The 222,743-nt window shown below is 67.6% G+C and carries 203 protein-coding genes, 1 tRNA gene and 1 pseudogene (2 of these 205 running past the window's edge); 94 read left to right on the plus strand and 111 right to left on the minus strand.

Annotation, left to right across the window (positions count from 1 at the left end):
- The 5 genes from AC1VNX_RS21195 to AC1VNX_RS21215 all read left to right on the plus strand — a co-directional run.
- Positions 1–243: the final stretch of a GNAT family N-acetyltransferase gene (locus AC1VNX_RS21195; RefSeq protein ID WP_483159118.1), read on the plus strand. The gene continues 255 nt to the left of window position 1, outside the view; only the last 243 of its 498 coding nucleotides appear in the window; its start codon lies beyond the left edge, outside the window; its stop codon occupies positions 241–243.
- 37 nt (positions 244–280) lie between these two features.
- Complete coding sequence (mutL, locus tag AC1VNX_RS21200; RefSeq protein ID WP_483159120.1) at positions 281–2,188, plus strand: DNA mismatch repair endonuclease MutL; 1,908 nt, start codon at positions 281–283, stop codon at positions 2,186–2,188.
- Positions 2,189–2,402: 214 nt separating this feature from the next.
- Complete coding sequence (locus AC1VNX_RS21205) at positions 2,403–3,377, plus strand: alpha/beta hydrolase (protein ID WP_483159122.1); 975 nt, start codon at positions 2,403–2,405, stop codon at positions 3,375–3,377.
- Positions 3,378–3,442: 65 nt separating this feature from the next.
- Complete coding sequence (gene miaA, locus AC1VNX_RS21210) at positions 3,443–4,471, plus strand: tRNA (adenosine(37)-N6)-dimethylallyltransferase MiaA (protein WP_483159124.1); 1,029 nt, start codon at positions 3,443–3,445, stop codon at positions 4,469–4,471.
- Entirely contained in the window at positions 4,468–5,121 is a 654-nt protein-coding gene (locus tag AC1VNX_RS21215; RefSeq protein WP_483159126.1) for an ABC transporter ATP-binding protein, read from the plus strand. Before miaA ends, AC1VNX_RS21215 begins: the two co-directional genes overlap by 4 nt.
- 9 nt (positions 5,122–5,130) lie before the next feature.
- On the opposite strand, the gene AC1VNX_RS21220 is transcribed toward AC1VNX_RS21215, so the two are convergent.
- Positions 5,131–6,096, minus strand: coding sequence for a threo-3-hydroxy-L-aspartate ammonia-lyase (locus AC1VNX_RS21220; protein WP_483159128.1), 966 nt, complete (start codon positions 6,094–6,096; stop codon positions 5,131–5,133).
- A 128-nt stretch (positions 6,097–6,224) separates the two neighbouring features.
- Between AC1VNX_RS21220 and AC1VNX_RS21225 the strand changes: the two genes are divergently transcribed.
- From AC1VNX_RS21225 to AC1VNX_RS21245, 5 genes are all read left to right on the plus strand, one after another.
- Positions 6,225–6,923, plus strand: a complete 699-nt coding sequence (locus AC1VNX_RS21225; RefSeq protein ID WP_483159130.1) for a GntR family transcriptional regulator — start codon at positions 6,225–6,227, stop codon at positions 6,921–6,923.
- Positions 6,920–7,795 carry a phytanoyl-CoA dioxygenase family protein gene (locus tag AC1VNX_RS21230; RefSeq protein ID WP_483159132.1) on the plus strand — a complete coding sequence of 292 codons (876 nt, stop codon included), beginning with the start codon at positions 6,920–6,922 and terminating at the stop codon, positions 7,793–7,795. The genes AC1VNX_RS21225 and AC1VNX_RS21230 overlap by 4 nt, the downstream gene beginning before the upstream one ends.
- 5 nt (positions 7,796–7,800) lie before the next feature.
- Positions 7,801–9,162 (plus strand): NAD(P)H-dependent oxidoreductase, encoded by a 1,362-nt coding sequence (locus AC1VNX_RS21235; RefSeq protein ID WP_483159134.1) that lies wholly within the window; start codon positions 7,801–7,803, stop codon positions 9,160–9,162.
- 167 nt (positions 9,163–9,329) lie between these two features.
- The gene (locus AC1VNX_RS21240; RefSeq protein ID WP_483159136.1) at positions 9,330–9,701 is read left to right on the plus strand and encodes a YciI family protein; all 372 of its coding nucleotides are present in this window, start codon (positions 9,330–9,332) and stop codon (positions 9,699–9,701) included.
- A 61-nt stretch (positions 9,702–9,762) separates the two neighbouring features.
- A complete protein-coding gene (locus AC1VNX_RS21245) occupies positions 9,763–11,001 on the plus strand; it encodes an RNA polymerase sigma factor (RefSeq protein ID WP_483159138.1) in 1,239 nt (412 codons plus the stop codon).
- A 9-nt stretch (positions 11,002–11,010) separates the two neighbouring features.
- Here AC1VNX_RS21245 and AC1VNX_RS21250 read toward each other — a convergent pair whose 3' ends face one another.
- Positions 11,011–11,667, minus strand: a complete 657-nt coding sequence (locus AC1VNX_RS21250) for an NUDIX hydrolase (RefSeq protein ID WP_483161998.1) — start codon at positions 11,665–11,667, stop codon at positions 11,011–11,013.
- 179 nt (positions 11,668–11,846) lie between these two features.
- On the opposite strand from AC1VNX_RS21250, the gene AC1VNX_RS21255 reads away from it, so the two are divergent.
- From AC1VNX_RS21255 to AC1VNX_RS21265, 3 genes are read left to right on the plus strand one after another with little or no spacing between them, the layout of a single operon-like run.
- A complete protein-coding gene (locus AC1VNX_RS21255; protein WP_483159140.1) occupies positions 11,847–12,488 on the plus strand; it encodes a DUF4291 domain-containing protein in 642 nt (213 codons plus the stop codon).
- Positions 12,485–13,069, plus strand: coding sequence for an NADAR family protein (locus AC1VNX_RS21260; protein WP_483159142.1), 585 nt, complete (start codon positions 12,485–12,487; stop codon positions 13,067–13,069). The genes AC1VNX_RS21255 and AC1VNX_RS21260 overlap by 4 nt, the downstream gene beginning before the upstream one ends.
- A complete protein-coding gene (locus tag AC1VNX_RS21265; RefSeq protein ID WP_483159144.1) occupies positions 13,066–13,965 on the plus strand; it encodes an ADP-ribosylglycohydrolase family protein in 900 nt (299 codons plus the stop codon). Before AC1VNX_RS21260 ends, AC1VNX_RS21265 begins: the two co-directional genes overlap by 4 nt.
- A 13-nt stretch (positions 13,966–13,978) precedes the next feature.
- Here AC1VNX_RS21265 and AC1VNX_RS21270 read toward each other — a convergent pair whose 3' ends face one another.
- Positions 13,979–15,415, minus strand: coding sequence for a serine hydrolase domain-containing protein (locus AC1VNX_RS21270; RefSeq protein ID WP_483159146.1), 1,437 nt, complete (start codon positions 15,413–15,415; stop codon positions 13,979–13,981).
- A 91-nt stretch (positions 15,416–15,506) separates the two neighbouring features.
- On the opposite strand from AC1VNX_RS21270, the gene AC1VNX_RS21275 reads away from it, so the two are divergent.
- Entirely contained in the window at positions 15,507–18,110 is a 2,604-nt protein-coding gene (locus tag AC1VNX_RS21275) for an FtsX-like permease family protein (RefSeq protein WP_483159148.1), read from the plus strand.
- 22 nt (positions 18,111–18,132) lie between these two features.
- Here AC1VNX_RS21275 and AC1VNX_RS21280 read toward each other — a convergent pair whose 3' ends face one another.
- Complete coding sequence (locus AC1VNX_RS21280) at positions 18,133–20,637, minus strand: penicillin acylase family protein (protein ID WP_483159150.1); 2,505 nt, start codon at positions 20,635–20,637, stop codon at positions 18,133–18,135.
- A gap of 108 nt (positions 20,638–20,745) precedes the next feature.
- Between AC1VNX_RS21280 and AC1VNX_RS21285 the strand changes: the two genes are divergently transcribed.
- Both AC1VNX_RS21285 and AC1VNX_RS21290 read left to right on the plus strand, forming a co-directional pair.
- On the plus strand, positions 20,746–21,822 hold the full coding sequence (locus AC1VNX_RS21285; RefSeq protein WP_483159152.1) for a lipocalin-like domain-containing protein: 1,077 nt from the start codon (positions 20,746–20,748) through the stop codon (positions 21,820–21,822).
- 98 nt (positions 21,823–21,920) lie between these two features.
- Positions 21,921–22,385 (plus strand): hypothetical protein, encoded by a 465-nt coding sequence (locus AC1VNX_RS21290; RefSeq protein WP_301509136.1) that lies wholly within the window; start codon positions 21,921–21,923, stop codon positions 22,383–22,385.
- A 74-nt stretch (positions 22,386–22,459) separates the two neighbouring features.
- Here the strand turns inward: AC1VNX_RS21290 and AC1VNX_RS21295 are convergent, their stop codons facing one another.
- The 6 genes from AC1VNX_RS21295 to AC1VNX_RS21320 form a co-directional block, all read right to left on the minus strand.
- Complete coding sequence (locus AC1VNX_RS21295; protein ID WP_483159154.1) at positions 22,460–23,446, minus strand: branched-chain amino acid ABC transporter permease; 987 nt, start codon at positions 23,444–23,446, stop codon at positions 22,460–22,462.
- Positions 23,447–23,456: 10 nt separating this feature from the next.
- Positions 23,457–24,332, minus strand: coding sequence for a branched-chain amino acid ABC transporter permease (locus AC1VNX_RS21300; protein WP_483159156.1), 876 nt, complete (start codon positions 24,330–24,332; stop codon positions 23,457–23,459).
- 135 nt (positions 24,333–24,467) lie between these two features.
- Positions 24,468–25,664 (minus strand): ABC transporter substrate-binding protein, encoded by a 1,197-nt coding sequence (locus AC1VNX_RS21305; protein WP_483159158.1) that lies wholly within the window; start codon positions 25,662–25,664, stop codon positions 24,468–24,470.
- Between the two features lie 60 nt (positions 25,665–25,724).
- Entirely contained in the window at positions 25,725–26,921 is a 1,197-nt protein-coding gene (locus AC1VNX_RS21310) for an ABC transporter substrate-binding protein (RefSeq protein WP_483159160.1), read from the minus strand.
- Positions 26,922–26,997: 76 nt separating this feature from the next.
- On the minus strand, positions 26,998–27,705 hold the full coding sequence (locus AC1VNX_RS21315; protein ID WP_483159162.1) for an ABC transporter ATP-binding protein: 708 nt from the start codon (positions 27,703–27,705) through the stop codon (positions 26,998–27,000).
- Between the two features lies 1 nt (position 27,706).
- Positions 27,707–28,477, minus strand: coding sequence for an ABC transporter ATP-binding protein (locus AC1VNX_RS21320; protein WP_483159164.1), 771 nt, complete (start codon positions 28,475–28,477; stop codon positions 27,707–27,709).
- 266 nt (positions 28,478–28,743) lie between these two features.
- On the opposite strand from AC1VNX_RS21320, the gene AC1VNX_RS21325 reads away from it, so the two are divergent.
- Positions 28,744–29,967, plus strand: coding sequence for an AGE family epimerase/isomerase (locus tag AC1VNX_RS21325; protein ID WP_483159166.1), 1,224 nt, complete (start codon positions 28,744–28,746; stop codon positions 29,965–29,967).
- A gap of 76 nt (positions 29,968–30,043) precedes the next feature.
- On the opposite strand, the gene AC1VNX_RS21330 is transcribed toward AC1VNX_RS21325, so the two are convergent.
- From AC1VNX_RS21330 to AC1VNX_RS21345, 4 genes are read right to left on the minus strand one after another with little or no spacing between them, the layout of a single operon-like run.
- The gene (locus AC1VNX_RS21330; protein ID WP_483159168.1) at positions 30,044–31,606 is read right to left on the minus strand and encodes a DHA2 family efflux MFS transporter permease subunit; all 1,563 of its coding nucleotides are present in this window, start codon (positions 31,604–31,606) and stop codon (positions 30,044–30,046) included.
- Between the two features lie 53 nt (positions 31,607–31,659).
- A complete protein-coding gene (locus AC1VNX_RS21335; protein WP_483159170.1) occupies positions 31,660–32,985 on the minus strand; it encodes an EmrA/EmrK family multidrug efflux transporter periplasmic adaptor subunit in 1,326 nt (441 codons plus the stop codon).
- 43 nt (positions 32,986–33,028) lie between these two features.
- Positions 33,029–34,504, minus strand: coding sequence for an efflux transporter outer membrane subunit (locus AC1VNX_RS21340; protein WP_483159172.1), 1,476 nt, complete (start codon positions 34,502–34,504; stop codon positions 33,029–33,031).
- Entirely contained in the window at positions 34,497–35,036 is a 540-nt protein-coding gene (locus AC1VNX_RS21345; protein WP_483159174.1) for a MarR family winged helix-turn-helix transcriptional regulator, read from the minus strand. Before AC1VNX_RS21345 ends, AC1VNX_RS21340 begins: the two co-directional genes overlap by 8 nt.
- Before the next feature lie 76 nt (positions 35,037–35,112).
- Between AC1VNX_RS21345 and AC1VNX_RS21350 the strand changes: the two genes are divergently transcribed.
- Positions 35,113–36,897: an ABC transporter transmembrane domain-containing protein gene (locus AC1VNX_RS21350; RefSeq protein WP_483159176.1), complete on the plus strand. Its 1,785-nt coding sequence runs from the start codon at positions 35,113–35,115 to the stop codon at positions 36,895–36,897.
- Positions 36,898–36,922: 25 nt separating this feature from the next.
- On the opposite strand, the gene AC1VNX_RS21355 is transcribed toward AC1VNX_RS21350, so the two are convergent.
- The 26 genes from AC1VNX_RS21355 to AC1VNX_RS21480 form a co-directional block, all read right to left on the minus strand.
- Entirely contained in the window at positions 36,923–37,384 is a 462-nt protein-coding gene (locus tag AC1VNX_RS21355; protein WP_483159178.1) for a DUF1178 family protein, read from the minus strand.
- Between the two features lie 8 nt (positions 37,385–37,392).
- Positions 37,393–38,007, minus strand: coding sequence for an NUDIX domain-containing protein (locus AC1VNX_RS21360; RefSeq protein ID WP_483159180.1), 615 nt, complete (start codon positions 38,005–38,007; stop codon positions 37,393–37,395).
- 40 nt (positions 38,008–38,047) lie between these two features.
- Positions 38,048–38,353: a DUF2818 family protein gene (locus AC1VNX_RS21365; protein ID WP_483159181.1), complete on the minus strand. Its 306-nt coding sequence runs from the start codon at positions 38,351–38,353 to the stop codon at positions 38,048–38,050.
- 15 nt (positions 38,354–38,368) lie between these two features.
- A complete protein-coding gene (gene nuoN, locus AC1VNX_RS21370; protein ID WP_483159183.1) occupies positions 38,369–39,856 on the minus strand; it encodes an NADH-quinone oxidoreductase subunit NuoN in 1,488 nt (495 codons plus the stop codon).
- Positions 39,857–39,880: 24 nt separating this feature from the next.
- Positions 39,881–41,359, minus strand: coding sequence for an NADH-quinone oxidoreductase subunit M (locus AC1VNX_RS21375; RefSeq protein WP_483159185.1), 1,479 nt, complete (start codon positions 41,357–41,359; stop codon positions 39,881–39,883).
- A gap of 24 nt (positions 41,360–41,383) precedes the next feature.
- Complete coding sequence (gene nuoL, locus AC1VNX_RS21380; RefSeq protein ID WP_483159187.1) at positions 41,384–43,420, minus strand: NADH-quinone oxidoreductase subunit L; 2,037 nt, start codon at positions 43,418–43,420, stop codon at positions 41,384–41,386.
- 144 nt (positions 43,421–43,564) lie between these two features.
- Positions 43,565–43,873: an NADH-quinone oxidoreductase subunit NuoK gene (gene nuoK / locus AC1VNX_RS21385; RefSeq protein ID WP_019653383.1), complete on the minus strand. Its 309-nt coding sequence runs from the start codon at positions 43,871–43,873 to the stop codon at positions 43,565–43,567.
- A complete protein-coding gene (locus AC1VNX_RS21390) occupies positions 43,870–44,523 on the minus strand; it encodes an NADH-quinone oxidoreductase subunit J (protein WP_483159190.1) in 654 nt (217 codons plus the stop codon). Before AC1VNX_RS21390 ends, nuoK begins: the two co-directional genes overlap by 4 nt.
- A gap of 38 nt (positions 44,524–44,561) precedes the next feature.
- Positions 44,562–45,083 (minus strand): NADH-quinone oxidoreductase subunit NuoI, encoded by a 522-nt coding sequence (gene nuoI / locus AC1VNX_RS21395; RefSeq protein ID WP_042579825.1) that lies wholly within the window; start codon positions 45,081–45,083, stop codon positions 44,562–44,564.
- Between the two features lie 15 nt (positions 45,084–45,098).
- Positions 45,099–46,178: an NADH-quinone oxidoreductase subunit NuoH gene (gene nuoH / locus AC1VNX_RS21400; protein WP_483159192.1), complete on the minus strand. Its 1,080-nt coding sequence runs from the start codon at positions 46,176–46,178 to the stop codon at positions 45,099–45,101.
- Positions 46,175–48,346, minus strand: a complete 2,172-nt coding sequence (gene nuoG, locus AC1VNX_RS21405; protein ID WP_483159194.1) for an NADH-quinone oxidoreductase subunit NuoG — start codon at positions 48,344–48,346, stop codon at positions 46,175–46,177. Before nuoG ends, nuoH begins: the two co-directional genes overlap by 4 nt.
- 20 nt (positions 48,347–48,366) lie before the next feature.
- Positions 48,367–49,707, minus strand: a complete 1,341-nt coding sequence (gene nuoF / locus AC1VNX_RS21410; RefSeq protein WP_483159196.1) for an NADH-quinone oxidoreductase subunit NuoF — start codon at positions 49,705–49,707, stop codon at positions 48,367–48,369.
- Entirely contained in the window at positions 49,707–50,261 is a 555-nt protein-coding gene (locus AC1VNX_RS21415; RefSeq protein ID WP_483159198.1) for an NADH-quinone oxidoreductase subunit NuoE family protein, read from the minus strand. The genes nuoF and AC1VNX_RS21415 overlap by 1 nt, the downstream gene beginning before the upstream one ends.
- 10 nt (positions 50,262–50,271) lie before the next feature.
- Entirely contained in the window at positions 50,272–51,525 is a 1,254-nt protein-coding gene (locus tag AC1VNX_RS21420; protein ID WP_483159200.1) for an NADH-quinone oxidoreductase subunit D, read from the minus strand.
- A gap of 5 nt (positions 51,526–51,530) precedes the next feature.
- Positions 51,531–52,142 carry an NADH-quinone oxidoreductase subunit C gene (locus AC1VNX_RS21425; RefSeq protein ID WP_483159202.1) on the minus strand — a complete coding sequence of 204 codons (612 nt, stop codon included), beginning with the start codon at positions 52,140–52,142 and terminating at the stop codon, positions 51,531–51,533.
- Between the two features lie 13 nt (positions 52,143–52,155).
- The gene (locus AC1VNX_RS21430) at positions 52,156–52,635 is read right to left on the minus strand and encodes a NuoB/complex I 20 kDa subunit family protein (protein ID WP_007837763.1); all 480 of its coding nucleotides are present in this window, start codon (positions 52,633–52,635) and stop codon (positions 52,156–52,158) included.
- A gap of 15 nt (positions 52,636–52,650) precedes the next feature.
- Positions 52,651–53,010: an NADH-quinone oxidoreductase subunit A gene (locus AC1VNX_RS21435; protein WP_301509161.1), complete on the minus strand. Its 360-nt coding sequence runs from the start codon at positions 53,008–53,010 to the stop codon at positions 52,651–52,653.
- 67 nt (positions 53,011–53,077) lie between these two features.
- Positions 53,078–53,162 (minus strand) — tRNA-Leu (locus AC1VNX_RS21440).
- 119 nt (positions 53,163–53,281) lie between these two features.
- Positions 53,282–53,683 carry a preprotein translocase subunit SecG gene (gene secG / locus AC1VNX_RS21445; RefSeq protein ID WP_301509162.1) on the minus strand — a complete coding sequence of 134 codons (402 nt, stop codon included), beginning with the start codon at positions 53,681–53,683 and terminating at the stop codon, positions 53,282–53,284.
- A gap of 37 nt (positions 53,684–53,720) precedes the next feature.
- Positions 53,721–54,485, minus strand: coding sequence for a triose-phosphate isomerase (gene tpiA, locus AC1VNX_RS21450; protein ID WP_483159205.1), 765 nt, complete (start codon positions 54,483–54,485; stop codon positions 53,721–53,723).
- A 13-nt stretch (positions 54,486–54,498) separates the two neighbouring features.
- Positions 54,499–55,497: an NAD(P)H-quinone oxidoreductase gene (locus AC1VNX_RS21455; protein WP_483159207.1), complete on the minus strand. Its 999-nt coding sequence runs from the start codon at positions 55,495–55,497 to the stop codon at positions 54,499–54,501.
- 102 nt (positions 55,498–55,599) lie between these two features.
- Positions 55,600–57,915 carry a polyribonucleotide nucleotidyltransferase gene (gene pnp, locus AC1VNX_RS21460; protein ID WP_483159209.1) on the minus strand — a complete coding sequence of 772 codons (2,316 nt, stop codon included), beginning with the start codon at positions 57,913–57,915 and terminating at the stop codon, positions 55,600–55,602.
- A gap of 206 nt (positions 57,916–58,121) precedes the next feature.
- On the minus strand, positions 58,122–58,388 hold the full coding sequence (gene rpsO / locus AC1VNX_RS21465) for a 30S ribosomal protein S15 (RefSeq protein WP_007837783.1): 267 nt from the start codon (positions 58,386–58,388) through the stop codon (positions 58,122–58,124).
- An 88-nt stretch (positions 58,389–58,476) separates the two neighbouring features.
- Complete coding sequence (locus AC1VNX_RS21470) at positions 58,477–59,415, minus strand: DMT family transporter (protein WP_483159211.1); 939 nt, start codon at positions 59,413–59,415, stop codon at positions 58,477–58,479.
- 106 nt (positions 59,416–59,521) lie between these two features.
- Positions 59,522–60,682 (minus strand): pyridoxal phosphate-dependent aminotransferase, encoded by a 1,161-nt coding sequence (locus AC1VNX_RS21475; protein WP_483159213.1) that lies wholly within the window; start codon positions 60,680–60,682, stop codon positions 59,522–59,524.
- Positions 60,683–60,712: 30 nt separating this feature from the next.
- Positions 60,713–62,014, minus strand: coding sequence for a branched-chain amino acid ABC transporter substrate-binding protein (locus AC1VNX_RS21480; protein ID WP_483159215.1), 1,302 nt, complete (start codon positions 62,012–62,014; stop codon positions 60,713–60,715).
- Positions 62,015–62,138: 124 nt separating this feature from the next.
- On the opposite strand from AC1VNX_RS21480, the gene AC1VNX_RS21485 reads away from it, so the two are divergent.
- The gene (locus tag AC1VNX_RS21485) at positions 62,139–62,510 is read left to right on the plus strand and encodes an Hsp20/alpha crystallin family protein (RefSeq protein ID WP_126018280.1); all 372 of its coding nucleotides are present in this window, start codon (positions 62,139–62,141) and stop codon (positions 62,508–62,510) included.
- 188 nt (positions 62,511–62,698) lie between these two features.
- On the plus strand, positions 62,699–63,457 hold the full coding sequence (locus AC1VNX_RS21490; protein WP_483159218.1) for an alpha/beta fold hydrolase: 759 nt from the start codon (positions 62,699–62,701) through the stop codon (positions 63,455–63,457).
- Here AC1VNX_RS21490 and tsaD read toward each other — a convergent pair.
- The gene (tsaD, locus tag AC1VNX_RS21495) at positions 63,393–64,454 is read right to left on the minus strand and encodes a tRNA (adenosine(37)-N6)-threonylcarbamoyltransferase complex transferase subunit TsaD (RefSeq protein WP_483159220.1); all 1,062 of its coding nucleotides are present in this window, start codon (positions 64,452–64,454) and stop codon (positions 63,393–63,395) included. The two genes, AC1VNX_RS21490 and tsaD, sit on opposite strands and share 65 nt — an antisense overlap.
- A 120-nt stretch (positions 64,455–64,574) precedes the next feature.
- Here tsaD and AC1VNX_RS21500 point away from each other — a divergent pair, with 120 nt between their 5' ends.
- The 4 genes from AC1VNX_RS21500 (at position 64,575) to AC1VNX_RS21515 (ending at position 69,189) form a co-directional block, all read left to right on the plus strand.
- On the plus strand, positions 64,575–65,840 hold the full coding sequence (locus AC1VNX_RS21500) for a nitrate- and nitrite sensing domain-containing protein (RefSeq protein WP_483159222.1): 1,266 nt from the start codon (positions 64,575–64,577) through the stop codon (positions 65,838–65,840).
- 358 nt (positions 65,841–66,198) lie between these two features.
- Positions 66,199–67,443, plus strand: coding sequence for a CmpA/NrtA family ABC transporter substrate-binding protein (locus AC1VNX_RS21505; RefSeq protein ID WP_483159224.1), 1,245 nt, complete (start codon positions 66,199–66,201; stop codon positions 67,441–67,443).
- 10 nt (positions 67,444–67,453) lie between these two features.
- Positions 67,454–68,383, plus strand: a complete 930-nt coding sequence (ntrB, locus tag AC1VNX_RS21510) for a nitrate ABC transporter permease (RefSeq protein WP_483159226.1) — start codon at positions 67,454–67,456, stop codon at positions 68,381–68,383.
- Positions 68,380–69,189, plus strand: a complete 810-nt coding sequence (locus tag AC1VNX_RS21515) for an ABC transporter ATP-binding protein (RefSeq protein ID WP_483159228.1) — start codon at positions 68,380–68,382, stop codon at positions 69,187–69,189. Before ntrB ends, AC1VNX_RS21515 begins: the two co-directional genes overlap by 4 nt.
- A gap of 28 nt (positions 69,190–69,217) precedes the next feature.
- Here AC1VNX_RS21515 and AC1VNX_RS21520 read toward each other — a convergent pair whose 3' ends face one another.
- Positions 69,218–70,495, minus strand: a complete 1,278-nt coding sequence (locus AC1VNX_RS21520) for an ANTAR domain-containing response regulator (RefSeq protein ID WP_483159230.1) — start codon at positions 70,493–70,495, stop codon at positions 69,218–69,220.
- A 266-nt stretch (positions 70,496–70,761) separates the two neighbouring features.
- Here AC1VNX_RS21520 and AC1VNX_RS21525 point away from each other — a divergent pair, with 266 nt between their 5' ends.
- Complete coding sequence (locus tag AC1VNX_RS21525) at positions 70,762–72,021, plus strand: MFS transporter (protein WP_483159232.1); 1,260 nt, start codon at positions 70,762–70,764, stop codon at positions 72,019–72,021.
- Positions 72,022–72,041: 20 nt separating this feature from the next.
- On the opposite strand, the gene AC1VNX_RS21530 is transcribed toward AC1VNX_RS21525, so the two are convergent.
- Positions 72,042–73,763 (minus strand): bifunctional protein-serine/threonine kinase/phosphatase, encoded by a 1,722-nt coding sequence (locus AC1VNX_RS21530; RefSeq protein ID WP_483159234.1) that lies wholly within the window; start codon positions 73,761–73,763, stop codon positions 72,042–72,044.
- A gap of 64 nt (positions 73,764–73,827) precedes the next feature.
- Between AC1VNX_RS21530 and nirB the strand changes: the two genes are divergently transcribed.
- The 15 genes from nirB to AC1VNX_RS21605 all read left to right on the plus strand — a co-directional run bounded on the left by nirB (position 73,828) and on the right by AC1VNX_RS21605 (position 90,520).
- The gene (gene nirB, locus AC1VNX_RS21535) at positions 73,828–76,290 is read left to right on the plus strand and encodes a nitrite reductase large subunit NirB (protein WP_483159236.1); all 2,463 of its coding nucleotides are present in this window, start codon (positions 73,828–73,830) and stop codon (positions 76,288–76,290) included.
- A 29-nt stretch (positions 76,291–76,319) separates the two neighbouring features.
- A complete protein-coding gene (gene nirD, locus AC1VNX_RS21540; RefSeq protein ID WP_126018258.1) occupies positions 76,320–76,718 on the plus strand; it encodes a nitrite reductase small subunit NirD in 399 nt (132 codons plus the stop codon).
- A gap of 4 nt (positions 76,719–76,722) precedes the next feature.
- A complete protein-coding gene (locus tag AC1VNX_RS21545; protein ID WP_483159239.1) occupies positions 76,723–79,518 on the plus strand; it encodes a nitrate reductase in 2,796 nt (931 codons plus the stop codon).
- Positions 79,519–79,714: 196 nt separating this feature from the next.
- On the plus strand, positions 79,715–80,626 hold the full coding sequence (ybiB, locus tag AC1VNX_RS21550) for a DNA-binding protein YbiB (RefSeq protein ID WP_483159241.1): 912 nt from the start codon (positions 79,715–79,717) through the stop codon (positions 80,624–80,626).
- Positions 80,623–81,432, plus strand: coding sequence for a uroporphyrinogen-III C-methyltransferase (gene cobA, locus AC1VNX_RS21555; protein WP_483159243.1), 810 nt, complete (start codon positions 80,623–80,625; stop codon positions 81,430–81,432). Before ybiB ends, cobA begins: the two co-directional genes overlap by 4 nt.
- A gap of 86 nt (positions 81,433–81,518) precedes the next feature.
- Entirely contained in the window at positions 81,519–82,646 is a 1,128-nt protein-coding gene (locus AC1VNX_RS21560) for an ABC transporter ATP-binding protein (protein WP_483159245.1), read from the plus strand.
- Positions 82,647–82,722: 76 nt separating this feature from the next.
- A complete protein-coding gene (locus AC1VNX_RS21565; RefSeq protein ID WP_483159247.1) occupies positions 82,723–83,988 on the plus strand; it encodes an ABC transporter substrate-binding protein in 1,266 nt (421 codons plus the stop codon).
- 16 nt (positions 83,989–84,004) lie between these two features.
- Complete coding sequence (locus AC1VNX_RS21570; RefSeq protein ID WP_483159249.1) at positions 84,005–84,922, plus strand: ABC transporter permease; 918 nt, start codon at positions 84,005–84,007, stop codon at positions 84,920–84,922.
- Position 84,923: 1 nt separating this feature from the next.
- The gene (locus AC1VNX_RS21575; protein ID WP_483159251.1) at positions 84,924–85,814 is read left to right on the plus strand and encodes an ABC transporter permease; all 891 of its coding nucleotides are present in this window, start codon (positions 84,924–84,926) and stop codon (positions 85,812–85,814) included.
- A gap of 64 nt (positions 85,815–85,878) precedes the next feature.
- Positions 85,879–87,009, plus strand: a complete 1,131-nt coding sequence (locus tag AC1VNX_RS21580) for a sterol desaturase family protein (RefSeq protein WP_483159253.1) — start codon at positions 85,879–85,881, stop codon at positions 87,007–87,009.
- Positions 87,009–87,797: a YaeF family permuted papain-like enzyme gene (locus AC1VNX_RS21585; RefSeq protein WP_483159255.1), complete on the plus strand. Its 789-nt coding sequence runs from the start codon at positions 87,009–87,011 to the stop codon at positions 87,795–87,797. Before AC1VNX_RS21580 ends, AC1VNX_RS21585 begins: the two co-directional genes overlap by 1 nt.
- Positions 87,794–89,023 carry a BaiN/RdsA family NAD(P)/FAD-dependent oxidoreductase gene (locus AC1VNX_RS21590; RefSeq protein ID WP_483159256.1) on the plus strand — a complete coding sequence of 410 codons (1,230 nt, stop codon included), beginning with the start codon at positions 87,794–87,796 and terminating at the stop codon, positions 89,021–89,023. The genes AC1VNX_RS21585 and AC1VNX_RS21590 overlap by 4 nt, the downstream gene beginning before the upstream one ends.
- Positions 89,024–89,271: 248 nt before the next feature.
- Positions 89,272–89,484 (plus strand): 30S ribosomal protein S21, encoded by a 213-nt coding sequence (gene rpsU, locus AC1VNX_RS21595; RefSeq protein WP_007833691.1) that lies wholly within the window; start codon positions 89,272–89,274, stop codon positions 89,482–89,484.
- 110 nt (positions 89,485–89,594) lie between these two features.
- Positions 89,595–90,044 (plus strand): GatB/YqeY domain-containing protein, encoded by a 450-nt coding sequence (locus AC1VNX_RS21600; RefSeq protein ID WP_483159259.1) that lies wholly within the window; start codon positions 89,595–89,597, stop codon positions 90,042–90,044.
- 5 nt (positions 90,045–90,049) lie between these two features.
- Positions 90,050–90,520, plus strand: a complete 471-nt coding sequence (locus AC1VNX_RS21605; protein WP_483159261.1) for an NUDIX domain-containing protein — start codon at positions 90,050–90,052, stop codon at positions 90,518–90,520.
- 16 nt (positions 90,521–90,536) lie between these two features.
- On the opposite strand, the gene AC1VNX_RS21610 is transcribed toward AC1VNX_RS21605, so the two are convergent.
- Positions 90,537–91,292: a sulfite exporter TauE/SafE family protein gene (locus tag AC1VNX_RS21610; RefSeq protein WP_483159263.1), complete on the minus strand. Its 756-nt coding sequence runs from the start codon at positions 91,290–91,292 to the stop codon at positions 90,537–90,539.
- Positions 91,293–91,394: 102 nt separating this feature from the next.
- Here AC1VNX_RS21610 and AC1VNX_RS21615 point away from each other — a divergent pair, with 102 nt between their 5' ends.
- The gene (locus AC1VNX_RS21615; protein ID WP_483159265.1) at positions 91,395–92,306 is read left to right on the plus strand and encodes a LysR family transcriptional regulator; all 912 of its coding nucleotides are present in this window, start codon (positions 91,395–91,397) and stop codon (positions 92,304–92,306) included.
- Here the strand turns inward: AC1VNX_RS21615 and AC1VNX_RS21620 are convergent.
- The 9 genes from AC1VNX_RS21620 to AC1VNX_RS21660 form a co-directional block, all read right to left on the minus strand.
- Positions 92,290–93,291, minus strand: coding sequence for an SDR family oxidoreductase (locus AC1VNX_RS21620; protein WP_483159267.1), 1,002 nt, complete (start codon positions 93,289–93,291; stop codon positions 92,290–92,292). The genes AC1VNX_RS21615 and AC1VNX_RS21620 overlap by 17 nt on opposite strands.
- A complete protein-coding gene (locus tag AC1VNX_RS21625; RefSeq protein WP_483159269.1) occupies positions 93,288–94,190 on the minus strand; it encodes a bile acid:sodium symporter family protein in 903 nt (300 codons plus the stop codon). The genes AC1VNX_RS21620 and AC1VNX_RS21625 overlap by 4 nt, the downstream gene beginning before the upstream one ends.
- Positions 94,191–94,208: 18 nt before the next feature.
- Positions 94,209–95,546 (minus strand): flavin-containing monooxygenase, encoded by a 1,338-nt coding sequence (locus AC1VNX_RS21630; RefSeq protein WP_483159271.1) that lies wholly within the window; start codon positions 95,544–95,546, stop codon positions 94,209–94,211.
- A complete protein-coding gene (locus AC1VNX_RS21635) occupies positions 95,543–96,364 on the minus strand; it encodes an SDR family oxidoreductase (RefSeq protein ID WP_483159273.1) in 822 nt (273 codons plus the stop codon). Before AC1VNX_RS21635 ends, AC1VNX_RS21630 begins: the two co-directional genes overlap by 4 nt.
- Before the next feature lie 114 nt (positions 96,365–96,478).
- Positions 96,479–97,528, minus strand: coding sequence for an NAD(P)-dependent alcohol dehydrogenase (locus AC1VNX_RS21640; RefSeq protein WP_483159275.1), 1,050 nt, complete (start codon positions 97,526–97,528; stop codon positions 96,479–96,481).
- 37 nt (positions 97,529–97,565) lie between these two features.
- The gene (locus tag AC1VNX_RS21645) at positions 97,566–98,678 is read right to left on the minus strand and encodes an ABC transporter ATP-binding protein (protein ID WP_483159277.1); all 1,113 of its coding nucleotides are present in this window, start codon (positions 98,676–98,678) and stop codon (positions 97,566–97,568) included.
- Positions 98,679–98,725: 47 nt separating this feature from the next.
- Positions 98,726–99,577: a carbohydrate ABC transporter permease gene (locus tag AC1VNX_RS21650; RefSeq protein ID WP_483159279.1), complete on the minus strand. Its 852-nt coding sequence runs from the start codon at positions 99,575–99,577 to the stop codon at positions 98,726–98,728.
- Positions 99,574–100,467 (minus strand): carbohydrate ABC transporter permease, encoded by an 894-nt coding sequence (locus AC1VNX_RS21655; RefSeq protein WP_483159281.1) that lies wholly within the window; start codon positions 100,465–100,467, stop codon positions 99,574–99,576. The genes AC1VNX_RS21650 and AC1VNX_RS21655 overlap by 4 nt, the downstream gene beginning before the upstream one ends.
- Positions 100,468–100,471: 4 nt before the next feature.
- Positions 100,472–101,758, minus strand: a complete 1,287-nt coding sequence (locus tag AC1VNX_RS21660) for an ABC transporter substrate-binding protein (protein ID WP_483159283.1) — start codon at positions 101,756–101,758, stop codon at positions 100,472–100,474.
- Positions 101,759–101,998: 240 nt separating this feature from the next.
- On the opposite strand from AC1VNX_RS21660, the gene AC1VNX_RS21665 reads away from it, so the two are divergent.
- Entirely contained in the window at positions 101,999–103,231 is a 1,233-nt protein-coding gene (locus AC1VNX_RS21665; RefSeq protein WP_483159285.1) for an MFS transporter, read from the plus strand.
- Between the two features lie 2 nt (positions 103,232–103,233).
- On the opposite strand, the gene AC1VNX_RS21670 is transcribed toward AC1VNX_RS21665, so the two are convergent.
- Positions 103,234–104,181, minus strand: coding sequence for a helix-turn-helix domain-containing protein (locus AC1VNX_RS21670; RefSeq protein ID WP_301508382.1), 948 nt, complete (start codon positions 104,179–104,181; stop codon positions 103,234–103,236).
- 40 nt (positions 104,182–104,221) lie between these two features.
- Positions 104,222–105,592, minus strand: coding sequence for a metalloprotease PmbA (gene pmbA, locus AC1VNX_RS21675; protein ID WP_483159287.1), 1,371 nt, complete (start codon positions 105,590–105,592; stop codon positions 104,222–104,224).
- Positions 105,593–105,697: 105 nt separating this feature from the next.
- Between pmbA and yjgA the strand changes: the two genes are divergently transcribed.
- A complete protein-coding gene (yjgA, locus tag AC1VNX_RS21680; protein ID WP_301508385.1) occupies positions 105,698–106,354 on the plus strand; it encodes a ribosome biogenesis factor YjgA in 657 nt (218 codons plus the stop codon).
- Between the two features lie 20 nt (positions 106,355–106,374).
- The gene (mog, locus tag AC1VNX_RS21685; RefSeq protein ID WP_483161999.1) at positions 106,375–106,944 is read left to right on the plus strand and encodes a molybdopterin adenylyltransferase; all 570 of its coding nucleotides are present in this window, start codon (positions 106,375–106,377) and stop codon (positions 106,942–106,944) included.
- A 27-nt stretch (positions 106,945–106,971) separates the two neighbouring features.
- Here the strand turns inward: mog and AC1VNX_RS21690 are convergent, their stop codons facing one another.
- The 6 genes from AC1VNX_RS21690 to czcI all read right to left on the minus strand — a co-directional run bounded on the left by AC1VNX_RS21690 (position 106,972) and on the right by czcI (position 114,792).
- Positions 106,972–107,358, minus strand: a complete 387-nt coding sequence (locus tag AC1VNX_RS21690; protein ID WP_483159289.1) for a hypothetical protein — start codon at positions 107,356–107,358, stop codon at positions 106,972–106,974.
- A 61-nt stretch (positions 107,359–107,419) separates the two neighbouring features.
- Complete coding sequence (locus AC1VNX_RS21695) at positions 107,420–108,331, minus strand: cation diffusion facilitator family transporter (RefSeq protein ID WP_483159291.1); 912 nt, start codon at positions 108,329–108,331, stop codon at positions 107,420–107,422.
- Entirely contained in the window at positions 108,321–111,533 is a 3,213-nt protein-coding gene (locus AC1VNX_RS21700) for a CusA/CzcA family heavy metal efflux RND transporter (protein ID WP_483159293.1), read from the minus strand. The genes AC1VNX_RS21695 and AC1VNX_RS21700 overlap by 11 nt, the downstream gene beginning before the upstream one ends.
- A 10-nt stretch (positions 111,534–111,543) precedes the next feature.
- On the minus strand, positions 111,544–112,938 hold the full coding sequence (locus AC1VNX_RS21705) for an efflux RND transporter periplasmic adaptor subunit (protein ID WP_483159295.1): 1,395 nt from the start codon (positions 112,936–112,938) through the stop codon (positions 111,544–111,546).
- 27 nt (positions 112,939–112,965) lie between these two features.
- Complete coding sequence (locus tag AC1VNX_RS21710; RefSeq protein WP_483159297.1) at positions 112,966–114,318, minus strand: TolC family protein; 1,353 nt, start codon at positions 114,316–114,318, stop codon at positions 112,966–112,968.
- Between the two features lie 99 nt (positions 114,319–114,417).
- Complete coding sequence (gene czcI / locus AC1VNX_RS21715) at positions 114,418–114,792, minus strand: cation efflux protein, CzcI family (RefSeq protein WP_483159299.1); 375 nt, start codon at positions 114,790–114,792, stop codon at positions 114,418–114,420.
- Positions 114,793–114,970: 178 nt separating this feature from the next.
- Between czcI and AC1VNX_RS21720 the strand changes: the two genes are divergently transcribed.
- Positions 114,971–115,648 (plus strand): heavy metal response regulator transcription factor, encoded by a 678-nt coding sequence (locus AC1VNX_RS21720; protein ID WP_483159301.1) that lies wholly within the window; start codon positions 114,971–114,973, stop codon positions 115,646–115,648.
- A complete protein-coding gene (locus tag AC1VNX_RS21725; RefSeq protein ID WP_483159303.1) occupies positions 115,645–116,967 on the plus strand; it encodes a heavy metal sensor histidine kinase in 1,323 nt (440 codons plus the stop codon). Before AC1VNX_RS21720 ends, AC1VNX_RS21725 begins: the two co-directional genes overlap by 4 nt.
- A gap of 6 nt (positions 116,968–116,973) precedes the next feature.
- Here AC1VNX_RS21725 and AC1VNX_RS21730 read toward each other — a convergent pair whose 3' ends face one another.
- Both AC1VNX_RS21730 and AC1VNX_RS21735 read right to left on the minus strand, forming a co-directional pair.
- Positions 116,974–118,227, minus strand: coding sequence for a cation:proton antiporter (locus AC1VNX_RS21730; RefSeq protein ID WP_483159305.1), 1,254 nt, complete (start codon positions 118,225–118,227; stop codon positions 116,974–116,976).
- 38 nt (positions 118,228–118,265) lie between these two features.
- Complete coding sequence (locus tag AC1VNX_RS21735) at positions 118,266–118,583, minus strand: winged helix-turn-helix transcriptional regulator (RefSeq protein WP_483159307.1); 318 nt, start codon at positions 118,581–118,583, stop codon at positions 118,266–118,268.
- Positions 118,584–118,710: 127 nt separating this feature from the next.
- On the opposite strand from AC1VNX_RS21735, the gene AC1VNX_RS21740 reads away from it, so the two are divergent.
- Positions 118,711–119,283 carry a carboxymuconolactone decarboxylase family protein gene (locus tag AC1VNX_RS21740; protein ID WP_483159309.1) on the plus strand — a complete coding sequence of 191 codons (573 nt, stop codon included), beginning with the start codon at positions 118,711–118,713 and terminating at the stop codon, positions 119,281–119,283.
- A gap of 7 nt (positions 119,284–119,290) precedes the next feature.
- On the opposite strand, the gene AC1VNX_RS21745 is transcribed toward AC1VNX_RS21740, so the two are convergent.
- Positions 119,291–121,621, minus strand: coding sequence for a heavy metal translocating P-type ATPase (locus tag AC1VNX_RS21745; RefSeq protein ID WP_483159312.1), 2,331 nt, complete (start codon positions 121,619–121,621; stop codon positions 119,291–119,293).
- A 70-nt stretch (positions 121,622–121,691) separates the two neighbouring features.
- Between AC1VNX_RS21745 and cadR the strand changes: the two genes are divergently transcribed.
- Positions 121,692–122,162 (plus strand): Cd(II)/Pb(II)-responsive transcriptional regulator, encoded by a 471-nt coding sequence (gene cadR, locus AC1VNX_RS21750; protein ID WP_483159314.1) that lies wholly within the window; start codon positions 121,692–121,694, stop codon positions 122,160–122,162.
- 15 nt (positions 122,163–122,177) lie between these two features.
- Here the strand turns inward: cadR and cysE are convergent, their stop codons facing one another.
- Together cysE and AC1VNX_RS21760 are read right to left on the minus strand one after the other, a co-directional pair.
- Positions 122,178–122,984, minus strand: a complete 807-nt coding sequence (gene cysE / locus AC1VNX_RS21755; RefSeq protein WP_483162000.1) for a serine O-acetyltransferase — start codon at positions 122,982–122,984, stop codon at positions 122,178–122,180.
- Between the two features lie 57 nt (positions 122,985–123,041).
- Positions 123,042–123,800 (minus strand): RNA methyltransferase, encoded by a 759-nt coding sequence (locus tag AC1VNX_RS21760; RefSeq protein ID WP_483159316.1) that lies wholly within the window; start codon positions 123,798–123,800, stop codon positions 123,042–123,044.
- A gap of 110 nt (positions 123,801–123,910) precedes the next feature.
- On the opposite strand from AC1VNX_RS21760, the gene AC1VNX_RS21765 reads away from it, so the two are divergent.
- From AC1VNX_RS21765 to AC1VNX_RS21780, 4 genes are read left to right on the plus strand one after another with little or no spacing between them, the layout of a single operon-like run.
- The gene (locus AC1VNX_RS21765) at positions 123,911–124,975 is read left to right on the plus strand and encodes an inositol monophosphatase family protein (protein ID WP_301508407.1); all 1,065 of its coding nucleotides are present in this window, start codon (positions 123,911–123,913) and stop codon (positions 124,973–124,975) included.
- A 2-nt stretch (positions 124,976–124,977) separates the two neighbouring features.
- Positions 124,978–127,224, plus strand: coding sequence for an FUSC family protein (locus tag AC1VNX_RS21770; protein WP_483162001.1), 2,247 nt, complete (start codon positions 124,978–124,980; stop codon positions 127,222–127,224).
- Positions 127,224–128,309: a mechanosensitive ion channel family protein gene (locus tag AC1VNX_RS21775; RefSeq protein ID WP_483159319.1), complete on the plus strand. Its 1,086-nt coding sequence runs from the start codon at positions 127,224–127,226 to the stop codon at positions 128,307–128,309. The genes AC1VNX_RS21770 and AC1VNX_RS21775 overlap by 1 nt, the downstream gene beginning before the upstream one ends.
- Before the next feature lie 7 nt (positions 128,310–128,316).
- Positions 128,317–128,724: a YbaN family protein gene (locus tag AC1VNX_RS21780; protein ID WP_483159321.1), complete on the plus strand. Its 408-nt coding sequence runs from the start codon at positions 128,317–128,319 to the stop codon at positions 128,722–128,724.
- On the opposite strand, the gene AC1VNX_RS21785 is transcribed toward AC1VNX_RS21780, so the two are convergent.
- Positions 128,721–129,185 carry an Lrp/AsnC family transcriptional regulator gene (locus tag AC1VNX_RS21785; protein ID WP_483159323.1) on the minus strand — a complete coding sequence of 155 codons (465 nt, stop codon included), beginning with the start codon at positions 129,183–129,185 and terminating at the stop codon, positions 128,721–128,723. The genes AC1VNX_RS21780 and AC1VNX_RS21785 overlap by 4 nt on opposite strands.
- 107 nt (positions 129,186–129,292) lie before the next feature.
- On the opposite strand from AC1VNX_RS21785, the gene AC1VNX_RS21790 reads away from it, so the two are divergent.
- On the plus strand, positions 129,293–129,913 hold the full coding sequence (locus AC1VNX_RS21790) for a LysE/ArgO family amino acid transporter (RefSeq protein WP_483159325.1): 621 nt from the start codon (positions 129,293–129,295) through the stop codon (positions 129,911–129,913).
- On the opposite strand, the gene AC1VNX_RS21795 is transcribed toward AC1VNX_RS21790, so the two are convergent.
- Positions 129,886–131,118 (minus strand): DUF418 domain-containing protein, encoded by a 1,233-nt coding sequence (locus tag AC1VNX_RS21795; RefSeq protein WP_483159327.1) that lies wholly within the window; start codon positions 131,116–131,118, stop codon positions 129,886–129,888. The two genes, AC1VNX_RS21790 and AC1VNX_RS21795, sit on opposite strands and share 28 nt — an antisense overlap.
- On the minus strand, positions 131,115–132,056 hold the full coding sequence (locus tag AC1VNX_RS21800) for a LysR substrate-binding domain-containing protein (protein WP_483159329.1): 942 nt from the start codon (positions 132,054–132,056) through the stop codon (positions 131,115–131,117). The genes AC1VNX_RS21795 and AC1VNX_RS21800 overlap by 4 nt, the downstream gene beginning before the upstream one ends.
- 132 nt (positions 132,057–132,188) lie before the next feature.
- Here AC1VNX_RS21800 and AC1VNX_RS21805 point away from each other — a divergent pair, with 132 nt between their 5' ends.
- The 3 genes from AC1VNX_RS21805 (at position 132,189) to AC1VNX_RS21815 (ending at position 135,754) form a co-directional block, all read left to right on the plus strand.
- Positions 132,189–133,205, plus strand: coding sequence for a Bug family tripartite tricarboxylate transporter substrate binding protein (locus tag AC1VNX_RS21805; RefSeq protein ID WP_483159331.1), 1,017 nt, complete (start codon positions 132,189–132,191; stop codon positions 133,203–133,205).
- A gap of 169 nt (positions 133,206–133,374) precedes the next feature.
- Positions 133,375–134,370, plus strand: a complete 996-nt coding sequence (locus AC1VNX_RS21810; RefSeq protein ID WP_483159333.1) for a Bug family tripartite tricarboxylate transporter substrate binding protein — start codon at positions 133,375–133,377, stop codon at positions 134,368–134,370.
- Positions 134,371–134,422: 52 nt separating this feature from the next.
- Positions 134,423–135,754, plus strand: a complete 1,332-nt coding sequence (locus tag AC1VNX_RS21815; protein WP_483159335.1) for a sulfatase family protein — start codon at positions 134,423–134,425, stop codon at positions 135,752–135,754.
- Positions 135,755–135,825: 71 nt separating this feature from the next.
- On the opposite strand, the gene AC1VNX_RS21820 is transcribed toward AC1VNX_RS21815, so the two are convergent.
- The 5 genes from AC1VNX_RS21820 to AC1VNX_RS21840 all read right to left on the minus strand — a co-directional run bounded on the left by AC1VNX_RS21820 (position 135,826) and on the right by AC1VNX_RS21840 (position 142,085).
- A complete protein-coding gene (locus tag AC1VNX_RS21820; protein ID WP_483159337.1) occupies positions 135,826–136,431 on the minus strand; it encodes a 2'-5' RNA ligase family protein in 606 nt (201 codons plus the stop codon).
- 408 nt (positions 136,432–136,839) lie between these two features.
- Positions 136,840–137,385, minus strand: coding sequence for a hypothetical protein (locus AC1VNX_RS21825; RefSeq protein WP_483159339.1), 546 nt, complete (start codon positions 137,383–137,385; stop codon positions 136,840–136,842).
- A 51-nt stretch (positions 137,386–137,436) separates the two neighbouring features.
- On the minus strand, positions 137,437–140,547 hold the full coding sequence (locus AC1VNX_RS21830; protein ID WP_483159341.1) for a DEAD/DEAH box helicase: 3,111 nt from the start codon (positions 140,545–140,547) through the stop codon (positions 137,437–137,439).
- A gap of 46 nt (positions 140,548–140,593) precedes the next feature.
- Positions 140,594–141,454: a Hachiman antiphage defense system protein HamA gene (locus AC1VNX_RS21835; protein WP_483159343.1), complete on the minus strand. Its 861-nt coding sequence runs from the start codon at positions 141,452–141,454 to the stop codon at positions 140,594–140,596.
- A gap of 322 nt (positions 141,455–141,776) precedes the next feature.
- On the minus strand, positions 141,777–142,085 hold the full coding sequence (locus tag AC1VNX_RS21840) for a hypothetical protein (protein ID WP_483159345.1): 309 nt from the start codon (positions 142,083–142,085) through the stop codon (positions 141,777–141,779).
- 403 nt (positions 142,086–142,488) lie between these two features.
- Here AC1VNX_RS21840 and AC1VNX_RS21845 point away from each other — a divergent pair, with 403 nt between their 5' ends.
- Positions 142,489–143,310, plus strand: coding sequence for an alpha/beta fold hydrolase (locus AC1VNX_RS21845; RefSeq protein WP_483159347.1), 822 nt, complete (start codon positions 142,489–142,491; stop codon positions 143,308–143,310).
- 18 nt (positions 143,311–143,328) lie between these two features.
- Here AC1VNX_RS21845 and AC1VNX_RS21850 read toward each other — a convergent pair whose 3' ends face one another.
- Positions 143,329–144,867, minus strand: coding sequence for a lactonase family protein (locus AC1VNX_RS21850; RefSeq protein ID WP_483159349.1), 1,539 nt, complete (start codon positions 144,865–144,867; stop codon positions 143,329–143,331).
- Between the two features lie 183 nt (positions 144,868–145,050).
- Here AC1VNX_RS21850 and AC1VNX_RS21855 point away from each other — a divergent pair, with 183 nt between their 5' ends.
- The gene (locus tag AC1VNX_RS21855) at positions 145,051–145,359 is read left to right on the plus strand and encodes a hypothetical protein (protein ID WP_483159351.1); all 309 of its coding nucleotides are present in this window, start codon (positions 145,051–145,053) and stop codon (positions 145,357–145,359) included.
- 145 nt (positions 145,360–145,504) lie between these two features.
- Positions 145,505–146,446: a LysR substrate-binding domain-containing protein gene (locus tag AC1VNX_RS21860; RefSeq protein ID WP_483159353.1), complete on the plus strand. Its 942-nt coding sequence runs from the start codon at positions 145,505–145,507 to the stop codon at positions 146,444–146,446.
- 78 nt (positions 146,447–146,524) lie between these two features.
- On the opposite strand, the gene AC1VNX_RS21865 is transcribed toward AC1VNX_RS21860, so the two are convergent.
- From AC1VNX_RS21865 to AC1VNX_RS21875, 3 genes are all read right to left on the minus strand, one after another.
- Entirely contained in the window at positions 146,525–147,475 is a 951-nt protein-coding gene (locus AC1VNX_RS21865) for a hypothetical protein (RefSeq protein WP_483159355.1), read from the minus strand.
- Positions 147,476–147,495: 20 nt separating this feature from the next.
- Positions 147,496–148,833, minus strand: a complete 1,338-nt coding sequence (locus AC1VNX_RS21870) for a glycosyltransferase family 2 protein (RefSeq protein WP_483159357.1) — start codon at positions 148,831–148,833, stop codon at positions 147,496–147,498.
- Between the two features lie 113 nt (positions 148,834–148,946).
- Positions 148,947–149,861 (minus strand): protein NO VEIN domain-containing protein, encoded by a 915-nt coding sequence (locus AC1VNX_RS21875; protein WP_483159359.1) that lies wholly within the window; start codon positions 149,859–149,861, stop codon positions 148,947–148,949.
- 96 nt (positions 149,862–149,957) lie between these two features.
- Here AC1VNX_RS21875 and AC1VNX_RS21880 point away from each other — a divergent pair, with 96 nt between their 5' ends.
- From AC1VNX_RS21880 to AC1VNX_RS21890, 3 genes are all read left to right on the plus strand, one after another.
- Complete coding sequence (locus AC1VNX_RS21880; protein ID WP_483159361.1) at positions 149,958–150,518, plus strand: hypothetical protein; 561 nt, start codon at positions 149,958–149,960, stop codon at positions 150,516–150,518.
- On the plus strand, positions 150,515–151,759 hold the full coding sequence (locus AC1VNX_RS21885) for a PrsW family intramembrane metalloprotease (RefSeq protein ID WP_483159363.1): 1,245 nt from the start codon (positions 150,515–150,517) through the stop codon (positions 151,757–151,759). The genes AC1VNX_RS21880 and AC1VNX_RS21885 overlap by 4 nt, the downstream gene beginning before the upstream one ends.
- A 95-nt stretch (positions 151,760–151,854) precedes the next feature.
- The gene (locus tag AC1VNX_RS21890) at positions 151,855–153,750 is read left to right on the plus strand and encodes a sensor histidine kinase (RefSeq protein WP_483159365.1); all 1,896 of its coding nucleotides are present in this window, start codon (positions 151,855–151,857) and stop codon (positions 153,748–153,750) included.
- Here the strand turns inward: AC1VNX_RS21890 and AC1VNX_RS21895 are convergent.
- On the minus strand, positions 153,723–154,532 hold the full coding sequence (locus tag AC1VNX_RS21895) for a DUF1266 domain-containing protein (RefSeq protein ID WP_483159367.1): 810 nt from the start codon (positions 154,530–154,532) through the stop codon (positions 153,723–153,725). The genes AC1VNX_RS21890 and AC1VNX_RS21895 overlap by 28 nt on opposite strands.
- A gap of 408 nt (positions 154,533–154,940) precedes the next feature.
- On the opposite strand from AC1VNX_RS21895, the gene AC1VNX_RS21900 reads away from it, so the two are divergent.
- On the plus strand, positions 154,941–155,522 hold the full coding sequence (locus AC1VNX_RS21900; protein ID WP_483159369.1) for a PadR family transcriptional regulator: 582 nt from the start codon (positions 154,941–154,943) through the stop codon (positions 155,520–155,522).
- A 56-nt stretch (positions 155,523–155,578) separates the two neighbouring features.
- Entirely contained in the window at positions 155,579–156,415 is an 837-nt protein-coding gene (locus AC1VNX_RS21905) for a siderophore-interacting protein (protein ID WP_483159371.1), read from the plus strand.
- Positions 156,416–156,445: 30 nt separating this feature from the next.
- Here the strand turns inward: AC1VNX_RS21905 and AC1VNX_RS21910 are convergent, their stop codons facing one another.
- From AC1VNX_RS21910 to AC1VNX_RS21920, 3 genes are all read right to left on the minus strand, one after another.
- A complete protein-coding gene (locus AC1VNX_RS21910) occupies positions 156,446–157,978 on the minus strand; it encodes a DHA2 family efflux MFS transporter permease subunit (RefSeq protein WP_483159373.1) in 1,533 nt (510 codons plus the stop codon).
- Positions 157,975–158,448 carry a MarR family winged helix-turn-helix transcriptional regulator gene (locus AC1VNX_RS21915; protein ID WP_483159375.1) on the minus strand — a complete coding sequence of 158 codons (474 nt, stop codon included), beginning with the start codon at positions 158,446–158,448 and terminating at the stop codon, positions 157,975–157,977. Before AC1VNX_RS21915 ends, AC1VNX_RS21910 begins: the two co-directional genes overlap by 4 nt.
- Positions 158,449–158,520: 72 nt before the next feature.
- Positions 158,521–159,498 carry a magnesium and cobalt transport protein CorA gene (locus AC1VNX_RS21920; RefSeq protein WP_483159377.1) on the minus strand — a complete coding sequence of 326 codons (978 nt, stop codon included), beginning with the start codon at positions 159,496–159,498 and terminating at the stop codon, positions 158,521–158,523.
- Positions 159,499–159,737: 239 nt separating this feature from the next.
- On the opposite strand from AC1VNX_RS21920, the gene AC1VNX_RS21925 reads away from it, so the two are divergent.
- Positions 159,738–161,255, plus strand: coding sequence for a sensor domain-containing diguanylate cyclase (locus AC1VNX_RS21925; protein WP_483159379.1), 1,518 nt, complete (start codon positions 159,738–159,740; stop codon positions 161,253–161,255).
- A 37-nt stretch (positions 161,256–161,292) separates the two neighbouring features.
- Here AC1VNX_RS21925 and AC1VNX_RS21930 read toward each other — a convergent pair whose 3' ends face one another.
- The 4 genes from AC1VNX_RS21930 to AC1VNX_RS21945 all read right to left on the minus strand — a co-directional run bounded on the left by AC1VNX_RS21930 (position 161,293) and on the right by AC1VNX_RS21945 (position 165,316).
- Entirely contained in the window at positions 161,293–161,847 is a 555-nt protein-coding gene (locus tag AC1VNX_RS21930; protein WP_483159381.1) for a DUF2878 domain-containing protein, read from the minus strand.
- A 63-nt stretch (positions 161,848–161,910) separates the two neighbouring features.
- Positions 161,911–163,140, minus strand: a complete 1,230-nt coding sequence (locus AC1VNX_RS21935; RefSeq protein ID WP_483159383.1) for a class I SAM-dependent methyltransferase — start codon at positions 163,138–163,140, stop codon at positions 161,911–161,913.
- Positions 163,137–163,925 (minus strand): DUF1365 domain-containing protein, encoded by a 789-nt coding sequence (locus AC1VNX_RS21940; RefSeq protein WP_483159385.1) that lies wholly within the window; start codon positions 163,923–163,925, stop codon positions 163,137–163,139. Before AC1VNX_RS21940 ends, AC1VNX_RS21935 begins: the two co-directional genes overlap by 4 nt.
- A complete protein-coding gene (locus AC1VNX_RS21945) occupies positions 163,922–165,316 on the minus strand; it encodes an NAD(P)/FAD-dependent oxidoreductase (RefSeq protein WP_483159386.1) in 1,395 nt (464 codons plus the stop codon). Before AC1VNX_RS21945 ends, AC1VNX_RS21940 begins: the two co-directional genes overlap by 4 nt.
- 175 nt (positions 165,317–165,491) lie before the next feature.
- On the opposite strand from AC1VNX_RS21945, the gene AC1VNX_RS21950 reads away from it, so the two are divergent.
- Together AC1VNX_RS21950 and AC1VNX_RS21955 are read left to right on the plus strand one after the other, a co-directional pair.
- On the plus strand, positions 165,492–166,076 hold the full coding sequence (locus tag AC1VNX_RS21950) for a sigma-70 family RNA polymerase sigma factor (protein WP_483159388.1): 585 nt from the start codon (positions 165,492–165,494) through the stop codon (positions 166,074–166,076).
- Positions 166,077–166,081: 5 nt separating this feature from the next.
- Entirely contained in the window at positions 166,082–166,738 is a 657-nt protein-coding gene (locus tag AC1VNX_RS21955; protein WP_483159390.1) for a ChrR family anti-sigma-E factor, read from the plus strand.
- On the opposite strand, the gene AC1VNX_RS21960 is transcribed toward AC1VNX_RS21955, so the two are convergent.
- From AC1VNX_RS21960 to AC1VNX_RS21970, 3 genes are read right to left on the minus strand one after another with little or no spacing between them, the layout of a single operon-like run.
- On the minus strand, positions 166,701–167,132 hold the full coding sequence (locus tag AC1VNX_RS21960) for a DUF2177 family protein (RefSeq protein WP_483159392.1): 432 nt from the start codon (positions 167,130–167,132) through the stop codon (positions 166,701–166,703). The two genes, AC1VNX_RS21955 and AC1VNX_RS21960, sit on opposite strands and share 38 nt — an antisense overlap.
- Positions 167,129–167,755: a DUF6134 family protein gene (locus AC1VNX_RS21965; protein WP_483159394.1), complete on the minus strand. Its 627-nt coding sequence runs from the start codon at positions 167,753–167,755 to the stop codon at positions 167,129–167,131. The genes AC1VNX_RS21960 and AC1VNX_RS21965 overlap by 4 nt, the downstream gene beginning before the upstream one ends.
- The gene (locus AC1VNX_RS21970) at positions 167,755–168,804 is read right to left on the minus strand and encodes an SAM-dependent methyltransferase (RefSeq protein WP_483159396.1); all 1,050 of its coding nucleotides are present in this window, start codon (positions 168,802–168,804) and stop codon (positions 167,755–167,757) included. Before AC1VNX_RS21970 ends, AC1VNX_RS21965 begins: the two co-directional genes overlap by 1 nt.
- Positions 168,805–168,984: 180 nt before the next feature.
- Here AC1VNX_RS21970 and AC1VNX_RS21975 point away from each other — a divergent pair, with 180 nt between their 5' ends.
- The 4 genes and pseudogenes from AC1VNX_RS21975 (at position 168,985) to AC1VNX_RS21990 (ending at position 173,623) form a co-directional block, all read left to right on the plus strand.
- Positions 168,985–169,224, plus strand: coding sequence for an XRE family transcriptional regulator (locus AC1VNX_RS21975; RefSeq protein ID WP_483159398.1), 240 nt, complete (start codon positions 168,985–168,987; stop codon positions 169,222–169,224).
- An 87-nt stretch (positions 169,225–169,311) separates the two neighbouring features.
- Positions 169,312–171,941 (plus strand): annotated as a pseudogene (gene mutS, locus AC1VNX_RS21980) (DNA mismatch repair protein MutS).
- A 34-nt stretch (positions 171,942–171,975) separates the two neighbouring features.
- Positions 171,976–172,815, plus strand: coding sequence for a proteasome-type protease (locus AC1VNX_RS21985; RefSeq protein ID WP_483159400.1), 840 nt, complete (start codon positions 171,976–171,978; stop codon positions 172,813–172,815).
- A 7-nt stretch (positions 172,816–172,822) separates the two neighbouring features.
- Positions 172,823–173,623 (plus strand): alpha/beta hydrolase, encoded by an 801-nt coding sequence (locus AC1VNX_RS21990; RefSeq protein WP_483159402.1) that lies wholly within the window; start codon positions 172,823–172,825, stop codon positions 173,621–173,623.
- A 15-nt stretch (positions 173,624–173,638) separates the two neighbouring features.
- Here AC1VNX_RS21990 and AC1VNX_RS21995 read toward each other — a convergent pair whose 3' ends face one another.
- Entirely contained in the window at positions 173,639–175,111 is a 1,473-nt protein-coding gene (locus AC1VNX_RS21995) for an amidase (protein ID WP_483159404.1), read from the minus strand.
- A 124-nt stretch (positions 175,112–175,235) separates the two neighbouring features.
- Between AC1VNX_RS21995 and AC1VNX_RS22000 the strand changes: the two genes are divergently transcribed.
- The 6 genes from AC1VNX_RS22000 to AC1VNX_RS22025 all read left to right on the plus strand — a co-directional run bounded on the left by AC1VNX_RS22000 (position 175,236) and on the right by AC1VNX_RS22025 (position 181,058).
- Positions 175,236–176,489, plus strand: a complete 1,254-nt coding sequence (locus AC1VNX_RS22000; RefSeq protein ID WP_483159406.1) for an RNA polymerase sigma factor — start codon at positions 175,236–175,238, stop codon at positions 176,487–176,489.
- Between the two features lie 47 nt (positions 176,490–176,536).
- Positions 176,537–176,917 carry a YciI family protein gene (locus AC1VNX_RS22005; protein ID WP_483159408.1) on the plus strand — a complete coding sequence of 127 codons (381 nt, stop codon included), beginning with the start codon at positions 176,537–176,539 and terminating at the stop codon, positions 176,915–176,917.
- Between the two features lie 94 nt (positions 176,918–177,011).
- Positions 177,012–177,815 carry an SDR family NAD(P)-dependent oxidoreductase gene (locus AC1VNX_RS22010; RefSeq protein WP_483159411.1) on the plus strand — a complete coding sequence of 268 codons (804 nt, stop codon included), beginning with the start codon at positions 177,012–177,014 and terminating at the stop codon, positions 177,813–177,815.
- Between the two features lie 62 nt (positions 177,816–177,877).
- Complete coding sequence (locus AC1VNX_RS22015; RefSeq protein ID WP_483159413.1) at positions 177,878–178,474, plus strand: GNAT family N-acetyltransferase; 597 nt, start codon at positions 177,878–177,880, stop codon at positions 178,472–178,474.
- Positions 178,475–178,536: 62 nt separating this feature from the next.
- Entirely contained in the window at positions 178,537–179,241 is a 705-nt protein-coding gene (locus tag AC1VNX_RS22020) for a response regulator (RefSeq protein WP_483159415.1), read from the plus strand.
- A complete protein-coding gene (locus tag AC1VNX_RS22025) occupies positions 179,151–181,058 on the plus strand; it encodes a sensor histidine kinase (RefSeq protein ID WP_483159417.1) in 1,908 nt (635 codons plus the stop codon). Before AC1VNX_RS22020 ends, AC1VNX_RS22025 begins: the two co-directional genes overlap by 91 nt.
- Here AC1VNX_RS22025 and AC1VNX_RS22030 read toward each other — a convergent pair whose 3' ends face one another.
- Both AC1VNX_RS22030 and AC1VNX_RS22035 read right to left on the minus strand, forming a co-directional pair.
- A complete protein-coding gene (locus AC1VNX_RS22030; RefSeq protein WP_483159420.1) occupies positions 181,059–183,407 on the minus strand; it encodes a cytochrome P450 in 2,349 nt (782 codons plus the stop codon).
- Positions 183,408–183,418: 11 nt separating this feature from the next.
- Complete coding sequence (locus AC1VNX_RS22035) at positions 183,419–184,393, minus strand: Bug family tripartite tricarboxylate transporter substrate binding protein (RefSeq protein ID WP_483159422.1); 975 nt, start codon at positions 184,391–184,393, stop codon at positions 183,419–183,421.
- 114 nt (positions 184,394–184,507) lie between these two features.
- Between AC1VNX_RS22035 and AC1VNX_RS22040 the strand changes: the two genes are divergently transcribed.
- Complete coding sequence (locus AC1VNX_RS22040) at positions 184,508–185,323, plus strand: IclR family transcriptional regulator (protein WP_483159425.1); 816 nt, start codon at positions 184,508–184,510, stop codon at positions 185,321–185,323.
- A gap of 15 nt (positions 185,324–185,338) precedes the next feature.
- Here the strand turns inward: AC1VNX_RS22040 and AC1VNX_RS22045 are convergent, their stop codons facing one another.
- A complete protein-coding gene (locus AC1VNX_RS22045) occupies positions 185,339–186,166 on the minus strand; it encodes an undecaprenyl-diphosphate phosphatase (protein WP_483159427.1) in 828 nt (275 codons plus the stop codon).
- Positions 186,167–186,315: 149 nt separating this feature from the next.
- On the opposite strand from AC1VNX_RS22045, the gene AC1VNX_RS22050 reads away from it, so the two are divergent.
- Positions 186,316–187,197, plus strand: coding sequence for a hypothetical protein (locus AC1VNX_RS22050; RefSeq protein ID WP_483159429.1), 882 nt, complete (start codon positions 186,316–186,318; stop codon positions 187,195–187,197).
- Here AC1VNX_RS22050 and AC1VNX_RS22055 read toward each other — a convergent pair.
- The 3 genes from AC1VNX_RS22055 to AC1VNX_RS22065 form a co-directional block, all read right to left on the minus strand.
- Positions 187,189–187,845, minus strand: coding sequence for an aspartate/glutamate racemase family protein (locus tag AC1VNX_RS22055; protein ID WP_483159431.1), 657 nt, complete (start codon positions 187,843–187,845; stop codon positions 187,189–187,191). The genes AC1VNX_RS22050 and AC1VNX_RS22055 overlap by 9 nt on opposite strands.
- 27 nt (positions 187,846–187,872) lie before the next feature.
- Positions 187,873–188,775 (minus strand): transporter substrate-binding domain-containing protein, encoded by a 903-nt coding sequence (locus AC1VNX_RS22060; RefSeq protein WP_483159433.1) that lies wholly within the window; start codon positions 188,773–188,775, stop codon positions 187,873–187,875.
- A gap of 63 nt (positions 188,776–188,838) precedes the next feature.
- On the minus strand, positions 188,839–190,176 hold the full coding sequence (locus tag AC1VNX_RS22065) for an aspartate aminotransferase family protein (RefSeq protein ID WP_483159435.1): 1,338 nt from the start codon (positions 190,174–190,176) through the stop codon (positions 188,839–188,841).
- A 121-nt stretch (positions 190,177–190,297) separates the two neighbouring features.
- Here AC1VNX_RS22065 and AC1VNX_RS22070 point away from each other — a divergent pair, with 121 nt between their 5' ends.
- Positions 190,298–191,176 carry a MurR/RpiR family transcriptional regulator gene (locus AC1VNX_RS22070; protein WP_483159437.1) on the plus strand — a complete coding sequence of 293 codons (879 nt, stop codon included), beginning with the start codon at positions 190,298–190,300 and terminating at the stop codon, positions 191,174–191,176.
- Positions 191,177–191,195: 19 nt separating this feature from the next.
- On the opposite strand, the gene AC1VNX_RS22075 is transcribed toward AC1VNX_RS22070, so the two are convergent.
- The 5 genes from AC1VNX_RS22075 to AC1VNX_RS22095 form a co-directional block, all read right to left on the minus strand.
- The gene (locus AC1VNX_RS22075; RefSeq protein ID WP_483159439.1) at positions 191,196–191,891 is read right to left on the minus strand and encodes a GntR family transcriptional regulator; all 696 of its coding nucleotides are present in this window, start codon (positions 191,889–191,891) and stop codon (positions 191,196–191,198) included.
- Positions 191,892–192,144: 253 nt separating this feature from the next.
- Positions 192,145–192,606, minus strand: a complete 462-nt coding sequence (locus tag AC1VNX_RS22080) for a (2Fe-2S)-binding protein (protein WP_483159442.1) — start codon at positions 192,604–192,606, stop codon at positions 192,145–192,147.
- A gap of 37 nt (positions 192,607–192,643) precedes the next feature.
- Positions 192,644–194,914 carry a xanthine dehydrogenase family protein molybdopterin-binding subunit gene (locus tag AC1VNX_RS22085; RefSeq protein ID WP_483159444.1) on the minus strand — a complete coding sequence of 757 codons (2,271 nt, stop codon included), beginning with the start codon at positions 194,912–194,914 and terminating at the stop codon, positions 192,644–192,646.
- A gap of 34 nt (positions 194,915–194,948) precedes the next feature.
- A complete protein-coding gene (locus AC1VNX_RS22090) occupies positions 194,949–195,533 on the minus strand; it encodes a TetR/AcrR family transcriptional regulator (RefSeq protein WP_483159446.1) in 585 nt (194 codons plus the stop codon).
- A gap of 92 nt (positions 195,534–195,625) precedes the next feature.
- Positions 195,626–196,435, minus strand: coding sequence for an alpha/beta hydrolase (locus AC1VNX_RS22095; protein WP_483159448.1), 810 nt, complete (start codon positions 196,433–196,435; stop codon positions 195,626–195,628).
- Positions 196,436–196,527: 92 nt separating this feature from the next.
- Between AC1VNX_RS22095 and AC1VNX_RS22100 the strand changes: the two genes are divergently transcribed.
- Both AC1VNX_RS22100 and AC1VNX_RS22105 read left to right on the plus strand, forming a co-directional pair.
- Entirely contained in the window at positions 196,528–197,529 is a 1,002-nt protein-coding gene (locus tag AC1VNX_RS22100; protein WP_483159450.1) for a phosphotransferase enzyme family protein, read from the plus strand.
- Between the two features lie 88 nt (positions 197,530–197,617).
- Positions 197,618–197,983, plus strand: coding sequence for an SPW repeat protein (locus AC1VNX_RS22105; protein ID WP_483159452.1), 366 nt, complete (start codon positions 197,618–197,620; stop codon positions 197,981–197,983).
- Between the two features lie 69 nt (positions 197,984–198,052).
- On the opposite strand, the gene AC1VNX_RS22110 is transcribed toward AC1VNX_RS22105, so the two are convergent.
- From AC1VNX_RS22110 to AC1VNX_RS22125, 4 genes are all read right to left on the minus strand, one after another.
- Positions 198,053–199,549, minus strand: a complete 1,497-nt coding sequence (locus tag AC1VNX_RS22110) for an efflux transporter outer membrane subunit (protein WP_483159454.1) — start codon at positions 199,547–199,549, stop codon at positions 198,053–198,055.
- 18 nt (positions 199,550–199,567) lie between these two features.
- A complete protein-coding gene (locus tag AC1VNX_RS22115; RefSeq protein ID WP_483159456.1) occupies positions 199,568–202,942 on the minus strand; it encodes an efflux RND transporter permease subunit in 3,375 nt (1,124 codons plus the stop codon).
- A gap of 673 nt (positions 202,943–203,615) precedes the next feature.
- Positions 203,616–206,735: an efflux RND transporter permease subunit gene (locus AC1VNX_RS22120; protein WP_483159458.1), complete on the minus strand. Its 3,120-nt coding sequence runs from the start codon at positions 206,733–206,735 to the stop codon at positions 203,616–203,618.
- 40 nt (positions 206,736–206,775) lie between these two features.
- The gene (locus tag AC1VNX_RS22125; RefSeq protein WP_483159460.1) at positions 206,776–208,440 is read right to left on the minus strand and encodes an efflux RND transporter periplasmic adaptor subunit; all 1,665 of its coding nucleotides are present in this window, start codon (positions 208,438–208,440) and stop codon (positions 206,776–206,778) included.
- Between the two features lie 310 nt (positions 208,441–208,750).
- Here AC1VNX_RS22125 and AC1VNX_RS22130 point away from each other — a divergent pair, with 310 nt between their 5' ends.
- From AC1VNX_RS22130 to AC1VNX_RS22150, 5 genes are read left to right on the plus strand one after another with little or no spacing between them, the layout of a single operon-like run.
- On the plus strand, positions 208,751–209,272 hold the full coding sequence (locus AC1VNX_RS22130; RefSeq protein ID WP_483159462.1) for a DUF6622 family protein: 522 nt from the start codon (positions 208,751–208,753) through the stop codon (positions 209,270–209,272).
- A 39-nt stretch (positions 209,273–209,311) separates the two neighbouring features.
- Positions 209,312–210,262: a sterol desaturase family protein gene (locus tag AC1VNX_RS22135; protein WP_483159464.1), complete on the plus strand. Its 951-nt coding sequence runs from the start codon at positions 209,312–209,314 to the stop codon at positions 210,260–210,262.
- Complete coding sequence (locus AC1VNX_RS22140) at positions 210,259–210,558, plus strand: 2TM domain-containing protein (RefSeq protein WP_483159466.1); 300 nt, start codon at positions 210,259–210,261, stop codon at positions 210,556–210,558. Before AC1VNX_RS22135 ends, AC1VNX_RS22140 begins: the two co-directional genes overlap by 4 nt.
- Positions 210,555–211,625: a sensor histidine kinase gene (locus AC1VNX_RS22145; RefSeq protein ID WP_483159468.1), complete on the plus strand. Its 1,071-nt coding sequence runs from the start codon at positions 210,555–210,557 to the stop codon at positions 211,623–211,625. The genes AC1VNX_RS22140 and AC1VNX_RS22145 overlap by 4 nt, the downstream gene beginning before the upstream one ends.
- Before the next feature lie 34 nt (positions 211,626–211,659).
- Positions 211,660–212,508 (plus strand): LytR/AlgR family response regulator transcription factor, encoded by an 849-nt coding sequence (locus AC1VNX_RS22150; RefSeq protein ID WP_483159470.1) that lies wholly within the window; start codon positions 211,660–211,662, stop codon positions 212,506–212,508.
- Positions 212,509–212,590: 82 nt separating this feature from the next.
- Here AC1VNX_RS22150 and AC1VNX_RS22155 read toward each other — a convergent pair whose 3' ends face one another.
- Entirely contained in the window at positions 212,591–212,932 is a 342-nt protein-coding gene (locus tag AC1VNX_RS22155) for a hypothetical protein (protein WP_483159472.1), read from the minus strand.
- 150 nt (positions 212,933–213,082) lie between these two features.
- Here AC1VNX_RS22155 and AC1VNX_RS22160 point away from each other — a divergent pair, with 150 nt between their 5' ends.
- Positions 213,083–214,900 (plus strand): glutamine--tRNA ligase/YqeY domain fusion protein, encoded by a 1,818-nt coding sequence (locus tag AC1VNX_RS22160; protein ID WP_483159474.1) that lies wholly within the window; start codon positions 213,083–213,085, stop codon positions 214,898–214,900.
- Positions 214,901–214,916: 16 nt separating this feature from the next.
- Here AC1VNX_RS22160 and AC1VNX_RS22165 read toward each other — a convergent pair whose 3' ends face one another.
- Positions 214,917–215,222, minus strand: coding sequence for a hypothetical protein (locus tag AC1VNX_RS22165; protein WP_483159476.1), 306 nt, complete (start codon positions 215,220–215,222; stop codon positions 214,917–214,919).
- Between the two features lie 92 nt (positions 215,223–215,314).
- Between AC1VNX_RS22165 and AC1VNX_RS22170 the strand changes: the two genes are divergently transcribed.
- The 6 genes from AC1VNX_RS22170 (at position 215,315) to AC1VNX_RS22195 (ending at position 218,937) form a co-directional block, all read left to right on the plus strand.
- Positions 215,315–215,914, plus strand: coding sequence for a pseudouridine synthase (locus tag AC1VNX_RS22170; protein ID WP_483159478.1), 600 nt, complete (start codon positions 215,315–215,317; stop codon positions 215,912–215,914).
- A gap of 37 nt (positions 215,915–215,951) precedes the next feature.
- A complete protein-coding gene (locus AC1VNX_RS22175) occupies positions 215,952–216,857 on the plus strand; it encodes a peptidoglycan DD-metalloendopeptidase family protein (RefSeq protein ID WP_483159480.1) in 906 nt (301 codons plus the stop codon).
- Between the two features lie 142 nt (positions 216,858–216,999).
- On the plus strand, positions 217,000–217,884 hold the full coding sequence (locus AC1VNX_RS22180; protein WP_483159482.1) for a restriction endonuclease: 885 nt from the start codon (positions 217,000–217,002) through the stop codon (positions 217,882–217,884).
- An 18-nt stretch (positions 217,885–217,902) separates the two neighbouring features.
- Complete coding sequence (locus AC1VNX_RS22185; RefSeq protein WP_301511557.1) at positions 217,903–218,226, plus strand: hypothetical protein; 324 nt, start codon at positions 217,903–217,905, stop codon at positions 218,224–218,226.
- Positions 218,227–218,293: 67 nt separating this feature from the next.
- A complete protein-coding gene (locus AC1VNX_RS22190; protein WP_301511558.1) occupies positions 218,294–218,584 on the plus strand; it encodes a nucleotidyltransferase family protein in 291 nt (96 codons plus the stop codon).
- The gene (locus AC1VNX_RS22195; protein ID WP_483159485.1) at positions 218,581–218,937 is read left to right on the plus strand and encodes a HepT-like ribonuclease domain-containing protein; all 357 of its coding nucleotides are present in this window, start codon (positions 218,581–218,583) and stop codon (positions 218,935–218,937) included. The genes AC1VNX_RS22190 and AC1VNX_RS22195 overlap by 4 nt, the downstream gene beginning before the upstream one ends.
- A 37-nt stretch (positions 218,938–218,974) precedes the next feature.
- Here AC1VNX_RS22195 and AC1VNX_RS22200 read toward each other — a convergent pair whose 3' ends face one another.
- The 4 genes from AC1VNX_RS22200 to AC1VNX_RS22215 form a co-directional block, all read right to left on the minus strand.
- Entirely contained in the window at positions 218,975–219,910 is a 936-nt protein-coding gene (locus AC1VNX_RS22200) for a M14 family metallopeptidase (protein WP_483159487.1), read from the minus strand.
- A 109-nt stretch (positions 219,911–220,019) separates the two neighbouring features.
- Complete coding sequence (locus tag AC1VNX_RS22205; protein WP_483159490.1) at positions 220,020–220,997, minus strand: MBL fold metallo-hydrolase; 978 nt, start codon at positions 220,995–220,997, stop codon at positions 220,020–220,022.
- A gap of 74 nt (positions 220,998–221,071) precedes the next feature.
- Complete coding sequence (locus tag AC1VNX_RS22210) at positions 221,072–222,274, minus strand: ammonium transporter (protein ID WP_295980902.1); 1,203 nt, start codon at positions 222,272–222,274, stop codon at positions 221,072–221,074.
- A gap of 152 nt (positions 222,275–222,426) precedes the next feature.
- Positions 222,427–222,743 carry the 3' end of a LytTR family DNA-binding domain-containing protein gene (locus AC1VNX_RS22215; protein ID WP_483159492.1) on the minus strand. It continues 646 nt past the right edge of the window, so 317 of the gene's 963 nt are visible here — the last part of the coding sequence; its start codon lies off the right edge, out of view — the gene reads right to left on this strand; it ends in the stop codon at positions 222,427–222,429.

Consider the following 222,743-nt stretch of genomic DNA (forward strand, 5'->3'; position numbering starts at 1 on the left):
TCCGATGCGGCGCGCGGCATGGGCGTCGCATCGGCCTTGTGCGAACACTCGCAGCAGGAAGCCGTGCGCATGGGCTTTCGCGCGATGCAGTTCAACTTCGTGGTGTCGACCAACGAAGGCGCGGTGCACCTGTGGCGCAAGATGGGCTTCGCGATCGTCGGCACGCTGCCCGGCGCGTTCAGGCATCCGCAGCATGGCTTCGTGGATGCGTATGTCATGTTCAAGCAGCTGCAGCAGCCCTGAACAGGCGCCCCGGATTCACCGCTTTTAGAATGCCCCGGTGAGCGCCCTCCCCACTTCCATCTCCCCCGCACAACGCCGCCCGATCCGCGAACTGCCCGACGAGCTGATCAGCCAGATCGCAGCCGGTGAAGTCGTCGAGCGGCCGGCCTCGGTGGTGCGCGAGCTGCTGGACAACGCGCTGGACGCGGGCGCCAGCCAGATCACGGTGCGGCTGGCCTCGGGCGGCGTGCGGCTGATCTCCGTGGAAGACGACGGCCTGGGCATTCCGCGCGAGGAACTCACGGTGGCGCTGCGCCGCCATGCGACCAGCAAGATCGCCAGCCTCGACGATCTCGAGACGGTCGGCACGATGGGTTTTCGCGGCGAGGCGCTGGCGGCCATCAACGCGATTGCCGAGCTCAGCATTCTTTCGCGCTTCGCAGGCTCCGACTCGGCCTTCGCGCTCGACGGGCGCACCGGCGAGCTGCGGCCGGTGGCCCGCTCCACCGGCACCACGGTCGAGGTACGGGAGCTGTTCTTCGCCACGCCCGCGCGACGCAAGTTCTTGAAGACCGACGCCACCGAGCTGGCCCATTGCATCGAGGCGGTGCGCCGCCATGCGCTGGCGCGTCCCGAGGTGGGTTTCTCGATCTGGCACGACGGCAAGCTGGTGGAGCAGTGGCGTGCCGCCGCCACGCGCGAGCAGCGGCTGGCCGATGCGCTGAGCGACGAGTTCGTGTCGCAGAGCGTGACGGTCGAGCGCGAAGGCGGCGCGGTGCGCGTGGTCGGCCGCGCCGGCATTCCGGATGCGGCGCGCTCGCGTGGCGACCATCAGTTCTTCTACGTCAACGGCCGCTTCGTGCGCGACAAGGTGCTGTCGCACGCGGTGCGCAGCGCGTACGAAGACGTGCTGCACGGCCAGCGCCAGCCGGTGTATGCGCTGTACCTGGAGATCGATCCGTCGCGCGTCGACGTGAACGTGCATCCGACCAAGATCGAAGTGCGCTTTCGCGACGGGCGCGAGGTGCACCAGGCAGTGCGCCATGCCGTCGAAGACGCGCTGGCGGCCCCGCGTGCCGGCGACGCGACAGCGCCGGCAGGCGCGCCGCAGCCGTTCTTCAAGCAGGCAGCTCTGCCGTCGAATGCCAGCTGGGCACAGCCGGCCATGGATTTCACGCCCCGCGAGCGCGGTACCGGCGATTTCGAGGCCATGTGGCCCCGGCGCAGCGAACAGCAGCAACAGGCTGCGCTGCATGCGGCGGAGCCTTCCGCGCCGGCGCCATGGCCAGCGGCAAGCGCGGCGCCGGCCAGCTTCCAGGCGCCAAGCGGACTGCCCCTGGCGCCGAGCCCCAGCGCGCAGTCCATCGCCAACAACGACGAAGCCTGGCCGCTCGGCCGTGCGCTGGCCCAGCTGCAGGGCGTCTACATCCTGGCCGAGAACAGCCAGGGCCTGGTGATCGTCGACATGCACGCCGCGCACGAGCGCATCGTCTACGAACGGCTCAAGACGCAGCTCGACGGAGCGTCCATCAGCAGCCAGCCGCTGCTGATTCCGGCCACCTTCGCGGCCACGCCGCAGGAAGTGGCCACGGCCGAGGCCTGCGCCGAGGTGCTGCCGACGCTGGGGCTGGAGATCACGCCCTTCTCGGCGCGCACGCTCGCGGTGCGTGCCGTGCCGGGAACGCTGGCCGATGGCGACCCGGTGGAACTGGCGCGCAGCGTGCTGGCCGAACTGGGCCAGCACGACGCCAGCACGGTGGTGCAACGCGCCCAGAACGAGCTGCTGTCCACCATGGCCTGCCACGGGGCTGTGCGGGCCAACCGCAAGCTCACCATCGACGAAATGAACGCCCTGCTGCGCCAGATGGAGGCCACGGAGCGCTCGGACCAGTGCAACCATGGCCGGCCGACCTGGCGCCAGCTTTCGGTGCGCGAGCTGGATTCGCTCTTCATGCGTGGCCGATAAACAGTGAAATACGGCCGATCCGCGGTTTTCGGACGTTTTTAAGTCTTTTTTCTAGGGTTTTCCGCAGTCGGCGAAATCCCAGGCACATCCGTTGCATGTGCTCGGTAAAGTGCCGCCGAGCACTGTTTCAGGGAGTTACCTTGCTGCTGTGTCGGCGCATCAAGGTGAAAGCAGGTGAACTTTCGAGCCGACTCCGCTGTCCCTCAAACCCATGATGAAACGCTGGACCCTCCTCGCGTCTGTCCTCTCGCTGTGTGCCCTGCTCGCCGCCGGTTGCTCGACGCTCGACGAACAGCAACGCGAATGGATCTTCCAGCCCAGCGACCGCAGCTGGGGCAACACCGCTTCCATGACCCAGGGCATGGAAGACGTGTGGATCGATTTCCAGTCCTCCATCACCGGCGAACCCGCCCGCCTGCACGGCCTGTGGCTGGGCGGCGCGCCCGAGACCACCGCCACGCCCGTGCTGCTGTACCTTCACGGCGCCCGCTACAACGTGGCCGGCTCGGCGCCGCGCATCCAGCGCATGCATGAGCTGGGCTTCTCGGTGCTGGCCATCGACTACCGCGGCTTCGGGAAGAGTTCCAAGGGCCTGCCTTCGGAAGAATCGGCCCGCGAGGACGCCCGCGCGGCCTGGACCTGGCTGGCCGCGCGCCACCCCAAACAGCACCGTTACATCTTCGGCCACTCGCTCGGCGGCGCCATCGGCATCGACCTCGCGGCGCACGTGAAGGACGAGAGCGGCACCATCGTCGAGAGCACCTTCACCTCCATCGCCGACGTGGTCAGCGGCTTCAAGTGGGGCTGGCTGCCCTTCGGCCCCTTCATCACGCAGCGCTTCGAGGCGATCAACGCGGTCAAGGACATCGGCTCCCCGCTGCTGGTGGTGCACGGCACGGCCGACAGCCTCATCAACCCCACTCTGGGCCGCAAGCTGTACGACGCGGCCACCGTGCCCAAGCTGTTCGTGCTGGTCGAAGGCGGCTCGCACCACAACACCAACTCCATCGGCGAGGCGCAGTACCGCGCGGCGCTGACACAGTTGTTCCGCATGAAGCCGGAGAACATGGTCGCCAGCAACGCCGCCGTGCGGCCGGCACCGCGCCTATCGCCGCCTGCCGCTTCGGGCACGCTCACGCCGCAGGACGTGAGCGGCAAGGTGGAGCCGCCGGCACCCGCAGCCATCTGAGGGCAGCCCGCCTCCAAGGTCCGGCACACAGCCGGGCCCGCGCCATTTGCTACGCTCGGCGCACCATGTCTCCCAGTTCCGACGCGGCCGCGAAGGCCGCCACCCGCGCATCGCCCGATGCCGCGCCCTCCCCGACTCCACCGCGCTACATCGCGCTCGCAGGCCCCACCGCCTCGGGCAAGACGGCCGCCGCACTCGCGCTCGCGCGCTTGCTGCCGGTGGAGATCGTCTCGGTCGACTCGGCGCTGGTCTACCGCGGCATGGATATCGGCACCGCCAAGCCCACGCCCGCCGAGCAGGCGGCGGTGCCCCACCACCTGATCGACATCCTCGATCCGCGCGACAGCTACAGCGCAGCCGCCTTCGTAGCCGACGCGACGCGGCTCATCGGCGAGATTCGCGCGCGCGGCGCGCTGCCGCTGCTGGTGGGCGGCACCATGCTGTATTTCAAGGCGCTGTTCGACGGCATCGACGCGATGCCCGCGGCCGACGCCGCGGTGCGCGCGCGCATCGACGCCGATGCAGCCGCACTCGGCTGGCCGGCGATGCACGCGCGGCTCGCGCAGGTCGATCCGGTCACGGCCGCCCGGCTCGCGCCGCAGGACAGCCAGCGCATTCAGCGCGCGCTCGAAGTGTGGGAGAGCAGCGGCCAACCGCTGTCGAGCTTTCATGCGAGCGACAACAAGACCGCCGGCGCGGTCGAGGGCGGCGTGCTGTTCTCGCTCGAACCCGCCGATCGCGCCTGGCTGCACGGCCGCATCGCCGAGCGCTTCGACACCATGCTGACGGCAGGCTTCCTCGACGAGGTGCGAGCCCTTCGCGCGCGCGGCGACCTTTCGACCGACCTGCCCTCGATGCGCTGCGTCGGCTACCGGCAGGCCTGGGAAACGCTCGATGCGGCCGGCAGCGCGGCGCCCGACGCCAGGGCCATGGCCGACCTGCGCGAGCGCGGCATCGCGGCCACGCGCCAGCTCGCCAAGCGGCAGATCACCTGGCTGCGCAGCATGCCGCAGCGCACGGTGATCGCCTGCGACGCCCCCGATGCGGTGCAGACCGCCGTTCAACGCATGGCAAAGGCCGCCGCCCCCAGATGACGCTTCGCATTTCAAACCTCGGCAAGCACTACGGCGATGCGTCGGTCTTCGAGAACGTGGCGCTCAGCGTCGAGCCCGGCGAGTTCGTCGCCATCGTGGGCGAATCGGGCGTGGGGAAGTCCACGCTGCTCAACTGCATGGCCGGCCTCGACAGCTGGGACCAGGGCACGGTGACGCACGACGGCACCGACATCGGCGCACTCGACGGCGAAGCCTGCGCGCTCTGGCGGCGGCGCCATGTGGGCTTCGTGTTCCAGGCCTTTCACGTGCTGCCGCACCTCGACGTGGCGCAGAACGTGTCGCTGCCGCTGATGCTGCTGGGCCAGCAGAAGGACAACGACGGCCGCGTCGCCCACATGCTCGAAGCAGTGGGCCTGCCCGGCATGGGCGCGCGGCTGCCGCAGACGCTGTCGGGCGGCCAGCTGCAGCGGGTAGCCATCGCACGCGCGCTGGTGCACCGCCCCGCCCTGCTGCTGGCCGACGAGCCCACGGGCAACCTCGACCCGTCCACCGCCGCGAAGGTGATGGAACTGCTCATCGGCCAGACCCGCGAGCACGGTGCATCGCTGGTGCTGGTGACGCACTCCGAAAGCGCGGCGGCCCGGGCCGACCGCCTGCTGCACCTGACGGCCAGCGGAATCCGCGACTGAGTTTGCTGATTACTGCTGCGGCGCGATCAGCGCCCCGAAGCGCGACAGGTCGACGTTGCCGCCGCTGATCACGATGCCCACGCGCTGGCCCGCAATGGCCTTGCCCGCCGCGATCGCGCCCGCGAAGGCGAGGCAGCCGGTGGGCTCCACCACCATCTTCATGCGCTCGGCGAAGAAGCGCATTGCGTCGACGAGCTGCCCGTCGGTGACGGTGAAGATGTCGTCCACGTCGCGGCGGATGATGCCGAAGGTGTATTCGCCCAGATGCTGCGTCTGCGCGCCGTCGGCGATGGTCTTCGGGGTTTCGATGTGCACGATCTTCCCGGCGCGCAACGATTGCTGGCCGTCATTGCCCGCCTCGGGCTCCACGCCGTAGACCTTGCAATCAGGCGACAGCGCGCGCGCCGACAGCGCCGAGCCCGACAGCAGGCCGCCGCCGCCCAGGCACACGAACAGGTGGTCGAGCGGGCCGGTTTCCTCGATCAGCTCCTTCACCGCCGTGCCCTGGCCGGTGAGCACGTCGGGGTGGTCGTAGGGCGGGATCATCGTCATGCCGCGCTCCTGCGCAAGCTTCTTCGTCAGCGCCTCGCGGTCCTCGGTGAAGCGGTCGTACATCACCACCTCGGCGCCGTAGCCCTTGGTGGCGGCGACCTTGGCCGCCGGCGCGTCCTTCGGCATCACGATCACGGCGGGCATCTGCAGCAGTCGCGCCGACAGCGCGATGGCCTGCGCGTGGTTGCCCGACGAGAAGGCGATCACGCCGCCCTTGCGCTGCGTGGCATCGAACTTCGACAACGCATTGAAGGCGCCGCGGAACTTGAACGCGCCCATGCGCTGGAAGTTCTCGCACTTGAAGAAGAACTCGGCGCCCCAGCGCTCGTTGGCGGTGGAAGAGCGCAGCACCGGCGTGCGGTGGGCATGGCCTTCGAGCCGCGCGGCCGCGGCGATGACGTCGTCGTAGGTAGGTAGTTGCATGGGGTCGAGCTTAGCGGTGGCTTGCAATTTTTTGCAGCCCCGATGGGTAAAAACCCGGTATGCACGGCGGCGCGGAACTCCGTACTCTGTATACAGAGTTCAAAGAAAACCGGCGCAAGGAGACAACCATGCCCGCGCAGCTCGTCAGCATCGAGGTCGCTCCCGACCTCGTCGATCAGGTCTACCGAGCCCTGCTGGGCGCCATCAGCAGCGGCGCGCTCGCGCCTGGCGAGCGCATCACGCAGGAGGACATCGCGCAGCGCCTGTCGGTGTCGCGCCAGCCGGTGCTGCAGGCGCTGCGTCTGCTCAAGAAAGACGGCTTCGTGCTCGACGCGCCAGGCCGCGGCGTGCTGGTGGCGCCGCTGGAAGCCGAGGCGATGCGCAAGGTCTATCAGGTGCGTGGCGCGCTCGACGCCCTGGCCGCCCGGCTGGCGGCGCGGCAGCGCTTTCGCATCGACCCGAAGCTCATCGAGCGCGGCCGGCGTGCCGCGCGCGGGCGCAACGTGGAAGCCATGATCGATGCCGACGTCGCCTTCCACCAGGCCATCTACGAGGCATCGGGCAATCCTCTGATCGCGCAGAGCGCCGATCCGCACTGGCGCCATCTGCGCCGCGCGATGGGCGCGGTGCTGCAGGCCGAGCCGCAGCGCGAGACGCTGTGGGACGAGCACGAGGCCATCGCCGACGCCATCGCGGCAGGCAACGCGGACCGCGCTGCACGCCTGAGCGAGGAACACGTCTCGCGGGCCAGCGAGACACTGAGCGAGCGGCTGCTGGCGCATGCCGCATCCACCCACACCCCCACGCAAAAAGGAGACAAGGCATGAAGCTCACCCCCGAGCAGCGCGCGCAGTTCGAGCGCGATGGCTACCTGTTCTTCCCCGGCCATTTCTCGGCCGAGGAAACCAGGGTACTGACCGACGCGGTGCCCGATCTCTACGCGAAGCGCGAGGCCTTCAACGTGCGCGAGAAAGGCTCCGACGCCGTGCGCACGAACTTCGCCGCGCACCTCGTGAGCGAGCCTTTCGCGCGGCTCGCGCGCCATCCGCGCATGGTCGAGCCGGTGACCGACCTCTTCGGCGAAGGCGTCTACATGCACCAGTTCAAGATCAACGGGAAGATGGCCTTCGAAGGCGACGTGTGGCAGTGGCACCAGGACTACGGCACCTGGCTCAACGACGACCTGATGCCCACCGAGCGCGCGATGAACGTCGCGATCTTTCTGGACGACGTGAACGAGCACAACGGCCCGCTGATGTTCATTCCGGGCAGCCATCGCAAGGGCGTGGTCGACGCGAAGCATGACCTGACCACCACCAGCTATCCGCTTTGGACCGTCGACAACGACCTGATCCGCCAGCTGGTGGATCGCGCCGGCGGCAAGCACGGCGGCATCGTCTCGCCCAAGGGGCCGGCGGGCTCGATGATCCTGTTCCACAGCTGCCTGGTGCATGCCTCGGGCAGCAACCTCTCGCCCTTCAACCGCGTGGCGGTGTACCTGAGCCTGTGCGCGGTCAGCAACCACATCCGGCGCCACAAGCGTCCCGAGTACATCGCCCACCGCGACTTCACGCCCATCGAGCTGCTGCCCGACGACTGTCTGCTCAAGCCCTACCCGGTGGACGTGCCATGGAAGAACGGCCTGCCCGAGAGCGCGCTGCGCACCTCGCTCGATGTTCTCGACACCGTGGAGGCCTGAACGACATGAGCCTCCACGCCCGCCTGCAGCGGCGCGCCGCCGAAGGCCGCCCCATCCGCATCGGCCTGATCGGCGCCGGCAAGTTCGGTTCGATGTACCTCGCGCAGATCCCGCGCACGCCCGGCGTGCAGCTGGTGGCCATCGCCGACCTCTCGCCGGATGCGGCCCGCACCAACCTCGAGCGCGTGGGCTGGCAGCCCGGCCGCGCCGCAGCCGCATCGGTGCAGGAGGCGCTGGAGCAAGGCACCACCTGGATCACCGACGACTGGCAGGCCGTGACGCGCGAGCCATCCATCGACATCGTGGTCGAGTGCACCGGCAACCCCATCGCGGCGGTGGACCACTGCCTGGACGCCTTCGCGCACGGCAAGCACGTGGTGAACGTGACGGTCGAGGCCGACGCCTTCTGCGGCCCGCTGCTCGCGCGCAAGGCGCAACAGGCCGGCGTGGTCTATTCGCTGGCCTTCGGCGACCAGCCCGCGCTGATCTGCGACCTGGTGGACTGGGCGCGCACCTGCGGCTTTCCGGTGGTGGCGGCCGGACGCGGCCACAAGTGGCTGCCGCACTTCACCGAGTCGACGCCCGAGACGGTGTGGGGCAACTACGGCCTCACGCCCGAGCAGGCGAAGCGCGGCGGGCTCAACCCGAAAATGTTCAACAGCTTCCTCGACGGCTCCAAGCCTTCCATCGAAAGCTCGGCGGTGGCCAACGCCACCGGCCTTGCCGTGCCGTCGGACGGCCTGCTCTACCCGCCTGCGAGCGTGGAAGACATTCCCTTCGTCACCCGGCCGAAGAGCGAAGGCGGCGTACTGGAGCGCAAGGGCATGGTCGAGGTGATCTCCTCGCTGGAAGCCGACGGGCGGAAGATCCCGTACGACATCCGCATGGGCGTGTGGGTCACGGTCGAAGCCGAGACGGAGTACATCAAAAACTGCTTCGAGGAATACAACGCCCACACCGACCCGAGCGGGCGCTACTTCACGCTCTACAAGCGCTGGCACCTGATCGGGCTCGAAGTAGGCATGTCGGTGGCCAGCGTGGCGCTGCGCGGCGAGCCCACCGGCGTGGCCACCTGCTGGAACGCCGACGTGGTCGCCACCGCAAAACGCGACCTGGCCGCCGGCGAGATGCTCGACGGCGAAGGCGGCTACACCGTCTGGGGCAAACTGCTGCCGGCCGCGCGCTCGCTGCGCCTGGGCGGCCTGCCGCTGGGGCTGGCGCACAACATCAGGCTGGTGCGCCCGGTAAAGAAGGGCCAGAGCCTGAGCTGGGCCGACGTGGCTATCGACACCACCACCGCCGCCTACAGGCTGCGCAACGAGATGGAAACCCTGTTCGCACCCACGGCACAGGCAGAGGCCGCCTGACCGCTGCCTGAGAACTTTTCGCCTCGGTGCAGCCACCGTTGCACCGGGAGGCTTCCATGTAAAAAATGTTCTGCTCGGCACGAAGCCCGTGTCGAAATGCTCGCCGGCTGGCCGTCATTGTGGTGAGCGCTCCTGCTCAGCAAGCTTTTCCTTGACGGAGAGACACCATGCAGTACATGTTGATGTTCTACCAGCCCGCGGCCGAATTCGAGCAACGCGAAGACGCATCCGCGCAGGCCTACAGGGCCAGCTGGGTCGCGTATGCCGACGCGGTGCGCCAGTCGGGCATCTCGCTCGGCGGCCACGGCCTCTTCCCGCCCATGACCGGCACCACGCTGCGCGTGCGCGGCGACAAGCGCCAGGTGCAGGACGGCCCCTTCGCCGATACCAAGGAGCAGCTCGGCGGCTATTTCGTGATCGACGTGCCCGACCTCGACGCCGCACTCGAATGGGCGGCGCGCGCGCCCTGCGCGACCACCGGCGGGGTGGAAGTGCGGCCCGTCTTCGTTGCCACCGCACTGGCAGCTGCAGCGGCATGAGCGCTGCGCCGGGCCGCCCCAAGCAAGCTCGCACCGCAGTGCGAAGCACGAAGGTGCTCCAGTGAGCGACCCGGCGGTTCACGGGGCCGCCGAACGGGCGGCGCGCGAGTCGTACGGCCGGCTGCTGGCCATCCTCTCCGCGCGCACGCACGACATCGCCGCGTCGGAAGATGCGCTGGCCGACGCCTTCGCCCGCGCGCTCGAACGCTGGCCCGCCGACGGCATCCCGGCCCAGCCCGACGCCTGGCTGCTGAGCGTGGCGCGCCATCGCAAGCTCGATGCCTGGCGCCACAGCCGCGTGCAGGACCAGGCCACCCAGACCCTGCTGCTGCTCGCCGGCGAAGTCGATGAAGCCGCCGACGGCAGCAGCGGCAACGCCATTCCCGACGAGCGGCTGCGCCTGCTCTTCGTGTGCGCGCACCCGGCCCTCGATGCGGCCGCGCGCGCCCCGCTCATGCTCCAGACCGTGCTGGGCCTCGACGCGGCGCGCATGGCCGGCGCCTTCCTCACCGCACCCTCCACGCTCGGCCAGCGGCTGGTGCGCGCCAAGGCCCGCATCCGCGCCGCCGGCATTCCCTTCGAATACCCGCAGGCGCGAGACCTGCCGCAGCGGCTGCAGGACGTGCTCGACGGCATCTACGCCGCCTACGGCACCGGCTGGGACGACGTGGACGGCGCCGACGCCCTGCCCCGCGGCCTCACCACCGAGGCCATCGACCTCTGCCGCATCCTCTGCGGCCTGATGCCCGCCGAGCCCGAGCCGCTGGGCCTGCTGGCGCTCATGCTCTTCTGCGAAGCCCGCATGGCCGCGCGGCGCAGCGACACCGGCGCCTACGTGCCGCTCGACCAGCAGGACCCGCTGCGCTGGGACCCCGACCTGCTCGCCGAGGCCGAGCTCTGCCTGCGCCGCGCGTCCGAAATGAAGTTGCTCGGCGCCTACCAGCTCGAAGCCGCGATCCAGTCGGCCCACTGCGAACGCCGCGTCGGCGCGCCGGTGCCACCCGAGGCGCTGGTGTCGCTGTACGAGGGGCTGCTGGCGCTGCGGACCAGCATCGGCGCGCAGGTCAGCCTCGCCTGCGCACTCGCGAACGCGCGCGGTCCGGAGATCGGCCTGCGGGCGCTGGAAGCCATTCCTGCACAGGATGTGGCGAACTACCAGCCGTACTGGGCGGCGCGCGCACATCTGCTGGCGGCCGGCGGTGCGCGCTCCGCGGCTCGGCAGGCGTTCGACCGTGCCATCGGGCTGAGCTCCAACGCGGCGGTGCGTGCTTATCTGCACGCGATGTCGGACCGGCTTTGAGCCGACCTACTACTTCGTCGCGTTGAAGGTGCGCGGAAACAGCGCCGCCTGCGAACGGTCGCGCAGCCGGTAACTCATGGCCGGCCGCCCCAGGCTGCCGGTGACCATGCCGGCCTCCTCCATGAATCCGCCATCGAGCATGCGCTTGCGAAAAGCGCTCTTGTCGACCGCCCTGCCCAGCACAACCTCGTAGGTGTGCTGCAGCGCCGGCAGCGTGAATGGTTCCTCCAGCAGAAAGGCCGGCAGCGAGGTGTATTCAACCTTGCTGCGCAGCCGGGCAACGGCCGCATCGAGCAGCTCGCCATGGTCGAAGGCCAGCCGCTTGCGCGAGGCGGCATCGACCTCGAACCACGCCACTTCGGCCGCGTTTGCACCGCTGCGCAGCTGCATCGCCTGCGCGGGAATCAGCGCGTAGAAGCAATGCGTGGCCGACCAGCCCCGTGGATCACGCTGTACCCCGCCCCAACTGCCCAACTGCTCCAGGTAAGGCGTGATCACGCCGGTCTTCTCGCGCAGCTTGCGCAGCGCGCAGTCGAGCAGCGTGGCGTCCTCGTCGATGTTCACGAAGCCGCCGGGCAAGGCCCACTTGCCGGGAAAGGGCTCATCGGTGTCGGCGGGCCGCTTCACCAGCAGGACGTGAAGGGCGTCATCGAGCACGGTGAACATCACCACGTCGACGGTGACCAGTGGGCGCGGGAAGGTCAGTGGCGGGAATGCGGAAGATGGCGTGTTCACGTAAGAGCTTGACTGCGGGATTATTAGTTGTACTATACAACCCTCGATTAGTTGCACAGAGCAACTCTCATCGAATTACAAGACAAGAACAACAAGGAAAGAAGAACGAAATGAACAACAGCGCTGTCACACCACTACCCACCGAATCGCACATCGCCCAACGCGCCCGCTGGCCCCGAAGCGGCCAGCACATCCTCGCCCACCACGACGCGAACTCGGTCGTCGTCTACCAGGCCTACCGTCCAGCCATCGGCGAATACGCCATCAGGCACGGCCGGCTCGACGGTCCGGACTTCAGCCTTTCGCGGATGAGCTGGATCAAGCCGAACTTCCTCTGGATGATGTATCGCAGCGGCTGGGGCACGAAGGAAGGCCAGGAAGTCGTTCTGGGCCTGCGGCTGCGCCGCGCGTTCTTCGAGCACGTGGTGCGCGAAGCGGTGGCTTCGACCTTCGATGCAGCCGGCTATCCGAGCCGCGAGGCTTGGCAGGAAGCCGTGGAACGCTCAGAGGTGCGCCTGCAATGGGACCCGGACCATTCGCCGCAAGGCCACAAGCTCGAACGCCGCGCAATCCAGTTGGGCCTGCGCGGCCGCACGCTGGCCGCTTTCGCGCACGAGGAGCTGCTGGAGGTCATCGACATGCGCTCCTTCGTGGCCGCCCAGCGCCCGCTGGCGCAGGACGACAGCCTCGAGCTGCAACTGCCGGTGGAGCATGTGCTCGACATCGGCTTCGAAAAGGAAAACTCCAAATGACGACGACAACGAACTCAACCACCGTCATACCCCGCAGCACCCGCGAACTGCCCGCGTACTTCGCGCAGGGCCATCGCCCGGAGTTCCTTCTCTTCTGGGGCCATCAGTCACCGAAGACCGGCGTGAACAAGAGCTGCTTCAGCCAGTGGTTCGAGGCCGCGTTCAAGGTCGATGGCGTCTCGTACCGCACGGCCGAGCATTTCATGATGGCCGGCAAGGCGCGCCTGTTCGGCGACCAAGAAATCTGCGACCGCATCCTCGCCGCGCGCACGCCCGGCGAAGCCAAGAAGCTGGGCCGCGAGATCCGCGGCTTCAACGAGGCCGCGTGGGTCGCCGCGCGCCTGGACATCGTGACGCAGGGCAACATCGCCAAGTTCTCGCAGAACGCGGAGCTCGGCGCCTTCCTGCTCGGCACGGGCCACCAGGTGCTGGTGGAGGCCAGCCCGGTCGATCCGATCTGGGGCATCGGGCTCGCGGCCAACAATCCCCTGGCACAGGACCCGCGCGAATGGAAGGGGCTCAATCTGCTGGGCTACGCGCTGATGGCCGCGCGCGAGGCGCTCAGGCAGCAACAGTCATGAATGCGATCGAGCGCTACCAAGGCTGCCTGCTCGGCCTGGCCTGCGGCGACGCCGTGGGCACCACGGTCGAGTTCCGCTCGCGCGGAAGCTTCGCCCCAGTCACCGGCATGCACGGCGGCGGCCCCTTCGGGCTGATCGCAGGCGAGTGGACCGACGACACGTCGATGGCCCTTTGCCTCGCCGCGAGCCTGATCCACTGCAAGGGCTTCGACGCGGTCGACCAGATGAACCGCTACTGCAACTGGCGCAGCGTGGGCTACATGAGCAGCACCGGCAACTGCTTCGACATCGGCCTGACGGTGTCGGGGGCCCTCACCCGCTACCTGGCTTCGGGCGATCCGTTCGCCGGAGATCCCGATCCGCGCACAGCCGGCAATGGAGCGCTGATGCGGCTCGCGCCGGTGCCGATGTTCTACGCGGCGAGCGCCGAGGCCACCTGGAAGCAGGCCGGCGAAGGCACGCGCACGACGCATGGCGCGCTGGAGGCCATCGAATGCTCTCAGCTCTTCGCATTGCAGCTTCGCGCGGCGCTGCGGGGCGAAAGCAAGGCGGCCATTCTGACGTCCACGCCGCAGGCGCCACTGAGCGAGAAGGTCGCGGCGCTGGCACGAGGCAGCCATGCATCGAAGCCCGTCGCCCAGATCAAGGGATCGGGCTACTGCGTCGAATCGCTCGAAGCGGCGCTCTGGTGCTTCGCGAACACTGGCTCCTTCGAGGAAGCAGTGCTCGCCGCCACCAACCTGGGCGACGACGCCGACACCACGGCCGCCATCTGCGGCCAGCTGGCGGGCGCCTTCTACGGCGTCGCAGGCATCCCGCCAGACTGGCTCGACAAACTCGTGATGCGCGCGGAAATGGAAGAGATGGCCGGGCAATTGCTCGCACTGGCCGGCTGACGAAGGCCGGTGGCTACTCCGGCTGCGCGGCCGTGTCTCCCACCCGTCGCGCATCGAGCTGGCTGCCGCCCTGCGCCAGCGACACCCCCACGACCACGTTCGCCGCATCGCGCCTGAACATGACCTGCGCGCCGATGGCCGTCACAGCAAAGCGGTCGTTGCCCGTAGGCGTGAGCGCGTTGTAGCCGCGCTCCGTCTCCCGAACCAGCAGCCGGCCGCTGCGCACCGTGAAGTTCAATGACTGGGTCTTCGTCACGCGGTACTCGCCCCTGTATTCGTCGAGCCGCTTCGCATCGATCGGCACTTCGGTGGTCGGCACCGGATATCGGCTCTTGCCGATGGCCAGCATCACCGACTGCATCGGCGCGCGCGCGTTGCTGCTGAGCACGATCATCGCCTCGCCAGTGTCGGGCGCGAGCAGCCACAGCGTGCGGTAGCCCTCGGTGACGCCCGCGTGGTAGTAGGTGCGCCGGCCGCCTTCGGGCCCGCGCACCATCACCGCATAGCCGATCTCGGCGCCCTCGTAGCGCGCCAGCGGCGTGAGCATGCGCGCGGCGGCCGGGCCCAGCGGGCCGGCGGCGCCCGCGAGGACGGCGCGGCTGAAGGTCATCATGTCGGCGGCGGTGGAGCGCAGCGCGCTGGCCGGCGCGTAGGCCTGCATGTCGAAGAGCGGCTGTCGGCGGTCGCCCGCGAAGGCCGGGGCCATGCGCGAGGCCTTGTCGCCCAGCGTGATGACTGTGTCGTTCATGCCCAGCGGCTCGGTGATGCGCGCGCGCACCAGTTCGCCCCACGAGGTGTCGTAGTGCTCGGCGAGCAGTTGGCCGAGCAGCGCCATGCCGAAGTTGCTGTACGCGCCTTCGCAGGGCGGCGCGGCGGCCGTGAGCTTGATGCGCGCGAGCGCGGCCCAGAACATGGCCTTGTCGTAGGCGTGGAACTGCTCGACGAGGGGTGCGCCGCCGGTCACGCCGTCGGCCATCACGGGCACGCAGCCGGTGTGCGTGACGAGCTGGCGCAGCGTGACCGAGGCCACCGGTGGCGAGAGGCCATCGACCTTGCCGGCGAGCAGCCTGCCGACCGTGTCGTCCAGCTTCAGGTCGCCGCGCTGCACCGCCTGCGCGAGCAGCAGGCCGGTGAACACCTTGGTGACGGAGCCGATCTCGAACATCGGCTGCTCGGCGCTGCCGGATGCGATGGCGCGCGGCTGCGACGGCGGCTCGGGGTTGTAGGCGGCGCCGTAGGCCGCCTGCCCGTTGCGCAGCGTGCCCACCACCATCGTGCCCCGCTCGGTGCCGATGGCTGCTTTCGCAAGAAGGGCCGGATCGCTTGCCAGCGTCAGGGGCTGTTGTTGTTGCTGCTGCGGCGGCTGCAGTTGCGCCAGGGCGTTGCCGGCCAGCAACGGGACGAAAAGCCAGGCCGCGAGCCAGGAGCGGTACAGCAAGGCATGGGGCATGAGCCGCATCGTCGGATTCCTCAGGCGGTCGAAGAGCCGCAATCCTGCCACGTCCGGAGTCCCCCTCGCGCGCCGCGACGACAATCGGCCAATGCGCGCATTGCTCGGCACCTTCTCCTGGCAGGAACTCCGCCACCACCCCTGGCGCAACGCGGCGGCCGTGCTGGCCGTGATGCTCGGCGTTGCGCTGGCCTTCTCGGTACAGCTGATCAACGCCTCGGCGCTCGACGAGTTCTCGAGCGCGGTGCGCTCGGTCAACGGCGAGCCCGACCTGGAAGTGCGCGCCGTGCAGGGCGGCTTCGACGAGGCCGTGTTCGCGCAGCTCGCCCGCCACCCACAGGTGGCGCTGGCGAGCCCGGTGGTCGAGGTCCAGGGGCTGGCGCTGGCCGGCGAGCAGCAGGTGCCGATCCGCGTGATCGGCATCGACGCGCTGGCGCTGCCGACCATCGCGCCCGCGCTGATGCCGCAGGCCGCGGCGGGCGCCGACCGCTTCGCGCTCTTCTCTCCGGGCCAGGTGTTCCTCAACCTCGCGGCGCGCGACGCGCTGGGGCTGCCCGCGCAGGCGCCCGGCGACGGCAAGGCCGAGACAGTGCAGCTGCGCAGCGGCGACGCCTGGCACAGCCTCGCCGTGGCGGGCCATGTGGCCGCCGGCGGCAAGGCGCTCGCGGTGATGGACATCGCGGCGGCGCAGGAACTCTTCGGCCGCATCGGTCAGCTGAGCCGCATCGACCTGCGCCTCGCGCCCGGCACGGACAGGGCCGCCTTCATGGCTTCGCTGCAGCGCTCTCCGAATTGGCCTGCTGGCGTGCAGTTCGCCGAGCCCGGCGACGCGGCGCAGCGCGTGAGCAACCTGTCGCGCGCCTACCGCGTGAATCTCACGGTGCTGGCGCTGGTGGCGCTCTTCACGGGGGCCTTCCTGGTGTTCTCGGTGCTGGCTCTGAGCGTGGCCAAGCGCGCGCAGCAGTTCGCGCTGCTCGGCGTGCTCGGGCTCACGCCGCGCGAACGGCTGCGGCTGGTGCTGGCCGAGTCGCTGGTGCTGGGCCTGATCGGCAGCTTGGCCGGCCTCGCGCTGGGCACGGCGCTGGCGGCCTTCGCGCTGCGCGTGCTGGGCGGCGACCTGGGCGGCGGGTACTTCGAAGGCGTGGCGCCCACGCTGCACTGGAGCGCAAGCGCTGCCCTGCTCTACGGCGGGCTCGGCGTGCTGGCCGCATTGGTCGGCGGCTGGTGGCCCGCGCGCGCGGCGCAGGCGCTGCCCGAGGCGCAGACGCTCAAGGGCCTGGGCGCCGCACCCACGCGCAGCAACGGCCACTGGCTGGCGCTGGGTCTGGTCGCGCTGGGCGCGGTGCTGGCCAACCTGCCTGCCATCGGCGGCATTCCGGTTGCGGCGTACCTCTCGGTGGCCTGCCTGCTGGTGGGCGGCATCACTGCCCTGCCCTGGCTGATCGCGCTGCTCTACGACCGCGTGGCGCCGCTGTTCTCGCGGCGCGTGCTGCCGATGCTGGCGGTGGAGCGTGCGCGGCGCATGCGCGGCACGGCGGCGGTGGCGGTCAGCGGCGTGGTCGCGAGCCTGAGCCTTGCGGTCGCGCTCACGGTGATGGTCGCGAGCTTCCGCGACTCGGTCACGCACTGGCTGGACGTCGTGCTGCCGGCCGACCTGTACGTGCGCGCCACCTCGGGCGGACGCGGCGGCAACAGCGGCGGCGGCAGCAGCACCGACACCGCCACCTTCGCGCCGGCCTTCGTGCAGTCGCTGGCGCAGCTGCCCGGCGTGGCGCGCACCGGCACGCTGCGCACGCAGCCGCTGCAGCTCGATGCAGCGCGGCCGGCGGTGACGCTGATCGCGCGCAGCCTCGAAGGCGGGGCCGCGCAATCGCTGCCGCTGGTGGGCAGCGCGCTGCCGGTGCCCGAGGGACAGGTCGGCATCTACGTGAGCGAGCCGATGGTGGAGCTCTACGGCGCGAAGCCGGGCACGGTATTCGCGCCGCTGTCGGCCGCCATGGGCAAGGCGCAAGCCCCGTCGTTCTTCGTGGCCGGCGTGTGGCGCGACTACGCACGGCAGTTCGGCGCCATCACCATGGACGCGCGCGACTTCGAGCGCATCACCGGCGAGCGCAACGTGAGCGACGTGGCGCTGTGGCTCGCGCCCGGCGCGTCGGAAGGCGCGGTGCAGGCGGCGGTGCGTGAACTGGCCGCGCGCCAGGGCGGCCGGGGCGATTCGTCCGCCGGCTCCGTCGAGATAGCCTCGGTGGGGCAGATCCGCGCGACCTCGCTGCGCATCTTCGACCGCAGCTTCGCCGTCACCTACTGGCTGCAGGCCGTGGCCATCGCCATCGGCCTCTTCGGCATCGCCGCCAGCTTCAGCGCGCAGGTGCTGGCGCGGCGCAAGGAATTCGGCCTGCTCGCGCACCTGGGCTTCACGCGCCGGCAGGTGCTCGCGGTGGTGGCCGGCGAAGGCGCGGCATGGACGGCCATCGGCGCCGTGGCCGGGCTCGGCCTGGGGTTGGCCGTGTCGGTGGTGCTCGTGAAGGTGGTGAACCCGCAGAGCTTCCACTGGAGCATGGATCTCCTCGTGCCATGGGCGCGGCTGCTGGCGCTGTGCGCGGCGGTGGTCGCCGCCGGCACCATCACGGCCTGGATGGCGGGCCGCGCCGCCGCCGGCAAGGACGTGGTGCTGGCGGTGAAGGAAGACTGGTAGGCCGCGGGCCGGCCCCACGACTTCAGCGCGCCGGCGTCAGCTGGATTCTTTCCAGCGTCTCCTTCTCCACGGCCGCCCGGCTGTAGACCAGCGGCACGTACTTGCCTTCGAGCCACAGCGGCGCGAGGTCGCGGTAGTTCGGGCTCTCGGGGTTGCCCGACTGGCCCGGCGCGTTGATGACGCGCGACGCGTCCCAGTTGCCCACGTCCAGCACCATGCGGAACGATGCGCCGGAGGTCAGCCTGTAGTCGCTCGCGCGGTAGGTGGCGGCCATCGGCGTGAAGGAGGAGCCCGACATCGGCCAGTCGCCCACGTCGAGCTTCTTGCGCGTGGCGGCATCGACCACACCGCCGAGCGGATGGCGGAACTCGGCGCGGTGCAGCGCGCCCCACTTCCATGTCGCCGGCTCGGGGCCGAGCTTGGCGCTCAGCTCCTGCATCGCGGCGGGCAGGGTCTTGAGCAGCAGCGCGTCGCGCTGTTCGTTGGTGACCCAGCCGAAGGGGTTCTCCAGCAGCAGCACCATGCGCGTGTTGTCGCCCGGTGCGGCCAGCGCAGCGCCCGCATCGCCCGCGCCGGCCTTGAGCACGGCGGCGCGCAGCGGTTTGCTGCTCCACACCTCGTACAGCGCGGCGGCGGCGCTGTCGCGGTCCATGGTGCCGTCCCAGCCCTGCAGCATGCGCAGCGCGGTCGCCGTCTGCGCGTCGTCGCTGCGCAGGCCCGACAGCAGCTTCAGCACCCGCTGCGCGGGCGTGGCGACGATGTCGTTCTGCATGCGCTGCGAATCCTCGACCGAGAAGCGCGAGCCAGCCGCTACCTTGCTGGCGAACAGCTCCTTGAGCCGGCGGGCGCGCGCCGCGTCGCTCCACTCGTAGCCCACGCCCTTCTTCGCCGCGGGATGGTCGGGCGGGATGTTGTTCTCGTTGGCGGTCACCACGTAGCCGCGCGCCGGGTTGAACTCCGAGGGCAGCTCGTCGCCGTTGCGGAAGCCCGACCACTCATAGCGGCCGTCGCCGGGCACGGGCATCAGGCCGTCCCAGTTGGGGCGTATGGGCGTGAGGCCGCCGGGAATCCAGCCGACGTTGCCGCTGCTGTCGGCGTAGACCTGGTTCTCGCCCGGCGCGCCCCAGCGGTTCATGGCGGCGCGGAACTGGTCCCAGTTGCGCGCGCGCATGTAGTCCATGGAGCCGAAGTACGGCGCCATGCCGGGCTCCAGCCACGCCGCGCGCAACGCGAACGCACGCTGCCTGCCGGGCTCGGACAGCAGCACCGGGCCATGGCGCGTGAAGGTGTTGACCACCTCGCGCGGCGTGTTCTCGCCCTTCACCGCGATGCGCTCGGTGACGCGCACCATCGGCTCCCAGCGGCCCTGGTAGCGGTACTCGTTGGGGTTGCGCGGGTTGAGCTGGTACACGTACAGGTCTTCCTGGTCCATGTAGAAGCGCGTGAGGCCGAAGGCGATGGTGCCGTTGTGCCCGATCGAGATGCCCGGCAGGAAAGGTTCGCCCGCGCCGATCACGTCCATGCCCGGCGCGCTCAGGTGCGCCATGTAGCGCAGGCTGGGCGCACCGTGCGCGCGGTGCGGATCGTTGGCGAGGATGGGCCGGCCTGTGGATGTGAGCTTCGGCGAGATCACCCAGTTGTTGCTGCCGTAGCCGGCCGTGGGATCGCCTTGCACCGCCTGCTGATCCTGCGGACCCGGCAGGCTCGCTACAGGCGCCGCGAGCCGCGTGTTGGTCTTGCTGAACTGCGGCGCTTCGGTTGCCCGCATGTAGGCCGCGCGCAGTTCGGCCGCCGGAATGGTGCAAGGGTCCAGGCCCTGCGGTACGCGCGGATTGACCGGTGGATCGAGCTCGCGCCGCAGCCAGTCGGCCTTGATGCCGGCACCGCCCGCGCAGAAGGCGCGTGCGCGGTCGATCTCGGAAGTGAAATTGAGCGTGAGGCCGTGGTGCCGTATGCGCACCACGTCCTCGGGCGACCATGTGGCGGGCTGGTAGCCCAGCAGCGCGAACTCCGGCGGCAGCAGCGAAGGCTGCGCACGCACCTGCGCCACGTAGGCATTCACGCCGGCGGTGAAGGCCTCGGCCACGCGCTTGGCGTCGGAGCCGTAGGCCAGCCACTCGCGGTACATGTCGCCGCGATAGAGCACTGCGCGCGCGGCGCGGTCGTTCTCTACCCACGCGGGGCCGAAGTCCTTCGCCATTTCGCCGAGGCCGCGCTTGCGCCAGAGGTCCATCTGCCAGAGACGGTCGCGCGCGGCGATGAAGCCCTGCGCGACGAAGGCGTCGTAGAGCGTGCCTGCGTACAGGTGCGGCACGCCCCATCGGTCCACGAGCACCTCGGCCGGCTTCTCGAGGCCAGGCACCGTGAAGGATGAGGAAGGCCGCGTGGTGCCCGGCTGCCCGTCGGGCGGCCCCGAGGCACAGCCCGCGAGCATGAGAGCGGTGAGTGACGCGAGCGCAACTGCGCGAAAGGAATTCCTTTGACCTAACGAGCGCCGCGATGCCGGGCGCAGGTTTCTTCTTTTCATGAGCCTCGTCTCCTGCCTTGTGTTGTTGGTAGAGGGGTGGCAGCGAACAGTATCCCGATTTGCCTGCTTCGTGGGCGTTACAAGGCGCGACTTGTAGACTGGCGAACCATGCAGCGAGCCCCCTCTCCTTTTCCTCTTTCGCGCCGAAGCCTGCTGCTCGCCGCGCTCGCATCGGGGCCGCTGGCCGCATGGGCGCTGCCCGAGCGCCGCCTCGAGTTCCCGCGCGACTTCGGCAGCCACCCCGACCTGCACACCGAGTGGTGGTACGTCACCGGCCACGCGAAGACTTCCGCCGGACGCGAATTCGGCTTCCAGGTCACCTTCTTCCGCTCGCGCGTGGAGGCCGCGCTGGGCATGCGCTCAGCCTTCGCCGCGAAGCACCTGGTGTTCGCGCATGCGGCCGTCACCGACCTCGAAGGCCGCGTGCTGCTGCACGACCAGCGCATCGCGCGCGCGGGCTTCGGCGTGGCGGAAGCCTCCACCAGCGACACCGACGTGCGCATCCGCGACTGGTCGCTGGCTCGGGAGAACGGCATCTATGCGGCGCGCATTCCGGCGGGCGAATTCACGCTCGACCTGCGCTTCACGCCCACGCAGCCTGTGCTGCTGCAAGGCAAGGCAGGGCTTTCGCGCAAAGGGCCCGAGGAGTCGCAGGCGAGCTACTACTACAGCGAGCCGCAGCTCAAGGCACAGGGCAAGCTCACGCTCAAGGGCCAGGCCTTCGACATCACGGGCACCGCATGGCTGGACCACGAATGGAGCGAAGCGCTGATGCATCCCGAGGCCGTGGGCTGGGACTGGATCGGCATGAACCTCGACGACGGCAGCGCCCTCACCGCCTTCCACCTGCGGCGCAGCGACGGCAGCGCGCTATGGGCCGGTGGCTCGTACCGGCAGCGCGATGGCACGGCACGCATCTTCAAAAACGACGAAGTGCGTTTCGAAAGCCTCAAGACCTGGGACAGCCCCCGCACGCAGGCGAAGTACCCGACGCGATGGCACGTACACACGCCCGCCGGCAGCTTCGAGGTGCGCGCCCTGCTCGACGACCAGGAGCTGGACAGCCGCGGCTCCACCGGCGGCGTGTACTGGGAGGGCGTGAGCGACCTGCTCGATGCACAGGGTCGGCGATTGGGACGCGGCTACCTCGAGATGACCGGCTACGCGGCTCCGTTGAAGCTGTAACTGTTGTAGCCACGGACAGAGGCTGACAACCGAACGCCTCCTACGCGCGTTGGGAAAATTTCCCATAAATAATCATCCCGATGCAGAGGAGCCCCACCATGAAAACCCGAATCGCAATGCTGGCCGCGGCCGGCGCGCTCTCCATTCTCGCGAGCCCGCTTGCCGCCAACGCGCAGGTCTCGGTCAACATCAACGTGCCCGGCCTGGTGATGACGGCCCCGCCCCCGCCGCGCTACGAGCCCCTGCCCCCGCCGCGCGGCGGCTTCGTCTGGGTGCCGGGCCGCTGGGTCTGGGACGGCCGTGCCTACGGATGGCGCCCGGGTGGCTGGCAACCCGAGCGCGCGGGCTATGTCTATGCCCCGGGCCGCTGGATCGAGGACCGCGGCGGCTGGCGCTGGACCGAAGGCGACTGGCGCCGCGAGGCCCGCCGTGAAGCGCGCCGCGAACGCGAGTGGGAAGAAGACCGCCGCCATGACCGCTACGAGCGCGATCACCGGCACGGCCACGATCGCGACCGCGGCGACTTCTGCCCGCCCGGCCAGGCCAAGAAGGGCAACTGCTGAGGCGCAGGCCCGCAGAGCCCGGAACGAAAAAGGGAGCCGAAGAGGCTCCCTTTTTGTTTGTCGGCGTCGTCTTGCTACTTCGCCCGCCGCCGGTCGATGAACGCGATGATCTCGCCCATGATTCCCTTGCGGAAAGCCAGCACGCAGATCACGAAGATCAGGCCCGTGACCATGGTCACCGACTCGCCCAGCGTGTTGAACCAGTCCACCGTGGTGATGCGCGCGAGCAGGTTGCCGAGTTCGCCGATCTTGTTCTCCAGCAGCACCACCACCGCCGAACCCACCAGCGGGCCCGAGAGCGTGCCGAGGCCGCCCACCAGCGTCATCAGGATGACCTGGCCCGAGGCGGTCCAGTGCACGTCCGACAGCGTGGCGAAACCCAGCACCAGCGTCTTGAGCGAACCGGCCAGGCCCGACAGCGCCGCCGAGATCACGAAGGCCAGCAGCTTGAAACGGCTCACGTCGTAACCCAGCGAGAGCGCGCGCGGCTCGTTCTCCTTGATGCCCTTGAGGACCTGCCCGAAGGGCGAATGGATGGTGCGCACGATCAGCAGGAAGGCCGCGACCACGATGACCAGCGCCACGTAGTACATGGTGAGGTCGTTCGACAGGTCGATCACGCCGAAGAGCTTGCCGCGCGGCACGCCCTGCAGGCCGTCCTCGCCGCCGGTGAACTTGGCCTGCAGCGCGACGAAGAACATCATCTGCGCGAGCGCCAGCGTGATCATCGCGAAGTAGATGCCCTGCCGGCGAATCGCCAGCACGCCGAAGAGCCAGCCGAGGGCGGCGCCGGTGAGCGTGCCCGCGATCAGCCCCAGCTCGGGCGTGAGGCCCCAGACCTTGATCGCATGGCCCGCCACGTAGGCCGAGCCGCCGAGGAATGCCGCATGCCCGAAGGACAGGAGCCCGGTGAAGCCCAGCAGCAGGTTGAACGCGGCCGCGAAGAGCGCGAAGCACATCAGCTTCATCACGAACACCGGGTAGGCGCCGAAGAACGGTGCCAGGACCAGTGCGAGCAGCAGCAGCGCGTAGACGACGGTGGATATCTTTTTCATGTTCATGCCGTCCGCCTTATTTTTCTTTGCCGAACAGGCCGGCCGGACGGATGAGCAGCACGATGACCATGATCACGAACACGACGGTGGAGGATGCCTCCGGATAGAAAACCTTGGTGAGCCCCTCGATCACGCCGAGCCCGAGGCCGGTGAGGATGGCGCCCATGATCGAGCCCATGCCGCCGATCACGACCACGGCGAACACCACGATGATGAGGTTCTGCCCCATCAGCGGCGACACCTGGATGACGGGCGCGGCGAGCACGCCGGCAAAGGCCGCCAGCCCGGCGCCGAAGGCGTAGGTCAGCGTGATCATCAGCGGCACGTTGACGCCGAAGGCCTCCACCAGGCGCGGGTTCTCGGTGCCGGCGCGCAGGTAGGCGCCGATGCGGGTCTTCTCGATCACGTACCAGGTGGCGAAGCACACCACCAGCGACGCCACCACCACCCATGCGCGGTAGTTGGGCAGCACCATGAAGCCCAGGTCGGTGGCGCTCGACAGCGCATCGGGCGCGTCGTAGGGCAGGCCCGAGACGCCGTAGATGGAGCGGAACACGCCCTCGATCAGCAGCGTGAGGCCCAGCGTGAGCAGCAGGCCGTAGAGGTGATCGAGCTTGTAGATCCAGCGCAGGAGCAGCCGCTCGATGAGCACGCCGAAGATGCCGATGACGACGGGTGCGGCGATCAGCATCACCCAGTAGTTGATGCCGAAATACTCCATGGCCATCCACGTCAGGACGGCGCCGAGCATGAACAGCGCGCCGTGCGCGAAGTTGATGACGTTGAGCAGGCCGAAGATCACCGCCAGCCCGAGGCTCAGGATGGCGTAGAAGGAGCCGTTGACCAGCCCCAGGAGGAGCTGGCTCAAAAGCGCGGGAAGGGAAATGTTCATAGAAAGTTCAGGACGCCACTGGCCGTTTCTTCTTTTTCGCAGGGGCCGCCGCGCACGGCCGCCCGAAGCGGCCGGCCCGCCCCCCTTGCAAAGGGGGGTTGGCGAAGCGACACGCAGTGCGCGCAGACTGGGGGGTTACTTCCATAGCGCGCACTTGCTCTCAGCTTTGGTCGTGAAGACCTCTTCGCCCTTGAGCTTCTGGACCACCTTGTAGTAGTCCCACGGCTGCTTCGACTCGGCCGGCGACTTCACCTGCACCAGGTACATGTCGTGCACGAAGCGGCCGTCGGCACGGATGCTGCCCTTTGCGTAGAAGTCGTCGATGGGGGTGGACTTGAGGGTTTCCATCACCTTGTCGGCATCGACCGTCTTGGCGGCCTGCACGGCCTTCAGGTAGGTCATGGTGGCCGAGTAGTCGGCCGCCTGGATGTCGGTGGGCATGCGCTTGGTCTTCTCGAAGAAGCGCTTGCCGAAGGCGCGCGTCTTGTCGTCGAGGTTCCAGTCCCAGCTGGTGGTCAGCAGCAGGCCTTCGGTGTTCTTCAGGCCCAGGCTGTGCACGTCGGTCACGAACACCAGCAGGCCGACCATCTTCATGGTCTTGGAGATGCCGAACTCGCGTGCCGCCTTGATCGCGTTCTGCGTGTCGCCGCCCGCGTTCGCGAGCGCCAGCACTTGCGCCTTGGAGTTCTGCGCCTGCAGCAGGAACGAGGAGAAATCGGAAGTGTTGAGCGGATGCTTCACGCTGCCGAGCACCGTGCCGCCCTTCTCCTTCACGACCTTGGTCGCGTCGGCCTCCAGGGCCTGGCCGAAGGCGTAGTCGGCCGTCAGAAAGTACCAGCTCTTGTCGCCTCGCGCGATGACGGCGCTGCCCGTGCCCTTGGCCAGCGCCACGGTGTCGTAGGCGTAGTGCACGGTGTAGGGGCTGCACTGCTCGTTGGTGAGCGCCGAGCTGCCCGCGCCGTTCACGATGAACACGCGCTTCTTCTCCTGCGCCACCTTGGCCATGGCCAGGCCGGTACCCGAGCTGGTGCCGCCGAACAGCATCGTCAGGCCCTGCGTGTCGATCCACTCGCGCGCCTTGGAGGCGGCGATGTCGGCCTTGTTCTGGTGGTCGGCCTGCAGCAGCTCGATGGGCATGCCGTTGACCTTGCCGCCGAAGTCGTCGATGGCCATCTGGATCGCCAGCGCGCCGTTCTTGCCCTCCACGTCCGCGTAGAGGCTCGACATGTCGGTGATGAAGCCTATCTTGACCTTGTCCTGGGCATGCGCGGCGCCGACGGCCATGAGGCAGGTAGCAGCGAGACAGGCGGAGGCGATGAGCGTGCGTTTCATGGAGTGGTCCTCGTGATGACTTCAGTGGAAGAAGCTCGGGCAGGCGGCTGAGTCAGGCGCTCACTTCCAGGCCGCGCACTTGGTCTCGGCCTTGGTCGTGAAGACCTGGTCGCCCGGCAGCGTCTTCAGCACCTTCAGGTAGTCCCAGGGCTTCTTCGATTCGGCCGGCGACTTCACTTCGACCAGGTACATGTCGTGGATGAAGCTGCCGTCGGCGCGGATCTGGCCCTTGCCGTAGAAGTCGTCGATCTTCATGCTCTTGAGCTGCGCCATCACCTTGTCCGAGTCGGTGGTCTTGGCGGCGGCCACTGCCTTCAGGTAGGTCATGGTGGCCGAGTAGTCGGCGGCCTGCACGTCGGTGGGCATGCGCTTGGTCTTCTCGAAGAAGCGGTTGGCGAACTTGCGCGACTCGTCGTTCAGGTCCCAGTACCAGCTGGTGGTGTGCAGCAGGCCTTCGGTGTTCTTCAGGCCCAGGCTGTGGATGTCGCTCAGGAAGACCAGCAGGCCGGCGGTCTTCATCGTCTTGTTGATGCCGAATTCCTTGGCGGCCTTGATCGAGTTGATGGTGTCGCCGCCCGCGTTGGCCAGGCCCAGGATCTGCGCCTTGGAGTTCTGCGCCTGCAGCAGGAACGAGGAGAAATCGGATGCGTTCAGCGGATGGCGCACGGCGCCCACCACGGTGCCGCCCTTCTCCTTCACCACCTTGGTGGTGTCGGCTTCGAGCGCGTGGCCGAAGGCGTAGTCGGCCGTCAGGAAGAACCAGCTCTTGCCGCCGCGGTCGACCACCGCCGCGCCGGTGCCCTTGGCCAGGGCCACGGTGTCGTAGGCGTAGTGCACGGTGTAGGGGCTGCACTGCTCGTTGGTGAGCACCGAGCTGCCCGCGCCGTTGTTCAAGTACACGCGCTTCTTCTCTTCCGCCACCTTGGCGGTGGCCAGCGCCGTGCCGGAGTTGGTGCCGCCGAAGATCATGGTGACGCCGGCCGTGTCGACCCATTCGCGGGCCTTGGAGGCGGCGATGTCGGCCTTGTTCTGGTGGTCGGCCACCAGCAGCTCGATGGGCTGGCCCAGCGCCTTGCCGCCGAAGTCGTCGATGGCCATCTGGATGGCGGTGGCGCCGCCCTTGCCTTCGAGGTCGGCGTACAGGCTCGACAGGTCGGTGACGAAGCCGATCTTCACCTTTTCCTGCGCCTGCACGGCGCCCGTGCTCATTGCGAGGATGCCGACGGCGGTGGCGATGAGGCCGAGTTTCTTGTTCATGGCTTGTTGTCTCCTGGAGAAATCTTTGTGGGATGGAAAAAGAGTCTTGTGGACGGGTTCGGCTGTGTTCTTTGTCTCAGACGCCCAGCAGCTCGGTGAGCACGGGCATCTTGGCTTCGAGCTCGGCGGCGCCGAACTTCTCGACGATGCGGCCGTGCTCCATCACGTAGAAGCGGTCGGCCAGCGGCGCGGCGAAGCGGAAGTTCTGCTCCACCATCACGATGGTGTAGCCCTTGGCACGCAGCGTGGTGATCATGCGGGCCAGCGCCTGCACGATGACCGGCGCGAGGCCTTCGGAAATCTCGTCGAGCAGCAGCAGCTTGGCGCCGGTGCGCAGGATGCGGGCCACGGCCAGCATCTGCTGCTCGCCGCCCGACAGGCGCGTGCCCTGGCTGTGGCGGCGCTCGGCGAGGTTGGGGAACATGGCGTAGATCTCTTCGACCGACATGCCCTGCCCCGCGCCCTTGAGCTCGGGCGGCAGCATCAGGTTTTCCTCGCACGAGAGGCTGGCGAAGATGCCGCGCTCTTCCGGGCAATAGCCGATGCCGAGGTGCGCGATGCGGTGCGTGGGCATGCCGATGGTCTGCCTGCCGTTGACCTCGATGCTGCCCTTTCGCGCGCCGGTCAGGCCCATGATGGCGCGCAGCGTGGTGGTGCGGCCCGCGCCGTTGCGGCCCAGCAGCGTGACGACCTCGCCCGGCTGCACGACCATGTCGACGCCGTGCAGCACGTGCGATTCGCCGTACCAGGCTTGCAGGCCCTTGATTTCGAGTGCGGCCGTCATGTCAGTGAGCTCCCTGCAATTGGCCGTCGGTGGTGCCCATGTAGGCCTCCATGACCTGCGGGTTCTTCGAGACCACGGCGTACGGGCCTTCGGCCAGCACGGCGCCGCGCTGCAGCACGGTGATGGTGTCGGCGATGGTCGAGACCACGCTCATGTTGTGCTCGACCATCAGGATGGTGCGGCCGGCCGACACGCGCTTGATGAGTTCGGCCACGCGGTGCACGTCTTCGTGGCCCATGCCCTGCGTGGGCTCGTCCAGCAGCATGAGTTCGGGCTCCATGGCCAGCGTGGTCGCGATCTCCAGCGCGCGCTTGCGGCCGTAGGGCAGGTTCACGGTCTGTTCGTCGGCGAGTTCCTCGAGGCCGACTTCAGCCAGCAGTTCGCGGGCCCTGGCATCCAGCGGCTTGAGCGACTTCTCGCTCTTCCAGAAGTGGTAGGAGGTGCCCAGCCTGCGCTGCAGGCCCAGGCGGACGTTCTCCAGCAGCGTGAGGTGCGGGAACACGGCCGAGATCTGGAACGAGCGGATGATGCCGCGGCGCGCGATCTGCGCGGGGCGCTCGCGCGTGATGTCCTGTCCGTTGAACAGGATCGTGCCGGTGGTCGGCTCGAGGAACTTGGTCAGCAGGTTGAAGCAGGTCGTCTTGCCCGCGCCGTTCGGGCCGATGAGCGCGTGGATGGAGCCGCGCACCACGGACAGGTTGACCTTGCTGACCGCGGTGAACCCCTTGAATTCCTTGGTGAGCTGGCGTGTTTCGAGGATGACGTCGCTCATCTCGCGAGGTCGCCCGGGTTCGTGAAAAGAATGTGGGTCATGCGGTCCGTCTCAATGCGCCACCATCGAGCGCGGACCGATTGTTCGTGGGTGCTTCCAGCTTGGATACTGGGGCAAATGCCTATGCTGCAGTGCAACCATTCCAGAGGGCCGCCGGCCCCTGCTGCACGACTGTCGTCTCGACGACAAAGGCGGCACGCGAGCCGGCGATGACGCTGCGCATCGATCACTCGCGGCGCCGGCATCGATTGGGCATGATCACGCCCATGGCACCAACGACATCGCCGCACATGCCCGACTTCCGCTCACCCGACTTCCTGGCCGACCACATCCGGCACACGCTGGCCTTCTACGAGGGCCGCAGCATCGACCCCAGCGGCGGCTTCTTCCATTTCTTCAAGGACGACGGCACGGTGTACGACCGCCGCACCCGTCACCTGGTGAGCAGCACGCGCTTCGTGTTCAACCACGCGATGGCGTACCGGCGTTTCGGCAAGCCCGCCGACCTTGCTGCCGCACGGCATGGGCTGGCCTTCATCGAGCGCGCCCACAGGCAGCAGGATGGCGGCTATGCATGGCAGCTCGATTGGCACGAGCAGCGCGCGACAGTGCAGGACGCCACCAACCGCTGCTACGGCCTGGACTTCGTGCTGCTCGCGCAGGCGCATGCGCTCATGGCCGGCATCGAGGAGGCGTACCCCGGGCTGGATCGCACCTGGGGGCTGATGGAAGCGCATTTCTGGGAGCCACCGCACCAGCTCTATGCCGACGAGGCCACGGCGGACTGGCGCGTCGGCGCCTATCGCGGGCAGAACGCCAACATGCACGCTTGCGAGGCGCTGATGGCCGCCTTCGAGGCCACGCAGGAGGCGCGCTACCTCGATCGCGCGCTGGCGGTGGCCGAGTCGGTGACCGGCCGGCTGGCCGCGCTGGCCGACGGGCTGGTGTGGGAGCACTATCGCGAGGACTGGTCGGTGGACTGGGACTTCAACCGCGGCAACAAGACCGACATCTTCAAGCCCTGGGGCTTCCAGACCGGCCACCTGACTGAATGGGCCAAGCTGCTGCTGCAGCTCGAAGGCCACCTCGCCACCGAAGACCGCAAGGCCGGCTGGATCGTGCCGCGCGCGCGCCACTTCTTCGACACCGCCATGTTCCGCGGCTGGGACGCCGACAACGGCGGGCTGGTCTACGGCTTCGGCCCCGATGGCACGGTGTGCGACGGCGACAAGTACTTCTGGGTGCAGGCCGAGAGCTTCGCCGCCGCCGCCCTGCTCGCGGTGCGCACGGGCGAACCCGGCTACTGGGACTGGTACGACAGCATCTGGGCCTACAGCTGGGCGCATTTCATCGACCACAGGCACGGCGCCTGGTATCGCATCCTCACGCCGGCGAACGGGAAGATCAGCGACGAGAAGAGCCCTGCAGGCAAGACCGACTATCACACGATGGGCGCCTGCTACGACGTGCTCAGGGCACTGGGCAAGTAGAAGCGACAGGCGCAGCAGAAATGGAAACCCCCAGGCTCCTTGCGGAGGCTGGGGGTTGCGAGGGAGTCGGACTCGGTCAGTGCGCGCCTGCGGCAGCGTCGCCACCGGCGCCGCCCTTCTGCGGCCTTGCCAGCCACACCAGCGGAATCAGCAGCAGGAACAGGATCGCCGACGCATAGAAGATGTCGTTCGTGGCCAGCATGTAGGCCTGCTGGTCGACGATGCGGTTGATCTGCCCCAGCACCTGGTCGGTGCTGAAGCCGCTGGCGTTGAGCCCGGACATCGCGCTCGTGGCTGCGTTGTTGCCCTGGTTGATCGTCTCGGCCAGTTGCGTATGGTGCAGCGTGGCACGGTTGTCCCACAGCGTGGTGGTGATCGACGTGCCCATCGCACCCGCAGTGATCCGCAGGAAGTTCGACAGCCCCGATGCGGCCGGGATGCGGTCTGGCGTGAGGCCCGACAGCGTGATGGTCACGAGCGGGATGAAGAAGAACGCCATCGCGATGCCCTGGATCACCGTCGGGATGATGATGGTGACGAAGTCGGCCTGCGTGTTGAAGTTCGACCGCATCCACAGCACCAGCGCGAACACCAGGAACGAGAAGGTCGCGTAGCGGCGCGGGTCGATCTTGGCCACCGTGAGGCCCACCACCGGCGAGAAGAAGATGGCCAGCAGCCCCACGGGCGCCATGATCATCCCCGCCTGCGTGGCGGTGTAGCCCATCCACTGCTGCAGCCACAGCGGCAGCAGCACCACGTTGCCGAAGAACAGGCCGTAGGCCACTGCCGTCGCCACGGCGCCCGACCAGAAGTTGCGGCGCTTGAAGAGCGACAGGTCGACCACCGGGTGCTTGTCGGTCAGCTCCCAGACGAGGAAGAACGCGAAGCCGACCACGGACACCACCGCCAGCGTGACGATCTGCGCCGAGTGGAACCAGTCGAGTTCCTTGCCCTTGTCGAGCATGAGCTGCAGCGAGCCCACCCACAGCACCAGCAACGCGAGGCCGATGGCGTCGATGGGCACCTTGTGCGTGGCGCTCTCGCGCTTGTGGTACAGCGCCCAGGTGATGGCGGCCGCGACGATGCCCACCGGGATGTTGATGTAGAAGATCCACGGCCACGAGATGTTGTCGGTGATCCAGCCGCCGAGCAGCGGCCCCATCACCGGCGCGACCAGCGTGGTCATCGACCACATGGCCATCGCCAGGCCCGCCTTGGCGCGCGGATAGCTCGACAGCAGCAGCGCCTGCGACAGCGGGATCATCGGCCCCGCGACGAAGCCCTGCAGCGCGCGGAAGGCGATCAGCGTCGTCATGTTCGGCGCGAGGCCGCACAGCAGCGAGCTGATCATGAAGAGGATCACGCTGGCCATGAACAGGCGCACCTGTCCGAAGCGCTGCGTCATGAAGCCCGTGAGCGGCACCGCGATGGCATTGGCCACCGCGAAGCTGGTGATGACCCAGGTGCCTTGCGTGGTGCTCACGCCCAGGTCGCCCGAGATGGCGGGCAGCGACACGTTCGCGATCGACGAGTCGAGCACGTTCATGAAGGTTGCCGCAGAAAGCGCAACCGTGCCCCAGACGCGGGCTGCGCCCTCGAGCGGCGGATGCGTAACGTATGCAGGAGCAGCGGTAGCCATGGGGCGGGCTGTTTACCTGGACTGAAGAAAGGTCCGGACGAGCGCTCGCGCGATCAGCCCGGCTGGCCCTGCGCTGCTACGGAGGTGTTGCCGGCAGGCGCGGCAGGCGCCTTGGCGGGTGCCGCAGCCGTCGCGCCGCCCTTGCCGCCGATGTTGGCGGCGACGATGCGCTCCACTTCGGCGTCGGCGCCGCGGTCGAGCTGGCTGTACACGGCCGTCTGCGCCAGCGCGGTGGCGCGCGGCGCGTCGGCGAGCATCTTGCCGCTCTTCTGCGAGATGTCGACCTCGGCGTCCATCGACAGGCCGATGCGCAGCGGGTTGGCCTTGAGCTGCTCGGGGTCGAGCGCGATGCGCACGGGCACGCGCTGCACCACCTTGATCCAGTTGCCGGTGGCGTTCTGCGCGGGCAGCAGCGCGAAGGCGCTGCCGGTGCCCACGCCCAGGCCGGCAACCTTGCCGGTGTACTCGACCTTCTTGCCGTACACGTCGGCGGTGAGCTTCACGGGCTGGTCGATGCGGATGTTGCGCAGCTGCACTTCCTTGAAGTTGGCGTCGACCCACAGCTGGTTGAGCGGCACGATCGACATCATCGGCGTGCCGGCAGCAACGCGCTGGCCGAGCTGCACGGTGCGCTTGGCGACGTAGCCGTCGACCGGCGCCGGCATGGCCACGCGCTGCGTTGCGAGGTAAGCCTCGCGCACCTTGGCGGCAGCAGCCAGCACGCTCGGGTGCTGGGCCACGCTGGTGCCTTCGGTCAGCGACTGGTTGCTGACCAGCGCTTCCTTCGCGGCGACGACGCCGGCCTGCGCGGCGGCGAGCTGGCTCTTGGCCGTGTCGAGCTGCGTCTCGGCGTGGTTGAGTTCTTCCTTCGACACGGCGCCGTTGCCCGACAGCGCGCGGCGGCGCTGCAGGTCGTCCTGGGCCTTGGCGATGTCGCTCTGCGCCTTGACGATGTCGGCCTGGCGCAGCGTGACCTGCGCGGCCAGCGAGCCGTTGTTGGCATACAGCGTGCGCACCTGGCGCACCGCCTGCGCAAGCGCGGCCTCGGCCTGCTCGAGCGCAACCTTGGCGTCGGCCGGGTCGAGCTGCACCAGCGGCTGGCCGGCCTTCACGAAGTCGGTGTCGTCGGCGTTGATGGCCATCACGGTGCCGCCGATCTGCGGCGTGATCTGGATGACGTTGCCCGAGACGTAGGCGTTGTCGGTGTCCTCGTAGTGGCTGGCGACCAGCCATTCGTAGAGGCCCCAGCCGCCGCCGGCGACGATGACCACCGCGGCGAGCGCGGTGAGTGCGCGGCGGCGCTTGCCGTTGCCGGCGGGCGCCTCGGGGGCTGCGGAAGCTGCTGCTGCAGCGGGCGTCGGAGTGTTGTTGTCGCTCATGATGAAGTTCTTTCCGAAGACGAAGAGGTCAAGCCGGGCCGGATCAGTTCAGCGGGGCCGAGGGAGCCGATGCCGTGGCGGTGGCCGGGGACTGCCAGCCGCCGCCGAGCGCGCGCGCCAGGCCCACCTGGGTGTCGAGCGCGCGGGCCGCGAGGTCGACCGCGAGGCGGCGCTGAGCCAGCACTGCCGTTTCGGCCGTCAGCACGTTGAGGTAGTTGCCGAGGCCCGCGCGGTAGCGCTGCACGGCGATGTCGTAGGCGCCTTCGGCCGCGGTCTGCGCGGCGCGCTGCTCGGCCTGCTGGCGCGTGATCGACTGGGCGCTCGTGACCTGATCTGCCGCGTCGCGCACCGCGTCGATCACGGTGGCGTTGTAGCTCTCGACGGCGGCGTCGAGGTCGGCCGACTTGCCGCGCAGGTTGGCGCGCAGCTTGCCGCCCTCGAAGATCGGCAGGCTGATGGCAGGGCCCACGCCCCACTGCTCGCTGCCCGACTTCAGCAGCTTGCCGAAGCCCAGGCTCTGGAAGCCGACGAAGGCCGTGAGGTTCACGTTGGGATAGAAGAGTGTCTTGGCGTTGGCCACGTCGCTGGTGGCCGCTTCGACGCGCCAGCGCGCGGCGGCGATGTCGGCGCGGCGGCCGAGCAGGTCGGCCGGAATGTTCGCCTGCAGCGCCATCGGCTTCACGCCGTCGAGCACCGGCGGCTTGAGCGAGGCGGTGACGTTCGGCTGGCCCACGAGCGCGTCGAGCGCGTGCTGCTGCAGCGCGATCTGCTCGTTGAGCGCTTCGATCTGCTGGCGTGCCTCGGGCAGGCCGCCTTCGCTCTGGCGCAGTTCGAGGCGGGTGTCGAGGCCGGCGGAAACGCGGTCGCGCACCAGCTTCAGGGTTTCGTCGCGCTGCGCCAGCGTCCGCTTGGCAACGGTGAGCTGGTCGTTCAGGCGGGCCCACTGGAAGTAACTGCGGGCCACGTTGCTCGCGAGCAGCACGCGGGCTGCGTCGGCGTCAGCGGCGGCGGCATTGGCGGCGCCGATGGCGGTGTCGAGCGCTGTGCGGTTCTTGCCGAAGAAGTCGAGCTCCCAGCTCGCGCCCAGCTGCAGCAGGCCGATGTTCTGGGTGGAGCCGCCCAGCGGCGCCGGGTATATGTAGTTGCTGTTGAACTTCTGGCGGTTCAGGTCGAGATCGGCCTTCACCTGCGGCTTGAGCGCGGCGCCGGCGATGTCGGCCGAAGCCTGCGCGCGCGCGAGGCGGGCCTGCGCGACCTGCAGGTTGGGGTTGCCGGCCACGGCCTGGTCGATGAGCGAATTGAGTTGCGAATCACCGAAGGCGAGCCACCACTGGCCATCGAGGCGGGACACCGGCACGGCGGCGCTGTCGGGCGCGATGCCCAGCGAGGTGGCGTCGCGCAGCTTGGCCTGCGAGCCGATGCCGGACATGTCGGCGCAGCCGGCAAGCGCGACCACCAGCAGCGCGGCGGCGACGACGGGAGTGCGACGCATGGCGCGCACGGCGAGGGAGTCAGTCATTTTTATCTCCACGGGCCGCGAGGGCCTGGGCGTTGTCGAGGATGCGGCGCAGATAGCCTTTGAGCTGCTCCCATTCCTCGGTGGTGAAACCTGCGAGGTGCTCGTTCTGCACCCTGCTGAGCACGTGCGGCACTTCCTTGGCGGATGCGCGGCCTTCGTCGGTGAGCTCGATATTGACCACGCGGCGGTCTTCGAGCGAGCGCACCCGGCGGCACAGGCCCTTGGCCTCGAGGCGGTCGAGCAGGCGCGTCATGGCGCCGGTGTCGAGCTCGCAGGCACGGGCCAGTTCGGCCACCGTGGTGGCCGCGCCGACGTGCAGCTTGTAGAGGGGCACCCACTGCGGATAGGTGGGGCTGCCCGGTTCGCACATGCGGGTTTCGACCGACTGGCCGACCGCAGTGACGATGCGGCGCATGAGGTAGCCGATGCTTTCCTCGGCGCGATAGGTTTCCGGGCTGTAGAAGGCGACGGGCGCACGACGCTCCTCGCCGGCGGAAACCGGCGGGCTTTGAGGGGTGTTGGCATCGCTCATGGGCGAAATATTAGTTGCCTCGGCAATTATTGTCAAGGCTACCTTTGTAGAGGCAAGGGATCGGTAGAATCCGCGCATGGCTTCCACCCCATCGTCTTCCACGGCCAAGGGCTCGCCCCGATCGCTCTCGGGCCTGAGCCCTTTTCTTCGCCCGTACCGCGTGCAGATCGTGCTGGCCGGGCTCTTCCTGGTGATGGCGGCGGTCACCACGCTGGCTTTTCCTATCGCCCTGCGCAGCCTGATTGACAACGGCCTGATCAGCTCCGACAAGGGCGCCCAGACCATGGCGCTGCGCGAGCATTTCGGCGCCCTCTTCGCCGTGGCCGTGGCGCTGGGCGTGTTCTCGGCGGCGCGCTTCTATACGGTGAGCTGGCTGGGCGAGCGCGTGACGGCCGACATCCGCAACGCCGTCTACGCCCACGTGCTCAAGCAGAGCCCCGCCTTCTTCGAGACCACGCAGACCGGCGAGGTGCTGTCGCGCCTGACGGCCGACACCACGCTGGTGCAGACGGTCGTCGGCTCCTCGCTGAGCATGGGCCTGCGCAATGCGGTGATGGGCGTGGGCGCCCTGGCGGTGCTGATCTGGACCAACCCCTACGTGATGGTGCAGGTGCTGGGCATCCTCGTGCTGGTAGTGCTGCCCAGCATGCTGTTCGGCCGCCGCGTGCGCAAGCTGTCGCGCGCCAGCCAGGACCGCGTGGCCGATTCGAGCGCCATCGCCGCCGAGGTGCTGAACGCCATTCCGGTGGTTCAGAGCTACACGGCCGAGGGCCGCGAGGCCGCGCGATTCAGCGGCTCGACCGAGAACGCCTTCCGCACCGCCGTGCGCCGTACCCGCGCCCGCTCGGTGCTCGTGGCCTTCATCATCATCGCGACCTCGGCTGCCCTGCTCTGGGGCCTCTACCAAGGCACGCAGGCGGTGCTGCGCGGCGATATCACCGCCGGCCACCTGGGCCAGACCGTCGTCTACGTGGCCATCCTCGCCAGCGCGACCGCCGTGCTCGGCGAGGTGTACGGCGACCTGCTGCGCGCAGCCGGCGCGACGGAGCGGCTGATGGAGCTTCTGCATGCGCCCGCGGCCATCGTGTCCCCCTCCAACCCGGTGGCCGCACCGGTACCCGTCGCGGGCAGCGCGATCAAGCTCGATGCGGTCACCTTCCACTACCCTTCCCGCCCCGGCACGCCGGCATTGCGCGACTTCAACCTCGATGTGGCACCCGGCGAAACCGTGGCGTTGGTGGGATCCAGCGGCGCCGGCAAGAGCACCGTGTTCCAGCTGCTGCTGCGCTACTACGACCCGCAAACGGGCCGGGTGCTGCTCGACGGCGCGCCGCTGGCCTCGCTGGCCCTGCCCGAGCTGCGCACCCGCATCGGCCTCGTGCCGCAGGACGCGGTGATCTTCTCGGCCAGCGCGCTCGAGAACATCCGCTACGGCAACCCCGAGGCGACGGCCGAGGAAGTGCAGGCCGCAGCCCGCGCCGCCTTCGCCCACGACTTCCTGCAGGCGCTGCCCGAGGGCTACGACACCTTCCTCGGCGAGCGCGGCGTGCGGCTTTCAGGCGGACAGCGCCAGCGCATCGCGATCGCGCGCGCGATCCTCAAGAACCCGCCGCTGCTGCTGCTCGACGAAGCCACCAGCGCGCTCGACGCGGAAAGCGAGCGCATGGTGCAGGCAGCGCTCGAGTCGGCGATGGAGAACCGGACCACGCTGGTGATCGCGCACCGACTGGCAACGGTGCAGAAAGCCGACCGCATCGTGGTGCTGGACCATGGCGGGATCGTCGAACAGGGAACCCACGCGGCGCTGGTTGCGCAGGGCGGCGTGTATGCGCGGCTGGCCGCGCTCCAGTTCACGGCCTGAACAGGCCGCGCTCCCCAGTCAGCTATTACTGCAGGGTTTCTTTCAGCGCTGCCGGGATAGGCAGCGCCATCACCGGAATGCCCTCGTCGAGCAGTGCCTCGGCCTGCTCGGGCGTGGCCTGCCCGCGGATGCCGCGCTCGGGCGTCTCGCCGTAGTGCATCTTCCGGGCTTCGTCGGCAAAGCGCTCGCCGACGTCCTCGGTCTTCGCCAGCACCTCGCGCACGGCGCGCATCCAGCGGGCTTCGGGCGAGGGATCGGCGGGAACGTTGGAAGCAGCAGCAGCGGGAGCAGGCGCGGCAGCCTCCTTCGGCTCCTTGGCATTGCCCAGGTTGAGGCGCGGCGCGCTCAGCAGCTTGACGATGGCGGTGTCGCCGCAGACCGGGCATTCGACCAGGCCTGATGCCAGCTGGGTCTCGAAATCCTCGCTCGAGGCGAACCAGCCTTCGAAGCCGTGGCCATGGGTGCAGCGGAGATCGAGAACCTTCATGGCGCGGATTATCCCGCGCTGCCTTGAGCAGGCGCGGCCTGCCAGTCCAGAGCCCATGCGCCCGAAAGGACGTTCTGCAGCCAGAGCGTGCAGGTCAGCGTCTTGGCGTCGGTGACCTTGCCTTCGCGGCACCAGCCGACCAGTTCATCAGGCGTCGCGGTGAACACGTCGAGGAACTCGCCGTGGTCGAGCTGCCGCTCGCCGAGCGAGAGCCCGCGCGCGAAATAGATGTGAATGATCTCGGTCGAGTACGCCACCGCGAGGTGCATCGCCCCCGCATAGGCCCATTCGCGTGCGGTGTAGCCGGTTTCCTCGATCAGCTCGCGCCGGCCGCAGTCGAACGGGTCTTCGCCCGCGTCGAGCTTGCCCGCGGGGAACTCGATCATCACGTGGCCGACCGGATAGCGGAACTGCCGCTCCAGCACCACGCGACCGTCGTCGAGAAGCGGAATCACCACCACCGCGCCCGGATGCAGCACGTATTCGCGCGTGGCGCTGTGGCCGTCGGGCAGGCGGATGGTGTCGCGCCGGGCCTTCAGGAACTTGCCCTCGAACAGCTCCTCGCGGCTCAGGAGCTCTTCCTTCAGGTGCGAATCGGCGGTGTCGGTGGGCTTGGTGGTCATGTCGTCGTTGCCAGTCTCGATGCCTGTATCAATACCTGTGTCAATGCCTGTGCTTCGTCAGGTAGCGCCAGGTGAATCCCGGAAAGGCCAGCACGATGAACAGCGCGCCGGTCACCGCATAGAACTCCCAGCCCTGCGCGGCGATCTGCCCTGCCCTGCGCTCGAACAGCAGCCCGACGCCGCCGGCCAGAAAGTACAAGACCACCAGTTCGGCGAGGCGCACCGCGAGCGACTTGGGAGCAGTCGCCAGAGGCACCGCGCCGAACAGGCGGTCGTTGAAGAACGGCAGATTGGCGGCCACGAGGGCCACCAGCAGAACGACCCAGACCGACGCGGTTTGCGACACCCGAGGTCGGCCGCGTCAGTGGGCCAGCGTGGCCACGATAGCGTCGTAGCAGAGCGTCATCAGGCCGCCAGGCACGATGCCCAGGATCAGGATCAGCGCACCGTTGATCGTGAGCACGGTGCGCACGTCGCGCGGTGCCGACACGGTGGTGGCCGTGACGGGTGCGTCGAAGTACATGACCTTGACCACGCGCAGGTAGTAGAACGCGCCGATCAGCGACATCATCACCGCGAACACGGCCAGGCCGATGTAGATGGCGTGGCCCGAGGCGATCAGCGCCTGCAGCACGGCCAGCTTCGCGTAGAAGCCGACGAGCGGCGGCAGGCCGGCCAGCGAGAACATCGCGATCGACATCACGCCGGCGTACAGCGGGCTGCGCTGGTTCAGGCCGGCGAGGTCGGTGATCTCCTCGCTCTCGAAGCCTTCGCGCGCCAGCAGCAGGATGATGCCGAAGCTCGCCAGCGTGGTCAGCACGTAGGTCACGATGTAGAACATCGAGGCGCTGTAGGCGTACTGGGCGTTGTAGGTGCCCTGCTGGTCCGAGCCCGCGACCAGGCCGAGGAGCATGAAGCCCATCTGCGAGATCGTCGAATAGGCCAGCATGCGCTTCAGGTTGCTCTGCGCGATGGCGGCCAGGTTGCCGACCAGCAGCGAGGCGATGGCCAGCACGGCGAGCATCTGCTGCCAGTCGATGGCCAGCGGCTGCAGCGCGTCGACCAGCAGGCGGATGATGATCGCGAAGGCGGCCAGCTCTGGCGCCGCGCCGATCAGCAGCGTGATCGCCGTCGGAGCGCCCTGGTAGACATCGGGCACCCACATGTGGAACGGAGCTGCGCCCACCTTGAAGGCCAGGCCGGCAACGATGAACACCAGGCCGAACACCAGCACCTGGTGGTTCACCTTGCCGCTGGCGATGGTCTTGAACACGTCGTTCACGTCCAGCGAGCCGGTAGCGCCGTACATCATCGACAGGCCGTACAGCAGGAAGCCGCTGGCCATGGCGCCGAGCACGAAGTACTTCATGGCGGCTTCGCTGGCCACCGCGTTGTCGCGGCGCAGGGCCACCAGCGCGTAGCTCGACAGCGTGAGCAGTTCGAGGCCCAGGTAGATCAGCAGGAAGTTGCTGCCCGAGATCATCACGAACATGCCCAGCAGCGCGAACATGCTGATGGTGAACATCTCGCCGCCGCGCAGCATCTCGCGGTCGGCCGCATAGGGACGGCCGTAGACCAGCGTGACCATCAGGGCGACGGTGGCGAAGCACTTGAGCCAGTTGCCCATCGAGTCGCTGACGACCATGCCGCCGAAACCGTAGATGGTCTTGGCGTCGGCGGCCTGCAGGCCCGACAGCACGGCGACCACGGCCAGCGTGGCGAGCGTCAGCACATAGGTGCGGGTACGGCGCGGGCTCGTGTCCGACAGGTCGACCAGCGCAATGATGCAGGCCATGACCAGCAACACGATTTCGGGGTAGATCGTGACCCAGCTGAGTTTGTCAATCATCTCGTTCTCTTCTTCAGCGTGGCATCAGGAAGGCAGCTTCGAAACTGCCACGTGGCGCAGGAGCTCGGTCACCGAGGCATCCATCGCGTCGGTGAACGGCTTCGGGAACAGGCCCATCCACAGCACGGCGATGGCCAGCAGCGCCAGCATCAGGAATTCGCGCGAATTGATGTCGCTGAGTTCCTTCACGTGGTCGTTGCCGACCGGGCCCAGATACACGCGCTTGTACATCCAGAGGGTATAGGCGGCGCCGAAGATCAGCGCGGTCGCGGCACCAAGGCCGATCCAGAAGTTGGCCTTCACGGCGCCCAGGATCACCATCCACTCGCCCACGAAACCGGCGGTGCCCGGCAGGCCGCAGTTGGCCATGGCGAACAGCAGCGCGAACGCGGCGAACTTGGGCATGGTGTTCACCACGCCGCCGTAGTCGGCGATCTGGCGCGAGTGCACGCGGTCGTACAGCACGCCGATGCCCAGGAACATGGCGCCCGACACGAAGCCGTGCGCAATCATCTGCACGATGCCGCCGGACACGCCCAGCTCGTTGAAGATGAAGAAGCCGAGCGTCACGAAACCCATGTGGGCCACCGACGAGTAAGCCACCAGCTTCTTCATGTCCTGCTGCACCAGTGCCACCAGGCCGACGTAGATCACGGCGATCAGCGACAGCGCGATCATGAGCCAGGCCCATTCGTGCGAGGCATCGGGAGCGATGGGCATCGAGAAGCGCAGGAAACCGTAGGCACCCAGCTTCAGCATGATCGCGGCCAGCACGGCGGAACCGCCCGTGGGAGCCTCGACGTGCACGTCGGGCAGCCAGGTGTGCACCGGCCACATCGGCACCTTCACCGCGAAGGCCGCGAAGAAGGCGAAGAACAGGAAGGTCTGCGCAGTCGAACCCAGCGGCAGCTTGTGCCACGACAGGATGTCGAAGCTGCCGCCCGACTTGTTGTACAGGTAGATCAGCGCCACCAGCATCAGCAGCGAGCCGAGCAAGGTGTAGAGGAAGAACTTGAATGCCGCGTAGATCTTGTTCGGGCCGCCCCAGATGCCGATGATCAGGTACATCGGGATCAGCGTGGCTTCGAAGAACACGTAGAACAGCACGCCGTCGAGCGCGGCGAACACGCCGATCATGAAGCCCGACAAGATCAGGAACGCGCCCATGTACTGGTTCACGCGCTCGGTGATCACTTCCCAGGCCGAGATCACGACGATGACCGTGATGAACGACGTCAGCAGCACCAGCCAGAGCGACAGGCCGTCGATCCCGAGGTGGTAGTTGACGTTGAAGCGCGAGATCCAGCCCGTCTTCTCGACGAACTGCATCGCGGCGGTGCCGTTCTGGAAACGCGTGAACAGCGGCACCGTGACCAGGAAGCTCACGATGGAACCGACGAGCGCGACCCAGCGCACGCCCTTGGCGTGCTCGTCACGGCCAAACGCCAGCAGCACGGCGCCGAATGCGATCGGCACCCAGATGGCAAGGCTCAACAAACCCATTTTTCTTTTTCTCCAGCGCTAGGCTCAGCGTTTGAACCAGACGAAGTACGTCATCAGGATGAAGATGCCGAGCAGCATCGCGAAGGCGTAGTGGTAGATGTAGCCCGACTGCATCCAGCGCACCACACCAGAGATACGGCCCACCACCTTCCACGAGCCGTTGACCACGGCGCCGTCGATCAGCGCCTGGTCGCCGCCCTTCCACAGGCCGGTGCCCAGGGCACGCGTGGCGCGGGCGATCACGTTCTCGTTGAACCAGTCCATGTAGTACTTGTTCTCGAGCAGGCGGTAGATCGGGCCGCAGGCGCGCTTGATCGCCGCCGGCAGCGCCGGGTTGATCATGTACATGTACCAGGACAGGACCACGCCGGCCAGCGCCAGCCAGAACGGTGCGGCCTGCAGGCCGTGGATGGCCATGGCCACCGGGCCGTGGAAGGCTTCTTCCAGTTCCTTCATGGCGTGGTGCTTCGCACCGTCCACGACGATCGCGCCCTTGAAGAACTCGCCGAACAGCATCGGGTCGATCGTCATGAAGCCGATCACCACCGACGGAATGGCCAGCAGCACCAGCGGCAGCCACACCACCCAGGGCGACTCATGCGGCTTGTGGTCGTCATGGCCGTGACCGTGATCGTCATGGCCGCGGCCATGGTCGTCGTGGTGCGCATCGGGGTTCTGGTCGTAGCGCTCCTTGCCGTGGAAGACCAGGAAGTACATGCGGAACGAGTAGAAGGCCGTGATGAACACGCCGGCCAGCACCGCGTAGTAGGCGAAGTTCGCGCCCCACAGGTGGCTTTCGTGCACCGCCTCGATGATGCTGTCCTTCGAGTAGAAGCCCGAGAAGAACGGCGTGCCGATCAGGGCGAGCGAACCCAGCAGCGAGGTGATCCAGGTGATCGGCATGTACTTGCGCACGCCGCCCATCCAGCGGATGTCCTGGTTGTGGTGCATGCCGATGATCACCGAGCCCGCGCCGAGGAACAGCAGCGCCTTGAAGAACGCGTGCGTCATCAGGTGGAACACCGCGACCGAGTAGGCCGAGGCACCGAGCGCCACCGTCATGTAGCCGAGCTGCGAGAGCGTCGAGTACGCGACCACGCGCTTGATGTCGTTCTGGATGATGCCCAGGAAGCCCATGAACAGCGCAGTGATGGCGCCGATCACGAGGATGAAGCTCAGGGCCGTGTCGCTCAGCTCGAACAACGGCGACATGCGCGCCACCATGAAGATGCCGGCCGTCACCATGGTCGCCGCGTGGATCAGCGCCGAGATGGGGGTCGGGCCTTCCATCGAGTCGGGCAGCCACACGTGCAGCGGGAACTGGGCGCTCTTGCCCATCGCGCCGATGAACAGGCAGATGCAGATCACCGTGATGAGCATCCACTCGGTGCCCGGGAAGGTGATGCCCGCCAGCGTGCCCGCCTTGGCGAAGGCTTCGGTGTAGTTCAGGGTGCCGGCGTAGGCCGCGATCAGGCCGATGCCGAGGATGAAGCCGAAGTCGCCCACGCGGTTGACCAGGAACGCCTTCATGTTCGCGAAGATCGCGGTCGGCTTGTTGAACCAGAAACCGATCAGCAGGTACGACACCAGGCCCACCGCCTCCCAGCCGAAGAACAGCTGGAGCATGTTGTTGCTCATGACGAGCATCAGCATCGAGAAGGTGAACAGCGAGATGTACGCGAAGAAGCGGTTGTAGCCGTCGTCTTCTTCCATGTAGCCGATGGTGTAGATGTGGACCATCAGCGACACGAAGGTCACGACGCACATCATCATCGCGGTGAGGCCGTCGACCATGAAGCCGACTTCCATCTTCAGGCCGCCGACCACCATCCATTCGTAGATGGTCTGGTTGAAGCGGGCGCCGTCGGCGATCACGCTCTTGAGCGTCATCGCCGAGATGATGAAGGCGACCAGCACGCCGAGGATGGTCAGCGAGTGCGTGACCTTGCGGCCGATGTGATTGCCGCCGAACTTCGTGCCGAACACGCCGGCAAGGGCTGCGCCGACCAGGGGTGCCAGCGGAACGGCCAGCAGTGTGGATGCGGAAAGGGTTGAACTCATACGTTTGTTCTTTTCAATGGCTCCAGGGTCGCACATCACACGCGCACAACCCAGCAGCTGCCGCAGAACCGGCTTTGCCGGGCTGCTGGCAGCGCCCCCGAAGGGGGTTGGCGAAGCGACACGAAGTGCGCGAAGACTGGGGGATCATCCTTTTAACGAGTTGAGTTCGTCGACGTTGATGTTCGACTTGTTGCGGAACAGCAGCACCAGCAGTGCCAGCCCGATGGCCGACTCGGCCGCGGCCACCGTCAGGATGAAGAACACGAAGATCTGCCCGTGCATGTCGCCCAGGAAATGCGAGAAGGCCACGAAGTTCATGTTGACCGCCAGCAGCATCAGCTCGATGGCCATCAGCAACACGATCAGGTTCTTGCGGTTCAGGAAGATGCCGATCACGGACAGCGCGAAGAGCATCGCGCCGAGCGAAAGAAAGTGTCCGAGCGTGAGCGTCATGCCTTGTTTTCCTTTGCAGCGTCCGCAGCTTCAACCACAGGCTCCGCGGCACGTGTTGCCGGCATCTGAACGATGCGCACACGGTCGCGAGCCTTCACGCGAACCTGGTCGGCCGGGTTGACGTACTTGCTGTCCTTGCGGGTGCGCAGCGTCAGTGCGATGGCGGCCACGATGGCCACGAGCAGGATGACCGCGGCGATTTCCAGCGGGTAGAGATATTCGGAGTAGAGCAGCTTGCCCAGCTCGAGCGTGTTGGAAGTGTTGGCTGCCGCCGCGCCGGCCACGGCGCGCGGCGCCTCGCCCAGGCGGAAGCCGCCCATGAGCACTGCCGCCATTTCGAGCGCGATCAGCGCACCTACGGCCGCCGCCAGCGGGAAGTGCTTCCAGAAGCCCTCCCGCAAGCTGTCGACGTTGATGTCCAGCATCATCACCACGAACAGGAACAGCACCATCACGGCGCCCACATACACGAGCACGAGCGAGATCGCGAGGAACTCGGCGCGCAGCAGCAGCCAGATGGCCGATGCCTGGAAGAAGGCCAGAACCAGGTACAGCGCTGCGTACACGGGGTTGCGGGCGGTGATGACGCGGAACGCTGCAAACAGCAGCACCACGGCAAACAGATAGAACAGACCGGTCTTGACGTCCATTGGAATTCGAATTGGTACGGGGTTCGGGCTGGTCGGAATCAGCGGTACTTGGCGTCAGCCGCCTTGTTCGCTGCGATTTCTTTTTCGTAGCGGTCGCCCACGGCCAGCAACATGTCCTTGGTGAAGTACAGGTCGCCGCGCTTTTCGCCGTGGTATTCGAAGATGTGCGTCTCGACGATCGAGTCGACCGGGCAGCTCTCTTCGCAGAAGCCACAGAAGATGCACTTGGTCAGGTCGATGTCGTAGCGCGTGGTGCGGCGCGAGCCGTCGTCGCGCACGTCCGATTCGATGGTGATGGCCAGCGCCGGGCAGACGGCCTCGCAGAGCTTGCAGGCGATGCAGCGCTCTTCGCCGTTCTCATAGCGGCGCAGCGCGTGCAGGCCGCGGAAGCGCGGCGACAGCGGCGTCTTCTCTTCGGGGAACTGCACCGTGATCTTGCGGGCAAAGGCGTACTTGCCGGTGATGGCCAGGCCCTTGAACAGCTCGAACAGCATGAAGCTGCCCAGGAAGTCCTTGAGCGAGAAAGGCGCGGACGGGGTTGCAGTGTGCGCAGCAGACATTGTTGGCGCTCCCTGTTATTTCCAGATGTTGAACGGCGTCTGCATCCAGCCACCGACCACGACCAGCCACACGAGGGTGACGGGAATGAAGATCTTCCAGCCCAGACGCATGATCTGGTCATAGCGGAAGCGCGGGAACGTCGAGCGCACCCACAGGAACATGGTGACCACGCAGAAGGTCTTGAGGCCCAGCCAGATCCAGCCCGGGATGAAGCTCAGGAACTCGAACGGGGGCAGCCACCCGCCGAGGAACAGCACCACGGTCAGGATCGAGACGAGCCACATGTTGGCGTACTCGGCCAGGAAGAACATCGCGAAGCTCATGCCCGAGTACTCGATCATGTGGCCGGCCACGATTTCGGATTCGCCTTCCACCACGTCGAACGGGTGGCGGTTGGTTTCGGCGAGGCCCGAGATGAAGTAGACGACGAAGATCGGCAGCAGCGGCAGCCAGTTCCACGACAGGAAGCCGACGCCCATGTTGGCGAACATGCCCCTGCCCTGCACGTTGACGATCTCGGTCATGTTCAGGCTGCCGGTGACCATCAGCACCACGACGAAGCAGAAGCCCATCGCGATTTCGTAGCTCACCATCTGTGCCGAGGCGCGCAGTGCGCCCAGGAAGGCGTACTTCGAGTTCGATGCCCAGCCGGCGATGATCACGCCGTACACCTCGAGCGAGGTGATGGCCATTACGAACAGCAGGCCGGCGTTGATGTTGGCCAGCGCCACGTCGGGGCCGAAGGGAATCACGGCCCATGCGGCGAGCGCCGGCATGATGGTCATGATCGGGCCGAGCAGGAACAGGCCCTTGTTGGCGACCGTCGGAAGAATGATTTCCTTGGTCATCAGCTTGAGCGCGTCGGCGATCGGCTGGAGCAGGCCCAGCGGTCCGATGCGGTTCGGGCCGATGCGGATCTGCGTGAAGCCGATGGCCTTGCGTTCCCACAGCGTGAGGTACGCCACGGCCAGCATCAGCGGAATGACGACGACGATGATCTTGATCAGCGTCCAGACCACCGGCCAGACCACACCGGTCCACCAGCCCGCGGCCACCAGGCCCTGGCCGAAGCCATGAATGGTGTCGACGATCATGCCAGAGCCTCCTCGGCACGAGCCGTCACGTTAGCGCCGGCCGATGCGTTGCGCGCGTCGGCGGTCAGTTGCAGCGACGGCGCGCGGCGCACGATCGAATCCAGCTGGTAGATGCTCGCGACCACGGGAGCGGCAGCCGCACCGTTGGCAGCGACCGCGCTGGCGGACGTGGCGTTGCTCAGCGCATTCGCGGGCACGGCACCCTTGTCGCCCACGGTGGCCAGCACTTCGGCGGTCGATTCGAACGCGAAGCCGGGCAGGCCCAGCAGGTTGGCCAGCACGCGCAGCACCTTCCAGGCCGGGCGCGTTTCGCCCAGCGGCTTCACGACGGCGTGGAAGCCCTGCAGGCGGCCTTCGGCATTGACGAAAGTGCCAGGCGTTTCGGTGAACGGGGCGATCGGAAGCAGCACGTCGCTGAACTCGAGGTTGGCCTTGAAGGGGCTCAGCGTGACGACCATTTGCGCGTTGCCGATGACATCGGCTGCGGCGGCGCCGGCTGCCGAGTCGAACACCGGCTCGGTGTTCAGCAGCATCACGGCCTTCAGGCCGGAGCCTGCGGCGAGCATGCGGCCGGCATCGAGGCCGCCGTTCTTCGGGAACGCGCCGACGATCTGCGCACCCACGGTGTTGGCGGCCTCGGTCAGGTAGCCGACGGTGGCGCCGGTCTGCGCGCCGATCCAGTTCGCCAATGCCAGCAGGCTGCTGGCCTGGACGTGGTGCGCGGCGGCGTTGCCGAGCAGGATGGCCTTGCGCTCGCCGCTCAGCAGCGAGGCGGCGATGGCCTTCGCGGTGGCGTCGGGTGCGTTCTTCGGTGCCAGCGGCGCAGTTGCGCCATTGGTTTCGCCGATGGCGGCGGCCACTGCGGCCAGCGCCTCGACCCATTGGCCGGCTTCGACGATGGACGACTGCGCCACGTCGATGGCCCAGGCGTCGCGGTCGGCCATGAGGCTGGCCGAGGTGATCACAGACAGCGCAGCGCCCTTGCGCACGGCCTGGCGGATGCGCTGCGCGAAGAGCGGATGCTCCTTGCGCAGGTTCGAACCGACGACGAGCGCGCGCTGCACCAGCGTGAGCGATGCGATCGAGGTGCCGAGCCAGCGCACGCCTTCGAACGCGCCGAATTCGGCGTTGCGCAGGCGGTAGTCGATGTTGTCGCTGCCGAGCTCACGCGTGAGCATGGCGGCGAGCTGCAGCTCTTCGAGCGTGCTGTGCGGGCTGACCAGCGTGCCGATGCTCTGCGCACCGTGGTCGGCCTTGATCTGCTTCAGGCCATTGGCGACATACTCGAGCGCCGTCTGCCAGTCGACCTGCTGCCATTGGCCGCCCTGCTTCAGCATGGGCTGCGTGAGGCGTTCCGGGCCGTTGAGCGCTTCGTACGAGAAGCGGTCGCGGTCGGCGATCCAGCATTCGTTGACGTCTTCGTTCTCGAGCGGCACCACGCGCATCACGCGGTTGTTCTTGACCTGAACGATCAGGTTGGCGCCGGTGGAGTCGTGCGGGCTCACCGACTTGCGGCGCGACAGTTCCCAGGTACGGGCGCTGTAGCGGAAGGGCTTGCTCGTGAGCGCGCCGACCGGGCAGATGTCGATCATGTTGCCCGAGAGTTCGGAGTCGACCGTGTCGCCAACGAAGGTTTCGATTTCGGAATGCTCGCCGCGGTGCGACATGCCGAGCTCCATCACGCCGGCCACTTCCTGGCCGAAGCGGACGCAGCGCGTGCAGTGGATGCAGCGGCTCATTTCTTCCATGCTGATCAGCGGGCCGACGTCCTTGTGGAACACGACGCGCTTTTCCTCTTCATAGCGCGAAGAGGAACCGCCGTAGCCGACGGCCAGGTCCTGCAGCTGGCATTCACCGCCCTGGTCGCAGATCGGGCAATCCAGCGGGTGGTTGATCAGGAGGAACTCCATGACCGACTGCTGCGCCTTGATGGCCTTCTCGCTCTTGGTGCGGACGATCATGCCCTGCGTGACAGGCGTGGCGCAGGCCGGCATGGGCTTGGGCGCCTTTTCCACGTCCACGAGGCACATGCGGCAGTTGGCCGCGATGCTGAGTTTCTTGTGATAGCAGAAGTGCGGGATGTACGTGCCCGCCTTGTCGGCAGCATGCATCACCATGCTGCCCTCGGTCACTTCGACCTTCTTGCCGTCGAGTTCGATTTCGATCATGAGTGTGTTTCTTCTCGCGCTCAGGCCTTGACGGGCGCCGTCGGGACTTGGCCCGGGATCAGGGCTTCGAACTCGTGACGGAAGTGCTTGATCATGGCGCGCACCGGCATGGCCGCCGCGTCGCCGAGGGCGCAGATGGTGCGGCCCATGATGTCGCCGGCGACGGAGTCGAGCAGCTGCATGTCGCTGGGCTTGCCCTGCCCGTTGTGGATGCGGTCCACGAGGCGGTAGAGCCAGCCGGTGCCTTCGCGGCACGGCGTGCACTGGCCGCAGGACTCGTGCATGTAAAAGTATGAAAGGCGCTTGAGCGATTCGACCATCGAGCGGCTGTCGTCCATGACGATCACCGCGCCCGAACCGAGCATGGAGCCCGCCTTGGAGATGGAGTCGTAGTCCATGGTGCAGGCCATCATGATGTCGGCCGGCAGCACCGGAGCCGACGAACCTCCGGGAATCACCGCCTTGAGCGTGCGGCCCTTGCGCACGCCGCCGGCCAGCTCGAGCAGCTTGGAGAACGGCGTGCCCATGGGCACTTCGTAGTTGCCGGGCAGCTCGACGTCGCCGCTCACCGAGTAGATCTTGGTGCCGCCGTTGTTCGGCTTGCCGCACTCGAGGTAGGCCTGGCCGCCGTTGCGGATGATCCAGGGCACCGCCGCGAAGGTCTCGGTGTTGTTGATGGTGGTGGGCTTGCCGTACAGGCCGAAGCTCGCCGGGAACGGCGGCTTGAAGCGCGGCTGGCCCTTCTTGCCTTCGAGCGATTCGAGCAGCGCGGTTTCTTCGCCGCAGATGTAGGCGCCGAAGCCATGGGCAGCGTGCAACTGGAAGTTGTACGTGCTGCCCATGATCTTGTCGCCGAGGTAGCCGGCGGCGCGCGCTTCTTCGAGGGCTTCCTCGAAACGGTCGTAGGTCTGGAAGATCTCGCCGTGGATGTAGTTGTAGCCGACGCTGATGCCCATCGCGTAAGCAGCGATGGCCATGCCTTCGATCACGATGTGCGGATTGAACTGCAGGATGTCGCGGTCCTTGCACGTACCCGGCTCGCCTTCGTCCGAATTGCAGACGAGGTACTTCTGGCCCGGGAACTGGCGGGGCATGAAGCTCCACTTCAGGCCCGTCGGGAAACCGGCGCCGCCGCGGCCGCGCAGGCCCGAGGCCTTCACTTCGGCGATCACCTGGTCGGGCGTCAGGCCCTCGGTCAGGATCTTGCGCAGCGCCTGGTAGCCACCGCGCGCTTCGTAGTCGGCCAGGCGCCAGTTGGTGCCGTCGAGGCCGGCGTAGATCTGCGGCTCGATGTGGCGGTCATGGAAACAGGTCTGGACGCCCGTCGCCTGGAACTGCTGGAGAACTTGTTCGGGTGACATCAGGAAGCCTCCCCCTTGGTGGCCGGCGCGGCGTTGCGCAGGCCGTCGACCAGCTGGTCGAGCTTCTCGTTGCTCATGAAGCTGCACATCGTGCGGTCGTTGACCAGCATCACGGGCGAATCGGCGCAGGCGCCCAGGCATTCGCTCTGCTGCAGCGTGAACAGGCCGTCGGCCGTGGTCTCGCCCATCTTGATGCCGAGCTTCTTCTCGAGATGCACGAGGGCGGTGACGCCGTCGCGCAGCTGGCAAGGCAGATTAGTGCACACGTTGAGCTTGAACTTGCCCACCGGATGCTGGTTGTACATGTTGTAGAAGGTCGTCACTTCATGCACGGCGATGGGCGCCATGCCGAGGTACTCGGCGATCTCGCGCTCGCGTTGCAGGCTGACGTAGCCCTCGTCCTGCTGGACGATGGACAGGCAGGCCATCACGGCCGACTGCTTGCCCGCCTCGGGGTACTTCGCCACCTCGCGCGCAAAGCGCTCGAGGATCGCGGGCTTCAAAGGGGAAGAAGGCGCCGAAGGCGCCGTGTCATGGTGGGTCGAGGAAGTCATTCGCTCTTTCTCACCTGTCGATCTCGCCGAACACGATGTCCATCGTGCCGATCACCGCGACAGCGTCGGCGATCATGTGACCGCGCGACATTTCGTCGAGGGCGGCGAGGTGCGGGAAACCAGGGGCGCGGATCTTCAGGCGGTACGGCTTGTTGGCGCCGTCGCTCACGAGATAGATGCCGAACTCACCCTTCGGATGCTCGACGGCGGCATACGCCTCGCCTTCGGGCACGTGGAAGCCTTCGGTGAAGAGCTTGAAATGGTGGATCAGCTCCTCCATGTTTGCCTTCATCGATTCGCGCGCGGGCGCTGCGACCTTGTGGTTGTCGGTGATGACAGGACCGGGGTTGGCACGCAGCCAGGCCGAGCACTGCTGGATGATCCGGTTGGCCTGGCGCATCTCTTCGACGCGGACCAGGTAGCGGTCGTAGCAGTCGCCGGTCTTGCCCACGGGCACGTCGAACTGCATGCGGTCGTAGACGTCGTAGGGCTGCTTCTTGCGCAGATCCCATTCGATACCCGAGCCGCGCAGCATGGGGCCGGTGAAGCCGAGGTTGAGCGCGCGCTCCGGCGTGACCACGCCGATGCCCACGGTGCGCTGCTTCCAGATGCGGTTGTCGGTGAGCAGCGTCTCGTACTCGTCGACCATCTTCGGGAAGCGCTTGCAGAAGGCGTCGATGAAGTCGAGCAGCGACCCCTGGCGATCTTCGTTCAGGCGCTCGATGGCCTTCGCGTTCTTGATCTTGCTGGCCTTGTAGCGCGGCATCGCGTCGGGCAGGTCGCGATACACGCCGCCCGGACGGAAGTACGCCGCATGCATGCGCGCACCGGAAACGGCCTCGTACATGTCGAACAGGTCTTCACGCTCGCGGAAGCAGTAGATGAGCATGTTCATCGCACCGCAATCGAGGCCGTGCGCGCCGAGCCACAGCAGGTGGTTCAGCAGGCGGGTGATCTCGGCGAACATCACGCGGATGTACTGCGCGCGCTCGGGCACTTCGAGGCCCAGCATCCGCTCAATGGCCAGGCAATAGGCGTGCTCGTTGCTCATCATCGACACGTAGTCGAGACGGTCCATGTACGGCAGCGACTGGATGAAGGTGCGCGACTCGGCGAGCTTCTCGGTGGCGCGGTGCAGCAGGCCGATGTGGGGGTCGGCGCGCTGGATGACTTCGCCGTCCAGCTCGAGCACCAGGCGCAGCACGCCGTGCGCTGCCGGGTGCTGGGGACCGAAGTTGAGTGTGTAGTTCTTGATTTCGGCCATATCAGTCAGTGCAAACCGCCGCCGTAGTTGTCTTCGCGGATCACGCGCGGGGTGATTTCGCGCGGCTCGATGGAAACCGGCTGGTAGACCACGCGCTTCTGCTCTTCGTCGTAGCGCATCTCGACGTGACCCGACACCGGGAAGTCCTTGCGGAACGGGTGGCCGATGAAGCCGTAGTCGGTCAGGAGGCGGCGCAGGTCGTCGTGCCCCTCGAACACGATGCCGTAGAGGTCGAAGGCTTCGCGCTCGAACCAGGTGGCGGAGTTCCACACGGACTGCAGCGAGTCGACCACGGGAAAGTCGTCGTTCGACGCGAACACCGTCAGGCGCACGCGCTGGTTGAGGCTCACCGACAGCAGATGGGAGACGACGCCATAGCGATCGCCCTGCCACTCGCCGTGGCGATAGTCGGAGTAGTCCATGCCGCAGAGATCGATCAGTTGCTCGAAGCGGCAGCCAGGCGCATCGCGCAGCAGCAATGCGGCTTCCAGGTAGTCGGCGGCGCCGACCACCACATTCACCTCGTTCAGGGCGACGGTCACGCTCTTGGCCTTGGCGCCGAGCGTCTCGGCGACGGTGGCGCGCAGCACCTCCGGCGAAATTGCAAAGTCAGTCATCGTCGGCAATCCCTCAGGCGCGGGCAATGGTGTTGGTGCGGCGAATCTTCTGCTGCAACTGGATCACGCCGTAGAGCAAGGCCTCGGCGGTGGGCGGGCAACCCGGAACGTAGACGTCGACCGGCACGATGCGGTCGCAGCCGCGCACGACCGAATAGCTGTAGTGGTAGTAGCCACCGCCATTCGCGCACGAACCCATGGAGAGAACCCAGCGCGGCTCGGGCATCTGGTCGTAGACCTTGCGCAAGGCCGGAGCCATCTTGTTGCACAGCGTGCCGGCCACGATCATCAGATCGGACTGACGCGGGCTGGGGCGGAACAGCATGCCGAAGCGGTCGATGTCATAGCGGGCGGCGCCCGCGTGCATCATTTCCACCGCACAGCATGCGAGGCCGAAAGTCATCGGCCAGAGAGAACCAGTCTTCGCCCAGTTGACGACCGAATCGTAGGTCGTGGTGACGAAGCCTTCCTTGAGAACGCCTTCAATGGCCATCGTGTTTCTTCCTTGTCATTCCCAGTCGAGCGCGCCCTTTTTCCACTCGTAGGCGAAGCCCACGACGAGGATGGCGAGAAAGATCATCATGGCCCAGAAGCCAACAGCGCCGATTTCCTTGAGCGCAATGGCCCACGGAAAGAGGAATGCAATTTCGAGGTCGAACAGGATGAAGAGAATCGCGACGAGGTAGTAGCGCACGTCGAACTTCATGCGCGCATCCTCGAAGGCTTCAAAGCCACACTCGTAGGGGGAGTTCTTGGCGGCGTCGGGCCGATTGGGGCCGAGAATGTATCCGATGACCTGAGGGGCGACGCCTACGCCGACTCCGACCAGAATGAACAAAAGGACGGGGAGGTAGGAGTCGAGATTCATCGAGAGTTTTTCACCGCTTGCCACCGGCAGGAAGAACCCCTGGATGAGGTTTTCTGCCGATGAGATTTGGTGCGGTCGGCGAGACTCGAACTCGCACAGCTTTCGCCACTACCCCCTCAAGATAGCGTGTCTACCAATTTCACCACGACCGCGGTTTTTGCTGTTCGGATGGCATGAGGTACCTGCAAGAGGAATTTGGCTTTCCGAACAGATTTAGAGTTTACCCTGAAATGAAGCCATTTCTCACGGGCAACTCATGAAAACGAGTTGATTACTTGCTCGGAATCTGCCCCGCACCCGAAACAGGGGCTGCAGGAGCCGAAGCAGGAGCACTCGGAGCTGCCGCACCGGGAATCTCGCTGGCCGCACCGGAGGCCGGAGCAGCAGGCGCACCCACCGCAGCACGCTCCAGAAGACTGCCGCCGCCCGCAGGACGCGCATGGCTGAAATAGGCCAGCAGCAGCGTGCACGCGAAGAACACCGCGGCAAGCACTGCAGTGGTGCGCGACAGGAAGTTGGCACTGCCGCTCGCACCGAACAGGCTGCCGGCACTGCCGCTGCCGAAGGCGGCGCCCATGTCGGCGCCCTTGCCGTGCTGGATCAGGATGAGGCCGATCATCGCGAGGGCTGCCAGCATCTGCACGCCGACCAGAAGGTTGAGGACCACGTTCATTCGTTCTTACTCCTAATTTGATGCAGCCGTTGCGCGTTCAGCGCGCAGCGGCGGAAATGATCTGCAGAAAGTCGGGCGCCTTGAGCGACGCGCCGCCGATGAGGCCACCATCGATGTCGGCCTGCGCCAGCAGCTCCGCAGCGTTCGCTGCGTTCATGCTGCCGCCATAGAGAATGCGGATGCCGGCGGCATGCTCGCTCGCCGCATGATGCAGCTGCGCGCGCAGCACCGCGTGCACCGCCTGCGCCTGCTCCGGCGTGGCAGTCTTGCCCGTGCCGATGGCCCAGACAGGCTCGTACGCCACGACGATTTCGCTGATGCAATGGCCATTCACATGAATGACGGCCGCCAGCTGACGCTTGACCACCTCTTCGGTCTGCCCTGCTTCGCGCTGCGCCAGGGTCTCGCCCACGCAGACGATCGGCGTGATGCCGTTGGCCAGCGCGGCCGCGGTCTTGGCGGCAACCACTTCGTCGCTCTCGCCGTGGTACTGGCGACGCTCCGAGTGGCCGACGATCGCATAGCGCACGCCGAAGTCCTTCAGCATCGCAGCCGATTGCTCGCCCGTGAACGCACCTTGCGGGTGCGCCGAGACGTCCTGCGCACCGAGCGCCAGAGCCGGCGAGCCCGCCAGCAGCGACTGCAGCTGCGCGAAATACGGCGCGGGCGCGCACAGCGCCACGTCGCAGGCAGCCGGGCTCGCGGCCAGCCCCTGCTGGAGGGCCTTCACCAGCGCTTCGTTGGCAGCCAGGCTGCCGTTCATCTTCCAGTTGCCGGCGATCAGTTTCTTCTTCGTTGTCATCGCGTTCTTCTCGTCACCATGTCAGCACGATCTTGCCGATGTGCTGGTTCGATTCCATCAGCGCATGAGCCTGGGCCGCGCCACTGGGCTCGCCCGCTGCAGCAAAGGTGCTGTGGATCACGGGCTTGATCGCGCCGCTTTCCAGCAGCGGCCACACCTTCTCGCGCAGAGCCTTGGCAATGGCACCCTTGAACGCCACGGGCCGCGGACGCAGCGTCGAGCCGGTGATCGTGAGCCGCCTGCGCAGCACGAGGCCCGCATTGATCTCGCTCTTCACCCCGCCCTGCACCGCGATGATCACCAGCCGGCCGTCCTCGGCCAGGCATTCGATCTCGCGCGCCACGTAGTCGCCGGCGACCATGTCGAGCACCACGTCCACACCCTTGCCGCCGGTGAGCTTCTTCGCCTCTTCGACGAAGTCGCTGGTACGGTAGTTGATGGCATGGTCGGCGCCGAGCTTCCTGCAGGCTTCGCACTTGTCGTCGCTGCCGGCCGTGACGATCACGGTCGCGCCGAGCGCCTTGGCGACCTGGATCGCCGTGACGCCGATGCCACTGGAGCCGCCCTGGATGAGCAGCGTCTCGCCCTTCTGCAGGCGGCCGCGATCGAACACGTTGCTCCAGACGGTGAAGAAGGTCTCGGGCAGCGAAGCCGCCTCCGTGTCGCTCCAGCCCTTGGGCACCGGCAGGCATTGCGCCACGGGCGCCACGCACAGTTCGGCATAGCCGCCGCCAGCAATGAGCGCGCAGACGCGATCGCCGACCTTGAAGCCGGCATCGGCCAGCGCCGCCGCATCGCCCGACACGATCTCGCCGGCCACCTCGAGGCCTGGCAGATCGGACGCGCCCGGCGGCACCGGGTAGTGCCCCTTGCGTTGCAGCACGTCAGGGCGATTGACGCCACTCGCCGCAACGCGGATCAGCAGTTCGCCAGCGCCCGCGACGGGGTCGGGGCGTTCCGCGACGCGCAGCACCTCGGGGGCACCATACGAAGTGATTTCAATGGCTTTCATGATCTTTCGGCCTCCAACGCCCGCAGATGGGGCGAAGCTTGACGTTCAAAAGATGAAGGGATGGCAATGGCGGCCGCACAAGCAGCCGCCGCTGCGCCCTTCTTACTCCTGAGGCTCGCGCGGAGCTTGTTGCTGCGGCTGCTCGCCGGCCGGAGCCTCGCTGCGCGGCTGCTGCTCGTTGCTGAAGCGCGGAGCGCGCTCGCCACGGTCGCCGCCGCGATCACCACCACGGTCGCCGCGATCGCCGCGATCACCGCGTTCACGACGCTCGCCGCGGTCACCACGGTCTTCGCGCGGGGGACGCTCGCTGAATTCCATGCCGGCCGGACGCTCGGTCAGGGCCTTCATGGACAGCTTGACGCGGCCCTTGTCGTCGGTCTCGAGGACCTTGACCTTCACGATCTGGCCTTCGCTCAGATAGTCGGTCACCTTCTCGACGCGCTCGTGCGCGATCTGGCTGATGTGCAGCAGGCCGTCCTTGCCGGGCAGCAGGTTGATGAGCGCGCCGAAGTCCAGGATCTTGGTGACCGGGCCTTCGTAGACCTTGCCGATTTCGACTTCGGCCGTGATCTGCTCGATGCGCTTCTTGGCCATTTCGGCCTTTTCCGGATCGGTCGAGGCGATGGTGATGGTGCCGTCTTCGTCGATGTTGATCGTCGTGCCGGTTTCTTCCTGCAGGCCGCGGATGACCGCACCGCCCTTGCCGATCACGTCGCGGATCTTCTCGGGATTGATCTTCAGCGTGGTCAGGCGCGGAGCGAACTGAGACACGTCGGCCTTGGCCTCGCCCATCGCTTCCTGCATCTTGCCGAGGATGTGCATGCGCGCTTCCTTGGCCTGAGCCAGCGCGACCTGCATGATTTCCTTGGTGATGCCCTGGATCTTGATATCCATCTGCAAGGCGGTGATGCCGTTGGTCGTGCCGGCCACCTTGAAGTCCATATCGCCGAGGTGATCTTCGTCGCCCAGGATGTCGGTCAACACCGCGAAGCGGTTGTCTTCCTTGATCAGGCCCATGGCGATGCCGGCCACGTGCGCCTTCATGGGCACGCCGGCGTCCATCATCGAGAGGCAGCCGCCGCAGACCGAAGCCATCGACGAGGAGCCGTTCGACTCGGTGATTTCCGACACCACGCGAACCGTGTACGGGAACTCTTCCTTGTTCGGCAGCACGGCGACGAGCGCGCGCTTGGCCAGGCGGCCGTGGCCCACTTCGCGACGCTTGGTGGAGCCCATGCGACCCACTTCACCGGTGGCGAAGGGAGGCATGTTGTAGTGGAACAGGAAGCGGTCTTCGTATTCGCCGGCCAGCGCGTCGATGCGCTGCGCGTCGCGCTCGGTGCCGAGCGTGGTGATGACCAGCGCCTGCGTCTCGCCGCGCGTGAACAGGGCCGAGCCGTGGGTGCGGGGCAGCACCGAGTTGCGGATTTCGATGGGACGCACGGTGCGCGTGTCGCGACCGTCGATGCGCGGCTCGCCCGACAGGATCTGGCTGCGCACGATCTTCGATTCGATGGCGAACAGCAGGTCGGAGACCTTGCCGGAGTCGAATTCGGCGCCTTCAGCCTTCAGGGCCTCGAGCACGCTGGCGTTGGCTTCGCGCAGGGCCTGGGTGCGGGCCTGCTTGCTGCGGATCTGGTAGACGGCGCGCAGCTTTTCTTCGGCCAGGCCCTTGACCTTGGCGACGAAGGCTTCGTCTTCGGCGGGCGCCTTCCAGTCCCACACCGGCTTGCCGGCTTCGCGCACGAGTTCATGGATCGCGTCGATGGCGATGTTGGCCTGCTCGTGGCCGAACACCACGCCACCCAGCATGATTTCTTCACTGAGCTGCAGGGCTTCGGACTCGACCATCAGCACGGCGGATTGCGTGCCGGCGACGACGAGGTCCATCTGCGAATCCTTGCGGGCGGTCTGCCCCGGGTTCAGCACGTACTGGCCGTTGATGTAGCCCACGCGGGCGGCACCGATCGGGCCATTGAACGGCACGCCGGAGATCGACAGCGCGGCGCTCACGCCGATCATGGCGGCGATGTCGGCGTCGACTTCGGGGTTCAGCGAGATCGTGTGGATGACCACATGCACTTCGTTCAGGAAGCCTTCGGGGAACAGCGGGCGGATCGGGCGGTCGATCAGGCGGCTGGTCAGCGTTTCATGCTCGCTGGGCTTGGCTTCACGCTTGAAGAAGCTGCCGGGGATCTTGCCGGCGGCGTAGGTCTTCTCGATGTAGTCGACGGTCAGTGGGAAGAAGTCCTGGCCGGGCTTGGCCGACTTGGAAGCGACCACGGTCGCGAGGATGACGGTGCCTTCGATGTCGACGAGCACTGCGCCGCTGGCCTGGCGGGCGATTTCGCCCGTTTCCATGACCACGGTCTTGCCGCCCCATTGGAACGACTTGGTGACTTTATTGAAGAGGCTCATGTTTTGCTCCTGTTTTGATAGCGAACTACATGGAGTCCGCAGGTGACGGAGGCTTCTCAGAACACGATGCCATTCCAGCGAAGCTCGGCGGGAACTTCATTGGAATGACACAGCTTCGCTCTGTTTGGGCACTCCGAAAGTGGATCGCGAAGTAAAAAACGCCTGAGCTAGCGGACTAACCCAGGCGTTTCTTCATGCGATTTGGATTACTTGCGCAGACCCAGCTTGGCGATCAGCGCGGTGTAACGGTCGGCGTCCTTGGACTTGAGGTAGTCGAGGAGCTTGCGACGGCGGCTCACCATGCGCAGCAGGCCGCGACGACCATGGTGGTCCTTGGCGTGCGTCTTGAAGTGGGGGGTGAGCTCGTTGATGCGGGCGGTCAGCAGTGCGACTTGCACTTCGGGGCTGCCGGTGTCGTTGGCGGCGCGGGCGTTGTCCTTGACAACTTCGGCCTTGATGGAGGCTGCGATCATGTTGATTTCCTTGTTCCTGGGTGTTTGACTTGCGGCAAGGACTGGAACTGCCCTCGCCGTGCGCCTTGCGGCATGCAAAGCCTTGGAATTATAGCCCGACCGCCCCGCCCGGCCCTTTTATCCCCTTGGAAGCCCGGGTGGGCCTCCCGTCGAGCGATGCCAGCCCCACTGCTCCCAGCACGCAGACCGCCCCGCCGATCTGCGCCAGGCTGATGCTTTCGCCCAGCCACAGCGCCGCCAGCGCCAGCGCAGAAACCGGCAGCAAAGCAGTGAACAGCGCCGCCTCCGCCCCGTCCAGCCGGGAAGATCCGGCAAACCACAGCACGAAGCCGAGCACCGTAGGCACCAGCGCGTAGTAGGCGACGCCGGCCAGCGCCTCGGCAGGCAGGGGATGCTCCCAGGCCCGCTCGAAAAGAGCCGGCACCAGCGAAAGCAGCAGCCCGAAGGCCGTCATCAGCGTCGACAGCGCCAGCGGCCGCACCGGCACCTGTAGCCGCTTGTTGAGCAGGATGAACATCGCCTCGCAGGCCAGCGCGCCCAGCACCAGCAGGTTGCCCGCCAGCGCCGCAGGGGAGCTCGATCCGCCAACCATGCCGCCCCCGGGCCAGCTGATCGCCAGCACCCCCGTCGTCGCCAGCACGATGCTGCCCACCAGATACCGCCCCGGCCGCTCGCGCAGCGCGATCACCGCCACCAGCGCAGCCACCGCCGGCAAGGTGCCCGCCACCACGCCCGCACTGGCAGCCGGCGCCCAGCGCACGCCGAGGATCAGCAGCACGGTGTAGCCCACGCTCCCCAGCCCCGCCTGGCACACGAGCAGCGCCAGGTCGCGCCGACCGGGCCACGGCCATGGCGTGCGGGTCAGCCGCAGCAGCACGAGAAAGACCGGCAGCGCCAGCGCGAAGCGCAGCGCCGTCGCGGTGAAAGGCGGCAGCCCCGCCGCGATGACCTTGCTGGCCACCACCGTGCTCCCGACCGTGACCATTGCCAGCGCGCACAGCGCCATGCCCTTGAACCGTTGCGACATCCCGGACCTTCCGCCTTCGAAAAGAAAGGTCCGAGCTTCGCGGCCCGGCAGCGCCCCGTATTGAACGAAATTGCAGCCGGCCAACCGGCTGGTGTTGCTGCTGGCGTTACTTCTGCCGCGCCAGCCAGTCGCGCAGCCGCTCCACGCCCTTCACAAGCCGCTGCGGGTCCTTCGAGGCGAAGCACCAGCGCAGCCAGCCTTGCGCCTCGGGCGCGAAGGCATTGCCCGGCGCAAGCCCCAGGCCGGCCTCGGCCACCAGCCGCTTGGCCACTTCGAGCGAATCGCCGAAGCCTTCGAGGCGGAAGAAGGCGTACATCCCGCCCTTGGCCGGAGCCACCTGGACGCCCGGCAGCGCGGCCAGCAGCGGCACCAGCGTGTCGCGGCATTGCTTCAGGTGCGCCACCACGCGCGGCGTGATCTCGCCTGCATGCTCGATGGCGGCAATGGCTGCGCGCTGCGTGAACACGCTGGCGCACGAGGTGTTGAACTCGATCAGCTTGCCGATGCCCTCCACCATCGATGGCGGCAGCACCAGCCAGCCGAGGCGCCAGCCGGTCATCAGGAAGCTCTTGGAGAAGCTGTGCGTGACCACGAGCCGGTCGTCCGGCTTCGAGATGTCGAGGAAGCTCGGCGCGCAGGCGTTGGGCGTGGGCTCGAAGTAGAGCCGCTCGTACACCTCGTCGGCCAGGATCCACGTGCCGGTCTGGCGGCAGTGGTCGAGCACGGCCTGCTGCTCCTCGCGGCTCATGGTCCAGCCCGTCGGGTTGTTCGGCGCGTTGACGATCAGCAGCCTGGTCTTCGACGTGACCGCCGCGCGCAGCGCCGGCAGGTCGAGCGTCCACAGCCCGTTCACCGGCACCAGCGGCAGCGTGCGCACGTGCGCGCCCATGATCGCGGGCTGCGCCGTGAGGTTGGGCCACACCGGCGTGACGGCGACCACCTCGTCGCCCGCGTCGACCAGCGCCTGCACCGCCAGCATCAGCGCGCTCACGCCGCCCGAGGTGACGGCGATGCGCGAGGCATCCACCGTCGGATGCAGCCCGCTGGCGTAGCGCGCGATGGCTTCGCGCAGCTCGGGCAGGCCGAGGTTGTGGGCATAGAAGGTCTCGCCGCGCTGCAGCGATTCGATGGCCGCCTGGCGGACCACCTCGGGGGTGACTTCGTCGCTCTCGCCGAACCAGAAGGCCAGCACGTCGTCGCGGCCCATGCCGGCGTTGGCGACTTCGCGGATCTTCGATGCTTCGAGGTTGTGGATGGCTTCACGCATGTCGGCAGTTCCTGTTCTTCGTCATCGGGTTCAAGGTCTCTTCATCTTGCACGAGGTCGGCAACTCGGCGCGTTCGGCGGCAATGGTCTTGACCACGCGGAAGCCGTAGCCCGAGCCTTCGACGTCGAACTGCACACCCGGCCTGCCCTGCCTGTCCATCACGCCCACCACGAGCTGCTGCTGGAACTGGTGGTCCGCCGCGCGCATGCGCCCGCGCTGGCCGTACATGCTCACGTCGGCCTGTTCGAGGGCACGCGCCACGGGCAAGGCATCGGCGCTGCCCGCGCGTTCGATGGCCTGCACGAGCGCCTCGACCATGAGCTGCAGCCGCATGTGCACGTAGTCGTCGGCCGGCTTCGGAAAGCGCGCGCGGAAGGCCCGGTAGAAGGCTTCCGACTGCGCCGTCTGCACGTTGGGCAGCCAGTCGGCCACCGCCACCACGCGCCCGATGCCCGCGTCACCGATGGCCGCCGGCGCGCCCAGCGCATTGCCGTAGAAGGTGTAGAAGCTGCCGCCGAAGCCCGCCTCGCGCGCGGCCTTCACCAGCAGCGTGAGGTCGTTGCCCCAATTGCCCGTGACCACGGCCTGCGCGCCGCTGGCGATGATCTTCGTGGCGTAGGGCGCGAAGTCCTTCACCTTGCCCATGGGGTGCAGTTCGTCGCCGACGATCTCCACGTCGGGCCGCTGCGCGCCCAGCTGCCGGCGCGCCTCGCGCAGCACGGCCTGGCCGAAGCTGTAGTCCTGCCCGATCAGGTAGACGCGCTTGAGCGCCGCGTCGTCCTTCATCACGTCCATCAGCGCAGCCATGCGCATGTCGGCATGCGCGTCGAATCTGAAGTGCCAGAAGCTGCAGCGCTCGTTGGTGAGCGCCGGGTCGACCGCGGCGTAGTTGAGGAAGATCGCGCGCCGCGAAGGATCGCGCTCGTTGTGCTTGTCGATGGCATCGATCAGCGCCGCTGCGGTGGCCGACGAGTTGCCCTGCAGCACGATGCGCGCGCCGTCGTCCAGCGCGGCGCGCAGCGCGGAAAGCGCTTCCTCGTTCTGCCCCTTGCTGTCGTAGCGGTCGAGCTGCAGGGGCCGCGCGCCTGCGGGAACGCCCGGCAGCTTGACACCTCCGCGCGCGTTCACGCGCTCCACCGCCCACAGAAGGTTGCGGAACACGGCCTCTCCAGTGTTGGCGAAGGGCCCGCTCATGCTTTCGATGAGGGCCAGGCGGATGGGTGCGGGAGGTGCGGAAACCGGAGCCTGTGCGAGCGCCGCGAAGGGCTTCGCGCATAGCGCCAGCGCCGCGAATTTCAAGGCCTCGCGACGCAAATTAAAGGGGGGATTCATTGTCTTGAAACGCGTGCCGCTGCGCCTAGATGAGGTCTCAAGCGGCACTCACGATGGAACGGCCGCGCAGTGTAAGGGACACACATTTCTTGTCCCCATTGTGTTCATTCAGGAGTTCTTCACCATGTTTTTCGCCCCTACCCTTCGCACCGCCCGCTTCGCACCCCGCGCCTACGACCGCGCATTCGAGCGCTTCGCAGCGGAAGCCTTCGCAGGCACCCGCCGCTCGCCCCTCGTGGAGCAGGACGACAAGAGCTGGACCCTCTCGCTCGACGTGCCGGGCTTTGCGCGTGAAGACCTCGCCATCAGCATCGAAGGCGCCGTGCTGCGCATCGAGAGCAAGGCCGAAGCCAAGCGCCAGTTCAAGGCCGCCTACGAACTGCCGCAGGACATCGACGTGGCCGCCAGCGAAGCGAAGCTGGAGAACGGCGTGCTCACCCTGAAGCTCGGCAAGCTGGTGCCGGTGAGCCAGGCCACGCAGCTGCAAATTAACTAGTCGGGCTATGCCCACAAGAGGAAAATGTCAGTAAGGCTCAGTTTTTGACATTAAACGAGCACCTTATTCACAATAGCGCTGGATTAACGTCACATGATGTGACGTTTTTTTAGAACTTTCTTCTTCGTGGGCGTCTTGTAAACGCACTGATTTCCGGACGGTGCGGTTCGGGTGCCCCTCAAGGCACCATGAATACACATCTGCAGCCCGCAAATCCCGACGAACAATCCGACACGCTCCTGATTTTTCTGCCAGGCGCGTACCTGAAGCCCGACGAGTTCGAGCGCGAAGGTTTCATCGCCGCGGTGCGCGAACGCCATCTGGCGGCCGACGCGCTGCTGGTCGATGCGGACGTCTCCTACTACTACGAGCAGACGCTCAGCGACCGCCTGCACACCGAGGTCATCGAGCCGCAGCGCGCCAAGGGCTACAAGTCGATCTGGCTCGTGGGCATTTCCATCGGCGGCTTCGGCGCGCTGATCCACGAACTGGCGCGGCCCGGCTCGGTGGACGGCATCGTGGCGCTCGCGCCCTACCTGGGGCGCCGCGTGCTCGGCGCGGAAATCAAGAAGGCCGGCGGCCTGCGTGCATGGCAGGCACCCACGGGGCCGCAGCCCGACGAGGAGCCCGATCGCAAGCTATGGCCCTTCTTCCAGCAGTACCTGTCGGCCAAGCCGTCGAAGAACCTGCCGCGGCTCTACCTGGGCTTCGGGCTGGAAGACCGCTTCGCCAGCAACCACAAGCTGCTGGCCGACGCCCTGCCGCCGGAGCAGGTCTTCACGATCGAGGGCGGCCACGACTGGCCGCAATGGCGCCAGCTCTGGCGCAATGTGCTGGACGTGTTGCCGCTGCCGGCCATCGGCCGGCCGTCAAAGCAAACGATTACGCAGTCTCAGGTAGCGCCGTCCCAGGCACCGAAAGCGACGCCATGGGCCATCGCGGCCTGACGTCGAAGGCATAGCGCTCGCTCGCCTGCGACAGGCCTGATTGCAGCCGCATCGCGGCAGCCATGGCGATCATGGCGCCGTTGTCGGTGCACAGGTGCAGCTCGGGGTAGTGCACGCGCACCTTGCGCTTGGCGCATGCGGCGTTCAGCTGCTCACGCAGGCTCCTGTTGGCCCCCACGCCGCCCGCCACCACCAGCCGCTTCAGGCCGGTCTGCTCGAGCGCCGCAAGCGACTTCTTCAGCAGCACCTCGACGATGGCCGCCTGCGTGGACGCAGCCAGGTCCGCCTTGCGCGCTTCGAGCTCGCCGCCCAGCTTCCTGGCCTGCGTGAGAACGGCCGTCTTCAGGCCGGCAAAGGAAAAGTCGAGATCGCCGCTGTGCAGCAGCGGCCGAGGCAGCTTGAAGGCCGCTGCATCGCCGCCTTCGGCCAGCTTCGCGAGCCACGGCCCGCCCGGGTACGGCAGGCCCATGAGCTTGGCGCTCTTGTCGAAGGCCTCGCCCGCCGCGTCGTCGATGGTCTCGCCGAGCAGCTCGTAGCGCCCCACGCCATCCACCCGCATCAGCTGCGTGTGGCCGCCCGACACCAGCAGCGCGACGAACGGAAATTCCGGCGGATCGGCGCTCAGGAACGGCGACAGCAGATGCCCTTCGAGGTGATGCACCCCCAGCACCGGCTTGCCCAGCGCCACGCCGAGCGCGCAGGCCACGCCCGCGCCCACCAGCAGTGCGCCCGCCAACCCCGGTCCGCGCGTGTAGGCAACCACGTCGATCTCGTCGAGGGAGCGGCCGGCTTCGGCCATGACCGTCTCGGTCAGCGGCAGTACGCGGCGGATGTGATCGCGGCTGGCCAGCTCGGGCACCACGCCTCCGTAGGCCTGGTGCATGGCGATCTGGCTGTGCAGCGCGTGCGAACGCAGCGCCGGCAGCGCGTCGCCGTGCGACTCGACCAGCGCCACGCCGGTTTCATCGCAGGATGATTCGATTCCCAACAAGAGCATGCCGCCGAGTGTAGGCGGCGCCCCCTGGCCGGCGTCCGAGAAGGGGCAAACGGCGGCGCTCCCTGCCCTCCGAGGCACGGATGTTGCAGTGACGGAATACAGAGCCCCGCGCCCCACGCCATGAAATCCGGACTGAGTTTTCTCATCGCCGCCCGCCGCTGCGAAATCGACGAGCTGGACCGGCTCGCCCGCACCAGCGAGCTGGTGGGCGTGATCGGCCGGCTGGTCCATGCGCTGCAGCGCGAGCGGGGCATGTCGAACATGTTCCTCACCTCGCGCGGCGGCCGTTTCGCAGAACAGCGCGGCCCGCAGATCGCCGAGTGCCTGGCGCTGGAGCAGGAGGTGCGCGCCGGTTTCGACCAGCTGGAGGCCGACAACTACCACCGCGGCGCCGACGCCGGCAACAACGCGCGCCTCTTCAGCCGCATTGCCTGGGTACTGCCGGGCCTGGACGCCCTGCCCGCCCTGCGCCGCCGCATCGACGCGCTGGAGCTGAAGCCGGCCCAGTCCACCGCCGCCTTCGCCAAGCTGGTCGCCGGCCTGCTCTCGGTGGTGTTCGAGGCCGCCGACGGCGCCACCGACCCCGAGATCTCGCGCCTGCTGGTCGCGATGTTCAACTTCATGCAGGGCAAGGAGTTCGCCGGCCAGGAGCGCGCCTTCGGCGCCGCCGCGCTCGCGCTGGGCCACAGCGACGAGGCGCAGCGCCTGCAATGGCTGCACCTGATCGAATCGCAGGAACGCTGCTTCCAGGTGTTCACCGACTTCTCGGGAGAGGCCGTGCTCGCGCTCTGGCGCGACAGCCAGCCCGACGCCGAAGTGGCCGAGCTCGAACGCATCCGCCGGCGCGGCGCGGCTTCCGGGCCGGCCGACGTGGCACTCAGCCAGGCCTGGTTCGACTGCTGCACCCGCCGCATCGACGCCATGAAGACCGTCGAGGACCGCCTCGCCTGCGACCTGCGCGCGCTGTGCGAGCACAAGACAGCGCAGGCCCGCAGCGAGCTGCGCGAATACCGCCAACTGCTGGACACGCTCACGCCGCAGGCCGGCGCCCTCTTCTTCGACGACGCCGACGCGCAGACGGCGGCCCCCGCCCAGTTCGGCCGCCACCTGGAGCGCTCGGTGCTCGACATGGTCCGGGAGCAGTCGCAGCGCCTGCAGGCCATGAGCGACGAGCTCGAAACCGTGCGCGCCTCGCTCAACGAGCGAAAGATCGTCGAGCGTGCCAAAGGCCTCCTGATGGCGCACCGCCGCCTCAGCGAGGAAGAGGCGCACAAGATGCTGCGCCAGACCGCGATGAACCAGAAGCGCAGGCTGGTGGACGTGGCCGAGTCGATGCTCGCAATGGCCGACTACCTGCCCATGCTCGACCGCGCACCACCGCGCTGAGGCAGGCACGGCGCCCAGCCGTTCAACTTGGTGCACTGCACAACAACCGTGCCATCCGCACCCGCCCGCCTGATCCGCCCTACAGGCCCGTTCCCCGCAGCATCAGGCCGCTTCCAGCTACTTTCCTGATAGCGATCAAGGCTTCCGAAGGCTGGCACACCGCTTGCAAGCGAAAGTTTCGCAGGCCCCAAAGGCCTTCAGGCAGGCGGCACCCAACGGCGGGTGCTTCCCACCGAACCCGGACAAAGGCGTCCCCATCCCGCAAGGGCTCGTTTTCGAGCAGCCCGTGCGTGGTGCGGACGCCTTTTCGTTTTTGTCTTTCTTGTCTGTTGTTTGTCTTCAACCGGAGCCCCGCCCCATGACCGACCTGCTCAAAACCCGCCTCAGCCGACGCCGCGTCCTGCAAGCCGCAGCCATCGGCGCCGTCGGCATCGACCCCGCCCTGCGCGCGGCCGTCTGGGCCCAGGGTTCCGACAAGCCCGAGAAGGAGGAAGTGAAGATCGGCTTCATCCCGCTGACCGACTGCGCCAGCGTGGTGATGGCCTCGGTGCTGGGCATCGACAAGAAGTACGGCGTGAAGATCGTGCCCAGCAAGGAAGCCAGCTGGGCCGGCGTGCGCGACAAGCTGGCCAATGGCGAACTCGACTTCGCCCACGTGCTCTACGGCCTGGTCTACGGCATGCACCTGGGCCTGAGCGGCCCGAAGAAGGACATGGCCGTGCTCATGACCCTCAACAACAACGGCCAGGCCATCACGCTGTCGAAGAAGCTGGCCGACAAGGGCGCGGTCGACGCCGCATCGCTCGCCAAGCTCATCGCCAGCGAGAAGCGCGAATACACCTTCGCGCAGACCTTCCCCACCGGCACGCACGCCATGTGGCTCTACTACTGGCTCGCATCGGCCGGCATCGACCCGTTCAAGGACGTGAAGAACATCACCGTGCCGCCGCCGCAGATGGTGGCCAACATGCGCGTGGGCAACATGGACGGCTACTGCGTGGGCGAACCCTGGGGCCAGCGCGCGATCATGGACGGCATCGGCATCACGGCCATCACCACGCAGGACATCTGGAAGGACCACCCCGAGAAGGTGCTCGGCACCACGGCCGAGTTCACTAAGAAATATCCGAACACCGCGCGCGCTGTGACCGCCGCCATCCTCGAGGCCGGCAAGTGGATCGACACCGGCCTGCAGAACAAGAACAAGATGGCCGAGACCATCGCCGACAAGAGCTACGTCAACACCAGCGTGGACGCCATCAACCAGCGCATCCTGGGCCGCTACACCAACGGCCTGGGCAAGAGCTGGGACGACCCCAACCACATGAAGTTCTACAACGGCGGCGCCGTGAACTTCCCCTACCTCTCGGACGGCATGTGGTTCCTCACGCAGCACAAGCGCTGGGGCCTGCTGAAGGAGCACCCCGACTACCTGAAGGTGGCCACCGAGATCAACCGCATCGACATCTACAAGCAGGCCGCCGCCGCCACGCAGACGCCGGTGCCCAAGGACGCGATGCGCAGCAGCAAGCTCTTCGACGGCTCCGTCTGGGACGGCAAGGACCCGAAGAAGTACGCCGACTCGTTCAAGCTCCATGCATAAGGAGAACACCATGGTCAGCGCAGTCTTCCATTCGCCGCTCGATGTGGCCGCCACGCAGGCGGCGCCTTCCGCCCCGGCCAAGCCGACCGCCTCCAAGGTGGCCACGCCCCAGCCGGCTCCCGCTCCCGCACCCGAGCCACGGGCGCGCGCGCCCATCGACCTGCGCGCCTTCTGGATGCGCGTGCTGCCACCGCTGGCAGGCTTCGGCCTGCTGCTGCTGATCTGGGAGGTGGTGGCCATGAAGAGCACCACCGGCTTCCCGACACCGGCCGCCACCTGGCAGCAGGCGGTGACGGTGTTCAGCGACCCGTTCTACAGCAAGGGCCCCAACGACCAGGGCGTGGGCTGGAACGTGCTCTCCTCGCTGCAGCGCGTGGCATTGGGGTTCGGCCTCGCGGCGCTGGTCGGCATTCCGGCCGGCTTCGCCATCGGGCGCTTCGAGTTCCTCTCGCGCATGTTCAACCCGCTCATCAGCCTGCTGCGCCCGGTCTCGCCGCTGGCCTGGCTGCCCATCGGCCTGCTGGTGTTCAAGGGCGCCAACCCGGCGGCCATCTGGACCATCTTCATCTGCTCGATCTGGCCGATGGTCATCAACACCGCCGTGGGCGTGCAGCGCGTGCCCACCGACTACATGAACGTGGCCAAGGTGCTGAACCTCAGCGAATGGAAGATCCTCACCAAGATCCTCTTTCCCGCCGTGCTGCCCTACATGCTGACCGGCGTGCGGCTGGCCGTGGGCACCGCGTGGCTGGTGATCGTGGCGGCCGAGATGCTCACCGGCGGCGTGGGCATCGGCTTCTGGGTGTGGGACGAGTGGAACAACCTCAACGTCGCCAACATCATCATCGCGATCTTCGTGATCGGCATCGTCGGCCTGGTGCTGGAGTTCGCGCTCATCAAGCTCGCAACCGCGTTCACGTTCGAAGAGGTGAAGTCATGATTGACGACGACAAGTACATCGAGATCCACGGCGTCGAGCAGGCCTTCAAGACAGCCAAGGGCCGCTTCGTCGCGCTGCGCGACGTGAACCTTAACGTGGCCAAGGGCGAGTTCATCACGCTCATCGGCCATTCGGGCTGCGGCAAGTCGACGCTGCTGAACCTGATCGCCGGGCTCACCACGCCCACCGAGGGCGCGCTGCTGTGCGCCAACAAGGAGATCAAGGGCCCCGGCCCCGAGCGAGCGGTGGTGTTCCAGAACCACTCGCTGCTGCCCTGGCTCACCTGCTTCGAGAACGTCTACCTCGCGGTGGAGCGCGTGTTCGCCGCCACCGAGAACAAGGCGCAGCTTCGCGCGCGCACCGATGCCGCGCTGGCGCTGGTGGGCCTCACGCCCGCCGCGCAGAAGCGCCCCGGCGAGATCTCCGGCGGCATGAAGCAGCGCGTGGGCATCGCACGCGCGCTGTCGATGGAGCCCAAGGTGCTGCTGATGGACGAGCCCTTCGGCGCGCTCGACGCCCTCACCCGCGCCAAGCTGCAGGACGAGCTGCTGGCCATCGTGCAGAAGACGCACAGCACCGTCGTCATGGTCACGCACGACGTCGACGAGGCCGTGCTGCTGAGCGACCGCATCGTGATGCTGACCAACGGCCCTGCCGCCACCATCGGCGACGTGCTCGCAGTGAACCTTCCGCGCCCGCGCAACCGCGTCGAACTGGCAGAAGACCCGGTCTACGTGCACGCGCGCAAGGCGGTGATCGACTTCCTCTACACGCGCCAGGCGCACGTGGAGAAGGTCGCGGCCTGACGCTGCGCCCGCGCCAGCACAACCGGCGTCAGGACATGATCACTTGCAGGCTGTGCTCGTACGACGCCGTGAGGCGTTCGAAGGTGTCGACCAGCGCCTCGCTGGAACGCACCAGCGTGGCGCGGCCGTCGGCGCTGTCGAGCGCCTGCACGCCACCGACCAGCCTCAGCCATTCGTCGCGCGCGCTCGCCAGCGCGGCGCGGATCTCGGCGGTGCTCAGCGGCGCGCGCTCCAGTTCGAGCAGCGCGGCCTCGAACTCGGCCATGGTCGGCACCAGCCGCGCCTCGGCCGCCTCCTCCTTCAGCGCAGCAGCCAGCAGCGCGTCCTTCGCGAGCCGCTGCGCGCGCATGCGCTGCCGCCCGCAGATGTTGACGATGCGCAGCGCGCGCCGTGCGCCCGAGGTTTCCAGTGCCTCGGTGAGCGCCTCGGCGGCGCCCAGCAGTACCTCGGCGCGCCGGTCGATGTCGGCCAGCCCCGCCGCCGTCGGCTTCGCCGTGAGCGCATCGGCCAGGCCGCTCCACGCGGCCTGCGCCTGCGCGAGCGCTTCGGCGCCGGCAGCATCGAGTCCGAGGGCCGCCAGATGATCCAGGTTCTGCTGCACCCGCCCGGAGGACTGCGTGCGCAGCAGCCGCGCGCGCTGCGCGTCGATACCGCCCAGCAGTTGCGCCGCCACGCGCACCAGCCGCTGCGAGAGCATGCGCAGTTGCCCTGCGCGGTTGATCGCGTCCGCCCACTGCGCCGCCTCGATGACCGAGCGCGACACCTCGCCCAGACGCAGGTTGGCGTGCATCGCAGCGCCGCGCAGCAGGCCGAAGGCTTCGTCCTCGCCGATGCCGCGCGCGGACATCAGCAGGCCCTTGGCGCGGTCGACCCACTTGCGCTCGTCCATGCGGGTGCGCAGGCTCTCCAGTTCGGTGCGCAAAGTGGCCTCGCGCTGCCAGCGCGACTGGGCGCGGGCGGTCAATGCGGCGAGCGATTCGGCATCGACGGCATCGGCCTGCATCCACGCGTGCACGCCGAGTGCGACCAGTTCTTCATGCTGAGCACCGCTCAACGGCGCGCTGACAAGGCTCAGCGCACACGGCGGCAGGCCGGCCCACGTGCGCAATTCGTCGAGCAGCGCGGGCGTGGGCAAAGGCAGGCAGATCAAGGCCTGCCGGGGGGCCAGCGCCTCGACCTGCCGCGCGAAGCTGCCGCAATCCACGCAGGCGAGCACGTCGAGACCGGCGCCAGACAATGCCCGCGCAAGCGCCTCGGGCAGCACGAGGCCGGCAGGTTCATCGGGCAGGACAACGAGAAGGGACATCTTGGGGAAGCGGTGTGGGAACGCACCGCGAGCATAGGCCACGCCCGCGCGAACTCGCGGGCACGCCTCTTGCATGAAACGGAGCGCGGTGTAACGAAGCACCGCTTTGGTGATGAGGCTGCAGGCTCCTGCAGCCGGCCCGGCAATTCACACGCCGTGCACACCCCCACGCTGACAGCGTCCGCTGCCAGCACTCCGCCCCCAACCCCGTCCGTCGACACGACCTCTCCAGGGTCGCGCCGCGGCTTTTCGCATCTTTGAACGCCATGTCCAGCTTCAGGAATTTCTTGCAATCAGGCCACAGCCCGACACTGTTCGCGGCCTTCCTGTACTTCTCGTTCTCCTGCTGCATCTGGGTGCTCAACGGCGCCATGGCGCCCTTCATCGGCGAAACCTTCAATCTCTCGCCCGCCCAGAAGGGCCTGATGCTGTCGGTGCCGATCATCGCGGGCGCGCTCATGCGCTTTCCGCTGGGCATCCTGTCGCAGTACATCGGGCGCAAGAAGGCCACGCTGGTCGAAATGGCGCTGATCGCGGTGGCGATGCTGTTCGGTTTCTTCTTCGTCAAGAGCTTCAACGACCTGCTCGCCATGGGCGTGCTGCTGGGCATCGCGGGCGCCAGCTTCGGCGTGGCGCTGTCGCTTGGCTCGGGCTGGTTCCCGCCGCAGCACAAGGGCCTGGCCATGGGCCTTGTGGGCGCGGGCAACGTGGGCACGGCGGTCTCGGTGCTGGTGGCGCCGCCCCTGGCGAACTGGCTGGGCTGGCAGGCGGTGTACGGCGTGGCCGCCGTCGCCATCCTCATTCCGATGGTCGTGATGGTGGTGTTCGCCAAGGAGCCGCCGGACGTGAACGCTCATTCGAGCTTCCGCGAGCACATCGCCTGCCTGTTCGAAAAAGACGGCTGGGTGTTCAGCCTGATCTACGGCGTGACTTTCGGCGGCTTCATCGGCCTCACGACCTTCCTGCCCTCCTACTACTACGACCAGTTCGGCGTGAGCAAGGTGCAGGCCGGCCAGTTGACCATGCTCGCGGCCTTCATGGGCGCGGCGGTGCGCGTCGCGGGCGGCTGGATCTCCGACCGCTGGGGCGGCGTGAACACGCTGACGGTGGTGCTGCTGGTGGTGGCCGTGAGCCTTGTGCTGGTGGGCTTCTCTTCAGGCTCGCTGGCCGTCACCACGCTGGTGCTGATCGTCTGCTTCGCCGCGCTGGGCGCGGGCAACGGCGCGCTGTTCCAGCTGGTGCCGCTGCGCTGGCCCGCGAGCACCGCGGTGGCCGGCTCGATGATCGGCGAGATCGGCGCGCTGGGCGGTGGCCTCGTGCCCAACGCCATGGGCCTGTCGAAGCAATACCTGGGCAGCTACATCTGGGGCTTCGTGTTCTTCGCGGTGCTCTCGCTCGTGATGCTGGGCGTGATGCGCGTGATGCAGATCCGCTGGACGCGCACCTGGGCCGAAAAGGGCGGCCGTGCGCGCGTCACGATGCCGCACGCAGCTGCCCCCCACATTCGAAAGACGGCACGCTCATGACACGTCCCGCCGTCTTCCGCTCAACGTGGCAAGAACAGCAGCCACACGATCAACAGCACGTTGAACAGCACCGACACGCCCAGCGCCAGCTGGTAGAGCGCGAGCGGGTCGCGGCGGATCAGCGGCGTGGCGGCGGGCGCGCTCACGGGGCGGGATGCACCGCGTTCGAGCGCGAGCAGCAGTTCCTCGGCAGTTTCGAAGCGCTCGCGCGGATCGCGGGCGACGGCCTTGCGCACCAGATGGTCGAGCCAGATGGGCACGTCGGGTCGCAGGCGCGAGAGCGCGACCGGATCGCGCCGGTAGCGCGCCACCTGGTAGGGCTCGATCTCGCCGTAGGGCAGATGGCCGGTGAGCCACTGGTAGAGCGTGACGCCGAGAGCGAACAGATCGCTGGCCGCGTCGGCGGTGCCGCCCTCCTCCCACTGCTCGGGGTTGATGTAGCTGGGCGTTCCCGCATGCAGCTCGCGCTGGGCCGCGCCCTCGCGGCCGGACAGCGCCACGCCCAGGTCGAGGATGCGCCAACGCCCGTCCTCGCCCAGGTGCAGGTTGCCGGGCTTGATGTCGCGGTGGATCACGCCCTGGCGGTGCAGCCGGCCGAGCGCACGGCTCAGTTCGATGGCCGCAGCCACCACCTCGGGCACGGCACCGCGCGGGTTCGCCTTGCGCAGCTGCTCCAGCGTGCGCCCGCCGTGCCAGTCGAACACGATGTAGAGCGCGCTCGCGTTCTCGGCGCGCTCGTGCACGCGGACGAAGCCGCTGTTGCCGCTGCCGCCCACGCGCAGCCCCAGCCAGGCCTCGTGCGCCAGCATCGCGCGCTCCTGCGGATCGCCGGCGCGCGAGGGGTGCAGCGTCTTCAGCGCGACCAGCTCGCGCGTGGCCGGATGGCGGGCCTGGTACAGCAGGTGCACGCCGGTGTCGGCCACCAGCGCGGTGATGGCGTAGCCGTCGAGCACCTCGCCCACCTTCAGCGCGGGCGGCGGCGCGAGCCGGCGGCCGTGGCCCAGTTCGTCGTCGAGTTGCCGCGCGTCGAGGCCCGTCACGCGGATGACCAGCGCGGTCGCGTTGTCGCGCGTGCCGGCGTCGAGCGCCGCATGCACCAGCGCCTCGCTGGCCGCTTCGGCGTCGCCCTGCAGGGCCAGCGCGGCCACCTGCTGCGGCTTGAGCACACCGTGCACGCCGTCGGAGCTCAGCACGAAGCAGTCGCCCACGCGCACGTCGCCCTGGGCGTAGTCGACGCGCACCTGGTCGTCAAGGCCGATGGCGCGCGTGAGCCGGCTGCGCATGTCGGGATGGTCGAAGGCGTGATCCTGCGTGAGCGGCACGGCCGGCCCGCCACCGGCGCGCACGCGCCAGGCGCGCGTGTCGCCCACGTGCGCCAGCGTGTAGCTCTGGCCGTGCAGCACCAGCGCGGTGAGCGTGGTGAGCGCCGTGCCGCCGTCCTGCTTGCTCTGGCGCCGGCGGTTGTGGTCGGCCAGCCAGCCGTTCTGCGCGCCGATCAGGCGGTCGAGCGCGGCGGTCGGCTCCCAGGTGGCGGGCGTGGCGAAGTAGTCGGCCAGCAGGCCCATCACCGTGGTCTGCGCCGCTTCGCGGCCGTGCCCGCCGCTGGACACCCCATCGGCAATGGCTGCGATGAGGCCGCGGGCATCGTCGCCCGGCGGCGCATGCACTGCACCGGCGAAGTCTTCGTTCAGCTCGCGCGGTCCGCGCTGGCTGCTGTAGCCGATGTCCACTTCAAAGCTCATGGCGCGATTCTGAACGCGCGCCGCGGGCGCTCCTTTGCTTGATTTCCCTGAAAGGCCCAGCCCCATGAAGAAAATGAAACTCGTGATGGTCGGCAACGGCATGGCCGGCGTGCGCACGCTCGAAGAGCTGCTAAAGATCGCGCCCGACCTGTACGACATCACCGTCTTCGGCGCGGAGCCGCATCCCAACTACAACCGCATCCTGCTGTCGCCGGTGCTCGCGGGCGAGCAGACGATCGACGAGATCGTGCTCAACAGCTGGGAGTGGTACTCCGAGAACAACATCACCCTGCACGCCGGCAAGAAGGTGGTGGAGGTCGACCGGGTCAAGCGCATCGTGCGCGCCGTGGATTCGGAAGGTGGCGTCACCGAGGCCGCCTATGACCGCCTGCTGATGTGCACCGGCTCCAACCCTTTCATGCTGCCCGTGCCCGGCAAGGACCTGAAGGGCGTGATCGCCTACCGCGACATCGCCGACACCGACTACATGATCGAGACCGCGCGCACGCACAAGAACGCGGTGGTCATCGGCGGCGGCCTGCTGGGCCTGGAGGCCGCCAACGGCCTGATGCTGCGCGGCATGAACGTGACGGTGGTGCACGTCATGCCCTGGCTCATGGAGCGCCAGCTCGACGACGTGGCGGGCAAGCTGCTGCAGAAGTCGCTGGAAGACCGGGGCCTGAAGTTCATGATGGGCGCGCAGACGCAGGAACTGGTGGGCGACGCGGATGACGGCAAGAGCGGCCGCGTGAAGGCCATCCGCTTCAAGGACGGCACCGAGGCGGCGGCCGACCTGGTGGTGATGGCCGTGGGCATCCGCCCCAACGTGGAGCTGGCCGAGAAGATGCGCCTGCACTGCAACCGCGGCATCGTCGTCACCGACACCATGCAGACCGTGACCGACGCGCGCATCTACTCGGTGGGCGAGTGCGCGGCGCACCGCGGCATCGCCTACGGCCTGGTCGCGCCGCTCTTCGAGCAGGCCAAGGTGGCGGCCAACCACCTGGCGCAGTTCGGCATCGGCCGCTACCTGGGTTCGCTCACCTCCACCAAGCTGAAGGTGACGGGCATCGACCTGTTCTCGGCCGGCGAGTTCATGGGCGGCGAAGGCACCGAAGAAATCGTCATGAGCGACCCCTTCGGCGGCGTCTACAAGAAGCTGGTCATCAAGGACGACAAGCTGGTGGGCGCCTGCCTCTACGGCGATACGGTGGACGGCAGCTGGTACTTCAAGCTGCTGCGCGACGGCCGCAGCGTGCACGACATCCGCGACAAGCTGATGTTCGGCGAATCGAACATCGGCGACACCGGCCACGAGGGCCACAACAAGGCCGCGAGCATGCCCGACGACGCCGAAGTGTGCGGCTGCAACGGCGTGACCAAGGGCACCATCTGCAAGGCCATCAAGGAGAAGGGCCTCTTCACGCTCGACGAGGTGAAGAAGCACACCAAGGCCAGCGCGAGCTGCGGCTCGTGCACCGGGCTGGTCGAGCAGATTTTGATGTTCACCGCCGGCGGCGACTACTCGGCCACGCCCAAGAAGAAGGCGGTGTGCGGCTGCACCGACGCGAGCCACCAGGACGTGCGCGACGCGATCCGCAAGGAGCACTACCTGACGCACGACGAGGTGTATCGCAACCTCGGCTGGCGCACGCCCAACGGCTGCGCCACCTGCCGCCCGGCCATCAACTACTACCTGATCAGCACCTGGCCCAAGGAGGCGAAGGACGATCCGCAGAGCCGCTTCATCAACGAGCGCAGCCACGCCAACATCCAGAAGGACGGCACCTACTCCGTCATACCGCGTATGTGGGGCGGCCACACCACGCCCGACGAGCTGCGCCGCATCGCCGACGCGGCCGACAAGTACAAGATTCCGACCGTCAAGGTCACGGGCGGCCAGCGCATCGACCTGCTGGGCGTGAAGAAGGAAGACCTGGAAGGCGTGTGGAAGGACATCGGCATGCCCAGCGGCTTCGCCTACGCCAAGTCGCTGCGCACGGTGAAGACCTGCGTGGGCAGCGAGTGGTGCCGATTCGGCACGCAAGACAGCACGCAGATGGGCAAGGACCTGGAGCGCGCGCTGTGGGCCATGTACTCGCCGCACAAGGTCAAGCTGGCGGTGTCGGGTTGTCCGCGCAACTGCGCCGAGGCCGGCATCAAGGACGTGGGCGTGATCGGTGTCGACTCGGGCTGGGAGCTCTACGTGGGCGGCAACGGCGGCATCAAGACCGAGGTGGCGCAGTTCCTGGTGAAGGTGAAGACCGCCGCCGAGGTGATGGAGTATTCGGGCGCCTTCCTGCAGCTGTACCGCGAGGAAGGCTGGTACCTGGAGCGCACGGTGCACTACATCGGCCGCGTGGGCCTGGACTACGTGAAGAAGAAGATCCTCGACGACGCCGAGGGCCGCAAGGCGCTGTGGGAACGCCTGCAGTTCGCGCTCGACGGCGAGCCCGATCCGTGGTTCGAGTCGGCGCAGGCCTCGGTCGACGTGCGGCAGTTCACGCCGCTGACCGCAGCCGCCTGAAACCGAACATAGAGAAAGAAGAGCCCACCATGAGCGACTGGAAAGTCATCTGCCGCATCGACGACATCCCCGTGCTCGGCGCGCGCCGCGTGACGCGGCCGGCCGGGCTGGACGTGGCCGTGTTCCGCAATTCCGAGGACCAGGTGTTCGCGCTGCTCGACCGCTGCCCGCACAAGGGCGGCCCGCTGAGCCAGGGCATCGTGTTCGGCACCAGCGTGGCCTGCCCGCTGCACAACTGGGCCATCGGGCTGGACGACGGCTGCGCCAAGGCGCCCGACGAGGGCTGCACGCCGAAGTTCGCCGTGAAGGTGGAAGACGGCGTCGTGCACCTGGACGCGGCCGAACTGGCGACGCATGCCATCGACCTGGAACGCCCGGTCGCAGGCCCGAAGCCTTTTGCGGTGCTGTCGGTTCTTCCGCTGGAATAAACCCATGACGCGGGAGACCCGGTCCACCTGCCCGTACTGCGGCGTCGGCTGCGGCGTGATCATCGAGTCGACCGGCGACGAGATCACCGGCGTGCGCGGCGACCCGGCGCACCCCGCCAACTTCGGGCGGCTGTGCACCAAGGGCTCGACGCTGCACCTCACGGCCAGCGCCACGGTCACGCGCCAGACGCGGCTGCTGCAGCCCATGCAGCGCCTCGCGCGCGGCGAGGCCCCCACGGCGGTGAGCTGGGACACCGCGCTGGACAACGCCGCCGGCAGGTTCGCGCAGGTGATCCGCGACCACGGGCCCGACGCGGTCGGCTTCTACGTGTCGGGCCAACTGCTGACCGAGGACTACTACGTCTTCAACAAGCTGGCCAAGGGCCTGATCGGCACCAACAACATCGACACCAACTCGCGCTTGTGCATGAGCAGCGCGGTGGCCGGCTACAAGCAGACGCTGGGCGCCGACGCGCCGCCGGCCTGCTACGACGACCTGAAGCACGCGCAGTGCCTCTTCATCGTGGGCAGCAACACGGCCTGGGCGCACCCCATTCTTTTCCGCCGCATCGAGGACGCGAAGGCGGCGAACCCGGCGCTGAAGATCGTGGTGGCCGACCCGCGCCGCACCGACACGGTCGAGATCGCCGACCTGTTCCTGCCCATCCAGCCCGGCACCGACGTGATGCTCTTCAACGGCATGCTGCACCTGATGCTGTGGGAGGGCTGGACCGACGCGAAGTACATCGCGGCGCACACCAGCGGCTTCGACGCATTGAAGGCCACGGTGCGCGAGTGCACGCCCGACAAGGTGGCGCAGGTCTGCGGCATCTCGAAGGACGACCTGCTCGAGGCCGCGCGGCTCTTCGCCACCTCGCCCGCCACGCTGAGCCTGTACTGCCAGGGCCTGAACCAGTCCTCCAGCGGCACGGCGAAGAACGCCGCGCTCATCAACCTGCACCTGGCCACCGGCCAGATCGGCCGCGCCGGCGCCGGCCCGTTCTCGCTGACCGGCCAGCCCAATGCGATGGGCGGGCGCGAAGTCGGCGGCCTCGCCAACCTGCTGAGCGCGCACCGCGACCTGGCGAACCCCGATCACCGCGCCGAAGTGGCCGCGCTGTGGGGCGTGCCCTCGGTGCCCGAGAAGCCGGGCAAGACGGCGGTGGAGATGTTCCAGGCGGCGGCCGACGGCGAGATCCGCGCGCTGTGGATCGCCTGCACCAACCCGGCGCAGTCGATGCCCGACCAGGCCACCGTGCGCCGCGCGCTGGAGCGAGCCGAGTTCGTGGTGGTGCAGGAAGCCTTCGCCACCACCGCCACTTGCGCTTTCGCCGACCTGCTGCTGCCAGCGACCACCTGGGGCGAGAAGGAAGGCACCGTGACCAACAGCGAGCGCCGCATCTCGCGCGTGCGCCCGGCCGTGGCCGCGCCGGGCGAGGCGCGCAACGACTGGTCGATCGCGGTGGCCTTCGCGCACAGGCTCGAGCGGCTGATCGGCCGCGCGTTCACGCTCTTCCCGTACGAGACGGCCGAATCGGTCTGGAACGAGCACCGCGAATCCACGCGCGGGCGCGACCTGGACATCACCGGCCTGAGCTACGCGATGCTGGAGAGCGCCGGCCCGCAGCAATGGCCGCTGAAGGAAGGCGAAAGCACCGGCCGCACGCGCCTGTATGAAGACGGCGTGTTCCCCACGCCCGACGGCCGCGCCCGCTTCGTCGACACCGCCTACAAGCCGGTGGCCGAGGCGCGCGAGGCCCGCTACCCCTTCTCGCTGAACACCGGCCGCCTGCGCGACCAGTGGCACGGCATGAGCCGCACCGGCACGGCCGGGCGCCTGTTCGGCCACGTGCCCGAGCCGGTGGTGCAGATGAACGCGCAGGACATGGCGCGCCGCCAGATCGGCGAAGGCGACCTGGTGCACCTGACGTCGAAGCGCGGCTCGATCATGCTGCCCGCGCGCGCCAGCGCCGAGGTGGGACTGAGCCAGGCCTTCGTCGCCATGCACTGGGGCGAGGAATACCTCAGCGGCTGCTCGTCGGGCGGCACGCGGCTGGCGGGCATCAACGCGCTCACCACGCCGGCCTTCTGCCCCACTTCGAAGCAGCCGGAGCTGAAGCACGCGGCGGTGAAGATCCTCAAGGCCGAGCTGCCCTGGTCGCTGCTGGCGATGGCATGGCTTCCCGACGGCGAGGCACTGGCGGCGCACCGCGCGCTGCAGCCGATGATGGCGCTCTTTCCTTTTGCAACCTGCGTGCCGTTTTCCGGCAACGTGCAGGGAAGCGAACGCAGCGGGCTGCTCTTTCGCGCCGCCGCGCACGATGCGCCCGACGACGCGCTGGTCGAAAAGATCGAGACCCTGCTCGGCCTGCAGACGCCCGACACCCTGCGCTATGCCGACCGCCGCCGGGGCCAGCGCCGCTCGGCGCGGCTGGTGCGCCGGGCCGACGGCAGCGCGGGCCTCGAAGCCTTCCTGCTGGGCGGCGACACCAGCGCCGAAGCGTGGATCGCCACCCTGCTGCGCGAGGAGCTGCCGGCCCAGAGCTACGGCCGCCTGCTGCTGTCGCCGGGCTCGAAGGCGCCGGTGGCGGTGCAGTCGCGCGGCAAGACGGTGTGCACCTGTTTCAACGTGGCGGACGCGGCCATCCAGGCCGAGCTGGCGCGCTGCGCAGGCACGCCGGACGAGCGGCTGGCCAGGCTGCAGGGGGCGCTGAAGTGCGGCACCAACTGCGGCTCGTGCATTCCGGAGCTCAAGCGCATGGTGCGAGCGACGCCGGCCGAGGCGGAGGCGCTGTCGTGATGCGCCATCTGCATTGCTCCCTCTCCCCTCGGGGAGAGGGTTGGGGTGAGGGTGAACGGCGATGACGTCCGCGCGATGTTGCAAGGCCGCCGCCCTCACCCTAACCCTCTCCCGCAAGCGGGAGAGGGGACAAGACACCCGATGCATAAGCCGACTCACATTCCGGCATAAGCGTTGCAGGACAATCCGCCTACCCATGGGAATCAGCCAATACATCAAGGAAATCGGCCGCGGCGCGCGAGGCGCCAGGCCGCTCACGCGCGAACAGGCCACCGACCTGTTCGGCCAGGTGCTGGACGGCACCGTGACCGACCTGGAGATCGGCGGCTTCTGCCTGGCCATGCGCATCAAGGGCGAGACGCCCGAGGAGATGGCCGGTTTCCTCGATGCCACCCATGCGCGGCTGGCCCTGATTCCCGCCGGCGAGCGCCCGCTGGTCGTGCTGCCCAGCTACAACGGCGCGCGCAAGCTGCCGGTGCTCACGCCGCTGCTGGCGCTGCTGCTGGCGCGCGAAGGCCTGCCGGTGCTGGTGCACGGCAGCGCCAGCGAAACATCGCGCGTGCTGGCCTCGAACGTGCTCGCGGCCCTGGGCCATGCGCCGATGACGGCCATCCGCCCCGTCGCCAACGGAGAAGCGGCCTTTGCCTCCACCGAGCTGCTGAACCCCGCGCTCAAGCGCCTGCTCGACGTGCGCCGCGTGGTCGGCCTGCGCAACCCCGGCCACAGCGTGGTGAAGCTGATGCAGCCCACCGCCGGCCCGAGCGTGGTGGTGGCCAGCTACACGCACCCCGAATACGCCCGCGTCATGGCCGAGACCTTCGAGCTCATGGGCACGACCGCCCTGCTTTCGCGCGGCCTCGAAGGCGAGGTGGTGTCGGACCCGCGCCGCACCGCGCAGATCGACGGCTTCGTGCGCGGCGCGCGCACCGAGCTGCAGTCGCAGCAGGCCGGCACCGCCTCGGAGGTGCCGGGGCTGCCGAAGGAAATCGACGTCGCCACCACCGCCGACTACACGCGCCGCGTGCTGGCCGGCGAGCTTCCCGTGCCGGAGGCCATCGCGACGCAGGTCAGGCACATCACGCAACTGGCATTGGCATCCCACGCATGAACAACGACAACCCCACCTCCCTCATCGCCGGCCGCTGCACGCTGGTGGGCGCAGGCCCCGGAGACCCGGAGCTGCTGACCATCAAGGCCGTGAAGGCGATCCAGGCGGCCACGGTGCTGCTGGTCGACGACCTCGTGAACGACCAGATCGTGCAGGCCTACGCCCGCCCCGGCGCGCGTATCGTGCACGTGGGCAAGCGCGGCGGCTGCAAGAGCACGCCGCAGGCCTTCATCGAGCGGCTGATGATCACCGCCGTGCGCGAGGGCGAGACGGTGGTACGCCTCAAGGGCGGCGACCCGTTCATCTTCGGCCGCGGCGGCGAGGAGGTGGAGCACCTGCGCGAGGCCGGCATCGAATGCACGGTGGTCAACGGCATCACCGCTGGCCTCGCAGCCGTGACGACGCTGGGCGTGCCGCTCACGCACCGCGACCATGCACAGGGCGTGGTGTTCGTCACCGGCCACGCCAAGACCGGCGCCGGCGCGGCCGAAGACCCGACCGACTGGCGCGCGCTGGCCGCGACCGCGTACAACGCACGGCTCACGCTGGTGATCTACATGGGCGTGTCGGGCGCGGCGCACATCGAGCGCGAGCTGCTGCAAGGCCTGCCGGCCGACACGCCGGTGGCGGTCATCCAGCATGCAAGCCTGCCGCAACAGAAGCACATCGCGACAACGCTGGGCAGGCTGCAGCACGGCATCGCCGAAGCGGGTATCGCTAGCCCGGCGGTGATCGTGGTGGGCGACGTGCTGCGCGGACTGGCGGCGGCGGCCCTGCCGGTGGGCGCGGACAAGTTCGGCACCTGAACCGCACCTGACGAGGGCGAGGCAGATGCAAGCGGCACGGGCGCCGCGCACCACAACGTGGCATGGATCGTGCTCAGCGATGGGCAATGAATGCCGTCGCCACGCCTGAATCCGCCGCCGTCGAGATCGTCGCCCTCACCAAGCGCTACGCCCCAGGTACGCCAGCCGCCGTCGACCGGATCGACCTGCGCATCGCCAGCGGCAGCTACTGCTGCCTGCTCGGCCCCTCGGGCTGCGGCAAGAGCACCACCCTGCGCATGATCGCGGGGCACGAGTCGGTCAGCAGCGGCGACATCCTGCTGGACAACCGCAACATCACGAACCTGCCCGCCGCAGCGCGCGGCACGGCGATGATGTTCCAGAGCTTCGCGCTCTTTCCCCACCTCTCGGCCACCGACAACGTCGCCTTCAGCCTCAAGATGAAGGGCGTCGGCAAGGCCGAGCGCCACCGGCGCGCCAACGAACTGCTGGAGCGCGTGGCGATGGGCCACCTGGCCGAACGCAAGCCCGGCGAACTCTCGGGCGGCCAGCAGCAGCGCGTGGCGCTGGCGCGCGCGCTCATCACCGAGCCGCGCGTGCTGCTACTCGACGAACCGCTCTCGGCCCTCGACCCTTTCCTGCGCATCCAGATGCGCGCCGAGCTGCGGCGCTGGCAGAAGGAGCTGGGCCTGACCTTCATCCACGTCACGCACTCGCAGGAGGAGGCGATGGCGCTGGCCGACACCATGGTGGTCATGAACCATGGCGTGATCGAGCAGGTCGGCTCGCCGCACACGGTCTACAACCATCCGGCGAGCGAGTTCGTGGCGCGCTTCATGGGCGGGCACAACGTGTTCGACACTCCCGCCGGGCCGATCGCGGTACGCAACGACCGCATGCGGATCGCAGCCGCCACGCAGGCGGCGACGGATGGCGCTCTGGCAGCCACCGTCACCGACGTCGAGTACCAGGGCACCTACGTCCTGCTCGGGCTGGCGCTCGGCGGCGCCGCCACCGGAGCGGCCGCGCCCCAGGGCATCTCGGTGCTGCTGAGCGAAGCCGCTTTCCTCGCGCGCCCCTATGCGCACGGCGAGGCGGTGCACCTTTCGTGGGCCGAAGCCGACGCGCGCGTGCTCGGTCCCGGCGTCAAGCCGCCGGGCGAGCGACCGCCGGTACCCGGCAGCGCCGAAGCGAGCCGGAAAGACGACACGGCCGTGCTCGCCGTTCCCTTCTGAGCGCCCACGCCGTCCAGCTTTTTTTCTCCGCGTTCGTTCCCTTCACTTTCCTTTTTCTTCAATGGAGACCCAGCCCATGACCGATTCCATCGACAACAAAGGCGTCAAGCGCCGCGCCCTGCTGCAAGGCACCGCCGGCATTCTTGCCACGGGCATCGCACCCTTCGTGCATGCGCAGGAGAAGATCGTGCTGCGCTACCTCGGCACCGCGGTGAACCAGGACAAGGCGATCGCCGAGAAATTCAAGGCCGACACCGGCATCGAGATCCAGTACGTGGCCGTGACCACCGACGACGTGACCAAGCGCGCCGTCACCGCGCCCAACAGCTTCGACCTGATCGACACCGAGTTCTTCTCGCTCAAGAAGATCGTGCCCACCGGCAACCTCAAGGGCATCGACACCAAGCGAGTGAAGAACGCCGACAAGATCACGTCGCTGTTCACCAAGGGCGAAGTGGCGGGCAAGAAGGTCGGCAGCCAGGGCACGGCGCCCATCAAGGTGATCTACCTCGAAGGCGAGAAGAGCAAGGCCTTCGCCAAGTCGGCCACGCAGTACATGTCGCTCATTCCGACCACCTACAACGCCGACACGCTGGGTATCCGCCCCGACCTCATCAAGCGCCCCATCGGCTCGTGGGCCGAGCTGCTGAACCCCGAGTTCAAGGGCAAGGCCGCGATCCTGAACATTCCCTCGATCGGCATCATGGACGCCGCGATGGTGGTGGAGGCCAAGGGCCTGCACAAGTACGCCGACAAGGGCAACATGACCAAGGCCGAGATCGACCTGACGATCAAGGCCCTGATCGAGGCCAAGAAGGCCGGCCAGTTCCGCGCGCTGTGGAAGGACTTCAACGAGTCGGTGAACCTGATGGCCTCGGGCGAGGTGGTGATCCAGTCGATGTGGTCGCCCGCGGTCACGGCCGTGCGCAGCAAGGGCATCGACTGCACCTTCCAGCCGCTCAAGGAAGGCTATCGCGCCTGGGCCTCGGGCTTCGGCCTGCCGGCCACGCTCTCGGGCAAGAAGCTCGACGGCGCCTACGAGTTCATCAACTGGTTCCTCGACGGCTGGGCAGGCGCCTACCTCAACCGCCAGGGCTACTACAGCGCCGTGCTCGACACCGCCAAGACCAAGATGGAAGCCTACGAGTGGGCCTACTGGATGGAAGGCAAGCCCGCCGCCCAGGACATCAAGAGCCCGCAGGGCGACGTGATCGCCAAGGCCGGCGCGGTGCGCGACGGCGGCAGCTACGAGCAGCGCATGGGCGGCATCGCGTGCTGGAACGCGGTGATGGACGAGAACGAGTACATGGTCCGCAAGTGGAACGAGTTCGTCGCGGCCTGACCTCCGGCCTGAGCCTGTGAGCGCTCCCTCGACCAGCGCGTCCGTCGCCACCACGCCTCTCCATTCCGTCAAGGCGTGGTGGCAGGCGGCGCCGTTCGCGCTGGTGTTCCTGCTGTTCTTCCTGATTCCGCTGGCGCTGGTCGCGATGGTCAGCCTGTGGAATTTCAACGAGTACGAGCTGATACCGGCCGTCACGCTGCGCAACTACCTGAGCCTGTTCGAGGGCTGCTCGCGGCTCACCGACAACGGCGACCTCTGCGTCACGCTCAACACCTACCTGAGCACTTTCAAGTTCTGCCTGCTGGTGTGGGGCATCACGCTGGTGATCGGCTTTTCGGTTGCGTACTTCCTGGCCTTCCACGTGCGCTCCTCGACCATGCAGACGGTGCTGTTCGTGCTGTGCACGGTACCCTTCTGGACTTCCAACGTGATCCGCATGATCTCGTGGGTGCCGCTGCTGGGGCGCAACGGGCTGGTCAACCAGGCGCTGATGGGCATGGGCCTCGTGAACCAGCCCGTCGAGTGGCTGCTGTTCTCCGACTTCTCGGTGGTGCTGGCCTTCGTGCACCTGTACACGATGTTCATGATCGTGCCGATCTTCAACAGCATGATGCGCATCGACCGCTCGCTGCTCGAAGCGGCCAGCGACGCCGGCGCCTCGGGCTGGCAGACGCTGTGGAACGTGGTGGTGCCGCTGTCGCGCACCGGCATCCTGATCGGCTCGATCTTCGTCATCACCATCGTCATGGGCGACTTCGTCACCATCGGCGTGATGGGCGGGCAGCAGATCGCCTCCATCGGCAAGATCATCCAGGTGCAGACCTCGTACCTGCAGTTCCCTCTGGCGGCGGCCAACGCCATGATCCTTCTGGCCGTGGTGCTCATGATCATCTGGGGCCTGACCCGGATGGTCGACATCCGCAAGGAGCTCTGAGATGCAGACACCCATCGGCGCCCAGCGCGCCCCAGGCTTCTGGCCGCTGGCCACCGTGTTCGGGCTCTTCGTGCTGTTCCTGTACGGCCCGATGATCACTATCTTCGTGCTGAGCTTCCAGGGGCCCGAGGGCGGGCTGACCTTTCCGCTGCGCGGGCTGTCGCTGCACTGGTTCCACAAGCTCGCCGAAGGGCTGGGCACGGTCGACATCGGCGCGGCCTTCAGGCGCTCACTGGCGCTGGGCGCGGTGGTGATGGCCTTCACCGTGGTGCTCTCGGTGCTCGCCGGGCTCGCGTTCCGCAAGAAGCTCGCGGGCAGCAACGCCCTCTTCTTCGTGACGGTCGCCAGCCTCATCATGCCGTCGATCATCATCTCGCTGGGCATCGGCCTGCAGTTCCGGCTGATCGACACCGGCATCAAGAGCGTGCTGACGGCCATGGACGCCACCACGCTGCTCGAAGGCTACGGCACCGCGCTGGGCCTCTTCAGCTCCGCGCTCGGCGCGCACCTGACGTGGACGCTGCCCTTCGGGCTGCTCATCATGTTCGCGGTGTTCAACCGCTTCAACCCAGCCTACGAGGAAGCCGCCCGCGACCTCGGCGCCACGCCTTGGCAGACCTTCCGCTTCGTGGTGCTGCCGCTGATCGGCCCGTCGATCGTGGGCATAGGCATGTTCGGCTTCACGCTGTCGTGGGACGAGATCGCCCGCACCTCCCAGGCCATCGGCGACGTGAACACACTGCCGCTCGAACTGCAGGGGCTGACCTCGACGGTGACCACGCCGTCGATCTATGCGCTGGGGACGGTGACGACGGTGGTGTCGCTGCTGGTGATGGCGGTGGCGCTGGGCGCGGGAGCGTTGCTGCGTCGGCGCTCCGTGCGCAGGGGGTGAGCATTTCCCCGCCGCCCCTCTAAAATCGCGCACCCACAAAAGCGCAAGAAGAGAGAGGCGGGGCATGCTGGACATCGACAAACTCAACGAATTCACCCACAACCATGGCGAGCTGCGCCGTGGTCGGGGCCTGGTCACCGGCACCATCGCGCTGAGCCTGGCCATCCTGTGCTTCCTGGGCGTGCTGGCATTCCACTTCCCGCAGTACCTCACGACGCCGGAGTTGCGAAAGAGCTACAACGTCGACGTGATGCGCATGATCCTGCTGGTGGCGCTGGTCGTCTCGGGCGGGCTCTCGCTGGTCAACATCATCTTCAACCGCTCGCGCTGGCTTTCTTCGGCCGCGTTCCTGCTGGTGGCGGCTTCGGCGCTGCTGGGCGGGCACAAGGTGCCGGTGCACGACTTCGCGGACAACACGCCCTACATCGGGCTCGACTGGTTCATCCTCGACCTGCTGGGCTCGTCGCTGATCTTCATCTTCATCGAGAAGCTGTTCGCGCTGCGCAAGGACCAGCCGGTGTTCCGCGAGGAGTGGCAGACCGACTTCCACCATTTCGTGGTGAACCACATGATCGTGGGCTTCGTGCTGCTGGCCACCAACCTGATGGTGCACAAGCTCTTCGGCTGGGCCGCCAACGACGGCATCCGGGGCTGGGTGAGCAACCTGCCCTTCTGGGCGGGGCTACTGCTGATCATCCTGGTGGCCGACCTGGTGCAGTACTGGACGCACCGCGCGTACCACGAGGTGCCGGTGCTGTGGCGCCTGCACGCGGTGCACCACAGCGTGAAGAGCATGGACTGGATGGCGGGCTCGCGCCAGCACATCCTGGAACTGCTGATCACCCGCACGCTGGTGCTGGCGCCGATCTACGTGCTGGGTTTCAGCAAGGACGTGATCGACGCCTACATCGTGGTGGTGGGCTTCCAGGCGGTGTTCAACCACTGCAACGTGAGCGTGCGGCTGGGCCCGCTGCGCTACCTGATCGTGACACCCAACTTCCACCACTGGCACCACAGCCAGGACCAGGAAGCGCTGGACAAGAACTACGCGGCGCACTACGCCTTCCTCGACTACATCTTCGGCACCGCCGTGAAGAGCACCAAGCTCTGGCCCGAGAAGTACGGCGTGCTTGGCGACTACGTGCCCAACGGCTTCTTCAAGCAGCTGAAGTTCCCGTTCGTCTGGAAGGGCTGATGCGCATCGCTTTCCGTACCGCCGCGGCCATCGTTGCGGCGGGCGCCGCCCTGCTGCTCTCGGCCTGCGCCACGCGGCTCGACATGCCGACCAAGGACAACGGGCTGCGCCTGCGCGTGCAGAGCTCGGTCATCGCGCCGGGCAACGGCGGCGAGCTCATCGCCGCCGACGCGCTGGCGCCGGGCGACATCCTGCTGACTTCCATCGCCACGGTGAATTCCTTCGGCATCCGGCTGGGCACCTTCTCACCGGTGAGCCACGCGGTGCTGTACCTGGGCGATGGCCAGATCGCCGAGGCCGTGGGCACGGGCGTGCGCGCACGGCCGCTCGCGGAAGTGGTCGACGAGGAACAGATGGTCGTGGCCTTCCGCGTGCCGGGCGTGGACGACGCCAGCGCCGCGCGCATGCGCGAATGGGCTCTGTCGCGGGTCGGCACCAGCTACAACACCGTCGGCGTGCTGCTGAACGCGCCCTTCGTGCTGAACCGGCGCCTGTGCGAGCTGCCGCTGATGCCCACTGCCGTGAGCCACTACTGCATGAGCGGCATGGCCATGGTGCAGCTGGGTGCGAGCCGCGACGACCAGTTCTTCTGCTCGCAGTTCGTGCTGGAGGCCTACAGGCAGGCCGGCCAACCGATCACCAACGCCGACCCGCGCTGGGTGAGCCCGGCCGACCTGCTGCACATGCGCGAGGGCGACGTGCCCTCCATCGCCGCCACGCAGCCGCTGCGCTACGTGGGCCACCTGAAGTACAACCCGCCGCCGCTGCTCGCGGCCGATGGCCCTTGAGCGCGGCGGAGTTCGACGTCGTCGTGATCGGCGCCGGGGCCGCGGGGCTCTTCTGCGCCGGCGTGGCGGGCCAGCGCGGGCTCAAGGTGCTGCTGGTGGATCACAGCGAGAAGGTGGGCGAGAAGATCCGCATCTCGGGTGGCGGACGCGCCAACTTCACCAACCGCGACCTCGACGTGCGCGCGCCGCAGCGCCACTTCATCGGCGACAACCCGAATTTCTGCCGCTCGGCGCTGTCGCGCTATGCGCCGCAGCAGTTCATCGAGCTGGTGCGCAAGCACGGGATCGCCTTCCACGAGAAGCACAAGGGGCAGCTTTTCTGCGATGGCTCCTCGCAGCAGATCGTCGACATGCTGCTGGCAGAGTGTGCGGAAGGCAGGGTCGAGCGGTGGCAGCCGTGCAGGATCGGCGAGATCACATTTTCCGACGGCAATGCCGACGGGACGGGCACCGGCAGCTATCGAATCGAGAGCAGCCGGGGGCCGGTCGAGACGCCGAAGATCGTGGTCGCCACCGGCGGCCTGTCGATTCCCCAGATCGGCGCCAGCGACTTCGGCTACCGCATCGCCGAGCAGTTCGGCCTGCGCATGGTCGCACCCCGACCCGCGCTGGTGCCACTGACCTTCGGCGGCGACGCCTGGGCGCCATATGCCGAACTGGCCGGGCTGGCGCTGCCGGTGCGCATCGAGACCGGCGTGAAGAAGGAAAAGACGGCCTTCCTCGAAGACCTGCTCTTCACCCACCGGGGCCTGTCGGGCCCGGCGGTGCTGCAGATTTCGAGTTACTGGAAGCCCGGCGCGCCGCTGACGCTCGATTTCGCGCCCGGCGTGAACGTGGCCGAAGCGCTGGGCGAGGCAAAGCTGCGGTCGAAGAAACGCATCGCCAACGAGCTGGCCGCGCTGGTGCCCTCCCGCCTCGCCGACGCCTGGGTCGGGCAGGATCCTGCCCTGCAGCGGCCGGTGAACGAGGCGGCCGACAAGGCGCTGGCTGCGCTGTCGGAGCGCATCGCCCGCTGGCAGATCGTCCCCAGCGGCACGGAAGGTTACAAAAAAGCCGAAGTCACGGCCGGCGGAGTCGACACGCGCGACCTGTCGTCCCAGACCATGGAATCGAAGCAGCCGGGCCTGTATTTCATCGGCGAGGTGGTCGACGTGACGGGCTGGCTCGGCGGCTACAACTTCCAGTGGGCCTGGGCGAGCGCCCATGCGTGCGCCCAGGCCCTCTGACCTTCTCGCCCCCTTCAGAGACACCGAGGAACCGGCTTTGCCGGGCCTCAGGTGTCGCCCCCGGCGAGGGGGTTGGCGAAGCGACACGAAGTGCGCGCAGCCTGGGGGAGTGCCATTTCCGCCTGGGGGAGTGCTATAATCGCGGGCTAACTCTGGCCTCCCCTCAACGGCCGCAAAAGTTTTCAGTTGAGGAACCCCGGCTTGGGGCCTCGATCTCCCCAGGCCAAATTCATTTCAACGATTCATCAATGACCACCATCCGCGTTAAAGAAAACGAGCCCTTCGACGTCGCACTGCGCCGTTTCAAGCGCACCATCGAAAAGCTCGGCCTGCTGACCGACCTGCGTGCCCGCGAGTTCTACGAAAAGCCGACCGCCGAGCGCAAGCGCAAGAAGGCAGCCGCGGTCAAGCGCCACTACAAGCGCGTGCGCAGCATGCAGCTGCCCAAGAAGCTGTACTAAGCGACACCCGGGTGATGGGCCCAGACGAAAGTCGGCACCGTCGCCCCGTTGCCTCAGCCGCGCCAGGGAAACCTGCCGCGGCTTTTGTTTTTCCGAAAGTAGGTAGCCGAATGACTCTCAAAGAACAAATCACCGAAGACATGAAGACGGCGATGCGCGCCAAGGACTCCGAGCGCCTGGCCACCATCCGCCTGCTGCTCGCCGCGATGAAGCAGAAGGAAGTCGACGAGCGCGTGGAGCTCAACGACGCCATGGTCGTCGCCATCGTCGACAAGATGGTCAAGCAGCGCAAGGACTCCATCGCCGCCTTCACCACCGGTGGCCGCACCGACCTCGCCGACAAGGAAGCCGCCGAGATCAAGGTGCTGGAGGTCTACCTGCCCCAGCGCATGGGTGCCGATGAAGTCGCCGCCGAAGTGAAGGCCATCGTGGCCGAGCTGGGCGCCAAGGGCCCCGGCGACATGGGCAAGGTGATGGGCGTGGTCAAGACCCGCCTGGCAGGCAAGGCCGACATGGGCCAGGTCAGCGCAGCGGTCAAGGCCGCTCTGACGGGCGCCTGATGCCGATGAACGCCGGCAGCTCCTCCGTCGCCATTCCCAAGGCCTGCGCCTGCCTGATCGACGCACGGGGCCGGCTGCTGGTGTTCCGCCATCCCGAGGATGGCAACATGCAGCTCCCCAAGGGCACCATCGAGCCCGGCGAGTCGCCCGAGGTGGCGGTTCGCCGCGAACTGCTCGAGGAATCGGGCATCGACTACGCCGGCGAGCTGCAATCGCTGGGCACGCTGGACCGCGAATGCGAAGCCGGCGTCGAAGGCAACACGCACCGCCACCCGCAGCTGTGGCACCTGTTCCTGATGCGCGCCGAGGGCGATCTGCCCGAGAGCTTCACGCACACGGCCACGGGCAGTCCCGAGGAAGAAGGGCTGGTGTTCCTTTTCAGCTGGCTCGATGCCGGCGATTCGCTCGACGACTTCGCCCTGCCCTATCGCCAGACCATCGAACGCGTGCGCGCGGCCTTGGTGCTCACAGCCTGACTGAAAAAGCGGCTCCTCAAGCCGCGGCCCGCACGGCCATGTAAAGCCCCAGCAGCGCCAGCCCGGCCAGGAAGCAGCGCCGGAACACCGCCACCGACAGCCGCTTGCGCAGCCAGGTCCCGAGCACCATGCCGCCGATGGCCGGCGCCAGCATCGCGATCGAGCCTCCGATCGCCGACACCGGGTATCCCCCGTTCCCGGCCAGCCCGATGGCCAGCACCACCGTCGAGGTGGTGAACGAGATCCCCATCGCCTGGATCAGCGAATCGCGCTGAAAACCCAGCGCCTGCAGGTAAGGCACCGCCGGCACCGCGAACACTCCCGTCACCGCCGTCACCAGCCCGGTGATCACGCCCACCAGCGGCCCGATCCAGCGCGCCTGCGCATCGCGCACATGCAGTTGCCGCCCGGACAGCCCCCAGAGCGCATAGACGACCAGCGCCACCCCGAGCGCGAACGAGGCCCACGCACCCGCCGGCACGCCCAGCCACAGCGCCCCTGCCAGCGTGCCGATCACCACGCCCACCTGCATGCCGCCGATGCGCCGCAGCACCGCCATGAAGCTCGCGCGCGGCCCGGTCTGCCAGATGTTGGTGACCAGCGAAGGCACGATCAGCAGCGCGGCCGCCTGGGCCGGCGACATCCACAGCGCGAGCAGCGCCATCGACACCGTGGGCAGGCCGAGGCCGACCACGCCCTTGATCAGCCCGGCCAGCAGGTACACAGCCGTGGCGGCGGCCCAGAAAGTGGTTGCGTCTGTCGGATGCGTCATCGGACGCCGACTTTGCCCATGAAGCCCGCCGCCGCAAATGCGGGATTCGCGAAGCGGGCCTCAGTCTCAGGCTGAGGCTCCTGGTGCACACTCCGCCCAACCATGCGATTCGACCTCACCGACCTGCGGCTCTTCATCCACGTCGTCGAGGCCGGCAGCCTCACCGCCGACGCCGGCCGCTCGCACATGACGCTGGCCTCCGCCAGCCAGCGGGTGCGGGGCATGGAAGACGCTCTCGGCAGCCCCCTGCTCACCCGCCACGCCCAGGGCATCCGCCCAACGGAGGCCGGACGGACGCTGCTGCACCATGCGCGCGTCGTGCTGCAGCAGATGGAGCGGCTGCGCGGCGAGCTCGGCGAGTACGGCCAGGGCCTCAAGGGCCACGTGCGCTTCATGTGCGGCACTTCGGCGCTCACCGAGCACCTGCCCGAGGTGCTGAGCCGCTTCCTGGCCGAGCATCCGCGCATCTCGGTCGACCTGGAGGAGCGCCCCAGCCCCGACACGGTGGAAGCCCTGCGCGGCGGCCTGTGCGACATCGGCATCGTCTCAGACGCCATCGACAGCGAGGGCCTCGAATGCCATCCCTTCCGACGCGACGACCTCGTGCTGGTCATGCCGCGCGGCCACGCGCTGGCCGGCCGCCGGAGGCTGCGGCTGGCCGAAGTGGTCGACAGCGAATTCGTCGGCCTGCCCGCCGACAGCGCGCTGCAGCAGCTCATCACCCAGCACGTGCGCGCCCTCGGCAGGCACCTGGCCTACCGGGTGCGCGTGCGCAACTTCGAGGCGGTGTGCCGCATGGTGGAGTACGGCATCGGCGTCGGCATCGTCCCGCAGACCGCCGCCGAGCGCTGCGCCCGTTCGATGAAGATCGCGCGCGCCTCGCTTGCCGACGCCTGGGCCGAGCGCACGCTCATGGCCTGCGTGCGCTCATCGGAAGACCTGCCGCTCAACGCCCGGCGCATGCTCGACTATCTGATAGCACCCCCACCCGAACAGGTCAGGAAGAAGCCGTGACCGGCCGCCCCAGCCGCGCCCGCGCCGCCACGAAGGCATTGAAGGCCTCGCTGCTGGTCTTGCGCGGCACGTAGCCGAAGCGCTCCTTCAGCGCGGTGTTGAGCAGCACCGGCCTGTAGCGCAGGAAGTCGAGCTGCTCCGGCCCGTAGCGGCTAACCCCCAGCGCCGAGCCCACCGCCAGTGCTGTCTTCAGCACGCCGGCCGGCCATTCGACCGCGCTCTTGCCGAGGCGCGAAGCGATCTCGTGGATGCCCAGCGCGCCGTCGCCCGCGAGGTTGTAGCAACCGGGCGGCGCGCCGCCGAGCGCATGCGCGATGGCGCCTGTCACGTCCTCGTCCCAGATGAACACGAAGGGGCTCGCGCTGCCCCGGATGGCGATGAGCCGCTTCTTCTCGAACAGCGCCGTGATCTGGTTGTCCACCCGCTCGCCGAGGATGGTGCCGATGCGCAGCACCGTCTGCGCCAGCGCCGGGTGCCGGGCACGGTAGTCGGCCAGCATCTCCTCCACCTGCCGCTTGTGGTCGGCGTACGCGAACACCGCGTTGCCGCGCAGCGGCTGCGACTCGGTGATCCACGCCGGGTTGTCCGAGTGATAGCCGTAGGCCGCGCCGCTGGACGACACCACGATGTGCCGCACGCCCTTCGCCACGCAGGCGTCGAGCACGTTGCGCGTGCCGCCCACGTCCACCGAATGCTCGAAGGCGCGGTTCGAATCCTTGCCCGGCGTGACGATGGAAGCGAGGTGCACGACGGTGTCGATGGCGTGGTCGGAGACGGTCTCTGCGATGCGCGAATCGCGCACGTCCAGCTGCCGGTAGGTCACGCCCATGAGCCGCCGGTCCGGCGGCACCTCGCGCACGTCGACCGCGACCAGTGCATCCAGCCTGCCCTGTTGCGCCAGTGCGGCGAGCAGGCTTCGCCCCAGGAAACCATCGGCCCCGGTCACCAGCACGCGACGCGCAACGAGCCCTTCGCCGCCGCTCATGGCTTCGCGGGCTTGCGGCCCCACCAGCTCGCCAGCGCGAGGCCCGCGATGATGTCCCAGAAGCCCCACACGCCCGCCACCACGGCCATGCCGCCGAGCCCGCCGAAGAAGCTGAAGATCAGCACCAGTCCGAGCCCCGAGTTGCGGATGCCCACCTCGATGGACACCGCTCGCCGGTCGTAGTCGCCCAGCCCCGAGAGCCGCGCGCAGAGGTAACCGGTGCCGAAGGCCAGCGCGTCGTGGATCACCACCGCCATCAGCACCAGCCCCACGTAGTCGAGGAAGAAGCGCCAGTTGCCCGCGATGGCACCGATGATGAACACGATCAGCGCGACGAAGCTCAGGACGCCCACAGGCTTCTTGATGCGCGCCGTGAGCGCCGGCAGCCGGTGCGCGCAGGCCACGCCCAGCACGAAGGGAATGCCGATGATCGCCACGATGTGCCCCAGCATGTCCAGCGGATCGAGTGCGATGGTCTTCAGGAGCGCCGAGGCCGTCGGATGCAGCCCGCCCCAGAACGCGAAGTTCAGCGGCATCACCACGATGGAGATGGCGTTCGAAATCGCCGTCATCGACACCGACAGCGCCACGTTGCCGCCCGCGCGATGCGTGAGGATCTGCGAGATGTTCCCCGGCGGGCAGCAGGCCACCAGGATCATGCCCAGCGCGATGCTCGGCCCCGGCTTGAGGATCAGCGTGAGCATGTAAGTCACGGCCGGCAGCACGATGAACTGCGCGCCTATGCCCACCGCCATCGCGCCGGGCATGCGCGCCACGCGCTTGAAGTCCTCGATGCGCGTGTCCAGCGCGATGCCGAACATCAGGAAGCCCAGCACGACGTTGAGCAGCACCAGCGAGGCCGGGTTGAAATGCAGGCGTATCTCGTCGACAGGCAGCATGCGGTGGGCCTCGTTGGTTCAGGTGGGATCGGCCAGCGCCGCGGCGGCGTTGCGCACGGCCGCGCGGTAGGTGTCCTTGTGCACGTAGTACGCCATGCGCTCCAGCTGCAGGTACTTGAAGCCGCCCGACAGATCGGGCGCCGGCCCCTGCGCCGCCGTGCGCAGCGCGGCCGCCTTGGAAGAACCAGCCGCCTGCGCACGGAAGTAGCGCGCCACCAGCTCGGCCTGCTCGTAGCGGCCTTGCCAGCCGATGCCGCTGGCCTCGATCATCCCGAGCACCGCTATGTTCTCGAAGCGCGGCGAGAAGATGTTCAGGTACAGCCTCGGCGCCATGCCCTGCCAGTTGAGCAGCTCGCGGTCGATGAAGGGATAGTGCAGCGCGTAGCCCGTGGCCGCGAGGATCAGGTCGTAGTCGCGCGCGCTGCCGTCCTTGAAGTGCACCGTGCGGCCATCGAGCCGCGCGATGTCGCCGCGCACGCCGATGTCGCCGTGGCCCACGTGGTGCAGCACCAGCGAGTTCACGATGGGGTGCGACTCGTACATCCTGTAGTCGGGCTTCGGAAAGCCGAAGCGCACCGGGTCGCCGGTGAACCACTTGAGCACCGTCGAGTCGATCCGCTGCTTGAGCCATGGCGGCAGTGGCCGCTTGCCGCCCAGCGTGTCGGCCGGCTTGCCGAACACGTACTTGGGCACGAAGTAATAGCCGCGACGCACCGAGATGTCGACGCTCTTCGCGTAGTGCACCGCATCGACCGCGATGTCGCAGCCCGAGTTGCCCGCGCCGACGATCAGCACGCGCTTGTCCTTGAAGAGCTCCGGGTGCTTGTAGTCGCTGGTGTGCAGCAGCTCGCCGTCGAAGTGGCCATCGAAGCTGGGCCGCTTGGGCTCGGCGAGCGTGCCGTTGGCGATGACCACGCCTCTGTACTCGGCCGTCTCGATGGTGCCTTCGCCGTCCTCCGTGGTCACCAGCCAGCGCGTGCCGGGCTCGTCGCTCAGCGGCTCGACGCGCAGCACGCGCGTGTTGAAGCGGAAGTGCTCGCGCAGGCCGAAGCGGTCGGCGAAGTCGCTGAAGTAGCGGCGCAGTTCGCGGTGGCTCGGGTAGTCGGCCACCGTGTCGGCCATCGGGAACTCGCTGAACTCGGTGGTGCGCTTGCTCGATATCAGGTGCGCCGAGTGGTAGACGGTGGAGCGCGGATTGGCGATGTCCCACAGCCCGCCCACGTCGGCATGCGCCTCGAAGCCCTGGAACGGCACGCTGTGCTTCTGCAGGTTGCGCGCGCCGGCGAGACCGGAGGGGCCGGCGCCGATCAGCGCGATCTGTTCGTGGGTGGGTACGGCGGCGTTGGGCGGCGTCATCGGGCTGGAGGCTCCTTGGGAAGACCCGGGATTGCAGTGGCACCCGCCTCGCCCACGCGCGGCTTGCGCGGCTGGCCGCGCAGCAGGCGGTCGTGCAGCGACTCGGGCAGCAGGTCGAGCGCCTTCGAGAGCCAGCCGATGCGGCGCGGCAGCACGATCTTCTCGCGCCCCGCCGCCACGGCCGCCAGCAGCCGGTGCGCGGCATCGTCGGCCTCGAGCAGCCCCGGCATCGCGAAGCGGTTGCCGGCGGTGAGCGCGGTGCGGATGTAGCCGGGGCTCACGGTGTGCACGCTCAGCCCGGACTCACGCAGCTCGGCGCGCAGGCTTTCCAGGTAACGGATCAGCCCGGCCTTGCTCGCGCAGTACGCGCCGTTGCCCGGCATGCCGCGCCAGCCGGCGATGCTGGCCATGCCGACCAGCGCGCCGCGCCGCTGCCCGCGCATCGCGGCGACGAAAGGCTGGAAGGTGGTGGCCGCGCCCAGCAGGTTGATCTCGAGCATGCGGCGGAACACGGCCAGGTCGTCGGCCTGGGCGGTGTCGTAGCCGCCCGCGACGCCGGCGTTGGCGATCACCAGGTCGGGCACGCCGGCCCTGGCCATCCAGTCGGCGGCCAGCGCCTGCATCTGCGAACCGTTCGACACGTCGGGCGTGTAGACCGCGCAGCGCCCGGGTGCCAGCGCGGCCAGTGCTTCCAGTTTTCCGGCATCGAGCCCCGCCAGCGCGACCCGCGCTCCCCCTTCGATCAGCTCGCGTGCAAGCGCCTGGCCCAGGCCGCCGCAGGCGCCTGTGAGGACTACGTTGCGAAACTGCAGGGGCATCGGCTCGCGGTCTCCGGGTGGCAAAACCCGGCCACTGTAGCCGCGCATGCGCGCCGCGCCCCCCGGCATTTCCCCTTGCCCCGGCGGCTTCCGAAACGGGGCTTCAGGAATGCGTCAGGCCTCGGCGCCTTGCGGAAACTCGATCTGGATCTTCACGTCGCCCGCGCGCCCCGCCGCGGCTTCCTCGAAAGCCCGCACGCCGTCGGTGAAGGCGAAGGTGCGCGAGATGAAGGGCTTGACGTCGACCTGCCCCGAGGCGATCAGCGCCAGCGCGCGCGGGAAAATGTTGGCGTAGCGGAACACCGACTCGATGCGAACTTCCTTCGACTGGATCGCCACGATGTCCATCGGCACCTTGCCGCCGGGCATGCCCACCAGCACCAGGCAGCCGCCGGGGCAAAGCAGGTCGACGATGCCCTCGAAGGCGCGCGCGCTGCCGCTGGCCTCGAAGACCACGTTGGCGCCCCAGCCGTCGGTGAGCGACTTCACCACATCGGCGAGGTTGGAGCTGCGCACGTCGACGGTCGTCACCGCCGGGTTGTCGTCGAAGAGCGCCAGCTTCTCAGGCACGAGGTCCGCGAGGATCACGCGCGCCGCGCCGCCCGCGAGCGCCGCCAGCGCCGTCATCGCGCCGATGGTGCCGGCGCCCACGACCACGGCCACGTCGCCCGGCTTCAGCGCCGCCTTCTTCGCGGCTTGCAGGCCGATCGACAGCGGCTCGACGATGGCGCCCTCGCCGAAGCTCACGTTGTCGGGCAGCCGGAAGGTGAAGGCCGCCGGGTGCACCACGTAGGGCGTGAGGCAGCCATGAATGGGCGGCGTGGCCCAGAAGCGCACCGCCGGGTCGAGGTTGTAGATGCCTTCCAGCGTGGCGCGCGAATCGGCCGCGGGAATGCCGGGTTCCATGCACACGCGGTCGCCGGGCTTGAGGTTCGTGACCTCGGCGCCCACCTCGACCACCGTGCCCGAGGCCTCGTGGCCGAGCACCATCGGGTCCTCCACCACGTAAGGGCCGATGCCGCCATGCTGGTAGTAGTGCACGTCGCTGCCGCACACGCCTACGGTGTGCATGCGGATCTTCACGTCGCGCGGCCCCATGTCCAGGGGAAGCTCGACGTCGCGCAGCCTGAGCTCATGCGCCTTTTCCAGAACCAGTGCTTTCATGTATTTGAGTCCTTGAATGGGTGTTGTCGGTATGTCGTCAGTGCAATGAGGTACCGGCGCGCAGCAGCGAGGCGCCGGAGTCGATGTCGAACAGGTGCACCTGCGCCGGGTCGGCCACGAAGCGCACGCGCTCGCGCAGCCTCGGGCACTGCGCGGAAGGCATGAGCGCGGCGATCTCGCCGTCGCCTTGACCGAAGCTCACCAGCACCTCGTTACCGAGGTATTCGATGAGCTGCACCTCGCCATGGAAGCCGCCGCCCTGCCTGCCGTCGGCGTCCGGATGCAGGTGCGCGGGACGCACGCCGAGCGTGACGCGCTTGCGGCCTTCGAGCGCGAAGCGGTGCGGGTCCACCAGCACCGTGCCTTCGCGGCCGACGAGCTCGATGGTTCCGCTGGCCTGCCCGTCGTCGCGCACCTCCATCTCCACCAGGTTCATCGGCGGCGTGCCGATGAAACCGGCCACGAAGGCCGAGCGCGGCCGCTCGAAGATCTCGCGCGGCGAGCCGACCTGCTCGATGCGCCCGTCGCGCAGCAGCACGATGCGGTCGGCCAGCGTCATCGCCTCGTGCTGGTCGTGGGTCACGTAGACGGTGGTGGTCTTCAGCGCCTGGTGCAGCCGGGCGATCTCGATGCGCATGTGGTTGCGCAGCTTGGCGTCGAGGTTCGACAGCGGCTCGTCGAAGAGAAACACCTTGGGCGTCTTGATCATCGCCCGCGCGATCGCCACCCGCTGCTGCTGCCCGCCCGAGAGTTCGGTGGGCTTGCGCTGCAGGTAGAGCTCCAGCCCCAGCGTGTCGGAAACCTCCTTGATGCGCGCGTCGATCTCGGCCTTGGGCACCTTCAGCCGCTTGAGGCCGAAGGCGATGTTGTCGCGCACGCTCATGTGCGGATAGAGCGCGTAGTTCTGGAACACCATCGCAATGCCGCGCTCCTGCGGCGGCAGGTCGTTCACCCGCTGGCCGCCGATCATGAGGTCGCCGCCGGAGATGTCTTCCAGGCCCGCGAGCATGCGCAGGATGGTCGACTTGCCGCAGCCCGAGGGGCCGAGGAACACGACGAACTCGTTGTCGGAAACGTCGAGGTCGAACTGGTGGACGACCTGCGTGTCGCCGTAGCGCTTGATGATCTTGTGACAGCTGATTGCGGACATGTCGTTCTTCAGGGAAATGGGTTGTGCGCCGTGGTGCATGTCGGGGCTCATGCCGCGTCGCGCTTGCGCTTGAACGCCGCGTTGAGAAAACCGCTGAGCACGCCGACCATGAGCAGCGGCGGCAGCGACAGCAGGATGACGGAGGCATTCAGGATGCCCCAGGGCACGTCGCGCCCGAGCTGGCTCAGCTCGGAGGCCACGATGGGCAGCGTCTTCGCATCCGAGGTGGTGAGCATCAGCGCGATGAGGAACTCGTTCCACACCAACACGAAGCCGAAGGCGATGGCGCCGATCAGCGAGCGCGCGGCGATCGGCAGCGCCACCTTGAAGAAGATCGCGTAAGGGCCGTAGCCGTCGACGCGGCCGGCCTCCTCCACTTCCCTGGGGACGGCCTTGAAGGCGGGAATGGCGAGCCAGATCACGGTGGAGAGCGTGAGCAGCGTGTAGGTGACGATGAGCGCGAAGCGCGTGTCGTACAGCTCCAGCTGCAGCCAGATCACCATCAGCGGAATGGCCACCGCCACCGGCGGAAGGAAGCGCATCGAGAGCACGAAGAACTGGATGTCGTCGGCCCAGCGCAGCGGATAGCGCGCGAGCGCATAGGCGGCAGGCAGACCGAGCACCGCGCCCGCGATCACCGCAGCGCCCACCACCGCCACGGAGTTGAGCAGCCCCTGCGCCACCGCCTCGCGGCTCAGCACGTAGACGTAGTTCTCCAGCGTGGGCGTGAAGACGAACCTGGGCACGGCCGAGACGATGTCGACCCGGTTCTTGAAAGAGTTGAGAAAGGTCCACAACACCGGCACCAGCGCCGAGAGCCCAGCCAGGATCAGCACCAGCCGCGCGAGCAGTGTGCCGAGGGACAGCTTCTTCGTTTTCCTGTTGGGGGATGCGCTCATTTAGGCCGCGTCCATTTCCAGATGTAGGTGAAGGCCACGGTCGAGGCGATCATCATCAGCACCGCCATGCCCGAGGCATACGAGATGCGGCCCGACTCGATGAAGCCCTGCGAGAAGGCGTACATGTCCAGCGTCTCGGTCGAGATGCCGGGGCCGCCGCGGGTCATCACGTAGATCAGGTCGAAGGCGCGCAGCGACTCCACCATCTTCACGAAGCACAGGCTGACCAGCGGCGCCTTCAGCATCGGCAGCGCCACGTAGGCGTACACCTCCCAGGTCTTCGCGTGGTCCATGCGCGCGGCCTCGAAGGGCTGCGGCGGCAGGGTTTCGAGCAGCTTGAGCACGATGACGGCGAAGAACAGGCCCCACTGCCACACGTCGACGAAGGCCACGGTGAGAAGTGCGGTGACCGGGCTGGCCAGCAGGTCCAGCGGCTCGCCGGTGATTGCCTTGTACGGCCAGGTCAGCAGGCCGAACAGCGGATGGAAAGCGAACTTCCACACGAAGGCGGCCGACACGCGCGGCAGCAGCACCGGCACGATGAACAGCATCGACAGCACGTTGCGCCAGCGCGCGGTGGTGCACTGGAACATAAGCACGCCCAGCAGCACCGCGAGGCCCATGGTCGCGCTGACCGTCAGCACCTCCCACACCAGCGACACGCGCACCGAATTGAGGAAGCGCCTGTCCGAAAAGAGCTGGATGTAGTTCGACAGCCAGACCCAGGCCGTGTCGGCCTGCCCCAGTTCGCGATCCTGCAGCGAGATGCCGATCGCGAAAAAGGTGGGCACCAGCGCCAGCACTGCAAGCACCAGCAAGCCGGGCCCGATGAAGACGAGCGGCAGCCGGGTTGCCGTCGCCGTCTTCTTTTTCTTCTCCCTGAGCGTCATTTGCTTACTTCTTGCGCCGCGCGACCAGTTGCTTCGCGTAGGCGTCGAGCTCATCGAGCCCGCCCTTGATGTCGGTGCGCGAGCCGGTGATCAGTTCTTCCAGGATGATCCCCCAGCGGTCGCCGAGGTCGGGCCATGCCGGGTCCTGCCAGAAGTTCACGGCCGTGACCTTGCCGGTGTCGGCCAGCGCCTTGCCGAGGTCGGCGCCATAACGCTTGGCGAACTCGGGGCTAGCCAGCACGCTGGTGCGATTGAGCTCGCCGAACTGGCCTTCCGCGAGGCGGCGCTGTTCCTGCTTCTTCGAAGTGGCCCAGGCGATGAACAGGCCCGCGCACTTCTTCGCTTCTTCGGTCTTGTTGGCCTTGGTGCCGATGGCCAGGCCGTGGCCGTAGCCGCCGCCAGTCAGCGGCGCGGGTGGCGGCAGGTAGGCGATCTTGCCGATCACGGTCGACATCTTCGGGTCGAGCGCATTGCCGGCCAGCGGGGTCGACTCGACCAGCATCGCCACCTTGCCCGCGAGGAAGGCGCCGGTGGATTCGTCCCAGCCGCCGGTCTTGGTGCCGGGCGCCGAGTACTTGAAGAGATCGAGGTACGTCTGCGTGGCCTTCACGGCCGCGGGCGAATCGAACACGGGCTTGTCGCCGTCGAACCACTGGCCGCCGTAGCCGCGGAAGAAAGGCATCCAGCGCCACACGTTGGCGCCGGAGCCGCGCTGGCCGCGCAGCGCCACGCCGTAGACGCCGTTGGCCGGGTCGTTGAGCTTCTTCGCGGCCTCGGCGAATTCCTCCAGCGTGGTCGGCGGCTTGATGCCGGCCTTCTCCAGCAGGTCCTTGCGGTAGACCAGCAGGTCGCCGCCGCCGGTGAGCGGCGCGAACCAGACCTGGCCGTCGAAGGTGGCGACCTTCTGGCGGCCGGGGTCGAAATCGGCGTAGTCGTAGTCGGCGGGGTAATACTTCGCCAGCGGCAGGATCCACTTCGACTGGGCGAACAGCGGCACGTTGGCCTCGTCGACGTAGTACACGTTGTACTTGCCCACGGTGGAGGCGTCGGCGCGGGTCTTGGTGCGGCGGTCGTTCTCGTTGAGGTTGTCGATGTTGAACGAGGCGCCGCTCAAGGCCTTGAACTCGTCCTTGTACTTTTCGAGCAGGGTCAGCCCGTCGCGGGGCTGGGACAGGACGCGCAGGTCCTCCTTGCAGACCTGCTGCGCCTGGGCCGCGCCGCCCCATGCGGCCAGTGCCGCCAGCAGCATCGCGCAGCCCTTGAGCCGGTGCCGGTTTTCTTGAACAGCCATCGTTTTGTCTCCTTTGAACCTGTAGCGAATTGCCGGCGGATCGCGGCGGAAACAGGTGGGACGAAGCGTAGGCAGCGGCGGCGCGGCGCCGCGTACACGCGAGCCGGGACGCTGATATTTTGATGACCAGCCGGCTTGGGGTTTTGCCGGGGTCGAGGGCTTTCATCCCCTCTGGTTGCAACCAGAAACCGTATCGATAGAATCGATTTCAGTTTTTATTTAAAACCAGATGAAGAAGCCATGAGCACCATGCCACCATGCCAGGCCGCAACCTTCGCGCGCCCATGCCCCGAGCCGTCGATATCAGGCGCACTGGCGCTCTTGTTCGCCGTCGCCTGCGGGCTCGCGGTGGCCAACGTGTACTACGCCCAACCGCTGCTGGACACGCTGGCGGAAACCTTCGGCATCCGGCCCGCCACGGTGGGCGTCGTCATCACCATCACGCAGATCGGCTACGGGCTGGGGCTGCTGATGGTGGTTCCGCTGGGCGATCTCGTCGACCGGCGGCGGCTGATCGTCGGGCAATCGCTGCTGTCGGTTGTCGCGCTGCTGGCCGTGGCGCTGGCACCGAGCGCGTCTGTGCTGCTGCCGGCGATGGCCGCCGTGGGCGTGCTGGCCGTCGTGACGCAGGTGCTGGTCGCCTATGCCGCGAGCATGGCCGCGCCGGGCGAGCGCGGACGCGTGGTGGGCACCGTCACCAGCGGCATCATCATCGGCATCCTGCTGGCGCGGGCGGTCTCGGGCACGCTGTCGGATCTGTTCGGCTGGCGCTCGGTGTACCTGGTCTCGGCGGCGGCCACGCTGGTCGTCGCCGGGCTGCTGTGGATGGTGCTGCCGGCACGCACGCGGCCCGCGCCGGGCATCCCGTACCCGCGGCTGATCCGCTCGGTATTCGCGCTTTTCGCGCAGGAGCCTGTGCTGCGCATCCGCGCCGTGCTTGCGATGCTGATCTTCACGTCCGTCACGATGCTGCTGACGCCGATGGTGCTGCCGCTCACGGCGCCACCCTTCTCGCTCTCGCACACGCAGGTGGGCCTGTTCGGACTGGCGGGCGCGGCCGGTGCGCTGGGCGCAGCGCGGGCGGGCCGCCAGTCGGACCGTGGCCGCGCACAGCGCACCACCTGCATCGGCCTGTGCGCGATGCTGCTGTCGTGGGGGTTGATCGCCATGCTGCCGTGGTCCATCTGGACGATGGTGATCGGCGTGATCGTCATCGACTTCGGCCTGCAGTCGGTGCACGTGGCCAACCAGAGCCTGATCTACCGCGTGCGCCCGGAGGCGCAGAGCCGGCTGACGGCCGGGTACATGATCTTCTATTCCATCGGCTCCGCCACCGGATCGATGGCTTCGACGATGGTGTACGCCCACGCGGGCTGGAATGGCGTCTGCCTGGCCGGAGCCCTCGTCAGCGGCACGGCGCTGCTGTTCTGGGCGCTGACCCGGCACCTGACGCCGAGCGACACGGCCGCCTGAGCTCAGTCCGTGGTGGCGAGCGGCGTGTTCTGCGCGGTGCGCAGCCCGAAGCGGTCCTGCGCCTGCTGCCTGTAGACCGAGGGCGTCATGCCCTTGAGCTGCAGGAAGCGGCGGTTGAAGTTCGCGAGATTCGCGAAGCCCACCTCGTAGCAGATGTCGCTCACCAGCCTGTCCGACTTCTGCAGCATCTCGCAGGCCTTGGCCACGCGCAGCCGCGTCACGAAATCGGTGAAGGTGGCGCCCATGTGCTTGTGGAACCAGCGCGAGAAGCTGCTCTCGGCCATGTTGGCCACGGCGCACACGGCCGGCAGCGAGAGTTCCTCCGTCAGGTGCCGGTCGAGGTAGTCGAGCACCCGGCGCATGCGCGTGTTGACGCTCGGATCCTCGGCCACGGGCTCTGCCGTGCTCGAAATCTGCCGCCAGTCGGGCCAGCGGGCCAGCTCATGCAGCAGCCCGATGAAGGCCGAGAGCCGCGCCATGCCCTCCTGCCCCTGCACGCGCTGGAAGCGCTCGCGCACGAGGTCGCCGATGCCGAAGAACTCGACGCCCAGCTTCGCCCGGTCGAGCATCGGCAGCACCGCCTTGAGTTCGGGGAACAGGTCCGTGCCCTTGCGCAGCGGCTCGTCGCGGAAGTGGATGACCATGCTGCGCTCGGTGATGCCCTCGGGCGGCACGTCGTGCGAGATCCAGGTATGGGGCAGCCGGGCACCCACCAGCGCCACGTAGCCGGGCTCGAAGCGCCCGATGTGGTCGCCCACGAAGGCATCGCCGCTGCTGCGGTTGATGCACTGCAGCTCGTATTCGTCGTGGTAGTGCCAGCAGTCGAAGGGCCAGGGCACGCCGTGCTGCAGGCAGCGCACCGAACTGCCGCCCGCCGGCTCGAAGCCGAGCCTCGGGTCGCGCATCAGTTCGTGCTCGAGTTCCGGTTTTCGCGCTGCGTTGTGCCTCATGTTCGACCAGCCTCTCGCGCGCAGGCCAGCGGCGCAGCCTTCAGGCGCCGGCGACCTTCATGCGGTTCACCAGGACCGATCCGGTGGTCTTGGCGCCGAAAGTGTAGGCATCCGCCCCGATGGCTTCAATACCCAGCAGCATGTCCTTCAGGTTGCCGGCGATGGTGATCTCCTGCACCGGGAAGGCGATCTTGCCCTTCTCCACCCAGAAGCCGCTGGCGCCGCGCGAGTAGTCGCCGGTCACGTAGTTCACGCCCTGCCCCATCAGCTCGATCACGAAGAGGCCGGTGCCCAGCTTGGCGAGCATGGCGTCGAGGTCATCGGTGTGCCTGGTCAGGCGCGAGCTCAGCGTCAGGTTGTGCGAGCCGCCGGCGTTGCCGGTGGTCTTCATGCCCAGCTTGCGCGCCGAGTAGGTCGAGAGAAAGTAGCCCTCGAGGCGGCCGGCATCGACCACCTTGCGCGCCCGGGTGGTCACGCCCTCGTCGTCGAAGGGGGCGCTGCCCTTGCCGCGCAGCAGGTGCGGGTCTTCGGCCACGTCGACGTGCGCGGGCAGCACGGGCTTGCCCAGCGAGTCGAGCAGGAATGTGCTCTTGCGATACAGCGATCCGCCGCTCACGGCCTGCACCAGCGAGCCCAACAGGCCCACGGCCAGCGGTGACTCGAAGAGCACCGGGCACTCGGTGGTCTTGATCTTGCGCGACTTCAGGCGGCTGAGCGCACGTTCGGCGGCGTAGCGGCCCACGGCCTGCGGGCTGGCCAGTTCATCGGCCGAGCGCATGGAGCTGTACCAGGCGTCGCGCTGCATGTCGTCGCCCTTGCCGGCGATGGGTGCCACCGAGATGGAGTGCCGCGAGCTGGCGTAGCCGCCGCGAAAGCCATGCGTATGGGCGCTGAAGAAGTGGCTCTGCTGGGCCGAGACGCCCGCGCCCTCGCTGTTGGTGATGCGCTTGTCGGTCGACAGGGCAGCCTCTTCGCACTCCAGGGCCAGCTTGGCGGCCTGCTCGCTGGTCACGTCCCAGGGATGGAACAGGTCGAGCTCGGGGTGTTCCCTGGCGATGTCTTCCTCGTCCGGCAGGCCGCTCACCGGGTCTTCTGCCGTGAAGCGGGCAATGTCGTAGGCCGCCTGCACGGTCTGGGCGATGGCCGCCTCGGAGAAATCGGAGGTGCTGGCGTTGCCGCGGCGGTGGCCCACGTAGACCGTGACGCCCAGCGACTTGTCGCGGTTGCGCTCGACGTTCTCCAGCTCGCCCTTGCGCACCGAGACGCTCAGGCCGCAGCCCTCGGAGGCCTCGGCGCCGGCGTCGGTGGCACCCAGCCGCTTGGCGTGCGCCAGGGCGGTGTCGACCAGGTTTTCGAAGAAGGAGCGGCTGTAGGCGAAGCCGGAATCGGCGCGCGAAGAGGATGTCGTCATGTGGTGGCTATGATACTTGCGCCCCCCATTTCCCGTTTTCAGCAGCTTCCCGCTGCGCATTGCACGCGTTGCAACGCCGCACGGCGCGGCCCAGAATCGACTCCCATGTCCCGCAAACCCAAAAAAGGCTATTACGTCCGCGGCCATTTCGTGGCCGAAGGCAGCGAGCTCGACCTCGAGCTCAAGCGCGAGCTCAAGGGCTCCGACGAAGCCAGCCGCACCGACCTGAAGCGCGAAAGCGACGAGCTGCAGAAGCTCGGCGCCGAGCTGCTCACACTGCGCGCAGGCCTCTTCGACGCGCTCCAGCTCGACGAGAAGCTGGTCGACGCCATCGCCGAGGCCAGGCGGATCACCAATTTCGAAGGCAAGCGCCGCCAGATGCAGTACGTCGGCAAGCTCATGCGCAAGCTGGAGCCCGAGGTGCTGGAGGCCGTGAAGCGGGCCCTGGCCGAGCAGAACACCGTGCCGGCCGCCGAAGTCGCCGCCCTGCACGAGGCCGAGCGCTGGCGCGACCGCCTGATCGCCGACGACGACGCCCTCGGCGGCTGGATCGAGACCCACCCCGCCACCGACGCCCAGCAGCTCCGCGCCCTGGTGCGCCAGGCCCGCAAGGACATGAAGGCCGGCCCCGCCGGCGAGGCGCCGCGCCAGGGCAAGGCCTACCGCGAGGTGTTCCAGGTGGTGCGCGCCCAGCTGGCCGTGCACGGCGGCGCCGACCATGCCGCCGCGGCCGCCGCGCAGGACCGGGAAGAAGACGCATGAGCGAAGCTGCATTCGAGCCGGTGCGCATCGGCATCGTCTCCATCAGCGACCGCGCCTCCAGCGGCACCTACGAGGACAAGGGCCTCCCCTCGCTGAAGGAATGGCTGGGCCGGGCGCTGAAGAACCCCATCGAGTTCGAACCCCGGCTGATCCCCGACGAGGCCGCGCGCATCAGCGCCACGCTGATCGAGCTGGTCGACGCAGGCTGCTCGCTGGTGCTGACCACCGGCGGCACCGGCCCCGCCCTGCGCGACGTGACGCCCGAAGCCACGCTGGCCGTGGCGCACAAGGAAATGCCGGGCTTCGGCGAACAGATGCGCCAGATCAGCCTGCGCTTCGTGCCCACCGCGATCCTCTCGCGTCAGGTGGCGGTGATCCGCGACAAGAGCCTGATCATCAACCTGCCAGGCCAGCCCAAGTCGATCGCGGAAACGCTCGAAGGGCTGAAGGACACCGAGGGCATTCAGGTGGTGCCGGGCATCTTCGCGGCGGTGCCCTACTGCATCGACCTGATCGGCGGACCGTACCTGGAAACCGACGACTCCGTCTGCAAGGCCTTCCGGCCCAAGTCGGCCATCCGCGCCCGCTGAGCTTTCCGCAGCGGCTTGCCCGCGCCCTCAGCGGGCCGCCTGGACGCTCTTCGCCTCGATGTCCTTCAGGCAGGCGTTGATGGCCGAGTTCGACGTGAGTTCGTAGCACCGTACGGCCGCAGCACGCATCGCCTTGTGCTGCTCCTGGCGCTCATGCGCGCTGTCGATCTGGTAGCCCATGAGCCATTTCATGGCGAACGCGAGCACGACGCCGAAACCGATCGCGAAGCCGACCACGGTGGATCGCCAAGTGCTGCGCGGCGCGGCGGATGCTGCGGCAGGCGCGGCAACGGCGCCCGGGTCGAAAACCATCGGTACACGGGTCGACGATCCCCCATGGATCGCGCGACGCTGCGGCGCGCGAGCCTCGGCCTTTCTGGTCGATGCGGAAGAAGAGTTGGGGTGGCGGCTCATCGATCTGCGTATCCTGGATCGGGCAGATTGTCCGATATCCGCGGCCCCGCCGCCCCGGGGTTCAGGGCCCAGCCGGGCCGAAGCCGTGGCTGTCCGCCGCCAGTTCGCAGGGCACCCGTTCGGCCTGCACGGTCGAATGGTGAATGTCGAAGCGCTCGGCCAGCATCGCGCGCAACTGCTGCGTCAGCGGCGCCAGGTCACCCACCTCCGGCGTGCACACCACGTGCACGCTCAGGCTCACCTTGCCGCTGGACAGTGCCCACACATGCAGGTCATGCAGGCTCGCAACGCCCTCGCTGCCCAGCAGCGCGCTCTCGACCGCGGGCAGGTCCACCTCGTCGGGCACGCCTTCGAGCAGCACGTTGAGGCTCTCGCGCAAGAGGCGCCAGGTGCGCGGCAGCACCCAGAGGCCGATCGCCACGGCGATCACCGAGTCGACCCAGCCCCAGCCCGTGTAGCGGATCACGATGGCGCCGACGATCACGCCGATCGAGCCCAGCATGTCGGCCCACACCTCCAGGTACGCGCCCTTCACGTTGAGGCTCTCGTCCTTGCCGGAGGCCAGCAGCCGCATGCCGATCAGGTTGACCACCAGGCCGCCGGCGGCCACCAGCAGCATCATGGTCGACTGGATCTCGGCCGGCGCCGAGATGCGCCGGTAGGCCTCGTACAGCACATAGATCGCCACGAAGAACAGCAGCACCGCGTTGAGCACCGCCGCCAGGATTTCGAAGCGGTAGTAGCCGAAGGTGCGCCGCCGGTCGGCAGGCCGCTTGCCGATCCGGATGGCCACGAGCGAGATCGCCAGCGCCACGGTGTCGGTGAACATGTGCGCGGCGTCGGACAGCAGCGCGAGGCTGCCCGACACCAATCCGCCCACCACCTCGGCGACGAGGTAGACCGAGGTCAGCAGCAGCGCCCAGCGCAGTGCCTTCTCGTTGCCGCCGGTGGCATGCGAATGCTCATGTGCCATGGGAACCTCGCAGCGAAGGGTCTGGTGGATCGAGCGGCGCGCCGTGGGCTTGCTGTTGCGCTTGCAGCTCCTCCTCGTCGCGCCGGTGGGCGATGCGGTAGAGCAGCGGCAGCACCAGCAGCGTCAGCGCGGTCGACGACAGGATACCGCCGATCACCACGGTGGCCAGCGGCCGCTGCACCTCGGCGCCGGTGCCGGTGGCGATGGCCATCGGCACGAAGCCCAGCGAGGCGACCAGCGCGGTCATGAGCACCGGCCGCAGCCGCGTGAGCGCGCCTTCGCGGATGGCCGCGTCCAGCGGCAGGCCGCCTTCGCGCAGGTTGCGGATGAACGAGATCATCACCAGCCCGTTGAGCACCGCCACGCCCGACAGCGCGATGAAGCCCACCGCCGCCGAGATCGACAGCGGAATGCCGCGCATCCACAGCGCCACGATGCCGCCCGTGAGCGCGAACGGGATGCCGGTGAACACCAGCAGGCCGTCCTTGATGTTGCCGAACATCGCGAACAGCAGCGTGAACACCAGCAGCAGCGACACCGGCACCACGATCTGCAGCCGCTGCGTTGCCGAGGCCAGGTTCTCGTACTGGCCGCCCCACACGGTCCAGTAGCCGGTGGGGATCTTCACCTTGCCCATCGCCTCCTCGGCCTCGGCCACGAAGGAGCCGAGGTCGCGGCCGCGCACGTTGGCGCTGACCACGATGCGGCGCTTGCCGTCCTCGCGGCTCACCTGGTTGGGGCCGGGCGCGATGTCCAGCGTTGCCACCTCGCCCAGCGGGATGAAGCTGGTGCGCGCGCCCTCGGCGCCCGCGCCCTTGGGCAGCGCCACGGGCAGGCGCTTGATGGCTTCCAGGTCGGTGCGAAGTTCCTCGGGCAGGCGCACGATGATGTCGAAGCGCCGATCGCCGTCGAACAGCGTGCCGGCCTCGCGCCCGCCCACGGCGGCGGAGATGGCGTCCTGCACGTCCCCTACGTTGAGGCCGTAGCGCGCGGTCTTGCTGCGGTCGATGTTCACGGTGAGCATCGGCAGGCCGGTGGTCTGCTCGATCTTCACCTCGGCCGCGCCTGCAATGCCGTTGAGCACGCCCGAGACCTCGGCCGCGGTCTTGTTCAGCACGTCCATGTCGTCGCCGAAGATCTTCACCGCCACGTCGCTGCGAACGCCCGAGATCAGCTCGTTGAAGCGAAGCTGGATAGGCTGCGAGAACTCGTAGTTGTTGCCCGGCAGCTTCTCGACTTCTTCCTGCACCGCCGCGAGCACCTCGGCGCGCGAACGCTTCGGCGTGGGCCACTCCCTCTCGGGCTTGAGCATGATGTAGCCGTCGGAGATGTTCGGCGGCATCGGGTCGGAGGCGATCTCCGCCGTGCCGGTGCGCGCGAACACCCGCTCGATCTCCGGAAACTTCGCCTTCAGCGTGCGCTCGAGCTGCTTCTGCATCTCGACCGACTGCGTGAGGCTGGTGCCCGGGATGCGCAGCGCCTGGATGGCGAAGTCGCCTTCGCTCAGGCTGGGCACGAACTCCGTGCCCAGGCGCGTGGCCAGCAGGCCCGACAGCACCACGGCCACCGCCGCGAAGGTGATGACCAGCGGCTTGGCCGACATCACGCGCGCCAGCAGCGGCTCGTATGCGCGCTTGGCCCACAGCATCAGGCGGTTTTCCTTCTCGCTGACCTTGTTGCCGATGAAGAGCGCCACGGCCGCCGGGATGAAGGTGATCGACAGGATCATCGCGCCCAGCAGCGCGATCACCACGGTGAAGGCCATCGGGTGGAACAGCTTGCCCTCGACGCCGGTGAGCGCAAAGATCGGCAGGTACACGATCATGATGATCAGCTGGCCGAACAGCAGCGCGCGCCGCGCCTCCTGCGAGGCAGCGAACACTTCGTGAAAACGCTCGCTGCGCGTGAGCGGCCTGCCCTTGTGGGCCTGCGCGTGGGCCAGCCTTCGCACGCAGTTCTCCACAATCACCACCGCCCCGTCGATGATGATGCCGAAGTCCAGCGCGCCCAGGCTCATGAGGTTGGCGCTGACCTTCTGGTTCACCATGCCGGTGAAGGTGAAGAGCATCGACAGCGGAATCACGAGCGCCGTGATGATCGCCGCGCGGATGTTGCCCAGGAACAGGAACAGGATCGCGATGACCAGCACCGCACCCTCGAACAGGTTCTTCTTCACCGTGGCGATGGCCTTGTCGACCAGCACGGTGCGGTCATACACCGTCACCGCCTTCACGCCGGCGGGCAGCGTGCGGTTGATCTCCTGCATCTTCCTGTCGACGGCCTGCGACACGGTGCGGCTGTTCTCGCCGATCAGCATGAACACCGTGCCCAGCACCACCTCGCGGCCGTTGTCGGTGGCAGCACCCGTGCGCAGTTCGCGGCCGATGCCGACTTCTGCCACGTCCTGCACGCGCAGCGGAATGCCGTTGGCGTTGCCCAGGATCACGTTGCCGATGTCCTCGGCCGACTTCACCTGCCCCGGCGCGCGGATCAGGTACTGCTCGCCGCGCTTCTCGATGTAGCCCGCGCCCACGTTGGCGTTGTTGCGCTCCAGCGCGAGCACGATGTCGCCCATGGTCAGGCCGTGCGCCAGCAGCTTGGCCGGATCGGGCGCGATCTGGAACTCCTTGGCGAAGCCGCCGATGGAGTTGATCTCGGTCACGCCCGCCACGTTGCGCAGCTGCGGCTTGATGATCCAGTCCTGTATCTCGCGCAGGTCGGTGGGCGAGTAGAGCTTGCCGTCGGCCTTCTTCGCGCCCTCCTCGGCCTCGACGGTCCAGAGGTAGATCTCGCCGAGGCCGGTGGAAATGGGCCCGATCACCGGCGAGATGCCGCGCGGCATGCTCTCTCGCGCGGACTGTATGCGCTCGTTGACGAGCTGCCGCGCGAAGTAGATGTCAGTGCCGTCCTTGAAGATCACCGTGACCTGCGAGAGGCCGTAGCGCGAGAGCGAGCGCGTCTGCTGCAGGCCCGGCAGGCCGGCCATGACGGTCTCGATCGGGTAGGTCACGCGCTGCTCGGTCTCCAGCGGGGAGTAGCCGGGCGCGGCGGTGTTGATCTGCACCTGCACGTTGGTGATGTCGGGCACGGCGTCGATGGGCAGCTTCTGGTAGCTGAAGATGCCCAGCGCCGCCATGCCGAACACGGCGAGCAGCACCAGCCAGCGCTGCTCGATGGAGAAGCGGATGATTCGTTCGAACATGCGGGCTTCCTCAGTGGGTGTGCGTGGCCGAGCTCTTGCCCTGCTGCGACTTCACGACGAAGCTGCCGCTGGCCGCATACGCCGCGCCGGGCTTCAGCCCGCCGACGATCTCGATGCGCTTGCCGTCGCTGCGCCCGGTCTCCACGTGCTGCGGCAGGAAGCCGCCGGGCACGCGCAGGAACACGGTGGGCTTGTCTTCCACGGTCTGCACCGCATCGGCCGCGACGGTCACGGGCGCCTCGGTCTCCGAGGCCACCAGCTCGACGTTCACGAACAGGCCTGGGCGCCAGATGCGCTGCGGGTTGGTCAGCGTGACGCGCGCGGTGGCTGTGCGCGTCTGCGCGCCGATGAGCGAGCCCACGTACGAGACCTTGCCGGTCGCGGTCTGGTCGAAGGCGCTGGAGCGGATCTTCACCTGCTCGCCGATGCGCACCAGGTTCAGGTTGTTGGCGGCCACGCTGATCTCGGCCCACACGGTCGACAGGTCGGAGATGGTGAAGACGTTGACCGCCTCGCCCACCGATTCGCCGAGCGAGATGTGCTTTTCGACCACCATGCCGTCGAAGGGCGCGCGCAGCTCGTAGCGGCCCAGTGCCGACGAGCCGGGCGTGGCGCCCAGCGCCAGCAGCTTCTGGTTGGCATTGGCCACGGCGATGCGCGCCTCCTGCATGGCCTGCTCGGCCTGCAGGTAGTCCTGCTGCGGCGAGATCTTTTCCTCCCACAGCTTCTTCTCGCGCTCGTAGGTGGTGCGGGCCAGCTCCAGCCGGCGCTGCGCCGACTGAAGCTCGCTGCGCTGCTCCGAGAGCCCCGGGCTCGACAGCACCGCGAGCACCTCGCCGCGCTTGACCTCCTGCCCCAGGTTGGCCGGCACGCTGTCGACCACGCCCGCCACGCGCGGCACCACGTGGGCCGTGCGGTCCTCGTTGAACTTGATCTCGCCCGGCAGCTGCAGCGACAGCTTGATGCGTGCGGGGCCGGCGCTTTCGATGGAGATGTCGGCCGCCTTGATCTGCTCGTCGGTGAAGGCGATCTTTTCCTCGTCTTCCTTGTGCGCGGCGGACTTGGCTTCGCCCTTCTCCTCGGTCTTGCCCTCGCCTGCCTTGCCTTCCTCGGCGTGGTGCTCCTTGTCGGCATGGCCCTTGGCCTCGCCGTGGCTGTGGTCGTGGTCCTCGCCTCCGGCCGCCTTGCCTTCCTTGTGGCCCTCTTCCTTGTGGCCTGCTTCCTCGTGGTGCTCGCCGTCGCCGTGTCCGGCTGCTTCCGAATGGCCGGCCGCCTCGGGCTTGGCGGGCGCGCTGCGCAATATCAGCGCCCCGGCGCCCGCGCCCAGCACGAGCACCGCCGCGATGGCGATCAGCTGCTTCTTGCCGACACGCTCGGCGAAAGTCTTGCGTTCTTCTGTGTTCATGATCTGTGGAATTCCTTGTTTTGCCTGTCAGCGCGCGACGGGCGTAGTCATCGCGGGAGTGGCCGCGTCGCCTTCGTTGCCCAGCAGCCGGTCGAGATCGCCCGCCGCGCGGTGCGCGTCGGCCAGCGCGAGCAGGTATTGCGCGCGCACCTGGAACAGCGTGCGCTGCGCATCGAGCGCTTCGAGAAAGCTGAACTTGCCCAGCTCGAAGCCCTTGGTGGCGGCCTTGTAGGCGCTCTCGGCACCGGGCAGCGCGTCGCGCTGCAGCGTCTCGGCGGTGGCGTGCGCGGAGCGCAGGCGCTCGGTGGCCTGTGCCACCTCGGTGCCCAGTTGGAGCTCGGCAACGGCGAGGTCGTCGCGCGCTTTTTCCTCGCGGCTCAGGGCCTCGGCGACATTGCCGCGGTTGGTGTCGAAGATAGGCAGCGGCACCGACAGGCCCAGCACCACCTGGTTGCGCCGGTTGCTGCCGGTGTCGCCGTCGGAAGCCGGCACGCGCTTGGCGCCGAGCGAGACGGTCACGTCGGGAATGCGCTTGGCGCGCTCCAGATCGGCCAGCGCCTTGCGCCGCTCGACTTCGAGCCGCGCCTGCCGCACCACCGGTGCATCGGCCAGCTTGCCGGCGATGTCCTGGGCCGAGGCCATGGCGGGCAGCTGGTCGACCGCGCCATCCACCTGCGTGAAGCGGGGGCTGGAGTTGCCCCAGAGCGCGGCGAGCTGCTGGCGTGCCGATCGCAGTGTGCCCTCGGCCTGCATCAGCTCGACGCGGATGCCGGCCTCGGCAACGCGCGCCTTGGTTTCCTCCAGCGGCGAGACCTTGCCGGCGGCCACGCGGTTGGCGGCAGCGCGGGTGGCGGTCTGCGCGAGGCCCACTGAATCCTGCGCGAGCCGCAGGCGCTCCTGTGCGGTCAGCACGTCGAAGAAGGCGGTGACGGTGGCCGCGCGGATATCGGCGCGGCGCGCGGCCAGCGCCGACCCGGCCTGGTCGCGCGCCCGCTCGGCCGCCGTGACGCGGGCCGAGCGCTTGCCGCCCAGCTCGATGGGCTGGCTCAGCTGCAGCGTCGTGGTGCGGTTGTCGCGGCGCAAGTCTTCGAGCTGTACCCCGAGCGTGGGGTTGGGCCAGGCGCCGGCCTGGACGACGGCGCCCTCGGTGGCTTCCTGCTCGCGCAATGCGGAAGACAGGCCGGGGTTGGCCTGCAGCGCCATGGCGACGGCGTTGCGAAGGGTCAGCGGACCTGCGGGCTCCTGCACGCGGGCATTGACCGCGCCGGATGGCGCGGACTGGGAATAAAGGGAGCCGGTCGACGAGGCCTGTGCGACCTGCGAAAAAACCGGGGGCGCCGCCATGGCCAGCACGGCCAGCGGCACGAAGAGCGTGCGCATCGAATTCTCCTGGGTTGCGAAACAACGGACGGACGAATTCGGCGAGAGCTCGGCTAGCTGATGGTGGGTATCAGAAAGGGGTTGTGTTCTCTCGCCGAATCAGGAGGCGAGAGACCAGTCGGGGCGGACCGGAACGTCGGAGACATGCGAGGCGAAACGCTCGTCGGGCATCGCGCGCAGCGGCTGGGCCACGCGCGCCACGGATTGCACCGGCTCGTCGAGTGCATCGGCGTGCTGGGCATGGCCGAAGTGACAGACGGCGCAGTCGCCGACCACCGCATTGGGCTGGGTGCTGGAATTCTTCTGCGCGCCCTCGCCGCTGTGGCTGCGGTCGGTGCCGCGGGTTTCGCTTTCGTGATGGCCCCAGTGGTCGGGCCGGGTGTCGCGCTCATGCTGGCAGTACGCCGATGCCGACGCCCAGCTGAACTGGAACGGCAGCAGGGCGAGCATGAAGATGAGGAACCAGCGGCGCATGGAGGCAAAAAGTATATCGGCGGCCTGCGGCGGGCATTCCGGCAATGGCCCTGCGGGACGCAGGGCCCGCTGCAATGCAGGCCCGGCGCAATGTATGACACCCGGGCGAGGCTTTGTCCGTCAATAGGATTACCGAAACGTAACCCACGTATCGAAAGTGCTTCGCTACTATTCGCCCATGCGTATCCTGGTGATAGAAGACGAACCCAAACTGGGCGACTACCTCAAGAAGGGGCTGGAGGAGAACGGTTACGTCGTGGACATAGCCCGCGACGGCATCGAGGGGAAGTACCTCGCCACCGAGGGCGACTACGCGCTGATCCTGCTCGACGTGATGCTTCCCGGCATCGACGGCTTCGCGGTTCTCCAGGCGCTGCGCCGCACGAAGAATGTGCCCGTGCTGGTGCTCACGGCGCGCGACAAGGTCGAAGACCGTGTGCTCGGGTTGCAGCAGGGCGCGGACGACTACCTGGTCAAGCCCTTCTCCTTCTCCGAGCTTCTGGCGCGCGTGCAGGCGCTTTTGCGCCGGGGCAAGGCGCAGGACTCCACGGTGCTGCGGCTGGCCGACCTCGAGGTCGACCTGATCAGCCGCAAGTGCATGCGCAACGGCACGAGGCTGGATCTCACGGCCAAGGAATTCACGCTGCTGCTGGTGCTGCTGCGCCGGCGCGGCCAGATCCTCTCGCGCACCACCCTCGCCGAGCAGGTGTGGGACATGAACTTCGACAGCGACACCAACGTGGTCGAAGTGGCCATCCGCCGGCTGCGCAGCAAGCTCGACGACCCCTTCGATGTGAAGCTGCTGCACACCGTGCGCGGCATGGGCTACGTGCTCGAAGACCGCTCCTGGCATTGAGCTCACGGCCGCGATCCCTGCAGAGCCGTCTGTCTCTCTGGCTCGCCGCGCAGACCCTGTTCGGGTTGAGCGTGATCTGCTTCGCCATCTACCTCGTCACCGCCTGGAACTTCGGCCAGAAGCAGGAAGAGGAGCTCGCCAACAAGGCAGTGCTGGTGGAGCACCTGCTGCTGGAGGCCGAAAAAGGCGGCGACCTCGTCTTCCTGCGCCACAAGCTCGACGACTTCTTCTCGATGCAGGACGACGTGACGCTGTCGATCTCCGCCGGCGGCAGGCGGCTCTTCGAATCGAGGCCCACCACGGGCGGCAAGTGGATGCTGCGCGACCTGGAGGTGCCATGGACGCAGGCCGGCGCCACCACGCAACTGTCGGTGCGCATCGGCGTGAATACCGCGCAGGAGGCCCAGCTGCTGCGCCGCCTCGCGTGGACGCTGCTGGGCGCCGTGGTACTGGGCACGGCGCTGGTCTCGCTCACGGGCATGTGGCTGGTGCGACGCGGCCTGAAGCCGCTGAAGACGCTGACCGAGCGCACCGCCGCGATGGCGCCCGACAAGGCCAACCAGCCCATCGACGCCAGCGACTTCGCTGAAGAACTGCGCCCCTGGATCACCCAGTTCAACGCCCTGCTGCTGCGGGTGCAGCGGGCGTACGTGCAACTCGAATCCTTCAACGCCGACGTGGCGCACGAACTGCGCACGCCGCTGGCCAACCTGATCGGCTCCACCGAACTCGCGCTCACCCGCCCGCGCAGCAACGAGGAGCTGCAGACCGTGCTCGCCTCCAACCTCGAAGAGGTCGGCCGGCTCTCGGGCATCGTCACCGACATGCTGTTCCTTTCGCAGGCCGAGCGCGGCGCGCCCATGCGCACGCGGGCAGTGGCGAGCCTGGCGGCGCAAGCAGCCGACGTGATCGACTTCTACGATGCCATGCTGGAAGAAGCAGGCCTGCGCGCCGAGGTGCGCGGCGACGCCATGGCCGATGTAGACGCCGCGCTGGTGCGCCGCGCGCTCTTCAACCTGCTGGGCAACGCGATCCGCTTCGCGGCGCCGGCCTCGACGATACGCATCGAGATCGGCGAGGAAAGCGCCACCGAGTTCGCCGTGGCCGTGGTCAACAAGGGCGAGCCCATCGACCCCGCCGCCCTGCCCCGCCTGTTCGAGCGCTTCTACCGCGCCGCGCAGGCCCGCGACGGCTCGACTCGGCACCACGGGCTGGGCCTGTCTATCGTGGAAGCCATTGCCCGCATGCACGGCGGGCGGGTGTTCGCGGCCAGCCGGGGCGGCGAGACGCGCATCGGCTTCACCGTGGCGAAGCGCTGATCGAAGTCAGGGCTTCGCGTGCGCGGCGTCCGCCGCGACCGCCGGCTTGCGGCCGATGAACAGGTTGATCAGCGGCCCCGTCATCGCGGTGGTGGCCAGCGCCATCACCAGCAGCATGGTGAAGAGCTCGGGGCCGATCAGGCCCGCGTCGAGGCCGATCTTCATGACGATGAGTTCCATCAGCCCGCGCGCGTTCATCAGCGAGCCGGTGGCCAGGCTGTCGCGCCAGCCATAGCCCGCCATGCGCGCACCGGCCGCGCCGCCGGCGATCTTGCCCACGGTGGCCACGCCCACGATCAGCAGCATCGCGCCCAGGCTCGCGCCCGAGAAGGCGTTGGCCGTGGTGCCCAGCCCGGCAAGGGCGAAGAAGAGCGGCATAAGAACCACGATGGAGATCGGCTCGATGCGCTCGGTGAGCGACTTCAGCAGCCGGTCGTCGCGCGGCAGGCAGGCGCCGAACAGGAATGCGCCGAACACCGCATGCAGGTGCAGCCATTCGGTGACCAGCGAAGTCGCCAGCAGGCCGATCATCAGCGCCGCCATCACGGTGGTCGTCGGCTCGCCCTCTGGCGCCTTGACGCGCAGCAGCCATGCGAAGGCCGGCTTGAGCCCGAGGAACAGCGCCGCCAGCACCACCGCCATGCCCAGCGTGGTCTTCAGCAGCCCCTGGTAGCCCTCGCCCGCGCCGACCAGCGCGACCACCACGGCCAGCAGGATCCAGGCGAACACGTCGACCACGGCCGCCGCGCCCAGCGAGAGCTGGCCGAAGGGCGTGCGCGTCATGCCGCGGTCCTTCAGGATGCGCGCCATCACCGGAAAAGCGGTGATCGACAGCGCCGCCGCGATGAACAGCGCAAAAGGCCAGAAGCCGACACCGGCCGGCGCCAGCGTGGGATGCAGCGCCGGCGCGATCGCGATGCCCAGCGCCATCGGCACGACCACGCTCAATACACCCACATAGCCCGCCGAGCGAAGCTGCTCGCGCACGCCCTGCGAGGCGCGCAGTTCCAGTCCGACCACGAACATGAAGAGCACCAGCCCCAGCGTGGAAAGCGAAGAAAGCCCCTGCAGAGACTCCTTCGAGAACAGCTGCGCATGCAGCGAGGGAAAGAGCGCGCCCATCACCACCGGCCCGAGCATCAGGCCCGCCGCCATCTCGCCGACCACGCCGGGCTGGCCCACATGGCGAAGGATCCAGCCGCAAAGACGCGCGGTGACCAGGATGACGATGAGCTGCAGCAGGAGCGAAGTGACGGACATCGGGTAGCCGGGAGTTGGGGGGGAAATTCCGGCCGATGTTAGTTCGAAGCCGTGTCGTCGAGCCAGCGGTTGGCCCACTGGTTCAGCGGCAGCAGGCGCCTGACCAGCTCCGCGCCCGATTCGGTCAGCACATAGCCCGCCACCGCAAGCTCGACCACGCCTGCCGCACGCAGCTCCTTGAGCCGGTCGTTGAGCACCGAAGGCGACATCTGGTCCGTGCTCGTGCGCAGCGCCCTGAAGCTCTGCGGCTGGCCGTCGCGCAGCTCCCAGAGGATGCGCAGCGTGCCCTTGCGGCCGAGCTGCTCCAGCAGCCGCATGACGGGGCGGCGCGATGTGGCGGGTTGAGCGTCTTCCATGCGAAGCCTTCATTGATCGATCGGGCGAGTGTACGCGCTTGCGCTACGCAATCCGTAGCGATAGACTGCGCCGACCGCTACGTATTCCGTAGCAATTTCATCACTGTCGCACCGAAGGAGACATCTCTTGACCGACACCGCCGCACAGCGCACCCCGCGCATCCCCGCGCTCGAAGCCCCCTACCCCGAGCCCATCGGCGAGCTGCTCACGCGCATGACGCCGCCGCAGGCCCCCGAGATACTCGCGCTGTTCCGCGTGCTGGCCGTCAACCCCGCACTGGCCGAGCGCACGATGGACCTCGGCCGCTACCTGCTGGGACGCAAGGCGGCCATCAGCCTGCGGGAGCGCGAGATCGTCATCCTGCGGGTCTGCGCCCGCTGCGGCGCCGAATACGAATGGGGCGTGCACTGGACCGGCTTCGCCGACGCCGCCGGCTTCAGCGACACCGACCGCCGCGTGATGGCGTCGGCCGACGGCGATCTCTCGCAGCTCGCCCCGCGCGACCGGCTGCTGGTGTCGATGGTCGACCAGCTCCACGACACCAGCGATGTCGACGACGCGCTGTGGGAAGCCCTGCGCGCGCACTGGAGCCACGCGCAGCTCGTCGAACTGATGATGCTCGCGGGCTGGTATCACTCGGTGAGCTATGTCTGCAATGCTGCGCGCGTGCCGCTGGAGAAGTGGGCCGCGCGCTGGTAAGGCTCGCTCACTTCGGCACACGCATCAACCGCAGCCCGTTCGCCACCACCAGCAGGCTCGCCCCCATGTCCGCGAACACCGCCATCCACATGGTCGCGCTGCCGAACACGGCGAGCACGAAGAACACGGCCTTGATGCCCAGCGCCAGCGTGATGTTCTGCCACAGCACCGAATGCGCGCGGCGCGAGAGGCGGATGGTTTCGGGGATGCGGCGCAGGTCGTCGTTCATGATGACCACGTCGGCCGCTTCCATCGCGGTGTCGGTGCCGGCGCCGCCCATCGCGAAGCCGATGTCGGCCTGCGCGAGCGCGGGAGCGTCGTTGATGCCGTCGCCGGTCATCGCTGCGGCGCCGTAGCGCTGCTGCATGGCCTTGACGGCGTCGAGCTTTTCCTCGGGCAGCAGGTTGCCGCGCACGTCCTCGATGCCGGCGTGGGCGCCGATGGTCCTGGCGGTGGCGGTGTTGTCGCCGGTGAGCATCACGGGCACGACGCCGAGCGAGCGTAACTCGGCCACCGCCGCCTGTGACGACTCCTTGATCGTGTCGGCCACCGCGAAGAGCGCGAGCACGGCCTTGTCCGAGGCCAGCAGCGTGACGGTGCGGCCGGCTTCCTCGTGGCGCTTGAGCTCGGCTTCGAGCGACGGGGTGCAAAGGCCGCGCTCCTCGATCAGCCGGTGGTTGCCCAGCACGTAGACCTGCCCCGCGTGCGCGGCCTGCACGCCGCGGCCGGGCAGCGCGGTGAAGTCGGCGACTTCGCCGCGCTCGCTCTTCAGCCCCTCGGCGATGGCCTTCGACACGGGGTGGTCGGAGCGGCCCGCGATGCTGGCGGCCACGGCGAACACCGCCGCCTCGTTCCCCGAGGAATCACCGATCAGCGACGACTCCACCAGCTTCGGCTTGCCTTCGGTGATGGTGCCCGTCTTGTCGAGCGCGACCGCCTTGAGCTTGCGCGCTTCTTCGAGGTACGTGCCGCCCTTGATGAGAATGCCGCGCCGCGCGGCCGAGGCCAGCGCGCTCACCACCGTCACCGGCGTGGAGATGACCAGCGCGCACGGGCAGGCAATGACCAGCAGCACCAGCGCCTTGTAGATGGCCTGCAGCCAGGTCCAGTCCATGAAGAAGGGCGTGAACATCGCGATGGCCAGCGCCAGCACGAAGACGGTGGGCGTGTAGATGGCGGCGAACCGGTCGACGAAGCGCTGCGTGGGCGCGCGCGAGCCCTGAGCTTCCTCGACCGCGTGGATGATGCGCGCGAGCGTGGTGTTGGCAGCGATGGCCGTCACGCGGAACTCCAGCGCGGCGGTCTGGTTGATGGTGCCGGCGAACACCTGGTCGCCGATGGTCTTGTCGACCGGAATGCTCTCGCCGGTGACCGGCGCCTGATCGATCGCGCTGGTGCCCTCGGTGACGATGCCGTCCAGCGGCACGCGCCCGCCGGGGCGGATGCGCGCGATGGCGCCCAGCGCCACCTCGCCGGCCATCACGGTGCGCCAGCTGCCGTCGGCCTGCTTCACTTCGGCCTGCTCGGGCGCGAGCGCGAGCAGGCTCTGGATGGCGTTGCGCGCGCGGTCCACGGCGCGGGCCTCGATGAGTTCGGCAATGGCGTAGAGCGCCATCACCATCGCGGCCTCTGGCCACTGGCCGATGATGAATGCGCCAGTGACGGCCACCGCCATCAGGGCGTTGATGTTCAGGCGTCCGCGCACCAGCGCCGCGAAGCCCTTCTTGTAGGTGTCGAGGCCCGCGAGGCCGATGGCGCCGAGCGCCAGCGCCATCTCGAACACCATGAAGCCCCGGCCCTCCAGCCCCATGAACGAGACCGACTCGGCCGCGATCGCCAGCACCAGTGCCGCCACCAGCCGCGCGAGCCCCGCGCTCATGCCGGCGATCTTCGCGGGCGCTGCAGGCGCTGCCTGCGCGCCCGTGGCATTCAGCGGCTCGGGCTTGAAGCCCGCCTTGCGGATGGCGGCCAGCGCCTCGGGCAGCGCGCCGTCGTCGGTTGTGATGGCCATGGTGCGCTCGCCGAGGCGGAATCGCAGTGCCTTGACGCCGGCGATGGGCTCCAGCGCGCGGCGGATTTCGGACTCCTCCACCGCGCAGTCCATGGTGGGAATGCGAAAGAGCAAGGCGCCGGTGGGCACGTCGCTCACGTCGGGCGCCAGCGGAATCGGGCCGTGGCTGGCGGTGCTGCTGCAGCCGCAGCAGGCGTCGGCAGGCTTGGGCTGCGGATGCTCGTGGCCATGTCCATGGCCGTGATCGTGGCCGTGCCCCTCCTCTTGTGCATGCGAATGAGAGTGCGCGCGCGGCACGGGCGGGTTCAGGGCGTTCTGGTTCGTCATGGAATCGATTGGAAACCCTGAAGCAGGTGTAGAGTCAACCGTTCATGTCCACTCGTCCATTTGCCGCATCATGAAAATCGGAGAACTGGCCAAGGCCGCGAACACGCCTGTCGAAACCATCCGGTACTACGAGCGCGAGCAACTGCTGCCCGAGCCGGCGCGCACCGACGGCAACTACCGCATCTACGACGAAGACCACGCCCAGCGCCTGGGTTTCATCCGCCGCTGCCGCTCGCTGGACATGACGCTCGACGAGATCCGCAGCCTGCTCAAATTCCGCGACGCGCCGCAGGAAGACTGCGGCGAGGTCAACCAGCTGCTGGACGACCACATCGGCCATGTGGCCGCGCGCATCGCCGAGCTGAAGACGCTGGAGAAGCAGCTGAAGGCGCTGCGCCAGCAATGCTGTGGCCCCGAGTCGGCGAACGCCTGCGGCATCCTGCAGGAGCTGGACACCACCGCACTGGCGCCCGAGACTTTCGGCCAGCATGCGGGCCATGTGCATGGCGCGCTTCACGCGCCGGCCAAGCGGGGCGGCTGACCGACGGGCCGGCCGCTACTTGCCGATGAGCTGCGTGAGCTTGTCGGCCTCGAAGCTCTCGTCGCGCGCCGCGTCGCCAGGCACGCAGTCCTTGCTGCCCGGCTGCGCCGAGAGCTTCTCGATGGCCTGCCACAGCAGCGCGATCTGGTGCTCCTGGCCCGATGCGTTGTCGATCAGGCCGCGCAGCGCCTGGCTCAGCGGGTCGTCGTTCTGGGTCACGCCGTAGGCCGAGAAGCCCATGCGCGAGGCGGTTTCCTCGCGCCGCGCGGCGGCTTCGGCCTCGATGATGCGCGCCGGGTTGCCCACCGCCGTGGCGCCCGCAGGCACTGGCTTGGTGACGACCGCGTTCGAGCCCACCTTGGCGCCGTCGCCCACCACGAAGCCGCCGAGCACCTTGGCGCCCGCGCCGACCACCACGTTGCGCCCCAGCGTCGGATGCCGCTTGGTGCCCTTGTAGAGCGAGGTGCCGCCCAGCGTGACGCCCTGGTAGATGGTGCAGCCGTCGCCGATCTCGGCCGTCTCGCCGACGACGACGCCCATGGCGTGGTCGAAGAACACGCGCTCGCCGATCTTGGCCGCGGGGTGGATCTCGATGCCGGTGAGCCAGCGCGACCAGTGCGCGATGAAGCGCGCGGGCCACTTGAAGCCATGGGTCCAACAGGCGTGCGCCCAGCGATGCAGCACCACGGCATGGAAGCCGGGATAGACCGTGATCACTTCCCAGGCGCTTCGGGCGGCCGGGTCGCGTTCGAGGATGCACCGGATGTCGGCGCGCAGTCTGGAGAACATCGCTGCCTTCTGCCTTCTGTCTGTTGTCGTTATATCGATAGGGGCCGCGCAGTCTAAGGCCGGGGGTCTTCGCGTACGGGCGATGGGGTTTTAGTCTTTCCCGGAGGCATTGCCGCCCTTTTCGCCCCTGGGCGGCCGGGTCGCGTCGCTCATCGCCTTGGCGATGCCGCGCAGGATGTGGATCTCCTCCGGCGTGGGCTGGGCGCGGTTGAAGAGCTGCTGCAGCCTCGGCATGAGCTTCTTGGGCGCCTCGGGGTCGAGGAAGCCGATTTCCACCAGCGAACGCTCCCAGTGGTCGAGCATTCCTGCAACCGCCTGCGCATCGGCCGCCTGCACCGGATTCGTGGCCTCCCGCACCTCGTAGCCGCCCAGCGCCAGCCGCCATTCGTAGGCGACCACCTGGATGGCCGCGCCCAGGTTGAGCGAGCCGAATTTCGGGTCGGTTGGAATGCTCAGGGCCACATTGCAGCGGTAGACGTCCTCGTTGCGCATGCCGAAACGCTCGGAGCCGAAGAGGAAGGCAACGTGCTGATCGCCCTGCTTGGCGAGCGGCTCCAGGTGTTCGCGGGGCGTGCGCGTGGGCGGGCCGAAGTCGCGCGGGATCATGGCGGTGGCGCACAGGTGGGTCACGCCGTCGAGGGCCTCGTCGAGCGTCTCGACGATGCGGGCGTTGGTCAGGACGTCGAGCGCGCCGCTCGCGCGCTGGATGGTTTCCTCGCGCCGCAGCACGTTGGCCCAGCGAGGAGCCACCAGCACCAGGTCGGAAAATCCCATGGTTTTCATGGCGCGGGCGGCGGCGCCCACGTTGCCGGCGTGGCTGGTCTGGATCAGGATGAAACGGGTGCGCATGGAGGGTTGGCGGACACTAACGGGCGGAGCCGGTAAAATCCCCCGATTCTCGCCGCCCGCATCGCCGGGTCGTCTCCGTGGGCCTTCCCCACCGTTCTTCCCACAATCCAATGTCGTCCCCCAACCTGCATCCCATGCTCAACGTGGCCGTCAAGGCCGCACGCGCCGCTGGCGCCATCATCAATCGCGCCGCCCTCGACGTCGAAGCCGTGCGCATTTCCCAGAAGCAGGTCAACGACTTCGTCACCGAAGTCGACCACGCCAGCGAGCAAGCGATCATCGAGACGCTGCTCGGCGCGTATCCGGGGCACGGCATCCTCGCGGAAGAATCCGGCAGCCAGTACGGCGCCAAGGACTCCGACTACGTCTGGATCATCGATCCGCTGGACGGCACCACCAACTTCATCCACGGCTTCCCGGTGTACTGCGTGTCCATCGCGCTGTCGGTGCGCGGCAAGATCGAGCAGGCCGTGGTCTACGACCCCACCCGCAACGACCTGTTCACCGCCACCAAGGGCCGCGGCGCCTACATGAACGAGCGCCGCATCCGCGTCTCGAAGCGCACCCGGCTCAACGAGTGCCTGATCTCCACCGGCTTCCCCTTCCGCACCGGCGACAACTTCAAGCAGTACCTGGCCATCATGGCGGACATGATGCCCCGCGCCGCCGGCCTGCGCCGCCCCGGCGCCGCCGCGCTCGACCTCGCCTACGTGGCGGCCGGCTTCACCGACGCCTTCTTCGAGACCGGCCTTAACCCGTGGGACGTGGCAGCGGGCTCGCTGCTGGTCACCGAGGCCGGCGGCCTGATCGGCAACTTCACGGGCGAGCCCGAGTTCCTCGACCAGCGCGAATGCCTGGCCGGCGCCCCGCGCGTGTACGGCCAGCTGGTGCCGCTGCTCGCCAAGTACTCCAAGTTCGCCAACGTGGACGACAAGCTGCGCGCCAGCGACCGCGTGCGCGCCGTGTCGGCCTCCGCCAAGGCCAGCGCCGGCAATGCCGACGACTCGACCGACCTCTACGCCCGCAGCACGGTGGTGGGCTTTGCCGACGAGGCCGCCGATGCCGAGGCACCGGCCGCCCCGGTGGCGCCGCCCGCGCCCCGCAAGCTCACGCGCGTGCGCCGCGAAGCGCCCGCCAACGGCGCTCCCTCCGGGGGCAACGCTTCCGCCAAGTGACGATGCTGGGGCCCAGCAACGCCGCGCCCCGGGTCCGTGCAGCTCTGCGCATCGCGCTGAGCCACTACGTCGCGAGCGGGCTCACCGTCGCGCTGGGCCTGCTCTTCATCTCCGGCGGGGTCCATCTCTGGCTGGGCACCCTCGCGGCCTCGGCCGCCGCCACCGGCGTGATCGTCACCGCGCCGCCCGACCTGCCCGGCCCGCGCCGCGGCAAGTTCCTGCAGATGCTGCCGGCGCCCCTCATCGGGCTGCCGCTCTTCTTCGCGGTGCAGATGCTGCACAGCGCCCCCATCCGCCTCGGGCTGCTGCTGGTGCCCGCCACCTTCATGGCCTTCCTGGCCATGGCCTGGGGCAAGCGCGGCATTCCGATCGCCATCGCAGTGATGTTCTCGATGGTGTTCTCCATGGCCACCCAGCCGCCCCCCGACATGGCGGACGTCATCAAGCGCACCTGGCACTTCGGCCTCGGCGCGGGCCTGTACGTGGTGTGGGCCACGCTCGCCAACCTGGCGCTCAACGGGCGCTTTCGCACCCAGTCGGTGGCCGACGTGCTGTATTCGCTGGCCGCGCTCATGCGCACCGAGGCCAGCCAGTTCCTTCCGCAGGACGAAACCCGCGACGTGCGCGACACCCCCGCGCCCCTGCTGGGCCAGCTGCTGCGCGAACAGGCCGCGCTGGCCGACCAGCTGCAGGCCACCCGCGACATCGTGCTCGAATCGCCGCGCACCCCGCGCCGCCAGCGACTGGCCGCCATGCTGGTGATCGTGCTCGAGATGCGCGACCAGCTCCTGGCCAGCGAGCTCGACCTCGACACCCTGCGCGCCCACCCGGCGCATGCCGAGGCACTCATCGAGATGCGCCGCGTGCTCGAGGAGCTCGCCGACGAAACCGTCGCGCTGGCCGACGCCCTGCTCTTCGGCCGCCACCCCGACGCCGTGGCCGACCGCCGCCCGCGCCTGGCCGCCATCCACGTCTCGGCCGACGACAGCACCGACAGCGGAGGCCACATCGGCCCCACTGCCGCCATGCTCGCGCGCGGACTGGCCAGCCGCATCGGCCACATCAATGACGAGGTGCTGCGCCTGTCGGCCATGGCGCGCGGCGACGCCGAGCCCAACCTGGCCGTGGTGCGCGCCAACTGGCAGCTCTTCGTGAGCCCCACCGACTGGTCGCTGCGCCCCTTCTTCACGCTGTGGAGCTGGGACCAGCCGCCGCTGCGCCACGCCATCCGCGCCGCGCTGGCCATCGCGGCCGGCTACGCCATCGCGGTGTCGATGCCCTGGGGCTCGCACGACTACTGGATCCTGCTGACCATCGTGGTCGTGCTGCGCGGCAGCCTCTCGCAGACGCTGGAGCGCCGCAACGCCCGCGTGGCCGGCACTCTGCTGGGCTGCGTGCTGGCGGTGGGGCTGCTGTCGGCGCACCCGTCGGCGCTGATGCTGCTGGTCAGCGTCACGGTGGCACAGGCCATCGCGCACAGCTTCGCGGTGCGGCGCTACCTCATCACCGCGGTGGCGGCCACAGTGCTCGGCCTCGTGCAGGCCCACATGCTGAACGTGGGCATCGCGCCGATCTTCGCGCTCTTCGAACGCATCGCCGACACGCTCATCGGCGCCGCGATCGCCTGGGCCTTCTGCTACGTGCTGCCCTCGTGGGAGCGCACGCAGATTCCGGCGCTGGTCTCGCGCGTGCTCACCGCGCAGGCCCGCCATGCGCGGCTCGCGCTCGGCCTGGGCCAGCTCAAGGCCATCGACAGCAGCCCCGAGCTCGAATGGCGCCTCGCGCGCCGCGAGGCCTACGACAGCCTCTCGGCGCTGGTGCAGGCCACGCAGCGCTCGCTTTCCGAGCCGCGCGCCGTGCAGCCGCCGCTGGAGCCGCTCGAGCACCTGCAGGCCCACAGCTACCAGCTCCTGGCGCAGCTCAGCGCGGTGAAGTCGATGCTCGTGCTGCGCCGCGACCGCCTCACGCCCGCCGAGGTCGAGGGGCCCATCAGCCGCACCGCACAACGCATCGAGGCCGCCATCGGAACCATTCCGACCACCGGCCCCTCCCACCCCGAGAGTTCCGGATCGACCGCCGTCGGCGGCCCGATTCCCCTGCCCGACCCGTTCGACAACGACATCAGCCCCTGGCTGCTTCGCCGGCTCGATCTGGCCACGGCACTCGCCACGCAGCTGCGCGACGACGCGGCGCGCATTCTTCAACCTCTGAACGAGACAACAGCACAAGCGAAGACGACCCCCGCCTGATGACCAAAGAGATACTCGCCCATCCCTGGTTCGGCACCTGGATTGCCGCACTGATCGCAGTTCCCCTCTCTCTTCTCGCCCACCGCATCGTCGGCATGGTGCTCAGGCGGATCACCCGCCCCGCGCCCGCCATCCATGCGATGGTGGTCAACTGCAGGGCTCCCGCCCGGCTCGTGTTCCCGCTGGTGGCGCTCACCATGGTGTGGCAGGGCGCGCCGGACGACCTGCGCTTCATCGGCAACGTGCGCCATTTCACCGGCCTGCTGCTCATTGCAGCCGCCACATGGCTCGCGGTGAAGGCCATCAGCGGTTTCGCCGACGGCGTGCTGGCGCAGAACCCCTCCGACGTCGCCGACAACCTGCAGGCGCGCCGGGTGCTCACGCAAACCCGCGTGCTGGCGCGCACCGCCATGTCGGTGGTCATCGTGGCCGGCGGCGCGATGATGCTCATGACCTTCCCCGGCGCGCGCCAGGTGGGCGCGAGCCTGCTGGCCTCGGCCGGCGTGATCGGCATCGTGGCCGGTCTGGCGGCCAAGCCCGTGTTCAGCAACCTCATCGCCGGGCTGCAGATCGCGCTGGCGCAGCCCATCCGCATCGACGACGTGCTGGTGGTCGAGGGCGAATGGGGCCGCGTCGAGGAAATCACCGGCACCTTCGTGGTCGTGAAGATCTGGGACGAGCGCCGGCTGATCCTGCCGCTGACCTACTTCATCGAGAAGCCATTCCAGAACTGGACGCGGCATTCGTCGCAGCTGCTGGGCGCGGTGTTCGTCTACGTGGACTACGGCATGCCGCTCGCCCCGCTGCGCGAGGAGGCCGAGCGCATCGTGAAGGCCGCGCCCGAGTGGGACGGCCGCTTCTTCAACCTGCGCGTGACCGACGCCACCGAGCGCACCATGCAGATCCGCGTGCTGTGCACGGCCGCCACCTCGGGCCTGGCCTTCGACCTGCGCTGCAGCGTGCGCGAGGGCCTCATCGACTTCATGCAGCGCGAGTACCCGCAGTTCCTGCCGAAGATGCGCATCTCGGCCGACGGGCTGCCCGAGCGCGAACAGCCGCTGCAACAAGGCCAGGCCCCGGCCTGATCATGTCTTGAAGCCCGAGCCGGCCCCAGCCCCCGAACGCAAGTCCGCGCTCACGCGAGCGCTGCTCCATGCCTTCGCGGTGCTGTGCCTGGTGCTGGGCCTCATCGGCGTGATCGTGCCCGGCATGCCGACCACGGTGTTCATCCTGATGGCGGCATGGGCCGCCGCCCGCAGTTCGCCGCGGCTGCACGCGTGGCTGCTGAACCATCGCCTCTTCGGCCCGCTGCTGCACAACTGGGCCAACGGCCGCACAGTGAGCCGCCGCGCCAAGTGGAGCGCGACCGTGACGATGGCGGCTTGCGCGGTGATTGTGTCTTTCACCGCGCACCGCGCGTGGCTGGCCGCGCTGGCCATCGGGTGCATGGCCTGCGTGCTGGCCTGGCTGTGGTCGCGGCCGCTGCCTCCGGCGCCTTAGCGTCCAGTCTGCTCCTGCGCCCTCGGCGCCGCCACGGCCCGCGCCGAAATCGACTCCGACATCACGATCGAGGTGCGCGTCTCGCCCAGGTGGTTGATGCTGCTCACGAAGGCTTCGAGATGCCCGATGTCGCGCGCGACCACCTTCAGCACGTACGAGTCCTGCCCCGTGACGTGGAAGCACTCGAGCACCTCGTTCCTTCCGTCCAGCAGCTTCAGCAGCCGCGCCTTGTCGGGCTGCGGCGTGGTGATGCCGACGAGCGCCATCACCCCGTAGCCCACCTTGCGCGGCGGCACCACCGCCCGGTAGCCGGCCAGCACGCCGGCTTCTTCCAGCCGCTTCACGCGCTCCGAGGTCGATGGCACCGACAGGCCGACCTGCCGCGCCAGCGCCGTGAGCGAAGTGCGCGCATCGGCCTGCAGCACTTCGAGGATCTGCCAGTTCTTGCTGTCGATTTCCATGGATTTCAGGCTTCGGCGGTCGATTCGTCTTGAATTTCAGGCAGGAAGCGCATTCCGCCTGAGCTTCGCCATTCTCTTCAGGCGAAGCGGTAAAGACAATTTACCGCATGGACTCCACCCTCTTCCTCAAGGCCCTCGTCATCGGCCTCTCCATCGCAGCACCCGTCGGCCCCATCGGCCTTTTGTGCATCCAGCGCACCCTCGCGCACGGCCGCGCCATCGGCTTTCTCAGCGGGCTCGGCGCCGCGCTGGCCGACGCCTGCTACGGTGCCATCGGCGCGCTCGGCGTGTCGGCCGTCATCGCGTCGATGGTGGCTGCACGCGTGCCGCTGGCGCTGGGCGGCGCGGCCTTCCTGGCGTGGATGGGCGTGCAGTTGCTTCGCGCGCCGGTGGCAACCGAGGCCCGGCACGCGGCAGACGCGACCACGCCGCTGAAGGCCACGCTCTCGGTCTTCTTCCTAACGCTGGCGAACCCGATGACGATCCTGTCCTTCGTCGCGGTGTTCGCTTCCATTTCGACGGGCCACGTTGCAGGCGGCAGCCAGGGCGCGACGATGGTGCTCGGCGTGTTCCTCGGTTCCGCGCTGTGGTGGCTGGGGCTCTCGACGATGGTCTCGTCGGTGCGGCACAAGCTCAGCGCGAAGACCATGCAGTCGATCAACCGGCTGTCGGGCGCGATCCTGCTGGCCTTCGCGGTCTATCAGCTGTCGACGCTGCTGCCGCGCTGAGCCGTTGTCGTGGGCTTTCGCCGCATCGGCGGAAGCTCCAGGTTCGTGAACGCGCGCAGCATCCATTCGACGGGCCCATAGACAAATCGGCCCAGCCACCAGCGGCTCAGCACCAGCTGCGCCGCGAAGATCGCGAAGGCGATGCCGGTGGCGGCCAGCGGCCCCATGGTGCCGATCCAGCGCAACCCGTAGGCCAGGAAGAGCCATGCGCACACCAGCGACTGCATCAGGTAGTTGGTCAGCGCCATGCGGCCTGCCGGTGCGAGCATGCCTTCGAGCACACGGCCGTGCGGCGACAGCATCAGCAGCACAAGGCCGGCCGCATAGGCCGCCGTGAGGAATGGCGCAGTGAGCAGCGTGGCGGCGAGCCCGTAGAGTTCGCGGACCGCGCTGTCCAGCCGGATCGACGGAAAGGCGTACACAGCCGCCCCCGGCAGCCCGATGACCAGCCCCCAGCGCAGCAGACGCCAGAACAGCGGCCGGTACGCCTCGGCATTCGCGAACAGTTCCCGACGCCCTGCGATGAAGCCTGCGAAGAACATCGCGAGTGCGGTCGGCGCCTGCACCAGCCCGGTGATCCACCAGATCTGCGAGAGCTCGCGCAGGTGCTGCACGATCACCGTGGCCGGCGTTCCGCGATACGCGACCAGCGCGGCAACGGCATCCGCATGCGCCATGCGCGTGTCGTTCGACACGCCCGCCTTCACCAGCAGATAGCCGATGCCCGCCCACAGCAGCGAGGTAGCCAGCACCAGGAACACCGCCGCACGCGCCATGAACACGTCGCTGCGCCGCCGCAGCAAAAGCAGCACCGCGCCCAGCACCGCATAAGTGGTGAGGATGTCGCCGTGATACAGCAGCACGCCATGCAGCAGCCCCAGCACCCACAGCCCCACAAGCCGCCGCCGCATGCGTGGCGCGAAAGACTTTCCGCTGCGTTCCGCCGACTGCATCTGCAGCGTGAAGCTGTAGCCGAAGAGAAAGGAGAACAGCAGGTAGAACTTGGTCTCGAACACCAGCGTGCGCACCAGCAGCGCCGCGCGTTCGAGCACCGACTGCGCCATCGGGTCGGGAATGCCCGCGCCGTAGTAGGTCGAGGAAAAGCTCGCGATGTTGACGACGAGGATGCCCAGCAGCGCGAAGCCGCGCAGGGCGTCGACCAGCGACTGGCGCTCGCCGGGGGCTGCCTTTTCGCCGCCGCTCATGCCGGCGCCCCCTCGGGCGCGCGGGGCCTCGCCGCGACGATCTCGCGGATGGTCTCTATCAGCAGCCGCGCGCCCTCGCCCGGCGCGTCGCCGCGCCGCACGGTGAGCCCCACCGGTCCCTCGGTGCTCGACGTGTCGATGGCCAGCCGCTTCAGCTCGCCCTGGGCGATGAGCCCTTCCACGGCGCCCTGCGGCGCGAACCACACCGCATCGCAGCGCTGCAGCAGCCCCAGCACGAAGCTCGTGTCCGTCGCCTCCACCAGCCGGCCGGGCAGCACCATGCCCTGCGCGATGAGGAATGCATCGGCCGTGTGCCGGATCAGCGTGCCCGACACCGGCAGCACCAGCGGATGGCCCGCCAGCGCGTCGAGCGGCGGCTTGCGGCGCGTCGCCAGCGGGTGCCCGGGCCGCGCGACCAGCAGCAGCGGCTCGCTGTAGAGCTGCTCGAAAGCCAGGTCGGCCATGGCCGAGGCCTGCGCGAGGCGGCCGAGCACGAGGTCGATTTCGCCCTGGCGCAGCTGCGTCATGAGCTGCGCATTGGTGCCGCTGACCACCCGCACCCGCAGCGCCGGCTGCGACAGGTGCAGCGAGGCCACGGCCTCGGGCAGCAGGTTGGCCACCATGTTCGGCAGCGCGCCGACTGCCACGCGGAGCTGGTCGGCCTCGGGCTGGTCCATGGCCAGGCCCAGGCCCTCGCGCAGGCCGCGCAGCGCCGAGACGGCATGGCGCACCAGCACCTCGGCGGCGGGAGTGAGCTCCACGCCGCGTCGGCGGCGCAGCAGCAGCTGGCGGCCGACGATCTCCTCCAGCTCGGCGACCGTCTTGGACACCGCCGGCTGCGTGAGCGACAGCGCCTTGGCCGCGCGCACCAGGTTGCGCTCCTGCGCCACCATCACAAGGCACTGCAGGTGGCGCATCTTCAGGCGCCCAAAGTTCATGGCTGACACGGTGTTTCCTTGGGAGATTGGCCGCTTCAATATAACCAGCCGGAATAGCTGGCAGAAGAGCTTTCAGTTGTGCCGCCCCCGCCGCGCACCTAGAGTTGCCCTGGATAACGGAGACAAGACGACATGACCACCGGTTCGCCCAGCAACACCTTTCGCGGCACGCGCCGCCGCCTCGCCACTGCCCTTGCGGCCTGCGCAGCCCTCGCCTTCGGGGCCACCGCCACCACGCAGGCCCTTGCCGCCGACGCGCCCTACCCCACCAAGGCGGTGCGGCTGCTCGTCAACTTTCCGGCGGGCGGGCCCATCGATATCCTCGCCCGCGCGCTGGCCGACGCGCTGCAGAAGGACCTGAAGCAGCCCTTCATCGTCGACAACCGCCCCGGCGCGGGCGGCAACATCGGCGCCGACCTGGTCGCCAAGAGCCCGGCCGACGGCTACACCGTGCTGCTGGGCATCGACAGCACCTTCACCATCAACCCGCACCTGTACGCCTCGATGCCCTTCGCGGCCAAGGACCTCAAGCCGCTGATGATCTTCAGCTCCTCGGGCCTGGCCTTCGGCGTGGCGCAGGGCGTGAAGGCGAAGACGCTGCCCGAGTTCATCACCCAGGCCAAGGCCGAGCCCGCCACCTTCAGCTCGGCCGGCAACGGCAGCCCGGGCCACATCGCCGCCGAGATCTTCGCCAGCGACACGGGCGCGAAGATCACCCACGTGCCCTACAAGGGCAACGCGCCCGCCGTGCTGGCGCTGATGGGCGACGAGGTGCAGGCCGGCATCCTCGCCACGCCGGGCCTGCTGCCGCAGGTGCAGGCGGGCAAGCTGCGTGCCCTGGCCGTGACCGGCAAGCAACGCTCGCCGCTGCTGCCCCAGGTGCCCACCGTGGGCGAGCTGGGCTTGAAGGGCCTGGAATTCGAAGTGCTCTACGTCTCGATGCTGCCCGCCGGCACTCCCGAGCCTGTGGCGCAAACGCTGCGTGCCTCGCTGCAAAAGGCGATGGCGCTGCCCGAGATCAAGGCTCGCATCGCCTCGCTCGACATGGTGCCGCTGGGAGAAACCGGCACCGCTGCCAGCGAGCACCTGGCCGCCAGCCAGGCGCGCTACGGCCGCATCGTGAAGGCCACCGGCATGAAGGTCGACTGACCGGGCAGATGAAAGGAAAGAGCAGCAGGAAGGGTAAGTCCGGTAAATGGTTGATTTGATCAATCGAGCGCGGCCTCTTCAGAATCGTCCGCAACTGCGGATCCCGCGGCCATACTCGATTGCCATCGATAGCCATCGCCTGAACGACGAAGACAAGGACCTGCCCACCATGCTGCCGACCCGATCCCTCTCCATCACCCGACGCCTTGCCGGCATGCTGGCCATTGCCGGCATTGCAACGGCTTTCGCCACCAGCGCGGCGGCCGCCGAGGTCAAGTTCGACACGCCCCTGCGCATCGTCGTCGGCTACGCCCCCGGCGGCGCCACCGACCGCGTGGCGCGCATCGTGGGCGACAAGCTCACCTCCCGCCTGGGCGTGCCCGTGGTGGTCGACAACAAGCCCGGCGCGGGCGGCCGCCTCGCGGCGCAGCAGGTGAAGACCACGCCCGCCAGCCAGAACGTGCTGATGCTCGCCAACCCCGCCGTGATGATCGTGGCGCCGCTGGTCTTCAAGGACAACAACTACGACCCCGACCGCGACTTCGTGCCCGTGTCGTACGTCAACGACTACAACTTCGCGCTCGCCGTGTCGCCCACCCTGCCCGTGCGCGAGCTGAACCACCTGCTGGCCTGGATGCGCGCCAACCCCAACCAGGCCAACGTGGGCGTGCCGGCCACCGGCAGCCTGCCGCACTTCTTCGGCCTCATGGTCGGCGAGAAGGCCAAGGTGCAGACCCAGGTGATCGGCTACCGCGGCTCGGCCCCGCTGCTGAACGACCTGGTCGGCGGGCAAGTGCCCATCGCGGTGGACACCGAAGACGTGGTCTTGCCGCAGCACACCGCCGGCAAGGTCCGCATCCTCGCCATTTCGGGCACCAAGCGCTCGCCCTTCGTGCCCGACGTGCCCACCTTCAAGGAAGCCGGCCTCGACCTCGCCGCCACCGGCTGGAACACCTTCTTCGCCCCGGCCACCATGCCGAAGGAAAAGGTCGAGCGCCTCGCCACCGTGATCCGCGAAGTCATGCAGGACCCGGACACCCAGCGCAAGTTCAAGGACTCGGGCATGACGCCCGTGGTGAGCACCCAGGCGCAGACCGCCGCGATGCTCAAGGCCTACCGCACCCAGTGGGCGCCCGTCGTCCAGAAATCGGGCTACCAGCCCTGACCCCCTACGAGCAATAAATAAAGAACCAAGCGAGAGAGCCCAAGAGAGAGACATGGCAAGACCCAACATCATCTTCATCGTCGCCGACGACCTCGGCTATGCCGACCTCGGCTGCTACGGCGGCCGCGACGCTGCGTTCGGCCCCGTTTCGCCCGTGCTCGACGGCCTGGCCGCCAACGGCCTGAAGCTCACGCAGGGCTACTCGAACTCGCCCGTGTGCTCGCCCACGCGCTTCGGCATGATCACCGGCCGCTACCAGTACCGCCTGCGCGGCGCGGCCGAGGAGCCCATCAACAGCCGCAGCCGTGGCAGCACCACCCTGGGCCTGCCCACCGACCACCCCACCCTGCCCTCGCTGCTGAAGGCCAGCGGCTACCAGACCGCCCTCATCGGCAAATGGCACCTGGGCTACCCGCCCACCTTCGGCCCGCTGCGCTCGGGGTACGACGAGTTCTTCGGCCCCATGTCGGGCGGCGTCGACTACTTCACCCACTGCGACTCCACCGGCCGCCACGACCTGTGGTTCGGCGAGGAAGACAAGCAGGAAGACGGCTACCTCACCGACATCCTCTCGAAGCGCGCCGTCGACTACGTCGAGCGCATGTCAGAGCTTCAGAAGAAAGAGGACGACGCCCCCTTCTTCCTGAGCCTGCACTACACCGCCCCCCACTGGCCCTGGGAAACCCGCGACGACGCGGCCAAGGCGCCGAACATCAAGGACAACCTGTTCGACCTGGCCGGCGGCAACATCAACGTGTACCGCCGCATGATCCATCACATGGACGAAGGCATCGGCTGGATCATGGACTCGCTGAAGAAGCACGGCATGGCCGACAACACCCTGGTCGTGTTCACCAGCGACAACGGCGGCGAACGCTTCTCCGACAACTGGCCGTTGGTCGGCGGCAAGATGGACCTGACCGAAGGCGGCATCCGCGTGCCATGGATCGCCCACTGGCCCGCAGTGATCGCCAAGGGCGGCGAGAGCACCCAGCTGTGCATGACCATGGACTGGTCGGCCACCATGCTCGACGCAGCCGGCGTGGCCGCGCACCCCGACTACCCGCTGGACGGCGTCTCGCTGATGCCCGTGCTCAAGGACGCATCGAAGAGCTTCCGCCGCCCGCTGCACTGGCGCATGAACCATCGCGGGCAAGAGGCCCTGCGCGACGGCGACTGGAAGTACCTGAAGGTCGATGGCAACGAGTACCTGTTCAACATCCCCGGGGACGAACGCGAGCGTGCGAACCTGGCGAAGAAGGAGCCGGAGAGGCTGGCTGCGATGCGGGCGGATTGGCAGGCCTGGAATGCGACCATGCCGGCGATTCCGGAGGATGCGACTGTGAGTCTGGGGTACTCGGTCAAGGACATGCCGCAGAGGTAAGCAATCGGCGACGGCAGGGCTCCCTGCCGTCATGCCCTTCGCTCATTCAGTGACGCTGCGCAGCGTCACTGCTACGGCAGCGGAACACTGCCGGGTGGCTGAAGCGGATAAGACGCCAGCACCTCGTGCCACACCGGCCGCGTCTTCAGCCACGAGCGCACGAACAGAAACTCGCGCACCGGCCACCGAACCGGCGGCATGGCCGGCGCCGCAGCCCCCGATGCCTTGCGGGCGATGGTGATGTGCGGCGCCCAGTCGTCATGCCGGCCCGACAGCCACGGCGCGAGCTGACGCACCACGGCTTGCTGCAACCGGTCGAGCGCGGAGTGCGGCTGCGGGCGCACGATGGCGATGCCGTTGTGGGCCCAGACGCCGGACCAGTCCAGCAGCAGATCGAAGCCCTCTTCCATGCGCAGCTCGCCCAATGCCTGCCGGATGCCTTCGACGGCGGCATCGCCCTGCGGCGAGATGTGGCACAGCGTCATGTGCAACCGGTTCGGCTTCGGGAGACTCGGCTTGGGCTGCGTGCGCCAGACCCACTGCGCACGATGCTCGGCGATGGCTGCCTGCACCGCCTCGTCGGGCTTGAGCCAGGCGTAGAGCATGGGCATTTCCAGGCGCGCGCGGCGCACGGCATCGGCGGGGGTGAAGGGGTCGATGTCCATGGTGGGGGTCATTGGATACTAGGTGGCAGCGCCGTGCTTGCCCGCCCTGCATTCGACACGAGTCGAATGCACCATCGTCAACTCTTATACAGCACCAGCGCCAGAGTTGCGACGGCTCCCGGCACGGCCATTACTTTCAGAAAGCCATGCGCAACGGCGATAGAACACACCTAATGCGGACGACAACGAGTGCCTATTCAACATCCCCGGCGACGGGCGCGAGCGAGCGCATCTGGCGAAGAAGAAGCTGAGGAGGCTGGCTACGATGCGGGCGTATTGGACAATTTGGATTCGACTATGCCGGCTACTCCGAAGGACATGACTCTGAGTTTGGGACTCGATAAAGGTATGTCGAAGACGTAAGAACCACGTCCGAGCTACGCACCGTTCGAGAGAGACTGGACACGCGTTACCCGAAGGTCACTCTGCCACCATTAGATCAGCCGTGCCTGCAGCCAACACTTCGGCCTGTGCAGCTGCAAGCCGCTCCTGATAGAAGTTTTCCACCGACATTGGAGCATCATCAAGATACCCACTCTGCTCTGCTTTAATCACTAGCGCCTGATATAAAAGCTTCACAGAGCTCAACATGAACTCAGTCTCAGGGTAAATGCGAGCGCCTACGTCATCAAGATGGGCGACATGCTTGTCGCGATAGGCCTTAACTACTTTTAAGCTTTTCTTGAACTGCTCTGGCGTCGTTGCTAGGCCTTCAAAAAGATCTTGCCGAAAACTTGGAAGGAGACATCGCTTCCAGTGATGTTTTCCGTCGCGCTCGGCAAATAGCTTGCACCATTCGAGGACAGCAATGTCGAGGAAGTTGCCGTTCGCACGCACCCAAAAGTCCCGCCCTATTCGTAGATTCTTCGGCTCCTCTTGTGTCCATCCGGCCCTGTAGCCAGCAATGTTTCCGATGCAATACAAGCAGAGAAGCGCTGTCCGTCGGGCACATTTTTGCTCTTGCATTTCATCTCCTACATATAGTTTTCACAACACCGTCCATCTCTCGCCCCGCAACTACGTCGATAGGGTTGAATCGACTATCGTGCGATAGACATCCGCGAAGTACGACGGATAGGCAGCCAAGACGCGAGCAATTTTTTCTTTCTCGCGAACCACTTTTCTGCGGGCTTGACTAGGGAAGACGACCTCTTCATCTAGGCATTTCACCAACGCCTGAGCGACCACTCGCTCTGAGAAGCCGATCTCAAAAAGGGAAATGGCGGTAGCCGATGGCAACCCGTATTTGAGCCGCTTTTGTAGTTTCTCAATAGATCGGACAAGGCCATCTCGTATGTTCTGGGAAAATTCCATCTGCTCAATCGCCGCAGAGGCTGCTGCGAGAAGCAACCCAAACTCATATCCGAAAGCTTGCTCACACAAGCCAATCACCATGTCGATGGTGAAGTTTCGCCTCTTTTCTCCATAAGGAAAGCTTGCTTCTAACCTCGAGAGAGTCAGTAGCAACTCGCTGTAGGGCTTACCAGCAATCCATCCCTTCGCCATATCCTGAATGGCCTTCGGAGGATCTGTGTCGTGCAGACGACTCTCTCGAGTTAGCTCTATCAGCAATGGCCAAAGTAGGTCAAGAATGTCTTCGTCCGTTTCCGAAATCTCTAGTTCGAAGCGCTTTTCTTCGAGCCATTCATCAATTCGACGAGCCTTTGCAAGGCCAAGAAGTGTCTTTCCATAGCGCGCCTGAACTGCAACATCCGATACCTGAGACTCGATCCTCTTTGCAATCAAGTCAAATAGCTCGACGAGCGCTTGGCGCTCCTCCTCAGTTGCGAGCGAGTAAGCGAAAGTCTCCTCAGCTAGGTCGCGAGCAGTCGCGTAGAAGCTCTCCGAGTCATCGGTCGCTCGGTACGCCATTAGGAAGCTCTCGATCGCAGCAAGCACCTCTTCCTTGCTCTCGATTTGCGCGTGTAGTGACTTCGTTGAGAATTTTTCGTTACGCAGACGAGTTGAAAGAGAATCGAAAGACGCTTTCAGCGCCGTCGGATCTCTTACCAACTGCCTCACGACGTCGAACCTTGAAGGACCGGCTAGCTCTCGCCACCCTCGATCATTCATCAAAGGAGCGAGCACCTCCCTCAGCGAACTCCCCGTAGGCTCGGAGCTTTCGGGCTCTAGCAGCCGAGTGACCTCTTCCCATTTGCGAATACCTAACGTCCGTTTACGCTTGTCGAATAGGTCCGGTCCTGTAAAAACCACAGTACCTTCCCCGTGCATACCAGCACGACCTGCACGTCCCATCAGATTGTGAAAGTCGCGTGCACGAATCTCATCTTCACCCTGCCATGTACTTGTGATGAATAGGTAGCGAATAGGAAGATTCACCCCTTGTGCAAGGGTGGACGTGCAAACTACCAAGCGTAGAAGGTTGGCCCTCATCCCGTATTCGATCGCCAATCGAATCCCATGCGGCGTGTTTCCGTGATGGGCGAATATGCCCAAAGCGGCTGCTTTCGTGAGATAGGACTCGTCACCGAAGTTCGCGGAGTACATGGTCCGCATCTTCTCGATCTCATCGGGCGCGGAATACGTTGCAGGTGGAGTCTGTGAAGACCCCCTTTCGAACACCTCCTTCACCGACTCTCGCACAAGCGCTGCGGCAGAGCGCTTGGTTCCACAGAAGATAGCGGCAGCGCCATTCGGGAGAACACGGAGCGAAAGATAGAGGGCGATCGGGCCGCTCTTGCGCGAGGGGAATATCCTTTGCTTTGTCTCCCTTCCACGGGCAGGCAGAACTTCGAGAGTGATAACCCGTGGAACGAAAAAGTCTTGAGCGTCCGCACTTCGTCGCGTGAAATGCAGCTGACCGTCGCCTTTTTCACTTCGCCAGCTTACAAACGCGACCAGTCTATCGGTCTGAATTTGAGAGTTCGCAACAACATGCTCTGGAGCATCAAGGAGCCAGCTCGCGAGTGCTGGTGCGTTGCGAATCACTGCAGAGATCAGGACCGACTGCGATTCCTTGGGAAGCAATCGCTTGATGGACGTCAATAGAAGCTCGTACGTCACACCTCGACTGCCTGTATCGAATTGGTGCCCTTCGTCGTAGACGATGAGGCCGACCTGCCCGATGAGGAGTGGACTCTGTCGAAGGATGTACAGAAGCTTTTCCGGAGTGAGTATGACCACACTTGGATTGGCATCGAACGTCCCATCGAAGAACGGGGAGAGTTCAGCCACGAAGTCTGGCTGCAACGCGTCACTTACCTGATTCACTTGATATCGGTCTGGAACGAAGGCATCTCGAAGCGACGAAGCGATCTCTTGGCACAGGGCTCGAAATGGTGCGACAACAATTGCGAGCTTCGTGCGTTTGGCCAGAAAAGTGGAACGGATGACAAGCTCAGTCGCTCGTGATTTGCCTGCGCTAGTCGGCATTTGCACTACGGCAGATTGTCCTGAGTAGAGCCCTGCAACGCCCATCATCTGCTGTGAAGGCCACATCTCTTGGACAGCGGTAGCGCGCTGGAGGTAGGGAGCCCAAATGGCACGCTCCAATCCACTGTATGTGGGCAGCAAGTTCCACGCAGACCGCTCCATCCGGTAAAGTGAGACAGCACCAAGCAGATCTGAGAACAAGAGTTCGTGCGGCGTACCAACTGCGTAAGCCCAGCTTCTTATGGCTCGAACTTGCGACGCAAGTGTTTCACTGATGCCATCCCTAAAGTGCTGAGCAAGCGAAACTAGAAGGGCCTTTGCAAGAGGGTGCGAATCAATGCCCGGTACTAATTCGCTCCAAGGTTTTCCCAATGCCCAATGCAGCGCCGCTGCAAGCGGATCAGCAGCCTGGGAAAACTGGCTAATTCCTTTTGCAACCACCACAGAATCGCCCGGCCTACCTGCAAGATAGTGGCCCGCCGAACTAAGAAGACGGATAACGTGTTCTATACTGCCGTTCGTCCGTGCCTCCACGAATGCATGAAGGGCTTTGGCAGCAAACTGGACATCAGACGAATCCGTCATTTCAGTCTTTATGAGCGAGCCAACTGCGTTATCGACTTTCTCAGCGGCGTAGTCGCCTATGGTCCCAATGGCAAGCGGGAATTGATCTTCGAGGTCAAGACCTTCTGGAAGGTCAATGTGATCTTCTACAGGAATGCGATATTCATACATCTTCCCCTTGGATAGGGTTATTGCAGCAGCACGTCGTGCCTGTTCGCTAGGCCTCATTGGCAGCTCTTTCGTAGAGCGAATGAACGAAGCTCATCAGAGTCGCCGCATGGACGACGATTAGCATGATGTTTTCTTGATTGGGGTGCTGCGAGCAGTCTGTGGCTCGAATCAAATCTTCATCGAGAACACTTGAGCAGAAGGTTGCCGCCGCGCCAGTGTGTTCAAGGTAAGGACGTTCTAGAGGATCTTGAAACCTTGCAATCCGCTTGGCGTCTGCAACCCGGTCCTCCTGTAGAAGTCGTCGTTTTGCAGCCACCAGAGACTCACTTTTCCTCAGCGCATCCTTCACTGAGTCGTTGACCGCGTCTTGCAACCTAGATCGGGGCTTTTTGCCGCTCAATTGCCCCTTTGCTTCACAGACTAAAAGCACGTCCTGCGGACTCCATCCCTTGGCAACACGACTCACAAACCTTAAGCCGAGAATGTCGCTGCCACGGGGTGATTCGTCCCGGACAGCCTTGCCAGAATGTCGGGTGCGAGGGACCCAATATCCGTACTGGTGCTCCAGCATATCCGAAACCAATATCTCAACAAAATCGCCTGAACGCACAGCCGGCCCGAGTTTGCTGGTCGGGGATGGAAAGACGTGCTCCAAGAGAAAATCCCTTCTTGATTTACCAGTTCCGTCCCTTAAGAGATCGAGTTGCGAGTCGAGGCAATACTGTTGACGAAAATGCTGCGCCCACAACGACAAGGTAGCTTCGCTCGCCGAGTGCAGCTGAAGTTCGAAGACATCGATTCTTCTGCCGTCCTTCGACAAGACACCCTTCTTGGTTTTTTTCAAGACGGTGAGATGAGGAAACTTTTTGAACTCCATCCGGGGGGCGTATCCCTGCTGATTTTGCAACGAACGTTCCGCAGCAAATCTAGGGATTGAGCTTCTTGGTGGCGCGACTCTGTGACAGCCGATTTGCAGAACGGCTCATCATGAGACGATCTTTCATCCCACAGCGATCTAGCGACCGTTTTGCGATCTTGTCAACAACCAGATTGCCAAGCCTCTCAACGCCTAATTCCATGTGCTTTCCAAGCAATCGCGGCACGAACGCTTGCTACTTTCCAAGCGATTCTCAGCCTCTCCAACCTTTATGGTCCTCAACTGCACTACGGTAGCGAGAGTAGAAGATCCTGAGCATCCCTACTTTGTGGGATGCTCAGTTGACACCGTCTTACACGCTGGTGCCCCCTTCACTGACCTCCAACAACATCTCTGCCTCCCGAGCCAGATCAGAAGCAATCCAGAGCATGTTGTCCCGATGCTTCTCCCCCGCTTCCTCGAACCACCCGTTGCCGTCGCCATAACAGCACCAAAGCAGCGAGTTCAGCTGCGCCAGTTTGATTTCGAGTAGTTCCCTCGCCTCGTCGGGCGTCGGGGTGGGCGCCGTGGGCTTGGTGCTGGTGCCGCGCGTAGTGTTGTTACTGCTGCTGCGGCGGGAAGATTTGGGCGTGGGACGCCCGGCCATAATTCGCGTAGCCATTTGGTGTGCTGTCTTTCGAAAGTTAGTGCACGTCATGTGGTCAGACGGCCAGGGTGTTCACGCACCCTGGCCGTCGCCTTTTGTGCCTCACGTTCGCACCAGTGCACCGAGGAGCACCGGCAACCCGCCGTGAGGTAGGCGGTTCATCAGGTCAGTGGGTCAGCTGTTGGGGGAGCTCCTTTCACGATCGGTGGTCGTCGCCCACAAGGCGGGGCGTCCTGCGACAGGGGCATTCACTTTAGAGAAGCGAAGCCGCGCAAGAGAAAAGATTTCGTCGAGGATTTCTCGAATCGGCGGGATATCTGCCGGGGTGCTGTGGCGGGACACAAAGCTCTGACAGTTGGAGGCTGAAGGCAGTCTCGTTCGCTGGTCAGCACAGCCCTGGATCACTATCGTCGCGAGCATGAGCAAACTGGAATGGATTGAAGTGCCTGGCGCGTCGCTTGCGGTCGAGCACCAGGCAGACGATGGCGCCACCGGCATGCCTGTTCTTTTTCTGCACGCCAACGTTGCGGACCGGCGCATGTGGCACGGTCAATGGAGCGCGCTGACGTCGGCGCACCCGGTGGCGAGCTACGACCGGCGGGGCTTCGGCGATTCGCGCACGTTGCATCCGACGCCTCATTCCAATGTGGCCGATCTCTGGGCGGTGATGGATTCGCTGGGCTACGACAAGGCTGTGCTGGTCGGCTGCTCACTGGGAGGCCGAGTTGCCATCGATGCCACGTTGGCCCGGCCCGACCGGGTAAGCGGACTCGTTGTTGTTGCGCCGGGCGTGAGCGGCGCACCCGCCCCGCAGCATGGCGAGCCGGTGAAGGCGATCATGGACGCGATCAGCGCTGCCGAGGCGCTGGGCGATCTGGATGCGAAAAGCGAGCTTCAGGCGCGCCTGTGGCTGGACGGCCCCTTGAGCCCGGCAGGCCGAGTGGGAGGCGACGCGCGCCAGCTCTTCCTGTCGATGAACGGCAAGGCCTTGCGAGCCGCCCACCCCGGTGCGGCAACCGAGGAGCCTTCAGCCTGGGAGCGCGTGGAAGCGATCCGGGCACCTACGCTCGTGCTGTGGGGCGATCTCGACCTGCCGCTCCTGCAGGAGCGATGCAGCCTGCTGGCGCAGCGCATACCCGGGGCCGAGAGCTTCGTACTTCAGGGCACTGCGCACCTGCCTGCGCTCGAGGCGCCACAGCAGTTCAACCCGGTGCTGGGGCGGTATCTCGAAGGCTTGTGAACGAGTGGCCTGGAGGCGCTATCGAGACAAAGCCAGAGACGATGCGCCGATCCCCCCGGTCGCCACCGTCGGCACGGACATGGGAGTCAAGGCTCCTGTGTTTGCATCGATGGTGTAGGCAGATACATCCTTGGAATTGGAGTTCGTGACGTAGGCAAAGCGGCCCGTGGGGTCCAGGGCGATGGCGACGGGGGAAACCCGTGCGGCCACCTTCGGAACGACCATTGGCGTCAAGGCGCCGGTGCTGGTATCGATGTTGTAGGCCGACACGTTGTTTTCGATCGTATTCGCCACATAGGCAAAGCGGCCGGTGGAGTCCACGGCGACGGAGCGGGGAGCCACCCCCGTGGCGACTGTTGCCATCGGGGTCAGGAGGCCGGAGCCTGCATCGATGGAATAGGCCGACACGGTGTTGTCGTCCGAGTTCGTCACGTACGCAAACCGGCCCAAGGGATCCAGGGCAATTGCACTGGGGCTGTTCCCTGTGGTCACCGTCGGCACTGCCAGCGGGCTCAAGGCGCCGGAGCTTTCATCGATGGAAAAGGCCGACACGGTGTTGTTGCCTCGATTCGTCACGTAGGCAAAACGGCCCAAGGAGTCCAAGGCAATGGAGCTGGGAATGAACCCCACTGACACCGGTGGCACGGTCATCGGGGTCAAGTTGCCGGTGCTGGCATCGATGATGTAGCCCGACACCTTGTCGATACCCTGATTCACCACGTAGACAAAACGGCCCGTGGGGTCCACGACGATGGACAGGGGCGCAGACGCTGTCGTAATCGTTGCGACCGGAGCCAGGAAGCCGGTGCCTGCGCCAATGGAATAGGCCGACACGGTGTTGTCACCTCGATTCGCCACGTAGGCGAAGCGGCCAGCGGGATCCACGGTGATGGCCATTGGGGTGCTCCCTGTCCCCGACATGGGCGCGGCCATCGATCCCAACACGCCAGTGCTGGTGTCGACGGTGTAGGGAAACAGGTTGTTGGACCCTGCATTCGTCGCATAGGCGAAGCGCACCGGGGGCGCAGCACAGACGACGTCCACGTTGACGACGGCCGCATCCGCGACCGTGCCGGTGCCATTGCTGACGGTGCAGGTTCTGGTCAGGATTCTGGATTGGCTCTTGACCGTGACCGCGTAACCCGCGCCGCTGGCGAGTTCGTTGGCGAAGCTGAAGCTGCCGTCGGCTGCGATGGCCAGGTCGTCGCCAACGTTGTTCTGCAGCACAAGGCCCGTGCCGAGCAAGCCCCTGACCTTGCCGCTCACCTTGTAGGTTGGCGCGGGTCCTGTGGGTGCGGGTGCCGGTGTTTCTGGCAATGCGGCAGGAGCCGGAGCGGGTGCCGGGGCTGTGGTTGTCATCGGGAAAGCTGCGACAAAGCCACCGCTGTTTCCGCCCCCGCCGCAGGCGGCCACGCCGACGATCATCAAGCCGCCCAGCGCGGCCCGGCTCAGGCGGGCCGGCCGAGAACTCCACAAGGACTGCACGCTATCCGCCGGCATGGGCAAAAAGCACCGGCGCTGATTGAAAGAGTCATGGGACAGCAGAGGCGCGGACATGTGTGTGATTTGCTTGAACATCGGAACCTGCACGAGGCGTTTCCAAGTGTGTCAAGCCCTCACCAATTGCGCCATACCCGAAAACTGGTAGACGGCTCTTGAAAAAGAGTCCGGCCCAGCTCAGTGAAATTCCTGGCTAGCTCCTATTTGTAATGAAGCATTGAATTCAAGGCCGCATCGCACTTGGCCCTGATTTCAAATATTGCCTGCGTCTGCGTCTTCGTTTTCTTCGCTTCGATGACAAAAGAAATTGCGGCACGCATTGCGGCTTGGTATCGGGCCAGGAACGCCTCCGACTCGTTCTCGGGTAGTGACACCATGTACGCGCAGAACTCTCGATCCGCGATGAATCTGTCGAGTGGAGTCGCAGTTGCCGAAGATGCGATCGAAGTCCAGAAAAATCCGACACCAAGGATCACCGCTTTATTGATCATTCATCACCGTTTTCAAGAGCCAACATGGCTGCAAGCTTTCGCGGGGAATCCTATTTGACGTGTATCGGCGCAGGCAAACAAATAGTCCTTATGAGGCGAATAACGACTCGTGATCGAGCCTTTCAGCGGATGATTTCAGAAATTTTTGGCTCACGTAAACTGATCTTTCATGTATCAGCAGCCAGCTGCCGGGAAGAAGACAAATGCAACGGGACGACAAATCAAACCCGGCACCGCGCTCAGGTGCGGACAACGAGCTTGCGGATCGCAAAGACATGCTCAGGGGCCGCCTGCTCGCGCCCGAGTTGCTGCGCGCCTTTGTCGCAGTGGTCGAGTGCAACGGCTACACGCCCGCAGCGCGTTACCTGCATCGCACTCAAGCGGCAATCAGCCAGCAGATCGCGCGACTCGAAGACTGCATCGGCTTCGACCTGTTCGAGAAGCCCAAGCGGCAGTTGCAGCTGACGGAGCAAGGCAAGGTGCTGCTCGACTACGCGCGTCGCCTGCTGGCCTTGAACAACGAGACCATGGAGAAGCTGCGGCCCGGCGTCGTCAGCGGCAAGGTCCGGATGGGCGCGACGAATTTCTACGCCACCAGGGTGCTTCCTTCGCTGCTGGCCGAGTTCGCCGACATCTATCCGGCCATTCACGTCGACCTCGAAGTCGGCGTGGCAGACGAGATGCAGCGAAAGCTTGGGCCGGCATTCGACCTCACGATCAACGCCTTCCGCGGAGGCGAAGGAAACGGCGTGCTGCTGCGCAAGGACCCGGTGGTCTGGGCGGTTTCGAGAAAAGCGGCGCCCCATCTCAAGCAGCCCGTTCCGTTGGCATTGCTTCCGCAGGGTTCGCTTCTCAGGCGATGGGCGGAAGAGACGCTGAGGGCCGCAGGTAAGCGCTGGGTGGTCGTGCAGGAGAGTTCGAGCGTGGAAGTGCTGAGAGCTTCCGTCCTGGCCGGGCTGGCAGTTGGAGTCTTCCAGGAAGCGACGATCAGCGAGGTGCCGGAAATACGCAGCCTGGGGCCGGAAGATGGCTTTCCTGCGCTGCCGTCTTCCGAGATGTGGCTGGAGCGTGCGAATCGCGAACTGCCACGAGCCGCGAAGTGTCTGTACGAGTTCTTGTTGGAGCAGTTGCCTCCATGGGAGTAGCGGGGGCGCATCTGACTGCGCTCGAGGCACCCAAGCAGTTCAGCGCGCTGCTGGGGCGGTATCTCGGCCGGCAAAGCCTCAGAACCGGATGACCCACTCCCCCCGCAGATACCGGTACTGATAGCTCGGCCCCGCAAACGTCGTGCTGCGGCTGTACCCCGCACCGAAGCGGAACACATGCGCGCCTCTCACGGGGCTTTGCAGGCTCACGTCGAGCAGCCTCGTGGGCTGGCTCATGTCGTGGTTGATGGTCTCGTTGCCGAGACCTGCGGTCACGGAGGCGGTCCATCCCTGGAAGCGGTGGCGCCAGCCGATGGCGAACATCGACTCGCTGTAGCTCGTGGGGTTGAAGTAGGCCCTGTCGACGTCGTCGTGGGTGCTTCGGTATGTGCGGTAGCGCGCCTGCAGCGTGAGCCCGAGGTCGAGCGAGGGCTGGTAGATGAGCCGCAGGCGTCCGTGGTCTCGCCGGTTGCCGTCTGAAAAGTACTGCTGCGCGACGAGGCCTACCAGGGTGACGTGGTCGCCCAGGCGCTGGTCGGCCGCGACGCCGACGAACGTGAAGTCGATTCCCCGGTCGAGCGACTTCGGGGTTTCGACCCAGTCGCGCGTCACGAGGAATTCGACTGCCGTGCTCTTGGTGGGCGATATGCGGTAGCTGCCGTCGAGCGTGAGCAGCGTGTGGCCGCCCTGCTCGAACACGCCGGCTTCCATGGAGCCGCCGTCGGCCGTTCGGGTTTCTATGTCGCGGGCGAGGAAGGTGAGCTTCTGGCCGCTTCTTTTCCAGCTGTCCTGCTTGTATCGGTAGTCGCCGAGCCTGAAGCCGAGGAAGCGGTCGGCATTCTCAAAGGCCGGAAAGAATTCGACGGACACGCGGCGCGACTGGAAATGATCGCTGTCGTTGGTCAGGTAGAACTCGGGGCCGAAGGCCATGGTCTTGGGCTTTTCTTCCTCTTGCGCCTTGCAGGGGGCGGCGGCAAGCAGTGCGAGCGCCGGAATGAAGGCAAGGGCCGCGGCCGGGTGTCGTGTCATCGGTTTCATCGATGCCTGGGTCATTTGGTGCCCCAGGACTTGGGCCTTTTGAAGAGTTCGTCCAGATATCCGAGAACGCTGGCCGGCTGAAGAATCAGGCTGTAGAGCAGCACGTAGATGAAGAAGCCCTGGAAATTCTTTCGCACGACGAGTCCGGTTTGCTTGAACATCCGGCGCTCGATGGAAAACATGAGCAGGCTCAATGCGAATGCGGCCGGTATGAGCGCAAGGGTCATCGGGCCGACGATCCAGAAATAGCCGAAGAGCGCGAGCACCAGCCCCGGAATGAATCCGATGGTGTAGGCCAGGTCGAGCCACGGAAAAAGCAGGTTCCAGTAGATGAAGAAGGTCGAAAGCCGGGGCTGCAGAAGAATGCCCGGGTGCTTGGCGAAAGCCTCCGTCATGCCGCGCGCCCAGCGCTGGCGCTGCTTCACCAGTTGGCGGATGCTGGTGGGCACGTTGGTGAAGAGGCAGGCGTCTTCGCAATGGCCGATGCGGTAGCCGGCCTTCAGCAGCGCCCAGGTGAGCACGATGTCTTCACCCACGCACTCGGGCCAGCCGCCGACCTCCTCGAGCGCGTCGCGGTCATACAGGGAGAACGCGCCCTGCGCCACCAGCGTGCCCTGGAAGAGCGACTGCACGCGCTTGATGGCCGCGATGCCGTGGAAGTAGTCCCACTCCTGGCAGCGGGTGATCCAGTTGTAGCGCGAGTTGCGCACCAGGATCTTTCCGGCAACGGCACGCGTATTGGGCGGGTCGGAGCGGTAGCGCTCGACGATGCTGGTGAGCGCGCCCTTGTAGAGGAATGAATCGGCATCGACGGTGATGACGACCTCGTGCAGCACCTGCTTGAAGCCGATGTTCAAGGCACGCGCCTTGCCGCCGTTCTGCTTCAAATCGACGAAGGTGATCCACGGATATCGGGTGCGGGCGCCCTCGACGACGGTGGCGGTGCCGTCCTTGGAGCCGTCGTTGATCACGATGACCTGCAATTCGCCCGGGTAGTTCTGCCGCTCGATGCTGACGAGGGTTTCCTCGATGGAGGCTTCCTCGTTGTAGGCGGCAATCAGGATGGATATCGGGGGATAGACGGAGAGCGCGGTATGCGGCGGCCTTTTGTCCAGAAGCAGGCTGATGGCCAGGAATGCATTCATGAATCCTGGAACGATGGCAATGCCATAGACCAGGAAAACAGCCAGCACGATGCCGATATGACCTTTCAAATCGGCCATCCAGGCCTGCGCGGCCCAGATCGAAAAGGCAACCCATGCCGCAGAGCCAATCAACGCTATTAGGAACTTACCTGACACGGGCAGGTAGATCATCGAATGCTGCGTCTTTCGGCTGCTCTCGTTCATATCGCCTTTTGACAGTTCCGCGAAATGTAATCTTCCGCGAAGGCGATGAATAGTCTCGTTACCCCTTTGAGACATGTTTGCAACAGTCGCGCATTGGCCTGCGCGAGGGCTATTTACGAGGGGTCGTAGCCAGGAGCCGAGTTGATTTCGTTCGGCTTGTAGATCTTGTGCTGCGCCATTCCGGTGCCGGCATCTGTTACCACCAGCAGGCGCCACAGCGGCTCGCGCACGGAGCAATCGCTTTCTTCCTTGCTGAGCTTGAAGCTGGGCACGCCGGGCGCGGTGCCCTTGACGGTCACGCGCAGCAGGGTCTGGCCCTTGGCGTTGGAGACTTCGAGGTCGAAGCCCTTGCCGGTCATGTTCTCGGCCTTGTAGCCGTAGCCGGTGAAGTGCTTGACGACGTATTCGAGCGCGGCGGCCTGCACGGCTTCGGGCGAGGCCTTGTCGTCGTCGGCGGCCTTGGCGGCGGCGGAGAGTTTCTGCGGAATGTTGCCGCGTTCCCTGGCGGCCTGCACTTCGGCTTCGCCCGGCTCCCAGCCGCGCGGGCCGCGCACGAGCACGGCGAGTTTCTGTTCGGGTTCCCAGCTAGCCACGTGCCATTCGTCGTCGTCGCGCACGCGGGTGGACACCTTGGCGTCCTTGTTGCTCTCGACTTCGAGAATGGCGATGCGGTTGGTCTGCACCACTGCGCGGAAGCCGCTGCCGGCGTCGTAGCTGCGCTTGAGCAGCGCAAGCCTGTCCTTGGCGCGCTGCAGCTGCTGGGCGTTGCGCTCGCCGCCGCCGGCGCGGTGGTGGACGTCGAGCGATTCAAGGTAGAACCAGCGGCCGTTGGCCGACACGTTGACCCATTCGGCCCAGATGGTGGCGATGACGTTGTCGCCGGTGGCCAGCCATGCGTGCTCGAATGGTTTGTCGCGCGCGTCGAACACACCCATCTTGGCGACGATCTCGACCGGCGTGAGCCGCGGGCCCTTGAGCCGCATCTCGTCGATCACAGTGAGTACGCGGGGGTCGACTTCCTTGTCCATTCAGTGGAATTCTGCTGAGTTTGAGGGGGTGGGGAGTATGCCGCATCGCCCGGCGCGGGCGCGCGTCCGCGGGCAATCGTATGGCACGATCAAAGGATGAACGAGCCCTCACGCCGCATACCGTATCGCACCTGGCCTGGGGCGCTGGCGGTGCTCCTCGCGATTGCCGCCTACGTGGGCGGCCTCACCTTCTGGGACCGCCACACGCCGGGAAACCGGCCGCTGCAGCCGGGCGAGACGGTCGAGGCGGGACAGGCCAGGTTCGTGCCGGCCGAGGGTTGGGAGATGGACGTTTCGCGCTCCAAGGCGGGCCAGTCGCTGATGCTCTTCAAGGGCGGCCACAAATTCCTGGTGACGACCTTCCCGTGGGCTGGCGGGCCCGACGGCCCGCTGGTGCGCCAGCAGCGGCTGATGGAGCGCGGCCAGCGCCTGCAGATAGACGGCGACGTGTCGGACTTCATCACCTCCTGGGGCCTGCAGGGCAAGACTTTCGCGTACTACGGCTCGAAGCTGGCGGGTCGGTTCTGGCAGGTGGTGGACGTGCGGCGCAAGTCGCTGGTGCAGATCGACTTCTGGGGCTCCAGCGATGGCATGGACGACGCGCTGCAGGAGGCGCGCTCGATGCTCGACTCGATGGACCTGGAGGCGCCGCAATGAACATGCCGGTGTTCGACCGGGGCGACCAGGGCGGCCAAGGGGGCCCGAACGGCCCGCAGGTGACGGAAGTGGCCGGCTGGCCTGTCGGCACAGACTCCTTCTTCCAGCCCCGGCGCGTGGCCTTCTGGGTACTGGCGGCGCTGATATTGAACGGGCTGTTCTACACGGTCTACATGTTCTCGCTGGGGGTGCGGGTGGTGCCGGTGACGGCCTTTCTGGGGCTGACGGTGTGGGGCATCTACACGATGCTTTTCGTGCAGGCCTTTCGCACGCTGGACCTGCTTGAGCAGCACCCGACGGAGGCCTACGTGCTGGCCTTCGCCTGGGGCGGCATGGGTGCCGTGTACTTCGCGGCGCCGGCCAACGTCGCCATCCAGAGCCTGTGCGCCAAGCTGATCTCGCCGGAGTTCGTCGCCACCTGGGGGCCGGCTATTGCGGGGCCGGTGACGGAAGAGTTTTTGAAGCTCGCGGGCGTCGTGCTGCTGGTGCTGGTGGCGCGCAACCAGTTCCAGACGTATCTGTCGGTGCTGATCGTCGGCGCGATGGTGGGGCTGGGTTTCCAGGTGGTCGAGAACCTGAGCTACACGGTCAAGTCGGCGGTGCACTTTCCGCTGGAGAACCAGGTCTATCCGGTGCTTCTGAACCTGTTCACGCGCGGGCTGCTGAGCGGGTTGTGGAGCCACGCGGCCTACACGACGATCGCGTCCTTCGGCGTCGCGTGGTTCCTGCTGCATCCGCAGCGGCCGAAGGTGGTGCGCGTCGCGGTCGCGGTGCTGTGCTTCGTGCTCGCGTGGGCGATGCACTTCATCTGGAACTCGCCCTTTCTCGAAGACCTGTTCGACGGCGGCTACGGCGAAATGGCCGTGATGCTGGTCATCAAGGGCCTGCCCGCGATCATCGTGGCCGCCCTCTTCTGGCACGTTGCCGCACGCGAGAACGGCACCTACCTGCATGCGCTGGCGGCGTGGTTCGTGCCGGAGCGCGACCTGATCCGCGACGACGAATGGGTGCGGCTGGGCGCGCCGATGCAACGCTACAAGGTGCGCCGCGAAATGGGCTGGACCTATGGCTGGCGCGCAAGGCGGCTGAAGACGCATCTGCAGCGTGAACAGTTGCGGCTGATCCGCAAGGCGGCGACCTACGGCCGAGGGCCGCAGACGCTGAAGCACGAAACGGCCGTGAGGCGGCTGCGCGCCAAGCTCGATCCGATCATCGCTGCAGGAATCACGGCAAAGACCTGAGGCGTTGGTTTCTCGCGATGACGGGCAATTCCTGCCCCGAATTGTGAAAAAAGATTGCTAAAGTCGTACGCGTCATGCGTCGACAACAACAAGAAATGCTTGGACTGCGCCTGTTGGCGCTGATGGTGCTCCTGCTGCTGGGCACCGGCTGGAGCTTCTCCGCACAGGCCGTCACGCTCGTCGAACAGGCTCAGCTCACGCTGACGCTGCATGGCAAGCACCCCACGGACCAGCCACCCGAGCCGCACGCGGTGCAGCTGCCCTACAACTGGGACCAGCGGCAAGGCGCGGTCGATGGCGAGGCGGCTTTCGCGTTCGACGTTCCCGTCACCGATCCGAAGGTGCCGCGCGCGCTGTTCGTGCCGCGCATCGGCAACAGCTTCAGGGTGCTGGCGGACGGGCAGGAACTGGCGCGCTTCGGCACCTTTCCGCCGGGGCCGTATGACGACGCTTCCTTCACGCCGCAGTACATCGCGCTGCCGGCCTCCTCCACCTCTGCCGCCTCTTCGCAGCGCGTGGAAATCGTCATCGCGGCGCAGGCCGCGCGCCAGGGCGGGCTGTCGCCCGTAGTGGCGGGCACCGAGGCCGAGATTCGGCCGCTGTACGAGAACGCCCTCTTCTGGCAGATCAGTGGCGGGCGCTTCATCGCCATCGTGAGCGGCGTGCTGGGGGCGCTGTCGCTGCTGGTGTGGCTGCGGCAGCGCGAATCGGTCTATCTCTATTACGGGCTGGGCGAGCTGCTCTGGTCGGTACAGACGGCGCGAGTGCTGTTCACGCATGCGCCGCTGCCGTGGCCCTGGTGGGGCGTGGTGCCGCTGGCGGCGTTCCAGGCGGCGGTGCCGCTCTTGTGCCGCTTCGCGCTGGCGGTGGTGGGCAAGGGCGACACGCGGCTTGCGCGCTTCCTGGGTCTGCTGGCCTTGCTGGCGCCGGTCACGGCCACGATCGGCATCACGGTGCCGTTGCTGTGGCTGATGCCGGCATGGCAGATTCTCTTTCTCCTGTCCGGGTTGGCGATGGTGGTGGTCGTGCTGCGGGTGGCGGTGCGCAGCTCGGTGCTGGAGCACCGCGTGCTGGGCGTGGCGGTGGTGCTGGTGGTGCTGAGCGCCGCGCGCGACAACTGGGTGATGCGCACCTCGCCCGAGGCTTATTCGGTGGTGCCGTGGATACGCTTTGCCTGGGTGGGCTTCGCGATCTCGCTGGCCTGGGTGATCGCCGAGCGCATGCGCAAGGACGTGCGCGCGATGGCGCAGATGAACGCCTCGCTCGAAGCCGAACTGGCCGAGCGCAACGCGGCGCTGGAAGCCGTCTTCGTGCGCGAACGCGAAGGCGAGAAGGCGCGCGGCGCGCTCGAAGAACGCCAGCGCCTCACGCAGGACCTGCACGACGGCCTAGGGGGCCAGTTGGTTGGCCTGTTGCAGATGGCGCAGCAGCCCGGCGCCGCAATGGGCGACGTGGCGCTGCACCTGCGCGACGCGGTGGATCAACTCAAGCTCACGGTGGACGCGATGCACGGCTGCGAAGGCGACGTGGCCTCCGCGCTCGGCAGCGTGCGCTACCGGCTCGGTCCGCGTCTGCAGGCCTCAGGCATCGATCTAGCCTGGGACGTTGGCTCCCTGCCGACGATGACGGGATGGAGCGCACGCGAATCGCACCAGTTGCAGATGCTGCTGTTCGAGGCCTTCGGCAACCTGATGGCGCATGCGCAGGCGACGCAGGCCAGCCTTGGCGCGAGGCTGATCGAAGGCGCCGAAGGGCGCGCCATCGAGATCGAACTGCGCGACAACGGCCGGGGCTTCGACACTCAGGCCGTGTTCGCGGGCAAGGGCCTGACGAACATGCGCTCGCGCGCTGTCGCGCTGGGAGGCACGCTCACCGTGCGCTCGCAGCCGGGGGAAACCAGCCTGCTGCTCCATCTGCCGGTGCCGGTGGCATCGAGCGGGCCCGAGATCGATCGGTCGACGCTTCAGCCGGCGAACGGCACGCTGCGATAAGGGCTGCGCGCCTCGCTCAGCAGCATGCGGTTGGTGCGCAGCAGGTGCTCTTCGCGCGCGTCGGAGTACTTCCAGATCAGCCCGCCCGCGATGTACGCCGCGCTCACCTGCGACCAGCTGCTGTACGCCTCGCGCACCTGCCTGGCGAGGCCGCCCGCAAAGCCTGCAAACTCCGCGCGCTCGATGTAGCCGAGCTGCACCGCCCAGCGCGAAAGGCTGGCCAGGCGCACGGCGTCCCACGCGACGAGGCTGGGCACCTCGGCTTGCGAGACATGGAAGTGCTTGCGCAGCGCCTCGACCCAACTCGGGCTGCCCATCATCAGCGCGGCCAGTTCCTGCGTCGACTTGCCACTCTGCGCGGCCAGCTCGCGGTAGTCCAGGCTCTTGCGCGCCTTGATCTGGAAGAACGAGGGAAAGAAGGCATCCATGACCATGCGCAGGACCATGGGCGTGTCTTGTGTTGCGGTGTCGATGGCGGCGACGGCTTTCCACAGCGGGGCGTACGCCGAGCGCTGCCCTTCCTCGGTGAGCCAACGGGCGGTCTGCTCGAAGCTGGCGCGGTCGTTCACGCTCCAGACGTCGGCGATGCCTTCGCGCAGCACGTCGTTGTCCTTGCCTGTGAGCACCGCGTTCACGTAGTCGCCGTTGAAGGCCGACAGCGGCGCGCTGAGCGTGACCAGCCACTGCTCGTCGCCTGAGAGCGCATTGGCATCGGCGGTGGTGTCGAAGTGAAGCTCCTGGTTGTCCATCAGCGCGTGGCCGAGCGCATCCATCATCCCCATTTGAATCCCTCGTGATCGAAGCGGGGCACGCATCAACAGCGGATGCATGCCGGGCTGGTTGAAACATGGTGGGGCCGCTCGAGTGGCGAACCGGCGCCAGGTTGGCGCAAACGGCAAGCAGCAGCCCAAAGGGGGCGATGCTACACAGAACGGCTGGGCTGGATTCTGATGAATTCTTCACTCGCACCGCAATGAGAGCAGGAACGGAAAGAGGAAGACGGGCTACACGCCCGCCTCCCCTTGTCGTGAGCGCCTCCGGTCAGGACTTCCCTGACGGACGCGGATCAGAAAACGTGCCGGCGGCACCGCAAGCCGCATTCGCTGTGTTTCACCTAGCTGGGTATCGGTTTGACTTTATTTTAGATATATCTAAAATAATTCAGACATACTTCGAGAAGGTCCCCCACCATGAGACATTTCCACTTCGGCCACGGCCATCACCACTGCCGCACCGCCCGCGGCGAACATGAAGACGGCCTTTCCGGCGGCCGCGGACATCGCGGCGGGCGCGGAGGCGGCGGCGGGCGCGTGTTCGGCCATGGCGGCCTGCGCTTCGTGCTGCTGCGGCTCATTGCCGACAAGCCCTCGCACGGCTACGAGCTCATCAAGGCCATCGAAGACCGCCTCGGCGGCAGCTATGCGCCGAGCCCCGGCGTGGTCTACCCCACCCTCACGCTGCTCGAGGAAATGGGCTACCTCAGCGTCGAGACCGCCGACGGCAGCGGCCGCAAGAGCTACAGCATCACGGCCAGCGGCCGCGAGTTCCTCGAAGCCAACCGCGAGATGGCCGACGCGATGATGGCCCGCATGAGCGGCGGCGTCGACGGCGCCGGCCCGCGCGGCGGGCGCCCGCCGCAGGTCACGCGCTCGATCGAGAACCTCAAGATGGCAATGCGCATGCGCCTAACGGGCGCGCCCCTCACCGAGCAGCAGGCGCACGAATTCGCCGCGGTGCTCGACGCCGCGGCCCAGCAGATCGAAAGGATCTGAGGAGCCGCCGACAACACGAATCCCAACCAACCCTGTCTCGCAACAGGATTTCCGCAATGACTGACTTCAGTACATCACCAGCGTCCACCGCGCCAGACCGCACGCCCCGCCGCGTGCGTCACGAGCTGCGCTTTCGCCAGCTCGCGGTGAAGACGGTGCAACGCGTGACGCCGCACCTGATCCGCGTCACGCTCACCGGCGACGACCTCGCGGGCTTTCAGAGCCCGGGTTTCGACGACCACGCGAAGATCTTCTTTCCCGACCCCACAACCGGCAAGCTGAGCCTGCCCGCCATGGGCCCCGAAGGCCCCGTCTGGCCCGAGGGACGCCCCACGATGCGCGACTACACGCCGCGCCACCACGACGCAAAAGCCGGCACGCTCGAAATCGACTTCGCGCTGCACGAAGCCGGCCCCGCCACGCAGTGGGCCGAGCAGGCGAAACCCGGCGACATCCTCGGCGTGGGCGGCCCGCGCGGCTCGTTCATCGTGCCGACCGAGTTCGACTGGCACCTGCTGATCGGCGACGACACCGCCCTCCCCGCCATCTCGCGGCGCCTGGCCGAACTGCCGGCCGGCGCGCGCGCGGTGGTGCTGGCCGAGGTCGACAGCGAAGCCGACGAGCTCCCGTTCGAGACGAAGGCCGAGCTCACGCTGAAATGGGCGCATCGCAAAGGCGCCGAGCCGGGCCTGAGCCCCGTGCTGCTCGACACGCTCAAGGCCATGCAGTTGCCGGCCGGCGACTTCCACGCGTGGGTGGGCTGCGAATCGGCCATCGCCAAGGCGCTGCGCGCGCACCTGGTGGGCGAGCGCGGCGCGAACCCGAAGTGGACGCGGGCCTCGGGCTACTGGCGCCGTGGCGCGGTGGCCACGCACGATTCGCACGACGAGTAAGCCGCGCGAGCCTCGCGCTTCTGCCTCGGCTCAGTGCGGCACTTCCGCCGGCCCCGACGCCGCCGCGCTGCGCCTCGGGCTGCGGATCAGCAGCAGCAGCGGAATCGCCAGCACCGTGATGATCATCATGATGGCGAAGTCGTCGAGGTAGCCGATCAGCGCGCCCTGCCGAGTCACCTCGGCGTTGAGCAGAGCGAGCCCCGTCGCGGTGTCGGGCGACATCATCTGCGGCAGGGTCGCGAGCGCCGCGTTGCCCGGCGCAACGGTCGATGCGATCTGCGCATGCGCCTTGCTCGAACCTTCGGTCAAAAGCGCCTGCACGATCGAGATGCCCACGCTGCTGCCGATGTTGCGCAGCAGGCTGAAGATGGGAGTGCCCTGGTTTCGCAGCCTCGGCGCCAGCGTGGCGAAGGTTGCGGTGGAAAGCGGCACGAATGTGAAGCCGATGCCCAGCCCCTGGATGAAGCCAGAGACAACGATCAGCGTGCTGTCCATCTGCAGCGTGAGCCGCGTCATCTGGTAGAGGGAGAAGGCCGTGAGGCCGAAGCCCAGCGCCATGATCGCGCGCACGTCGATGCGCTGCACCAGCCGCCCGACGATGATCATCGCGATCATCGTTCCCACGCCGCGCGGCGCCGTCACCTCGCCGGTGTAGATCACCGGGTAGCCCATCAGTCCCTGCAGGAAGTTGGGCAGCAGCGCCATGGTCGCGAACAGGATCATGCCGACGATGAACGCGAACAGCAGGCCGGTGACGAAGTTGCGGTCCTTCAGCAGGTCGCGGTCGAAGAAAGACACACCCTGCACCGTCCAGGTGTGGACCACGAAGAAGCAGAAGGCCACCAGCGCTGCGGCCGCTTCGAGCTTGATCTCCCATGACTCGAACCAGTCGAGCTGCTCGCCGCGGTCGAGAAAGAGCTGCAGCATGCCGATGGCGATGCTCAGAGTGACGAAGCCGAAGATGTCCAGCCTCTCGCCCTGCGGCCGGCTCTCGGGCAGGTAGCGCGCGATGCCCCAGAAGGCGAAGACGCCCACCGGCAGGTTGATGAAGAACACCCAGCGCCAGTCGAAGTTCTCGGTGAGCCAGCCGCCCAGCAGCGGCCCGAGGATGGGTCCGACCATGATGCCCGCGCCCCAGATCGCCATGGCCTGGCCGACCTTCTCGCGCGGGTTGATGTCCAGCAGCACCGCCTGCGACAGCGGCACCAGCGCCGCGCCGAAGATGCCCTGCAGCAGCCGCGCGGCCACGATGCCGACCAGCGAAGTCGCCAGCCCGCACAGCGCCGAGGCCACGGTGAAGCCGATCACCGAGATGATGAACACGCGCCTGCGCCCCCAGTGCCCGCACAGCCAGCCCGTGAGCGGCAGCGCGATGGCCGAGGCCACGATGTACGAGGTGAGCACCCAGGTGATCTGGTCCTGCGAGGCCTGCAGGCTGCCCTGCATGTGCGGCAGCGCCACGTTGGCGATGGTGGTGTCCAGCGCCTGCATGATGGTCGCCAGCATGATCGAGATGGTGATCATGCCGCGGTGCGGCACGGTGGTTCCGGGCGCGACGCTCATGACGACTTGCGGCCGGCCGGCGAGGTGATCTCCACGAGGCTGCCGTGCACCCGCGCGAGCAGGCCCAGCAACTGGGCGCGCTCGGCCTGCGACAGCACCGACATCACGCGGGCGTTGAGCCCGTCGCTGATGCTCAGGGCGCTGTCGAGCGCCTTCTCGGCGCTGGGCTCGAGGTGGATTCTGTTGACGCGGCGGTCGGTGGGGCTGGGCTCGCGGCGTATCCAGCCGGCAGCCGCCATGCGGTCGCACAGGCCGGCCACGGCCATGGGGGTCAGGTCCAGCCGCTGGGCGAGTTCGGCCTGCGAGAGCGGCTCACCTTCGTCGCCGTGCATCGCCAGCGCGCCGAGCAGGCGGCACTGTGCGCTGGTGAGTCCGATGCGCTCGCGCGCGAGGCGGTCGAACTCCTCGCCGTAGAGCTTGCCCACGCTCTTGACGAGGAAGCCGAAGCGCTGCGTGAAGTCCCTTTTCATAAGGGACTTGATTGTCTACATGTTTATTAGTTGAGCATTAGCAATGCGGGCATCCGAGGCTCTTGGGAGTCTCTAGAGCCACCCTGCGCGCCTGAACCGGTAATAGAGATAGCCGCAGGTGCTCACGATCAGCCCCAGCGCGATGCCGTAGCCGTAGCGGAATTTCAGCTCCGGCATGTTCTCGAAGTTCATGCCCCAGATGCCGGCGAAGGCGGTGCACACCGCGAAGATGCTGGCCCAGGCCGCCAGCCGCTTGGTGACTTCGCTTTCCTCGATGGTGACCATCGACAGGTTCACCTGGATCGCCGTGGCGATGGTGTCGCGCATCGCGTCGATCGATGCGTTGATGCGCACCAGGTGGTCGCCCACGTCGCGGAAGTATTCCTGCGAGCTCATGCAGATCTGCGGCACGCGCCCGCCGTGCATCTTGCCGGCCGCCTCCACCAGCGGCGCCACGGCACGCTTGAGCACCATGCTGCGCCGCTTCAGGTCGTACAGCTGCTTGATCTTGTCGCGCGCCGCGCCGCCCTGGCCGAAGATCTGCTGCTCGATGGATTCCAGCTCCACCTCCAGCGCGTCGATCACCGGGAAGTAGCGGTCGACCACCGCGTCCATCAGCGCGTACAGCACGAAGCCGGCGCCGTGGCGCAGCAGATCGGGTTCGCGCTCGCAGCGCTCGCGCACGCCCAGGAAGCCCTGCTTGCTGCGGTTGCGCACCGACAGCACGTAGTTGGCACCGACGAAAACGTCGACCTCGCCCACGTTCATGCTGTGCTCGTCCCCGGCCGAGGGCTCCACTAGGTGCATGACGACGAAGAGCGAGTTGCCGTATTCCTCCATCTTCGGGCGCTGGTGGCCGTGGTGGGCGTCTTCCACCGCAAGAGGATGCAGGCCGAACTCCTTCTGCATCTCGCGAAGTTCCTCGTCGGAGGCATCGCTCAACGCCACCCAGACGAAGCAGCCGGGCCGGCTGATGTATTCGCTGATGTCCTCGACCGATATGTCGGCGAGCTTGGAGCCGTTTTCGTAGGCGACGCAGTTGATCAGCATCGGTATCCCTCATGGTTCGCGTTGGCGGAAGCCGTCGATGGTGCCACGGCGATCCGGCAACCCTGCCCGGCTGCCACCGAGGCTTCAGCCTGGTCGGATAGAGTGCGGGGCGATCCGCGCGGCGAAGCGGAAAAACAGGTAGACAAGACAAGAAAACGAGTGGCGGCGCGAATCGGGCGCTGCGCAAGAAGGCAGGGAGAGGAAACCATGAAAACAGATTCGTCAGAGAGAGTGCGCAATTGAGACGGGACGTTCGCCTTGCGAGATCCCTGCTGCTGGCCGTCATGGTCTCGGTACCGGCCGCCACCGCATGGCAGCTCTGGGTGGCGCGCAACCAGGCGCTGGCCTCGATCTCCACCAACAACCTGAACCTGGCCAAGGCACTGAACACCTACGCCGAAGGCATCTTCATCCAGAGCGACATGCTGCTGCAGGGCGCCGCCAACACGCTGGAGGCGGAGCCCGATGACCCGGAACACCTGGAGCGCGTGCAGTCGCTGGTCACGCGCCAGAAGCGCCTGCTGGACCAGCTCGACGGCCTGGCCATCCTCGATGCCCGGGGCAACTGGCTGATGTATTCCAAGGGGAGCGTTCCGCCGGGCACCAACAGCACCACGCGCGGCTACTTCATGCACCACCGCGACAGCCCGTCGCCGGACATGTTCATCGGCCCGCCGCTTCGCAACCCGTTCACCGGCGAATGGGGAATCACGGTCAGCCGGCGCCTGGAAGACGGCAAGGCCAGGTTCGCGGGCGTGGTCGTGATCGGACTGAGCCTGGAAAACTTCCTGCGCGCCTTCGGAACCATCGACCTCGGCGACAGCGGCACCATCAGCCTGACCACCAACGACGGGCAGGTGCTGGTGCGCTACCCCTACCGCGAGCAGGACATCGGCCACGACCTTTCCAGGTCGGCCAACTTCCAGCGCCACTTCGGCGAGGCCTCGGGCACCGCCGCGTTCCGCTCCAGCCTCGACGGAACCCAGCGGCTCTACGCCTTCCGCAAGAGCGACCGCTACCCGGTGCTGACCACCGTGTCGCTCGGCCGGGACGACGCTCTGCGGGCCTGGAGGCACCAGGCACTGCTGACGATCGGCGTCGTCGGGGCCCTGCTGGCGGCGGTGGCGGCCATCGGATGGCGGCTGATCGTCAACATCGAGCGCCGCATCAGCGCCGAGGCCTCGCTGCTGGCCGCGCGCGAAGACCTGCTGCAGGCCAACCGCCGGCTGGAGATCCTGGCCACGCAGGACCAGCTCACCGGCCTGGACAATCGCCGCAGCTTCGACGAGATGCTGGCGCAGGAATCCCGCCGCGCGGCAAGGGAAGGCACGCCCCTGTCGCTGCTGCTGCTCGACCTGGATTACTTCAAGCGCTTCAACGACGCCTATGGCCACGTCGCCGGCGACCAGTGCCTCAAGGCAGTCGCAACGGCATTGAAGCAGGGCGTCAGGCGCCCGGGCGACCTGGTCGCGCGCTACGGCGGCGAGGAACTCGCGATCATCCTGCCCAACACCGACCCGTCGGGCGCCGGCAGCGTCGCCGAACTGATGCTCGGGCACGTCCGCGCGCTCGGCATCCCGCACGGCGCAAGCCCGCACGGGCAGGTCACCATCAGCATCGGCGCGGCCACCTTGCAGGGCTCGCAGTCCGGCGGCGCGGAACAACGGCTCGTCGAGGCGGCGGATTCCGCGCTGTACAAGGCCAAGGCAAGCGGGCGCAACTGCTGGGTCAGCCAGGAAGAATCCGCGAACGGCTGAATGCCACGCGGCCCCAAGCGGCCCCAGGCGGCAAGGCTCACCGGACCATGCGGCGGGCTGCGCGCTCCCCCAGCCAGCGCGCCAGCTCCACGAGCAGCGGCGTCATCACGGCCCAGCCGGCACCGAGCACCAGCAGCGCCCGGCCGGGCTCGGGAAACTGGCCGGCCCCCATTCGCACGGCGGCCGCGTAGGAAAGCGCACCGCCCACGCCGCCGGCCACGGCTGCAAGCAGCCAGCGACCGTGCAGCCAGCGCAGCGGCCCGCGCAGCGTGGTCGAGAACAGCGCCCAGAGTCCCAGGATCCACGCGGGCGCCAGGCCCTGCCAGGGCCCGGGCGAGGCGTAGACGACCACGCCGCAACGCGCCATGGCGGTGTCCCACGCCAGGCCCAGAAGCACCGCGCACAGCGCAAGCAGCAGCTCGTCGCGGCGCGCATCGCTGAGCCACGCGTTCAGCAGCACGGCGCCGGCGCACGCCGCCACGCCCCAGCCGGACGCGCCACGCGCGGCGCCCAGCACGCAGGCGAACCAGGCCGCCTGGAAAACCACGAGGATGAGAACGGTGAGGCCGTATCGGCGCAGCAGGGTCTTCATCGGATCGGGCGTATCAGCGGAAGTCGGCAGCGGCGATGCCGGTGGCGCAGGCAGCCTGCCGGCTCAGGCCTCGGCGGCGCGCAGCCGGTAGAGGCCCACATCGATGCGGCCGGAGCGAAAACCGGCCTCGCAGTACGAGAGGTAGTAGGTCCACAGGCGCTTGAACGCCGCGTCGAAGCCGAGAGGCTCGATCTGCGGCCAGGCCGCCAGGAACCGCCGCCGCCACTCGGCGAGCGTTCGCGCATAGTCCATGCCGAAGCAGTGCGAAGTCTCGATGACGAGCCCCGCGCGCCGCGCCTGCTCCTGCAGCGCACGCGGGCTGGGCAGCATGCCGCCCGGGAAGATGCAGTGCTGGATGAAGTCGGCCCCCTGGCGGTAGCCGTCGAAGTGCTCGTCGGCGATCGTGATCGCCTGCAGCACCACGACGCCGCCGGGCTCGAGGCGGTCGCGCAAGGTCGCGAAGTACGCGGGCCAATAGGCCTCGCCGACGGCCTCGATCATCTCGATGGACACGATGCGGTCGAACCGGCCCTGCACGTCGCGGTAGTCCTGCAGCCGCAGGTCGAGCCGCTCGGCCACGCCCCAGGCCAGGCCGCGCTCGCGGGCGAAGGCCAGCTGCTCGGCCGACAGCGTGAGCCCCGTCACCCGCGCCTCGTGCCGGCGGGCCAGGCTCGCGGCCAGGGTTCCCCAGCCGCAGCCGATCTCGAGCACGTTTGCGCCCTGCGGGGTGTCGAGCATGCGGTGGATGGCCTCCAGGCGGCGCGCCTGGGCCGCCTCGAGCGTGTCGTCGGCTTCGTCGCTGAAGAGCGCGCTCGAATACAGCATGCTGTCGTCGAGCCAGAGCCGGTAGAACGCGTTGCCCAGGTCGTAGTGGAAGGAGATGTTGTGCCGGCTGCCGCTGCGGCTGTTCCTGCGCGCCAGGTGCAGCAGCCGGGCCAGCCAGCGCGAGGGGCCGCGGCCCTTCAGAAGCGAGCCCCAGGCGGCCTCGTTGGCCAGGCCGAATTCGAACAGGGCCAGCAGGTCGGGGCTTTCCCATTCGCCGTCGCGGAAGCTCAGGGCCAGGCCGAGGTCTCCCTGCATGAGCAGCCGCACGATCGGCCGCCAGCTCAGCAGGCGCAGGCTGGCATGCGGGCCGGGCTCGCGGCCGGCCACCTCGATGCTGCGGCCGCCGGGCAGCGCGAGCGCCAGCCGGCCGAAACGCGTGCGCGCGAGCAGCCGCCGCAGCGGCGAGAAGGACGGCGTCGCGTCGAGCGCGGGATTGGCGGCGGGGGCGGAGGGCGTGGGCAGGCTCATGGAGTCTCGCTCGTCGAAACGATGGTGATGTCGCGCTCCGGGGCCGCCGGACGCGGATGCAGTGGCACGCGCTTGATCCACAGGCGCAGTGCCTGCCAGTGGATGGCCGCGACGACCTTGAGAGTGAGCAGCGGATGGGTCAGGAAGACGCGCAGCAGCGCGAGGTCTCCCAGCGGCGCGCGCTGGCCGTCCAGGCGCGCGTTGAGCACGGCGCCGGCCGCGTCGTGCACGCTCACGCCGATCGACACCGCCTCGCCAGGCGGCGCGATACGGAAGCGGTAGCGCAGGTCCATGCCGTTGAACGGGGAGACATACATCCGCTTGTCGCAGTGCTGGTCGATGACCGGGGCGGCGGCGTCGGCCACCGGGATCAGGTAGCTGTGCCGCTGCCCGAAGGTGTTGTTGACTTCGTAGACCATCGCCTGCAACTCGCCGCCCGGCGCATGGCAGAACCACACGCTGAGCGGATTGAAGACGTGGCCGAGCAGCCGCGGCATGGCCAGCAGCCGGATCGCTCCTCCCGTGGGCAGGCCGGCCTCTCGCAGCCTCGCCTCCAGCTGGGCCCGCAGGTCGAGGCCCGAGCCGTCGCCGTGGTCGGCGGCATGGAAGCTGAACAGGTTGAAGCGGTCCACCGAGAACAGGCGCAGCCGGGCGTTCAACTGCGGCAGCTCATCGATGTCGATCAGCACGCTGTAGACGCGATAGGCGAGCCGGTGCCGCCTGGGCCGCAGCCGCTGGTGCATGACGCGCCCGACATAGAGCGCCGAACCGCCCTGCCCGCTCATGGCGCGACGGCCTGCACCGACTGGGGCAGGTGGATGCGCCCGGACTCCTGCGGCACGTGCCAGGGCCGGCGAACGCCGCCCAGCGCCTCGGCGACCGCCAGGCCGGCCTGCAGGCCGTCCTCGTGGAAGCCGGAGCCGAAGTACGCGCCGCAGAACCAGGTGCGGCGCTGGCCCTGCAGGTTCCAGAGGTGGCGCTGCGCGGCCATGGCGGCGGCATCGAACAGCGGATGGTCGTAGACCTCCGTGCGGATCAGGTGCTCGGGCCGCGGACCGGTGACGGGATTCAGCGTCAGGAAGATCGGCTCGGCTTGCGGGCCCTGCGGCAGGTGAGGCTGCAGCCGGTTCATCCAGTAGGTCACCGTCGGGGCGGCGCCGCTGCCGCGCGTCCCGAGGTAGTTCCAGCTCGACCACACGGCGCGGCGCGCCGGCATCAGTGCCGGGTCGCGGTGCAGCACGGCCAGGTTGCGGCTGTAGGGGAATGCGCCCAGCAGGGCGCGCTCGGCGCTCGATGCGTCAGGCAGCAGCGCCAGCGATCTGTCCGCGTGGGTCGCCAAAACGACCTGGTCGAAGCGCTGCGGCCACCAGCCGCCGGTCGTCCGCAGCCGCACGCCGCCGGCCTCGCGATGCAGTTCGAGCACCGGCTTGTCGAGGTGGACGCGGCCGGCGAAAGGCCGGCTCAGGCGCTGCACGTACTCGCGGCTGCCGCCGGCCACGGTGCGCCAGACCGGCCGGTCGCTGATCTGGAGCAGGCCATGGTTCTCGCAGAAGCGCACGAAGGCCGCCACCGGATAGCGCCCCACCCGCGCGGCGGGCGCGGACCAGATGGCGGCCGCCATGGGATAGAGATGGTCGTCGCGGAATGCGCGGCCGTAGCCGCGGGCGTCCAGGTAGTCGTCCAGCGCCTGGTCGCCGGCATGCCGGGCATCGCGCGGCGCCTCGCGGTAGAACCGCAGCAGTTCGCGCAGCATCGACCAGAATCTCGGGCTCGCCAGGTTGCGCTTCTGCGCGAACAGGCCGCGCAGGTCGGTTCCGGCGTATTCGAGGCGGCCGGCATCGAGGCTGACGGCGAAGGACATGTCGGAGGCCGCGGTCGGCACGCTCAGGTGCCGGAATAAGGCGGTCAGGTTCGGATAGGCGGGCTCGTTGTAGACGATGAAGCCGGTATCCACCGGCACCGTGCCTTCACGCACGGGTGCATCCACGGTGTTGCTGTGGCCGCCGAGGCGCGACTCGCTCTCGAACACGGTCACCTCGTGGCCTTGCGAGCCCTGGGAAAGCAGCCAGGCGCAGGAAAGGCCCGAGATGCCGGTGCCGACGACGGCGATGCGCTGGCCCCGGGCCGGCAAGGCTGGTGCGGTGGGAACGGTGGGCTGGGCGTGGAAAGGCGGCATGGTGCGTCCCGAAGTCTTGGAGCCTCTACGCAGGAAACCGCCGTTTGGACCATGGCGCGTTGCCGCGATGATCCGATCGCGGTCGGGCTGCGTAAGGGTTAGCATGGCCGCCGTTCCTGTCCCATCCAACCAACCTGCGGCTATTGCCATGTCCCGCGGCCGCCGAGCACCCAGCTTGACCGTTGTAGCCACCGACTCCAGGCCGCCGCGCCGATCCGACGACCTCTGGGCCCAGGCCCTGGCCGCCGTGGCCGAACGGCAGGACAGGGACGCGTTCGCGCAGCTGTTCTCGCACTTCGCGCCGCGCGTCAAGCACTACCTGATGCACATCGGCAGCCCTGAGCTGCAGGCCGAGGAGCTGGCACAGGAGGCCCTGGTCAGCGTGTGGCGCAAGGCCGCGCTGTTCGACCCGGCGCAGGCCGCCGTCTCGACCTGGATCTTCACCATCGCGCGGAACCTGCGCGTGGACGCGCTCCGGCGGCGCCAGGGCGTGGAGTCGGCCGAGGAGGAGTTCGATTTCGACCTGCTTCAGGCGGACGACGCCGCGCTCGACGACGGGCTGCACGCCTCGCGCCAGAACGAACGACTTCGCAGCGCCCTGCAACTGCTGCCGCCCGAGCAACAGCAGGTGCTGCACCTTTCCTATTTCGAAGACGAGCCGCATGCCCGCATCGCGGCCCAGCTGAACATTCCGCTGGGCACGGTGAAGTCGCGCGTGCGCCTGGCGGTCGCCCAACTGCGCCGCCTGCTGGAACGCTGACGACGATGAATATCCGACACCACCCCGACGATGGACTGCTGCTTGCCCGGGCCTCCGGCCAGCTGCCGGCCGGAACGCGGCTGGTCCTGGCCAGCCACCTGGAACTTTGCCCGCTGTGCCGCGAGCGCGCGCGCACGCTCGACGCCCTGGGCGGCGTCATGCTCGACGAGCTGGAGGCCGCCCCCATGGCCGACGATGCGCTCGCGCGCGCCTGGGCCTCCATCGACGCGCTCGAAAGCGCGCCTGCTGCGCCCGTGCGGGTCAGCGCGCCGCCGCCACTGCCGCCCGGCGCGCGCTGGCCGCGCGCCCTCGCCCATTGCAGCGCCACACCCTGGCGCTGGATCGCCCCCGGCATGCGCTGGAGCCGCGTGAGCGTGCCCGACGCGCCGGACGCCAACGTCTTCCTGCTGCGCATCGCGGCCGGCAAGTACCTGCCGCAGCACACGCACCAGGGGCTGGAGCTGACCCAGGTGCTGCACGGCCGCTTCCACGACGGGCGGGCCCTGTTCGGCCCCGGGGATTTCGACGCGGCGGATGGCGAAATCCACCACCAGCCCGTTGTCCAGGACGGCAGCGAGTGCATCTGCCTGGCCTCCCTGGACGGCCGCCTGCGCTTCGACAGCGCTATCGCGCGCGTGCTGGGTTCGCTCGTCGGGATGTGAGCCGCGCCGCCGCCCATGCCGACACGCCGCTCACGAAGCTGCCCCACACCAGGTCCGCGACGGTGATGGCCCAGGGCCAGTCGCGCAGCGTGGCCTGGTTGGTGAGGTCGTAGGTGGCGTAGGCGACCAGCCCGAAGAAGGCGCCGCGCCAAAGCGCCGCGCCTGGAGCACCTTCTGCCAGGGCCGGTGCGATTGCGAAGACAAGCAGCCCGGCCAGGTAGATGGCATAGAACAGCACCGCCGCCAGCCAGTCGATGTCGGACGCCATCAACGACCCGAGCGCCGGCTTGTAAAGACGCGGCCCCATCAGCGAGAGCCACACGGCATCCAGCAGCAGAAAGCTCAGCAGCGCCGACAGATAGGCGACGAACAGGGTGCGCGGGGAAGGTTTCATGGTGCGGCGGGAGTGGAAGTCAATCGATAGCTCAGCTGGCGCTCGCCCTTGGTCTCGGCGTCGAGCCCGATCCAGCGTCCGCTGTCGGCGGCATACCAGATGCGGATGCGCTGCTGCGCGGCCTGCAGGCGCCAGCCCCGCGCCCGCACGGCCTGGCCGCGAACCTCGATGTTCGTGTCGGGCAGCGGCTCGAAACGCACCGGCTCCAGCTTGCCGGCCTGCGGATCGACCAGGCGCTGCTGCTTGAGCAGCCTGGGGTTCCAGTACGAGAAGCTCATCGCACATTCGCCGTCGAAGCGGCGCGCGACCTGCTGGCGGGTGCCGTCGTCGTCGGTGTCGGCGCGCAGCTCGCGCAGGCAGTCGCCGGCCCAGCGCTCCTCGGCGTGATGGCGATAGCGATAGACAGGCACGCCGAGCATGCGCACGACGAATTCGGCGCGGCTGTCGACGCTGCGCGCCGCCGCGCTGCCGCCGACCACGAAGCGATGCGTGCCGATCGGCTTGCCGTCGAGCGTGGCGGTGAAGTTCCACTCGCCTTCCTCGATCGCGCTTTCCTGCGCCGAGGCCGTGCAAGCCGTGCAGGCCGCCAGCACCAGGGCGAAAGCCAGGGCGCGCGCCGGCATCAGCGCTTCTCGAACAGGTAGTGGCCGACCCACCACTGGCCGCCCTCGGCGTAGCCGAACAACTCTTCCACCGAGATGAAGAAAAGGCGCCAGCGTGTCCACCAGATTGGCGCCTCGCTCTCTCCGTAGACGGCAACCAGCAGCGGCATGAGCTCGTCGCGCCGGGCGTCCATGCGCGCCAGCCAGGCAGCGGAGGTCTTCGCATAGTGGCGGCCGTTCCAGCGCCATTGCTCCAGCAGGCGCAGGTCGTCCTGGCAGCGCAGGGCAAGGTCGTCGCTGGGCATCATGCCGCCGGAGAAGAAGTAGCGGCTCATCCAGTCGCTCGCATCGCGCACCTCGAAGGGGTACGGCGCCTCGCGGTGCGCGAACACGTGCATGAAGAAGCGCCCCTGCGGATGGAGCCAGCGCGCGACGTTCGAGAAGGCGCGCGGCCAGTTGCGCAGGTGCTCGAACATCTCCACCGACACCACCCGGTCGAAGCGCTCGGCCGTCTCGAAGTCGTTGAAGTCGCAGGTGATCACTTCGAGATTGCCGAGGCCGCGCGCCGCGGCCTCGGCGGTGATGAACATACGCTGCGAATGCGAGTTGGACACCGCCGTGATGCGGGAGCCGGGGAAGCGCTCGGCCATCCACAGGCTCAGCGATCCCCAGCCGCAGCCGAGCTCGAGGATGCGCTGCCCGTCCGCCAGGCCCGCGCGGGCGCAGGTCTCGGCCAGCGCCGCCGCCTCGGCCTGCTCCAGCGTCTCCACTCCTTGGGGCCACCAGCAGCAGCTGTACTTGCGGTGCGGGCCCAGAACGGCGGCGAAGAAGTCGGCGGGCAGCTCGTAGTGCTGCTCGTTGGCCTTCTCGGGCAGCAGGGCCAGCGGGGCGTTGCGCAGCTCGTCGAAGAATGCCTGCGAGTGCCGCGCGACGGCCTCGGGGTTGCCGCTGTCCAGTTCGGCCAGGCGCTGGCGCAGCAGCCGCCGCACGCCCATGCGGACGGCGCCGTCGGGCACCAGACCCTGTTCGACCCAGTGGATGGCGGCGGAGGCGCTGGAAGCTCGGGGCATGGCAGGACGTCGGCTGTGGTTGATCCCGTGGTACGCAAGACCGGGCGCGACAGATCACCGCGCGACGGAATTCCGCTCAGGCCGGCGACGAATCCGGCGCCTCGCGCGGGCTGGCGATACGCGCATTGAACGTAGAATGCCCGCGGCACTTTCACCCGTGCGCGCAGGCGTCCATGCGCCATGTCTTCCATGCACTCCCCGAACAGGCACCCCAGCCCCTCGCCCGCCGCCGTCCGCGACGCCCGCATTGCCGCGGGCCTCACGCAGACCGAGGCCGCGCAGACGGTTCAGGCCTCGCTGCGCGGATGGCAGCAGTGGGAGGCCGGCGACCGTTCGATGGCGCCGGGCCTCTTCGAGCTGTTCATGCTCAAGACCAGGCAGTGGCCGCTGGAGCTGGAGGGCGCCCGTCGTGCCGGATAAGGAGCGGCGGGCCGCACGGAAAATGCCGAGGAATGTCCCCCACCTGCCCCGCACGCCGGCGGCACGGATCGCAAGCAACTGATTGAAATGACCAAGACAGACCTCTCTGGGCACACGCCGATGATGGCCCAGTACCTGGGCCTGAAAGCCGACCATCCGGACACCCTGCTGTTCTACCGGATGGGTGATTTCTACGAACTCTTCTGGGCCGACGCCGAGAAGGCCGCGCGCCTGCTCGACATCACGCTCACCCAGCGCGGCCAGTCGGCCGGCCAGCCGGTGGTGATGTGCGGCGTGCCCTTCCATTCGGTCGACACCTATCTGGCGCGGCTCATCAAGCTGGGCGAATCGGTCGCCATCTGCGAGCAGGTGGGCGAAGTGGGCGCCGCCAAGGGCCCGGTCGAGCGCAAGGTGGTGCGCGTGGTCACGCCCGGCACGCTGACCGACACCGAGCTTCTCAACGACAAGGCCGATTCGCTGCTGCTCTCGGTGCACGCCGGCACGCGCAACGTCTGCGGCCTCGCGTGGCTCAGCGTGACCGGCGCCGAGCTGCGGCTGGCCGAGTGCCCGGCCGACGCGCTCGAAGCCTGGATCGCGCGCATCGGCCCCAGCGAACTGCTCTACAGCGCCGAAGTCACGCCCGCCTTCGAGCAGCGCCTGAAGGCCGCGCGCGCCGCCACGCCCTTCACGCTCTCGCTGCGCCCGGCCTGGCAGTTCGACGGCGGCCTGGGCGAGCGCAAGCTGGCCGAGCAGATGGGCAGCAACAGCCTTGCGGCCTGGAATGCCGAATCGCTCGCCAACGCGCATGCCGCGGCGGCTGCGCTGCTGGGCTACGCCGAACACACCCAGGGCCGAGCGCTCTCGCATGTGCAGCGGCTGTCGGTGGAGCGCGACGGCGACCTGATCGAGCTGCCGCCCACCACGCGGCGCAACCTCGAACTGGTGCAGACGCTGCGCGGCGAAGACTCGCCCACCATGTTCTCGCTGCTCGACACCTGCATGACCGGCATGGGCAGCCGCCTGCTCAAGCGCTGGCTGCTCTCGCCCCGGCGCGACCGCTCCGAGGCGCAGGGCCGGCTCGAAGCCATCGGCGCGCTGCAGGCCACTGTGCTCAGCGCAACCGTGGCGCCCTGGCGATCGCTGCGCGAGCAGCTCAAGAACACCAGCGACGTGGAACGCATCGCCGCGCGCATCGCGCTTCGCCAGGTGCGCCCGCGCGAACTGCTGGCGCTGCAGCTGGCGCTGTCGAAGGCGCAGCAGCTGGCACCGATGCTGCCCGGCTCTTCCGCGCTGCTCGGCCAGATCGCCGAGCGGCTCGCCCCGCCGCCGGGCTGCGCCGCCCTGCTGACCAGCGCCATCAAGCCCGATCCGTCCGCGCTGGTGCGCGACGGCGGCGTGATCGCCACCGGCCACGACGCCGAGCTCGACGAGCTGCGCGCCATCAGCGAGAACTGCGACGACTTCCTGCTCAAGCTCGAGATCAGCGAGCGCGAGCGCACCGGCATCAGCAACCTGCGGGTGCAGTTCAACCGCGTGCACGGCTTCTACATCGAGGTGACGCAGAGCGCCCTCTCCAAGGTGCCCGACAACTACCGCCGCCGCCAGACGCTGAAGAACGCCGAGCGCTTCATTACGCCCGAGCTGAAGGCTTTCGAGGACAAGGCCCTGAGCGCGCAAGACCGCGCGCTGGCCCGCGAGAAGTGGCTCTACGAGCAGTTGCTCGACGCGCTGCAGCCCTCGGTGCCCGCGCTCACGCAGCTCGCCGGCGGTATCGCCACGCTCGACGCGCTGTGCGCGCTGGCCGAGCGCTCGCACACGCTGCACTGGCGCGCGCCCAGCTTCGTGTCGCACCCCTGCATCGAGATCCAGCAGGGCCGCCACCCGGTGGTGGAGGCACGGCTGGCCGAAAATCGTCGGGCGGCTTCATCGCCAACGACACGCAGCTCGGGCCGCAGCAGCGCATGCAGGTCATCACCGGCCCCAACATGGGCGGTAAGTCGACCTACATGCGGCAGGTGGCCATCATCGTGCTGCTGGCCTCCATCGGCTCGCATGTGCCGGCGGCCGCCTGCCGGCTCGGGCCCATCGACGCCATCCACACCCGCATCGGCGCGGCGGACGACCTGGCCAACGCGCAGTCGACCTTCATGCTCGAAATGACGGAAGCGGCGCAGATCCTGCACAGCGCCACGGCGCAGTCGCTGGTGCTCATGGACGAGATCGGCCGCGGCACCAGCACCTTCGACGGGCTGGCGCTGGCCGCCGGCATCGCGGCCCAGCTGCACGACCGCAGCAAGGCCTTCACGCTGTTCGCCACGCACTATTTCGAGCTGACCGAGTTCCCGGCCACGCACCACGGCGCGGTGAACATGCACGTGAGCGCCACCGAGGCGGGCCGCGACATCGTGTTCCTGCACGAAATGCAGCCCGGCCCGGCCAGCAAGAGCTACGGCATCCAGGTGGCCCGGCTCGCGGGCATGCCCGCGGCGGTGGTCAACCATGCACGGCAGGCGCTGGAGGCACTTGAATCGCAGCATGCGCAAACTCGTGCACAGGTCGACCTGTTCGCTCCGCCCCCCGTGGCCGAAACACCCATGGCCAGCGCCGTAGAATCCGCGCTGGCCGCGCTCGACCCCGACACGATGAGCCCGCGCGAGGCCCTCGATGCCTTGTATGCCCTTCAGAAACTGAACAAACGTGAACTCGGCGCCGCATGACCCGGCACAGTTCATGCCAGATGAACCTGAACCCATGACTTACTGCGTAGGCATCAAACTCAACGCCGGCCTGGTGTTTCTCTCCGACTCGCGTACCAACGCGGGCGTGGACCACATCAGCACTTTCCGCAAGATGATCGTCTACGAGCAGCCGGGCGACCGCGTCATGGTGCTGCTGTCGTCGGGCAACCTGAGCATCTCGCAGTCGGTGCGCGAAATCCTCCAGATCGAGGAGCTGCGCGAAACCCGCGAGGACGGCACCCAGGGCGAGCCCATCACCATCTGGAACGCGAAGAGCATGTTCGACGCCGCCCGCGTGCTGGGCTCGGCGGTGCGCCATGTGTACGACCGCGACGCCGAGGCGCTGAAGCACGCGGGGCTGGACTTCAACGTGTCCTTCATCTTCGGCGGGCAGGTCAAGGGCGAAGGCATGCGCCTCTTCCTGGTCTACGCGGCCGGCAACTTCATCGAAGCCACCACCGAGACGCCCTACTTCCAGGTCGGTGAGTCGAAATACGGCAAGCCCGTGCTCGACCGCGTGCTCACGCCCGAGACCCCGCTGGACGAGGCCGCCAAGTGCGCGCTGGTGTCGATGGACTCGACCATGAAGTCGAACCTCTCGGTCGGCCTGCCGCTCGACCTGGTGGTGTACGAGGCCAACAAGCTCGAAACCGACCGCGTGATCTGCATCGACGCCGACAACCCCTACTACCGCATGGTGCACAACAGCTGGGGCCAGAAGCTGCGCGAGGTGTTCGACAGCATCGAGGACCCGGTGTGGGACGACGGCCATACCGAACATCCGCTGAAGATGCCGGCAGCGCGCCACAGCCCGCTGCGCAAGATCTCGACCCCCGACGAAAAGCTCATCTAGGGAAGCCGTGCCACCCGTCGTCTTCTCGCACGGCAACAGCTTTCCCGCGAGCACCTACCGCGTCGTCCTCGACAGCCTGCGCAACCGCGGCTTCGAGGTCGATGCCATCGAGAAATTCGGGCACGACCCGAAGTACCCCGTTACCGACAACTGGCCGCACCTGGTGCAGCAGCTGGCCGACTTCGCCAAGGCGCGCGCCGACCGCGCGGGCGCCCCGGTGTTCCTGATCGGCCATTCGCTCGGCGGATTCCTGAGCCTGATGTGCGCCGCGCAGCACCCAGAGCTGGCGCGCGGCGTGGTGCTGATCGACTCGCCCATCCTCGGCGGCTGGCGCGCGAACACGCTCAACGTGGTCAAGCGCACGCCGCTCATGAAGAGCGTGTCGCCCGGCGCCATCAGCCGCAAGCGCAAGAACAGCTGGGAGCACCGCGAGGCGGTGTTCGAGCACTTCCGCGCCAAGAAGGCCTTCGCGAAGTGGGACGAGCAGGTGCTGCACGACTACATCGACCACGGCACCTTCGACGCGCAGGACGCCCGCGCCCTGAGCTTCGACCGCGACGTCGAGACCGCCATCTACAACACCCTGCCCCACAACCTCGGCGCGCTGCTGCGCGCGCACCCGCTCAAGTGCAAGGCCGCTTTCATCGGCGGGCGCCAGTCGGCCGAGATGAAGCGCGTGGGCATGGCGATGACCCAGAAGGTCACCCGGGGCCGCATCGCCATGATGGACGGCACGCACCTCTTCCCGATGGAAAAGCCGCTGGCCACCGCAGCGGCCATCGAGGCCGCGCTGCGCAACCTGCTCTGACGGGAAAGCAGCCGGTCACCCCCGGGTGACGTGCACTCCCGGCCGGCGCCCCGCATTCCACTTGCCGCCCAGCGCCCGCTCGACCTGGGCGGCCAGCTGCAGCAGCAGCCCGTCGTTCGCCTGCGCCGCCTGCGCCTGGATGCCCAGCGGCAGGCCGTTCTCCTGCTCGGCCATCGGCAGCGAGATGCCCGGCATGCCGCACAGGTTGGCCAGCGGCGTGTACGCGAAGTTCTGCCAGAGGTTGGCGAACCAGTCGTATACCGAGGGGTTCGCGCTGGTCGTGAGGTACTCGCTGGTGCCCACCTTGGGCGTGGGCAGCGCGGTGACGGGCGTGAGGATGATGTCCCAGCGCTGGAAGAAGTCGCCGAAGGCGCGCGAGGTGGTGTTGAACACCGCCTGCATCTTCGCGCGCTCGGTGTACGAGGTGTGCAGTCCCGCTTCCCAGATCTTGATGTTGATCGGCTCCAGCAACTCGGCCGGCGGGCGCTCCAGCCCCAGCCGGTGCAGGTGGCCGTCGATGACCTGCGCGAAGTTGCTGATGTAGCAGGTGGTCTGGGCGTCGAAGGCGGCCTTGAAGTCGACCTCGGGCAGCACCCATTCGACGTGATGGCCCAGCCCTTCGAGAAACTTGCCGACGCGCTCCAGCTCGGCCACGAAATGCGGCGTTGCACGGAAGTCGCCCCACTCGTGCGACAGCGCGATGCGCAGGCGGCCCGGGTCGCGCCGGATGAGTTCGCTGTACGGCTCGGCCGGCGACCAGAAGGGCATGAACTCGCCGGGCGCGCCGCCGCGGCAGTGGTCGACCAAGGCGGCCGTGTCGCGCACGGTGCGGCTGTGGCAGCCCTGGATCGACACCAGCCCCGAAAGATCGGACAGCCCCGGCGCCAGCGAGAACACGCCGCGCGACACCTTCAGCCCGATGTTGCCGTTCACGCCCGCCGGAATGCGGATCGAGCCGCCGCCGTCGGTGGCATGCGACAGCGGCAGTACGCCCGCGGCCACGATCGCCGCCGTGCCGGCCGACGAGCCGCAGGTGGTGTATTCGAGGTCCCAGGGATTGCGCGTGACGTGGAAGGCGTTCTCCGCCGAGCTGCACACGCCGAACTCCGGCGTGGTGCTGCGGCCCACGATGTTCAGCCCCGCCTTGCGCAGCTGCTGTGTGAGAAAGCTGTCGGCCGCCGGGCGGTGGCCCTGCATCATCATCGAGCCGAACTCCTGCAGCCGGCCCTTCAGCGTGGGGCCCAGGTCCTTCATCAGGTAGGGCAGGCCCGCGAACACGCCCTCGGGATTCATGCCGTCCTTCAGCGGATCGGCGACCACGTCGTCGAAGACTTCGACGACCGCGTCGAGCTGCGGATCGAGCCTCTCGATGCCAGCAGCCGCCTGCGCGGCCAGCTCCGCCGCACTCACGTCGCCCTTGCGCACCCGTTCGGCCAGTGCGATTCCGTCGTGATCGGCCCATTCGCTCCAGCTCATTGCCAGCGTCATTCGCATTGCTCCGTTTCTTGTTCGTTGAGGAAAGTGCGTCCGATTTTGCCGAGCGTGTCGGCGCGACGCATACTGATGCGTCCTTGGGTGAGCATGAACGAAGGACAAACGAGCAAGCGCGCCGATGACCGACGACGACACCGCCTGGATCGCCACCACGCTGGCCGCCTCGCGCCCGCGCGCGGTGGCCGCGCTGCTGCGCTACTTCCGCGAGCTCGACATGGCCGAGGAAGCCTTCCAGGAAGCCAGCCTGCGCGCCCTGCGGCACTGGCCCGCGAGCGGCCCGCCGCGCGACCCGCTGGCCTGGCTGATCTTCGTGGGGCGCAACGCGGCGCTCGACGAGGTGCGCCGGCGCGGCCAGCACGAGCCGCTGCCCGAGGACGACGCGCTCGTTTCCGACCTCGACGACACCGAGGCCGCCCTGGTCGAGCAGCTCGACCAGGCGCACTACCGCGACGACGTGCTGCGCCTGCTCTTCGTCTGCTGCCACCCCGATCTGCCACTGACGCAGCAGATCGCGCTGGCGCTGCGCATCGTCTCGGGCCTGTCGGTGCGGGAGATCGCACGCGCCTTCCTGGTCGGCGAGGCCGCGATGGAGCAGCGCATCACCCGCGCCAAGAAGCGCGTGGCCTCGGCCGGCATTCCCTTCGACACGCCCGGCCGGCGCGAGCGCGACGAGCGGCTGGCGTCCGTGTGCACCACCGTCTACCTGCTCTTCAACGAAGGCTATTCAGCCAGCGGCGGCGAGGAGCACGTGCGCGCCGCGCTCTGCGAGGAGGCGATACGCCTCGCACGGCTGCTGCTCGAACTGTTCCCCGGCGAGCCCGAGCTGATGGGCCTGGCCGCCCTGCTCCTGCTGCAACATGCGCGCGCCGATGCCCGGCTCGACGAGGGCGGCATGGTCGTCCTGCTCGAAGACCAGGACCGCTCCCGCTGGAACCGCGCGCTCATCGCCCAGGGGCTGGCGCTGGTCGAAGGCGCGCTGCGGCAGCGCAGGCCCGGCCCCTGCCAGCTGCAGGCCGCCATCGCCGCCACCCACGCGCAGGCCGCGCGGGCCGAAGAAACGGACTGGGCCGAGATCGACCGCCTCTACGCCGCGCTCGAAACCCTGCAGCCCTCGCCGGTGGTCACGCTGAACCGCGCGGTGGCGGTGCACAAGCTGCACGGGCCGCAGGTCGCGCTGGCGCTGACCGAACCGCTGGCCGGCGCGCTCGACGGCTACTTCCACTTCCACGGCCTGCAGGGCGCGCTGCTGATGCAGCTGGAGCGCGCCGGCGAAGCCCGCGCCGCCTTCGCACGCGCCCTCGGCATGGCGCGCACGGCTGCGGAGGCCGCGCACATCCGCACGATGCTCGACCGCCTGGGCTCGCCCGGCTGACTCCATCCATCCCACCCGCCACGAACCACGGAAAGAAAAGGAAGACCATGCTCTATTCCATCCTCATCTACGGCTGCGAATCCGCGGTGGCCGCATGGGAGCCCGGCGTCGAAGAGGAAATGCTCGAACGCCACACCGACCTGCGCGAAGACCTGCAGTCGCAGGGCCGGCTGGGCACCGTGCTGCGGCTGATGCCGAACGTGGCGACCACGGTGCGCCGCGCGGGCGACATGCACCCTCTGGTCACCGACGGCCCCTTCGCCGAGACGAAGGAACAACTCATGGGCATCTACATCGTGGAGTGCGAGTCGGTCGAGGATGCCACCCACGCCGCGCACCGGCTGGCCTTCGAGGGCGGGGTGTTCGAGATCAGGCCGATCACCTGGTACGACCCGGGGGTGATCGCGGCGCGCATTCCGCAGGTCTGAGAAAAAATTCTGTCGGCGATGTCGGATCGGGCCGCCGGCCCGCGTCCTTGGTTGGAACGCCCGCATGTCGCGGGCGGCAATCCGAGGAGAAACGATGTCGCAGACGTTCAGCAACAAGTGCGTGGTGGTTCACGGTGGCAGCGGTGCCATCGGCGGCGCGCTGGCCCGCGCCTTCGCGCGTGAAGGCGCCAGGGTGTTCATCACGGGGCGAAACCGGGCCAGGCTCGATGCGGCGGTGCGGGCCATCGAGGCCGAGGGCGGGCGCGCCGAGGCCGACGTGGTCGATGCGCTCGACGAGCAGGCCATGATCCGCCACGCCGCCGAGGTGGCCGAAAGCGCAGGCGGCATCGACATCGCGCTCAACGCCATCGGCGTGATGCACGTGCAGGGCACGCCCCTGTCGGCGCTGGCGCTGGAAGACTTCTTCCTGCCCGTGCAGGTCTACACCCGCGGCTGCTTTCTCACGGCCAAGGCCGTGGCACCGCACATGGCGAAGCGCGGCGGGGGCGTGGTTCTTTCGGTGTCCACGCCGGCCTCGCGCCTGCCGGGGCCGGGCTACCTGGGCCACGCGGTGGCCTGCGCGGGCGTGGAGGCGCTCTCGCGCCACATGGCGGGCGAGCTGGCGGCCTTCAACATCCGCACCTTGTGCATCCGCTCGCACGCCATTCCCGAGGCGGTGACGGCTGGCTCGCACGCCCGCGAGGTGTTCCGCCCGGCCGCGCAGAGCATGGGGCTCACGGTCGAGCAGATGCTCGCGGCCAAGCCGCCCGGCCTGCTGGTGGAGCGCCTGCCCTCGCTCGACCAGATGGCGGCGGCCGCGCTGTTCGCGGCCTCCGAAGGCGCGGGCGCGATGACGGGCGCGGTGCTGAACCTGAGTGGGGGTGTCACGCTGGACTAAGGCGAGGCCTGGGCCGGCTCCCTAGAATCGCCCGGGTCATTCCCGAACCTCGCCGATTCCGCATGCAGCCCGAATTCCCGTCAGCGCCCGCGCTGGCCGACGCACTGATCGTCGATCCGTTCTATCTGGCGATCTCCGTCGATTTCGAGCACGACATGCCGGCGCGCAAGGCCGTGCTCGCCGACTACTTCGCCTACTCGCTGGGCGAGGCCGCGCGCACCGGTCGCTTTCTTGCCGCTGAAGACGCACGGCTCGGCGCGGCCGCCTGGCTGCTGCCGCGCACGGAGGCCGTTGACGCCACCGAGTCGGCGGCGAAGAGCGACTACCTCGCCGGCGCGCTGGGCCCGCGAGGCCATGACAACTACCGCCGCATCGTCGATTTCATGGCCGCCCGCTCGCCGGCCGTGGTGCCCGCGCATGCCTGGTACCTGTCGATCCTCGGCATCTCGCCCGATGCGCAGGGGCGCGGGCTGGGCGCGCAACTGCTGGCGCCCACGCTGGCCGAGGCCGACGCGGCCGGCGTGCCCTGCTTCCTGGAAACCTTCACGCCGCGCAGCGTGGCCTTCTACGAGCGGCTGGGCTTCCGTGGCGAGGCGGAACACCTGGAGCCGGTCACGAGCTCGACCTACCTGATCATGTGCCGGCCTTCGCGGCAATAGTTGGCAACAACCCCGGAAAATAGGTAAATACGCCGCGCCAGCCTGGCCGAAGAATCCGCCGCATGTCCCCCCTCCCGACCGAAGACGCCGAACCCGTTTCGCTGAGCCCCACGCTGATCGTCGAGGACGACCCGGCCATGCAGGAGCGCCTGCGCTATGTGCTCTCCACCCTCGGCTGCGACGAGAACCGCATATCGGTGACCGACAGCGTCGCCGGCGCCCGGAAGCTGCTGGACGAACAGGGCTACGGCGTGGTGCTGGTGGACATCGGCCTGCCCGACGGCAGCGGCGTGGAACTCATCGGCTGGCTGCAGGCGCACCATCCGGGCGTTCCGGCGGTGGTGATCTCGGCCTGGCGCACGGAGGAAATCATCTTCGCGGCCCTGCGCGCGGGCGCCATCGGCTACCTGCTGAAGGAGCGCGACGACATCGAGCTGGGCATTGCGCTGCGCAGCATCGAACAGGGCGGCGCGCCCATCGACCCGAGCATCGCGCGCCACATCCTCGCCTGGCTGGCGACGCACCAGCCGCCGCCGGCTGAAACGGCGGTGCAGGCCTCCGGGGAAGCACCGGCCGCGCTCACGCGCCGGGAACGCAAGATACTGGAGCTCGTCTCGCAAGGCCTGAGCAACCGCGACATGGCCGAATCGCTCTCGATCTCCAGACTGACCGTGGAATGCCACACCAAGAACATCTACCGCAAGCTTGCCGTGAGTTCGCGCACCGAGGCCGTCTTCGAGGCGCGAAGGCATGGCTTGCTGCGCTGACGGGCGCGCTGCTTTTTCTGCTCTTTGCAGTCGGCCCGGCCTTCGCCGCTGAAGAGTCCGCCGCTCCCGCGCTGCGCGTGGAGGCCGTGCGCGGCACCGGCTGGAGCGACACAGCCCCGCCCGCCGAGGGCTGGATGCCCGTCACCCTGCCCGACAGCTGGGCCGCGCGCTGGCCCGGCTTCGACGGCGTGGTCTGGTATCGCCTCACTTGGGAGCAGCCCGAACAGCTGCGCGAAGCGGGCCTGCTGCTGCACTACCTGAACATGGCCGGCGAGGTGTCACTCAACGGCACGACGATCTCGCGCGACCAGAGCCTGGTCGAGCCGCTCACCCGCGCCTGGAACACGCCGCGCTACTGGCTGCTGGCGCCGCCGCTGCTGAAACCCGGCAGCACCAACACGCTGCTGGTGCGCGTGTCGGGCCTCTTCGCCTACCAGGCAGGGCTGGGGCCGGTGAGCCTGGGCACGCCGGCCGCGATGCAGGCCGAGTTCGACAGCGAACGCCTGGTGCGTCGCGACCTGCAGGTGCTGGGCCTCGCGGTGAGCGCCGCCGTGTCGGCCTTCTTCGCCGCGCTGTGGCTGCTGCGGCGCAAGGAAAGTGCCTACGGCTGGTTCGCCCTGATGAACATGCTGTGGCTGCTGTTCGGCTACAACCAGATCGCCACCAGCCCCTGGCCCTTTGCGAGCAACCACGCATGGCAGGCGCTGAACATCTCGGTGCTGCTGGTCTTCAGCGTGTCCTACCTCGTCTTCGCGCTGCGTTTCTGCGCGCGGCGCATGCCCTGGCTGGAGGGCGCGGCCTTGGTGATCGCGGTCGCCGGCGTGCTCGACCTGTGGCTGGCGCCCGTTTCCGATCTGATCGCGCATCGCGCCATCTGGATGTCGATCGGGACGCTCATGAGCATCGCCGTGAACTGCGCCTCGATCGTTCACGCCGCGCGCCATCGCGACAGCCCCATGCGCTCGCTGACGCCCTTCATGGCGGTATCGGCGGCCGCGGCCACGCACGACCTGCTGGCGTTCACCCAGTTGATCGACGCCACCATCTACTACACGGCCATCTCGTCCTACGGGCTGCTGCTCGGCATGGCGCTGACGCTGGCCGCGCGCTTCGTGAGCAGCCTCAAGCGCATCGAGAACTTCAACACCGAGCTGATCGAGGAAGTGAACGCAGCCAAGGCTGAACTGGCCGCCACGCTGGCGCAGCAGCATGCGCTGGAGCTGGCCCATGCGCGCATCGGCGAGCGCGTGAACCTGGTGAGCGACCTTCACGACGGGCTGGGCGGCATGCTGGTGGGCAGCATCGCGACACTGGAGCGCAAGCCCGGAAACCTCGGCGCGCCCGAGCTGCTGGCGATGCTCAAGCGCCTGCGCGACGACCTGCGCCTGATCATCGACGCCACCGGCCGCGACGACGGTGCCCGCGCCCTGGGCGAGTTGCTGGCGCCGATGCGCCACCGCAGCGCTCAGTTGCTGGACGCCAACGGCATCGACTGCCGCTGGCAGGTGTCGGGCATCGACACGCTGGAGCTGCCGCCCTCGCAGAGCCTGGACCTGATGCGCTTCCTGCAGGAGGCGCTGACCAACGTGCTCAAGCACAGCGCGAGCCGCCGGGTGGACGTGACGGTGGCGCGCGATGGCGCCGATCTGCGGCTCAGCGTGCGCGACGACGGGCGCGGCTTCGAGGTCGAGGGCCAGACGGCCGGCGCGGGCCTGCGCAACCTGCGCACGCGGGCGCGCCGGCTGGGCGCGGAGCTGCTGTTGCAGTCGCGCCCGGGCGAAACGCAAGTCGCGCTGCGAATGCCGCTGGCAGTCTGATCAGAGCTCCAGCACCAGCCGCCCTTCGCAGGCGCGCGAGCAGCAGGCCATCATCTTGGTGTTGGCGTCGCGCTCCACCCGCGTGAGCACCACGTCACGGTGATCGACCTTGCCGGAGAGCACGCGCACCTCGCAGGAGCCGCACAGGCCTTCCTCGCAATCGCTCTGCACGTCGACGTTCGCGGCGCGCAGCGCGGTCAGCAGAGTCTGGTCGGGCGGCACCGTGAGGACGAGGCCGGAATCCTTCAGCTCCACCTCGAAGGCATGTTCCTTCGACGGATCGAGCGTGGCCAGCGTGGATTCGAAATGCTCCACGCGCAGCGCTCCCTCGGGCCAGGCGGCGCAGCAGTCTTCCAGCGCGTCGAGCATGCGCAGCGGGCCGCAGGCATACACCTGGGCGCCGGGCACCGGCTGCGCGAGCAGCGCCTGCAGGTCGTTGCGCCGGCCCTCACCGGCAATGTGCAGGCGCAGCCGCTCGCCATGCAGCGCGGCCAACTCGTCGACGAAGGCCATGCTGCTGCGGCTGCGGCCGCTGTAGTGCAGCTCGTAGTCCATGCCCAGCGCCTTCGCGCGCCGCGCCATCGCGCTCACCGGCGTGATGCCGATGCCGCCGGCGATGAAGATCGCCTTCTTCAGCGACTCGTCGAGCCTGAAGTGGTTGCGCGGGCCGCGAATGCGCAGCCGGTCGCCCGCCTTCACGCTGCCATGCACCCAGGCCGAGCCGCCGCGCCCATCGGGCTCGTGCAGCACGGCGATCTCGAAGGCGCCCGCGTCGTCCGGGTCGCCGCACAGCGAGTACTGGCGCGACAGCTCGGGCGTGCCGCATTCCACGTCGATGTGCGAGCCGGCCGTCCAGCGCGGCAGCGGCTTGCCGTCGGGCGACACCAGGCGCAGCCTGACGATGCCGTCGGCCACGGGAGTCACGGCCTGCACCACCACGGGCCGCGCGATGGCGTGCGCCGAAGGCTCGCCGATGCGCACCGGCACGCGCACGTCGCGCAGGCCAGGGTTCGCGCGCTCGGGGTTGGCGGCCGGGTCCCATTCCACCCACAGGTGCTCGGGGCCGCGGAAGGAGGTGTTCGGCACGTAGGTGAAGCGCTGTTCGGAAAGCCGCATGTGCGGCAGACGGCGCGTGAACTCCTCCAGGAAGATCTGCATCTCCATACGCGCCAGGTTCTTGCCCATGCACTGGTGCGAGCCGTAGCCGAAGGTGAGATGGTCGCTGGCGTTGTCGCGGCGGATGTCGAACAGGTCGGCATCTGAAAAATGCCCCTCGTCGTGGTTGGCCGAAGAGGTGACGATCAGCAGGCGCGAGCCCGCCGACAGGTCGACGCCGCCGACCTGCGTGTCTTTGGTGACCATGCGGCGCCACGCGGCCACCGAGCCGTTGTGGCGCAGGCACTCTTCCACCGCGTTGGGAATGAGCCCCGGGTCCTCGCACAACTCGCGCCACACCTGCGGGTGTTGAAGCAGCAGCTTCACCGCGTTGGCGGTGGCGTTGGCGGTGGTCTCGTGCGCGGCGACGATGCCGGCCATCATCATCGAGTGCAGGTACGAGTCGGTCACCACCTCGGGGTGCAGCATCTGCTTGCGGATGCCGTACTGCATCCATCCGGGCGCGTCCGGGTCCTGCCGCATCTTGGCCAGCACCTTGCCGGCGTACTGCCAGAAGTTGCCGACCGCGTGCGCCACGGCCACCTGCTCCTCGGGTTTCGGACGGCCCCAGGTGTTGACGGTGTGCGCGATGGAGTACTTGCGCAGCGTGTCCATGTCTTCCTCGGGCACGCCGAGGAAGTGCAGCGCTACCGTGAGCGGGATTTCCCACAGCATCTGGTCGACGAGGTCGGCGCGGCCGTCGTCGATGAAGCGGTCGACGTACTCGCGCGCCAGCTCGCGCACCATGGGCTCGTGGTGCTTCAGCGCCTCGGGCGTGAACGGGTCCATCAGCGCGCGGCGGCGCGGCATGTGGGCGGGCTCGTCCTCGTTCACCAGCGTGCGGTTGAGCGCGAAGCCGTAGGAAGCCAGCACCGCGTTGGCCTCCTCGCCGGTGGGCGTGATCTTCTCGAGCGCGATCGAGGGGCTGAAGGTGATGTTGTCGCGGAACACCGCCTTGATGTCCTCGTAGCGCGTGAGCACCCAGTAGCCCAGCTTGGGGCTGTAGAAGATGGGCTCCTGCTCGCGCGCCCAGCGCACGTACTCGGGCGGGTCCTGCTGGTAGCCGTCCTCGAAGGGGTCGAAGCCGGCGGCGCGCTGGCTCACCGGGCAGCCGGTGGGCGTGCGCTCGGAGGACAGCGCCCCATGCGCGACGGGGCAGCCGGAGGTGTGCGAGGACGTGACGGTATCTGGCATGGCGGGCAGCTTCAGTCGAGGGTGATCTTCAGGTCGCGGATGAGCTTGTGCCAGCGCACCGTCTCGTTCTTCAGCAGCTCGGCGTACTGCGCGGGCGTGTTGCCCACCGGCTCCACGCCGAAGTCGACCATGCGCGTGCGCACCGAGGGCTCGTTGATGGCGGCGACCAGCTGGCGGTTGAGCGTGTTCACCACGTCGGCCGGCGTGGCCGAGGGCACCACCACGCCGACCAGCGCGGCGGCCTCGACGTTCTTGTAGCCCAGCTCGGCGAAGGTGGGCACGTCGGGCAGCTGCGGCAGGCGCGTGGGGTTGGCCACCGCCAGCGCGCGCACCTTGCCGCCCTTGATGAAGCCGGAGCCCGCGGCCAGGTCGACCATCATGGCCGGCAGCTGCCCGCCGACCACGTCGGCCAGCGCGGGCGCCGCGCCGCGATACGGCACGTGCACCATGAAGAGCTTGGCTTCCACCTTCAGCAGCTCCATGGCCAGGTGGTGCGGGCTGCCCGCGCCGGCCGAGGCGTAGTTGATGCCGCCCGGCTTGGCCCGGGCCTGGGCGATGAAGTCCTTGGCCGAACTGAAGCCCGAGTTCGCGCCGACGACCAGGATCATCGGGAACTTGCCCATCAGCGTGACGGGCGCCAGGTCTTTCGTGGGGCTGTAGCTCAGCGACTTGTAGAGCGCGGGGTTGAACACCAGCGTGCCGTTGTCGGCCGAGAGGATGGTGTAGCCGTCGGCCGCCGCGCGCGCGATTTCGGAAGCAGCCAGCGCGGTGTTGCCACCCGGCTTGTTGTCCACCAGCACCGGCTGCGCGACCTGGGTGGACAGCGTCTGCGCCACCGTGCGCGCAAGGAAGTCGGAACCGCCGCCGGCCGCGTAGGGAACGATCCAGCGGATCGGCTTGGCGGGATAGGTCTGCTGTGCGCCGGCACCGGCGGCGACGGCGGCCAGCGAAAGGACCGCGAGGCAGCGGGCGATGTGCTTCTTCATGAGGGAGTCTCCGTGAGGAATTTTGTGTATTGCGTAATTATCATACGCATAGCGTAATTCACGGATCGCGGGTTTACCCGATCCCATCGCGCGAGCACCTAACATCCAGCCGTCATGACGCAGTCCACGGAATCCGAGCCCTCCTCGCCCCCCACCCGCGAACGCCGCCAGCGCGTGCAGTCCGCCGAGACCGGCATGTCCGTGCTCAAGGGGCTGGCGCACCTGGGCGGGCGCAGCAGCCTGACCGCGCTGTCGGCGCACGTCGCCGAGAGCCCCGCCAAGGTGCACCGCTATCTCGCGAGCCTGATGGAAGCGGGCCTGGTGCTGCAGGACGCCGCCTCGCAGCACTACTACCTGGGCACCGAAGCCATCCAGATCGGGCTGGCCGCCATGCGCCAGGCCGATCCGATCCGAGCGGCCGAGCCCTGCCTGATCCGCCTGCGCGAATCGCTGGAGGTGACCTGCTTCGTGGCGGTGATGGGAAACAAGGGCCCGACCATCGTGCGCTTCGAGGAGCCGGGACTGCCTGTGACGGTGAATGTGCGCGCCGGCTCGGTGATGTCGATGCTGTGGTCGGCCACCGGCCGGGCCTTCCTGGGGCTGCTCGACGAGTCGCGCGTGCTGGCGCTGGCCGAGCAGGAGCTGGCCGATGCCACGCCAGAGATGCGCGCCCTGCTCGACGCGAAAGACCCGATCGGCCAGCTGCGCCACGAGGTGCGGCAGGCGCGCTGCGCGAGCGTCAGGGACACCTACCTGCGCGGCATCAGCGCCGTGGCGGCACCGGTGTACGACTATGCGGGAAGGGTCTGCGCCGTGATCACCGCGCTGGGCGCCACGGGCGGGTTCGACCCGTCGATCGACGGACCCATCGCCGCGGCTGTGCGGCAGGAAGCCGGGGCCGCGAGCGCCCTGCTGGGCGCCGCGGCCTGAGGAATCAAGTCCGGATCAGTCCGCCCAGACCACCGTGCCGGTCCACGCAGTGACCAGCACCAGGATGCCGAAGGCGATGCGATACCACGCGAACGGCGTGAAGCTGTGGCTGCTGATGTACTTCAGCAACCAGCGCACGCACAGCCAGGCGCTGATGAACGAGAACACCAGCCCCACCGCGAAGAGCGGCACGTCGGCCATCGACAGCGCCGCGCGCTCCTTGTAGACGCTGTAGAGACCGGCGCCGATCAGCGTCGGGATGGCGAGGAAGAACGAGAAGTCGGTCGCCGCCTGGCGCGACAGCCCCAGCAGCATGCCGCCGATGATGGTCGAGCCGCTGCGGCTGGTGCCCGGGATCATCGCGAAGCACTGCACCAGGCCGACCTTGAGCGCGTCCCACGGTGTCATGTCGTCGACATGCTCGACGCGGATCGATCCGGGCGGACGCTTCTCGGCCCAGAGGATGATGAAGCCGCCGATGATGAAGGTGCTGGCCACCACGGTCGGAATGAACAGGTGCGCCTTGATGACCTTGCCGAACAGCAGGCCCAGCACCACGGCGGGCAGGAAGCCGATGAAGATGTTCAGCGCCAGGCGCTGCGCCTTGGGTTGGCGCGGCAGCGCGACGACGGTCGACCTGATCTTCTGCCAGTAGACCAGGATCACCGCGAAGATCGCGCCGGTCTGGATGGCGATCTCGAAGACCTTGCCCCGGTTGTCGCCGAAGCCGCCGAGCAGCGAGCCCGCAAGGATCAGGTGGCCGGTCGAAGAGATGGGCAAAAACTCGGTGAGACCTTCGACGATGCCCATGACGGCGGCCTTGGCCAGCAAAACAATATCCACGCGGACTCCTTTCAAGTACGGCCATTATCACGAGGAGGCTGGTCAGCCCGGGCTCAGACTCCCCTGTTCCGGTGATGTTCAGGCAGGTCGCGTTGACACACAGTCGAGGGTGTGCAAAGGCATGTGTGATGCCGAAGGAGCCCTTGGTAATGCGAACGTTCACGCCCGGCGACAGACTCGAAGAACACGCGTCGACTTTCGATGACCACGGCGAAGACCGCCGCAAGAACGCCCAGGATCTCGAGCGCGAACAGCGCGCCTCGATGCGCCGGGTCACCGAGGCCACCGGCGCGTCGGCCCACGAGCTGCAGCAGCTGATGCAGCGGCTGCGCGACATCGACCTCTCGGGCTCCAGCGCGGGCATCGTCGCGCAGGGCCACATCGCGGCCGACCGCATGCAGTCGGGCATGGCGGCCCTCGACCTGGGCGACGGCAACGTGGCCGAGCAGCGCGGCGACGCGGTGCAGAGCATCGATTTCTGGCTGCTCGAGCCGCTGGACCCCGCGCACGACAAGAAGTGGTACGCGCGCTGGAAGTTCTGGAGCTTCATCCTCGGCGCGGCCGGCTCGGAAGCCGCGCTCACCCTGCAGGGGCTGGCGCTGCGCCCCACCGAGCCCGGCGACACGCACGCCGACCTGGTGGCCAAGGCGCGAAAGGTGCTCGAAAGCTGGCGCCGCACTTCCGAGCCGTTGTTCTGGGCCGCCGTCGAGTGCTACGTGCGGCAACAGTCGTTCTCGCTCGAAACACAGGCTTACCTGATGCACTGCATCGCCTCGGTGTTCACCGGCGATCCGATGAAGCTGTCGAACGAGCAGAGCGAGCAACTCGCGGCCGTGCTCGCAGACACCTACTGCGATGCGCTGGGCACCTCGGCGAGCATGCCCTCGGCCGACATCTACCGGCGCCTGTCGCAGGGCCTGGAAGCCACCGACCGCGAAACCGGCCTCACCCGCAACCTCGGGCGCAGCGACGCGGCGCAGATCGCGATGACGGCGCTGTTCTCGGTGATCGAGTTCTCGCGCCTACGCTGAAGAGCCCGCACCGGTGCGGCGGCGCAGCGCGCGCACCGCGCTGTCGACCGTGGTGAGCACCGGCAGCCCGCTGGCCGCCTCGCAGGCCGCGCGCGAGCGCGCCATGCTGAACTGCGCCAGCGCGATGCGCGTGCAGCCGCGCTCGCGCAGTGCGGCTGCCTGGGCGGCGATGAGCGCGTCGTGGCGTTGCACGTCGCCCGCGTTCAGCGCGTCGAGCGCGCCTTCGGCCAGCGCGGTTTCGAGCGCCATGCCCTGCGGGAACTCCGGCGGCATCGACGCCAGCGTGGGCGCGAAGGTGGCGATGAGGCCCAGCCTGCCCTCCCCTTGCATTGCCTCGTCGATCATGGCCTCGTTGGGCTTGAGCACCGGAATGCCCGCATGCCGCCGCGCCACCGCCTCGATGCATGACCCGAAGGCCGAGCAGGTGAAGAGGATGCCCTGCGCACCGGTGTCGACCGCGTACTGCGCGAGGCGCTGGAAGCGCTCGTACATGGCCGCGTCGAGCCCCTTGCCCTCGCGCGCCAGGTCGGCCGAGAGGCTGTCGTCGAGCAGGTTCATGCGCACGGCCTCGGGCCAGTCGCGCGCGAATGCTTCGTTGATGGGCGCGACGGAATGCGAGAGCGCGTGTATCAGGGCGATGCGTGGCATGGGGGTCATGGATTCGGCAAGGAGCGCTCAGATGCCCTTGGAGGAAGGATTGGCGAAAGCGTCCTTCGTCTCGGCATTCAGCGGGTAGTTGATGTTGATGCCCTTGGGCGGAATCGGCGACATGAACCACCTGGCATAGAGCTTCTCCATCTCGCCCGACTTCATCATGCCCGAGACCACGCGGTCGACCAGCGCCTTGAAGGCCGGATCGTCCTTGCGGAACATCAGCGACTGGTTCTCGGTGCGCAGGCTCTCGCCGGTGATGATGAAGTCCCTGGGGCTGCGCGCGTTCGCGATCTGGCCGGCCAGCAGGATGTCGTCGAGCACGAAGGCCTGGGCGCGGCCGCTTTCCACCAGCAGGAAGGAGTCGCTGTGGTCCTTGCCCGCGAGGTTGGTCACCTCCAGGCTGCGGCCCCGGTCGGCCTCGCGCAGCAGGCGGAACGAGGTGGTGCCGCTGGTGGTGGCCACCGTCTTGCCCTGCAGGTCGGCGATGCTCCTGATGCCCGAATCGGCCTTCACCAGCATGCGCACGTTGTAGCGGAAGATGTCCGGCGAGAAAGCCACCAGCTTCTGGCGCTCGACAAGGTTGGTGGTGGAGCCGCACTCGATGTCGACCGTGCCGTTCTGCACCAGCGGAATGCGGTTGGCCGAAGTGACGGCCTGGTACTTGATCTCGACAGCCGGCATCTTCAGCTCGCTCTTCACCGCCTCGACGATGCGGTTGCAGATCTCGATGCTGTAGCCCACGGGCTTGAGATTGCCGTCGAGGTAGGAGAAGCCGAAGGACGACTCCCGGTAGCCGAAAGTGATGGAGCCGCTGGCCTTGATCTTGGCGAGCGTGTCGTTCTCCTGCGCCTGCGCGGCGGCGAAGGGCATGAGCGCGGCCGCAAGCACGGCGGCGAAGGAAAACAGCGGACGAAGCCTGGGCATGGAACGCTCCTCGGAACGGTGGTTGGGGGGGAAGGAAACGGACGGACGGGAAAGTGGTGGCGCTCAGCGCGCCGCTGCTGCGCGCGTGACCGCGTCGATGGAGGCCGCGAGCCGCGCGGCGATCTCCTGCAGGTCCTGCCGGGTGGCGATGAAGGGCGGCGCCAGCAGCACGTGGTCGCCCTGGCGGCCGTCGACCGTGCCGCCGAAGGGGTAGCACAGCAGGCCGCGCGACATGGCGTCCTTCTTGACGGTGGCGTTGACCTTCAGCGCCGGATCGAAAGGCGCCTTGCTCGCGCGATCGGCCACCAGCTCGATGCCCCAGAAGAAGCCGCGCCCGCGGATGTCGCCCACGTGCGGATGCGCGCCCAGCGCCTCGGCCAGCATGCGGCCGAAGGCAATGCCGTCATCATGCACCTTGGCGACCAGGCCGTCGCGGCGGATCACCTGCTGCACCGCGAGCGCGGCGGCGCAGGCCATCGGGTGGCCGAGGTAGGTGTGGCCGTGCTGGAAGAAACCGCTGCCCTTGGACATGGCCTCCACGATGCGGCGCTGCGCCAGCACCGCGCCCACCGGCTGGTAGCCGCCGCCCAGGCCCTTGGCGACGGTCATCAGGTCGGGCACCACGCCCTCCTGCTCGCAGGCATGCAGCGAGCCGGTGCGGCCCATGCCGCACATCACTTCGTCGAGGATCAGCAGCACGCCGTACTTGTCGCACACCGCGCGCACCGCCTTGAAATAGCCCGGCACCGGCGTGAGCACGCCGGCGGTGGCGCCGCCGACGGTCTCGGCCACGAAGGCGATCACGCGATCGGCGCCCTGCGCGAGGATGGCCGCTTCGAGTTCGGCCGCGAGGCGCAGGCCGTACTGCTCGGCGCTCTCGTCGGCGCGCTGCTCGCGGTACGGGTAGCAGGGCGAGACATGCGTGGCCGGCACCAGGATCGGCGCGAAGGGCTCGCGGCGCCATGCATTGCCGCCCACGGCCAGCGCGCCCAGCGTGTTGCCGTGGTAGCTCTGGCGGCGCGCGATGAAGTGGGTGCGCTGCGGCTGGCCGATTTCCACGAAGTACTGCCGGGCCATCTTCAGCGCCGACTCCACCGCCTCGGAACCGCCGCTCACCAGGTAGACATGGCTCATGCCCTCGGGCGCGGAGCCGATCAGTTCATCGGCCAGCTGCTCGGCCACCTCGCTAGTGAAGAAGCTGGTGTGGGCGTAGGCCAGCCTGTCGATCTGCGCATGCATCGCGGCCATCACCTCGGGGTGCGCGTGGCCGAGCGACGAGACGGCGGCGCCGCCGGAGGCGTCGAGGTATTCGCGGCCTTCGGCGTCGCGGATGAACATGCCGTGGGAGCTCGCGGCAACGGGCGGGGTCTGGCGGAGGTGGCGGTGGAAGACGTGCGTCATGGCTCGGTGTTTGGAACTAACGTTTCCACCAAATTATTGTTTGGAACATTTGTTCCGTCAACTGCCGCGTTTTCCCTGCTCCGGTACATTTGTTCCAACTCAGCCAAGGAGACACACCGTCATGGGTGCCAAAGAGCAGATCCGCCAGCGTTTCAACGAACTGAGCCCCGCGCTGCAACAGGTGGCGCGCTACGTACTCGACCACCCGAACGAGGTGGTCACCGGCTCGATGCGCAACGTCGGCGCGCGCTCGCAGAACACGCCCGCCACGCTCGTGCGTTTCGCGCAACACATGGGCTACGAAGGCTGGCCGCAGCTCAAGGAAGCCTTCGCCGCCGAGATGGGCCTGGGCTCCGAAACCTACGGCGGCCGCGCCAAGCAGCTCGTCGGCCGCGCCAGCGACCAGACGCTGACCGGCGAAATGTTCGAAGTGCAGCGCCGCAATCTCGAAGTCACGCACCAGCAGAGCGGGTATGCGCTGCAGAAGGCCTGCGCGCTGATCGAGAAGGCGCCCGCCGTGCACGCAGCCGGTTTCAGGGCCTGCTTTCCGATCGCCTTCTCGTTCGTGTACGTGTACCGGCTCTTCCGCGCCAGCGTGCACCTGGTCGACGGCCAGGGCGGCTCGCTGGAGATGCAGCAGCGCGCCTTCGCCAAGGGCGACGCGCTGGTGGTGGCGAGCTTCGCGCCCTACTCGCGCGAAGCGCTGCAGGTGACGCAGGCGGCCAGGGCGGCGGGCTGCCGCATCGTCGCCATCACCGACAGCGTGGCCTCGCCGCTGTCGCTGCTGGCGGACGAGACGCTGCTCTTCACGATCAACAGCCCCTCCTTCTTCCCCTCGGTCGCGGCCGGGGTGGCGGTGACGGAAGCGCTGGTCGAGCTGCTGGCCAGCCGCGCGGGCAAGCCGGTGATCAAGCGCATCGACCAGGCCGAGGCGCAGCTTTTCGAGTCTGGGGCCTACCTCACGGCGCCGGCCACGCGTGGCGGCCAGGGGCCGGCCTGAGCCTCCGGCCGGCCTCCCCTCAGACCAGCGCCCGGGTGCGGGTCGGGTTCTTCTGGCTCAGGTAGAGCACCAGCAGATCGCGGTTGGAATTGATGTGGTCGCGCATGGCGGCCTCGGCGGCGGCGGCTTCCTGCCGGCCCAGCGCCTCGACGATGCGGCAATGGTCCGCGAACGCCTGCAGGGCCTGCTCGTGCTTGTGCAGCAGCATCGAGGCGTCGCGGTTGTGGGGGCGCAGCTTGCTGTCGAAGATGATCGGCAGCTGGCTGGCGCGCTGCACCGCCTCGGTGAGCCAGCGGTTGTCCGCCAGCGCCAGCAGTTTCTGGTGGAAGGCCAGGTCCAGGTCCTGCCAGCGGGCGGCGCGGCCTTCGGACCATTCGCCGGTGTGATGCAGCAACTCGTGCTGCTCGTCGAGCATGGCGGTCAGTTGCGACAGGGCCGCACCGTCGAGCCCGACCTCGCCGATCAGCCGGCAGCACATGCCTTCCAGCGTGGCGCGCACGCTGAAGGCGTCATGCACGTCCTTGGCATTGAAGCGGCGCACCTGGAAGCCCTTGTTGGGCAGGTAGACCAGAAGCCCCTCGTCCGCCAGACGTGCCATGGCGCCGCGAACGGGCGTGCGCGACACGCCGAGCTCGTTGGCCAGCGTTATTTCCATCAAATGGGAGCCGGGTGCGATTTCGCCATCGAAGATGCGGTCACGCAGGGTTTCGGCCACGGACAACGCTCGCGTCCGTGAAGGATCTGGGGGGGTCATCGAAAGTCGGGAACTGGGGGCGGCCGGAAGCAGGCCGCGCGGATGGTACGGCGGCGTACAAAAGCTTCATATCCCCTGTTTCCGTAAAAATTTTATTTCGGGACTTTTTCGATGATTACGCAGAATTTCTTAATTCTTGTAAACAGGCCTGCAGCCACAAGCGTTACCCCGCCCCGCCGGGCTCCAGCCCCCCCGAAATTTGGGCCGATTCCTCTCAGGATGCGGCTGTCCGGGCCGCCAGATGGATCGCGGCGCGGATGCGCGGATAGGTCCCGCAGCGACAAATGTTTCCGCTCATTGCGCTGGAAACGTCGTCATCGCTGGGTTCTGGCGACTTTTTGAGGAGGGCGCAGGCCGACATCAGCTGGCCGCTCTGGCAGTAGCCGCACTGCACCACGTCGACCTCGGCCCAGGCCCGCCGAAGGGCGTCGGCCTCCTTGCCCTTCAGCCCCTCGATGGTGGTGACTTCGCGGCTGCCCACCGCATCCAGCGGGGTGACGCAGGAGCGCACCGCCTCGCCATCGAGGTGCACGGTGCAGGCGCCGCAAAGCGCCTTGCCGCATCCGAACTTGGTGCCGACGAGCTGCATCTCGCCGCGCAGCACCCACAGCAGCGGCGTGTCGGGTTCGGCGTTGACGGTGACGGCCTTGCCGTTGACGGTGAGCGTGGTGGTCATCGCATGTTCCTTTCTTGTCTGTCTGGTTTCCGGCCGGTCAGGCGAGCTTGAGCGGCAGGCTGCGCAGCCGCTGCCCCGTGAGCGCGAACACGGCGTTCGCCACTGCCGGCGCTATCGGCGGCGTGCCGGGCTCGCCCACGCCGCCGGGCTCCTCGCCGCTGGCGGCGATCTCGACCTCGATGACGGGGCACTCGTTCATGCGCAGCGGCATGTAGTCGTGGAAGTTGCTCTGCTGCACCTGCCCCTTCTCGACCGTGATCTCGCCATGCAGCGCGGCCGAGAGGCCGTAGACGATGGCACCTTCCATCTGCTGGCGGATCAGGTTCGGGTTGACGGCCACGCCGCAGTCGATGACGCAGACCACCCGGTGCACCCGCACCTGCCTGTCCGCCGAGACCGACACCTCGGCCACCTGCGCGACGATGCTGCCGAACGAACGGTGGATCGCCAGCCCGCGCGCCCTTTTCGCGCCATCGGGCCCCGGCGCCAGTGGCTGCCCCCAGTTCGACAGCTCGGCCACGCGCCTGAGCACGCGCAGGTGGCGCTCGTCCTTCGCGAGCAGCGCGGCGCGAAACGCCACCGCGTCCTTGCCCGCGGCGGCGGCGCATTCGTCGATGAAGCTCTCCACGAAGAAGGCGTTCTGCGAATGCGCAACCGAGCGCCACACGCCCGTGGGCATGGCCGATTCCACCGGTTCGTGGGCGACGCGCGCGTTGGGAAAGGCATAGGCCGTGTTCCAGGCGCCGTCGGTGGTGGTGTCCATGAACGAGGGCGCGCCCATGCTCGAGCCGGCCGTCGTGGTCTGCCAGGCGACCAGCGCGCCCGCCGCGTCGAAGCCCGCCCTGCAGCGCGCCACGTAGGCGGGCCGGTAGAAGTCGTGCGCCATGTCCTCCTCGCGCGACCAGAAAAGCTGCACCGGAGCGCCGCCGGTCTCGCGCGCCAGCGTTGCAGCCTGGGTGACGAAGTCGGTGCTGTAGCGCCGGCCGAAGCCGCCGCCGAGGTAGGTCACGTGCAGCTCGACCTTGGCCGCGTCGATGCCCAGCGCCTTGGCCGCGGCATTGCGTGTGAAGCCCGGCGCCTGCGTGGGCGCCCAGACGGTGGCCTTGCCGTCCCTGAACTGCACGGTGCAGTTCATCGGCTCCATGGTCGCGTGGGCCAGGAAGGGCACGCGGTATTCGGCCTCGATGGTCTTGGCCGATGACCGGAACGCGGCGGCCACGTCGCCGTCGTTGAGTTGCGCGTTGCCGGGCTTGGTGCGCAGCGTCTGCGAAAGGCGCTCGATCATCTCGGCGCTCGAAAGGCTGGCGGCCGGGCCATGGTCCCATTCGATGGCGAGCGCCTTCACGGCGCGCATCGCGTGGTACGGCGTGTCGGCGATCACGGCCACGCCGCCCGGCGTGCTGCCGGTGCCGATGAGCGTGGCACCGACCGGCTCCAGCGCCATCACCTTGCGCACGCCCGGCAGCTTCTGCGCGGCCGTGGCGTCGAAGCTCGCGACGCGGCCGCCGGTGGTCGGACACATCGCGATGCTCGCGTACAGCAGGCCGGGCGGGAGCACGTCCAGGCCGAAGGTGGCGGAGCCGTCGAGCTTGGCCGCGCCGTCCACGCGCCGCACGGGCTGGCCGATGAGCTTGAAGTCGGCCGGCTTCTTCAGCGCCACCTGCGCCGGCAGCGGCTGCTGCGCGGCCTTCGGGGCCAGTTCGCCGAAAGTGGCGCTCTTGCCGCTGGCCTGGTGAAGCACCCGCCCGGCTTCGGCGCGGCACTCGGCCACGGGCACCTGCCACAGCGCGGCGGCGGCGCCCAGCAGCATGGTGCGCGCCGATGCTCCAGCCTCGCGCAGCGGCATCCACTGGTCGGTGATGCTCGAAGAGCCGCCCGTGCCCGAGAGCCCCGGAATCGAGCGCAGCAGCTTGCCGACCACGTGCTGCGTCGAGCGCTTCACCGCGCCCTCGTCGCCGGGCCGGAAAGGCAGCGCGTCGAGGATCGCCGCCTGGTTGTTGTAGATGGCGTCGGAGCCGGCCGTCTCCAGCCTGATCTGGTCGAGCGAAGCGCCCATCTCCTCGGCCAGCAGCATCGACAGCCCGGTGTGCGTGCCCTGCCCCATTTCCGACTGCGACATCATCAGCGTGACCGTGTTGTCGCTGCCCACCTTGACCCAGCCGTTGAGCGCGACCTGCCCCGGTGCAGCAGGCAAGGGCTCGGACGGCATGAGCCGCGGCGCGGCCGGCGTGGCCGACCAGCCGACGACGAGGGCGCCGACGGCCCCCACGGTGCCGAGGACGAAATGGCGGCGCTTGAGCTTGGGCATGGTGTGGTTCTCTCTCGTGGGGATCTGCGGGAACTCAGGCGGCGGCGACGATGCCGCGCCAGAAGGTTTCGAAGCCGGCTTCGCAGTAGCCGGCGCGCCCTTTCCTGGTCTTCGCCTGCGCGACGAAGACCATCGTGGTCTCGGCCATCGCGCCCAGCATCGCGCCGAGGAAGGGCAGCGGCTGGTCGCGTATCAGCCTGTTGCGGATGCACTCCGTCGCGAGCACCTCAAGCCGCAGGAACGGCGCCATGCCGGCCGCCTTGCTTTCATCGCTCACCTGGTCGGACACCTTGAGCTGCGACATCACCTTGAATTTCTCCGGGTTGTCGACGCCCCAGTACACGTAGCGGTCCCAGATGTGGCGGTACTTGGTCTTGGGGTCGGCTTCCTCGGGCCAGTCGGCGAGCATGACGTCGGCGAGTTCGGTCTTCAGCTGCCGATAGAGTTCGTTGACCAGCACTTCCTTGTTCGCGAAGTAGGTGAAGAGCGTGCCCTCGGCCACGCCGGCTGCGCGCGAGATGGCCGAGGTGGGCGTGCTCCACGCGCCCCGGCTTGCGAACTCGGCAATGGCTGCATCGAGGATCGCGTTGCGCTTGTCTTCGCTTCTGGGTCTGGCCATGGTGTAGGCTGCGGTCTTTATTGATTGAGTACGTGCTCAATTATAGAAACGCATTCCGGCGACTGGCAACCCGTGCCAGGACTGGCCCTGCTCTATCTGGCGAGGACCCAGGCGGCGATCTTCGCAACGACTTCCTGCTCGAGCCCGTTGAAGCCGTGATACGCCATGGCCTCGCACGGGTCGCCCTTGCTCTCCCCGCCCTCGAAGCTCAGCAGCTCCTTGCGCGGCGAGTTCCCCAGCTTGTCCATGAGCGCCGGCATGCTGGAGAACGCGCAGAGCGAGCAACCGTCCTGCTCGTGATGCACGACCAGCACCGGCACACGGATCTTCTCCAGCGGCATCGCGGGCACGGGACGCCCTTTGGGGTCGGTCAGGATGGTCGATGTCAGCACGATGCCGTCCGGCCCATCGGCGCCTGAAAGCTCGGTCGCGACATAGGCAGCCGACTGCGTGCCTCGGCTGGTGCCCACCAGCCACACCGGCACCTTGGACTGCTCCCGCATCCACGCGATCACCGCCCTGATGTCGGCCGCATGCTCCGGCTTCTGGCGAAAGCCGCTCAGGTAGGGCGGGCTCTGCCTGTCCGACGGTGCATCGACGACGGCGACCATGAGCCCCTGGTCCGCGAACTGCTGCCGCGTACGGACCAGGAAATTCCCGGCGCCCCAGTTGAACGAGCCGTTGGGAAAGATCTGCAGCCCGCCGTGCCCGCCCGCGAGCAGGATCACGGCGGCCTTCGGCGCGGGCGGCGAGAGCACGAGCATGCGCTGCGTCACGCCGGTCCGGGTGGGAATGTCGACCACCTTCTGCGTGGCCTGCGCCTGCACTGGCACGGCCGACGATGCGATCAGAAGGAGAAGAAAGAGAAAGCCCGCGATCCAGTACCTGGCCATGTTGCGCATCGACGATCTCCTTGAAGAAGGAAAGACGAGTTCCGGGGCCGCTTGCCGCAAGCCCGCATAATCGCGCCCTTTTTCCTTTTGGGGAGCGTCGGATGAAACTGGAAATCGCGCAATCCACACCGACCGCCGCGAGCATCGCGATGCTCGTGCAGGACCGCTACGGCCTCGGCGAGGTGGTCGAGAGCGAATTCCTTCGGCGCAGCTTCAATCAGGTCTACCGGCTGGGCCTTGCGGACGGGCGACGCGTCGTGGCCAGGCTCAGCGCCGAACGGCCGCGCGGTGCGCCCAATCTGCAGTTCGAGGCGGCAGCGCTGGAGCATTGGGCCGGAGCCGGCTGCCGCGTCTCGCGCTGCGTACCGACCGCCGGCGGCGAAATCGCCATCGAAGTGCCGCTGCCCGAAGGCCCGCGCGCGCTGATGCTGTTCGAGCACCTGTCCGGCGAGTTCACCGGCGACACGGCTCCCGACATCGAAACCTTCGCGCGCGGACTGGCCGCTCTGCATGCGGCGGGCGAAAGCTACGCCGGCCCGGAGAGCACCTACCGCCTGGACCTGGACTACCTCCTGATGCGGCCATTGCAGGGCCTGCTGCGCGCGCCGACCATGACCGCCGAGCTGCGCCCCCAGTTCGAGGAAATCGGCGAGCGCCTGCAAGCCGCCGTTCTGGCACTGGGCGAACTCAGCCACGTGCTCTGCCACGGCGACGCGCACGGCAGCAACAACTTCATCCAGAGCGATGCGCAAGGGCGGCGCGAGGCGGTGTTCTTCGACTTCGACGAAGCAGGCCCCGGCTACCTCGCCTACGAGCTGTCCGTCTATCCGTGGAACCTGTATCCCCGCACGGCCGATGGCGTTATGAGCGACAAAGCAGCGCAGCAGTGGCAGAACTTCATCTCAGCCTATCGCGAGGCGCGGCCCGTTTCGGACGCCGACCTCGCCGCCATCCCCCGCTTCATGGCTGCACGCCAGTTCTGGCTGCTGGGAGAGTACGCCGGCCGTATTCCCGTCTGGGGCTCCCAGGCGATGCCTACCGATTACCTCCGCCGGCAGGTGACCATGCTGCGCAAGTGGGAAACATTGGAGTTGCCACTCTAGGCGCGGCGGGGCCCCGGCAGGAACCCCTTCCCCGCGGCAAGGGTCCAAATCCTGTCGCGGCGCCTTGTCGCGACAGGAGGTAATGACCATGAAGCAAGTGAAGCATTGGCAAGACCCCGTCAACGCCGTCGCCGGCGCCTGGCTGATCGTCTCGCCCTGGGTTCTCGGCTTTTCGGGCATGACGGCCGCCATGTGGACGATGGTGGCGACCGGCATCGTGCTCGGCGCGGTGGCCCTGGGTGCGACCTTCGTGCCCCGACAGTGGGAAGAATGGACCGAAGTCGCGCTGGCCGCCTGGCTCGCCGTGTCGCCCTGGGTGCTCGGCTTCAGCGGCACGGAGACGGCGATGGTCAACGCGGTGCTCGTGGCCGCGGTGATCCTGGTGCTGGCGCTGTGGGTGCTGGTGACCGACAAGGACTACCTGGGCCACACCATCGACCGTCCGGCGCATTGACCTGAGCCGGGCCGTCCCCGTTCGGGACGGCAACGGCGGCCACGCCAGGCCGCCGTCAGGCACGGACGCTCACTGCCTGGTGGTGGGTGAAGCGACGGGCTGCGCCTGCGCGGCGCCATCCATCCACCCGGCCTGCCAGCCACCGCCCATCGCCTGGATCAGCGCGATGGCAGTGGTCTGGCGGTTGACCTGCAGCTGCACCAGCGTGCGCCGCGCGCTGAGCGCGGCGGCCTGTGCCGTGACCACGTCGGTGTAGCTCACCTGCCCGGCGCGGTAGCGGTTGAGCAGCTGCTGCTCGGTCTTGCCCGCCGCTGCCGAAGCCTCGCGGCGCAGGCCTTCCTGCTGCGCGAGCGTGGCGCTCGCGGTCAGCTGGTCTTCCACCGCCTGGAATGCCGTGAGCACGGTCTGGCGATAGCGCGCCACGCTGGATTCGTAGCCCGCCTTCGCCGAATCGACGTTGGCCGCGATCGCGCCCGCGTCGAACACCACCTGCGCCACCGACAGCCCCAGCCCCCACAGCGTGTTGGACGAGCTGAACAGATCCTTCACCCGGCTGACGTTGCTGCTGCCGACCGAAGCCGTGAGGCTGATGTTGGGGAAGTAGGCCGCGCGCGCGATCCCGATCTGCGCATTGGCCGCCGCCACCGAGCGCTCGGCCGCCGCGATGTCGGGCCGGCGCTGCAGCAGCGTCGAGGGCACGCCCAGCGGCACGCCGGGCACCGTGGGCGTCCATTGCGCGGCCGGCAGGTTGAAGTCTGCCGGCGCCACGCCGATCAGCGCCGCAATGGCGTGCTCATAAGTGGCGCGCGTGCGCTGCAGCCCCACGCGCTCGGCCTTGGCATTCACCAGCTGCGTCTGGGCCTGCAGCACGTCGGTCTGCGCGGCGATGCCGGCCGCGTAGCGGTTGCTCGTGATCTCGAAGGCGCGCTGGTAGCCCTGGATGGTCTCGTCGAGCAGCACGATCTCGGCGTCGGCCTCGCGCAGCGAGAAGTAGTTGGTCGCCAGGTCGCCGATGGCCGACAGCCGCGCCGCGGCCAGGTCGGCCTCGCTGGCCTGTGCGTTGGCCTGCGCGCTGCTCACCGCCTCGCGCAAACGGCCCCAGACGTCCGGCGTCCAGCTCGCGCCCAGCGATGCCGAGAAGCTGTTCGACGGGCTCGAAGTGCTGCTGCCGCCCACCGTGCCCGAGCGCTTGCCGCTGCCGTCGAGCGACACCGACGGGAACAGCGCCGCGCGCTCGCCGCGCACCAGCGCCTGGGCCTGCGTGTAGTTGGCCACCGCCGCGGCGATGTTCTGGTTCGACACCTGTACGCGCCCGGCAAGGTCGTCGAGCGTGGCGTCGCCGAAGAGCTTCCACCACTCGCCACGGTCGAGCGCATCGGCCGGCGCGGCGGGCAGCCAGCCCTCGGCGGCCTTCTGCTCCTTCCAGCCGGCCGATGCGGCAGTGGCCGGCTGCTCGTAGCGCGGGCCGACGGCGCAGCCCGCGAGCGCGAGCATGGCGGCCAGCGCGATCGCCGAGAGCGAAAGGCGGGAGGTGGAAGCAGAAGAAGAGGAAGGCAATGCGGTCATGTCGTTGTCGTTTCTCGCTCAGGCGGCCGTCACACGGCTGAGCTCGTGTTCGTTGGCGCTGCGGCGGCGCAGCTTGTCGAGCAGCAGGTAGACCACCGGCGTCGTCAGCAGGGTCAGCAACTGACTCGCGATCAGCCCGCCGATGATGGCCACGCCCAGCGGCCGGCGCAGCTCGGCGCCCTCGCCGAAGCCGATGGCCAGCGGCAGCGCGCCGAGCGCGGCCGCCATGGTGGTCATCAGGATCGGGCGGAAGCGCAGCAGGCAGGCCTCGCGCACCGCCGCCAGCGGCGTGAGCCCGCGCGAGCGCTCGGCCTCCAGCGCGAAATCGATGATCAGGATGGCGTTCTTCTTCACGATGCCGATCAGCAGGAACACGCCGATCAGCGCGATGATGGAAAACTCCATGCGGAACATCAAGAGCGCCAGCACCGCGCCCACGCCGGCCGAAGGCAGCGTCGACAGCACCGTGATCGGGTGCACCAGGCTCTCGTACAGGATGCCCAGCACGATGTAGATCACGATCAGCGCCGCCAGGATCAGCATTGCCTGCTGGCCCTGCGACTGCTGCGCGCTCGCCGCCGTGCCCGCGAACGCGCCGCGCACGTTGGTCGGCATGGCGATGTTGGCCTCTGCCTTGGCGATGGCCTCTCGCGCGTCGCCCAGGTTGGCGCCTTCGGCGAGGTTGAACGAGATGGTCGTGGCCAGCTCGCCGTCTTCGTGGCTCACCGAGGTGGCCACCGACTGCTCCTCGAACTTCGCGACCGCCGACAGCGGCACGAGCGCCGTGGCCGTGTTGCTCAGCACGTTGCCCGTCGATGCGTTGCGCAGCGCGGCGTTGGCCGACACCGGCACGGTGGCCGCGGCGGACGAGGACGAGGACGAGGACGAGGACGAGGACGAGGACGAGGACGAGGACGAGGACGAGGACGAGGACGAGGACGAGGACGAGGACGAGGACGAAGAAGAAGACGACGACGACGAACTCGACGAGGAAGACGACGATGAGGAAGTGCTGCTCGCCGCCACCTGCGTGGTCACCGTCTGCCCCCCCACCACCGATGTCCTGGTGGCCGGCACGTACACGTCGCTCAGCGAGTTCGGGCTGCGCGTGTAGCGCTGCGCCCACTCCATCACCACGTGGTACTGGTTCAGCTCGGTGTAGATGGTCGCCACCTGCCGCTGGCCGAAGGCGTTGTAGAGCGCGTTGTCGATGGCTGTCGATGTCAGCCCCAGCCGGCGTGCGCTGTCGGGGTCGACCTTGGCCACCGTCTCTACGCCGTTCTGGTCCTGGTCGGTGTCGATGTCCGTCAGCACCGGCTGCAGCTTCAGCTCGTCGGCCAGCTTCACGGCCCAGGTGCGCAGGTCGGCCACGTTGTCGCTCTTGAGCGTGTACTGGTAGGTCGAGTTGCTGGCGCGGCCGCCCGAGCGCACGTCCTGCACCGTGCCCAGGAACACGCGCAGGCCGGTCACCTGGTTGAGCTGCGGGCGCAGCCGCGCGATCACGGCCAGGCCGCTGTCCTTGCGCTGGTTCGCCGGCTTCAGGTTGACGAACATGAAGCCGCCCCCTGCCCGGCCCGCGCCGGTGAAGCCCACCACGGTGTCGACAGCCTCGTCCTTGCGGATGATGTCGACGACCTGCCGCAGCTTCTCGGCGAGCGCCTGCGACGAGATGCTCTGGTCCGCGCGCAGGCCGCCGTTGAGCTGGCCGCTGTCCTGCTGCGGGAAGAAGCCCTTGGGCGCGGCGCTGAACAGATACACGTTGAGCCCGATCACCGCCACCAGGATCACCATGACCAGCGCCTTGCTGTCGAGCGCCCAGTCCAGGCTGCGCTCGTAGACCCTGAGCATCCAGTCGTAGCTGCGCGCCGCCATGCGGCCGAGGCGACCTTGCGGCTTGTTCTTGTCATGCTCGCCGCCGGGTTTGAGCAGCCAGGCGCACATCATCGGCGTGGTGGTCAGCGAAATCACCAGCGAGATCAGCACCGCCGCCGAAAGCGTGACCGCGAACTCGCGGAACAGCCGCCCCACCTGCCCGCCCATGAACAGCAGCGGAATGAACACCGCCACCAGCGACACGCTGATCGACAGCACCGTGAAGCCCACCTCCTTCGCGCCCAGCAACGCCGCCTTCATGCGCGTCATGCCCGACTCGATGTGCCGGCTGGTGTTCTCGAGCACCACGATGGCGTCGTCCACCACGAAGCCGGTGGCCACCGTGAGCGCCATCAGGCTCAGGTTGTTGAGGCTGAAGCCCAGCAGGTACATCACCCCGAAGGTGCCCAGCAGCGCCGCCACCGTCGCCACGGCAGGCACGATCGTCGCGCGCACGCTGCGCAGGAACAGGCTTACCACCAGCACCACCAGGATGACGGAAATGACCAGCGTGAGCTCCACCTCGCGCAGCGAGCCGCGGATGGAATTGGTGCTGTCCGACGCCACCTGCAGCGTCACGTCGGGCGGCAGCTGCGCCTGCAGCTCCGGCAGCAGCGCCCGCACGCTGTCGACCGTCTCGATGATGTTGGCCGAAGGCTGCCGCGTGATCAGCACGATGATCGCCGGCTCGCCGTTGAACAGGCCCAGCGTGCGCGTGTCCTCCACGCCGTCGACCACCTCCGCCACGTCCTGCAGCCGCACCGCCGCCCCGTTGCGCCAGGCGATCACCATCGGCGCGTAGTCGCTCGCGCGCAGCGCCGGCGTCTGCGTGTAGATCTGCAGCTTGCGCCCATCGCCCTGCACCATGCCCTTGGGCCGGTTGGCGTTCGAGGCCTGGATCGCGGCGCGCACGTCCTCGGTGCTGATGCCGTAGCGGTTCAGCGCGAACGGCAGCAGCTCGATGCGCACGGCGGGCAGCGAGCCCCCGCCGATCTCCACGTCGCCCACGCCGTCCACCTGCGACAGGCGCTGGCTGACGATGTTCGACACGGCGTCGTAGATCTGGCCTGGCGTCTTGGTCTTCGACGTGAGCGCCAGGATGATGACCGGCGACGCCGCCGGGTTGGCCTTGCGGTAGGTCGGGTTGCTGCGCAGCGTGGCCGGGAGGTCGATGCGGCTGGCGTTGATCGCGGCCTGCACCTCGCGGGCGGCGCCGTCGATGTTGCGGCTGAGGTCGAATTGCAGCGTTACGCGGGTGGAGCCTACGGAGCTGGTGGACGTCATTTCGTTGACGCCTGCGATGGTTCCCAGGTGGCGTTCCAGCGGGGTGGCTACGCTGGTGGCCATTGTTTCGGGGCTGGCTCCGGGGATCGAGGCTCTTACGGAGATGACTGGGTAGTCGACTTGGGGGAGTGGGGAGACTGGGAGGACGAAGAAGGCGGCTATGCCGGCCAGGGCTACTCCGATGGTTAGCAGGACCGTGCCTATGGGGCGGCGGACGAAAGGTAGGGAGAGGTTCATTGCTGCGCTCCTTGCGGAGGGCAGAGGCCGGGTCTCGGCCCGGCGGCCGACTCACTTTCTTTTGCTTCGCCAAAAGAAAGTAAGCAAAGAAAAGGCGACCCCACTGTCTGCGACCCTCCGCTTCGCTGCGGGCAACCTGCGGTGCTCGCGTTTCGCGGGGTCTCGCAGAACTCGCTTCGCTCAAACAGCTGCGAGCCCTTATCCGCGAAACGCTGCGCTCCTCGGCGCAGCCAGAGGGGTGGGGGGACGCTCGGGCCTTTGCTTCGCTCGGCCTCCAAGGCACGGCAGGCGCTTCGCGCCTGCCGTGCTTGGAATGGATCGTTGGGTTTGTTCAGGCCACGGGAATCTGATGCGCCGCCGAGTGAAGCGATGGCCAGTGTGGGCTGTTCAGTCGCCGAGCGCAGCGATGGCGCGTGTCGCTCCCTTCTGGCTGTGCCGAGGAGCGCAGGCGCAGGAGGGATAAGGGCCGCAGCTGTTTGAGCGAAGCGAGTTCTGCGGACCCCCTCCTGCGCCGAGCACCGCAGGTTGCCCGTAGCGAAGCGAAGGGACGCAGACAGTAGGAGTAGGGTCGCCTTTTCTTTGCCTACTTTCTTTTGGCGAAGCAAAAGAAAGTAGGTCGCCCGCCGGGGCGAGACCCGGCCCCGGAAAACCAAACGGCAAGAGGCAAAAAAGCTCAAACCGCCTCCTCCTCAATCTCAACCCGCCGAGCACTCCCCCCACCCAACCGATCAAACGCCAGATAAATAACCGGCGTAGTGAACAAGGTAAGCAGCTGACTGACGATCAGCCCCCCAAAAATCGCCAGCCCAAGAGGACGCCTCAACTCAGCCCCATCCCCAAAACTCAACATCAACGGCACAGCAGCAAACAGCGCCGCCAACGTAGTCATCAAGATAGGCCGGAACCGCAACAAAGCAGCCTGGTGAATGGCCTCCCGAGGAGACTTCCCCTGAGTCCGCTCTGCATCGATCGCAAAGTCGATCATCATGATCGCGTTCTTCTTCACGATGCCGATCAGCAGAATGATCCCGATGATCCCGATCACCCCCAGGTCATTGCCCGTGATCATCAGCGCCAGCAGCGCCCCCACCCCAGCCGAAGGCAGCGTGGACAGAATCGTCAGCGGATGCACATAGCTTTCGTACAGCACCCCCAGCACGATGTACACGCACACCACCGCAGCCAGAATCAGCCACAGCTGGTTGGACAGCGACTTCTCGTAAGCACCTGAAGCCCCAAGGAAAGTCATCGTCACGCTGCTGGGCAGCCCGATGTCCTTCGCCGCCGCGCGGATCGCATCGACCGAAGCTCCGAGCGAAACGCCGGGCGCGGTGTCGAAGTTCAGCGTGCTCGCCGGGTACTGCGCCACGTGCGTGATCTGCAGCGGCGCCTGCTGCTCGCTGATCTGCGCGATGGCCGACAGCGGCGTCGCGGTGCCCGAGCCAGCGATCAGGCTCAGTTGCCCGAGCGTCTGCGGCGTGTTCACCATCCCGGGCTGGGCCTCCAGGATCACGCGGTACTGGTTCGTCTCGGTGAAGATGGTCGAGACGATGCGCTGGCCGAAGGCGCTGTAGAGCGCGTCGTCCACGGTGCTCGCAGTGATGGACAGCCGCGCAGCCGTGTCGCGGTTGACGTTCACGAAGGCCGCCAGGCCCTGTGCGCCGGCGTCGCTGCTCACGTTGCGCACCTTGTCCGATTCCTGCAGCTTCGCCACGAGCTTCTTCATCCACTCGGTGATGGCGGCGCTGTCCACGCCTTCGAGCGACATGCGGTACTCGGTGGGGCCGGTTTCGGCGTCGATGGTGAGGTCCTGCGTGGGCTGCAGGTAGAGCGTGACGCCCGCCACCTGCCGCACGCGCTCGCGCAGGCGGTCCATCACGACCTGCTGGCTGTCGCGGTCCTTCACGAGGTTGATGAGCATGCTGCCGGTGTGCAGCATGGTGTTGTTGGCGGCGTCGACGCCGACAAAAGAACTGAGGTTCTCGACCGCCGGGTCTTCGAGGATGGCCTGCGCCGCCTGCAGCTGCAGCTGCGACATGCGGTCGAACGACACGTCCTGGGCGGCCTGCACGCGGGCCTGGAGCTGGCCGGTGTCCTGGGTGGGGAACAGGCCCTTGGGGATGGTGAGGTACAGCACCACGGTCAGCACCATGGTGAGCAGCGCGACCAGCAGCGTGAGCGCCTGGTGGTCGATCACCCAGTGCAGCGAGCGGTCGTAGCGCACCATCACGCCGCTGAAGAAGCGCTGGGCGCGCGCACCGAAGCCCTTGTCCGAAACCTGCTTCTTTTCTTCGTGCTTGAGCCAGCGCGCCGACATCATCGGCACCAGCGTGAGGGAGACGACCGCCGAGATCAGGATGGTGATGGCCAGCGTCACCGCGAACTCGCGGAACAGGCGCCCCACCACGTCGCCCATGAAGAGCAGCGGGATCAGCACCGCGATGAGCGACACGGTCAGCGAGATGATGGTGAAGCCGATCTGCGTGGCGCCCTTGAACGCGGCCTGCAGGGGTTTCTCGCCCTCCTCGATGTAGCGCGCGATGTTCTCGATCATCACGATCGCATCGTCCACCACGAAGCCGGTGGCGATGGTCAGTGCCATCAGGCTCAGGTTGTTGAGGCTGTAGCCCAGCAGGTACATCAGCCCGAAGGTGCCGATCAGCGAGATGGGCACCGCGATGCTGGCGATGACGGTGGCGCGCAGGCTGCCCAGGAAGGCGAAGATCACCAGCACCACGAGCACCACGGCCAGCACCAGTTCCATCTCGACGTGCTGCACCGAGGCGCGGATGCCGGCGGTGCGGTCGCTGAGCACTTCGATCTTCAGCCCGGCGGGCAGGCCGGCCTGCAGCTCGGGCAGCTGCTTCTTGATGGCGTCGACGGTGGCGATCACGTTGGCGCCGGGCTGGCGCTGCACGTTCATGATGATCGCGGGCGAGAGCTTGCTGGTGCCGTCGGCCTTGTTGCCGGCCCATGCGGCGAGCTGGTTGTTCTCGGCGCTGTTGACCACCTGCGCCACGTCGACCATGCGGATCGGCGCGCCGTTCTTGTACGAGACGATCAGGTTCTTGTAGTCGTCGACCGTCATCAGCTGGTCGTTCGAATTGATCGTGTATGCACGCTTCGGTCCGTCGAAGCTGCCCTTGGCGCCATTCGAATTGGCCGCCGAGATCGCCGTGCGCAGCGTGTCCAGCCCGATGCCGTTGGCCGCCAGCGCCTGTGTGTTGGCCTGGATGCGCATGGCCGGACGCTGCCCGCCGCTGAGCGACACCAGACCCACACCAGAGACCTGGCTGATCTTCTGCGCGAGCCGGGTGTTGACCAAGTTCTGCACGTCGGTCAGCGGCAGCGTGTCGGAGGTGATCGACAGCGTGAGCACCGGCGCGTCGGCCGGGTTGACCTTGGCGTACACCGGCGGCGCAGGCAGGTCGGCCGGCAGCAGCGAGCCGCCGGCGTTGATGGCGGCCTGCACTTCCTGCTCGGCCACGTCCAGCGTCTGGCCCAGCGAGAACTGCAGCGTGATGATCGACACGCCAGCGGCGCTGGTCGAGCTCATGCGGTCCAGGCCCGACATCTGGCCGAACTGGCGCTCCAGCGGCGCGGTGACGGTGTTGCTCATGACCTCGGGGCTGCCCCCGGGGTAGAGCGTCTGCACCTGGATGGTCGGGTAGTCGACCTGCGGCAGCGCCGACAGCGGCAGGAAGCGGAACGCCACCAGGCCGGCCAGCACGATGGCGACCATCAGCAGCGAAGTCGCCACCGGCCGGAGGATGAACGGACGTGACGGGCTCAACGCGGGGCCTCCGTACTGCTGATGCTGCTGCGACCGCTCGTCATTGATTGCCGCGCCTGCCCTGCGCGCCCTCGCCGCCTCGGCCTTCGGACATGCGCTGCCAGCGCTCCAGCGCGGCAGGGTCGCCGCGGTCCAGCGCTTCGAGGAAACGCTTGCGGCGTTCGAGCTGCTCGGGGTCGTCCTTGGCGGAGTCGAGCATGCGCTGGCGCTGCTCGGCGGTCGGGAGCTTGGCAGGGGTCGCGGGAACGGCGGGCGCCGGTTGCGCGGAAGGTGCCGGCGATGTAGCCGGGGCAGTCGGAGAGGCCGGAGCAGCCGCTGCCGGGCCGGCTTCACCGGCCTTGGGCGCACCCGCGCCAGCGGCGCCTTGTCCGCCCTGGCCACCCTGCCGGCGCCCGCGATGCGTGCCACCCGCAGGCGCCGATGCCGCGCCGGCCGGACGGTCGACCTGGGTCTGCACCCGCGCGCCGTCCTTCAGCCGGTCGCCGCCTTCGGTCACGACCTGCTCGCCGGCCTTCAGGCCCGACATGATCGCCACGTTGTCCACGCTCGATTCGCCGCGCGTCACCGGCCGCTGCGACACGGTGCTGTCCTCGTTCAGCACGTACACGAAGTCGCCGTTGGGGCCGTGGCGCAGCGCCGTGACGGGCACCACCACGGCGCTGCTCACGGTGCGCAGCAGCAGCCGCAGGTTGACGAACTGGTTCGGGAACAGCGAGTTGTCCGCGTTGGTGAAGCGGGCCTTGGCCTTGACGGTGCCGGTGGCGGTGTCGACCAGGTTGTCCAGCGTGGAGAAGGTGCCGTTCGCGAGCCGGCGCGTGCGGGTGCGATCGAAGGCGGTGGCGTCGAGCCTGGCGCCCTGGGCCAGGCGCTCCTGCACCTCGGGCACGCGGTCCTGCGGAATGGCGAACTCGACGTCGATGGGCGCGATCTGCGTGATGGTCGCGATGCCGTTGGTCGTGCCGGTGGAGATGTAGTTGCCCGCGTCCACCGGCCGCAGGCCGATGCGCCCGCTCACCGGCGCGGTGATGCGGCTCCAGGCGAGGTTGAGCTTGGCGGTGTTCTCGTTGGCGCGGTCGATGGCCACGGTGCCTTCGAGCTGCTTGACCAGCGCGGCCTGGGTGTCCACGTCCTGGCGGGCGATGGAGTCCTGGCCCAGCAGGGTCTGGTAGCGCTGCAGCGTGACGCGCGCCGCGGCCAGCTGCGCCTCGTCGCGCTGCCGCGCGCCGGTGGCCTGGCCGAGGGCGTTCTGGAACGGCTGCGGATCGATGGTGGCGAGCACGTCGCCCTTCCTGACCATCTGCCCTTCCTGGAAGAGCACGGCCGTGAGCACGCCCGACACCTGCGGCTGGACGATCACGTTGGCCAGCGGCGTGACGGTGCCCAGCGCCTCCAGCTGCACCGGAATGTCGGCCTGCCTGGCAGTCGCGATGCCGACCGTGCTGGAGGCCGCGCCACCGCCGCCGCGTCCGCCAGGGCCGCCGGGACCACCCGGGCCACCGGGCCCGCCCTGCCGGCCGGCGCCGGGGCCCGCACCGGGGCCTGCCACCGGCATCTTCGAACGCTGGACCAGATACCAGGCGCCGCCGCCCAGCGCCGCCAGCAGCAGCAGGGCCAGCAGGCTGCCCATCCAACGGCGTCTGCGTACCGCCGGATGCGTGGGAGACACGGTGGAAGGCAGAGGCTCGGTTGGTTTTTCTTGTTCCATGGACGGTGCGTGCGAAAGGTGCAGAGGTGCGGACCAGCGTAGTACAGCGCGGATGGTAGTCCGCCTCTTTGCTGGGCCGTAAAGCGGCGGTAAAGCTGGCCGGCACCCCTCGGAGCCTCCCCAGAGCCTCCCAAAAGCGCCGCGAAACCCCGCAATTCGCGCCCCCCGGCTGCAATTCGCGCCGCCTGCGCGCATTCCGTCGCACCGCGGTGGCGGGGGTGGGTGGGCGCCGGCACAGTCCACCCCATCGATTCCCTCCCGCCGCTCTTTTCAGTTTTTCTTCACCTTTCACCTTCAACGGAGTGCCGCCATGCTGATGCAAATCATCCTTCACACGCCCAAGTGGGTGTTCGCCGTCTTCTTCCTGCTGCTGTGGCTTGGCGCGAAGCAGCTGCTGGCCAACCAGGTGAGCCTGACCCGCGTCACGCTGATGCCCGTCGCCATGGGCGGCCTGTCGCTCTACGGCGTGGTCTCGGTGTTCGGCGACTCCTTCGGCGCCCTGCTGGGCTGGGCTGCCGCCGCGGCGGTGATGGCGGCGCTGGTGCTGCAGCGCCCGCTGCCCGCCGCCACCCGCTACGACGCGGCCACGCGCCAGTTCGACGTGGCCGGCAGCCCGGTGCCGCTCGCGCTCATGATGGGCATCTTCCTGACCAAGTACGTGGTGGGCGCCACCCTGGCCATGCACCCCGAACTGCGCCACCAGCCCACCCTCGCCCTCGTGGTGCCCGTTCTGTACGGCGCATTCACCGGCGTGTTCGCGGCCCGCGCCGTGCGCCTGTGGAAACTGGCCATCCGCACTGACGCTATGGCTGCCGCCGCCCGCGCCGCCTAATATTCCCGAGCCACGACTTCCAGAAGAAGACACACCACCATGAACGCGCTCTTGCTCATCCTCAAGATCTCCGTCACGGTGGTGCTCGTCGCCTCCATCGCCGAGGCCCTGGCGCTCTCGTGGCGCAACGGCTGGCGCAGCTACGACTGGAAGGCCGCCGGTGTCTCGGTGTTCGACTTCCTGGTGCGCGAATACCCCCTGCGCTGGCTGCTGCCCCTGGCCTTCTGGACCGGCGCGATGGACTGGTTCTACGCCCACCGCCTCTTCACCCTGCCGATGGACCACTGGACCGGCTGGGCCGCCTGCTTCGTCGGCCAGGAGTTCTGCTATTACTGGTATCACCGCGCCGCGCACCGGGTGCGCTGGTTCTGGTGCACCCATTCCATCCACCATTCGCCGAACCAGCTGAACCTGTCGGCCGCCTACCGGTTCGGCTGGACCGGCCGCCTCACCGGCACCCTGGCCTTCTTCATGCTGGCGCCGCTGCTGGGCATGCCGCCCCGGGTGGTCCTGCTGATGCTCACGCTGAACCTGCTGTACCAGTTCTGGATCCACGCGACCTGGATCCCGCGCCTCGGCCCGCTCGAATGGGTGTTGAACACCCCCTCGGCCCATCGCGTGCACCACGCCTCCAACCTGGAATACCTGGACGGCAACTACGGCGGCGTGCTGATCGTGTTCGACCGCCTGTTCGGCACCTACATTCCCGAGCGCGCCGACGTGCCCTGCCGCTACGGCCTCGTCAATCCGGTCACCACGCACAACATCCTGGAGATCGAGTTCGGCCAGTGGCGCGCGCTCTTTCGCGACTTGGCTTCGGCCCGCTCGGTGCGCGCCTTCGTCGGCTACCTCGTGAAGCCGCCCGGCTGGAAGCCCGAGGGCCCCGGCGACACCACCGAGGAACTGCGCCAGCGCGCGGCCCTGCAGGCGGAGCCGCAGCCTGCCGTGGCCACCGATTTCATTCCTGTCCAATACAAGGAGCTGTCATGACTTCCTACGCATCGTCCGATTCCTCCCGCTCCGACGTCGAGCGCCTCGCCCGCCGCCGCGCCGGCGCCAAGATGGGCTGGTACATCCACGCCTTCGTCTACGTGCTGGTCAACCTGGGCCTGGTCACCATCTCGGCCGCCAACGGCCGCAGCTGGGCGATGTATCCGCTCATGGGCTGGGGGCTGGGGCTCCTGATCCATGGGGCGGTGGTCTGGTTCATCGCGCCGGGCGGCGGCTTCTACGACCGGCTGGTCGAACGCGAGCGCCGCGCGCTGGGGGGCCAGGACCGCGGATGAGTTCCACGACGACGCTCCACCGCTTCCGCGCGGAAAACATCCGGGACATGCTGCGGCATGGCCTGATCACCGCCGTCTTCTGCTGCCTCATCGCCATCGCCATGACCATCACCGGCGGCGAGAACTGGGCCGGTCATCTGGTCTATTCGCTGTCGATCGGGATGGTCAGCTGGCTGTTCATCGACACCGGGCGGCTCCTGCTCAGCGGGAACCGCGAGACCCACTGGCCGAACTGGCCCTGGGGCTTCATGCTGATCGCGCTGGGCGTGGCCGTCGGCTTCTTCGTGGGCAACCTCATCGGCGACGCCGTGTTCGGCGCACCCCGGTTCGACTTTCTCGACATCAGGGGCCACAAGCTGGCCACCGGCGTCACGATCACCATCATCGCGACGGTCGGCATGTGCTTCTTCTTCTACAGCCTCGGCAAGAGCAAGCACATGCAGAGCCAGATCGAGCTGGCGCAGCGCAACGCCACCGAGGCGCGGCTGAAGCTGCTGGAGACGCAGCTGGAGCCGCACATGCTCTTCAACACGCTGGCCAACCTGCGCGTGCTGATCACCGTCGACCCGCCGCGCGCCGTGGCCATGCTCGACCGGCTCAACAGCTACCTGCGCATGACGCTCAGCGGCTCGCGCGCGCTCTCGCATCCGCTGTCGGCCGAGTTCGACCGGCTGGGCGACTACCTGGAACTGATGTCGGTGCGCATGGGCGACCGGCTGCACTACAGGCTCGAGCTGCCGCAGGATCTGCGCGATGCGCCGGTGCCGCCGCTGCTGCTGCAGCCGCTGGTGGAAAACAGCATCCGCCACGGCCTGGAGCCGAAGGTGGAAGGCGGCGAGATCGTGGTGCGCGCGCGCCGGCAAGAAGAAGGCGGCCTGCTGATGATCGAAGTGAGCGACACCGGCGTGGGCCTCGGCGCGGCGCCGCCGTCGCAGGGCAGCGGCTTCGGGCTGGAGCAGGTGCGCGAGCGGCTGGCCACGGTGTACGGCGAGCGCGGCCGCATGAGCCTGGCGCCCTCGCCTTCGGGCGGCACCCTCGCCACGCTGAGCTTTCCAGCGCCCGCCTGAGCGCAACACGACACGACCGGACAACAACGACAAGATGACCACAGCCGCCCCCACCGCCCCCACCGCCCTCATCGCCGAGGACGAGCCCCTCCTGGCCCAGGCCCTCAAGGCCGAACTGGCCGCCGCATGGCCCGAACTGCAGATCGTCGCCACCGCGGGCGACGGCCGCAGTGCCGTCCGCGAGGCGCTGCGCCTGCTGCCGCAGGTGCTTTTCTTCGACATCCGCATGCCCGGGCTCGACGGCCTCGGCGCCGCCGCCGAACTGGCCGACTGCTGGCCCGCCGACGAGGCACCCATGCCCCAACTGGTGTTCGTGACGGCCTACGACGAATACGCCGCCCGCGCCTTCGAGGCGCAGGCCATCGACTACGTGCTCAAGCCGGTGCAGCCCGACCGTCTGCGCAAGACCGTGGGCCGCCTGCAACAGGCGCTGGCCGCGAGGCAGCCGGCGGCCACGCCCGCGCTGGCGGATGCGGCGCTCGAGCAGACACTTGCCCAATGGCGCCAGGTGCTGGGCGCCGCCGGGGCCGCAGCCGCTGCGGCCGCGCCCGCCCCGCTGCGCATGATTGCCGCCAGCGACGCCGGCGGCAGCACCGTGCGCATGGTGCCCATCGACGAGGTGCTGTATTTCGAGGCGGCCGACAAATACCTGCGCGTGCTGACAGCCACGCACGAGTACCTGATCCGCACGCCCCTGAAGCAGCTGCTGCCCCAACTCGACGCCGACACCTTCTGGCAGGTGCACCGGGCAGTGGTGGTGCGCAGCTCGGCCATCGAATCGGTGCACCGCGACGAGGCCGGCAAGCTGCACCTGATGCTGCGCGGTCGGGCCGAGAAGATCGCGGTCAGCCGGCTCTACGCCCATCTTTTTCGCGCGATGTGAAATCGGCGGGGCGAGCGCCCAAAGAAAAAGCCGGCCCTTTCGGGGCCGGCTTTTTTCATTCAGTCACGATTGCCGTGGCTTTTTAGCGCCAGTGGCCATGTCCGCGGTAGTAGCCACGACCGTAGTAGCGCGGGCCGTAATAGGCCGGCGGGCCGTAGTAGACCGGGGCCGGACGGTAATAGACCGGCGGCGGGCGGTAGTAGACCGGGGGCGGCGGCGCGTAGTAGACGGGGGCCGGCGGCACGTAGACCGGGGCCGGGTAGTAGGCCGGGCTGCCCACGCCTACCGCCACACCGGGGACGCCGACGCCGATCGACCAGCTCACGTCGCTGCGGGCGCTGGCCGAGGTGGCGGCAAACAATGCACCGGCTGCCACGGCGCCCGCGGCGGCCCACTTGAAAAAGGTTGAACGTGTGAAGCTCATGATCCTGCACTCCTTGTTTGGTTGGGCTGCGTTCGGATCTGAACCGCCCATGTGGTGTATTGAACGCGGCAAATGCAAACGGGGTGCACTGGCCAATGTGAAGAACGTTGCCAAAGGTAACCCATGAGGGGTGCCCCCTAAAATGCCGCAATGACCTCCCCGACCGACAAAAGCGGCACCAAAACGACCGCTGCACCGAGCAATTTCCTGCGCCATGTGATCGAGAACGACCTCGCGCAGGGTGCCTATTCTGGCCGCAAGTGGGGCGGATCGCCCGGCAACGCCGCTCATCACGCGCAGGGCATGGCCGATCCGGCCAAGGTGCGCATGCGCTTTCCGCCCGAGCCCAACGGCTACCTGCACATCGGCCACGCCAAGAGCATCTGGCTCAATTTCGAGCTGGCCAAGGAATACGGCGGCGTGAGCCACCTGCGTTTCGACGACACCAACCCCGAGAAGGAAGACCAGGAATACGTCGATTCCATCCGCGACGCAGTGAAGTGGCTGGGCTACGAGACCTACCTCGCCGACCGCCCCAGCGCCCCCGGCACCCTGCAGCCGCACGAGTACTTCGCGAGCGACTATTTCGACTTCATGTACGAGGCCGCCGAATACCTGATCGGCGCCGGCCTCGCCTACGTGGACGAGCAGACCGCCGAGGAAGTGCGCGCGAACCGTGGCGACTTCAACACGCCCGGCACCGACAGCCCCTTTCGCACCCGCACGCCCGAAGAGAACCTCGCGCGCTTCCGTGCCATGCGCGACGGCCAGGTGGCCGACGGCGCCGCCATCCTGCGCGCGAAGATCGACATGGCCAGCACCAACATCAACATGCGCGACCCCGCGCTGTACCGCGTGCGCCGTGCCCATCACCACAACACCGGCGACAAGTGGTGCATCTACCCGATGTACACCTACGCGCACCCCATCGAGGACGCGCTGGAGCAGATCACCCACAGCATCTGCACGCTGGAGTTCGAGGACCAGCGCCCCTTCTACGACTGGCTGCTCGACCGCCTCGCCGAAGGCGGCCTCATCGCCAGCCCGCACCCGCGCCAGTACGAATTCGCGCGCCTGAACGTGACCCACGTGCTCACCAGCAAGCGCAAGCTGCGCCAGCTGGTCGAAGAGAAGTACGTCGACGGCTGGGACGACCCCCGCATGCCCACCATCGCCGGCCTGCGCCGCCGCGGCTACACGCCCGAGGCGCTGCGCCTGTTCTGCGAGCGCAGCGGCACCACCAAGTCGGGCGGCTGGATCGACTACGCCAGCCTCGAGGCCGCGCTCCGCGACACGCTCGACCCCGTCGCCCCGCGCGCCATGGCGGTGCTCGATCCGGTCAAGCTGGTCATCACCAACTGGGGCGAGCTGATGGGCGGCGACGATGCGCTGGACAACTGCTCGGCCCCCGTGCATCCGCACCACCCCGAGATGGGCCAGCGCGAGTTCAAGCTCGGCCGCGAAGTCTGGATCGAACGCACCGACTACGAGGAAGTGCAGCCCAAGGGCTTCTTCCGCCTCTTCCCCGGCAACAAGGTGCGGCTGAAGTACGGCCACGTCATCGAATGCACCGGCGGCACGAAGGACGCCGATGGCAGGCTCGTCGAAGTGCAGGCCACCCTGGTGCCCGACACCAAGAGCGGCACCCCTGGCGCCGACGCGATCAAGGTGAAGGGCAACATCACCTGGGTGGCGGCCGCCGACGCGGTGCAGGCCGAAGTGCGGCTCTACGAGCGCCTCTTCGCCGAGGCCCACCCGGGCAGCGGCGAGCTGCTGGAAGAGCTGAACAAGAACAGCCTGGAAGTGTGCTCGGCCTTCGTCGAGCCCTCGCTGGCCAAGGCCGAGCCGGGCGTCGGCATCCAGTTCGAGCGTCACGGCTACTTCGTGCTCGACGCGAAGGCCAGCGGCGCCGTCGGCAAGCCGGTGTTCAACCGCGCCGCCGGCATGCGGGACAGCTGGGGCAAGTGAGCAAGCAGGCCCGTAGTTACTCGGGCCGCTTGTAGACCACCCCGATCACCGCGCTGTTCTCGTCGGTGGTGCACACCGCCGAGCGCCCCTGCGGCCCGACCCTCAGGTTGATCGTGTAGACACCGTCGCGCGGCGTCGTGCCCTTGTCGGCGACGATGCTGGCCGGCGGCATCTTCAGTTCGCGCGCCGCCGCTGCCACGCAGTTCTTCACGCTGGCCTCGGGCGCGCCGCCCACGCGGATGCCCGGGCTGTTGCACGCCGCCAGCAGCAGGCCGGCCATCGCCGCGCAGGCGAGTTGGATGGAGCTTCGCATCGTCGTCATACCGGATTCCCTGTGTCTCGAATGAACAGGTCGATTGGAGCCGCGCCGGCCGCCGGAGGTTGCAGGACAGACCCGGGCTATCCTGTCGGCACATGAATCGTCCGAGCCCTTCGTCCCCTCGTTCTTCGCTCCCATCACCTGCGTCGCCTTCGCCGTCCTCCTCCCGCCTGATCCGCTTCAACAAGCCGTACGGCGTGCTCAGCCAGTTCACACCCGAAGGCCGCTGGCGCGGGCTGAAGGAGTTCATCGACATTCCGGGCGTCTACGTCGCCGGGCGGCTCGACGCCGACAGCGAGGGCCTGCTGCTGCTCACCGACGACGGCAAGCTCCAGGCGCGCATCGCCGATCCGCGCTTCAAGATGGAAAAGATCTACTGGGTGCAGGTCGAAGGCGAGCCGACCGAAGCGGCGCTTGCCGCGCTGCGCTCGGGCGTGCAACTCAACGACGGCCCCACGCGCCCGGCGCGTGCCCGGCTGCTCGACCCGCCGCCCGAGGTGTGGGAACGGCAGCCGCCCATCCGTGAGCGCAAGAGCATTCCCACCGCGTGGATCGAACTCGCGATCCGCGAGGGCCGCAACCGCCAGGTGCGACGCATGACGGCGGCCGTGGGGCTGCCGACGCTGCGGCTGATCCGCGCCGCGATCGGGCCTCACACACTCGCAGGCCTCGCGCCCGGAACCTGGAGCGGATAGCGCCCTCCATCCACCGACTTCCCGACCTTCTCTTCACATGAAGCAAACGCCCTCCTCTTCCCTCACCCCTCTCGCCCTCAACCGCCGCAGCGCCGTGCTCGGCACCATCGGCCTGATCGCCGCGATGCACGCCAACGCCGCGACCAAATCGACGGCAAAGAAACAGCCCGCAGCAACACCCGGCGTATGGCCCCGCGCGTCGCAGGTGCCCGGCGGCGTGGCCCGCCTGTCGCTGGGCCCATCGGCCAGGCGGCCACAGGCCTTCACGGGCGACATCCCCCTGCTCGTGGTGGGCGACGCCATCGAATGGACCGCGCTCGTCGGCATCCCCCTCGCGACCGAACCCGGCGAGGCGAGCATCACCGTGCGCGCCGAAGGCAAGCCCGAGCGCCAGATCGCCTACACCGTCGCCCCGAAGCAATACCGCGAACAGCGCCTCACCGTGGCCCCGCGCACCGTCGACCTCTCGCCCGAGGACGAGGCGCGCTACGTCAAGGAACGGGACCACCTCACCGGCGTGATGGCCACCCTCACCGACATGCGCCCCGACACCGCCCTGCAGATGCGCGTGCCCGTCCCCGGCCGCCGCTCCAGCTCCTTCGGCCTGCGCCGCGTGTTCAACGGCCAGTCGCGCAATCCGCACAGCGGCATGGACATCGCCGCCGGCACCGGCACGCCGGTGCTCGCGCCCCTGCCCGGCAAGGTGATCGACACGGGAGACTATTTCTTCAACGGCGGCACCGTCTGGCTCGACCACGGCGGCGGCCTGCTGACCATGTACTGCCACCTGAGCCGCGTCGACGTGAAGGTCGGCGACGTGATGAAGACCGGCGAAGCGCTGGCTGCCGTGGGCGCGACCGGGCGGGTGACTGGCCCGCACCTGCATTGGTCGGTAATGCTGAATCGGGCGATGGTGGACCCGGCGCTGTTCATCGCGGCCTGAGTACTCACCCTGAACTCCTGATTTCGCCCAGCTCCTAAACTCGCACTACTCATACAAGGGGTGGGTTGGAGCAATGGCCAAACAAACAAGAGCCGAGCGACGCCGCGAGCGCGCGCGTAGAGAGCTGGCAGGCAAGGGATGGATGGCGGCCATCATCGGCGTCATCTTCCTGGTGGGGCCGAGCTTCATGCACGGCTCCATCATCGGCACGCTCGGTCCGGCGCTTCGGCCCGCAGGCTGGGCAGCGCTAGCCATTGGCGCGGTGCTGCTGGGTTTGCACTACTTCGTCACCCGCAAGGAGTCCCTGCCAGAGGCGGAACATGCGGCGCCGCAGCCGCCTGCGGCCAAGCCGTCCCGTCCCAAGCCATCCTCTTCTTCTGCTGCCCCCCGGCACGAGCCTGGACCGGCCCCGGCGCCCTCTCAATCCAGGGCTTCTCCCTCCGAGCCCACGCCGCAACGCGAACTGCAATGGGGCCCGGGTGTGCTTGCAGCCATCGAATGGCGCCGCTTCGAAGCATTGTGCGAAGCGCTCTATGCACAGGCCGGATTCACCACGCGCAGCCAATCGCATGGCGCGGATGGCGGCATCGATATATGGCTTTACTCCAAGCACAGCGATGTGCCGCGCATCGTCCAATGCAAGCACTGGCAGAGCAAGGCCGTGAGCGTGAAGGAGATGCGCGAGTTTTTCGGCGTGATGGCATCGCACCAGCTCAAAGGCGGCACTTACGTGACGAGCTCGATTTTCTCCGCCGAAGCCCTTGCCTTCGCGAAGGCCAACGGCATTCACGCGCAGGACGGCGCGGCCTTGCTCAAGCTGATTGGCCAGCGCACGCCGGAGCAGCAGGCCGCCCTGCTCGCCGTGGCCTATGAAGGCGAATACTGGCGACCCACCTGCGCCAGTTGCGGCACGAAGATGGTCGAAAAGAACTCTTCCAAGAACGACGGAAGCTTCTGGGGCTGTGCCAACTATCCAAAATGCCGGGGCAGGACGATTCCAATGTCCAAGGCATCCTCGCCAGCATGAGCACAAGACTGACTAACGATGACGGCTCAGCCAATGTTCACCGAAGCCTGCCTCACCACGTCGCTGCGTCCCGGTAGCCGGCGGGCCATCCTCGCCCTGCTCAACGAGCGCCTGCACCCGGCGCTGCAGGCCATCGTCGCGGCCGAGATCGCCTCGGGCAGCTGCGTCTGCGACGCAGGCACGGATTGGCCGGACACTGGCTCGGTGCACGTCACGCTCGACAAGCACTTCGACAACCGCCATGCCAGCGCCAAGGTCGTCTTCAGCCCCTGCGACGACCCGCACTATTGGCACGCGGACTACAGCACCGTGGACAAGCCCCGGCACCTGCTGATCTGCTGACCGGCTGGCTGACGGACCAGCCTCGTGGCCCGAGGGTCCTGGGCAGCCAAACATTACACTCGGCACCATGCGCCCCTCCGAAGCCCTGTCGCTGCATCGTGATCGCATCCGCGAGATCGCGTTGAGCCATCACGTCAGCAGTGTGCGAGTCTTCGGTTCAGCATTGCGCGGCGAGGATGAGGCCGACAGCGACCTCGATCTGCTGGTGGAGCCCACGGCGCAAACCACGCTTATGGACATCGGGGCCATCAGGCATGAGCTGAAGAGTCTTCTGGGCATGGAAGTAGACGTACTCACGCCCAACGGCCTGCCTCCCAAGTTTCGCGATCAGGTGCTGCGCGAGGCTGTGCCGGTATGAGCCGAAGAGATCCGCAACGGGTGGCGGATTACCTGGGCCACATCCTGCAGGCGATCGACAGCATCCGCGAGTACACGAGCAACGCTACAGCCGACAGTTATCTGGCCGATCGAAAGACCCAGGACGCGGTGGTGCGCAACCTGGAAGTCATCGGCGAAGCCAGCAACAACATCGTGAAGCACCACGCGGAGTTCGCGCTGGCCCACCCCGCTGTTCCATGGCGCTTCGCCTACGAGATGCGCAACGCGCTTTCCCACGGCTACTTCACCATCGATCACACCCTTGTCTGGCGAACCATCCAGCACGATTTGCCGTCGCTTCGCGAGCAGGTCGTGCGGCTGTTGGAAACCTGAGCCTCTGCGCCCCTGGTTGGCGCAGGGACGCTGAGCATCAGATCGGCTTGGTCAGATAAACCGCCTCGCGCCCCACGATCGCGCGCTGGGCCGGCATGAAGATCGTGCAGTCGTCGCACAGGGCACGGATTTCCTCGTCGCCGTTGGTCGCGATCAGCTCGCCCTTGGCGAAGGTCTCGAAGCCGATGAGCGGGCGCACGAAGGCGAAGTCGGGCGATTTGATGACGTAGGTCTGCAGGAGCTGGAAGCGCCGTTGCGGCTCGGGCGGCGGGCTCGCCGGGTCCTTGTCGACCAGGCCGAAGTAGGCGAGGAAGTCATACGTGACGGCGGTGGCGAGGTCGGATGCCGAGCGCAGGAAGTGCTGGCCGCACTCGACCACCATCGCAACGCCCTTGCCGTCGGGGCCGCCGTGGCTGCCGTACTGGATGAGCGGCGTGCCCGAGCCCAGGCCGTCGGGCATCACGAGGTGCACCGAGGGTCGGCCGATGGCCAGGGCGACCTTGGCGTTGCGCTCGAAGGCCGGGTACACCCAGAAGGGCACGACGGGTTGGCTGGTCGAGTGGATGTCGAGGATGTGGTCGGCCGCCTCCACCACCGGGCGCAGGATGCGCGCGCGGCTCAGCTCGGGGCTGTCTTCCTTGCCGTCCAGCCATTCGGGCGACCAGATGCGGTTGAGGTTGTGCACCAGCTGCCGGCTGTCGAAGGGCAGCGCCTCGTTGAAGGATTCGTATGCCGCCACGTTCGCGAAGCTGACGGTGAGCGTGCCGATCTTCGGGCGCACGTCGTTGTCGAGCAGGTGGGTGGCCGCCGTCATGCCGCAGATCTCGTTGCCGTGCGTGAGCGCGTTGATCAGCACGTGCGGGCCGGGCTTGCCGGACTCGAAGCGGTGCACGTAGTCGACGCCGACGTTGCCCTTGCGGTAGGCGCAGAGGTCGCGGGGAAGGACTTCGAGGGCGGGGGGAGATTGGGTCATGGGGCGGAGAAGATTGGAGCCGAGCAGCCGGCCAGTTTGCTACAGGGCGCGCGTTCGCGCCCGCAGGCCCCGCAACACCGGCCCGCGCCGCTCAACCTTCATCGGTAACTCATCGCACCTGCTGGTAGTCCACCGGCACCCAAACGTAGCCCTTGCCCTCGGCCCGCACATGGCCGAGCCCCGGGAACGGCAGGTGCGCGCTGCCCACGAGGTAGCGGCCCTTGGCCGCGTCGGCGTACGCCTTCTTGCGCTCCACGGCGGCGGGCTTCGAGTCGACGTCGAAGGAAATGGTGATCTGCGGCTGCGCGAACTGCACGGCGGCCACGTGCATCAGGTCGCCCCACAGCACCAGCTTCTGGCCCCTGGATTCGACGACGTAGATGTTGTGGCCCGGTGTGTGGCCGTGGGCGGGCACGGCCCTGATGCCGGGCAGCAGCTCGGTGCCGCCCTTCATGCCCTTGAACTTGCCGGCTTCCACGTACGGATTCAGCGAGGCCATCGCGCCCTGAAAGAAACCCTTCATCTCGGCGGAGGCCTTCTCCAGGTTGGCCTTGTTCAGCCAGAAGTCGGCGTCTTCCTGCCCGGCGTGGATGGTGGCGTTGGGAAACACCAGCTTGCCGTCCTGCACGAGGCCACCGACGTGGTCGCCGTGCATGTGGGTGATGAGCACGTCGTCGACCTGCTCGGGCTGGTAGCCGGCGGCCTTGAGGTTGGCCTGCAGGTTGCCGAGCGTGGGGCCGAAGAGGCCGCCGGCGCCGGTGTCGACCAGCACCAGCTTGCTGCCTGTGTTGATGAGGTAGCCGTTCACCGAGGTGGGCACGGCGTCCTTCTCGAAGCCGCGGTCGAGCAGCTTGCCGACCTGCGCCTGGGTGGTGTTGGTGAGCAGCTTCTTGGGCTCGAGGTCGAGGGTGCCGTCGAACAGCGCCGTCACCTCGAAGTCGCCGAGCATCATGCGGTAGAAGCCCGGCGCCTGGGTCTTGACCTGTGGCGCGCCGGCTTGCGCCACGCAAGAGAACGAAAGCATGAGCAGGCTGCCGGCCAGTGCGGCGATGCCTTTGCGCAGCCAGCGAGCGGGTGTCGTTGTCATGGGTCTACTCCTCGGCGGTTGTAAGGGGCGCCGAGAATAGCCCAAGCCGCTGCGCCCTGCTGCAGGGCCCGCGATTACCAGTTGACCTCGCGCTCCGGCGTCGCCGAGATGTGGTGGATCGACAGGTCGGCGCCGTCGTATTCCTCTTCCTGCGACAACCGCAGCCCCGCCACCGCCTTGAGCGCGCCGTACACCGCCGCGCCCGCCAGCGCAGCCCAGGCCACGCCCATCACGGTGCCGATAAGCTGCGCCCACACATTCACGCCGCCGATGCCGCCCAGCGCCTGGGTTCCGAAGATGCCGGCCGCGATGCCGCCCCAGGTGCCGCACAGGCCGTGCAGCGGCCACACGCCGAGCACGTCGTCGATCTTCCACTTGTTCTGCGTGAGCGTGAACAGCTTGACGAAGATGCCGCCAGCCACGCCGCCCACCACCAGCGCGCCCAGCGGGTGCATCAGGTCGGAGCCGGCGCACACCGCCACCAGGCCGGCGAGCGGGCCGTTGTAGACGAAGCCCGGGTCGTTCTTGCCCATGGCCAGCGCCACGAGCGTGCCGCCGACCATCGCCATCAGCGAGTTCACGGCCACCAGGCCGGAGATCTTGTCGATGCTCTGCGCGCTCATCACGTTGAAGCCGAACCAGCCCACGCACAGCACCCACGCGCCCAGCGCCAGGAACGGAATGTTCGACGGCGGATGCGCGCTCAGCGAGCCGTCGCCCCGGTAGCGGTTGCGCCGCGCGCCCAGCAGCAGCACCGCGGGCAGCGCCAGCCAGCCGCCCACCGCATGCACCACCACCGAGCCCGCGAAGTCATGGAACTCGTGGCCGGTGAGCGAGGCGATCCAGCCCTGGATGCCGAAGTGCTTGTTCCAGGCGATGCCCTCGAAGAGCGGGTAGACGAAGCCGACGATCACCGCCGTGGCGATCAGTTGCGGCCAGAACTTGGCGCGCTCGGCGATGCCGCCCGAAATGATGGCCGGAATGGCCGCGGCAAAAGTCAGCAGGAAGAAGAACTTCACCAGCTCGTAGCCGCTCCTGGCCGACAGCTCGGTGGCGCTCACGAAGAAATGGGTGCCATAGGCCACGCCGTAGCCCACCAGGAAATACACGATGGTCGAGACCGAGAAGTCGACCAGGATCTTCACCAGCGCATTGACCTGGTTCTTCTTGCGCACGGTGCCCAGTTCGAGAAAGGCAAAACCGGCGTGCATGGCCAGGACCATGATGGCGCCGAGAAGGATGAACAGCGCGTCTGCGCCCTGTTTAAGTGCGTCCATTGGAGCTTCTTGCGGATTTTTGGTTTGAATTGGTGCGTCGCACCGGAATCAACCAGTACGGCCGGCCAATGAAGCAAAAATGGTGCCTATAAGCTCTTCGATGGTGCGAAATGAACCAATAGCGGGCTAATCAAGGCTCGCCACGCACCGCTTCAGCCCGGGCCGGCGCCTGCCCGAAGCGCGTCCCGATAGCGCCGGCTGCAGGGCACGGTGGTGCCGTCATGCATGTGCAGCCGGGCGTCGCCGCCGTCCAGCGGCTCGATCTCGCGGATGCGGCCCAGGTTCACCGCATGGCTGCGGTGCACGCGCACGAAGAGCGCGGGGTCGAGCTGGGCCAGGAAGTCGGTCAGCGTGGAGCGCAGCAGGTAGTCGTGGCCGTTGACGTGCAGGCCGACGTAGTTGCCCTCGGCCTGGAGCCAGTCGATGTCGGTGGCGGCGATGAGGAATTCGCGGCGCAGCTTGCGGACGA

This window comes from Variovorax sp. TLI9-5A (assembly GCF_056867935.1).

What these genes read in the sequence shown, in the direction of transcription:
- AC1VNX_RS21350 (WP_483159176.1), top strand. Translation starts at nt 35,113, where the DNA reads ATGGCTTCCACCCCATCGTCTTCCACGGCCAAGGGCTCGCCCCGATCG.
- AC1VNX_RS21930 (WP_483159381.1), bottom strand. Translation starts at nt 161,847, where the DNA reads ATGAAGACCCTGCTGCGCCGATACGGCCTCACCGTTCTCATCCTCGTG.
- AC1VNX_RS21605 (WP_483159261.1), top strand. Translation starts at nt 90,050, where the DNA reads ATGAACGCCGGCAGCTCCTCCGTCGCCATTCCCAAGGCCTGCGCCTGC.
- pnp (WP_483159209.1), bottom strand. Translation starts at nt 57,915, where the DNA reads ATGAGCCTCTTCAATAAAGTCACCAAGTCGTTCCAATGGGGCGGCAAG.
- miaA (WP_483159124.1), top strand. Translation starts at nt 3,443, where the DNA reads ATGTCTCCCAGTTCCGACGCGGCCGCGAAGGCCGCCACCCGCGCATCG.
- AC1VNX_RS22060 (WP_483159433.1), bottom strand. Translation starts at nt 188,775, where the DNA reads ATGCCCAGGCTTCGTCCGCTGTTTTCCTTCGCCGCCGTGCTTGCGGCC.
- AC1VNX_RS22005 (WP_483159408.1), top strand. Translation starts at nt 176,537, where the DNA reads ATGCTCTATTCCATCCTCATCTACGGCTGCGAATCCGCGGTGGCCGCA.
- AC1VNX_RS21865 (WP_483159355.1), bottom strand. Translation starts at nt 147,475, where the DNA reads ATGACACGACACCCGGCCGCGGCCCTTGCCTTCATTCCGGCGCTCGCA.
- nuoG (WP_483159194.1), bottom strand. Translation starts at nt 48,346, where the DNA reads ATGATCGAAATCGAACTCGACGGCAAGAAGGTCGAAGTGACCGAGGGC.
- AC1VNX_RS21340 (WP_483159172.1), bottom strand. Translation starts at nt 34,504, where the DNA reads ATGACTGACTCCCTCGCCGTGCGCGCCATGCGTCGCACTCCCGTCGTC.
- AC1VNX_RS21815 (WP_483159335.1), top strand. Translation starts at nt 134,423, where the DNA reads ATGGCAAGACCCAACATCATCTTCATCGTCGCCGACGACCTCGGCTAT.
- AC1VNX_RS22125 (WP_483159460.1), bottom strand. Translation starts at nt 208,440, where the DNA reads ATGGAACAAGAAAAACCAACCGAGCCTCTGCCTTCCACCGTGTCTCCC.
- AC1VNX_RS21935 (WP_483159383.1), bottom strand. Translation starts at nt 163,140, where the DNA reads ATGAGCCTGCCCACGCCCTCCGCCCCCGCCGCCAATCCCGCGCTCGAC.
- AC1VNX_RS22055 (WP_483159431.1), bottom strand. Translation starts at nt 187,845, where the DNA reads ATGCCACGCATCGCCCTGATACACGCGCTCTCGCATTCCGTCGCGCCC.
- AC1VNX_RS22040 (WP_483159425.1), top strand. Translation starts at nt 184,508, where the DNA reads ATGACGCAGTCCACGGAATCCGAGCCCTCCTCGCCCCCCACCCGCGAA.
- AC1VNX_RS21580 (WP_483159253.1), top strand. Translation starts at nt 85,879, where the DNA reads ATGCTGGACATCGACAAACTCAACGAATTCACCCACAACCATGGCGAG.
- AC1VNX_RS21850 (WP_483159349.1), bottom strand. Translation starts at nt 144,867, where the DNA reads ATGTCCGCGCCTCTGCTGTCCCATGACTCTTTCAATCAGCGCCGGTGC.
- AC1VNX_RS21290 (WP_301509136.1), top strand. Translation starts at nt 21,921, where the DNA reads ATGAAAACCCGAATCGCAATGCTGGCCGCGGCCGGCGCGCTCTCCATT.
- AC1VNX_RS21530 (WP_483159234.1), bottom strand. Translation starts at nt 73,763, where the DNA reads ATGAGCTTTGAAGTGGACATCGGCTACAGCAGCCAGCGCGGACCGCGC.
- AC1VNX_RS22035 (WP_483159422.1), bottom strand. Translation starts at nt 184,393, where the DNA reads ATGAAGAAGCACATCGCCCGCTGCCTCGCGGTCCTTTCGCTGGCCGCC.
- AC1VNX_RS21765 (WP_301508407.1), top strand. Translation starts at nt 123,911, where the DNA reads ATGTCGTCCCCCAACCTGCATCCCATGCTCAACGTGGCCGTCAAGGCC.
- AC1VNX_RS21295 (WP_483159154.1), bottom strand. Translation starts at nt 23,446, where the DNA reads ATGAACATGAAAAAGATATCCACCGTCGTCTACGCGCTGCTGCTGCTC.
- AC1VNX_RS21690 (WP_483159289.1), bottom strand. Translation starts at nt 107,358, where the DNA reads ATGAGCCGCCACCCCAACTCTTCTTCCGCATCGACCAGAAAGGCCGAG.
- nuoI (WP_042579825.1), bottom strand. Translation starts at nt 45,083, where the DNA reads ATGTCTGCTGCGCACACTGCAACCCCGTCCGCGCCTTTCTCGCTCAAG.
- AC1VNX_RS21630 (WP_483159271.1), bottom strand. Translation starts at nt 95,546, where the DNA reads ATGACGCCGCCCAACGCCGCCGTACCCACCCACGAACAGATCGCGCTG.
- cobA (WP_483159243.1), top strand. Translation starts at nt 80,623, where the DNA reads ATGAACAACGACAACCCCACCTCCCTCATCGCCGGCCGCTGCACGCTG.
- AC1VNX_RS21760 (WP_483159316.1), bottom strand. Translation starts at nt 123,800, where the DNA reads ATGCGCACCCGTTTCATCCTGATCCAGACCAGCCACGCCGGCAACGTG.
- secG (WP_301509162.1), bottom strand. Translation starts at nt 53,683, where the DNA reads ATGAACGTGGTCCTCAACCTTCTGGTCGGCGTGCAGATGCTGGCAGCC.
- AC1VNX_RS21625 (WP_483159269.1), bottom strand. Translation starts at nt 94,190, where the DNA reads ATGCTGCCTGTCGACGAGATACGCCTGCATTTCAACCCGGCCTCGCTG.
- AC1VNX_RS22115 (WP_483159456.1), bottom strand. Translation starts at nt 202,942, where the DNA reads ATGAACCTCTCCCTACCTTTCGTCCGCCGCCCCATAGGCACGGTCCTG.
- AC1VNX_RS22185 (WP_301511557.1), top strand. Translation starts at nt 217,903, where the DNA reads ATGACGGCTCAGCCAATGTTCACCGAAGCCTGCCTCACCACGTCGCTG.
- AC1VNX_RS21275 (WP_483159148.1), top strand. Translation starts at nt 15,507, where the DNA reads ATGCGCGCATTGCTCGGCACCTTCTCCTGGCAGGAACTCCGCCACCAC.
- pmbA (WP_483159287.1), bottom strand. Translation starts at nt 105,592, where the DNA reads ATGACGACATCCTCTTCGCGCGCCGATTCCGGCTTCGCCTACAGCCGC.
- AC1VNX_RS21310 (WP_483159160.1), bottom strand. Translation starts at nt 26,921, where the DNA reads ATGAACAAGAAACTCGGCCTCATCGCCACCGCCGTCGGCATCCTCGCA.
- nirD (WP_126018258.1), top strand. Translation starts at nt 76,320, where the DNA reads ATGAGCGACTGGAAAGTCATCTGCCGCATCGACGACATCCCCGTGCTC.
- AC1VNX_RS21435 (WP_301509161.1), bottom strand. Translation starts at nt 53,010, where the DNA reads ATGAATCTCGACTCCTACCTCCCCGTCCTTTTGTTCATTCTGGTCGGA.
- AC1VNX_RS21375 (WP_483159185.1), bottom strand. Translation starts at nt 41,359, where the DNA reads ATGGGTTTGTTGAGCCTTGCCATCTGGGTGCCGATCGCATTCGGCGCC.
- AC1VNX_RS22170 (WP_483159478.1), top strand. Translation starts at nt 215,315, where the DNA reads ATGAATCGTCCGAGCCCTTCGTCCCCTCGTTCTTCGCTCCCATCACCT.
- nuoF (WP_483159196.1), bottom strand. Translation starts at nt 49,707, where the DNA reads ATGTCACCCGAACAAGTTCTCCAGCAGTTCCAGGCGACGGGCGTCCAG.
- tsaD (WP_483159220.1), bottom strand. Translation starts at nt 64,454, where the DNA reads ATGCTCTTGTTGGGAATCGAATCATCCTGCGATGAAACCGGCGTGGCG.
- AC1VNX_RS22175 (WP_483159480.1), top strand. Translation starts at nt 215,952, where the DNA reads ATGAAGCAAACGCCCTCCTCTTCCCTCACCCCTCTCGCCCTCAACCGC.
- AC1VNX_RS22050 (WP_483159429.1), top strand. Translation starts at nt 186,316, where the DNA reads ATGCGAACGTTCACGCCCGGCGACAGACTCGAAGAACACGCGTCGACT.
- AC1VNX_RS21735 (WP_483159307.1), bottom strand. Translation starts at nt 118,583, where the DNA reads ATGGAAGACGCTCAACCCGCCACATCGCGCCGCCCCGTCATGCGGCTG.
- AC1VNX_RS22025 (WP_483159417.1), top strand. Translation starts at nt 179,151, where the DNA reads ATGCCACACCAAGAACATCTACCGCAAGCTTGCCGTGAGTTCGCGCAC.
- AC1VNX_RS21330 (WP_483159168.1), bottom strand. Translation starts at nt 31,606, where the DNA reads ATGGCTACCGCTGCTCCTGCATACGTTACGCATCCGCCGCTCGAGGGC.
- AC1VNX_RS21585 (WP_483159255.1), top strand. Translation starts at nt 87,009, where the DNA reads ATGCGCATCGCTTTCCGTACCGCCGCGGCCATCGTTGCGGCGGGCGCC.
- AC1VNX_RS22180 (WP_483159482.1), top strand. Translation starts at nt 217,000, where the DNA reads ATGGCGGCCATCATCGGCGTCATCTTCCTGGTGGGGCCGAGCTTCATG.
- AC1VNX_RS22105 (WP_483159452.1), top strand. Translation starts at nt 197,618, where the DNA reads ATGAAGCAAGTGAAGCATTGGCAAGACCCCGTCAACGCCGTCGCCGGC.
- yjgA (WP_301508385.1), top strand. Translation starts at nt 105,698, where the DNA reads ATGTCCCGCAAACCCAAAAAAGGCTATTACGTCCGCGGCCATTTCGTG.
- AC1VNX_RS21390 (WP_483159190.1), bottom strand. Translation starts at nt 44,523, where the DNA reads ATGGACGTCAAGACCGGTCTGTTCTATCTGTTTGCCGTGGTGCTGCTG.
- AC1VNX_RS21260 (WP_483159142.1), top strand. Translation starts at nt 12,485, where the DNA reads ATGACGACGACAACGAACTCAACCACCGTCATACCCCGCAGCACCCGC.
- AC1VNX_RS21970 (WP_483159396.1), bottom strand. Translation starts at nt 168,804, where the DNA reads ATGCCCCGAGCTTCCAGCGCCTCCGCCGCCATCCACTGGGTCGAACAG.
- AC1VNX_RS21635 (WP_483159273.1), bottom strand. Translation starts at nt 96,364, where the DNA reads ATGCCCCTGCAGTTTCGCAACGTAGTCCTCACAGGCGCCTGCGGCGGC.
- AC1VNX_RS21520 (WP_483159230.1), bottom strand. Translation starts at nt 70,495, where the DNA reads ATGTCCCTTCTCGTTGTCCTGCCCGATGAACCTGCCGGCCTCGTGCTG.
- nuoK (WP_019653383.1), bottom strand. Translation starts at nt 43,873, where the DNA reads ATGACGCTCACGCTCGGACACTTTCTTTCGCTCGGCGCGATGCTCTTC.
- AC1VNX_RS21230 (WP_483159132.1), top strand. Translation starts at nt 6,920, where the DNA reads ATGAAGCTCACCCCCGAGCAGCGCGCGCAGTTCGAGCGCGATGGCTAC.
- AC1VNX_RS22155 (WP_483159472.1), bottom strand. Translation starts at nt 212,932, where the DNA reads ATGAGCTTCACACGTTCAACCTTTTTCAAGTGGGCCGCCGCGGGCGCC.
- AC1VNX_RS21940 (WP_483159385.1), bottom strand. Translation starts at nt 163,925, where the DNA reads ATGAGCGGGCAGGGCGGTTCGGCGCTCTATGTCGGGCGCGTCATGCAC.
- AC1VNX_RS21890 (WP_483159365.1), top strand. Translation starts at nt 151,855, where the DNA reads ATGCTTGGACTGCGCCTGTTGGCGCTGATGGTGCTCCTGCTGCTGGGC.
- AC1VNX_RS21965 (WP_483159394.1), bottom strand. Translation starts at nt 167,755, where the DNA reads ATGCCGGCGCGCGCCCTGGCTTTCGCCCTGGTGCTGGCGGCCTGCACG.
- AC1VNX_RS21870 (WP_483159357.1), bottom strand. Translation starts at nt 148,833, where the DNA reads ATGAACGAGAGCAGCCGAAAGACGCAGCATTCGATGATCTACCTGCCC.
- AC1VNX_RS22135 (WP_483159464.1), top strand. Translation starts at nt 209,312, where the DNA reads ATGAACGCGCTCTTGCTCATCCTCAAGATCTCCGTCACGGTGGTGCTC.
- AC1VNX_RS21250 (WP_483161998.1), bottom strand. Translation starts at nt 11,667, where the DNA reads ATGTTCACCGTGCTCGATGACGCCCTTCACGTCCTGCTGGTGAAGCGG.
- AC1VNX_RS21565 (WP_483159247.1), top strand. Translation starts at nt 82,723, where the DNA reads ATGACCGATTCCATCGACAACAAAGGCGTCAAGCGCCGCGCCCTGCTG.
- AC1VNX_RS21485 (WP_126018280.1), top strand. Translation starts at nt 62,139, where the DNA reads ATGTTTTTCGCCCCTACCCTTCGCACCGCCCGCTTCGCACCCCGCGCC.
- nuoN (WP_483159183.1), bottom strand. Translation starts at nt 39,856, where the DNA reads ATGATTGACAAACTCAGCTGGGTCACGATCTACCCCGAAATCGTGTTG.
- AC1VNX_RS21205 (WP_483159122.1), top strand. Translation starts at nt 2,403, where the DNA reads ATGAAACGCTGGACCCTCCTCGCGTCTGTCCTCTCGCTGTGTGCCCTG.
- AC1VNX_RS21655 (WP_483159281.1), bottom strand. Translation starts at nt 100,467, where the DNA reads ATGACGCTCAGGGAGAAGAAAAAGAAGACGGCGACGGCAACCCGGCTG.
- AC1VNX_RS22160 (WP_483159474.1), top strand. Translation starts at nt 213,083, where the DNA reads ATGACCTCCCCGACCGACAAAAGCGGCACCAAAACGACCGCTGCACCG.
- AC1VNX_RS22200 (WP_483159487.1), bottom strand. Translation starts at nt 219,910, where the DNA reads ATGACCCAATCTCCCCCCGCCCTCGAAGTCCTTCCCCGCGACCTCTGC.
- AC1VNX_RS21270 (WP_483159146.1), bottom strand. Translation starts at nt 15,415, where the DNA reads ATGCCCCATGCCTTGCTGTACCGCTCCTGGCTCGCGGCCTGGCTTTTC.
- AC1VNX_RS21360 (WP_483159180.1), bottom strand. Translation starts at nt 38,007, where the DNA reads ATGACCACCAAGCCCACCGACACCGCCGATTCGCACCTGAAGGAAGAG.
- AC1VNX_RS22130 (WP_483159462.1), top strand. Translation starts at nt 208,751, where the DNA reads ATGCTGATGCAAATCATCCTTCACACGCCCAAGTGGGTGTTCGCCGTC.
- AC1VNX_RS21300 (WP_483159156.1), bottom strand. Translation starts at nt 24,332, where the DNA reads ATGAACATTTCCCTTCCCGCGCTTTTGAGCCAGCTCCTCCTGGGGCTG.
- AC1VNX_RS21840 (WP_483159345.1), bottom strand. Translation starts at nt 142,085, where the DNA reads ATGGCTACGCGAATTATGGCCGGGCGTCCCACGCCCAAATCTTCCCGC.
- AC1VNX_RS21960 (WP_483159392.1), bottom strand. Translation starts at nt 167,132, where the DNA reads ATGAAACCTTCCCCGCGCACCCTGTTCGTCGCCTATCTGTCGGCGCTG.
- AC1VNX_RS21705 (WP_483159295.1), bottom strand. Translation starts at nt 112,938, where the DNA reads ATGAACACAGAAGAACGCAAGACTTTCGCCGAGCGTGTCGGCAAGAAG.
- AC1VNX_RS22010 (WP_483159411.1), top strand. Translation starts at nt 177,012, where the DNA reads ATGTCGCAGACGTTCAGCAACAAGTGCGTGGTGGTTCACGGTGGCAGC.
- AC1VNX_RS21955 (WP_483159390.1), top strand. Translation starts at nt 166,082, where the DNA reads ATGAATATCCGACACCACCCCGACGATGGACTGCTGCTTGCCCGGGCC.
- AC1VNX_RS22140 (WP_483159466.1), top strand. Translation starts at nt 210,259, where the DNA reads ATGACTTCCTACGCATCGTCCGATTCCTCCCGCTCCGACGTCGAGCGC.
- AC1VNX_RS21305 (WP_483159158.1), bottom strand. Translation starts at nt 25,664, where the DNA reads ATGAAACGCACGCTCATCGCCTCCGCCTGTCTCGCTGCTACCTGCCTC.
- AC1VNX_RS21480 (WP_483159215.1), bottom strand. Translation starts at nt 62,014, where the DNA reads ATGAATCCCCCCTTTAATTTGCGTCGCGAGGCCTTGAAATTCGCGGCG.
- AC1VNX_RS22100 (WP_483159450.1), top strand. Translation starts at nt 196,528, where the DNA reads ATGAAACTGGAAATCGCGCAATCCACACCGACCGCCGCGAGCATCGCG.
- AC1VNX_RS21255 (WP_483159140.1), top strand. Translation starts at nt 11,847, where the DNA reads ATGAACAACAGCGCTGTCACACCACTACCCACCGAATCGCACATCGCC.
- AC1VNX_RS21355 (WP_483159178.1), bottom strand. Translation starts at nt 37,384, where the DNA reads ATGAAGGTTCTCGATCTCCGCTGCACCCATGGCCACGGCTTCGAAGGC.
- AC1VNX_RS21320 (WP_483159164.1), bottom strand. Translation starts at nt 28,477, where the DNA reads ATGAGCGACGTCATCCTCGAAACACGCCAGCTCACCAAGGAATTCAAG.
- AC1VNX_RS21745 (WP_483159312.1), bottom strand. Translation starts at nt 121,621, where the DNA reads ATGACGAACCAGAACGCCCTGAACCCGCCCGTGCCGCGCGCGCACTCT.
- AC1VNX_RS21470 (WP_483159211.1), bottom strand. Translation starts at nt 59,415, where the DNA reads ATGTCGCAACGGTTCAAGGGCATGGCGCTGTGCGCGCTGGCAATGGTC.
- rpsO (WP_007837783.1), bottom strand. Translation starts at nt 58,388, where the DNA reads ATGATCGCAGCCTCCATCAAGGCCGAAGTTGTCAAGGACAACGCCCGC.
- AC1VNX_RS21475 (WP_483159213.1), bottom strand. Translation starts at nt 60,682, where the DNA reads ATGCGTGAAGCCATCCACAACCTCGAAGCATCGAAGATCCGCGAAGTC.
- AC1VNX_RS21795 (WP_483159327.1), bottom strand. Translation starts at nt 131,118, where the DNA reads ATGAGCGGCGGCGAAAAGGCAGCCCCCGGCGAGCGCCAGTCGCTGGTC.
- AC1VNX_RS22070 (WP_483159437.1), top strand. Translation starts at nt 190,298, where the DNA reads ATGGGTGCCAAAGAGCAGATCCGCCAGCGTTTCAACGAACTGAGCCCC.
- AC1VNX_RS22095 (WP_483159448.1), bottom strand. Translation starts at nt 196,435, where the DNA reads ATGCGCAACATGGCCAGGTACTGGATCGCGGGCTTTCTCTTTCTTCTC.
- AC1VNX_RS22190 (WP_301511558.1), top strand. Translation starts at nt 218,294, where the DNA reads ATGCGCCCCTCCGAAGCCCTGTCGCTGCATCGTGATCGCATCCGCGAG.
- nuoL (WP_483159187.1), bottom strand. Translation starts at nt 43,420, where the DNA reads ATGAGTTCAACCCTTTCCGCATCCACACTGCTGGCCGTTCCGCTGGCA.
- AC1VNX_RS21860 (WP_483159353.1), top strand. Translation starts at nt 145,505, where the DNA reads ATGCAACGGGACGACAAATCAAACCCGGCACCGCGCTCAGGTGCGGAC.
- AC1VNX_RS22090 (WP_483159446.1), bottom strand. Translation starts at nt 195,533, where the DNA reads ATGGCCAGACCCAGAAGCGAAGACAAGCGCAACGCGATCCTCGATGCA.
- AC1VNX_RS21830 (WP_483159341.1), bottom strand. Translation starts at nt 140,547, where the DNA reads ATGTATGAATATCGCATTCCTGTAGAAGATCACATTGACCTTCCAGAA.
- AC1VNX_RS22150 (WP_483159470.1), top strand. Translation starts at nt 211,660, where the DNA reads ATGACCACAGCCGCCCCCACCGCCCCCACCGCCCTCATCGCCGAGGAC.
- rpsU (WP_007833691.1), top strand. Translation starts at nt 89,272, where the DNA reads ATGACCACCATCCGCGTTAAAGAAAACGAGCCCTTCGACGTCGCACTG.
- AC1VNX_RS21610 (WP_483159263.1), bottom strand. Translation starts at nt 91,292, where the DNA reads ATGACGCATCCGACAGACGCAACCACTTTCTGGGCCGCCGCCACGGCT.
- AC1VNX_RS22110 (WP_483159454.1), bottom strand. Translation starts at nt 199,549, where the DNA reads ATGACCGCATTGCCTTCCTCTTCTTCTGCTTCCACCTCCCGCCTTTCG.
- AC1VNX_RS21420 (WP_483159200.1), bottom strand. Translation starts at nt 51,525, where the DNA reads ATGGCCGAAATCAAGAACTACACACTCAACTTCGGTCCCCAGCACCCG.
- AC1VNX_RS22165 (WP_483159476.1), bottom strand. Translation starts at nt 215,222, where the DNA reads ATGACGACGATGCGAAGCTCCATCCAACTCGCCTGCGCGGCGATGGCC.
- AC1VNX_RS21325 (WP_483159166.1), top strand. Translation starts at nt 28,744, where the DNA reads ATGGCACCAACGACATCGCCGCACATGCCCGACTTCCGCTCACCCGAC.
- AC1VNX_RS21785 (WP_483159323.1), bottom strand. Translation starts at nt 129,185, where the DNA reads ATGGAAATCGACAGCAAGAACTGGCAGATCCTCGAAGTGCTGCAGGCC.
- AC1VNX_RS22030 (WP_483159420.1), bottom strand. Translation starts at nt 183,407, where the DNA reads ATGCCAGATACCGTCACGTCCTCGCACACCTCCGGCTGCCCCGTCGCG.
- AC1VNX_RS21505 (WP_483159224.1), top strand. Translation starts at nt 66,199, where the DNA reads ATGACCGACCTGCTCAAAACCCGCCTCAGCCGACGCCGCGTCCTGCAA.
- AC1VNX_RS21770 (WP_483162001.1), top strand. Translation starts at nt 124,978, where the DNA reads ATGCTGGGGCCCAGCAACGCCGCGCCCCGGGTCCGTGCAGCTCTGCGC.
- AC1VNX_RS21425 (WP_483159202.1), bottom strand. Translation starts at nt 52,142, where the DNA reads ATGACTGACTTTGCAATTTCGCCGGAGGTGCTGCGCGCCACCGTCGCC.
- AC1VNX_RS21665 (WP_483159285.1), top strand. Translation starts at nt 101,999, where the DNA reads ATGAGCACCATGCCACCATGCCAGGCCGCAACCTTCGCGCGCCCATGC.
- AC1VNX_RS21885 (WP_483159363.1), top strand. Translation starts at nt 150,515, where the DNA reads ATGAACATGCCGGTGTTCGACCGGGGCGACCAGGGCGGCCAAGGGGGC.
- AC1VNX_RS21800 (WP_483159329.1), bottom strand. Translation starts at nt 132,056, where the DNA reads ATGAACTTTGGGCGCCTGAAGATGCGCCACCTGCAGTGCCTTGTGATG.
- AC1VNX_RS22195 (WP_483159485.1), top strand. Translation starts at nt 218,581, where the DNA reads ATGAGCCGAAGAGATCCGCAACGGGTGGCGGATTACCTGGGCCACATC.
- AC1VNX_RS21880 (WP_483159361.1), top strand. Translation starts at nt 149,958, where the DNA reads ATGAACGAGCCCTCACGCCGCATACCGTATCGCACCTGGCCTGGGGCG.
- AC1VNX_RS22145 (WP_483159468.1), top strand. Translation starts at nt 210,555, where the DNA reads ATGAGTTCCACGACGACGCTCCACCGCTTCCGCGCGGAAAACATCCGG.
- AC1VNX_RS21220 (WP_483159128.1), bottom strand. Translation starts at nt 6,096, where the DNA reads ATGCAACTACCTACCTACGACGACGTCATCGCCGCGGCCGCGCGGCTC.
- AC1VNX_RS21775 (WP_483159319.1), top strand. Translation starts at nt 127,224, where the DNA reads ATGACCAAAGAGATACTCGCCCATCCCTGGTTCGGCACCTGGATTGCC.
- cadR (WP_483159314.1), top strand. Translation starts at nt 121,692, where the DNA reads ATGAAAATCGGAGAACTGGCCAAGGCCGCGAACACGCCTGTCGAAACC.
- ntrB (WP_483159226.1), top strand. Translation starts at nt 67,454, where the DNA reads ATGGTCAGCGCAGTCTTCCATTCGCCGCTCGATGTGGCCGCCACGCAG.
- AC1VNX_RS21820 (WP_483159337.1), bottom strand. Translation starts at nt 136,431, where the DNA reads ATGACCCCCACCATGGACATCGACCCCTTCACCCCCGCCGATGCCGTG.
- AC1VNX_RS21225 (WP_483159130.1), top strand. Translation starts at nt 6,225, where the DNA reads ATGCCCGCGCAGCTCGTCAGCATCGAGGTCGCTCCCGACCTCGTCGAT.
- AC1VNX_RS21215 (WP_483159126.1), top strand. Translation starts at nt 4,468, where the DNA reads ATGACGCTTCGCATTTCAAACCTCGGCAAGCACTACGGCGATGCGTCG.
- AC1VNX_RS22080 (WP_483159442.1), bottom strand. Translation starts at nt 192,606, where the DNA reads ATGACCACCACGCTCACCGTCAACGGCAAGGCCGTCACCGTCAACGCC.
- AC1VNX_RS21695 (WP_483159291.1), bottom strand. Translation starts at nt 108,331, where the DNA reads ATGGCACATGAGCATTCGCATGCCACCGGCGGCAACGAGAAGGCACTG.
- AC1VNX_RS21490 (WP_483159218.1), top strand. Translation starts at nt 62,699, where the DNA reads ATGAATACACATCTGCAGCCCGCAAATCCCGACGAACAATCCGACACG.
- AC1VNX_RS21345 (WP_483159174.1), bottom strand. Translation starts at nt 35,036, where the DNA reads ATGAGCGATGCCAACACCCCTCAAAGCCCGCCGGTTTCCGCCGGCGAG.
- AC1VNX_RS22015 (WP_483159413.1), top strand. Translation starts at nt 177,878, where the DNA reads ATGCAGCCCGAATTCCCGTCAGCGCCCGCGCTGGCCGACGCACTGATC.
- AC1VNX_RS21575 (WP_483159251.1), top strand. Translation starts at nt 84,924, where the DNA reads ATGCAGACACCCATCGGCGCCCAGCGCGCCCCAGGCTTCTGGCCGCTG.
- AC1VNX_RS22065 (WP_483159435.1), bottom strand. Translation starts at nt 190,176, where the DNA reads ATGACGCACGTCTTCCACCGCCACCTCCGCCAGACCCCGCCCGTTGCC.
- AC1VNX_RS21240 (WP_483159136.1), top strand. Translation starts at nt 9,330, where the DNA reads ATGCAGTACATGTTGATGTTCTACCAGCCCGCGGCCGAATTCGAGCAA.
- AC1VNX_RS21500 (WP_483159222.1), top strand. Translation starts at nt 64,575, where the DNA reads ATGAAATCCGGACTGAGTTTTCTCATCGCCGCCCGCCGCTGCGAAATC.
- AC1VNX_RS21620 (WP_483159267.1), bottom strand. Translation starts at nt 93,291, where the DNA reads ATGAGCGGCGGCGAAGGGCTCGTTGCGCGTCGCGTGCTGGTGACCGGG.
- nirB (WP_483159236.1), top strand. Translation starts at nt 73,828, where the DNA reads ATGAAGAAAATGAAACTCGTGATGGTCGGCAACGGCATGGCCGGCGTG.
- AC1VNX_RS22210 (WP_295980902.1), bottom strand. Translation starts at nt 222,274, where the DNA reads ATGGACGCACTTAAACAGGGCGCAGACGCGCTGTTCATCCTTCTCGGC.
- AC1VNX_RS21660 (WP_483159283.1), bottom strand. Translation starts at nt 101,758, where the DNA reads ATGGCTGTTCAAGAAAACCGGCACCGGCTCAAGGGCTGCGCGATGCTG.
- AC1VNX_RS21285 (WP_483159152.1), top strand. Translation starts at nt 20,746, where the DNA reads ATGCAGCGAGCCCCCTCTCCTTTTCCTCTTTCGCGCCGAAGCCTGCTG.
- AC1VNX_RS21545 (WP_483159239.1), top strand. Translation starts at nt 76,723, where the DNA reads ATGACGCGGGAGACCCGGTCCACCTGCCCGTACTGCGGCGTCGGCTGC.
- AC1VNX_RS21430 (WP_007837763.1), bottom strand. Translation starts at nt 52,635, where the DNA reads ATGGCCATTGAAGGCGTTCTCAAGGAAGGCTTCGTCACCACGACCTAC.
- AC1VNX_RS21515 (WP_483159228.1), top strand. Translation starts at nt 68,380, where the DNA reads ATGATTGACGACGACAAGTACATCGAGATCCACGGCGTCGAGCAGGCC.
- AC1VNX_RS21975 (WP_483159398.1), top strand. Translation starts at nt 168,985, where the DNA reads ATGTCTTCCATGCACTCCCCGAACAGGCACCCCAGCCCCTCGCCCGCC.
- AC1VNX_RS22085 (WP_483159444.1), bottom strand. Translation starts at nt 194,914, where the DNA reads ATGCCCAAGCTCAAGCGCCGCCATTTCGTCCTCGGCACCGTGGGGGCC.
- AC1VNX_RS21645 (WP_483159277.1), bottom strand. Translation starts at nt 98,678, where the DNA reads ATGTCCGCAATCAGCTGTCACAAGATCATCAAGCGCTACGGCGACACG.
- AC1VNX_RS21315 (WP_483159162.1), bottom strand. Translation starts at nt 27,705, where the DNA reads ATGACGGCCGCACTCGAAATCAAGGGCCTGCAAGCCTGGTACGGCGAA.
- AC1VNX_RS22205 (WP_483159490.1), bottom strand. Translation starts at nt 220,997, where the DNA reads ATGACAACGACACCCGCTCGCTGGCTGCGCAAAGGCATCGCCGCACTG.
- nuoH (WP_483159192.1), bottom strand. Translation starts at nt 46,178, where the DNA reads ATGATCGTCGACACCATTCATGGCTTCGGCCAGGGCCTGGTGGCCGCG.
- AC1VNX_RS21985 (WP_483159400.1), top strand. Translation starts at nt 171,976, where the DNA reads ATGACTTACTGCGTAGGCATCAAACTCAACGCCGGCCTGGTGTTTCTC.
- AC1VNX_RS21900 (WP_483159369.1), top strand. Translation starts at nt 154,941, where the DNA reads ATGAGACATTTCCACTTCGGCCACGGCCATCACCACTGCCGCACCGCC.
- AC1VNX_RS21670 (WP_301508382.1), bottom strand. Translation starts at nt 104,181, where the DNA reads ATGAGGCACAACGCAGCGCGAAAACCGGAACTCGAGCACGAACTGATG.
- AC1VNX_RS21905 (WP_483159371.1), top strand. Translation starts at nt 155,579, where the DNA reads ATGACTGACTTCAGTACATCACCAGCGTCCACCGCGCCAGACCGCACG.
- AC1VNX_RS21265 (WP_483159144.1), top strand. Translation starts at nt 13,066, where the DNA reads ATGAATGCGATCGAGCGCTACCAAGGCTGCCTGCTCGGCCTGGCCTGC.
- AC1VNX_RS22000 (WP_483159406.1), top strand. Translation starts at nt 175,236, where the DNA reads ATGACCGACGACGACACCGCCTGGATCGCCACCACGCTGGCCGCCTCG.
- AC1VNX_RS21720 (WP_483159301.1), top strand. Translation starts at nt 114,971, where the DNA reads ATGCGTATCCTGGTGATAGAAGACGAACCCAAACTGGGCGACTACCTC.
- AC1VNX_RS21920 (WP_483159377.1), bottom strand. Translation starts at nt 159,498, where the DNA reads ATGCTGATCAACTGCGTCGCCTACGAAAACGGCTCCAAGCTCGCCGAC.
- AC1VNX_RS21910 (WP_483159373.1), bottom strand. Translation starts at nt 157,978, where the DNA reads ATGAGCGTCGCGCCCGGAACCACCGTGCCGCACCGCGGCATGATCACC.
- AC1VNX_RS21895 (WP_483159367.1), bottom strand. Translation starts at nt 154,532, where the DNA reads ATGGGGATGATGGATGCGCTCGGCCACGCGCTGATGGACAACCAGGAG.
- czcI (WP_483159299.1), bottom strand. Translation starts at nt 114,792, where the DNA reads ATGCGCCGCTGGTTCCTCATCTTCATGCTCGCCCTGCTGCCGTTCCAG.
- AC1VNX_RS21995 (WP_483159404.1), bottom strand. Translation starts at nt 175,111, where the DNA reads ATGACGCTGGCAATGAGCTGGAGCGAATGGGCCGATCACGACGGAATC.
- AC1VNX_RS21525 (WP_483159232.1), top strand. Translation starts at nt 70,762, where the DNA reads ATGTCCAGCTTCAGGAATTTCTTGCAATCAGGCCACAGCCCGACACTG.
- ybiB (WP_483159241.1), top strand. Translation starts at nt 79,715, where the DNA reads ATGGGAATCAGCCAATACATCAAGGAAATCGGCCGCGGCGCGCGAGGC.
- AC1VNX_RS21825 (WP_483159339.1), bottom strand. Translation starts at nt 137,385, where the DNA reads ATGCAAGAGCAAAAATGTGCCCGACGGACAGCGCTTCTCTGCTTGTAT.
- AC1VNX_RS21945 (WP_483159386.1), bottom strand. Translation starts at nt 165,316, where the DNA reads ATGCCGCCTTTCCACGCCCAGCCCACCGTTCCCACCGCACCAGCCTTG.
- AC1VNX_RS21875 (WP_483159359.1), bottom strand. Translation starts at nt 149,861, where the DNA reads ATGGACAAGGAAGTCGACCCCCGCGTACTCACTGTGATCGACGAGATG.
- AC1VNX_RS21650 (WP_483159279.1), bottom strand. Translation starts at nt 99,577, where the DNA reads ATGAGCGCATCCCCCAACAGGAAAACGAAGAAGCTGTCCCTCGGCACA.
- AC1VNX_RS21615 (WP_483159265.1), top strand. Translation starts at nt 91,395, where the DNA reads ATGCGATTCGACCTCACCGACCTGCGGCTCTTCATCCACGTCGTCGAG.
- AC1VNX_RS21600 (WP_483159259.1), top strand. Translation starts at nt 89,595, where the DNA reads ATGACTCTCAAAGAACAAATCACCGAAGACATGAAGACGGCGATGCGC.
- AC1VNX_RS21845 (WP_483159347.1), top strand. Translation starts at nt 142,489, where the DNA reads ATGAGCAAACTGGAATGGATTGAAGTGCCTGGCGCGTCGCTTGCGGTC.
- AC1VNX_RS21710 (WP_483159297.1), bottom strand. Translation starts at nt 114,318, where the DNA reads ATGCGCACGCTCTTCGTGCCGCTGGCCGTGCTGGCCATGGCGGCGCCC.
- AC1VNX_RS21455 (WP_483159207.1), bottom strand. Translation starts at nt 55,497, where the DNA reads ATGAAAGCCATTGAAATCACTTCGTATGGTGCCCCCGAGGTGCTGCGC.
- AC1VNX_RS21415 (WP_483159198.1), bottom strand. Translation starts at nt 50,261, where the DNA reads ATGACTTCCTCGACCCACCATGACACGGCGCCTTCGGCGCCTTCTTCC.
- AC1VNX_RS21810 (WP_483159333.1), top strand. Translation starts at nt 133,375, where the DNA reads ATGCTGCCGACCCGATCCCTCTCCATCACCCGACGCCTTGCCGGCATG.
- AC1VNX_RS21915 (WP_483159375.1), bottom strand. Translation starts at nt 158,448, where the DNA reads ATGAAAAGGGACTTCACGCAGCGCTTCGGCTTCCTCGTCAAGAGCGTG.
- AC1VNX_RS21640 (WP_483159275.1), bottom strand. Translation starts at nt 97,528, where the DNA reads ATGAAAGCACTGGTTCTGGAAAAGGCGCATGAGCTCAGGCTGCGCGAC.
- AC1VNX_RS22020 (WP_483159415.1), top strand. Translation starts at nt 178,537, where the DNA reads ATGTCCCCCCTCCCGACCGAAGACGCCGAACCCGTTTCGCTGAGCCCC.
- AC1VNX_RS21790 (WP_483159325.1), top strand. Translation starts at nt 129,293, where the DNA reads ATGGACTCCACCCTCTTCCTCAAGGCCCTCGTCATCGGCCTCTCCATC.
- AC1VNX_RS21700 (WP_483159293.1), bottom strand. Translation starts at nt 111,533, where the DNA reads ATGTTCGAACGAATCATCCGCTTCTCCATCGAGCAGCGCTGGCTGGTG.
- AC1VNX_RS21235 (WP_483159134.1), top strand. Translation starts at nt 7,801, where the DNA reads ATGAGCCTCCACGCCCGCCTGCAGCGGCGCGCCGCCGAAGGCCGCCCC.
- AC1VNX_RS21335 (WP_483159170.1), bottom strand. Translation starts at nt 32,985, where the DNA reads ATGAGCGACAACAACACTCCGACGCCCGCTGCAGCAGCAGCTTCCGCA.
- AC1VNX_RS21805 (WP_483159331.1), top strand. Translation starts at nt 132,189, where the DNA reads ATGACCACCGGTTCGCCCAGCAACACCTTTCGCGGCACGCGCCGCCGC.
- AC1VNX_RS21730 (WP_483159305.1), bottom strand. Translation starts at nt 118,227, where the DNA reads ATGTCCGTCACTTCGCTCCTGCTGCAGCTCATCGTCATCCTGGTCACC.
- tpiA (WP_483159205.1), bottom strand. Translation starts at nt 54,485, where the DNA reads ATGACAACGAAGAAGAAACTGATCGCCGGCAACTGGAAGATGAACGGC.
- AC1VNX_RS21280 (WP_483159150.1), bottom strand. Translation starts at nt 20,637, where the DNA reads ATGAAAAGAAGAAACCTGCGCCCGGCATCGCGGCGCTCGTTAGGTCAA.
- AC1VNX_RS21560 (WP_483159245.1), top strand. Translation starts at nt 81,519, where the DNA reads ATGAATGCCGTCGCCACGCCTGAATCCGCCGCCGTCGAGATCGTCGCC.